The 172,316-nt window shown below is 41.8% G+C and carries 131 protein-coding genes, 22 tRNA genes, 1 other RNA gene and 6 pseudogenes (1 of these 160 only partly in view); 78 read left to right on the forward strand and 82 right to left on the reverse strand.

The annotated features are described in order from the left end of the window. The 3 genes from PQR79_RS08600 to PQR79_RS08610 form a co-directional block, all read left to right on the forward strand. Positions 1-157 carry the end of a DUF2057 domain-containing protein gene (locus PQR79_RS08600; RefSeq protein WP_238103348.1) on the forward strand. The gene continues 548 nt to the left of window position 1, outside the view, so 157 of the gene's 705 nt are visible here — the last part of the coding sequence; its start codon lies off the left edge, out of view; the stop codon is at positions 155-157. Next, entirely contained in the window at positions 157-1,077 is a 921-nt protein-coding gene (locus PQR79_RS08605) for a histone deacetylase family protein (protein ID WP_274408444.1), read from the forward strand. The genes PQR79_RS08600 and PQR79_RS08605 overlap by 1 nt, the downstream gene beginning before the upstream one ends. 81 nt (positions 1,078-1,158) lie before the next feature. Next, positions 1,159-1,461, forward strand: a complete 303-nt coding sequence (locus PQR79_RS08610; RefSeq protein WP_238106368.1) for a late competence development ComFB family protein — start codon at positions 1,159-1,161, stop codon at positions 1,459-1,461. Between the two features lie 124 nt (positions 1,462-1,585). On the opposite strand, the gene ffs is transcribed toward PQR79_RS08610, so the two are convergent. Next, an RNA gene (gene ffs, locus PQR79_RS08615) (signal recognition particle sRNA small type) lies at positions 1,586-1,683 on the reverse strand. Between the two features lie 351 nt (positions 1,684-2,034). On the opposite strand from ffs, the gene PQR79_RS08620 reads away from it, so the two are divergent. From PQR79_RS08620 to panP, 8 genes are all read left to right on the forward strand, one after another. Then, positions 2,035-4,197 carry an OmcA/MtrC family decaheme c-type cytochrome gene (locus PQR79_RS08620; RefSeq protein ID WP_274408445.1) on the forward strand — a complete coding sequence of 721 codons (2,163 nt, stop codon included), beginning with the start codon at positions 2,035-2,037 and terminating at the stop codon, positions 4,195-4,197. A 280-nt stretch (positions 4,198-4,477) separates the two neighbouring features. Then, on the forward strand, positions 4,478-6,439 hold the full coding sequence (locus PQR79_RS08625) for an OmcA/MtrC family decaheme c-type cytochrome (protein ID WP_238106370.1): 1,962 nt from the start codon (positions 4,478-4,480) through the stop codon (positions 6,437-6,439). Positions 6,440-6,536: 97 nt separating this feature from the next. Further along, on the forward strand, positions 6,537-7,526 hold the full coding sequence (locus tag PQR79_RS08630) for a DmsE family decaheme c-type cytochrome (RefSeq protein ID WP_238106371.1): 990 nt from the start codon (positions 6,537-6,539) through the stop codon (positions 7,524-7,526). A 12-nt stretch (positions 7,527-7,538) separates the two neighbouring features. Then, positions 7,539-9,626 carry an MtrB/PioB family decaheme-associated outer membrane protein gene (locus PQR79_RS08635; RefSeq protein ID WP_238106372.1) on the forward strand — a complete coding sequence of 696 codons (2,088 nt, stop codon included), beginning with the start codon at positions 7,539-7,541 and terminating at the stop codon, positions 9,624-9,626. Positions 9,627-10,277: 651 nt separating this feature from the next. After that, positions 10,278-11,432, forward strand: coding sequence for a sugar diacid recognition domain-containing protein (locus PQR79_RS08640; RefSeq protein ID WP_238106373.1), 1,155 nt, complete (start codon positions 10,278-10,280; stop codon positions 11,430-11,432). 507 nt (positions 11,433-11,939) lie between these two features. Further along, on the forward strand, positions 11,940-13,298 hold the full coding sequence (locus tag PQR79_RS08645; protein ID WP_238106374.1) for a GntP family permease: 1,359 nt from the start codon (positions 11,940-11,942) through the stop codon (positions 13,296-13,298). A gap of 19 nt (positions 13,299-13,317) precedes the next feature. Continuing rightward, on the forward strand, positions 13,318-14,487 hold the full coding sequence (locus tag PQR79_RS08650; RefSeq protein WP_238106375.1) for a glycerate kinase: 1,170 nt from the start codon (positions 13,318-13,320) through the stop codon (positions 14,485-14,487). Between the two features lie 208 nt (positions 14,488-14,695). After that, positions 14,696-16,354: a pyridoxal-dependent aspartate 1-decarboxylase PanP gene (gene panP / locus PQR79_RS08655; protein WP_238106376.1), complete on the forward strand. Its 1,659-nt coding sequence runs from the start codon at positions 14,696-14,698 to the stop codon at positions 16,352-16,354. 732 nt (positions 16,355-17,086) lie between these two features. On the opposite strand, the gene PQR79_RS08660 is transcribed toward panP, so the two are convergent. The 8 genes from PQR79_RS08660 to PQR79_RS08695 all read right to left on the reverse strand — a co-directional run bounded on the left by PQR79_RS08660 (position 17,087) and on the right by PQR79_RS08695 (position 21,974). After that, positions 17,087-17,172: transfer RNA gene (locus PQR79_RS08660), tRNA-Leu, on the reverse strand. Between the two features lie 48 nt (positions 17,173-17,220). After that, positions 17,221-17,294, reverse strand: a tRNA-Cys gene (locus tag PQR79_RS08665). Between the two features lie 18 nt (positions 17,295-17,312). Continuing rightward, positions 17,313-17,388: transfer RNA gene (locus PQR79_RS08670), tRNA-Gly, on the reverse strand. Between the two features lie 158 nt (positions 17,389-17,546). After that, positions 17,547-18,095 (reverse strand): CDP-diacylglycerol--glycerol-3-phosphate 3-phosphatidyltransferase, encoded by a 549-nt coding sequence (gene pgsA / locus PQR79_RS08675; protein ID WP_238106377.1) that lies wholly within the window; start codon positions 18,093-18,095, stop codon positions 17,547-17,549. Between the two features lie 44 nt (positions 18,096-18,139). Next, positions 18,140-19,972: an excinuclease ABC subunit UvrC gene (gene uvrC, locus PQR79_RS08680; RefSeq protein WP_238106378.1), complete on the reverse strand. Its 1,833-nt coding sequence runs from the start codon at positions 19,970-19,972 to the stop codon at positions 18,140-18,142. A gap of 39 nt (positions 19,973-20,011) precedes the next feature. Continuing rightward, positions 20,012-20,656: a UvrY/SirA/GacA family response regulator transcription factor gene (gene uvrY, locus PQR79_RS08685; RefSeq protein ID WP_238106379.1), complete on the reverse strand. Its 645-nt coding sequence runs from the start codon at positions 20,654-20,656 to the stop codon at positions 20,012-20,014. Between the two features lie 258 nt (positions 20,657-20,914). Beyond that, on the reverse strand, positions 20,915-21,145 hold the full coding sequence (locus tag PQR79_RS08690) for a secondary thiamine-phosphate synthase enzyme YjbQ (protein ID WP_368389128.1): 231 nt from the start codon (positions 21,143-21,145) through the stop codon (positions 20,915-20,917). A 493-nt stretch (positions 21,146-21,638) separates the two neighbouring features. Then, positions 21,639-21,974, reverse strand: coding sequence for a helix-turn-helix domain-containing protein (locus tag PQR79_RS08695; protein WP_238106380.1), 336 nt, complete (start codon positions 21,972-21,974; stop codon positions 21,639-21,641). A 73-nt stretch (positions 21,975-22,047) separates the two neighbouring features. Between PQR79_RS08695 and PQR79_RS08700 the strand changes: the two genes are divergently transcribed. Further along, entirely contained in the window at positions 22,048-22,575 is a 528-nt protein-coding gene (locus PQR79_RS08700; protein WP_238106381.1) for a VspR family transcription factor, read from the forward strand. Beyond that, entirely contained in the window at positions 22,569-23,942 is a 1,374-nt protein-coding gene (locus PQR79_RS08705) for a DEAD/DEAH box helicase (RefSeq protein ID WP_238106382.1), read from the forward strand. The genes PQR79_RS08700 and PQR79_RS08705 overlap by 7 nt, the downstream gene beginning before the upstream one ends. A gap of 468 nt (positions 23,943-24,410) precedes the next feature. Here PQR79_RS08705 and PQR79_RS08710 read toward each other — a convergent pair whose 3' ends face one another. Both PQR79_RS08710 and tnpC read right to left on the reverse strand, forming a co-directional pair. Further along, positions 24,411-24,608: a hypothetical protein gene (locus PQR79_RS08710; protein WP_274408446.1), complete on the reverse strand. Its 198-nt coding sequence runs from the start codon at positions 24,606-24,608 to the stop codon at positions 24,411-24,413. A gap of 546 nt (positions 24,609-25,154) precedes the next feature. Continuing rightward, positions 25,155-26,706: pseudogene (gene tnpC, locus PQR79_RS08715) on the reverse strand (IS66 family transposase). Between the two features lie 695 nt (positions 26,707-27,401). On the opposite strand from tnpC, the gene PQR79_RS08720 reads away from it, so the two are divergent. Then, positions 27,402-28,166: a substrate-binding periplasmic protein gene (locus PQR79_RS08720; protein ID WP_238106384.1), complete on the forward strand. Its 765-nt coding sequence runs from the start codon at positions 27,402-27,404 to the stop codon at positions 28,164-28,166. Between the two features lie 252 nt (positions 28,167-28,418). Here PQR79_RS08720 and PQR79_RS08725 read toward each other — a convergent pair. Next, positions 28,419-29,424 (reverse strand): annotated as a pseudogene (locus tag PQR79_RS08725) (IS4 family transposase); the annotation flags it as partial. Positions 29,425-29,593: 169 nt separating this feature from the next. Here PQR79_RS08725 and PQR79_RS08730 point away from each other — a divergent pair. Next, positions 29,594-29,989, forward strand: a complete 396-nt coding sequence (locus PQR79_RS08730) for a hypothetical protein (RefSeq protein WP_274408447.1) — start codon at positions 29,594-29,596, stop codon at positions 29,987-29,989. Between the two features lie 299 nt (positions 29,990-30,288). Here the strand turns inward: PQR79_RS08730 and PQR79_RS08735 are convergent, their stop codons facing one another. From PQR79_RS08735 to PQR79_RS20280, 6 genes are all read right to left on the reverse strand, one after another. Beyond that, positions 30,289-33,567 (reverse strand): PAS domain S-box protein, encoded by a 3,279-nt coding sequence (locus PQR79_RS08735; RefSeq protein ID WP_238106386.1) that lies wholly within the window; start codon positions 33,565-33,567, stop codon positions 30,289-30,291. 70 nt (positions 33,568-33,637) lie between these two features. Continuing rightward, positions 33,638-33,829, reverse strand: coding sequence for a hypothetical protein (locus PQR79_RS08740; RefSeq protein ID WP_238106387.1), 192 nt, complete (start codon positions 33,827-33,829; stop codon positions 33,638-33,640). 52 nt (positions 33,830-33,881) lie between these two features. Then, positions 33,882-34,241, reverse strand: a complete 360-nt coding sequence (locus PQR79_RS08745) for a methyl-accepting chemotaxis protein (RefSeq protein ID WP_274408448.1) — start codon at positions 34,239-34,241, stop codon at positions 33,882-33,884. A gap of 1,633 nt (positions 34,242-35,874) precedes the next feature. Beyond that, entirely contained in the window at positions 35,875-36,198 is a 324-nt protein-coding gene (locus PQR79_RS08755) for a cytochrome c3 family protein (protein WP_238106388.1), read from the reverse strand. Continuing rightward, positions 36,198-36,383, reverse strand: coding sequence for an alpha-hydroxy-acid oxidizing protein (locus tag PQR79_RS08760; protein WP_274408449.1), 186 nt, complete (start codon positions 36,381-36,383; stop codon positions 36,198-36,200). Before PQR79_RS08760 ends, PQR79_RS08755 begins: the two co-directional genes overlap by 1 nt. Then, on the reverse strand, positions 36,368-36,553 hold the full coding sequence (locus PQR79_RS20280; RefSeq protein WP_368389127.1) for an alpha-hydroxy-acid oxidizing protein: 186 nt from the start codon (positions 36,551-36,553) through the stop codon (positions 36,368-36,370). The genes PQR79_RS08760 and PQR79_RS20280 overlap by 16 nt, the downstream gene beginning before the upstream one ends. On the opposite strand from PQR79_RS20280, the gene PQR79_RS08765 reads away from it, so the two are divergent. Both PQR79_RS08765 and PQR79_RS08770 read left to right on the forward strand, forming a co-directional pair. Continuing rightward, positions 36,548-37,093 (forward strand): AAA-type ATPase lid domain-containing protein, encoded by a 546-nt coding sequence (locus PQR79_RS08765; protein WP_274408450.1) that lies wholly within the window; start codon positions 36,548-36,550, stop codon positions 37,091-37,093. The genes PQR79_RS20280 and PQR79_RS08765 overlap by 6 nt on opposite strands. 513 nt (positions 37,094-37,606) lie before the next feature. Next, a complete protein-coding gene (locus PQR79_RS08770) occupies positions 37,607-39,613 on the forward strand; it encodes a methyl-accepting chemotaxis protein (RefSeq protein ID WP_238106390.1) in 2,007 nt (668 codons plus the stop codon). A gap of 136 nt (positions 39,614-39,749) precedes the next feature. Here the strand turns inward: PQR79_RS08770 and PQR79_RS08775 are convergent, their stop codons facing one another. After that, a complete protein-coding gene (locus PQR79_RS08775) occupies positions 39,750-41,891 on the reverse strand; it encodes a putative bifunctional diguanylate cyclase/phosphodiesterase (protein WP_238106391.1) in 2,142 nt (713 codons plus the stop codon). Positions 41,892-42,779: 888 nt separating this feature from the next. Here PQR79_RS08775 and PQR79_RS08780 point away from each other — a divergent pair. The 3 genes and pseudogenes from PQR79_RS08780 to PQR79_RS08790 form a co-directional block, all read left to right on the forward strand. Then, positions 42,780-43,480, forward strand: a pseudogene (locus tag PQR79_RS08780) (IS3 family transposase); the annotation flags it as partial. A gap of 664 nt (positions 43,481-44,144) precedes the next feature. Next, the gene (gene ltrA / locus PQR79_RS08785) at positions 44,145-45,485 is read left to right on the forward strand and encodes a group II intron reverse transcriptase/maturase (protein ID WP_438270812.1); all 1,341 of its coding nucleotides are present in this window, start codon (positions 44,145-44,147) and stop codon (positions 45,483-45,485) included. 266 nt (positions 45,486-45,751) lie between these two features. After that, positions 45,752-46,225: pseudogene (locus PQR79_RS08790) on the forward strand (IS3 family transposase); the annotation flags it as partial. A gap of 62 nt (positions 46,226-46,287) precedes the next feature. Here PQR79_RS08790 and PQR79_RS08795 read toward each other — a convergent pair. From PQR79_RS08795 to PQR79_RS08840, 10 genes and pseudogenes are all read right to left on the reverse strand, one after another. After that, complete coding sequence (locus PQR79_RS08795) at positions 46,288-48,447, reverse strand: AAA family ATPase (protein WP_238106392.1); 2,160 nt, start codon at positions 48,445-48,447, stop codon at positions 46,288-46,290. Continuing rightward, positions 48,444-48,881, reverse strand: a complete 438-nt coding sequence (locus tag PQR79_RS08800) for a VPA1267 family protein (protein WP_238106393.1) — start codon at positions 48,879-48,881, stop codon at positions 48,444-48,446. The genes PQR79_RS08795 and PQR79_RS08800 overlap by 4 nt, the downstream gene beginning before the upstream one ends. Positions 48,882-49,084: 203 nt before the next feature. Next, the gene (locus tag PQR79_RS08805) at positions 49,085-49,759 is read right to left on the reverse strand and encodes a hypothetical protein (protein WP_238106394.1); all 675 of its coding nucleotides are present in this window, start codon (positions 49,757-49,759) and stop codon (positions 49,085-49,087) included. Beyond that, positions 49,759-51,849, reverse strand: a complete 2,091-nt coding sequence (locus PQR79_RS08810; protein WP_238106395.1) for a site-specific integrase — start codon at positions 51,847-51,849, stop codon at positions 49,759-49,761. The genes PQR79_RS08805 and PQR79_RS08810 overlap by 1 nt, the downstream gene beginning before the upstream one ends. Before the next feature lie 9 nt (positions 51,850-51,858). Continuing rightward, entirely contained in the window at positions 51,859-54,264 is a 2,406-nt protein-coding gene (locus PQR79_RS08815; RefSeq protein ID WP_238106396.1) for a hypothetical protein, read from the reverse strand. After that, positions 54,261-55,427 carry a tyrosine-type recombinase/integrase gene (locus tag PQR79_RS08820; protein WP_238106397.1) on the reverse strand — a complete coding sequence of 389 codons (1,167 nt, stop codon included), beginning with the start codon at positions 55,425-55,427 and terminating at the stop codon, positions 54,261-54,263. Before PQR79_RS08820 ends, PQR79_RS08815 begins: the two co-directional genes overlap by 4 nt. Before the next feature lie 147 nt (positions 55,428-55,574). Then, positions 55,575-55,838 (reverse strand): annotated as a pseudogene (locus tag PQR79_RS08825) (secondary thiamine-phosphate synthase enzyme YjbQ); the annotation flags it as partial. A gap of 508 nt (positions 55,839-56,346) precedes the next feature. After that, on the reverse strand, positions 56,347-57,018 hold the full coding sequence (locus PQR79_RS08830; RefSeq protein ID WP_238106398.1) for an SCO family protein: 672 nt from the start codon (positions 57,016-57,018) through the stop codon (positions 56,347-56,349). Beyond that, a complete protein-coding gene (locus tag PQR79_RS08835) occupies positions 56,993-57,577 on the reverse strand; it encodes a toxin-antitoxin system YwqK family antitoxin (RefSeq protein WP_274408451.1) in 585 nt (194 codons plus the stop codon). The genes PQR79_RS08830 and PQR79_RS08835 overlap by 26 nt, the downstream gene beginning before the upstream one ends. After that, positions 57,564-58,457, reverse strand: a complete 894-nt coding sequence (locus PQR79_RS08840; protein WP_238106400.1) for a YHYH protein — start codon at positions 58,455-58,457, stop codon at positions 57,564-57,566. The genes PQR79_RS08835 and PQR79_RS08840 overlap by 14 nt, the downstream gene beginning before the upstream one ends. 410 nt (positions 58,458-58,867) lie before the next feature. On the opposite strand from PQR79_RS08840, the gene PQR79_RS08845 reads away from it, so the two are divergent. After that, on the forward strand, positions 58,868-60,334 hold the full coding sequence (locus PQR79_RS08845) for a DASS family sodium-coupled anion symporter (RefSeq protein WP_238106401.1): 1,467 nt from the start codon (positions 58,868-58,870) through the stop codon (positions 60,332-60,334). 565 nt (positions 60,335-60,899) lie between these two features. Here PQR79_RS08845 and PQR79_RS08850 read toward each other — a convergent pair. From PQR79_RS08850 to PQR79_RS08865, 4 genes are all read right to left on the reverse strand, one after another. Then, positions 60,900-61,076: a hypothetical protein gene (locus tag PQR79_RS08850; RefSeq protein ID WP_170756290.1), complete on the reverse strand. Its 177-nt coding sequence runs from the start codon at positions 61,074-61,076 to the stop codon at positions 60,900-60,902. An 11-nt stretch (positions 61,077-61,087) separates the two neighbouring features. Beyond that, positions 61,088-61,696, reverse strand: coding sequence for a hypothetical protein (locus PQR79_RS08855; RefSeq protein WP_238106402.1), 609 nt, complete (start codon positions 61,694-61,696; stop codon positions 61,088-61,090). 108 nt (positions 61,697-61,804) lie between these two features. Next, a complete protein-coding gene (locus PQR79_RS08860) occupies positions 61,805-62,830 on the reverse strand; it encodes a YaaC family protein (protein ID WP_238106403.1) in 1,026 nt (341 codons plus the stop codon). Positions 62,831-63,516: 686 nt separating this feature from the next. After that, a complete protein-coding gene (locus PQR79_RS08865) occupies positions 63,517-64,494 on the reverse strand; it encodes a transposase (protein ID WP_238106355.1) in 978 nt (325 codons plus the stop codon). An 85-nt stretch (positions 64,495-64,579) separates the two neighbouring features. On the opposite strand from PQR79_RS08865, the pseudogene PQR79_RS08870 reads away from it, so the two are divergent. Beyond that, positions 64,580-64,936: pseudogene (locus PQR79_RS08870) on the forward strand (group II intron maturase-specific domain-containing protein); the annotation flags it as partial. 85 nt (positions 64,937-65,021) lie between these two features. On the opposite strand, the gene PQR79_RS08875 reads toward PQR79_RS08870, so the two are convergent. From PQR79_RS08875 to PQR79_RS08890, 4 genes are all read right to left on the reverse strand, one after another. Beyond that, positions 65,022-65,375, reverse strand: coding sequence for a hypothetical protein (locus PQR79_RS08875; RefSeq protein ID WP_238106356.1), 354 nt, complete (start codon positions 65,373-65,375; stop codon positions 65,022-65,024). 127 nt (positions 65,376-65,502) lie between these two features. Then, a complete protein-coding gene (locus tag PQR79_RS08880) occupies positions 65,503-65,856 on the reverse strand; it encodes a hypothetical protein (RefSeq protein ID WP_238106357.1) in 354 nt (117 codons plus the stop codon). A 749-nt stretch (positions 65,857-66,605) separates the two neighbouring features. Beyond that, positions 66,606-68,006 carry a tyrosine-type recombinase/integrase gene (locus tag PQR79_RS08885; protein WP_238106358.1) on the reverse strand — a complete coding sequence of 467 codons (1,401 nt, stop codon included), beginning with the start codon at positions 68,004-68,006 and terminating at the stop codon, positions 66,606-66,608. Between the two features lie 98 nt (positions 68,007-68,104). Further along, positions 68,105-68,194 (reverse strand) — tRNA-Ser (locus tag PQR79_RS08890). Between the two features lie 259 nt (positions 68,195-68,453). Between PQR79_RS08890 and PQR79_RS08895 the strand changes: the two genes are divergently transcribed. Both PQR79_RS08895 and fabA read left to right on the forward strand, forming a co-directional pair. Then, positions 68,454-70,193, forward strand: coding sequence for a S16 family serine protease (locus tag PQR79_RS08895; RefSeq protein WP_238106359.1), 1,740 nt, complete (start codon positions 68,454-68,456; stop codon positions 70,191-70,193). 77 nt (positions 70,194-70,270) lie between these two features. After that, entirely contained in the window at positions 70,271-70,786 is a 516-nt protein-coding gene (gene fabA / locus PQR79_RS08900; RefSeq protein ID WP_188922522.1) for a bifunctional 3-hydroxydecanoyl-ACP dehydratase/trans-2-decenoyl-ACP isomerase, read from the forward strand. Positions 70,787-70,869: 83 nt separating this feature from the next. Here the strand turns inward: fabA and rmf are convergent, their stop codons facing one another. From rmf to rlmKL, 5 genes are all read right to left on the reverse strand, one after another. Continuing rightward, positions 70,870-71,046: a ribosome modulation factor gene (gene rmf, locus PQR79_RS08905; protein WP_188739826.1), complete on the reverse strand. Its 177-nt coding sequence runs from the start codon at positions 71,044-71,046 to the stop codon at positions 70,870-70,872. Between the two features lie 225 nt (positions 71,047-71,271). Beyond that, complete coding sequence (locus PQR79_RS08910; protein WP_238106360.1) at positions 71,272-73,167, reverse strand: DUF3466 family protein; 1,896 nt, start codon at positions 73,165-73,167, stop codon at positions 71,272-71,274. A 25-nt stretch (positions 73,168-73,192) separates the two neighbouring features. Continuing rightward, positions 73,193-75,109: an ABC transporter ATP-binding protein gene (locus tag PQR79_RS08915; protein ID WP_238106361.1), complete on the reverse strand. Its 1,917-nt coding sequence runs from the start codon at positions 75,107-75,109 to the stop codon at positions 73,193-73,195. A gap of 1 nt (position 75,110) precedes the next feature. Next, on the reverse strand, positions 75,111-75,344 hold the full coding sequence (locus PQR79_RS08920) for a glutaredoxin family protein (protein WP_238106362.1): 234 nt from the start codon (positions 75,342-75,344) through the stop codon (positions 75,111-75,113). Continuing rightward, on the reverse strand, positions 75,334-77,469 hold the full coding sequence (rlmKL, locus tag PQR79_RS08925; protein ID WP_238106363.1) for a bifunctional 23S rRNA (guanine(2069)-N(7))-methyltransferase RlmK/23S rRNA (guanine(2445)-N(2))-methyltransferase RlmL: 2,136 nt from the start codon (positions 77,467-77,469) through the stop codon (positions 75,334-75,336). The genes PQR79_RS08920 and rlmKL overlap by 11 nt, the downstream gene beginning before the upstream one ends. A gap of 292 nt (positions 77,470-77,761) precedes the next feature. Here rlmKL and PQR79_RS08930 point away from each other — a divergent pair. The 4 genes from PQR79_RS08930 to PQR79_RS08945 all read left to right on the forward strand — a co-directional run bounded on the left by PQR79_RS08930 (position 77,762) and on the right by PQR79_RS08945 (position 78,385). Further along, positions 77,762-77,837 (forward strand) — tRNA-Met (locus PQR79_RS08930). Positions 77,838-77,882: 45 nt separating this feature from the next. Further along, a tRNA-Met gene (locus PQR79_RS08935) sits at positions 77,883-77,958 on the forward strand. Between the two features lie 88 nt (positions 77,959-78,046). After that, positions 78,047-78,122: transfer RNA gene (locus PQR79_RS08940), tRNA-Met, on the forward strand. Between the two features lie 187 nt (positions 78,123-78,309). Beyond that, a tRNA-Met gene (locus tag PQR79_RS08945) sits at positions 78,310-78,385 on the forward strand. Positions 78,386-79,412: 1,027 nt separating this feature from the next. Here the strand turns inward: PQR79_RS08945 and PQR79_RS08950 are convergent. The 8 genes from PQR79_RS08950 to prmB all read right to left on the reverse strand — a co-directional run bounded on the left by PQR79_RS08950 (position 79,413) and on the right by prmB (position 85,920). Next, positions 79,413-80,102, reverse strand: a complete 690-nt coding sequence (locus PQR79_RS08950; protein ID WP_238107593.1) for an alpha/beta fold hydrolase — start codon at positions 80,100-80,102, stop codon at positions 79,413-79,415. 16 nt (positions 80,103-80,118) lie between these two features. Continuing rightward, positions 80,119-80,493: a rhodanese-like domain-containing protein gene (locus PQR79_RS08955; RefSeq protein ID WP_238107592.1), complete on the reverse strand. Its 375-nt coding sequence runs from the start codon at positions 80,491-80,493 to the stop codon at positions 80,119-80,121. A 143-nt stretch (positions 80,494-80,636) separates the two neighbouring features. Then, positions 80,637-81,176 carry an RNA methyltransferase gene (locus PQR79_RS08960; RefSeq protein WP_238107591.1) on the reverse strand — a complete coding sequence of 180 codons (540 nt, stop codon included), beginning with the start codon at positions 81,174-81,176 and terminating at the stop codon, positions 80,637-80,639. 23 nt (positions 81,177-81,199) lie between these two features. Continuing rightward, positions 81,200-81,478, reverse strand: coding sequence for a YfcL family protein (locus PQR79_RS08965; RefSeq protein ID WP_188736524.1), 279 nt, complete (start codon positions 81,476-81,478; stop codon positions 81,200-81,202). Positions 81,479-81,481: 3 nt separating this feature from the next. Continuing rightward, a complete protein-coding gene (locus PQR79_RS08970) occupies positions 81,482-82,618 on the reverse strand; it encodes an ATP-NAD kinase family protein (RefSeq protein WP_238107590.1) in 1,137 nt (378 codons plus the stop codon). Positions 82,619-82,645: 27 nt separating this feature from the next. Further along, complete coding sequence (locus PQR79_RS08975; protein WP_238107589.1) at positions 82,646-83,827, reverse strand: MFS transporter; 1,182 nt, start codon at positions 83,825-83,827, stop codon at positions 82,646-82,648. Further along, entirely contained in the window at positions 83,827-84,921 is a 1,095-nt protein-coding gene (gene aroC, locus PQR79_RS08980) for a chorismate synthase (protein ID WP_238107588.1), read from the reverse strand. The genes PQR79_RS08975 and aroC overlap by 1 nt, the downstream gene beginning before the upstream one ends. A 54-nt stretch (positions 84,922-84,975) precedes the next feature. After that, positions 84,976-85,920, reverse strand: a complete 945-nt coding sequence (prmB, locus tag PQR79_RS08985; protein WP_238107587.1) for a 50S ribosomal protein L3 N(5)-glutamine methyltransferase — start codon at positions 85,918-85,920, stop codon at positions 84,976-84,978. A gap of 79 nt (positions 85,921-85,999) precedes the next feature. Here prmB and smrB point away from each other — a divergent pair, with 79 nt between their 5' ends. Then, the gene (smrB, locus tag PQR79_RS08990; RefSeq protein ID WP_238107586.1) at positions 86,000-86,527 is read left to right on the forward strand and encodes an endonuclease SmrB; all 528 of its coding nucleotides are present in this window, start codon (positions 86,000-86,002) and stop codon (positions 86,525-86,527) included. Between the two features lie 76 nt (positions 86,528-86,603). On the opposite strand, the gene sixA is transcribed toward smrB, so the two are convergent. Next, the gene (sixA, locus tag PQR79_RS08995) at positions 86,604-87,083 is read right to left on the reverse strand and encodes a phosphohistidine phosphatase SixA (RefSeq protein ID WP_238107585.1); all 480 of its coding nucleotides are present in this window, start codon (positions 87,081-87,083) and stop codon (positions 86,604-86,606) included. 183 nt (positions 87,084-87,266) lie between these two features. On the opposite strand from sixA, the gene PQR79_RS09000 reads away from it, so the two are divergent. From PQR79_RS09000 to PQR79_RS09010, 3 genes are all read left to right on the forward strand, one after another. Beyond that, positions 87,267-90,056: an insulinase family protein gene (locus tag PQR79_RS09000; protein ID WP_238107584.1), complete on the forward strand. Its 2,790-nt coding sequence runs from the start codon at positions 87,267-87,269 to the stop codon at positions 90,054-90,056. 275 nt (positions 90,057-90,331) lie between these two features. Then, positions 90,332-94,648, forward strand: coding sequence for an EAL domain-containing protein (locus PQR79_RS09005; RefSeq protein WP_238107583.1), 4,317 nt, complete (start codon positions 90,332-90,334; stop codon positions 94,646-94,648). Positions 94,649-94,755: 107 nt separating this feature from the next. Then, positions 94,756-95,310, forward strand: coding sequence for a hypothetical protein (locus PQR79_RS09010; RefSeq protein ID WP_274408452.1), 555 nt, complete (start codon positions 94,756-94,758; stop codon positions 95,308-95,310). Positions 95,311-96,044: 734 nt separating this feature from the next. Here PQR79_RS09010 and fadJ read toward each other — a convergent pair. Together fadJ and fadI are read right to left on the reverse strand one after the other, a co-directional pair. Beyond that, positions 96,045-98,171 carry a fatty acid oxidation complex subunit alpha FadJ gene (gene fadJ, locus PQR79_RS09015; protein ID WP_238107581.1) on the reverse strand — a complete coding sequence of 709 codons (2,127 nt, stop codon included), beginning with the start codon at positions 98,169-98,171 and terminating at the stop codon, positions 96,045-96,047. A gap of 5 nt (positions 98,172-98,176) precedes the next feature. Then, positions 98,177-99,487: an acetyl-CoA C-acyltransferase FadI gene (gene fadI, locus PQR79_RS09020; RefSeq protein ID WP_238107580.1), complete on the reverse strand. Its 1,311-nt coding sequence runs from the start codon at positions 99,485-99,487 to the stop codon at positions 98,177-98,179. 250 nt (positions 99,488-99,737) lie between these two features. Here fadI and PQR79_RS09025 point away from each other — a divergent pair, with 250 nt between their 5' ends. The 15 genes from PQR79_RS09025 to PQR79_RS09095 all read left to right on the forward strand — a co-directional run bounded on the left by PQR79_RS09025 (position 99,738) and on the right by PQR79_RS09095 (position 119,634). Continuing rightward, positions 99,738-100,694 carry an AAA family ATPase gene (locus PQR79_RS09025; protein ID WP_238107579.1) on the forward strand — a complete coding sequence of 319 codons (957 nt, stop codon included), beginning with the start codon at positions 99,738-99,740 and terminating at the stop codon, positions 100,692-100,694. Between the two features lie 8 nt (positions 100,695-100,702). Next, a complete protein-coding gene (locus PQR79_RS09030) occupies positions 100,703-101,671 on the forward strand; it encodes a DUF58 domain-containing protein (protein ID WP_372943299.1) in 969 nt (322 codons plus the stop codon). Further along, positions 101,672-102,211, forward strand: coding sequence for a DUF4381 domain-containing protein (locus tag PQR79_RS09035; RefSeq protein WP_238107578.1), 540 nt, complete (start codon positions 101,672-101,674; stop codon positions 102,209-102,211). Beyond that, positions 102,211-103,209 (forward strand): vWA domain-containing protein, encoded by a 999-nt coding sequence (locus tag PQR79_RS09040; RefSeq protein WP_238107577.1) that lies wholly within the window; start codon positions 102,211-102,213, stop codon positions 103,207-103,209. Before PQR79_RS09035 ends, PQR79_RS09040 begins: the two co-directional genes overlap by 1 nt. Further along, positions 103,209-105,299: a vWA domain-containing protein gene (locus PQR79_RS09045; protein ID WP_238107576.1), complete on the forward strand. Its 2,091-nt coding sequence runs from the start codon at positions 103,209-103,211 to the stop codon at positions 105,297-105,299. The genes PQR79_RS09040 and PQR79_RS09045 overlap by 1 nt, the downstream gene beginning before the upstream one ends. Further along, positions 105,293-106,927: a BatD family protein gene (locus PQR79_RS09050; protein WP_238107575.1), complete on the forward strand. Its 1,635-nt coding sequence runs from the start codon at positions 105,293-105,295 to the stop codon at positions 106,925-106,927. Before PQR79_RS09045 ends, PQR79_RS09050 begins: the two co-directional genes overlap by 7 nt. A 128-nt stretch (positions 106,928-107,055) precedes the next feature. Next, positions 107,056-107,619 carry a sigma-70 family RNA polymerase sigma factor gene (locus tag PQR79_RS09055; protein WP_238107574.1) on the forward strand — a complete coding sequence of 188 codons (564 nt, stop codon included), beginning with the start codon at positions 107,056-107,058 and terminating at the stop codon, positions 107,617-107,619. After that, complete coding sequence (locus PQR79_RS09060) at positions 107,612-108,319, forward strand: DUF3379 domain-containing protein (RefSeq protein ID WP_238107573.1); 708 nt, start codon at positions 107,612-107,614, stop codon at positions 108,317-108,319. The genes PQR79_RS09055 and PQR79_RS09060 overlap by 8 nt, the downstream gene beginning before the upstream one ends. A gap of 132 nt (positions 108,320-108,451) precedes the next feature. Continuing rightward, the gene (gene putP / locus PQR79_RS09065) at positions 108,452-109,909 is read left to right on the forward strand and encodes a sodium/proline symporter PutP (RefSeq protein ID WP_238107572.1); all 1,458 of its coding nucleotides are present in this window, start codon (positions 108,452-108,454) and stop codon (positions 109,907-109,909) included. Positions 109,910-110,318: 409 nt separating this feature from the next. Next, positions 110,319-111,602, forward strand: coding sequence for an OmpP1/FadL family transporter (locus PQR79_RS09070; protein ID WP_238107571.1), 1,284 nt, complete (start codon positions 110,319-110,321; stop codon positions 111,600-111,602). A gap of 195 nt (positions 111,603-111,797) precedes the next feature. Then, positions 111,798-112,850 carry an efflux RND transporter periplasmic adaptor subunit gene (locus tag PQR79_RS09075; RefSeq protein WP_238107570.1) on the forward strand — a complete coding sequence of 351 codons (1,053 nt, stop codon included), beginning with the start codon at positions 111,798-111,800 and terminating at the stop codon, positions 112,848-112,850. A 3-nt stretch (positions 112,851-112,853) separates the two neighbouring features. Next, complete coding sequence (locus PQR79_RS09080) at positions 112,854-116,093, forward strand: efflux RND transporter permease subunit (protein WP_238107569.1); 3,240 nt, start codon at positions 112,854-112,856, stop codon at positions 116,091-116,093. Positions 116,094-116,138: 45 nt separating this feature from the next. Continuing rightward, a complete protein-coding gene (locus PQR79_RS09085) occupies positions 116,139-116,351 on the forward strand; it encodes a YgaP family membrane protein (protein WP_238107568.1) in 213 nt (70 codons plus the stop codon). A 36-nt stretch (positions 116,352-116,387) separates the two neighbouring features. Beyond that, positions 116,388-116,756: a rhodanese-like domain-containing protein gene (locus PQR79_RS09090; protein ID WP_238107567.1), complete on the forward strand. Its 369-nt coding sequence runs from the start codon at positions 116,388-116,390 to the stop codon at positions 116,754-116,756. Positions 116,757-117,183: 427 nt separating this feature from the next. Continuing rightward, positions 117,184-119,634: a S8 family serine peptidase gene (locus tag PQR79_RS09095; protein ID WP_274408453.1), complete on the forward strand. Its 2,451-nt coding sequence runs from the start codon at positions 117,184-117,186 to the stop codon at positions 119,632-119,634. A gap of 66 nt (positions 119,635-119,700) precedes the next feature. Here the strand turns inward: PQR79_RS09095 and PQR79_RS09100 are convergent, their stop codons facing one another. The 5 genes from PQR79_RS09100 to PQR79_RS09120 form a co-directional block, all read right to left on the reverse strand. Further along, the gene (locus PQR79_RS09100) at positions 119,701-120,303 is read right to left on the reverse strand and encodes a CBS domain-containing protein (protein ID WP_238107565.1); all 603 of its coding nucleotides are present in this window, start codon (positions 120,301-120,303) and stop codon (positions 119,701-119,703) included. Positions 120,304-120,530: 227 nt separating this feature from the next. After that, entirely contained in the window at positions 120,531-121,073 is a 543-nt protein-coding gene (locus tag PQR79_RS09105; RefSeq protein WP_274408454.1) for a YaeQ family protein, read from the reverse strand. Between the two features lie 79 nt (positions 121,074-121,152). Next, positions 121,153-122,064, reverse strand: a complete 912-nt coding sequence (locus tag PQR79_RS09110; RefSeq protein ID WP_238107563.1) for a precorrin-2 dehydrogenase/sirohydrochlorin ferrochelatase family protein — start codon at positions 122,062-122,064, stop codon at positions 121,153-121,155. A gap of 7 nt (positions 122,065-122,071) precedes the next feature. Further along, positions 122,072-122,431 carry a rhodanese-like domain-containing protein gene (locus tag PQR79_RS09115; RefSeq protein ID WP_238107562.1) on the reverse strand — a complete coding sequence of 120 codons (360 nt, stop codon included), beginning with the start codon at positions 122,429-122,431 and terminating at the stop codon, positions 122,072-122,074. A 153-nt stretch (positions 122,432-122,584) separates the two neighbouring features. Then, complete coding sequence (locus tag PQR79_RS09120) at positions 122,585-122,905, reverse strand: putative signal transducing protein (RefSeq protein ID WP_238107561.1); 321 nt, start codon at positions 122,903-122,905, stop codon at positions 122,585-122,587. Between the two features lie 149 nt (positions 122,906-123,054). Between PQR79_RS09120 and PQR79_RS09125 the strand changes: the two genes are divergently transcribed. The 3 genes from PQR79_RS09125 to PQR79_RS09135 all read left to right on the forward strand — a co-directional run bounded on the left by PQR79_RS09125 (position 123,055) and on the right by PQR79_RS09135 (position 126,006). Beyond that, a complete protein-coding gene (locus tag PQR79_RS09125) occupies positions 123,055-123,456 on the forward strand; it encodes a DUF3224 domain-containing protein (RefSeq protein WP_238107560.1) in 402 nt (133 codons plus the stop codon). 331 nt (positions 123,457-123,787) lie between these two features. Next, entirely contained in the window at positions 123,788-125,731 is a 1,944-nt protein-coding gene (locus PQR79_RS09130; protein ID WP_238107559.1) for a putative bifunctional diguanylate cyclase/phosphodiesterase, read from the forward strand. A gap of 23 nt (positions 125,732-125,754) precedes the next feature. After that, on the forward strand, positions 125,755-126,006 hold the full coding sequence (locus PQR79_RS09135) for a hypothetical protein (protein ID WP_274408455.1): 252 nt from the start codon (positions 125,755-125,757) through the stop codon (positions 126,004-126,006). 68 nt (positions 126,007-126,074) lie between these two features. Here the strand turns inward: PQR79_RS09135 and secF are convergent, their stop codons facing one another. The 6 genes from secF to PQR79_RS09165 all read right to left on the reverse strand — a co-directional run bounded on the left by secF (position 126,075) and on the right by PQR79_RS09165 (position 131,838). Continuing rightward, positions 126,075-127,022 carry a protein translocase subunit SecF gene (secF, locus tag PQR79_RS09140; protein WP_238107557.1) on the reverse strand — a complete coding sequence of 316 codons (948 nt, stop codon included), beginning with the start codon at positions 127,020-127,022 and terminating at the stop codon, positions 126,075-126,077. Between the two features lie 14 nt (positions 127,023-127,036). After that, positions 127,037-128,887 (reverse strand): protein translocase subunit SecD, encoded by a 1,851-nt coding sequence (gene secD, locus PQR79_RS09145; protein WP_238107556.1) that lies wholly within the window; start codon positions 128,885-128,887, stop codon positions 127,037-127,039. Between the two features lie 17 nt (positions 128,888-128,904). Further along, positions 128,905-129,237, reverse strand: a complete 333-nt coding sequence (gene yajC / locus PQR79_RS09150) for a preprotein translocase subunit YajC (protein WP_160055628.1) — start codon at positions 129,235-129,237, stop codon at positions 128,905-128,907. A gap of 25 nt (positions 129,238-129,262) precedes the next feature. Then, a complete protein-coding gene (tgt, locus tag PQR79_RS09155; RefSeq protein WP_238107555.1) occupies positions 129,263-130,387 on the reverse strand; it encodes a tRNA guanosine(34) transglycosylase Tgt in 1,125 nt (374 codons plus the stop codon). A 153-nt stretch (positions 130,388-130,540) separates the two neighbouring features. Beyond that, positions 130,541-131,581, reverse strand: coding sequence for a tRNA preQ1(34) S-adenosylmethionine ribosyltransferase-isomerase QueA (gene queA, locus PQR79_RS09160; RefSeq protein ID WP_238107554.1), 1,041 nt, complete (start codon positions 131,579-131,581; stop codon positions 130,541-130,543). Positions 131,582-131,649: 68 nt separating this feature from the next. After that, positions 131,650-131,838, reverse strand: a complete 189-nt coding sequence (locus PQR79_RS09165) for a hypothetical protein (protein ID WP_238107553.1) — start codon at positions 131,836-131,838, stop codon at positions 131,650-131,652. Between the two features lie 195 nt (positions 131,839-132,033). Here PQR79_RS09165 and PQR79_RS09170 point away from each other — a divergent pair, with 195 nt between their 5' ends. From PQR79_RS09170 to PQR79_RS09180, 3 genes are all read left to right on the forward strand, one after another. Next, positions 132,034-132,642: an acyl carrier protein phosphodiesterase gene (locus tag PQR79_RS09170; RefSeq protein ID WP_238107552.1), complete on the forward strand. Its 609-nt coding sequence runs from the start codon at positions 132,034-132,036 to the stop codon at positions 132,640-132,642. Positions 132,643-132,703: 61 nt separating this feature from the next. Continuing rightward, entirely contained in the window at positions 132,704-133,225 is a 522-nt protein-coding gene (locus PQR79_RS09175; protein WP_238107551.1) for a protein disulfide oxidoreductase, read from the forward strand. A gap of 175 nt (positions 133,226-133,400) precedes the next feature. Further along, entirely contained in the window at positions 133,401-134,054 is a 654-nt protein-coding gene (locus PQR79_RS09180) for an RluA family pseudouridine synthase (RefSeq protein ID WP_238107550.1), read from the forward strand. A gap of 58 nt (positions 134,055-134,112) precedes the next feature. Here PQR79_RS09180 and sstT read toward each other — a convergent pair whose 3' ends face one another. From sstT to PQR79_RS09210, 6 genes are all read right to left on the reverse strand, one after another. Continuing rightward, positions 134,113-135,345 (reverse strand): serine/threonine transporter SstT, encoded by a 1,233-nt coding sequence (gene sstT, locus PQR79_RS09185; RefSeq protein WP_238107549.1) that lies wholly within the window; start codon positions 135,343-135,345, stop codon positions 134,113-134,115. Positions 135,346-135,803: 458 nt separating this feature from the next. Further along, positions 135,804-136,700, reverse strand: coding sequence for a chemotaxis protein CheV (locus PQR79_RS09190; RefSeq protein ID WP_274408456.1), 897 nt, complete (start codon positions 136,698-136,700; stop codon positions 135,804-135,806). 189 nt (positions 136,701-136,889) lie between these two features. Then, a complete protein-coding gene (locus PQR79_RS09195; RefSeq protein WP_188921291.1) occupies positions 136,890-137,369 on the reverse strand; it encodes a protein-tyrosine phosphatase family protein in 480 nt (159 codons plus the stop codon). Between the two features lie 8 nt (positions 137,370-137,377). Further along, entirely contained in the window at positions 137,378-138,664 is a 1,287-nt protein-coding gene (locus PQR79_RS09200; protein ID WP_238107547.1) for a DEAD/DEAH box helicase, read from the reverse strand. A gap of 80 nt (positions 138,665-138,744) precedes the next feature. Further along, complete coding sequence (locus PQR79_RS09205; protein WP_238107546.1) at positions 138,745-139,266, reverse strand: methylated-DNA--[protein]-cysteine S-methyltransferase; 522 nt, start codon at positions 139,264-139,266, stop codon at positions 138,745-138,747. Between the two features lie 4 nt (positions 139,267-139,270). After that, positions 139,271-140,800, reverse strand: coding sequence for a DNA-3-methyladenine glycosylase 2 family protein (locus PQR79_RS09210; protein ID WP_238107545.1), 1,530 nt, complete (start codon positions 140,798-140,800; stop codon positions 139,271-139,273). Positions 140,801-141,045: 245 nt separating this feature from the next. Between PQR79_RS09210 and PQR79_RS09215 the strand changes: the two genes are divergently transcribed. Next, positions 141,046-142,875 (forward strand): ABC transporter ATP-binding protein, encoded by a 1,830-nt coding sequence (locus PQR79_RS09215; RefSeq protein ID WP_238107544.1) that lies wholly within the window; start codon positions 141,046-141,048, stop codon positions 142,873-142,875. Between the two features lie 192 nt (positions 142,876-143,067). Here PQR79_RS09215 and PQR79_RS09220 read toward each other — a convergent pair. From PQR79_RS09220 to PQR79_RS09245, 6 genes are all read right to left on the reverse strand, one after another. Further along, a tRNA-Val gene (locus PQR79_RS09220) sits at positions 143,068-143,143 on the reverse strand. A 42-nt stretch (positions 143,144-143,185) separates the two neighbouring features. After that, positions 143,186-143,261 (reverse strand) — tRNA-Val (locus PQR79_RS09225). A gap of 32 nt (positions 143,262-143,293) precedes the next feature. After that, positions 143,294-143,369 (reverse strand) — tRNA-Val (locus tag PQR79_RS09230). Positions 143,370-143,412: 43 nt separating this feature from the next. Beyond that, positions 143,413-143,488: transfer RNA gene (locus tag PQR79_RS09235), tRNA-Val, on the reverse strand. A 31-nt stretch (positions 143,489-143,519) separates the two neighbouring features. Next, a tRNA-Val gene (locus PQR79_RS09240) sits at positions 143,520-143,595 on the reverse strand. Positions 143,596-143,637: 42 nt separating this feature from the next. Continuing rightward, a tRNA-Val gene (locus PQR79_RS09245) sits at positions 143,638-143,713 on the reverse strand. Between the two features lie 386 nt (positions 143,714-144,099). Between PQR79_RS09245 and gltX the strand changes: the two genes are divergently transcribed. The 14 genes from gltX (at position 144,100) to PQR79_RS09315 (ending at position 154,077) form a co-directional block, all read left to right on the forward strand. After that, on the forward strand, positions 144,100-145,509 hold the full coding sequence (gene gltX, locus PQR79_RS09250) for a glutamate--tRNA ligase (protein WP_238107543.1): 1,410 nt from the start codon (positions 144,100-144,102) through the stop codon (positions 145,507-145,509). Positions 145,510-145,613: 104 nt separating this feature from the next. Next, positions 145,614-145,689 (forward strand) — tRNA-Ala (locus PQR79_RS09255). A gap of 264 nt (positions 145,690-145,953) precedes the next feature. Further along, a tRNA-Glu gene (locus PQR79_RS09260) sits at positions 145,954-146,029 on the forward strand. A gap of 107 nt (positions 146,030-146,136) precedes the next feature. Next, positions 146,137-146,212 (forward strand) — tRNA-Glu (locus PQR79_RS09265). Between the two features lie 275 nt (positions 146,213-146,487). Then, a tRNA-Glu gene (locus PQR79_RS09270) sits at positions 146,488-146,563 on the forward strand. A 109-nt stretch (positions 146,564-146,672) separates the two neighbouring features. Beyond that, positions 146,673-146,748, forward strand: a tRNA-Glu gene (locus tag PQR79_RS09275). Positions 146,749-146,856: 108 nt separating this feature from the next. Next, positions 146,857-146,932: transfer RNA gene (locus PQR79_RS09280), tRNA-Glu, on the forward strand. 107 nt (positions 146,933-147,039) lie between these two features. Next, positions 147,040-147,115, forward strand: a tRNA-Glu gene (locus PQR79_RS09285). Between the two features lie 36 nt (positions 147,116-147,151). Next, positions 147,152-147,227 (forward strand) — tRNA-Ala (locus tag PQR79_RS09290). A gap of 450 nt (positions 147,228-147,677) precedes the next feature. Further along, positions 147,678-148,697, forward strand: a complete 1,020-nt coding sequence (locus PQR79_RS09295) for a TRAP transporter substrate-binding protein (RefSeq protein ID WP_238102950.1) — start codon at positions 147,678-147,680, stop codon at positions 148,695-148,697. 63 nt (positions 148,698-148,760) lie between these two features. Then, entirely contained in the window at positions 148,761-149,417 is a 657-nt protein-coding gene (locus PQR79_RS09300; protein WP_238102949.1) for a TRAP transporter small permease, read from the forward strand. Continuing rightward, positions 149,417-150,814 carry a TRAP transporter large permease gene (locus tag PQR79_RS09305; protein WP_238102948.1) on the forward strand — a complete coding sequence of 466 codons (1,398 nt, stop codon included), beginning with the start codon at positions 149,417-149,419 and terminating at the stop codon, positions 150,812-150,814. Before PQR79_RS09300 ends, PQR79_RS09305 begins: the two co-directional genes overlap by 1 nt. 90 nt (positions 150,815-150,904) lie before the next feature. Next, positions 150,905-152,701 carry a sensor histidine kinase gene (locus PQR79_RS09310; RefSeq protein ID WP_238102947.1) on the forward strand — a complete coding sequence of 599 codons (1,797 nt, stop codon included), beginning with the start codon at positions 150,905-150,907 and terminating at the stop codon, positions 152,699-152,701. 2 nt (positions 152,702-152,703) lie between these two features. Further along, the gene (locus tag PQR79_RS09315) at positions 152,704-154,077 is read left to right on the forward strand and encodes a sigma-54-dependent transcriptional regulator (protein ID WP_238102946.1); all 1,374 of its coding nucleotides are present in this window, start codon (positions 152,704-152,706) and stop codon (positions 154,075-154,077) included. 21 nt (positions 154,078-154,098) lie between these two features. Here the strand turns inward: PQR79_RS09315 and PQR79_RS09320 are convergent, their stop codons facing one another. The 3 genes from PQR79_RS09320 to tesB form a co-directional block, all read right to left on the reverse strand. Continuing rightward, a complete protein-coding gene (locus tag PQR79_RS09320) occupies positions 154,099-155,334 on the reverse strand; it encodes an MFS transporter (protein ID WP_238102945.1) in 1,236 nt (411 codons plus the stop codon). A 103-nt stretch (positions 155,335-155,437) separates the two neighbouring features. After that, positions 155,438-155,833, reverse strand: a complete 396-nt coding sequence (locus PQR79_RS09325; protein ID WP_438270813.1) for a YbaY family lipoprotein — start codon at positions 155,831-155,833, stop codon at positions 155,438-155,440. A 27-nt stretch (positions 155,834-155,860) separates the two neighbouring features. After that, the gene (gene tesB / locus PQR79_RS09330) at positions 155,861-156,724 is read right to left on the reverse strand and encodes an acyl-CoA thioesterase II (RefSeq protein WP_238102942.1); all 864 of its coding nucleotides are present in this window, start codon (positions 156,722-156,724) and stop codon (positions 155,861-155,863) included. A gap of 209 nt (positions 156,725-156,933) precedes the next feature. On the opposite strand from tesB, the gene PQR79_RS09335 reads away from it, so the two are divergent. Next, positions 156,934-157,827: a 1,4-dihydroxy-2-naphthoate polyprenyltransferase gene (locus PQR79_RS09335; protein WP_274408457.1), complete on the forward strand. Its 894-nt coding sequence runs from the start codon at positions 156,934-156,936 to the stop codon at positions 157,825-157,827. Positions 157,828-157,916: 89 nt separating this feature from the next. Here PQR79_RS09335 and gnd read toward each other — a convergent pair whose 3' ends face one another. Together gnd and PQR79_RS09345 are read right to left on the reverse strand one after the other, a co-directional pair. Next, entirely contained in the window at positions 157,917-159,446 is a 1,530-nt protein-coding gene (gnd, locus tag PQR79_RS09340) for an NADP-dependent phosphogluconate dehydrogenase (protein WP_238102940.1), read from the reverse strand. A 244-nt stretch (positions 159,447-159,690) separates the two neighbouring features. Further along, a complete protein-coding gene (locus PQR79_RS09345; protein WP_238102939.1) occupies positions 159,691-161,613 on the reverse strand; it encodes a propionyl-CoA synthetase in 1,923 nt (640 codons plus the stop codon). Positions 161,614-161,930: 317 nt separating this feature from the next. Between PQR79_RS09345 and PQR79_RS09350 the strand changes: the two genes are divergently transcribed. The 8 genes from PQR79_RS09350 to PQR79_RS09385 all read left to right on the forward strand — a co-directional run bounded on the left by PQR79_RS09350 (position 161,931) and on the right by PQR79_RS09385 (position 170,539). Then, positions 161,931-162,341: a MerR family transcriptional regulator gene (locus PQR79_RS09350; protein ID WP_238102983.1), complete on the forward strand. Its 411-nt coding sequence runs from the start codon at positions 161,931-161,933 to the stop codon at positions 162,339-162,341. 119 nt (positions 162,342-162,460) lie between these two features. Continuing rightward, the gene (locus PQR79_RS09355) at positions 162,461-163,630 is read left to right on the forward strand and encodes an isovaleryl-CoA dehydrogenase (protein ID WP_238102938.1); all 1,170 of its coding nucleotides are present in this window, start codon (positions 162,461-162,463) and stop codon (positions 163,628-163,630) included. A gap of 86 nt (positions 163,631-163,716) precedes the next feature. Then, positions 163,717-165,324: a carboxyl transferase domain-containing protein gene (locus tag PQR79_RS09360; protein ID WP_238102937.1), complete on the forward strand. Its 1,608-nt coding sequence runs from the start codon at positions 163,717-163,719 to the stop codon at positions 165,322-165,324. 37 nt (positions 165,325-165,361) lie between these two features. Next, the gene (locus tag PQR79_RS09365) at positions 165,362-166,177 is read left to right on the forward strand and encodes an enoyl-CoA hydratase-related protein (RefSeq protein WP_238102936.1); all 816 of its coding nucleotides are present in this window, start codon (positions 165,362-165,364) and stop codon (positions 166,175-166,177) included. Next, positions 166,177-168,207, forward strand: a complete 2,031-nt coding sequence (locus tag PQR79_RS09370) for an acetyl/propionyl/methylcrotonyl-CoA carboxylase subunit alpha (protein WP_238102935.1) — start codon at positions 166,177-166,179, stop codon at positions 168,205-168,207. Before PQR79_RS09365 ends, PQR79_RS09370 begins: the two co-directional genes overlap by 1 nt. Continuing rightward, complete coding sequence (locus PQR79_RS09375) at positions 168,208-169,098, forward strand: hydroxymethylglutaryl-CoA lyase (RefSeq protein WP_238102933.1); 891 nt, start codon at positions 168,208-168,210, stop codon at positions 169,096-169,098. 66 nt (positions 169,099-169,164) lie between these two features. Beyond that, positions 169,165-169,869, forward strand: coding sequence for a CoA transferase subunit A (locus PQR79_RS09380; RefSeq protein WP_238102931.1), 705 nt, complete (start codon positions 169,165-169,167; stop codon positions 169,867-169,869). A 13-nt stretch (positions 169,870-169,882) separates the two neighbouring features. Further along, positions 169,883-170,539 carry a 3-oxoacid CoA-transferase subunit B gene (locus tag PQR79_RS09385; RefSeq protein WP_238102930.1) on the forward strand — a complete coding sequence of 219 codons (657 nt, stop codon included), beginning with the start codon at positions 169,883-169,885 and terminating at the stop codon, positions 170,537-170,539. 54 nt (positions 170,540-170,593) lie between these two features. On the opposite strand, the gene PQR79_RS09390 is transcribed toward PQR79_RS09385, so the two are convergent. Continuing rightward, the gene (locus PQR79_RS09390; RefSeq protein ID WP_238102929.1) at positions 170,594-171,451 is read right to left on the reverse strand and encodes a universal stress protein; all 858 of its coding nucleotides are present in this window, start codon (positions 171,449-171,451) and stop codon (positions 170,594-170,596) included. A 289-nt stretch (positions 171,452-171,740) separates the two neighbouring features. Between PQR79_RS09390 and PQR79_RS09395 the strand changes: the two genes are divergently transcribed. Beyond that, positions 171,741-172,316 (forward strand): cation:proton antiporter (locus PQR79_RS09395; RefSeq protein ID WP_438270814.1); only part of this gene is annotated, 576 nt, incomplete at its 3' end.

Consider the following 172,316-nt stretch of genomic DNA (forward strand, 5'->3'; position numbering starts at 1 on the left):
CAATGTTGCTCCAACCGTAGCCGTGACTAATCAGGCTCCGCAAGCTGCCAGTGGTGAGAATCCAGCACAAGCTCAACAAATGCTGCAATATTGGTGGTTACAAGCGGATGAAAAAACCCGTAAAGAATTTATGGGCTGGGCAATTAAACAACTGTAATGTCGACAGCGATCCCTTTTGTGTATCACGCCAGCTACTCACAGCTGGCGTTACCTCGCACTCATCGATTTCCAACCACTAAATATCAACTGCTTTATCAGCATGCCATTGCGCACCAATTATTATTTGAGCCATCACGCCATATCCCCAGCGCCATTAATATCGAAGCATTACATGACGTTCATTGCCCCGAATATGTGAATCAATTTATCAGCGGCACTTTAGATCACAAAGCGCAACGACGCATTGGTTTTCCTTGGAGTAAACAATTAGTCAATCGCACCCTTCATGCTGTCAATGGTACAGTCCTTTGTACGCAACTCGCATTAGCTCAGGGTTTTGCAGTGCATTTAACGGGAGGGTATCACCATGCTCACTACGATTTTGGCAGTGGTTTTTGTATTTTCAATGATTTAATTATTGCAGCGAAAACCGCAATCAATAGCGGCGGTGCGGATAAAGTGTTAATCTTTGACTGCGACGTCCACCAAGGGGATGGCACTGCAACCTTAGCTCAACAGTACCCAGATATTGTTAGTTGCTCTATTCACTGCGCACAAAACTTTCCATCACGTAAACAACACTCAGATCATGATATTGATTTGAATAAAGGCTGCAGTGACCCAGAATACCTCGAACATATTCAGCAAATCCTGCCCTACCTTATTCGGCTGCATCAACCTGATCTGATTATTTATGATGCAGGAGTAGATATCCATCAGGATGACGATTTAGGCTACTTCAATATTTCTAACCAGGGTATTTTAGCCAGAGATACTCAAGTGATATCTATTGCCAAAAGCCATAATATCCCCCTTGCAGCCGTGATTGGTGGAGGCTATAGTCGTAATGAAGCTGAGTTGACACATCGACATAGCCAATTACTCATTGCAGCAAACAAGGTATGGTTATACAAATAATCTCTTTGATTTAGCTGACACATGTATGCAAAGTATTCGGCAGAGACGTCGACCACAAATTTGATCTCAATGGAGCAAATAATGCACTTAGATATTCGTAACTATTATGAAGTTCTATTAATGGAAATACTGAGAGATGAAGGCTTAATGGAAGAGTTGCCAGAAGAGTACATAGCCGATTTATGCTGCGTCACCTTAAATCAATTACCTGTGCGCTATATTCGCCATTTGGTCGACACGTATTTTTTTGAAAACTACCAAGAGTTACACATGATGAAAACCGAGATTTATGATGCGCTCGAAAAGTCTCGCCAGTTTTTAAAAGCCAATTTACAAAAACGGTTACAAGAAGAAGCCGAGTTTGCAGCAACACAGCAAATATAAACTATCGGGTCGCCTTATTACGCTATCCTACTGTTTTAAAATGTAAATTTAAAGATTTTACACGAGAGTTAGGTGACAGTAATTTTGTTTTAGTAAAATGCAGAGGGGAAAAGATTTGGAGGTTCCCCTAGAGCCGACACCCCGGCACACGAGTCGCTTGCTGCGGTTGCTCCCTTCCGGGCCTGGCCGAGTTCACAAGTTATCGTTGCGGGGGGACCCTAGGGTCACCATTGACTTCTGATAAACAACGTTGTTTGTCAGAACGTGGGCGATTATCCCCTAACCCATTAGCTTGATCAAGCCTTAATCTAGATAACTTTGCATTCAAGTGTTTAGTTGAACAATACTTATGCAAATGTCATCCAAACACGTTAAAACTTCCGTAATATCAGAATTTAGTGTTATTCAACGGTTAAAGTTGATTACACCAAAATGAATAGTCAGATCTTAGTCACAACTCTACACATAATTCGATGAGTAACTTGCAAAGGTTAGCTAACATAAGTAATGAATAAAATCCGCACACTGTTAACCCTTAGTGAAATGCGTGATAACTAAAAATGCAGGGAATACATGATGAAAACAATGACAGTTCGTCCCGCAACAAAAGCGGTAATAAGCGCAGGGCTTCTTGCTTTTGCACTATCAGGCTGTGGAGGCAGTGATGGTTCTGATGGCGTAGATGGTACAGATGGCATCATCGGTATCGATATTGACAGCGCATCCACATTACAAGCCACATTTACCGATGCGACCATTACCGAGGGTAACGTTAATGTTACTTTCAGTCTAAAAAACGGTAATGGCGTTGCAGTACTTGGGTTAACTAAGGATCACGACTTGCGCTTTGGCGTTGCACAATTAACCCCAGTTATTGAAACTGTGGCTGATGCCGAAATAGACCGTGGTTATCAGTGGCAATCTTATATCAATGTATTAAAACAGCCAACGGCAAGCTACATTCCTGATGGTGAAACGAACATTACACCATCAGAACAATACCAAGCTGAAGTTGAAGTCGCTTCAGCTTGTGATACTTGCTTTGTTGATAATGAAGATGGTACCTACAGCTATACATTCCAAACCAATATTAGTCAGATTACTGAACCATTAACAATTACCTACAATCAAGATAATACTCAACGAATTACCCTTGAATTAAAACAACCACTTGTTACAACAAATGCCCATTATGATTTCCAACCATCGACAGGGCTGACCGAAGATATCGCGTCTCGTGATGTCGTATCAATTGATGCCTGTTATACCTGTCACCAACCGGACAGTTTGGAGTTACATGGTGGTCGTCGTATCGATTTAGAAAACTGTGCATCCTGCCATACCGCCACATCAGGTGACCCAGAAACAGGTAACAGTGTTGACTTTACATATATGATTCATGCTATCCACAAAGGCCAAGACCGTGTGACATATACTGCTGCTGGTGAAGAATCTGCACCTTATAAAGTCATTGGCTATGGTGGTGGATTACACGATTACGGTAATGTCATGTATCCACAAAAACCCGCCGCAGATTGTAGTGCATGTCACGTTGAAGGCACCGACGCGCCAAAAGACGCCGAATTATATACAGCTAACCTAAGCGACACAGCCTGTATAGCTTGTCATACTGAATCAGCATCAGAGCACCATGTAGGATTAAGTACACAATGTACTTCATGTCATATTGAAGATGGCTATGCTCGTAGTGCAAAAGAAGCGCACGGCGATGTGATGACGGCTTATAACGAAACCCAGACCATGAATGTCGTCTTTAGCGATACTAGCGTAACGGCTGATGGGGCATTCACGACCAAGGTTCAATTTACCGATGCCTCAGCTAATGTTATTGCAGCAGAATTTATCGACACAAGTAGCCGTGTTGTCATGGCGTGGGACAGTAACATCGATTACCCTGCTTATAATGATGCAAGTTACAGCCAAAGACGCTTAAGACTCAGCGAAGGTGTTGCCAATGCTGACAATAGCTGGACGTTAGTGTGGAGCAACGTGACCTTACCAAGTGATTATGTAGGTAAAACATTTGAGCTTTGGTCAGCTGTCAGTGCGTGTTACAACAACGGCGGTTATGGTCGTCCTGAAGTACAACTAACCTCTTGTGATACTGACGATGTTCGCACTGTTGAAATCAAAAGCAGTGCCTATCAGTTTGTGATGGGGACAGATGCTGTAGATAGCACTCAAACAGCAGCAGAGCGCAGAAACATCATTGATACAACAACTTGTCAAGGCTGTCACAACCAAGAAGTGTATCACTATGATAACGGTGTTAACTGCCAAACCTGTCATACACCCGATAAATCACTCAGATCAGATGATACTTACCCAGGCGGTAAAAAATCGACTAGCTTTGCGTTTAAAGCACACAGTGCTGAAGGCCACTACCTAAGTGTTGCGGGTGTTGAGTCAGGCACAGTATTAAAAACTGACTGTAAAACATGCCACACTACAGATGGCTTTACCTTAGGCCGCTCAGAGGACCGAGTATGGCGCTATGGTGACACTGACACAGGTGCTGATGTTTGGGTTTCTTCTGATACCGGTGCATGTTTAAGCTGTCACCAGAAATATATCACCGAATCGACGGTATCGCATATTGAATCTAACGGCGGTATTGTTGATGGCATGAGCGAAGAAGATGTGCGTACACGTTCAGCTGAAATGTGTTCAACGTGCCATACACCCACTCGCCTAACAGAGAGCCATGGATTTTAGATTTAACATCTGATTAATCAAGAAATACTGACTAAAGACCCCAATTGTTAATTGGGGTCTTTTTTATATAAAGGACAATTAATATACCATAAAGCATTATTTTACATACACCTTTAATAATAGCCTGATCATTATCACACAATTGCGTTCGCCTTACAGACGTCTTGTTGATTGTAAAGTAATCTTAGTGTTGGGAAACTTATGAACATCGACTTAACTGATAAACATATCGCAGAACATACTGCCAGTAAGTTAGATGAATGACCTTTGCAGGGACAATATGATGAATATAAAACACACAAAAATTGCATTATTACTTGCTATGTCAGCATCAATGACACTGGTAGGTTGCGGCAGCGGTAGTGACGGTGAAGATGGCACAGCAGGTAACCCTGGTGGCGAACCAGCTGAAACAATCCAAACATTAAACCTTGATATTACCGATGTGACCTATCAAGACAACAAACCTACCGTTACGGTGTTTGCCACTAACGAAAGCGATTTACCGATTGCCGGTCTCACAGAAATAGAAATAAAAAAAGTAGTCCAGCTTATTCCTGCAGGCGCATCTGGTGCGGGCAATGCTGCGCAATGGCAATATATTGGCTCACAAGACGCATTTACTGATTTAGGTAACGGTAAATATACCTTTACCATCGACGTTGAAAACTTTAACCCAGAACTAACCCAACGCTACAACGTCATTTCTAGCGCTTCAACGTTACTTGACGGTGTCAGCACGTCACCACGGGCTGAAATCACCGAAGACTTTGACGGTGAAGGTAATGACGCTACATACACTAAAAACGTTGTCAGCGATGCCACGTGTAATACCTGCCATGCTGAAGGCGAAAGTATTTACCACAGCTATACCGATTTAACCACGTGTCTCAGTTGCCACACAAACGAAATGGCAATCGAAAGAGATAAAGTGCAAGTTGATTTTGGTCACCTTATCCACAATGTTCACAACGATGCCAAAATGTATGGTCGCAATCTTGATAAAAGCGCAGAAGCAGCGCATGCCGTTGTGCAAGACAACTGTACAACTTGCCACGTTGAATCTGAGCAGCTAACAGAATGGAACAACTGGTCACGTATTCCTACAATGGAAACCTGTAGCAGCTGTCATACCGATATTGATTTTGAAGCAGGCGAAGGTCACTCACAACAGGTTGATAACTCAAACTGTGTTGCCTGCCATAATGCAAGCTGGACAGAAACATTACACATCTCAGCATTCAGCGACAAACAAAGCTTTATCAACCTATATGGTATGGATGCAACACTTGTTGCAAACAAAGCAACAGATGCCGACATGTCAGCAACCTTATCGCTTACCATTACAGACTCTAGCGGTACCGCCATTGATGCAAGCAGCTTAATCAGCAAAATTCAACGCATCGAAACCATTACCAACGTCGGACCTAACTTCCCAATTATGGGATACAACGCAAGTCCTGGTAGTGGATTAGCTAAAATCACTAAAGACCTAGTTAATGGAGGTGAACTTCAAACTGACGTTAGCGTGACTGACGGCAAATTGGTTTACAAGATTGACTCACTGCCTTTTGGTAGTGGTGATACCGATACCGCATTTAGCTTTATCGGCCTAGAAATGTGTAACGATGGTACCCAAGCTATTGACTGTGCTGACGGTGTTGCCACAACCAGCATGAAAGCTGAACTCGCACACGGCACATTATCAGGTGAAACGCCTAGCTACCGCCATATTGACTCAGTTAACTTCAGTGCATGTGAAAACTGTCATGGTGAAACCTTTGAACTTCACAAAGGCTACCACGCAGGCTTTATCATGACAGAGCAACTAGGTCGTGAGTTAAATGGTGAAGTCACGGTGGGGGTTGATGGATGTGTGACTTGTCATACTCCAGATGGCACATACGCCTCTGGTGGTAACCAAGGTGCGCTTGAAATGAAACTGCACAGTGTACATGGTGAACAAGGCATTATTAAAGACTGTACTCAATGTCATGACGATTTCAACCTTGATGCATTCAAAGTAAAAGGAGCACTTGCTACATCAGCGGGTCTATATACCACACCGATTACAGCAACCTGCGCTTCTTGTCATGGCTTTGATGACATAGCACAACATGCCACCAGCCAAGGTGCCATTGTTAATGGTAGCTACCAAGAAGCCAATGATGCCGCGCAACTTGAAACGTGTTTCTACTGCCACGCACCAAGCATTGAAAATCACACACAAGTAAAATTTTAATTTGTTCATTGGGAGAGAAGCCTGACTTCTCTCCCATATTATGACTTACTTTATCAAACTGTTGATCATCAAAATGGACAAATTAGGAAGTCTACTTATGAAGACCACAAATCAAATAAATACGCTACTTTTTGCATTACTTAGCCTTACGGCATCAGCCTTATTTTTATCAAATCCTGTACACGCTGCTAAATGGGACGAAACGATGACCCCAGCAGAAGTTGAAGCCACACTTGATAAAAAATTTGCTGAAGGTAAATATTCCCCTAAAGGCGCAGATTCTTGTTTAATGTGCCATAAAAAATCAGAAAAAGTCATGGACCTATTTAAAGGTGTTCATGGTTCCATCGAGTCATCAAAAAGCCCAATGGCTGGCCTGCAATGTGAGGCATGTCATGGCCCATTAGGTTCACATAATCGCGGCGGTAAAGAGCCAATGATTACCTTTGGTCCTGATTCAACCTTAGCCGCAGACAAACAAAACAGTGTTTGTATGAGTTGTCATACCGACGATAAGCGTATGTCATGGGAAAGCAGCCACCATGCCAGTGGTGATGTTGCCTGTGCTTCATGTCATAACGTACATACCTCTCACGATCCCGTACTCTCAAAGCAAACTGAAATGGACGTGTGTACAAGCTGTCACACTAAACAAAAAGCTGATATGAACAAGCGCAGCAGTCATCCAATGAAATGGAACCAAATGACTTGTAGTGACTGTCATAATCCACATGGCAGCTTAAGTGATGATGACCTAGTAAAACCTACCGTCAATGAAACCTGTTATAGCTGTCATGCCGAGAAACGTGGCCCAAAGCTGTGGGAGCATGCACCCGTGACCGAGAATTGCGTCAATTGCCATAATCCTCATGGTTCAGTAAACGATGCGATGCTAAAAACTCGTGCTCCTCAATTATGCCAGCAATGTCACTCAGGCGACGGTCATACAAGCAGTGCTTATTTAGGCAATACCAGCATGGGTTCTTCGGTTAATGACAATGCATTTACCGGTGGCCGAAGCTGCTTAAACTGCCATAGCCAAGTGCATGGTTCTAACCATCCATCTGGCAAGTTATTGCAGCGCTAAGGAGATAACAAAATGAATACAAAAATAAACCTCATCACCTTAGCCCTTTTGTCTAGTTGCAGTTTTGGCGTACTAGCACAAGGTTATGGCTTAGCCAATGCGAAAACCGATTCGGTAAAATTTGACGCTTGGGAATGTAAACGTTGCGTAGTCGAAACCGGTACAACCGGCAGTATTAGCGCAGGTATTGCATACAATAGCGAAGAAGACATTCATTCAGCCAATGCTTTTAACAGCAGTAACGAGGTGGCAGGAAACGTTGACGCCGACATTCGTTACCGCGGAGAAGAAGGTTATCAAGCCAATGTTGATGCTCATAATTTGGGGATGGACAATGGCCGCATGGACATCGATGTGGGTAAGCAAGGTGTGTATAACATCAATGTCAATTACCGCACATTTGCTCATTATGAATCAAACAGTGCATTAAGCCCGTACCAACAAATCGGTAGCGACTACCTAACGCTGCCAGATAATTGGGTAACTGCAGGCTCAAGCCCTGACATGACCATGCTCAGCAGTAGCTTAAATCCGTTAGAGTTATCGTTAAACCGTGACCGTTATGGCATGGGCGTTGAGTACCAAACCGAATCACTTTTAACGACTTATGTGAATTTTCAACGGGAAGAAAAAACCGGCACAAAAACAACATCAGGCAGCATTTATAACCAATCCATGATGCTAGCCGAGCCCGTTGATTACACCACTGATATCCTAAATGCTGGTATTAAACTTAAAGGCGACAACTGGTTTACTAGCCTTAATTATAGTGGTTCAGTCTTTAAAAATGACAATAGTCAACTAGGGTTCGACAGTGCCTTTAACCCAACCTTTGGCGCTCAAACAAGCGGCTATATGTCATTAGACCCTGATAACGAAGCGCATACCGTTTCTTTATTAGGTCAATATAATCTGGCTAAAACCAACCTAAGCGGACGTTTACTGGTTGGCCAAATGACCCAAGATCAATCACTCACCAGCATAGGTTATGGTTACGACTTACCGGCAGAAAGTATCGACGCCAAAGTCGATATCACTGGCATGACCCTTAAAGCGACAACCCGACTTAACCGTGAATGGCGAGTCAGTGGTAGCTATGATTACAATGACAGAGACAATAAAACTCAAATAGAACAATGGACTCAAATCAGCATCAATGATGTAACAGGTGAAGCTGAATACAACACCCCTTACGATCTCACCACTCAACGAGCAAAACTGTCTACCGACTATCGGATCAGCCAAGGGATTAAACTGGATGCCGGTTACGACTTTGAACGGGATGAACGCAGCTACCAAGACCGAGAAACCACCGACGAAAATAATCTGTGGGCTCGTGTGCGGGTAAACAGCTTCGACAAGTGGAATATGTGGTTTAAAGGCAGCTTTAGCCAACGTGATGGCTCAGAATATCAAGCATCTGAAACCGCATCTACTGAACAAAACGCCCTATTACGTCGTTACTATCTTGCCGATCGTGACCGCAGTCAAATTGAAGCTCGGTTTAGTCATACGCCACTAGCAGACTTAACTGTCGACTTTGGTGCTCGCTACTCTTTAGATGATTACACTGACACAGAAATTGGCTTAACAGAGTCAACAGACACCTATTATGATGTCAATGTACATTATGCCGTTAATGCCGATGTATCACTCAATGCGTTTTATAACCACCAAACCATTGAGTCAAAACAATCAGGCAGCTCAAGTTTCAGTGTCGCCAACTGGCAAGCTGATATTGAAGACACTATTGATTATATTGGTGCCGGGATAAGTTACAGAAACTTAATGGACAGTCGACTCAAGCTCGGCCTAGATTACACTTACTCAGACTCTGACAGTACCACTCAAGTCAGCCAAGGGGTAACCGGTGATTATGGCGACTATTTTGCCAAAGTGCATAACCTTAACTTATACGGTCAATATCAAGCCACTGACAACATGAGTGTGCGTGTTGATTACAAAATGGAAAACTATCTTGATAATGACGCATCTAATGACCTCAGCCAAGACACTATCTGGAATGTGGTCAGTTTTGGTAATGTAGATCATGATTACACTGCGCATATGGTCATGTTAAGTATGACTTATCGCTTATAGTTTCTAGCGATAGTCACGGGGAGAAGTATTACGGCCCCAGTTGATGAAAAACCAGCATTGTAGATGCTGGTTTTTTTGCTTCAAATACATAAATCTTGCGTAATATTAATACCAATCCGCATTAGAGTTTGCTCTTTTAGCGAAAGTTATCAGTGAGGTAGTCGAGGCAGCCTTTTGAGGGCATAGTGCACTACGTTAAGAAAGGCTGACAAAGAATACCACGCTGATAAATTCGCCCTTCGGGGCTGTGTCACAAACCCCATTACGGCTTCAAATGACGTTGATGTAGATGACTACACCTGCAGTCATTTTCATTGTACTGGGTCTAGTGACGCAGCCTAAAATAGATCACACTCTAATAAGGATTGGTATAACAACCGTGACTTGTGATTTAAATGTGGAAAAATGCCTACATTTTATTGCCACGGTCCCATTCTTAGATTCACCTATCATCTTTTTTTACATTGATTGCCACTCTCTATCCAACATACGTTATCATAAAACGCATCGTCTGCTCTGCGGCAGCTGTGATGATATAACTCGCTATCACACAAACGATTCGCATGATCGTCATTTTGATAACAATAGGTAACCTATTCTCCATTTTAACGACCTCTTAATCACACCCGAAGAGGAGCATTCGAGGGCATTATGCTTCAAATAGATACGGATATTGCGAATAAAATTGTCGACCGAACCATGAAAATAATCGGCCACAATATTAATGTCATGAATGCTCAGGCTGTGATCCTAGGCTCGGGAGAAAAACACCGAATTGGCTCCATCCATGAAGGTGCATTATTAGCCATCAGCCAAAATCGCAATGTCGAAATCAGCCACGCTATAGCCTCTACACTGCAAGGCGTTAAACCCGGGCTTAATTTGCCATTACATTATCAAGGCCAAGTGGTTGGCGCGATTGGCATAACAGGTGAACCAGAAAGCTTAAGTCATTATGGCGAGCTATTAAAAATGACCGCCGAAATGATTGTTGAACAAGCAAACCTTCAAGAACAGCTCCAATGGCAAAACAGACAAAAGGAAGAGTTTATTTCGCAATTTATTGTCGCTAGCGAAGCTGAACTACCGTCATTAAAACAATGGGCGCTTCAATTGGGCATTGACTTATCGATGCCAAGAGTGGCTGCAATTATCGAATTAGACAACAATAACCCGACTTTTAGGCAAGATAATCAAGCCCTCAAACAAGTAATGTACTTATTGCAACACCCAATGCGCGATAACTTAATTGCCATGACATCGTTAACCCAACTTGTGATTTTAAAACCCGCTTTTTTAGACGGTAAGCAATTTGACCCAGAGCTTGAAAGCCAACGCATAGATAAGTTACTCAAACGTTTACCAGCCAATATGCAACTGAGTTTGCACATTTCATTAGGACATTATTTTAGCGGTGACTTAGGCATTACACATTCTTACCGCACCGCCAAAGAAACACTCGACATAGGTAAAAAATACCATCCCCATAAAAGCAAATATTTATACCAAGATTACAGCTTACAAGTGCTGCTTTCAGGATTACGTCATCATTGGCGTGGTAACGCTCTTGCTGGCCCATATCAAAAATTGATCGCAGCCGATAACAACCAACAATTGCAAAAAACATTAGCGGCTTACTTAGAACATTTAGGTGATTTACAGGCTTGCGCCAAAAGTTTGTTTATTCATCGAAATACATTGCGTTATCGCCTTGATAAAATACAATCGATTACTAATGTAGATTTACATAATTTCAATGGCTTACTGAGTTTGTACCTAGGTCAATTAATCCACCAGCCTGAATAACTCACCGCGATTTACTTTTGTGCACACGCACAACAATTCAATATTAAAAACCACTCAGTCGGTGCAAATGAACAAAGCTATTTAAGTCTAATGATTTACTATTGTTGAGTACTTTCTACCTTCAAACAATAATAATACCAACCGTACTAATGACTTGATCATGTAATGGGGATTCAAATTAAGTTAATCAATACGGAGGCTTGAAGGCATCGTTACAGTTTGGCTTTTAGTCAGTCTACTCTATGCATAAAAACGTCACCAATAAAGACACACGCTTTGTTAGTGGCGGTTAATAATCCATGCAGTAGTTAGCTTGAGTCACTTTGCCATAAACAAAGTGATTGACCCTCTCGCCAAACGTGACGCTTTTAGCATTCTGACGTGACATCACGTGAATTAGTGTTCAAGGTCAATCCATTAGACATTAATCCACTATAAATTGAACAACTTATGATGACCCAAGCACAACAAAGCATTAATGTGATTGGTATAAATAACGAGTAATATATGGGACTAATACTAATTCTACTTGGCGTGATTGCGTTCATCGTCGTCGCCACCTCTAAGTTTAAACTACACCCTTTCTTAACATTAATCTTAGCCTCGTTTATCGCGGCCTTTGCCTATGGTTTACCTAGTCAAGAAATTGCGAAAACCATCACCGGTGGTTTTGGTGGTATTTTAGGCTATATTGGTTTAGTGATTGTCTTGGGGACAATCATTGGCACCATTTTAGAAAAAAGCGGCGCGGCGATCACAATGGCAGAAGTGGTAATCAAACTGTTTGGTCAACGCTTTCCAACGTTAACCATGTCGATCATCGGCTACCTAGTCTCTATTCCGGTATTCTGTGACTCGGGCTTTGTTATTTTAAACTCGCTCAAACAATCAATGGCCAACCGCATGAAAGTCTCTAACGTGGCGATGAGTGTTGCGTTAGCGACTGGGCTTTATGCTACCCATACATTTGTGCCACCAACGCCTGGTCCCATTGCGGCGGCTGGTAATTTAGGCCTAGAATCACAATTAGGCTTAGTCATTGCCGTTGGTGTGTTTGTTGCTGCAATCGCCGCATTTGCCGGTATGCTATGGGCAAATAGATTTAAACATGAAGAGCCAGATGGTGAAGGCGCTGAAGAGTTAAATCAACAACTTGATCAACTCGATGACCTTAAAAGCGCCTACGGAAAATTACCAAGCCCGGCCAAAGCATTTGCACCTATTTTTGTGCCTATTTTACTCATTTGCTTGGGTTCGATTGCCAACTTCCCTTCTAAACCTCTTGGTGAAGAAGGTATATTCTCAGTATTGGTTTTTTTAGGCCAACCAGTTAACGCTTTAATGATTGGTTTACTGTTGTCGTTATCACTCTTGAAAAGCGACAAAAAAATTGCCGAATTTAGTGAACGTATCAGCCAAGGGCTTGTGGTTGCAGCACCAATCTTACTGATTACCGGTGCCGGTGGTGCGTTTGGCGCGGTATTAAAAGCCACTGAAATTGGCGCATTTCTTGGCAGCAGTTTATCGGCATTAGGTGTGGGTATATTTATGCCATTCATCGTGGCCAGTGCGTTAAAGTCCGCTCAAGGTTCTTCAACCGTCGCACTGGTTGCAACCTCAGCATTAGTTGCACCATTGCTGGGTGATATTGGTTTAGATTCTGAAATGGGCCGAGTGCTGACTGTTATGGCAATTGGTGCCGGTGCAATGACAGTATCACACGCCAATGACAGCTTCTTTTGGGTTGTAACCCAATTTAGCCGCATGAGCGTTAAACAAGCTTACCGCGCACAAACTGCAGCAACATTAATCCAAGGTGTCACAGCAATGATTGTTGTGTACATACTCAGCTTATTTTTACTGTAACCCTTAATCAGAGACTATTATGAAAATCGTTATTGCACCTGACTCGTTTAAAGAAAGCCTTAGTGCACTTGAGGTTGCTAACGCCATAGAACAGGGATTTAAACAAGTTTTCCCAAATGTTGAATATTGCAAAGTGCCCATGGCCGATGGTGGCGAAGGCACTGTGCAAGCTATGGTCGATGCCACAGGTGGACAAATAGTGAAATGCCAAGTGACAGGTCCATTCGGTGAACCTGTTGAAGCATTTTACGGCATTCTTGGACAGACTGATGCAAATAGCTGTCGCACTGCTGTCATTGAAATGGCTGCGGCATCGGGGCTTCATTTAGTCTCAACAAACCAGCGCAACCCTTTGCTTACCACTAGCTTTGGTGTGGGAGAATTAATAGCCGATGCGCTTAATAATGGTATCAAACATATTATTCTAGGCCTTGGTGGCAGTGCCACCAATGATGCTGGTGCAGGTATGATACAAGCGCTTGGAGCTAAGCTCACCGATATTAATGGCCACAACATTGCTTTTGGCGGCGCAGCATTATCGACGCTGCATAATATCGACCTTCAATTGCTTCATCCTGGCATCAGTGAATGTAAGATTGAAGTCGCTTGTGATGTCGACAATCCGTTATGTGGTCCTCGAGGGGCTAGTGCCATTTTTGGGCCTCAAAAAGGAGCAACCCATTTAATGGTGGAGCAACTAGACCAAGCTTTAGCTCACTTTGCCAACGTCATTAACCGTCAACAATCACCGCACATCAAATTAGGTTGTGAACATCAAGCTGGTGCAGGTGCTGCTGGCGGTATGGGCTTTGGGGTTATGGCATTACTCGCTGCAACCTTAAAACCTGGCGTCGACATTGTGACTGAAACCGTTCAGCTCGCAAAACATTGCCAAGATGCCGATTTAGTCATTACAGGCGAAGGTCGCCTTGATGGCCAAACTGTCTTTGGTAAAACCCCAATGGGCGTGCTCAATGTCGCTAAAAGATACAATGTACCTGTTATCGGTATCGCAGGCTGCTTAGGTGATAATGCCGACGCCATTGTGCAGCAAGGGATGAAAGCGATATTTCCCATCATTCCGTCATTACAGCCGCTAGAGCAAGTATTGGCAGAGGCGCAAACAAACCTGACTCACACAGCGCAAAACATTGCTGCGGTTTGGTCATTATCCCTTAACCGGGTTTAACCTATTTGCAGATAATAAAAAACGCCTAGCACCTTCGTGTTAGGCGTTTTTTTAATGCTGTAAATTAATGCAAATAGGATAAATACTTGAAGCAATGCAAGGCTTAAAGTAAAGTTAGCACCCTCTTTTCGTCCCATAGACATCATGGTCGTTTTACGCCATGAGTCATTGACTATAGAACGAAGTTATCATCACAACGGCAAGTAAAATGACCTCAAAAATCCCCCGTCAAGCACAGGCTTCTGCAGACAGTTTATTGCGTATCTTTACCGCGCCAGAAGACGCGACCTCGACGTTAAGCATTATTGAGCAGAGGTTATCTCAAGACTTAGCCGGATTTTTAGGCAACAGCATTGCTGCCTTAGAAAAGCCTTTATCTGAAATTGAAACAGATTTTAATGCCTATCAAATTCCAATAGATCCTACATTTGTCTCTGATTACGCAGACGAAATCATGCAAAACCTGGTGGCTCACTCAGTCCATACCGCAGCACCGAGTTTTATTGGTCATATGACCTCTGCCCTCCCTTATTTTGTGTTGCCATTATCCAAAATGATGGTTGGGCTTAATCAAAACTTAGTTAAAATTGAAACATCAAAAGCTTTCACCCCACTTGAGCGTCAGGTGCTAGGCATGATGCATCACTTAGTATACCAACAACCCGGCCACTTTTATGATCAATGGATGCACAGTGCCAATCATTCACTTGGTGCTTTTTGTTCAGGCGGCACTGTGGCAAACATCACTGCATTATGGATAGCCCGCAACCGTTTACTCAAGCCACAAGGTGATTTTAAAGGGATCACCCGCGAAGGTTTACCTAAAGCGCTGCGTTTTTATGGGTTTGACGATTTAGCGATTTTAGTGTCCGAACGTGGCCATTACTCTTTAGGCAAAACCGCGGACTTACTGGGTATTGGCCGCGACAATATTATCAGTATAGCCACCGACGAAAATAACAAAGTTGATGTTCAAGCAATGCGTCAAGCCGCTGAAACTCTTGCCGCGCAAAATATTAAGGTTATGGCGATTGTTGGCGTTGCAGGCACCACTGAAACCGGCAATATCGACCCGTTAACAGCGCTAGCAGAACTGGCAGCCGAGTTACACTGCCATTTCCACGTTGACGCAGCTTGGGGCGGCGCGAGTCTGTTATCAAACAAATACCGCCATTTACTGAAAGGGATTGAACTAGCAGACTCTGTGACGATTGATGCCCATAAACAAATGTATGTGCCAATGGGCGCTGGCATGGTCATATTTAAAAACCCAGAACTGGCACAAGCTATTGCGCATCATGCCGAATACATTTTACGAGTGGGTTCTAAAGACTTAGGTAGCCAAACACTTGAGGGTTCACGTCCAGGTATGGCCATGTTAGTGCATGCTTGCCTTCAGATTATTGGCCGCGACGGCTATGAGATTTTAATTAATAACAGTTTGGAAAAAGCCCATTACTTTGCATCCATTATCAAACAACACTCAGAGTTTGAGTTAGTGACCGAGCCTGAGTTGTGCTTATTGACTTATCGTTATATTCCAAGCGCAGTTCAACCGTTGCTCCACAAGGCAGTGGCGAACCATAATGAGCCGCTAGTCGGCCAAATAAATGAGCTTCTTGATGGCTTAACCCAATTTATTCAAAAGCATCAACGTGAACAGGGTAAGTCATTTGTGTCCCGCACACGCATCAAACCTGCACAGTATTTCAGACAGCACACTACTGTATTTAGGGTCGTCTTAGCCAACCCGTTAACCGACGAACAAATTCTGCATGACGTGTTAACAGAGCAAGTTGAAATAGCCCAATTAGACAATGAATTTTTACCACAACTGTTGGAGTTGGCCGCACTGCCACATCAATAACGTCGATGTTTATAACCTGTTAGCTAGCTTCGCGTCGTCCCGGCAATGCTTTTGAGCCGGGATTGTTGTACTTATGGCCTGCGGCCGCTAACGTCGTGGCGCTTCGCCCACACCAGACCAAGAGGAAACCAACAGCTGTTCCCTCTTTACTCTTTATAAAAGAATTGGCCCAGCCGCCATATCAAAATTATCATTCTTGTTATTAAACGATAGCTGCGATAATTTCGCGGCGAGGTCAAATCCCGCTTTTGACCGCGTTTAAGCCAGCCTCGGCCTTATTCGAAAATGCTAACGCTTCAGATAGGAGTCTGATGCGAATGGATTCACGAATGTTGTGGTGGCATGGTCAATGATGTTCCCGCCATCATAATGACATTTCCCATATCCATATGGGTCTGATGCCAAAGAACGACCCTTCCCCTCCAACGCTAGCTCGCTCTGATAGGCAGGATGCCTGAATGCCTTGAAGCACAAGGATGTGCGAAAAAGGCCATGGCCAGCTCACGTATTCTTTTATAAAGAAGTGGGAAACATGGTTGACATTGGATACTTATCCGACATTTGTAAACCAATTAAAATGCAGTTTGAACCAGGGTTAAGCGCCATGACGTTTGTGGCCGCAGGCCATATTTGAAGCTCACTTTAACTTAACAATAAACTCAAATGGCAGACGTAAAAAAGCCCCGACTAATGTCGGGGCTTTTTTACACCATACTTAACGTATGTAAAGGATGGTACCCGAGGCCAGACTTGAACTGGCACGCTTATTCAGCGAGGGATTTTAAATCCCTTGTGTCTACCGATTCCACCACTCGGGCAAAGTGTTGTTTTAATCGTTACCATAGTAACCATTAAACGCAATTCTGTGGAGGCGCGACCCGGAGTCGAACCGAGATCGACGGATTTGCAATCCGCAGCATAGCCATTCTGCCATCGCGCCATTGTGTAAACGGCGATTTGGAGCGACATATCGGGTTCGAACCGATGACCTATACCTTGGCAAGGTATCGCTCTACCAACTGAGCTAATGTCGCGTAAATCGTGATGGCTAACATATCACCCTAAGGCTTGCTGCTGACTCATCTCTTGTCTACGGGGAGGCATTCTACCGAATTAACCCGGCGTGTCAATTATTGATTTATGCAATTTTGACTGTTTGCGCACTAAATAAACTTATTGAACTAATATTATGCTATTCAGCGGTTAAATCTTTCCAAGCTGCTGAAATATAACTCATCATCGACCAAAACGTTAATGCTGCGGCAATATAAAACAACGCAAAAGACAGGTCGGTTAATAATGGGGTTGGTTTCCAAATTAAGCCCACAATTGCAGCCATCTGTGCTGCTGTTTTGTATTTACCAATCCAAGACACAGCAACTACGCCACGTTTACCTATTTCAGCCATCCATTCACGTAAGGCTGAAATCACAATTTCACGGCCAATCATAAACAACGACGCTAAGGTTAAATACATATTGTCATTTTGCTGCACCAGCAACACTAAAGCGGTAGATACCATCACTTTGTCTGCCACGGGATCTAAAAAGGCACCAAAGCGGGTTAATTGGCCTAATTTACGGGCAGCATAACCATCTAACCAATCTGTTAGCGCAGCAAGCCAAAAAATAAATGCGGCAAGAAAAGGTGCCCATGCGTAAGGTAAGTAAAAAATTACTACAAATACGGGTAATAGAGCAATACGAAATAATGTCAGTGCAATAGGTACATTAAACGGCATAAAAAAACCAATTTGTCAGAAGCAGCGCCAATCTTGCCTTAATTTTAGCCCCCTCGCAATGCATCGTGAATTGTTTGTGCCATTTCTAGGCTAATTCCAGGCACTTTAGCCAATTCAGTAATACTTGCACCTTTGACTTCTTGTATTCCACCAAGGTGTTGTAATAAGGCTTTACGTCTTTTAGGGCCAACACCCGCGATAGACTCGAGCGTTGAAGTATTACGTGTTTTTTGACGTTTGTTACGATGGCCAGTAATTGCAAAACGATGCGATTCATCCCGAATATGTAAAATGAGGTGAAATGCAGGCGAGTCACTTGGGATCTCAAAGGTTTGCTCACTGCCGCCTACGGTAAAGGTTTCTAAGCCGGCTTTGCGGCCCTCGCCTTTGGTCACACAGATTAATAGAGGCGGGTTATCAATATGAGTGCACTTTTCATCCACAATGGTTTGCGCCACTCTAAGTTGGCCAATGCCGCCATCAATAAACAGTAAATCAGGCACTTTGCCATTATTGTCTATTTTATCAAAACGACGGCTAATAGCTTGTTCCATTGCAGCATAATCATCACCGCCAGTAATGCCGGTAATATTGTAGCGACGATAATCGGCTTTATGTGGTCCTTCGCGATTAAACACCACACAAGAGGCCACCGTGCTCTCGCCCATGGTATGACTGATATCAAAACATTCCATACGCTTAATCGGTTCGTTAAGCTCCAGCGCCTCTTCCAATAATTGAAAGCGTTGTTCAACGGTATTTTTATGCGATAACCGAGTGGCGACAGCGTTGCTGGCATTGGTCATGGCTAAACGTAAAAAATTCGCTCTATCACCACGTACTTGGGTTTTAAGCTCAAACTTTTTATCCAGAGCATGTTCAATTGATGCCTCAAGGGCTTTTAAGCCGTCAAAGTGATGGCTGAGTATCACCTCTTTAGGGATCGTACGTTGAATATCTGCGTTTAAGTAAAATTGACCTAAGAAAGAAGATAACACTTCTTCAATGTCGGTTTCGGCTGGCACCGAAGGATAATAACTGCGACTGCCAAAGATTTTGCCGTCGCGAATAAACAATAAGTGAAAACAAGCAATACCTGAAGCATAGTCCACCCCGATAACGTCCATATCACCTTTATGGTTAGACACTTCTTGTTGCTCAGCGACTCGCCTAAGTGCCGTAATTTGATCGCGATATTGCGCAGCTTGTTCATAGTGCATATCAATTGCAGCCGCTTCCATTTTGGCCACAAGCTGGCTAATAACCTGCTTGTCTTTGCCGCGTAAAAACAGTCCTGCCAGTTTAACCTGTTCGCTGTATTCTTCATCGCTAACAATACCGACACAAGGCGCACTGCAACGGTCGAGCTGATACTGTAAGCAAGGGCGAGAGCGCGATTTGTAATATAGGTCATCACATTGGCGGATAGGAAACAGCTTTTGCATCAAATGTAAGCTTTCGCGCACTGCACCGCCGTTAGGATAAGGCCCAAAGTAATGGCCTTTTTCACGTTTGGGGCCGCGGTGATAGGCTAATCTTGGATGTTTATGACCACTGAGTAAAATATACGGATAAGACTTATCGTCGCGCAGTAGCACATTATACTTAGGCATGTACTGCTTGATGTAGTCGTTTTCAAGTAATAACGCATCGGTTTCACTGTGAGTGACAGTGACATCAATATGGTCAATATGACTGACTAAGGCTTGGGTTTTAACACTGGGGATGTTAGCGCGAAAATATGAGCTTAGGCGTTTTTTGAGATCTTTAGCTTTACCAACATAAATGACTTGTTGGTGTATATCATACATTCGATATACACCTGGCGCGCTGGTGACGTTTTTTAAAAAAGATTTGGCATTAAAACCACTAGACATGATTAAAGTTACTTAATGCGTTACGCGGGATATTCCCAACTAGAATGAACCTGTGTCGAGCATTTTGTAACGAATCGCTAAACGGGTCAACTCAACATCACCACCAATCCCTAATTTAGCAAATAGGCGATAGCGATAACTATTAACGGTTTTTGGGCTTAAATTCAGCTTTTCAGAAATATCGTTAACTTTTTCGCCGTTAGTAATCATTAACATTATCTGTAATTCGCGCTCAGACAAGGTGCTAAATGGGTTTTCGTCAGAGTGATTAAACTGGCTGAGAGCCATTTGCTGGGCGATTTCAGGTGACAAATAGCGTTGGCCACGAGACACTTGGGTTATTGCACGTAGCACTTCTGGCGAGGTTGAACCCTTGGTTAAATAACCTGAAGCCCCCGCTTGCATTACTTTAGTTGGAAATGGATCTTCGGTTTGTACCGTTAATACAATGATTTTAGCTTCGGGTTGATAACGTAAAATTTTACGTGTTGCTTCTAATCCACCCATACCCGGCATGTTCATGTCCATCAAAATAACATCAGCTTCATTCTGTCGAGACCACTGAACAGCGGTTTCACCATCGGGCGCTTCGCCAACAACTTTAATGCCTCGTTCATCTTCCAGAATACGACGGATCCCTGTTCTTACCAGTTCATGATCGTCAACTAAATATACAGATATCACGTTAACCCACCTATTATTATGCGTTATTTTTTAAATTCTTTAGGGCCGTTTTATATACAAAACATTTGTATGCTAGCTACAGGCAAAGTAAGCCCAATAAAACTGCATATGTTAAGCGTTTCAGTAAGCTAACTGAATTTAGCATCTTTACATTTACTTACACAAGCAAAGTCACCCACTAACGTGAGGGCTGCATACAAAACAAGCAATTATGTTATCCAAGCCCTATTGAGCTTGGATAAGCAATTAACATATATATTACTCACCTTGAATTGTAACAATAATTGTTCGCGAAGATGCATTATCGCGATGTTCGCATAAATACAGCCCTTGCCAAGTACCTAAATTTAAACATCCCTGACTAATAGGTATGGTTTGGCTAACACCAATCAAGGTCGATTTTATGTGCGCAGGCATTGTGTTAATCATACAAAATTTTGTGAATTTCTTAGCGTGAGTGAGTGAGTAAAACTTGCTTCCATACAGTATTCACAGGTCCCCCGCTCTAAACAAGTACTAGAGAAAGCATTCAGCTGAAGGAAATTTAACTCATTCACACTTCACTAAGTGTGAATCAAAAAAATAAAAAATGTGAATAATTTCACCGTCCACAAACATCAATAGTAATCCATCAAAGTGTGAATCATAATTCACGGAATCATTCACAAAATGAAAAAAATCGATGACAAAGGTATTCCAACAACTCCTGTTCATAGCGCTGACACGTATAGTAAATTAAATAAAGGAATTACTAAACGGATTAGTCCGGACACAATCTGTCACTTTTAATTCAAGGTCAAATCAAATCTACTGATTGCTATAATTAATTTACCCCAATTTGATAGAACCACCAGAGAAAGCTTTTTCAGTGCCGGAGTAATTGTTCACTATCACAGGTTATTCTCCACACAGGGCGGTTCATTTAGGACACCTAACGAGCTTCCTGGATGGATTCAAATGAGCTCTGCTTAGATGATTTTAGCTATGCAGGTGTTTTTTTAAGTGCTTCTATTAATGATTTTTTCTCATCATCACTTAACGAAGCAATAAGAATAGCCAACTCTGAGCTTTCATCATCTTCACAAAAAAAATAGTTTAGTGGTACTTTCAATTCATTAGCCATTTTTTTGAGCGTTTGAATGTCGGGTACATGCCTACCCTTTTCATAATGGTTCATCCTGCCACTAGCTGAACTTTCATCCATGCCGATTCTTACGCCCAGTTCTTTCTGCGAAATACCCACCTTCTTTCGAGCATGTTTAAGCCGCTCAGGTATTGGATTGTTATACAATTTATATTCATCTTCAAAATCTCTCATGCTTAGATTGTCTAAGTTTTACTTATTTCTGTATACTTAGCAATCCTAAGCTTTTATTTCTTAAGATCGAAACATGACTAACGAAACTATTTCATTGAACCAAAAATTCAGAAAGCTATTAATGCAAGTAGAAGGAAGCTCAATTAGCCGAAAACAACTAATTGAATTAGCTGAAAACCTATTTGAGTTATCGAAAACCCAAGCACAGCGCTTGGTTGCAAGAAATATCCATGCACTTACAACAAAAGACTTAATCGTTGCAACAGGTGAAAACAAAGCGCGGGTTTATCTTATTACCCCCGAACTTATCGCAATTTTACAAAACAATGAGCATAAGAAAACAACTCAAATCCATGATGAAAAAGTCGTATCTACTGATGAATTAATGACAGAAGAAACTAAGACAAGTACTGAATTGAAGATGGTATTAGGTGAAATTCAAGCTTATCAAGACTACTTAGAGCAATTTCCTCAAAAAAACAAAACTATTTTTTCATTGCTAAATAAGTCCAGAGATCGTGCTTCAAACTTATATGGTCGCCTTAGTGCTATCAGCAAAATTATTAAGGCAACAGAAACAGAGGACAATATGACATGTTAAGAGATTGGCAGAAACGCTGCATCAACCATGCCACGGAAACCTATACCCAACAAGCAACGTACCTAATGCTGGCTTGTCCAGGTGCAGGCAAAACCATTACCGCAGCCCATATTGCTAAATCACTTATCGACAACAACAAAGTCGATTATGTCGTTTGCTTTTCACCGTCTCGTGTAGTTTGCCAAAGTATCGAACACACTTTTGAACATGTATTACATAGGAAATTTAACGGCCGTTTAGGCGCCTTAGGGATGTCGAGAACTTATCACTCTTTAATCAATACAACAGAGTTAATTAGTGATTTAAGTAATAGCAGAGTATTAGTTATTTTTGATGAGATACATCATTGCGCTGGAGATGGTGATTCAGCTTCAAATGTTTGGGGAATGCAGATACTGGCAACAATCCAAAACTTAGCGACTTATACGTTGTCTCTGACAGGAACGCCCTGGCGCACCGATACTCTCCCAATTCCTTTTGCAAAATATACTGACCCAGACGGTAATATTTTGTGTGATTTCTCATACGATATTGTCGAAGCCATTAAAGACAATGTATGTCGCATGCCACAAATAACAGCGATTGATCTTGAACATGTTGTCGTAAAGAAAAACCATCAACTTCAGACATATGACAATCTACAACACCTTCTAGAAGAAGGAGAAGTTAGCTATCAAGCCATTATTAAACATCCTGAGGTAATCAAACATTTATTGTCTCAAAGTATTGAGCAGCTAGATATCCTTAGATGCAGTTCACCCAATGCAGGAGGTTTAATTGTTGCGTCGTCATACCTTCATGCTTTGCAAATTCAATCTATTCTATCTGGCCACTTCAACAAAGAATCAACCCTAGTGTCTTGCAGGCTAGATGACTCACCAGAGTTAATTGAGTATTTCAAAAATAATCAATCCGAATGGATTATTAGCATCGCGATGATAAGTGAAGGAACAGATATACCCAGACTGCAAGTTTGCTGCAATCTCACAGATGTTACTACTGAGCTCTACTTTCGACAGATACTAGGCAGGATACTTCGCGTCACACAAACACAAAGTCATTTTGCTTATATGTCCATGCTAGCAGAGCCGAAGTTAGTTGAGTATGCCAAACGATTAGACGAAGCAGTACCAGGAACATACACATATCAAAAATCTGCCCATTTACTCGATAGCATAGATAACTCAACGCCAAAGGAATTGCCAAAAAAAACTTCATCGTCTAACGATAATAAAACTAGCACAGAACTTAATTTTGATTCTTTCGATATCAACACTCATCAACTAAGGAGCAAAAACCAAGTTGATGAGCTGGTATTGTCTGAGTTTAAATCACAGATTCTTTCGAGCTACCTATGTGAATATTGATCAATTCATCAGTGTTAGATTAGTTTATACAACTCTAATGGTAGTCTCTTTCTATCTTTATGTAACACAAATCCTTCTGGTACTGGTTTGAATTTGTCACTATCTTCAGGCCACGTTTAGCTCGACTTTGGAATGCTCTGAGAACTTTAATGTCAAGTATAGCAGCTACCACCAAATCATTATCTGTGCGTTCATAAAATAGTTTGATATTTTATATAATAGTTTGATATTTTTAATAACTGTTGGCCAACAATAGCTTATAGAAACTATCAAACACTAAGCATGTGAAACTGCCGCATATTTTTTATCAAACTATTTTATCGCCAGACATTATCTCCACCTCGTAAACACGCTATATCGCGAACGAAACGTTCCTTCGCAGGTGATCAGTTGACCAGGTCAGACCAATACAAAATTCACCCATTAATGTGAGCTGCCGTTCTAGACTGATAGATTACCTAACAACTCTTAGTGAAATTCTGAAACACCGACTTGATTTAAAATGCGATCAGCTACATCCGCTATTTCAGTACGAATCATCATACGAAAATCGATATTTGCGGCCAAAAGAACTTCAAAGTCACCTACAGCATTAGGTGAATAATTTTCCAATCTCAAAGCATGCCCCAATTTTTGCAGCAAATGGCCCTCTGCAGGCGTTAACATACCGATTATAATTTTTTATCAGCTATTAAATTACCAAGTTGATGAATTAACTCACCACAAGCACAAGACCGCTATAATTCTTCTGTAAACACGTTATCTCCCTATCGGTTAACCTATGTAATCGTCTGTAAAATCGGTATTTAATCTGATAGTTGTTAGGCTAATAGTCCTCTAACTTCTCTACTTGCGTAATTCCATCTTTTAGCGAAACGGCCGTAATTTTTACTCCACGATATTCTTAGTTCTGAGCGAATGTGATTTAAATAGGTAACTCTGCACCATCTTCGTACTCAATGTCTATTGTCATGTATTTTGTATTCATATATTTAATGTCACTATGCATGTATTAGATAAGACTTTACTCATAATCTATGTAACGTATTTGCCCATTATCATTTTCAGCTATGCCGAAATAATCGAACCAATATGGATTTAGTTGCCAATAGATTTCCGTTGGGGCTGTTACCATTTCCCGTTGGCCAAGGTGATAACCTTTGTTCAAATCCCAATGATATACATATCGGTAATGCACTGGCCCAATTGGAATTATCGGATCTGATACAAATTTTTGAGCGGCAGATACTCGATTAAAATCTGCTTCCCATTCCTTTTTTTCTTCAGACTTCTAATGACCTGCTCGCACTTGAATTTGCTACGATTAATAATCACATCATCGGTCGCGAACAATTCTGCTACCCACAGCGCAAAATACTCTAGAGCTCTAGGACTTCCGCCTCGGTTTAAAACGCCTTCGATACATTGGTCTACTAAAAAGGCGCGGTTGTTGTCGATACTTAATCGGCCATCATTTAAGTAACGCCTGAACTTTTCAAATTGATTCAGCGCATAAAGGATGGCTTTACCCAATGCCATTTTCGGGGGGATTTTATCTTGATGCTGTAATAGCCATTGATGAAGTTCATCTATGATAATGTTGGATTTTTGCTGGCGTATCACATATTTCTCATCAGCAGATTTAGCTTTGATTTGTTGTTCTATACCGTAAAGTTTGCCGATAAGGTTCAATACTACATCGGCTTTGCCTGTTTTTTTATTATTCCCCTTGGCTTCGATAAATTTGCGACGAATATGCGCCAAACAAGCGACCAAGGTCGCATCGGTTTGCGCGTAGGCTTGATAACCGTCCACTTGCAGATAACCAGAAAATCCCTCGAGAAAGTCAACGGCACATTGGCCTGCACGGCTGTTATGATAATCATATAACACGATGTTGGTGTTACCTTTTGGGGAGTCATCACCACAGCAGTACAGCCACATGTAGCTGGTCGGTTTATCGGCTTTTAATACCTTAAGCGTGGATAACATCTTGCTCCAGTAAGCTGACTTTCAGGCGTTGATATAAAGGCTCAAGAAAGTCGGCGCAGCGTATCATCCAACTCGACATGGTTTTGCGATTGAGCGTAACACCAATATCGGCAAACAAGGTTTCTTGGCGGTATAAAGGCAGACCAAACTGATATTTACAGGTGATGATATGGCTGAGTACACTCGGCGTCGCCATGCTTTTCGGGATTGGCGTGGCTGGTATAGATGCGGTTTTTATCGCTACCTCAACACCTTGCTGTTCACATTGACGGCAGGCATATTTCGGCCGAATTGTTTTTATCACCTTGATGTGCGCGGGGACGAATTCCAGTGTCTCGCTACAACTTTGCCCCATTTGATGTAACGGCCCTTGGCAACAATTACAGTATTTGTCAGCTTCATCAATATCGACAACGACCTCTTCACGAGGAAGTTTAGCTGGCAATGCCTTTCGCTTGGGTTGCTCTAATGATTTATCAAGCGTCGGCAGCTCAGTAAGCAGCGCTTTATCTTGCGCATCAAGTGTATCGACTTGTTTTGAATCTAACTCGGCTTCTGCTTCATTAAAGACTTCCCCCGCGCCAGGCAGTTTCTCTGATTTTTTAGCAAACTCTCTGTCTAGCTTAGCGTTGTATTGGGCTAATAAGTCATGGATTTGTGCACTTTGCTCGGCAATCAGAGCATCAATTTCGGCCAATGTTTGCTGCAACTCAAGCAGCATTTGCTTGAGTTGTGCAGGGTCGTCAGGTAATTCATGGGGCAAGGTTTTCATGCCCGCCGTGTATCAGAAATGGCAAGCCGAATAAGGGGGTAACCATTAATCCGTGCCAGGGGTTCTGTCAATGATCCTTCACTGCAAAAAGATCGTCCTAATCCCTCGCAAACTCAGCACGAAGATTGGTAGTTTAGTGATTGATACCTAATCACATCAATGTTGGTTTTTATATTAAATTTCAGCTAGTTAATATGCTTTGGCTAAATCAGTGTCAATGCCTATCAACCAATCCATTAAGGATTTAAGATAGGAGCTATGAATAAAAAGAACTTGAAAAGTTTGCAAAGCAAGCCACTAAATCAATCAACACTGAAGCTGACTTAACAGACTTCCTTAGAATGTTAATAAAGTGACTGTCTAAGCTACGCTTAATGCTGAGCTTGATGAGCACCTTAGTTATGCCAAAATGAACAATCTGATAGCTCAAACGCACGTAATGGCTATTCTTCCAAAATGATCCGCACTGAAGATTCGAGTGATCTCTATCAACAAAGAATTTAAATCAACTACTGAACTCTGATAAGCCCCAAAAACAACTATATTAAGTGCATGTTATATATACAAAACTGTATTTTTGACACATCATGAACAATCGTACAAAATTGTATGAAAATCAGTCAAAATAGATTAACTTAGACTAACATCATTACACTTTCACATTTCCTTAATCAGTCGGGAACCGGATGAAGTATTTGAAAAAAATTGTCTTTTTAACGCTGGCCTTGATCCCTATCAATACAGCCGCAGAAGAGATCATCAAGTTAACCAGTGGTGAGTGGCCACCTCATCTGTCTATGCATCTTCCTGAAGATGGCTTTGCCGCAGCGATGGTAAGAGAAGCATTTTTAGCAGTGGGTATTACAGTCAATTACGGTTATTACCCATGGAAACGCGCTTACCACATCGCAAAGAACGGTTCTTCAGGATGGCACGGCAGTGTGGTGTGGCTGTACACAGATGAACGTGCGAAATCATTTTATTATTCAGATCCTGTGATAACTGAAAGTGGTTTTCTTTACTATTTGACCTCTAAACCTATCGTTTGGAAATCTGTCGAAGACTTAGAAGGCATGGTGCTTGGCGGTACCTCTCATACTGTATATAAACGATTAGAAAGGGCAGAAAGCCAAAATATACTCAAAATTGATCGCGCAGGAAATTATGATGTGCTGTTTGATAGACTATTGGCCAAACGGATAGATGCTATTCCGAATATAAAAAGTGTCGCCGATTATTATCTTTACACTCGATACTCTCAAAAAGAAAGGGATAAGGTTACTTACTCGCCTACTGCGATTGAAACTCGTGTTTATCATTTAATCCTTAATAAAAAAGATCCAAACAACCAAAAATACATCGAACGATTTAATAAAGGATTAAAAATCATCAAAGAAAACGGTACTTACGATCTATTATTACACAGATTAGAAACAGGTTACTTCTACCAGAACCATTAATTCAACAACTTAGAACAGCAGCCATCACAAAATCAAGCTTTTACGTAGCGAGGTATTATAAAAGTGATTAGCAGTCCTTGCTCAAGACTTCGACATCAATCACTAAAATAATACTTTTCGTGAACTTAACTCTGTGGATAACTGAGATATTTTAATATTTATTGTGTCACGATAGTCAGTGCATCGTGAAAGAGCTCATGTACACTTGCTCATCAACTACCCGCCAAAAGTCTGTCTTTCTAAACTCGTTTGTATTTCTGCCAGCATTGCGATAAGCAATAACACATCATATCGCTTTGGACACCGACTGCGACTTTGCCTCAGCCCCATGCCATATTGCGGGCTTTTTAAATCCCGAAAGGTTTCTTCAATTTGCATGCGTTTAGCATATAGCTCAACCACTTTTATTGAGTTGAAATATTCAGGTGGTAAGTTGGTTGCCAGCATCCAAGGTTCCTTGCTACCTAAGCGATAACTCTTTTGTGCGGTGTGGTTTCGGGCCGCTTTTGAAGAGCGCTTATCTTTACGTAATTTGGGCTTAGCCTTAAATAGATGTAAATGGCAGCTTAGCGGTGATTTACGTGCAAGCTGGACATTACCTATGTATTTAGCGGTTGAGTTTGCTTTCGGATAGAGCGATTTATTCGAGAACCAGGTCGCTTTTCCATGATGCATAAAGCTTACATCGCCACGTACCCTACCAAGCCAGAACCAACCATAACGTTCGACTTCTCTGAACCAGGTATTACGATAACCGACATCGGTCACGATGAGCGGACAACAGCCTTGAGGTAGAACATTGGCGAGTTCAGCGAGAAACGCATTATGGCTGCGAGGTGCGTTGTAGTCTTCAAACAAAAAAAGTGCGTTCATATACAGTCACAGAGCGACCTTGAACACTGATGGATGCACGTAGCGTCATTATTCGGAGCTGTTCACGGACATCAGACCAATCGACCAGGATATTAGGCATAGGATTTGAGCCACACAAATATCGAGAATGCCATTGATAGATGGTTATTTTATCTTTAGATAAGTGATGATTACCTAAAAGTCGATCGATACGTTAAATGTTATGTTTAGCCGCCACAGAGCCTGTGATATTACGACCAAGCTGAGTAAGTGATAATTGATTACCATCGAGGAGTGACTCAGTAGCAACCATCAGAGAATTTAGCCGTTTTTGGTGTATTTGAGGGCATTGTTTTTTGATTAAATCGTGTAAGATATGGATATCACGCGTGGTGTTAGATTTAATAGGTTTTTGGCGAAATTGATTAGAACAGATAGCACCATGCGTGTCTACTATCCTGAAATTTAAAAGAATTATCTGGGGATCCCCTAGATGCGGGCGTTAGGCATACATGACTAAATTTTCGAGTTTCTTATTAGTACTCTTGTTTCTTCCTCGATTGGTTTGCGCTTGTATGTTTCCAAATCAAGGTGAAGAATACGATGCGTTAATTAAACTTGAAAAGTTGGAGAGCAAAAACAGGTACCAACTCTCTGTTCCCAGAATCATTGAAAGCTCTAGTGGTTGGCCAATCGTAACTTTAATCTACTCTTCTCACGAATTAGACAAAGATTGTAAAGAAGAAACTCTTAGTGATGGAACTCAATTATTATGTCTTCCCCAAAAACAAATTCGCGAAGAATTAACTCTAAATAGCACTTGGGAAAAGACAATAGATTGGCTATCAAACAAAAACTTATATGAAGGGGAGATTCAAATTATGGAACGAGAAAGTTTTTCCGTCGAAGTATCAGTAATGTGGGAAACCGAGGTTTGTTTAACATTTGGGCGTAAAGTAATAATCAAGTAGTATGCCTAACCTAACAAAACAATAAACAACGTTCGCTTCGCTCACTAGGAAAAAGCCTCGCTATCGCTCTGCTTTTCCCGTTATTGTAAGCGTTAGCCCATAGAAATTTTTATACAAAACTTACCTAATACAGTTGACCACCTAAAACGTTTCTGTCCAGGTACGGTTTAGATTGACCACTCTAAGAAGTTATTGCTCCAAAGCTTTTTAATGTTTATAAGGCTCACAAGTTCTTGGTGTTGAGAGTCAACATCCGCGACTCTCGTTGCATAATTTTTATCCCATACAAATAATTTCATTTACAAATTCTCACTGGTGTTAACTGTTGATAAATCTAACCACGCATCATCAGGGTGCCAATTTGTGGACCAGTCAGGAATGTCCGTAGCCATCATTGGTCTCGCAATTGCGTAGCCCTGCGCCAATTCACAACCTAGCTCTAAAAGTGCTGTACCGTGTGCAATTGTCTCAACGCCCTCAGCAATCACATCACGTTTAAATGACCTAGATAACGCCACAACGCTCTCGACAATTACCAAGTCATTTGGGTCAATCAACATATCTCGGATAAAGGACTGGTCTATTTTAATCAAATTCGCCGGTAAGCGTCTAAGGTGACTCAGCGAAGAGTAGCCCGTACCAAAGTCATCTAAGGCAAAAGTAACCCCCAACTCAATACAGGTGTGCATAGTTTCAGAAACCTGCAACAAATCACCTATCTCGCTGGTTTCAAGTACTTCTAACTCTAAAGAACGAGGAGAAACCTCAGGGAATTCTGCTAATAGATGCGCTAAGCGCGTTGCAAAATCTTTACTCTGTAATTGAATTGCACTGATATTAACACTGACAGGAATGTCTAGCCCTAAATTGTTCCATAGCTTAATTTGCTTTAGAGCACTGCTAATAACCCACTCGCCAAGCTCTATACTAAGCACATTATTTTCAATGGCAGGCAAAAAATCATTAGGGCCGACCAAACCTCGCCCGGGAGACTGCCAGCGGATCAAGGCTTCAGCACCTATGATGGCCCCCGTTTTCATGTTGACTTTTGGCTGGTAATAAAGAATAAATTCATTTTTATCTAGAGCCATACGTATCAACTCTAACTTTTCGTGATAACGGACCAAGTTGGTATTATATTCAGAATCAAACAATCGATATCGGTTTTTCCCCTCTTGCTTCGCAACATACATGGCTTGATCAGCAATCCGTATCAGTTGATCGGCATCGACACCATCTTGTGGGAAAGTAGCAACCCCGATACTGACTGAGATTTCTAACACTGCTCCATCTATGGCAATCGGCTCTGATGCAGCCAGTAACAGTCGTTCAAGAAGAGGCTCGCAACTTTCAAGCGTTTCAACATTTCCCATCACAGCAACAAACTCATCCCCGCCTACGCGGGCCAGAGTATCATCGCTGCGTAAAGCTGCTTTCATCTGAGTAGAGACTGCTATTAATAATTCATCACCAACCGCATGACCGTAGGTATCATTCACTTCTTTAAACCCATCTAAATCGAGAAATGCAACCATCAACGATGACTTTTGACGCCGTGTATGTCTTATGGATTGATTGAGACGGTCTAATAACAATGTCCGGTTCGGTAGGCGGGTTAGTGCATCATAATGAGCAATGCGCTCTAATTGTTCCTGATGCTCTTTAATCTGCGTGATGTCATTAAATAGGGCCACGTAGTTTTGCACGACTCCGGCATTATCAATCACAGAGCTAATTGTGAGCAGCTCGGGATAAACCTGCCCATTTTTACGCTTGTTCCAGATTTCACCTGTCCAATGGCCATTTTTTTCTAAAGAGCCCCACATCTGTTTATAGAACTTTCGCGAATGGCGTCCAGACTTAAGAAGCCGCGGGTTTTGGCCAATCACCTCATCACGCGTATAGCCTGTGGTGGCACAGAATGCATCATTAACATCCATGATGTCACCATGAATGTCAGTGATGGTGATACATTCTCTGGCATAAGTGAATACGCTTGCGGCGAGCTTGAGCTTCTCTTCAGCTTGCTTACTCTTGGTAATATCTTGATGAGTGCCAGACAACCGGATGGCCTTGCCATCGTTGGTTCGTTGTATCACCCGGCCGCGATCGAGTATCCAAATCCAGTCACCATTCTTGTGCTGCATTCGGAACTCGCATTCTAAGGTTTCAGTCTCGCCAACGGAGTGACGCATTAACATTTCTTTGGTTTTATTTACATCATCGGGGTGCAGTAGTTTTTCCCAGGTGTCGATGCTAATGGGTTCAAGCTCTTGAAGGCTATACCCCAACATTTCGGCCCAGCGTTCATTGAATATGACTTTACCTGTTAGTGCATTCCATTCCCATGTTCCGATGTTAGCGCCCCACAGTACTTCAGAATAACGTCGATTTTGTACTCTCAATTTGTACTTAGCTTCCAGTAGAGCAATTTGACGCTGCCTAATTTCAGTAATGTCTTGGATCAATGATTTAACACCAACGACCTCACCGTTTTCATTTACAATTGGCGTGTCATGCCATTCGCAAATGATCCTGCGACCATTTTTTGTTATGTTTTCATTTATATTGATGGATCCTTCATTGTTTTGTAATATTTGCTGAATGATATTTTCGATATCACCCCTAATTGCTTCAGGTACCAATAAGTCTAATAAACAACGCCCTCTGACTTCATCTTCGGAGTAGCCGAATATGGCTTCTGCCGACTTATTCATTTCAATACAATTGGAGTTTTTATCTCTTGAAATGTATCCAAGCGGGGTATTTTGAATATGGTAAGCGAGTGCCTCCTGACTGGTCCGCAATTCCTTCTCGGTCTTGTTGCGCTCGGTTACATCCCGAATTAAGCCCATAGTGCCCTGAATTTGACCATCAACATCTTTGACCACGATTCGTGTGGTTTCACCGACAACCATACTGCCATCTTTGCGTTGGTAATTCGCTTCGTAAGGCTTGACCCTCTCTTCAGCAGTTTGATTAAAATACATTTGACCATACTGGTCATACTCTTCAGTATTTCTATAAAGAATTGATACATTTTCTCCCACAAGCTCATCCGCGGAATAGCCCAGCATAATTTCCAAGCTGTGATTGACTGAAATAATATTGCGGTTTTTATCGGCGAAAAAAAAGGCGTCAGTTATACCATCAAAAATTGATGTGTATAAGATTTGGTTATTAAGTGAGACTTTTTTAGCCTCTTCAAACGCGAGAAAATTCTCTTTAAGCTCTTTTGGTAACCAGTACCTAAGGAGAAGCAAGATGATGAGTAAGGCTGCAGCAATATTGATAAATTTAGGAATAATAAGTAAATCGGGCCGCGACAGCAGGTCGTGAATCCCCTTAGGTATCAGCCCGTACAATGAATTGAAATACAGCCCAAAATAGACACTCTCAACGATGGTTCTAAAAGCATCAACGGTGAGAATTACCAATAGAATAATAAGCGTACCGCTGATAGCGCCATCAACAGCCTTTAATTGTCTAATTTTGACCAGATAGATACCTACAATAACCAACCATAATATGGTTATCACCCAGTATAACATTGGTGTAACCAAGTCAAATATACCCATATTTATTCCTGTAGTATGCCTGCCTGTTAATTATGGATATAAGAAAACGCTCATTATTAATCAACAATGGTTATATCTTAAATTGTTCGACCAACTCTTTGAGGTGCTCTGATAAATGCGCTATTTCACCCGTTGAAGATCTTGTCTGGTTTGCAGCGACCGTATGTTCTTCTGCGATACGTTTTACATTAGTGACATTTTCGTTAATGCTTTCTTCCACCGAGCTTTGTTCCTCTGATGCACTTGCAATCTGTATATTCATGTCATTAATCACACTGATAGCGTGAGTAATGGCCTGTAATGCTCGGCCCGTCTCATTGGCTTACTCTACACTCTGCCGCTTGATTTTTCCCCTGAACCATGACCGCTACAGTGCTTTGTGTGCCAGCCTGAAGCCGCTCAATCAATATTTGGATTTCTTGGGTAGAACCCTGCGTTCGCTGAGCAAGCGAACGAACTTCGTCGGCCACGACAGCAAAGCATCGTCCTTGCTCGCCAGCACGTGCCGCTTCAATCGCAGCATTGAGCGCCAGCAAATTAATTTGGTCAGCAACCCCACGGATAACATCCAAAATTTTCACAATATTTAGGGTTGCCAGTTCGACTTCCCCCTGCTTTTCAGAAGACTCATTCACCCTGTCAGCAAACGTTTTTGGTCTGCTCCAAGAAACCATTTATCTTATCTAGATAAACTTTATACTGATTTAATCTGGTGTCATTTTTAGTGTTGAAGCAGCCCAGTACATTCATACGAACCATTAGCATATTTGCCTGCAAACGCCCTCCTAGATTGGTGTCTCTGGTTAGACTTTCGTATGTCGTGATGCCTTCATCCGCTTTTTTTAGTGCGATAATACTCACGCTGAGCACGACGGAAAGGAAGATTAAACAACTGAAAAACTAAAACCTATCTTTAAGCCTAATCGTAAATCTCTAAACATATACTTATCGAATCTCTGAATGGAGTTTATTTGAATATTCACTTTTAACGCATAAAACATTTAAATAATAGAGGCTTCTATACAAATTAACTAATACTTAACACTTAAAGTTTTATAAGTTTGATCAGAGTCGCAATTTGGAACCACCTTCAAATCGACTAAAACTTGTGCTTTTGTATCTATTTCGTTGGCAAGTTTCATATCACGGTTGACTCATTAGATGGCACTGGCCACTTTGTTGAGCTCGCTATTATGACCGACGACGAATCGATGCTAATTGCTTATAGATCTAAACTTGTGACGTGGCTCAAGAAGTCCGCAGAGATTGAAAGGTAGATTCCTACCCTATCGATTAGTTTTAGTTTCCTATAGTTCAATCAAGCAGTGCTTATTGCTATTAAAGAGCCAATTAGTTAGAGCCTTCTGGATTAAGGCAAAAAGAGAGAAATGGAGAGAAGTTGGATGTCGATCAGCATCGCATGTAACACATATGAGTCTCCCGCCAGTCAATAGCCGAACTTAACTAATTTGGCTGCTTTTGCAGTCAAATTAAAATCAATCAACAAATCCATCTACTTCGCATGTTGTCGGACTGGTTTTCCGCTGCGATCCAAGCCAGCCGCAAATGCGGACGTTACCCATAGATTTTCTCATCAATAACGGCAGCTCAAGAGCCACTGCCATAACTCACTTTTGCCATAAAGTCAGTTAGAGTAGATGCTTCATGTCGACAACTCACTCTCCATTTTCCATACTTTACCTAATCTGACAGAATCGCTTTAGACAATCAGGTCCAACATGGAAATTCTATCCAGTTACCGTAATTTTCTTGCAAAAGTCTTTACCTTCAGCTTGAATGCGTTTTCTGTTCGCGAACAGAAAACACAACGGAGCAGGGTTATGCTTAAACCACAAGATCTATTAGTTACTTTTAAAATTCTGAGTTATGAAATTGGTTGCTCATCTGTAAAGAGTAGAAGTCACAACTCAAGGAAGGCTCCATGGGTAATCTTTGAACTTTGGGGCAGAAATGTGTTAGTCCTTAACCGGCTTCCTCACCAAAATAGCCAAAAAATATCAAACTTTAATATAAACGCACACTAATATCATTGTAATCTCTGAAGGAAGGTCATACTCGATGAACAATTTACATTGCTCATCACACTCAAGCAGAGCGACTCTATTTTCACAATTTATAATGCTTTCAAAGAGAAGCATAGCTATAAATATTGGTAAAAATTAAGAACATATCGATGCTGATTTTACCATTTATGTACTGAAGAAATGGTTACATAGGCATGTAGAACTGTCGAACCTCCAGACATTAAGCATATAATGTCTGGAGGGATATTACGGTATAATGACATTAATAATGACAAGTTTTGCAGTCTCGATCTGCAGTTTTACCATCATGACATGACCAACAAAACTCCTTATTATTATGACCTTGTAAAGTAAAGTTATATCTTTGTGGTTCAAATAATGCTTCACCATCGATAGGACTATGACAGTCAGCGCAGGTGTAGAAACCATTTCTTGCATGAGTTTCAGAAGAAAAAGTTACGGCACCTTTACCGCCACCACCATATTGTCGGTCCTCTTCAATTGGCGTTGCCATTGCACTAAAACTAATTAATTCAAAGGCAACCACAGCGAGCAATAAACAAAGGTTTGCTGTGGTAAGCTTCATTAGACCTCCTGCATCACAATCGATGGGTCATCTGCATCACCGGTTAGTACCATGCTAGACACTAGCTCAGTATGGAAGCGCGCAAATTGCATCTCCACCCCTTTGACTCCACCACCCAGACTTGCTCGCAACATAGGCCGACCGACCAATACCGCTTGAGCGCCATAAGCTAAAGCTTTGAGCACATCCCCCCATCACGAACACCACCGTCGACTAAAATGGGCATTGTATAACCACGATCTCGTAGCGCTTTTACAATTGATGGGAGTACATGCATTGTTGCCGGTGTAGAGCTCAACACCCGCCCAGCAGAGTCTACGTCGATTGCAAAAAATGGGGCTCCAACATCTTGCACAATATCAAGTCGTTCAAATGCCGATTATTGTTTACTAGCCAACAAACCCTAGAACAGCTTGAAATTAAGGGCTTCTATTTAGGATTACTGTACCTTTTACGACCCCAACGGATCTCGTTACCGCCACTTCGTAACCGAAAAAATGATATAGGTTTATTACTGATACATTTTACCGAGCAAGCCTGTCAAATACTTGAGCGGGAGTATTTATCAACTCCTGTAACGTTAATTGAAAAACTAGAATCTTACGACTTCCCAGGTAATATAACCGAACTCAAATCATTGGTTTTTAGCGCCGCTCATATTAGTTATGGTAATGAGTTGTCGGTGACACCATTTCTTCAAGCACTAAACCAGTCATCCCCTTCACAAGTAAAGCAAGACATAAAGTTCCCAGAAACGCTTCCAACAATTAATGATGTAGTGCAAAAGCTCATCCATGAAGCATTAGTTCGCACAAATAACAATCAAAGTGCTGCAGCGAAGTTACTAGGTATCACTCAGAGTGCTTTAAGCCGTCGCCTAAGTAAAAGTGAATGAAATTAATTGGAAATGGAAATCTACATAAGGTGGGATGTAAGCTTTGCTCAAACGGGTACCGTGTCAGCGCAATTTTGAGTTTGAAATGCTCTACATGCCTTAGACTTGGTCGGTATCGAACGCAAAAAACCTTAAGCCAACTTCACGACTTTTAATTTTGTGATCAGAATGATTTATTTGTCTATCATTTACTTGCATAATCATATACAAAGGCAATTGATTTAACATGCATTTGGGTTAAGAAATATCACCATTAGAGACGATTTCAAACCTCTATTGGCAGTAGATATTTTTGACGATACCCAATCCACAAAGGTGTTATCTTTGGTATGAGAACTTGTGAGAGCGTAAGTTTATGATAAAAAGTAAAAAAACCTTTCGAATAATTTTACTGTATAGCATTAACAACCTAAAGGCTTAGGCGTAACTAAATATTCAATATGTTTGCTAAGAAAAATTTATCGTAATGCTGTCTGAAAAGTATTCAGTTTACAATAATAGGGATAATATTATATGAGCTATAAGAATTGGCCAATTTCGAAACAGATCGGGTCGCTCGCTTTACTTTGCTCGATTTTAATTTTTGGCCTAATGTCATATTTCTCCTATAAAACCGCATCAACAACGTTGAATGACAAGGCTATAAGTGCAATAAGTGCTCAAATGCAAAGCAATGCAGAGCTGATTAAATTACAATATGACAGCATGTTAACATTAGCTGAACGTAGTGCAGACATTTTCCGAACACTGTATCCCGAAAGACTCTACCTTGATGGCTCAACGGTTTCAATAGCGAACATTACTGCCCCATCATTAATGCATGGTACAGAGCAAATTAACACATCTAACACCAATGTTGATAAATACACTGAACTGACTGGCGGTGTTGCAACTATTTTTGTACGCAACCAAGATGATTTTACTCGCATTTCAACCTCATTAAGAAAAGCTGATGGTGAACGTGCAACAGGGACTAATTTAGGCACTGGGCATCCAGGATATCAACGACTCATAAAGGGTGAAGATTACCAAGGTTATGCTAAATTATTTGGCAAAGATTACATGACGATCTATCGACCACTTAAAAGCGAGAATGGTCAGGTTATAGCGATTCTATTTACTGGTTTTGATATTACTGAGTCAGTGGCTCACGTTCAACAAGCCATAAAACAACAAACACTCGAAGAATCAGGCTACTATGCAATTATCCGTAACTCTGACAATCACATTATCGTTCACAAAAATATCCACAATGACACCGTCTTTGATCCATCATTATTTTATGGACTGCCAATTGAAAAAGTCTTAAGTCATCGAGAACCTCTTTATTATACATCTCCTAATGGCAAAAATATTTTTGCTTACTCCATTCCTATCTTAGGTTGGAATTGGACCATGACAGGTTTAGTGCCTGAAGCGGAATTACATGATGAAAGTATGGATATTCTGAAGCTTAACTTGCTCATAGCTGTTATCGGGATCATTTTAATCTCAGCCTTGTTATTCACCGTAATCAAGAGCACCATTAATCCTTTACAAAAACTTAAGTCAAAAATCGCCACATTAGGACAAGGTGACTTATCACAACACTTTGAATTAAGTGATCCTGATAGTGAAAATGAAGTAGACCAAATCACAATGAGCATCAGTAATATGGCTTCAAATCTGTGCTCACTGATCAACTCATTGCAACAATCTGTAGTGATTTTGGAGGATCAAGCCCAATACAGTTTGCAAGTGGCTTCTATTAATGGGGATGAAGCAAAATCTTTACTTCTTCAAACCGAACACATTGCTACAGCGATTGAAGAAATGTCGGCCTCCATTAAAAATGTGGCAGAAAATTCTGGGCAAGGAGCATTACAAGCACAAGAAATTGATAACGCTTCTAACGATGGGCACCAACAATTGACACAGGTAGTCACTGCAATGCAATCGCTGAGTGAGCAACTCACACAAACTCAACAGAATATTGAGGGAGTAAATCATGAGAGTGTGGCAATCAGTAAAGTAACCGAAGTGATTAATAGTATTGCTGAACAAACAAATCTATTAGCCTTAAACGCCGCAATTGAAGCGGCCCGAGCAGGAGAACAAGGACGTGGTTTTGCCGTGGTGGCTGACGAAGTGAGATCGTTAGCCAAACGCACTCAAGAATCTATCAGTATCATCAGTTCGACTATTAATAAGTTGCAAAAACAAGTTGAAATCACTACGTCACAAATGAAAGAGTGCCAAGAGTTAGGTTTATCTTCTGTTGTACAGGGAGATGCCGCTAACAATCAATTGAGTCAGATTAACGCTAACATCGCTGAAATGGCGATGTTCTCTTCAAGCATCGCAACAGCAACAAAACAACAAAGTACAGTGGCAGATGAGGTTTCTAATAGTCTTCATACTATTTCTTCACTTGCATCTGACAGTGATGAACGTGCAACAAAAGCAGTTAAAGGGGCCACTGAACTCACATTATTAGCCCAGAATATTAAAGGTCAAATAGGAGTGTTTAAAGTAAAATAAATACAACTATGCCTAATGCCGTTCACTTAAGGTGAGCGGCATTTTTTTCTTTACGACTAGGTAGTCATTTTTATCTGGGCATTGCTGTTCATACACAAACAGGTGGGACCTGTGGTCGATTTAGTTAACTCTCCGACTAGGCAATCCAAGGTGAAGATGTTTTCCATAAATGGATCCACTCAGGAACTGAGCTAGCTGGCATAGGCCTTGCTATTCCGAAACCTTGTGCTAATTGACATCCCATCTTGAGTAATTGTCGACCATGCTCTTTGGTTTCGACTCCCTCCGCGATTACAGTTCGACCGAAAGTCTTCGATAATTCAATGACACTTTTTACAATGGCTTGATCATCCATATCATCTAACATGTCAATAACAAAGGATTGATCTATTTTTATCGAATCGGTCATTAGCTTCCTCAAATAACTTAACGATGAATACCCCGTTCCAAAGTCATCTAACGAAAAGCGTATCCCTAATTGTTTGCATTGATCAATAACCTCAGCGATGTGTTGAGTATCTTTGATAATACTGGATTCAAGAATTTCAAATTCAAGCAGACCTGCTTGAAAACTATTGTTGAGAAATAAGACTTCTTTTAATTGTTCAATGAAATCTTCATGTTGAAGTTGTAATGGACTAACATTCACACTAATGGGTATAACTAAACCCAAATCACGCCATTCGTTATGCTGCTTTATTGCCTGGTCAATTACCCATTTACCTAACTCAATAGCTAGAGGTTCCTCTTCAATGAACGGCAAAAAGCGAAATGGTGGCAAAAGACCTTCTGCCGGATGTTGCCAACGGATTAAGGCCTCTAAACCAACAATTTCATTAGTTTCCATATTGATTTTGGGTTGATAGAATAACAAAAACTCATTATTACTAAATCCTTGGGTTATGTATTCTAGCTCTCGATATTGTAGTTTTATCGCTACATCATTTTCAAAGTCAAATTCATGAATGCAATTTCTCCCTAGCTCTTTAGCCTTATACATTGCTTGATCAGCATGACGAATAAGTATGTCTGCATAACTATTGTCCTGCGGGAAAAAGGTCACTCCAATACTCACGGTTATAGAAAGCCGCGTATTTTCGATAATAAATTTTTCTGTGATTGAGGAAAGTATTCGCTGTAATACTTCTCTGGCTTGATGCTGAGTGTTTAAATCATCAAGAATCAAAACAAACTCATCTCCGCCAAACCTGGCAAGTGTATCTTCTTCTCGTATTACGGTTTTAAACCGATTGGTTACGAGGCAAAGCAACTCATCCCCTATATCATGACCATAGGCGTCATTTACCTCTTTAAAACCATCCAAGTCTAAGAAAGCTATAGCTATTTGCTTATTATTCCGCTGCGCTTTGATAATCGCTTGCCGCATTCGATCAGCTAACAAATTTCTGTTCGGCAAATGTGTAAGCTGATCATAATTTGCTGCAAACTTTAACTTCTCATTTAACTCTTTTAATTCCTGATTGCGTTTTTCAAGTTTACGTTGATTCTTTTTTGCATCGGTAATATCTTGAAATATACCACTTAACTTTTCAACAACACCATCGACATAAGTGACATTACAAGTCGTTCTAACGTCGATTTTGCGTCCTTTTGTGGTATAAGTCTCAAGCTCTAAATCATACTCTTCACCAAATTGAATAGCAGCATCAAGTGCTTCTGATAATAATTTTTGGGAGTCGGGTAATAAATAACTTACTACGATGTCAACGTTAGGAATATATTCTTGCGGGGTTGTTTCATAAATTCGGTAAGTTTCATCTGTCCAAATTAAGTTATTGTTGTGCAAGTTGAGTTGCCAACCACCTAGCTTGCCTATTTCTTGAGATTCTCTCAATAACTCAGTTGTCGTTGCAAGTAGTTCTTCCTGCTTCTTACGAAAGGTAATTTCTTGGTGCATACCAATCATTCGTGTAGGTTTGCCGTCAACATCCCATGAAATAGCTTTGCCTGTAGACAATACCCAAACATAATGACCACTTTTGTGTTTCAAACGAACTTCTAACTCACAAAGTTCGCTTTGGCCTTGACAGTGGTAATCATAATTCCTAATTGCCTTAGGTAAATCATCAGGATGTAATACATCTAGCCAAGTTTGGTAATCAACAGGCATTAACTCCGATAAGCTATAGCCTATAATCTCAGCCCAACGTTCATTACAAACAAGACCACCATTTTCAACACGCCAATCCCAGACACCAACATTGGTAGCATCTAAAACTAACTCATTAACCTCTTGGCTTACCGTATTCTTGTTCATGGCTTCTTACTGTTTGGGATAAAAAGTTATGGTTTGAACTAGCCTTTTATAAATAAGAGTTTTTAGCTTTCATAAATCAAAAAATAGACTTATTACTGTTTATACTTTAATAGTTAGGCTTCATTAAAGAAACAATATTCTTTAAAGTAAGGTAGACCTAACTATCAATTAAATCAAATCAAATAGTTAACAAGCAAAAACACACAACCAACACTTCTGACACCGCATTAAGTATCCGTTCCATCAGAAGTATTACCAGTTGCTGCCCAGCCTAACGAAGAAAACCATGGTGCTACTGCTTCAAATTCTATACATACACCGTCTTCGTAACAAACCTAAACATTGAATGGTTCAAACTCATCATCGTTCATCGTCGGCACAATACAACTAATTTTAGTAGTAACGACAAGAAATTATCGTGATAGCATGATCATCAGCAACATAAACCTATTTGTGTCAAAAAATACCAAGCGACCAAAAGCCAGATAAGTTTTACTTTAGTCGCTCTGGTTACCAATACCCGCATTTGAAGAACGTTTAACATCATTGATGCCTCTATGCCGACCGAAATTAAGGAAAGTCGAGTTATGTTGTGGTTAAGGAAGCCAATAAGCCACTGCAATATTAGGTGTGGTTTGCTAGACGCTTAAGTTATTATCAATGTCTTTCAATGATTCGGTTCCATATTGCAGATCACAAAATAATCGACAATGTGTTAACATTATCTCGTCACTTATCGCGCCATAAAGAGGGTCTCACTCATGAACGCAAGACTCAGTTATTGGATGCCGTTTATCTCCATAGGGATCGTTATCATCGATGGTTTGACGTGGTTTAATTGATACGACTAACCCAGTTAAGACATAATTGATTTAACTGGAGATTGAAATAACTAAACGTAAAACCTATTCAAAAGAGTTTAAGCTTGATGCCATTGCGCTGGTAAGAGAGCAAAATTATAGCATTGCTGAAGCTTCAAGAAATCTAGAAGTGAGTGCTCAGCTCCTCGGTCGCTTGATAAAAGAATCCGAAAATGATGATGGTCATGCATTCAGAGGAAACGGCAAGCTAACACCTGAGCAGCAGGAAATTCGTCAACTAAAAGCACAAGTCAAACGCCTAGAAATGGAGCGTGAAATATTAAAAAAAGCGACGGTCTTCTTTGCCAAAGAAACGAAGTAAAATACACGTTTATTGCCCAAAATAAGAAGATCTGGCCTGTGATAGTAATGTGTCGCGTGTTGGGTGTAAAAAACAATAACTACTACAGTTATCAAAAGCGAAAACCACAAAAGTCTGTTGATACAGAGCATCAAGAGTTGCTCCAGTGGGTAAAGAATATTGCTGAGTTTAGCGATAATACCTATGGCGAAAGGCGAATTCAAAAAGCATTAAATACGCTTGATTATCCTGTCGGGCGCAGGAAAACAGCACAATTGATGAAAGAGGCAAACGTTTGGGTGCGCTACAAGAAAAAGTATAAAGCAACGACGAATAGTGAACACAATAAGCCAATATACGATAATGAACTCACACAGAATTTTGATTTTCAGAGCGCCAATCAAGCGTGGGTGCAAGATATTACGTATAGTGTGCCCGGAGTTCAGCACTAGCATGGAATGCTTTAATGAACCACGAGTCTATCTGAAATACATAAACACTACGGCAGGAGCTACATTGTTTATGGCACTATCTGGTTGTGCAGATAGTTGAGTCTGAGCGGCAGTGACTTATCGTATGCTGATAAGGTGATGTAACTCGCTGACAACGGGGAGTGAGGCGAATTCGTTAAGCCAAGATGCTCCTCTAGACTAAGTATTGGACGGATGAAGAACATGAACCGATTAACCCGCATCTATGGGCTGAAACGTCGCCATTACCTACACGAATTAATAGGTAATATGGTGCTGCAATAGTGCTAAATGTATGGGCATTATTACCGAATTAATGAGTAATAAATAACTACTTATTAATGGATAAACGTTAAATCACAATTCTGCGTTTAAGCATCATCACCTTACAGCACGATAAGGTCAAAGACTGCGATCGGCATCCTCCCCAATATGTTCGAGTTCAGGTAGGTAAACCGGGGAAGGTTTGTTTTGAATGCTAAGGGAGCATGACCCTGATGACAAACAAACTGGCGGAGTGTTTGTAGTAGTCTGAGATGGGGAAAGCCCATTACATGGCGAAGGGACACAGTTTAATTGATTTGCGTAAGTAAATTACCTGACCTTAATGAGGTGAAGACCTTTGATAATCAGCGAACAGCAACGTAAATTAGCAACATGGACAGCAACCGATAAAACGCGTCGCGTTAATCGATTGCTGCGCCTTATCAGTCACCCGCATTGGCTTCGCCAAGCGGCTGAAGTAACGCTTTCTTCAAAAGGAGCTAAAACGCCTGGTGTTGATGGAATAACAAAGATTCATATACAGGCTAATTTGGCTGGTTATCTTGATGAGATCAGAAACGATCTGCTGTCAGGTAACTATCAACCGATGCCTGCTAGACGGATCTATATCCCCAAGACCAATGGAAAGCTACGTCCTCTAGGTATACCAACGCTTAGGGACAGAATAGTTCAACGTGCCATGCTCATGGCAATGGAGCCGATATGGGAAAATGATTTTCATTCGTTGTCCTATGGCTTTAGACCAGAGCGCAGTGTCCATCACGCCATTCGTACGGTTAAACTACAAATGACCGAATCCAATGAGCCGAGAGGTCGCTGGATAATTGAAGGAGACCTATCAAGCTATTTTGATACAGTTCACCATCGATTATTGATGAAATGTGTTCGTAAACGGATCAACTGCCGTCGATTTAATGATTTGCTTTGGTGCTTCATTAAAGCTGGACACATTGAACGTAACCTATTTTGTGCAACCAGCGAAGGCGTACCACAAGGTGGTGTAATTTCTCCGTTATTGTCAAACATAATGCTTAATGAGTTCGATCAATATTTGGATAAATGTTACTTGAGTAAGAAAGCCCGTAAAGACCGCTGGTACTGGAACCACAGTATCAAAATCAAGCGAAAACCTGCGGTTGAGGAAAACAGACAATGGAAACCAGCCGTTGCTTATTGCCGTTATGCTGATGACTTTCTAGTGATTGTCAAAGGCAATAAACAACAAGCAGAGGCTATTCGGGACCAATGTCGACACTTCCTAGAAGGTAAGCTGAAACTCAGGTTAAATATGGATAAAACTCATATTACACATGTGAATGACGGTTTTATATTTCTCGGACATAGGATCATTCGAAAGCGTGGACCTAAGGGAAATATGCGAGTGGTGTCTGGTATTCCAAACGGTAAAGCCAAAGCATTTTCTCATTCATTGAGTCAGGCTTTATCAGGGGATCATAGCTGTAGCAAGATAGACAAAGTGGAACAACTCAATCGTAAACTTAAGGGGTGGGCACAATTTTATCGACATACTGATTACACCGCGAAAATTTACAGCAAAATTGATCGTATTATTTTCTGGAAACTCGCCAAGTGGTTGGCTAGGAAATATCGTTGTTCTATTAAATCGTTAATGATGAAATGGATCAAACGTCCGACACCAAATCAGGCAACGACATAGGTGTTATTTGGTAAAAGCAATCGTGGAAATTTATGTGGCGCGTCACTATTTAGATTAGTGAGTAGCCCTAAATTACCCTTTAGATGGCGAGCACCAGAAGCAAATCCCTACCTCAGAGATGAAATTAGAAATACTGTCACGTCTCGCTATAGCGATGTTGCCATGGCTGTTAGCCACAATTAAGCGGAGAGCCGTATGCGCTGAAAGGTGCACGTACGGTTCGGAGAGGAGAAGCAGAGAAATAGTTCGACTACGCTCTGCCTCTTACTCTACTATGGACTTCAGAGGGATGGCTGTATTTAGCCGTCGTAATCGATCTCTATTCCCGTAAAGTGGTCGGCTGGAGCATGGATAGCAGAATGAAAGCGCAACTTGTTTGTGATGCGCTAACAATGGCCATCTGGCAAAGAAAACCTAAAGCGGGCTTGATAATACATTCAGATCAAGGTGTTCAATATGCGAGTCATCAATATAGACGAATACTGAGAACACATGGATTTGTAGGCAGTATGAGTAAAAAAGGATGTTGTTGGGATAATGCAGTAGCAGAAAGCTTTTTTGGCAGTTTGAAACAGGAACGGGTTCACTGGCGAAACTATCGAACGCGTTATGCTGCCCAGCAAGATGTCATGAATTACATCACCATGTGGTACAACAGCCAACGAATGCATTCATACCTTGACTACCAAAGTCCCAATGAATTTGAGCGTATGGATAAGCAGATAAAAGAAGTCGCTTAACGAACTTAACTAGGGTGACCGAATTCAGTTGACCAGGTCAATCACTTCAAATAGTCGAAGTTTTATTTTGATCCTTTTAAAAGCTCAATAAGATAGCTATTTCGACGATGTGAATGGCTCGGTGCTTCTGTAATCGCTCTGAAATCCGCTTCTGTACCAACGATATGGATTTCTGTTTCCGCCCTAGTAATAGCAGTATATAACCATGCTCTGTCAACGATTCTACCTTTCAGTAACGCGATGATAATACACGGGAACTGCGAACCTTGAGCTTTGTGAAGCGTTATTGCGTAACCCAACTCCATACAATCCAGCACGGCTTGAGTTACTTCAATCTTATCTCCTGTATCAAGCGTTACTTCACCATAACTCTCTCCAGATGACTCGACACTGGTGAGGACACCTAGCGATCCATTCTGAATGCCTTTGTCATAGATATTTTGAGTAAATAATATGGAGTCGTTAAGGCGCAGGTTTTGAAAAAAGAGTTCACCATTAATTTTAAACTCAAGCAGACAGCCATCGTGATTAATAGACTCTTGAATGAGTTTATTAATGTCAGCAACGAGTGCTTTGGTCGGTGCCATAACACGACTATTTTCAGGTGATTGCTGATACAAGTCACAACAGACTTGAGCAATGTCGCTCTTTGTCGTTTCGTGGAAGTGAATAGCGCCCGTACTTAGTTTCTCAGGTACGATGCCTTGATTAATAAGCTTGGAGTATTCGGCAATGCCCGTTGAACCTTCATGGCGCTTAACGATATCTAGCATGGTGTTAGCAATGGCTTTAGACAGAACGATATCGGCAAGTACCTTGCCGCAACCTATAGGTGGTAACTGGTCTGGGTCGCCTGTAAAGATAATACGAACAGATGGATGAATATGGTTGACCAGGCGGTACATGGTCGGCAAATCAATCATGCTGGCTTCATCAATAACAAGCAGATGTTTTTGTTTATCTGAATCAATAGGTTCATTTCGCAGTAACTTTGCAATTGTGGAAGTCATAAAACCGATTGATTCATGCAAGCGCATGGCTGCACGGCCACTTAAAGCTACTGCATGTATTTCAAACCCTATTGCATAATATGCACGCAATGCTGTTCTTAGAACTGTTGTTTTACCTGTCCCTGCACCACCAGTGATACAGCTTACTGCGTTATCAAGGCAGGTAATGACCGCCTCTGTTTGTTTCTTGGTTAACTCATAAGGTAGCTCTCCAACTGCATAGCAATATGCAGAATTTGCATGTTCGTCATATAAGTTGTTTTGACTGGCAAGTGCTTTAAGTCGTTTAGTAACGACATTTTCCATCAATAACTGAGCCGTTGGATGATAGGTTCCTGTTGATTGATTTAATAAATATTGAGCTTTGTCGTATCCAGCTTTAAACGCTTTGGCAACCAACTCTTTGTCTTTGAGTAGTTTGGTTAAATAAGGGCGTAAATTGGCTTGTACCGTGTAGGTATGGCCTTTCTCAATTTCATTACGTATCGCTATTTCAAGCGCTGCGCTCAACCGCCTGTCATCATTGGTAGTGACCTCAAGCTTCGCTTGAGAAATAGAATCCACCTCTGTGAATCCTACTCCAAACCCAATTAACACATATGGGTTCTGCTTAATCGCTTCAATGGATTGCTCACTGTGATATTTCAGCAAACGCTGCTGAACACTAGCAGGTATTTTGTGTTCGGACATCCAATTGCAATGGGCAAGATTTTTGTATTTAGCATATCCCTCAAACAATGCATTAATAGAATCCTCGTTCAAAACGTTTTTAAGCAACAATCTTGATTCTGGAGAGTCGTTACTCAAGGTTGAATAAAGATCCTTACCTAGAAGTTCCCAGAGCGCTCTGGCTTTGCTTTCACCAATACCCTTAAAGTCGTTTTCTCTCGCTATGAAGTTAATTAGCTGCTCACCAGTTTCTGGCAAACAACATTCAACACGCTCAGGTGACTCATAGACATGTTGCTTCATAACGTAATCACCCGTATCCATGTCTTGGATTTTTCTTTCTCCGGTTACAGACCAATACTGTCCAAATGCAGGCTGTGTAGGCAATGCGTCAGGATTTATTTTTATCGTGACATAGTATCTACCACTGTGGGTTCTGTATGAGCTTTTATTGAGTGGTACACCGGTGAATATCACCATCGTGGATGAGTTGTATGGGATGCTGGTGACGCGAAACAGTTCTTCATTTAAGGCAGTATTCATCGCGGCATGAATCCCATTTCAGACAAAGTTTCTGACAATTCACCGAAACGTTTAAGTTTACCTTCAAGCTCATTCACTTTTGCTTTCAATTCAATATTTTCAGCCTCCAGTGATGACAAACGTCTTGAGTCAAGTGCCTTCCTGTTTGATGTATTGTTGTATTGTTTTGGCTTACCAGACTCATTTTTTGCTGATTCAGTCAGAGGTGGCAGTACACCTTTATCGCGCAGGTTGTCTTCCAGTTGTTTTAAGTGCTTTCGTAATTCAGGATTTTGATTTAGAGCTGATTTACCACAGCCGACCGCTTTAGCTACTTCAACACGACTTAACTGACCTCTAAAGGCTATTTGTTTAAAGTCATCATCTTGTTGCGTTGCCACCCACTTCAAAAACGCATCGAGGTTTTGCTGTGCTTTTTGTAGACCGCTAGCCATTGTCAGTTTCCTTAAAGTGTCAGTTTATTGCTGAGTAGATTGATAAATTTAGCATTGGTGCGGCTCATAATTAACCATTCACATTCGTTTACGTCTCTTGTCTTCTGCTAGATCTACAATATTTAACGAAGTTTAAAGCCCTGTTATCACTTAATCGCTTATAGAACACAAGTGAGTACCACTTAGTTTACTAGCAATAAAAACTACGTTTCACTCACCCGCAATATGCGAACGATCTCTTCAGGATCAGAAGCATTATCGAGCAATGACAATACTGATTCACTCTTAGTCTTATTAATTCGGTGCGATTTAACCACTTCGCCCTGCAATATAGTTAACGCCGATGTCACCTTCGCTAAGCGCTCATTCGCTGACGAAACTTCGTTATTGAGTCTTTCTATACGAGTTTTAACTGCTATTTGTGTCTCCGACAAGCCAGCATCGAGCAAATGCTTAACTTGCTCGATATATAACTCACTGTCTCTCTCTTTTAATTTTTGACGTAGTTCTTTAACTTCAGAAACCAACTCAGGTTTATTCATCGCCTCTGGGCGTTTCTTATTAGAATCAGCCTGCTGTTTAGTTTTTTTAAGACCGTCAGATAAACGATTTACCTGCCTCTGTTGACCGTCCACATAATCATTTAATTGATTATGCTTAGCAATGTATGAACCGCTTAACCCCAATTCCAAACAGATAACAGATTTCTTAATCTTCTTTTCCGAAGGTGATAGAGGCTTAACCGAATTACTTATAAGAAGAGTGATCTCTTCAGCACGCCTATTTATCGCATAATAAACTTTACGCTCATTATCATTCACAACCCAGTCAGGATATGAATGGGCTTTATCAATGCGTTTAAGATCAAATATTCCCATCAAACACTTCCTTCATTCGTGCCATCGTCTATTTCGGTTTGAACACTCAGTTCTCTCAATGCAGCTTCAGCCCGCTTTAACTGGTTTTTCCAGTATCCGTTTAGGTTATCAAGCCCTTGCGATTTATTGGTGTTGATCATTTCCTGCGCAGTCATACCCACACGCATTATTGCGTCTTTATGGGCCGAGCCATCATTACCAAGCGTAAATCTTCCCATACATCCGCCACAATTGTTCCAGCATGCATCGCCGTAGATTGGGGTCTTAGTATCCTTATCCCAACACTTTGCTTGAGATTTATACTGCTTTGGAATCATGCAGTATGAATGTTCATGGACTTTAATCATCTCAAATTGATTGAGTAGCTCATCAACTTGTGTAGGATCAAGCACATCTATATCCTGAACTAAAGACAGCATGTATCTAGCCGCTGGCCCGAAAAACTCATGTTCATTTTTAGCAATGCGATGAACAAGCTCTCTCATGTAACTTCGATTTATCTCGGGCAAGTCAGCTTTAATTTTTTCACGAATGTAATCCATCGTCATAAAAGAGCCATACCAATGCCTAAAATAGTTTCGAATAGCCTCAGGAACGTTACCATCGAATCGTCTAATAGCGAGTTCTGCCCAGGTGTGTCTAAAACGATGAGAAGAAATTGGAATACCCTCTGAATCATAATCGCTTATTAATTCACTCAACAGTTCACGATAAAACCCTCCCATAGACTTATTTTCACCGGTATCGTGCCAAGATAACCCATTAATAGCGACCGGCTGCTTCTGCCATGGTAAAGTTGCCTTTAGGAGCCATGGCGCAACGGTATCATCGCCATGTATCGCCGATTGTTGCGATAATCCATTCGAAATCCACGCTATTGGCTGTGCATGAATAGTGACAGGACGATAGGTCTCAGAATTGTTATTTGTTTTTTTAATCTTAGATTTAAACTTACCGCGAGTACTAGAAAACTCAAAAGCGTCATTTTTCAAAGATGCTAACTCACTCCATCGCACACCTGTTAAGGCCGAGAGCGATGCAGATACACGATAAAAAGCATGCCTAACTCTAAGGCTTAAATCATCAATACTTTCTAATGGTTTTTCAAACTGAAAATCAACTTCGTATTCGTCACATAGGTCAAAGTAGATGCAAGCTAAATCTGAGACATTATTCGATCTTCGCATTTTTATAGGCCGCGCCATACCAGCTCTAGATCTCGTTACCCAGTTAAAAAAGCCATTCTTGTCACGACCATAACGACCCTCAATAAAGCTTGTTAAAGCAGCTCTAAGTGCATCAGTTTCGGTTATATTTTTATAGTGAGAGAGCTTGGATACAGCTGCTACCAAAGCTAATATTCGTTTAAGTTCGGGCTTTTCAAAATACTCTAACGCTTCGCTGAGGATAACTATGGCAACTTCAAGCGGCATAGTGCCATGCGTTCCAGACTCTAGCCATGTATTATATTCTACATATTCGGATACTGAATCTTTGACTAAAACAATGCACTCTTCAGGAACTACTTGTATAGACGGATAATCAATGAGACCGTGTATCGTCGAATTAACCGTCATATTACCGAGGGTAGATATGACTTTTACAAAAGAAGCATGAGCGATGATCCCATATTTGTATGAATTTGAACCTTGGCTTCTCAGATCATTGTTGGGCTTCAGCATTTCATCACAGAATCGCTTAAGCGTTTCGTAATTGATCTCTTTTAAGTATCTTAAACCCGCTCTTTGCATTGTAAGTTTTATAACTTTATAGTGATGAATCTTCGTTTTAAAGCTGCTTTGCTTAGCTTGAATACACCCATCGTTATGTTTGTATTGATTTAAAAGGTCGAGTTTTACAGACAGCTCAAACTCTGTAGGCATTCCTTCATATATTTCTTTAATGTTAACTTTTGCTGATACATAAACAGGTAATCCGTCTTCGCCAATGATCGGATTACCTAAACGATCCTCTGCATAGCTACTTAAGTCAACGACTTCCCAACTATCAGAGAGCAATAGTGACTTAGCCTCTTCAACTTTTACTGAATATGAATCAGGCAACGATGAAAAAAATTGTTCGTTAATCATACAAACCGCCTATATAAGAATGTCACCAGAAGGAAGTTCTACATCGCCATAAAGATCATCCGACTCTTTTATTTCAGCTGGCGTAAACTTCTCACGTAATATCATATTGAGATACATATATTTTACTAACGCTTTTTTGACGCGCTCGCTATTACTGTAACCCAGCCTATATAATTGCTTATCAATCACAGCTATTTCGTTCTTTATTTTTGCAATAACAATCGGATGGCGAATAATGATTATTTTCTGATCTCTTTCTTTAATAATCCCTAAATCGTTAAATACCGCACCTTCATTATTTAGTTTTGAGAATAAATCATTTAACTGCTCAATTTCTTTTTCTGCGGTAGTTTGGATACCCAGTTTCGCCCGTATATCAGCCATGCTCATGACCGCTGATGAATTATACTCTGAAAGCGACAACTCCTTTGCCATCCTAACAAACTCATCACCAACCCTAGCCCCAAAGTCCACTGATTCTGTTAAGTAGTCAGGTAGTTTATCAACATACTGGGTTCTGGTTTTGGGTGTATGAAAGTCAAGTGCTGCGTCACGCTCTGTGGCTAAAACGCTATGTCGATCATCGACTTCTATTCGCGAAATATCCTTTACAGTTATTTCCGCAGATGAATAACGCTTCGCGGCTTTAAGGTTTAAAGCCGCCTTCGAAATAAGATTCATTGCTAAAGGCTTAACCCCTGTATCGGGGTTAACTTTTGTTGGATTGGGCTCATATATTTTCGAGACATTTTCTAGAAACAGCGCAGCCTGAGGACACTTTTCTAAGACATATTTATTAGACAGCGTTCCTTCTATAGCGCAGAGAGTTATACCGAAATTTGATTCATAACCTCTAAAGAATTTAAAGTATTTACCAACCAATGCAGCTCCATTCATTTTAGTCTTATTAGAAAAACGAATCCCATCAAACATCCATAGGTCGTCTTCTCTATATTGCTTTTCCTTCTCGCTCATTCCTAATGAATGACTGCGTAATAATTGATCCCGATAACATAATAAAGCATTGTAAATACCTTGATTTCTTTTATAGGTTTCGCCTGAATCAACATTAAACGAACAATAGTCTTCATTTAAATCATCGTAATCTCGACCACTTGTTAGCGATGCTCGCCGCTTAAACGAATCAACATCAATGATGGTTGACACGGAATTGTCGGTAACAGTAATATCACCGAGGGTCATCCATCTAAGATTAGCAGGCTGATGTCGATCCGAGGATAATATACAAGCCATACAGATCTCTTCGGCTTTAGAAATACCTAGAATCTCCTTTGTAGGGAAAACACTTAATAAGGTTCCACGAAATTGCTCTTCAGTGTTCTTATAAAGATCGCCGCCGAGTTTTTTTGTATAGTCTGAACTTGCATAGCAAAGCTTTCTGGCCCGTAGACTTGACGTACTTGTGTACTGTTTTTCAATTACACTTATCCAATCATACTCGCTTGATGTGGATTGTTTAGAAGACCAATCCCATATAGTTTTAGCCGCTTCACTCAAATTTTTCTTGCCACTGTTTACGGCCATATACTCCGTGACAAAACGTTCCGTCAAAAGTGGATGATTGATCCCCTTTGTAATATCAAAACAAACCTGAGGATTAAATAAAGAGATTCCAGAGGATTTATTCCCTTCTATCACAGCATTCGACATATGGCAGTCTTTACCTGCCTCATACCTTGCAATATGGCGAGCTATCTCGTTAGGAAATTGTTCGAAAATCGCGTCTCGAATAGCCCCCCATTCAGAAATATAAAATGCACAGAAAGCACGCATGCTAATCATAAATGCTGAAGCATCTTCAAAACCAAGTTCAAGCTGATCAATAATATCGCCAACTCTTGCGTTTATTGACTTATCATCTTTTTCAGGGTTGGCTTTTTTATTAGCATTTTTACCCGCCAACACTAATGAAAGACGTTCATCTTCAGTAAAATCGATGCTTCTTAGAAGCGGTAAATTCTTTTGCTTTCTCGTGGTAACACGTACTTTTGAGAGCGTATGTGCAGGTGACTTTATTGCATTGTAAATCCGATATTCCAAAGTGCTCGAAAGAACTTTGTCTTCTACTTGTTTTTTTAGGTAAGCCTCTATTAAATGATATATGCTATCCACAGGCGTTTCTGTGAAATTATTAAAAGACATAACAGCTAAATAAACATCTACAGATCTCCTATAATGACTCAATGAGGATGACTCGCTGACGTTCTTTCTAAAATAAGGTGAATTGAAGTACTTTATTAAAGCCTTTGCAAAGGAATCGTCCAACAAGTTAGATGGGAACTGAGTAGGCTCGCCCACTTTCCACACGATACGATCCACCGCGAACTGAACATTTCGTATTTTATCACTGCCATTTGATAATTGACTAAGAGGTATTTTTTTGTCGTCTATCATGCCGAGAACTCCTCCCGATCATATATGAACATTTTCTTCCGCATCTCCTCTTCGTATTTATCCGTTTCACGCAATTTACCTAAAAGACCTGCTGCAAAATGAAGGTAAATAACCGTAGTTTGAGGATGGCGATGCCCTAAACGATCCATAAGAAAACTTCGACCTAGTTTTTCTTTCCCACTCTCTATACGAAGCCCTAGGTTAGTTGCGAATGAATGGCGAAATGCGTGATATGTCCAACCTGTATTGCTCTGCCATCGATCTGCGTCTTTAAGAGGCGCACTTTTGATAAGTTTATTCTTGGCTCGTTCAAATATGGTTGATGCATATTGACTGTTAAGCTGCTTACTATCTGTAGAACAAATCAATTGCCCGTTAAAACATGTTTTGTAACGACGAATAAATTCCTCAATTTTTCGCCGTAAAGCAGGCTCAATACATATTTTACGAAGTTTTTTACCTTTTCCTGTTATGTTTAGGTAAGTTTCATTTAGATTATTGCTGTTACTTTTCTTTATCGCAGCTTCAACCTCAACCAAACTGAAATTATTAAAAGAGGTCACCTCATGGCACCGACATCCGGTTTCATAGGCGAGTCGCATCATGATTTCGTTTCGATCCTTTATATAGGAGGTTTTACCGTCTACATATTTTAGAAATAGATCAAACTGAGACTCAGGTATGTAGCGTTCTGAAAGCTTATAGGGATCATGGGAGTTCTGACGCCCCCGAGTTTTAGCTCGAATTAGTTCAGCCTCCTGTGACAAAGCGAAAGTAAAACGGTGTCCTTTCTCAGCAAAACCTTGAACCTTTAGAAATTCAAAGAATCCCGCTAATGTTGTCTCTACTTGATCTATAGTCGAAGCGGTATTTTCACGCTCTCCCATTAAAACTAATTCGAGATAGTTTGACATAATCACATCTGTAATATCGTCAAAACTCGTAATATTTGGATCGAAAGCCATTTCGTTTAATAATGACTTGATTTGCGAGGCGTACTTTTGGATTGTGTTTTCTGATTTACGTGCAAGCGACAGACTCAATAGATAACACGAGGCTGGTGCATGAAGCACCGCAGTTTCTGCATCTGCAATAACAGTGGTCTTGAGCTTTCGCCCCACATGAACAAACTCAATATTCTTGCTAACGAAACGCTCTTTCATCGTGAGATCCAATTATAGGCAAAGATTCACAATATACATAGAAAAAGAATTAGTTCAACACAAAATAATATTTCGTACACTTTGTGATTCTCGAAAAAGTGATGAATTCCGACCTCCTACTGATCTCGCTTATATACAGTTCCTAGATATGTCATCTGGGCCTTCATAAGTGTGCTTAAAGTAAGGCGCACCTTCTGGTGCAAGTACATTGAAATGGCGTTCCATATCACCGCGTACTGTCGGGTCTGCATTTTCGTTAATGGTTAAAGAAGCCGAAGTATGCTGAATAAATACATGCATTAAGCCCACATCAATGTCGCTAAGTTGAGGGATATGCTTTACCACCTCATCGGTAATAAGATGAAAACCGCGTTTTTTGGGTGTTAGCGTAATGCTTTTTTGTATCCACATAGCGAAAACCTTAAATAACCAAAGCCAAGCTTAATTCACGATGACAATAAAATGCTCACGTTGGCTCGGTGTAAATACTCTCGCGAAAAAACAAACAGAGCATCACAGTCACTAACGCAATCAACCTAGAGCATACACTCAAGTTTAAGCCTTCGATAGAAAATACCGTGTAAATAACAGCAATATAGTATTGATTACACAGAAAACATCAACAACAGCATGAATCAGCATGATCACGGGTTAGAATGCTGATTCGCTAAATGCATATAGGCTAAGTGATCTGTGCGGAAAGTGACTAAATGGGTTGATTGACCAAATATGGCTGTTCAGAAAGGCAGATAATCACGAAAAGGGTTTGATTTCGACATGCTCCTGTGGAGGCTGAAGGTTAACAAGAGATGGCAGGGCTAAATTGATTGGTCATGATAACGTCTAAATCGGTCATCAAGTAACTTAAGCCGTTTCCGTACTCATTCAGACATACGAAAACGGCTTATAAAAATAATGCTTACTCGCTCATTAGGCTTTTTATATCGGTAATCAAGTTAGCAACAGAGGTATTGTTTAAACCATTATAAATGCCTCTAATATGTCTATTTTTATCCACCAGCACTAAGTTTTCAGTGTGTAAAAAATCTTCTTTGCTGACATATTCACCTAAGTCTTCATTGGCAAAATAAGCCTTTTTGGCAAGCGAGTAAATTTGTTCACGATCGCCGGTGACTAACAGCCATTTAGCAGCATCGATATGATTTTTTTGAGCATATTGTTGCAGTACTTCTACCGTATCATTACCTGGTTGAATAGAGTGAGACACAATCATAATGTCGTCATCATCAATAAATTCACTTTGAACTTTAGACAATTGCGATTTCATTCGAGGGCAAATACCAGGGCAGCGGGTAAAGAAAAAACTCGCCACATAGATTTTATCTTTTACCGTATCTTGAGTGACTATTTCACCCTGCTGATCCATAAAGCTAAATGCAGGTACCTGATGAAAATCAGCCAACTCAGGGCTGTCAGGCTTAAACCAATGTGGAGTAAACTCAGCACTACCATAATAAGGTAGCTCGGCCAACGCGGGGTCGCCACTGGGCTGAGCCACCACTGGCATAGCCACGAACTGAACAGCCAACACAGCCATTAACACATTAATCAGATTCAACCACTTCTTCATCTTCTAATCCTACACACATATTTGAACGTTTAAGGCCAAACACTCGCCCGTTAACATATTGATAATTACTAAAAAGCTTACCATTACGACGCCAGGCTTGCTGTAAACCGACCTCTAGCCCATCAACATAATTCATCTTTTTAAACAACTCACCAGTGGCATACCATTGCAACGACGTACCGTTAACCTTACCTTGACGATAAACCGACTCCGAGCGCATGTTGCCATTGCTCCACCAACTTTGCGTTATGCCCTCTAGCACACCGGCAACATAATGAGAGTCGAACGCTAAGGTGCCGTTTTCAAACCATTGGCGTAGAAACCCGTCTCGCAGGCCTTGTTCAAAATGGGCTAACTTTGCCATTTGCCCATTGGGATAGAAGGTTACTGCATCCCCCGTAAAAGGGATGTTTTGGTACATTCTAAGCCCTGTTGTATGCGAAATACTGATGTGTTGACTTGCTATTGGCCCAGTTTCTACTGTAAAAAAGTGCCAATAACTCAATAAAGCTAACAGTATTGAGCCAATGATAACCAGTAAAGACTTAACGTATAGCACTGGCCGAACCTTGATAATTACCCGGGAATAAAATGTAGTACGAGCCTAAATAAAGCTCATTTTGAATGTGATAATGATATTCAGCATCTTGAGCAAATTGGGTTATCGACGTATGACCACCCGACTCATCTAAGTCTGTTGGGTAAGTACCGGTGGAGTTACATTTACGACCGTATAAAAAGAAACCGTCGGCTATCACACCAATTAAATTTGAATCATCGTCTGAAAATGAAATCGGTTCCAAGTGATAATGATAACTTTGCGGGCCGGTATGTGCGCCATTAAAATCAAGACTGGTTGCAGCATCATCTAACGGGATACCAGGGCCTTCTTCATCGTTATAAATAACCGCGCCACTCACGGCAATACCAATAGCACCAAGCCCTGTTGCTGAGGTTGTGCTGGCTTTAGATGGAGAGTTATCAACGGTTAATGTATAAGTACCAACAAAGTCATCGATATAGCCAGGCGCCATTTTTGCGTAAGAAGTGACAGTGGGTTCCACATGTAACTCATTGCTAGTAGACCAGTACGGGGAAGTATGGTTGGGTAACCCGTTGGTTTCAATCACAACCTTAGTGCCACTGAGCACCACGTTGACGTTATCTTGATCAAATTCGTAATACGCGGTATGTAAAATACCGCTGCCCGAATCTTCTGCGCCTGAATCTGTGTCTGTGTCTGTGTCTGTGTCTGTGTCTGTGTCTGTGTCTGTGTCTGTGTCTGTGTCTGTGTCTGTGTCTGTGTCTGTGTCTGTCACAGTATCAGTTGTACTCGAGCTAGCGGTATCGGTATCTTCGGTACCGCCACAACCAGGCAAATTCAACAGCAAAGAGCAAGAAAGCGCAATGGTTAGTAAACGTAAATGTGGGTTTTTCATGTGATATCTCATGGTGTAAACATAAGACAAAGCTTAACAATGAAATGTGCAGAAACTACACAGAAATTATGAATAACCAGCAGTTTTGTATCTCTTTATGTTAATTAAGTTAACACCTTTACAATCATACTTCAGATGTAACTGATCATCGTGAGCAAAAGTATTCTGCTTGCCCTTGTCTCACGGAGATCAAAAAGTGTTTTTGCTTGTTTAACAGTTGTTAGCAGTAAGCTGTAACGATTATTGCTCAACGAATCATAACGCATAGCAACAATGAGAATTCCTTCACAAAATTAGTTATCACAAAGACTTAGTATCAAGTTATCGCGTTAACTCTACAAAAAAGTGACTCACCCCAAAGCACAGATCTCTTCATGTTAACGGTGTATTCTCACCCTAAGGATGCGGCAATGAAAAGTACTGATATTCGTGTTATTCCAGGCTTGTTTTCAATTGCGATAATTTTGTTTCTTTGGTTTATCGTAGCTCCACCGCAAGGCGTATCAGCCAATGCATGGCATTTACTGGCGTTATTTGTGGGCACAGTTGTCGCCATTATCGGTAAAGCAATGCCGATTGGGGCAATTGCAATATTAGCCATTACGCTTGTAGCACTCACAGGGGTGACCAACGACAGCCCCTCTGAAGCAATTAAAGATGCGTTAAGCGGCTTTTCAAACTCGCTTATTTGGTTAATTGGTATTGCGATTATTATCTCGCGAGGATTGGCTAAAACCGGTCTTGGTAATCGTATCGGCTATTACTTTATCTCCTTGTTTGGTCGCAAGACCATTGGTATAGGTTATGCACTTGCATTGTCAGAGTTAGTTATTGCCCCTGTAACGCCAAGCAATACAGCCCGAGGAGGCGGGATTATTCACCCAATAATGAAATCCATCGCGACCAGCTTTGGATCATCGCCAGAGCAAGGTACATCAAGAAAAATAGGTCATTACCTTGCCTTAGTGAATTATCATACCAACCCGATCACATCAGCAATGTTTATTACCGCCACAGCGCCGAATCCATTAATTGTAAAGTTAATTGCCGATGCCACAGGTGCCGATATTAGTATTACGTGGGGTACCTGGGCGCTGGCAGCTTTATTACCCGGCTTATTGTGTATTGCGCTGATGCCGTTAATTATTTACGCAATTTACCCACCCGAAATTAAACGTACACCAGACGCCAGCGTGTTTGCTAAAGATAAACTGACCGACATGGGGCCAATGTCTTACGCTGAAAAAATCATGATCAGTGTATTTGGCTTGTTATTAATTTTATGGGCTGGCGTACCTGCCATGATTTTAGGTCCAGCCTTTGCGGTAAATACTACAGCCGTTGCGTTCTTAGGGTTATCAATTTTGTTGATCAGTGGCGTACTCAGCTGGGAGGATGTGCTTAAAGAGAAAGCGGCCTGGGACACTGTAGTGTGGTTTTCAGCTTTAGTGATGATGGCAACCTTCTTAAATAAACTCGGCTTAGTGGCTTGGTTTTCTGGCGTGGTTGAAAGCAATATCGCTCAGCTAGGAGTGGGCTGGATGGTGTCGGTTATTATCCTGGTGGTGGTTTACTTCTACGCGCATTACTTCTTTGCGAGTACAACCGCACACATTACCGCCATGTTTGCCGCATTTTTTGCTGCAGGTATCGCCTTAGGCGCACCACCGTTATACCTTGGTTTACTGCTTGCTGGTGCATCCTCTTTAATGATGTCATTAACCCATTATGCTACAGGTACCTCACCGATTATTTTTGGCTCAGGTTACGTATCAATGGAAAATTGGTGGCTAATGGGCTTAATCATGAGTGTGGTTAATTTAACCATTTGGGGCGTAGTTGGCGGGCTTTGGTGGAAAGCGCTGGGGTTTTGGTAAATAAAACCCAAACAGTATCGAGCCAAGAAAAGTAAAAATAACCCTCGAGTTCAAATGTGAAAAATACAAAAAACCTCGTCATTTATGATGAGTTTTTCTCGTTTAATTTGGCGGAGGGATAGTTTGCTTGTAACAAAAAGGAACCCGTGGGTTCAAAGGCCTATTTTTAGCCCAAATAAAAAGGCCCGCAATGAATAGCAGGCCTTTTTATTATAATGTGGCGGAGGGATAGGGATTTGAACCCAAGGCTTCCGTATTAAATATAAAATAAGTCGTTTAAATTCCTTAGGTTGCAGGAATTTACATATTCAAAATATGCAATTACTGACTAAAATTGACTATATGATTGAAGTGAAAAATTGTCAAATTAATTTGGTTTTAGTGATGATGTAATAATTAAAAATGCTCTTTGCGGCTAGTAAAAAATGTTACGGCTAAGCACACACCTAAAAAGCGTAAGTTCTTACGCCAATATTTACACTATAAAGGTATCACTCGGGCTTGTTCAACAATCGGGATAAGGACGCGGCTACGCGCGGCCTATCCTTATTTGTTATATTTTTTATTACTCTGCTTCAGTGAATGTGTAATCCACACCACCATTCCAACGCTCAAGCTCATTGCCGCATTTGCAATTAAAGCGGCCTTTCTCTCTCACTGGTTGCTCGTATTTAGTTACATTATATTTTTTGCCACACTTATCACACTCTTGTACGTATTTTGTAGTGTCCCAAGTCGCCATAAATTACTCCTTTATTTGCTGCGTACTTTGTCTTTAAAGAAATTCTCAACATGCTCTACAGCATGTTTTATTTTTAATGTAAATTCATCATCTTCAGATGTGTAGTACACGATTTTATCATTTTCTATTCTACGTTTAGCACTATTATCCACGGTGGCACCTGGGCCGGCATATGCACCCTTCATCCAGAAGTGAAGCCAAATACCACCTCTTAATTTTCCAATAATATCTCTGATTTCATTAAAACTTTCAGCTGCGGCGTTATCCCAGATAACCTTAGATTCAAGTTTTATAGTTTGTAATTCAGCCCATTTATTTTCTAAAATGACGAAGCGATCTGCATATATTTGTTGTTCAGCTTCTAGACGACGTCCAGACTCAACTTCGTCTTTTGGAAGGTGTAACATGGGATTTCGTACACCTTGGATGGCTTGCTCAATTTCATATGTAAGTAATATCGCTTTTTTAGCTACTTCATATTCGCTTGTGCCTTTCAATTGTCTGCGCCAAGTGGTTAATCCAATTGCACCAATAACAATCGCTGAGATTGTTCCAATAATCGTAAACACATCCTTAGTTATTGCCCAGTCAATTTTTGAAATAGTTAGACAAATACTCACAGACTCTCCATAAAATACCAACGCCCCGCACAGGGGCAGACAAATAAACGTAGCGTTTTGGCTGTCCCAGCGACCAACGGGAGCGATTGCTGCGGTTTGTTAGAAGCCTTAGAATGCATCTGGTTTTATAAACTCAAGCCCCGTTATTTCTGAGGCCATACCGTAAACAAATTGATTGGGGGAACTCTTAATGAACTCAGATAAGAGCCAGTTATGGTTAACCTTGAAATGGCCACTAAAAAGGATTGGATCATAACGGCTCAGTTCACTGAGCCGGTGCATTGCAGCAAAAATTAACACTAGCTGTGAATTCGTAAGCTTATCATGCCCCGTGACGGACTTTTTAAGATACCATCTATTCTCGGATGCATATATGGGAACAATTCTGCGTCTTATCTGCTTGTGATAAGTTTCAAAATTACTAAGGCTGTCTTCGATATTACGACCTGACCATTTAAATCGACGCTTCCTTCTTATTTCGTAAGCCCCACCCACTTCAAAAAGCTCAAACCCAGGCTGAATGTTACTTTTAGTGTGTGCGTTAACGTAGCGCTTGTCCACGTTCGCCTGAAACCATGCTTCTTTAGATCCATCCCTTCGCATAAAGCCAGTCTTTATGAGTGGCATAAATAGCTCTGTAGAACCCTTATAAGTTAGACAATATGCCCGATGGATAAAGGGTATTTGCCAAAAAATATCCTTGAGGGTAAATTCTTTACCAGCGTTATCGGGTTCACCTAAGAATTTGCATAGCGCGGGAAGTATCCCGCCGCCTTGAAAGTCTACAATCTCATTATCAAGAGCCTTTTTAGCCCCCTTGCTTCGACCACCAACTCCATGATTCTCCCTAAATGTTTGCCCATTCGCCGTAAGCAAAGCTTTCGTTGCATTTAGGAAGCAATAATATGACGTCAGTGGAGATGATAAGTCAGGCAGAGAGATTGTAGCGTTGTAAAAATGATAGGCTTGTTCCCAATAAAACAGTGCATCATCTTTGTGTTCTCTTTTCAGCCAAAGTGATACGAAATCCCACGGATCAGCACAAAGTACTCGTGATGCTCTAAAGTTCGGATCAACCAATGCACCGTGTAAATTTACCGCTTTCCCTGCAATTCTTAACGTATGATTTGGCATTTATGTCCTTGAGAACTCTTGCTCGCTGTAGCTTCTAACAGCTTATTGAACGGCGCATCATTCAATGACGGCCGTTTAAGTTATTGATTAATAACATCCTACATTTGCTATCTTATTGATGTAAAGCAATTAATTGTATCAAGCAGACAAAAACAAACCGAGGTTACGCGTAAAGTAAGATATGCCTTGACGGCAATAAAAATTAAAGCAAATAAAATCAGATAAAGGAACAAAAATGCCACCCATTTCTAGAGGAACAAAAATGCCACCTAAAGGAACAAAAATGCCACCCATTTCTAGAACCATCGAACAAAAATGCCACCCATTTCTAGAACCATCGAACAAAAATGCCACCCATTTCTTGAACAAATAACATAACTCGTTTTCATGGCTTTGGCGAGGGTTATGATTGATGTGCTCAACTCATCAATTTTATCGATATAGCTAACGAACAAAAATGCAACGAACAAAAATGCCACCCATTTCTTGAACAAATAACATAACTCGTTTTCATGGCTTTGGCGAGGGTTATGATTGATGTGCTCAACTCATCAATTTTTATCGATATGACTAAAATATTATCGTTAAATAAGTGATTTATGTGTCATCTAAGAAATTYAGCACARCAGARAAMMTTGATAGCTATCAAGCATAAGAAGAATTGTAATTTTATTTGGGATGATGACTTACGCGCACAGCCAACGCTGACAATTTGCCGCGCCTTGTCGTCGTTTTCGCTCTAAATGCTCACAATATTCGGTTAAGGCAGGTAAGGCACCGACAGCACCTTTAAATAATGCACCAAACTCTGTAGTGATTTTAAGCCAATTCTCTGCGGGGATGTTTAACCTATTCAGTATGTCCTGACTGCTTGAGCTAATGGCGCCACGCTTATCATCTCGAATAATCCGACCGGTATCTTCAACCAATACAATGTAGTCTTTCACGCTGAACATGAGCCCGTTAGGCATATTGAGCCTTTCATTTCCCACAAACGGTAATAGCTCAGCTGGTTGCTCGCCTTTCATCGCTGAATTGATACGTCGTTGAATACTGGTATAATCTGAGGTTTCCGGGGTTGCGGCCATCTTGGCTCTGATTGGGTTTAAATCCACATAGGCCATACAGGCTAATACTGCCGCTTCATCTAGCAATGCTTGAGACTTAAAACGTCCTTCCCAGAATCGGCCTGTGCACTTATCTTCTTTATTGGCCATTCTGGCGATGGGCTCACTGAGTGAGCGCATAAACCAACTGATATCAATTAAGCGTTTACGGTATTCGGTAATGCATTCATTAACCGTTTGAAGTTCAAACTGGTTAAGGTCTTCCTCTTTAAGGTATTTGTGCGTGAGTAACGTACCTTTAAAGCCCTTATGCCATTGAATGAGCACTTCTTTATCTGACCACTGCTTCGCTTTGTCAGCATCGACTTTTAACACCACATGCAAGTGGTTACTCATCACGGCATAGGCACAGATATCAATAGCAAAGATGGTCGCTAACTCAAGAATGCGTGAATCGACCCACTCGCGTCGATGCTCAAAGTTCTCACCTGTTGAATTATCAATTCCGCACAAGAATGCCTTACGCACCACACGAGAACAACAGTGGTAGTAAGGCGTATCTTCTAAACTAACGATTGTTTGTCTTGGTTTGGCCATCTTTAATTACCGTTTGGAAAGGGTAAATAAAGCATAGTTGAGCGCTCAATATTTAGCCAATTGGGGTGGGTGGCCATGTTATTTTAGTATGGAATATCAGCTGTTTAAAGTGCGTCAATACATGCAAGGCTGGATCAACTACTTTGGCATCGCTAACGCTTATCAAGGATGTGTCGATTTAGATCACTGGATCCGACGTCGTGTACGTATGTGCTACTGGCGTCAGTGGCGAAAACCACGGACTAAGGTACAAAACTTACTAAAACGTGGCGTCAGGATCCAAGCTGCTGTTGCTTGTGGTATCACAAGTAAAGGCCCTTGGCGTAGCTCGAAGACACCAGGAATACAGCAAGCACTGAGTAATGAGTATCTGAAGAAAGCAGGATTATATTCACTAAGAGATGGATGGATCGCAGTTCATTATCCTAACCAGAAAGTTTAGTTAGGGGTTCTAAATGAACCGCCCTGTGCGGAGCCGCATGCAGGGTGGTGTGGGGGCTGGAGGCTAGATACCTCCGGCTACCCGATTAAATCCCCCACTCAGTGCCACTTACACCATTAATTTGACTTACTATTTTTTGTAGTACCAATTTTACTTTTTCTTCGGGTTCTTTGTTGGTTTTACCAAAAATACGGTTTAGCAACGAAACACTTTGCTCTGGCCAAACTTGCCACAACGTCGGACTAGACTCTTCGTCGTTTTTACCCATGTAGATATTTATATTCTCGCCATCCAAGGAGGACTGGATGGTATACATGTAATCCTCATCTCTTGGCTCTTTTACGGACAATCCCTCTTTGCGCAATTCGTTAAAAAAGTATGCAGCCAGCTCTTTGCTGGATTTGAATTCGTCGGTTTTGAAGTAGAGATTCAAACTCATTGGTTATCGTATCCCTCGCAATATTTAACGCCCTGTTAATGGGCAAAATTTTGTTGGCTATAATGTGAAGCGGAGCGAAACCAGCCAACTGAATTTTGTCCACTTTGAACAGTTTGTTATATGCAAACTACTTCTTTTTTAATAACTTCTCTATCAAGAATTTTAGGTTGTCGATCGCAATAAAACTAGCTTTAAACAATTGCACAGAAAATATTCCATAAACACCAGCTACACCTGCGGTATAAATAGCCCCATGCTCTATACCATAGAACGAGAAAAGGAATATACCGGACGCTAATATTGCAGGTATGGTGTATAGGTGAGGCCGTTCGTCAATGACGATTACCGTGACAAGACCTAAAATGATGCAGGTAAATATCGATACAAAAATTCCAATGGCAGATGAATCGATCTGAGATAGTCCAATCGTCAAGCCAAGGATAGACCCTATAATTATAGATTTTGTCAGATTTTTGCGCATAACTTCCTTTGCATATAAGAGCTTATTGAAGGGGGGGCGCAGTAAAGTCAATCCCTTAACTTATTGATTAATAACATCCTACATTTACTAACTCATTGAAGTAAAGTAATTAATTGTATCAAGCAGACAAAAACAAACAGTGCTTGCGTGTAAAGTAGATAACCTACTCAATGAGTAATCATTTAAAGTAAAAAACATTAGATGATTACGATTCTATAATTTTCGCACGATACAACGAATGAACGGTGTTACATCGATTTTGGCCTTTGGCTCTTGGATGGTAAAACTTCTTTTAAGCTTTAAGCTTTTAGCTTTTACGCTTTTCGGGGTTCAAAGGGGTATCCCCTTGCCCGTAGCTCCTATCCGACCTTTTGGAACAAAAGTGGGATAGGAGCGTACCGGGTTACGTTGTAGTCCCACATAATTGTGGGCTGCTTTTGCTTCGCACTCACTGAGTGCGAAGTGGTTTAAATTGCAGTCTTTACGTGAAAAGTTACGCGAAATTAACGCGAAAAAAGGTGAAAATTCGATTTCTCAACAAGATTTATTATCGATTTACTCCCGTAGGATTTGATAAGTGCTGCTGAGAAATGATGCCGCTGGTAGGTTTCATCATTTCTCAGGCTGATTATTGGTTCTGTGAGAGCAAATTTTGGCGTATAAAGTCACTCAGGATTTACTGACTGTTGTCTGATTAACCCTCTACGGTTGATCTTTTCAGCAAAAATCCTCTCATATAATCCCACTTTTTATACTGGTAGAAATAAATTCAATGTGTAACTGACTTTATCCACCACTGGTTTTAGTGTTTTCACATCATATTGCTTACCGTATCGTCCATAGGTGATGTTGTGATAAACGTGTCCAACAATCTGTGCCACCATCGATTCTTCTATTTGCAGTTGTTTAAGCTCATCAATAAAGGTGTGACGGAATGAATAGGCTGTAGGTCGTTTACCTGCAATAAAGTGAAGTTGGTCGAGTAATTTGCCAAACTCACGACAGAACTTGTGTGACCAAACACCATCACTACTAGGTTGGTAATGAAATAACGGGCTGCTTGTTAATTGACTGGTTTTTGATGTTCGGTCAGTAATGGTTTGAACGAAATCAATAAAACCAAACTCAATGAGCTTTTGATGTAGCGGAACGGTTCGTTTTGACTGTGCTGTCTTAAGTTGTTGGCTCATGCCCTCATTGGTGACGTGGATGACGGTGGTGCCATCGATGGTGGTTATATCATTACTGTGTAGCTGACAGGCTTCAGAAGGTCGTAAACCGTGATACAGCATCAATAGTGTTATCCATTTAAAGTCAGGGTGTTTATCAATAAAGTCTTGTGATTGCAGTACGTGTTTTAGTTGCTCTGGTTGCCAGCGCTGACGCGCTAAATCATGCCCAGCCTGGTTACCTGGCTTTGACAGTTTCACTTCATCAAACGGGTTAGCGCTGGTGTAGCGCATCAGTTTGCACCATTTGAAGAACTGCGACACCGCCGCCAGGTAGTCTTTGTTACTTTTGTGGCTTCTGCCCTCTTCAAGTAAACAGTCTTTGTATTCCATTGCTTCAGCACTGGTTATCGCGCTGACATCATCTAAATGAGTACGTTCAATAAAGTGACCTATACGTTGATTAAGCTGTTTGACCGTTAAGGCTGAGACAGACTGCTTTTGTTTGGAGATAATAAATTTAGATAATGCGTCAAATAAACTTACATTAACCATTGAATATAAACTGCTTTTATTCTTTATTTTATTTAACGATACCCGATTATCGTTATAGGGATAATTGTCATATGTCGCAGTATTATGTGCTAATTGTGTTGGTCGAGTGGGTATCAATTGCGTGACTTCCCGCACTGGCTTGGCGTTATCATCAAGTGTATCTGTTACCCCAATAAAGCTTGCTCGGGCATCATTAATCAACGCATTAACCTGAGTTTTAAACTCATCAGGCTGTGATTGTGGGGTTAAGTTGCTGATTAATGGTCGTAAGATACCCGCTATCACTAGGTTTCGGCCAATAGCGATAGAGCGTTGTTTGGTAAGCAGTGATACTTTGATGTCGGCAGAGAAGCCTTTATCACGCAGATAAGCAGGCAACACCATGCGGGTGTAATAGGTACAATTTGTGGCGCGAAATAAGTACATATGTCTCAGTCATCCGTTTTTGGCCTGAGAATATGATTTTTAAAATGCTAGAAAGCAAAAAAGCCATTGATTATCAATGGCTTTTTCACTTTAGAATGTGGCGGAGGGATAGGGATTTGAACCCTAGAACGGGATAAACCGTTGCCGGTTTTCAAGACCGGTGCATTCGACCACTCTGCCATCCCTCCGAACGGCGTGAATAATATAAGTAACTCGTTTACTTGTAAACCATAAATTCAAAAAATACGACTAAATGTATAGCATTTAATCACCCCCATTTTAATTTTAAGTATGCGGCTCACCAATAAGCGACTTTAGGAGATTCAAACATCAACAAATTCAAGGCATACATAATTATCTCCCCCCGTAAATGTACTGAGGCTTTTACCACGCTTTATGCTAATATCGGATGATTATTTTTTGTTGTCATGGCCAAATTATCACTATATGAATCCAACGTTACTGCCTAGTGCCAAACTTGCCCCTCAATATCATTTACCCGAAACCTCAACATCGACTTATTTTTTGAGTCATTTGTTGCTCGGCCAAGAACGCGCTGTTGATGCATTTAAACTAATGACAAAGACTGAGTCACAACATTTGTTCCTTGGTGACTTCAGCGGTGTCGATAGACCGCTTTTTATAAAGGCATTAGCATCACAAGCTGATACTCCTTCAAATAATTATTTAGTGGCAGCAAAAAAATTAACTGATGATAATGAGATCCAATTTAAATGGCAGTCGGCGTTGCCGCCACAAAATGTGGGGATTATCGCTAAGCAGGAATCATTGTCTTGTTATTTACAGGGCACCATTCGTCGTGCTGATTTATTAGGCCGAATGATAAAAACTGATAAAGCCAGTGTTTATAAACCTGGGGCATTAGCGTCAAATCATATGGTGTTTATTTGTGTAGAGTCTATTTGGCAACGTGAGAACCTCTGGGATTTGTTGATGCAAACCCTTCACGATGGTCATTACCGTATTAATAGTGAACTCGCTCCCATTCCAGTTAATTGTAAAATAATCCTAGTGGGATCTGGGCTGTCGTACAGCCAGTTGCGTCTTGAAGATAGCAAGTTTAGCCGTCATTTCCCGTTACTTGGAGAAATGAGCAACGAAGTTGATCTAATCCAACATCCTGAGTCTGCTTACGTTCAATGGCTTAATGTATTAGCAAAAGACGAAGCCGTTGAGTTAGAGACATCGAGTTTGCTGCCTTTATTTTGGTATAGCTCTAGGCTTGTTGAACACCAGCAACGACTCAGTTTGAGTATGCTTGAAATTAAGCAACTGTTAGCCCAAGCCAAAGCTTATGCTGGTAAGTCGTTATTGAATGGGACAGCAATAGCTAAAGCACTCGAAAAACTTAAGTTTCGTCATAATAGTTCTGAAATGTATTCAGCACAGAGTTTTGATGACAATTTCATAAATCTGCCAACTAAGGGTGCTATGGTTGGCCAAATTAATGGGCTAACGGTCATTGATACAGGTGATTACACTTACGGTGAACCGGCTCGTATCACTACTTCTGTTCACTATGGTGACGGCGAAGTAGCCGACATTGAACGTAAATCCGAATTGGGTGGTAATATTCATACTAAAGGCATGATGATTTTATCAGCGTGTTTATATCGTATCTTTGGCCGTGATGCGCCGCTTCACCTTAATGCCAATATTGTGTTTGAACAGTCGTATCAAGAAATTGATGGTGACAGCGCGTCATTAGCGGAATATTGCTGTTTAATGTCAGCCATTGCCGAACAACCGATTGTGCAAAGCTTAGCGGTAACGGGCGCATTAGACCAATTTGGCAATGTACAGGCCATTGGTGGCGTGAATGAAAAAATTGAAGGCTTTTATAATCTGTGCCAACGTCGTGGACTGACGGGTGAGCAAGGGGTGATTATTCCTAAAGCCAATGTACTGCAGCTTAATTTAGAACCCGCAGTAATTGAAGCGGTTGATAAAGGGGGGTTTCATATCCATGCGATTGAACATATGGATGAAGCCGTTGAAATTTTAATGCAAATGCCGGCGGGCGTTGCCAATGAAGACAATGACTTTGCCCCAGAAACCCTTTATGGTTTAGTACAACAACGATTAGATAAACTCGCGGGACAAGATGATGAAGATATTGAGCTGAGCTTTTTTGCTAAATTGTTAGCTAAGTTGCGTATTATTTAGTGATCGGAGTTGTTTAGCTTACACGTGTTCGCTATCTTGTTGGCATTATATAGTTAATTAGAGTGGTATAGGATTAAATGGAAAAAGCTAACAGTTTTACTAAAGAACAACTTGTCGCCTGTGGAAACGGAAATCTTTTAGGCCCTAATAGACCGCGTTTGCCTGTCGATAACATGTTGATGATTGACCGCATTATAACTATTAATGAAGATGGCGGTGAATTTGGTAAAGGTGAAATTGTTGCCGAACTCGATATTACTCCTGATTTATGGTTTTTTGATTGCCACTTCAAAACAGACCCTGTCATGCCTGGCTGTTTAGGTTTAGATGCTATGTGGCAATTAGTCGGATTTTATTTAGGCTGGGAAGGCGCAGAGGGTAAAGGCCGTGCGCTAGGTGTAGGCGAAGTGAAGTTTACCGGTCAGGTGTTACCAGACGCTAAAAAGGTAACTTATAAGTTAAACATTAAACGTAAGATCCATCGTAAATTGGTGATGGGTATTGCAGATGCCACGATGGAAGTTGATGGTCGTCAGATTTATTCTGCTACCGATTTGAAAGTCGGTATTTTTAGCGATACATCTACGTTCTAATCGATATATTTAAAGCGTTAGGGGTTAGTCCTTAATACAATAATGCCCTCGGATAAACATCTTGAGGGCATTTTTATTGACTGTTATTTGTTAAACAATCCACTTAAGCGACCATCAACTCCTTCGCGCCATCCACCAAGCCATTGAGACCGTGAGTCCAAATTTGAGTGAGGGCAAACTTCCTTCGAACGCCCTCCGATTCCTGCCTGAAATCCTTTTGAAAAAGCTCTGTCTAAACGATCTCTTTTCTGTCTTTTCATGCATGCGTCCTCTTCCATTACAGGCTCCTGTTTGACGAGTTGAAGCTGAAGCCTTGCATATAGAAATAGACGTTTTTTTAGCCAAGATCAATCAAAAAAATGACCATTTTATGGATTTTTTATTAAGGTATTGAGAAATAAATTAAAAAAAATCGAGGATATCCTCGATTTTTTTTAAGCCCTTAAGCCAATACTTTTCAGCCTAAGAATTCATGTTAATAGTTGTTACTTTTTAACTCGACGACGTAACCACAATAACGGCAGAGCAAATAACCAACCAAAGCTCGCAGCACCTTGACGTTCGTATGCATCATCTTCTTCAGCATCGGTTGATGAACACGCTTCACCACCTGTTGGTTTTAGCACAACCATGCGAGGTAAATAAGAAGTTACTGGGTCGCCATTACCATCTAACTCAAACAGCGCTAAGCCATTTTCGCCAACAATCAAATCACCATTGGTGTCGTATTGATATTCTGGTTTACGGATAAACGCGGTACCCACAATGGTGCCATCTTCATTGATGCTGTTTGCTTCTACAACAGAGATGTCACTTTCGTAGGTTAAGACTTCACCGGTACCATCTTGTACGCTGACAGTATTACGTTCCCAATCGCCATCGGTGTTACGTAGAAATCCTTTTGATTCACAAGTTAATTGATCATTCAAATCAACAAACTCTTCAGTGTTCATGTCGTATAAAAAACCAACTTTAGGACGTGGGGTATCTTTGTCGTATGTCGACTCAATGTAGCCAACGACTTGCCCTTGGTTGTTGATATCTTTACCTTTACTGCTTAAATCTGATAACGATGTTTGGAAATCGTTAGGTGTAGTGATACCTTCTTCTGGATTATTGGTGTCAAAGGTAAAGAACTTACTACGGAGATATCCATCGATATACTTAGTGTAACTACCGACTAAAATGCCTGAATCGTTAATGTCATAGGCAATTGAATAGTAGACTTCATCTTCCATTTCTACCCAGTTGTATTCGTAATCGCCATTTTCATCTCTCGTCCAGTACGCGGCATCAAAATATAAATCATCTTCATCACCATTACGATATACATGCGAACGCCCGGCGACATCACCGTTGGAGTTAATCCCTAAACCTTGCGCAGTATAAATAAGCGTCGAATCTTCATCTGGGGTTAAGCCCAGCTCTAATTCAGTACGTTCAGGCAAGCCATCTTCATCTAAATTATCAAGATCCCACACAAAACCACGAGTTTGATATTGAATATAGCGAGTGCCAGTATCGTCATCAGGGTATTGCAGAATTTGCACACAAATATCGGTAGGGATTGGATTATCAGCATCTGTATCTTCAGCGTCTTCAATACAGTCATCAATACGATCTTCACTTGCTGATGACAGCGCGGTACTACCATAACCTACAACTAAGTTATCACTATTGACTCTTGAAGCAAGCGACCAGCCACCCACTTCAACCGTGGCGGCATCAACGTCGGAAGTTTGATCACGTTCATAGGTGGTAAATGATGGCATTAATGGATATTCAACACCATTTTTTACCGCTATACCACGCAGTTCAAACTCACGGTAATAGAAATATTCTTGAGTAGTACTGGTGCCTTCATAGTCTAATGTTAATTGCTCACCAGTATAGGCACCGACTTTGACACCATTGTTGTTAATACCGTAAAAGTAGGTATCGACATCGTTTACAATTAATTCATCGTCTTCATCATAATCTTCATTAGCAGGGTCGAATGTATCAGCCATACTAAAGAACTCAGGCACCCAAGAACCAACTGAAGCGTTTTCACTCGCGATAAAAGTAAAGTTGTTGGCTTCAATTTCTGAATAAACAGAGTAAGTAATGGTTTCGGCTTCTGAAATACCGTCTTCAATATCAATCACTGAGTCATCGACATCGTCTGTCGTTAGCTTCTTTTTACCTTTAGAAATACCAACGAGTTCATCTTCGTCGTTGATGGCCATTGCATAGCCATTTCGAGTGCCATCTAAGGTACCATTTAAATCATAATCTTCAATGTTAACAATTTCATACACAGACGCGGCTTGAGCCGAACCAATAACACTTAATACGCCAATTGCGACTAATGATAAGGCTTTATCAAACTTTAACTTCATGTAACCATTCCTGTTTTATTATGCTTTACTTCATTGACTCAAGTTCTTCCCAGCGTTGGAAGCACAGCTCTAAATTCTGTTCTTTCTCTGCCAATGTTTGCAGAGTTTTATTAACCACATCAGTAGGTTGATTATAAAAATCAGCACGACTTACCGTTTGCTGTAATGTTTCTATCTCTTGTTCAAGCTTTTCCATTTGGCTTGGAAGTGCTTCTAACTCTTTTTGTAATTTATAAGAGAGTTTTTTGGCCGCCTTTTCAGGTGCTTTTACAGGCTTTGTTTCTACTACTGGTTTCGGTTGGACAACATTAGTTACAACAGGTTCCTCAGAATAAAATTTAGCTCCCTGAGAAATCGCATCTTGATAACCACCCACGTACTCAGACCAATGACCATTACCAGCAAACCACCAGCTACTGGTGACGGTATTATCAATAAATGCTCTATCGTGGCTAACTATCAACAGTGTACCTTCAAAATCAGTGAGCAGAGACTCTAACAACTCTAACGTCTCAATATCAAGGTCGTTTGTGGGTTCGTCGAGAATAATCAAGTTTGCAGGGCGCAATAACAACCTTGCGAGCAATAATCGGTTCTTTTCTCCACCAGAAAGCGCTTTAACCGGTGTGCGGGCACGCATAGGCGAAAACAAGAAGTCTTGTAAGTAGCTTAAAATATGACGGTCTTGACCATTAATCGTCACAGTGCTTTTGCCTTCGCCAACGTTTTCTTCAACGGTTTTTTCAGGATCCAGCGCTTCGCGATACTGGTCAAAGTAAGCGACTTCTAATTTTGTACCGACTTTAATTTCACCCGATTGAGGTTGTAGTTTTTCAATCAATAATTTAATTAAAGTTGACTTACCACAGCCATTAGGACCAATTAATGCAATACGATCGCCACGCATGACCGTCGTGCTGAAGTTTTTAACTAAGTCTTTGTCTGGCAGGTTGTAATTCACGTTTTTAACATCAAAGACCAACTTACCTGAACGCTCAGTATCAGACACAGCCATTTTGGCATTGCCTTGACGATTGAGTCGCTCACTTCGCTCTACACGTAGGGCTTTTAATGCTCTAACGCGACCTTCATTTCGGGTCCGTCGTGCTTTAACACCTTGGCGGATCCAGGTTTCTTCTTCTGCTAATTTTTTATCAAAATGGGCATTTTTTTCTGCTTCGACACGTAACCACTCTTGCTTACCATCTAAGTATGCTTGATAGCTACCTGGCCAAGAGGTGACAACACCACGGTCTAAGTCGACGATTCGGGTTGCCATACGTTGAATAAAGCCACGGTCGTGACTCACGAATACAATGGCGCCTTTAAAGCCCAATAAAAATTGCTCTAACCATTCAATGGTATCGATGTCTAAATGGTTGGTGGGTTCGTCAAGCAGTAATAAATCAGGCTCAACTACTAAAGCACGGGCTAAAGCCACTTTACGTTGCCAGCCACCTGATAATTCATTTAATGGTTTATCAGGATCTAGACCCAATAATTGACAGTTTTGGATAATACGCGAATCTAATTGCCAGCCATTGTTGTGATCTAACACTTCTTGAATACGCTGCATTTGATTAAGCATACGCTCCATGTCATCAGGGCTAGCTTCGGCAACGTCGTGCGATAACTGATGGTATTGCTCTAATGCTTCACCAATTTCTTTTAAACCTGCAGAAATATAAGAATATACCGAGCCTGTTTCTGCTTTTGGTGGATCTTGTTGTAAACGGCTAACATTGACATCATTGGCAATGTTGAATTCGCCATCATCGAGTAATACATCACCTGATAACACTTTCATTAGGCTAGATTTACCCGCACCATTGCGGCCAACAATACAAACGCGCTCGCCGGGTTCAATTGTAAAATCTGCATTGTGCAATAAAGGAGTGTAACCGTAGGCTAATGAGCCATTATTTATCCGAACCAGACTCAATCTAAACTCCTATAAACTCTTGTAATTGTGTGGCGTCAAATGGCCAAAATAATTCACGGTCATCTTGCACTAACACAGGAATGCTAATGCCATAACGCTCGGCTAAAGCGGCGTCATCACAGATGTCGACGTGGTGATACTGAATATCAGTTTGTTCGATAAGTGATTGGGCTATTTCACACAGATGGCATCCCTCTGTGTGATACAAAATATAAGGCACAATATTATTTAGCATGGGTCAATAACCACACATTATGAATATGCGGGTTGCGCTTGTAATCAAGTGGCAAACACAAATGATCGATATTGATGACATCAATTCCTGCTTGATTAAGCGCGTCGATATCCATTTTGAACTTACGCTTGTTATTCGAAAAAACTAACTCACCGTTTGGTGCAAGCAGCTTAATTAACCCAGACAACATTTCGGCGTGGTCACGCTGTACATCCCAACTGTCTTCCATACGTTTCGAGTTTGAGAATGTCGGCGGATCGATAAAAATCAAATCAAATTGTTGCTGACTGTTGTCTTTTATCCACTGTAAGCAATCTGCCTGGACAAACTCATACTTAGCGCCAGACAAACCGTTCAAGGCAAAGTTTTCTTTAGCCCAGTTAATGTAAGTGTTTGACATGTCGATAGTGGTAACCGATTTTGCACCACCTATTGCTGCATGTACAGACGCTGAACCTGTATATGCAAATAAGTTAAGTACGCGTTTGCCTTTAGATTTGTCGCCCACTAGCTTTCGCGTAACGCGGTGGTCTAAAAACAGTCCGGTGTCTAAATAACCCGTTAAGTTCAGCTTAAATTTGGCACCGTATTCTTCGGTGATCACTTCAACTTTACGCTCATCTAATTTCTGATACTGACTTGTCCCTTTTTGGCGTTCGCGGGTTTTTAGCGTCACGCGATCAGGGTGGATACCTAATGCACTTGGCAATGCCAATAACACATCGCTAATCCGGCGCTTGGTAACCGCCTCAGGGATAGTAGCTGGCGCTGAATATTCTTGAATGACCACGTAATCAACGTATTTATCAATAGCGACGTTATATTCTGGCAAGTCGGCATCATATAAACGATAGCTGTCGATGCGCTCTTTTTTAGCCCATTTTTCAAGCTGCTTAACATTCTTTTTAATGCGGTTTGCAAAAGCAGGAGCAATGTCGGCAAGATCAACACCGTCAGGGAGCACAACAGCTTCGCGACGAGTGCTTTTAGCATGTAAAGTGTAAATGTTAAAAGCACACTCTAGTGCACCGTTGAACATTTTCATTTGTTTGTCAGCTTTAAGTTTTAGCGACGATAATAGTTCAATGTCGCTGCACAGCATGGCAATTTTCCAACCGCCAAACTCTTTTTTAAACTTGTCACCTAATTGGTAATAAAGCTGTAAAAGCTCAGTGACATTACCTAGACGTTCACCGTATGGCGGGTTTGAAATTAAAAAGCCTTCGCTGGCAGGCGGTGAAACATCTAATGCATCAGAAACGGTAAACTCAATCAGGTCAGCCACGCCTGCATTTTCAGCGTTGCGCTTTGCAATCGACACGAGGTGTGCTTCGATATCTGAACCGTAAAATTTAATATTACAACGTGTCTTTCCTAACGAGGCTCGGGCTTGAGCTTCATCTAATACACTTTGCCACATCGCTTTGTTGTGACTTTGCCAGTTTTCAAAACCAAACTTTTCACGCTTTAAGCCTGGGGCTATATCAGCAGCCATTAATGCTGCTTCAATCAATACCGTGCCACTGCCACAAAATGGGTCCAAAATAGAGGTTTGATTGGCTTGCCAACCACTGCGCACGAGCATATTCGCAGCCAGGTTTTCTTTTAACGGTGCTTCGCCAGTTGTTGAGCGATAGCCACGTTGATGTAAAGACGCGCCAGAAAAGTTCATCGAGATAGTTAATTGCCCGTTACGAAAATGGGCATCAATTTTAAAGTCAGGGTTAACACGTTCAACATCAGGGCGACTTGAACCGTCATCACGAAAACGGTCGACAACCGCATCTTTTATTTTAAGTGCACCAAACTGTGTGTTATTGATAAATCCACCGGTACCGTGGAAATCGATACTGAAAGTTTTTTTATTTGAAAAGTGCGAAGGCCAATCAATACAATAAGCTGCGTTATAAAGTTGCTCAGCAGATTCACAAGCACCTTTATAAATAACTAATACGATACGGCTCGCTAAGCGAGTCCAGAGGGTGATCCGATAGGCCAGTTCAAGCGGTGCAGAAAAGTACACACCGGCAACGCTTTCTTTAACATCGGTAGCGCCAAAATCTTTCAATTCAGAGGCTAGGCTATATTCAAAACCCTTAGGGGCTGCAGCAAAAAAATTAAACATGTATTAGTCAGTCATCGTTACACAAAATTCAGTGCAGCATTATACCTGTTCAAACACATATCCCCAACGACTTATCGAAATGAGACTACAAATTCCGCAATTTGCCAGTTAAATAATCAATATCCACAATTTAGACCAATGAGCGATTAATTAACCAGCAAACAAATGGATTTGATTAGATTTTGCTTGCAAACTTAAAGTGGGATCGCTATAGTTCGCCCCGCTTTGAAGCAGACAAGTAAACACGCCAACTGGCATGTCGCTTAAATTCAACGAAGCAGCGTTTATCGGACGCGGGATGGAGCAGTTGGTAGCTCGTCGGGCTCATAACCCGAAGGTCGTAGGTTCAAGTCCTGCTCCCGCAACCAATTCTTTAGTCAATAGAATTAAAATAATTGATAGCGTTTATCGGACGCGGGATGGAGCAGTTGGTAGCTCGTCGGGCTCATAACCCGAAGGTCGTAGGTTCAAGTCCTGCTCCCGCAACCACTTTATTGTTTGTAAAGAGTAAAAGATAAACGTATTTAGAAGACATTCTTCGTCAATAGAATTAAAACAATTGATAGCGTTTATCGGACGCGGGATGGAGCAGTTGGTAGCTCGTCGGGCTCATAACCCGAAGGTCGTAGGTTCAAGTCCTGCTCCCGCAACCATTTCTTTAGTCAATAGAATTAAAATAATCGACAGCGTTTATCGGACGCGAGATGACACAATTGATAGCTCGTCGGGCTCAGCTTTTTATAAACAAGAGTCGAAGGTCGTCGCTTTTTATCAAGTCCTGCTCCCGCAACCATTTTCTTAAACTTTAAGAAAATTCAAATAAACGTAATCAAAATCAGTCGCGGGATGGAGCAGTTGGTAGCTCGTCGGGCTCATAACCCGAAGGTCGTAGGTTCAAGTCCTGCTCCCGCAACCATTTTCTACATGTAAAACGTCAACATACAAATCAAATATAAAACTCCAATATTATCAGATTAATACCAAAGCAGTTGGTAGCTCGTCGGGCTAAGCTCTTCATAAACAATCGTCGAAGGTCGTAGGTTCAAGTCCTGCTCCCGCAACCATTTTCTACATGTAAAACGTCAACATACAAATCAAATATAAAACTCCAATATTATCAGATTAATACCAAAGCAGTTGGTAGCTCGTCGGGCTAAGCTCTTCATAAACATCTCTTTTCTATAAACCAAAGTGAAGGTCGTAGCTTTTTATCAAGTCCTGCTCCCGCAACCATTTTGAAAATGCCTTAGACTTAACTCCCTATATTCAATTCAAAATAATTATAAAAACTCCAATATTATCAGATTAATACCAAAGCAGTTGGTAGCTCGTCGGGCTCAGCTCTTCATAAACAATCGTCGAAGGTCGTAGGTTCAAGTCCTGCTCCCGCAACCATTTTCTTCATGTAAAACGTCCGCATACAAATCAAATATAAAACTCCAATATTATCAGATTAATACCAAAGCAATTGGTAGCTCGTCGGGCTCAGCTCTTCATAAACAATCGTCGAAGGTCGTAGGTTCAAGTCCTGGTCCCGCAACCATTTTCTACATGTAAAACGTCAACATACAAATCAAATATAAAACTCCAATATTATCAGATTAATACCAAAGCAATTGGTAGCTCGTCGGGCTCAGCTCTTCATAAACAATCGTCGAAGGTCGTAGGTTCAAGTCCTGGTCCCGCAACCATTTTCTACATGTAAAACGTCAACATACAAATCAAATATAAAACTCCAATATTATCAGATTAATACCAAAGCAATTGGTAGCTCGTCGGGCTCAGCTTTTCATAACCCGCTGTATTTTATAAACAGCTCTTTTTTATAAGCCAAAGCTGAAGGTCGTCGCTTTTCATTTTTATCAAGTCCTGGCCCGCAACCCATTTTTATCATCACAAATAAGCTCAGCAGCAAAATAAACTCAAATTATGTCAGAGCATGCTTACTTGAGTGTGTTAAGAAAGGTTTCGATACATTGATTTACCTTATCGGGGTGTTCAGCAAATACCATATGACTGCCCTTCTCTACTATGTCAATTTGCGCGTTGGGGATGTGCTGCTGTAAATATGTAGCATATTTTATCGGTGTCATTTGATCTTTATCACCCACAATAACTAACGTCGGTACATCAATTTGCGGCAGTTGCTCTATAACATCAAATTTATCGCACATCTTGAAATCATTCAGCATGACGCTAACACCATTATTGATAATTGAAGTGTTGATTTGTGATTGTAGAGGCTCGGAAATATTTTGATTTGCAGCCAGTAAATACTCTGGAAATGGCTGTGCGGACTCAACAAGCTCAGACAGTGACTGTAATAGTTGAGGCATGACTTTGAGCCGAGCCCCCGCGCCAATGAGCACTAATGCCGTTACGTTTATCTTTGATGAGATAACGAGTTGCATTGCTACGGCGCTACCAAGAGAGTGCCCAACTAACACCACATCGACCAACTGGTGTTGCGTAATGTGGTCTGCCAGCCATTGCGTTAACTCATCCACATTGTTAAGTGTTTGCCCATCTGGATGACCGGGGTAATCAATAGCGATACTATTTTCAAAAAACTGTTGCTGGTAGTGCCAAACAACATGGGTACAACCCGAACCATGTAAAAAAAGTAACGTCATATTGATGAACCTTTTTCTATTTTTCTTGGGTTGATAATGTCGGCAGTTTGGCTTTCCACCAGCTCAACATGCCACCTTTCAGTTGATAAACCTCTTTAAATCCAAACTGCTGTAGTTTTCTAACGGCTGGAATACTTCGGTGGGCAGAGAGACAAATGACGATGGTGAGATGGTCGGTATTAAGCTGTAGTTGTTTAACCAAATCAGCAGAAAAATGAGTAATAGGAAGGTTAATCGCCCCTTTAATGTGTGACTTGTCCCATTCCAACGCGGAGCGCACATCTACCATTTGAATCTTATTATTTTCGAGGTGTTTGAAAACAATATTGACGTCCATTTCTGGCACGTCACCAAATGGTAGCCATTGGGATAGCCGGCTGAGAAATGACATTGGCAGTTCCTTAAAATAACAAGACATTAGCGTAAACTATATTAAGTTAAGGCTTTTATTCAATCTAATAATAAAATTGAGTTGAAAAAATGCCGGATGATTTCTCATCCGGCATTTTTAAATAAATATGATTTTAATCGCACTTACTTCAACCAGTGCTTCACTTTAGTTCGATTATTATTGTCACGGCTTTGCTTAATTAACTCATCATCCGCTTTCACTTGGGTCATTTTAGCAAGGCGATCATAAAGCAGTACATTCACCGATGCGGCAAGGTTCATGCAGCCTACTGTCGGCACATAAACAACGTCCGTCGCGGCATCAATTAATTGCTGCGGGATCGTGCCATCTTCTGGGCCGAAGATATAAAATGCATTGTCGGGATGAGTAAATAATGGCAAAGGTGTCGCGCCAACCACCAAGTCAACACATACGATTGTTGCACCTTGAGGCACGCTTTCAAGTAAGGACTCCACACCGACTAACGGAATGCGTTTGGCGGCGTCTTTAGTATCGATATCATATTGCGCATCACCGGACTTAGCCGCTAATTCGTAACGTTTTCCGGTATAAAAAACGCCATCAACACGATAGCAGCCTGCTGCGCGCATAATGCCGCCAACGTTTACCGGTGTTTTAGGGTTAACTAAACCAATTGTGACTTGCGAAGACAAATTTTCCATAACACTCTTTATCTGCTTCGCAATTAAGCGGCTTGAGCAACGATACGTTGACGCAGCTGCTGCCAGGCAGCTTCAACAAGAGCGTAGTCTTGTGCATTTAATTCTTTATCAGCTAAGGCTAAGCAGCTTAGTAGTTTTTTATCGAGTGCCGCTAAATCTTGCTCAGCTTCAACTTCTAGTTCGGCTAACACAACAGCAACATGACCTTGTAAGTAACCACAAGCAAACAATGCATCATCATCACTGTTATTTACGCTTTCTTCAATCCAAGACTCTAATGCTGCATCGTACTGTTCTAACATGGTTTAGTTCTCCACCAAATCTGGGTTGGCTACTTGATACATCACGTAATCATGGTAGCCAGTGACTATTTTGTAATAGCCAGTGAGTGCTTTGTCTAATTCAGGGTCGCCACTATCCACAATTAATGGCCTGCCTTCAAGTGCTTTAAGCTTAGTTTTTGTGGCTAAGAGTAAAATATTGTCTTTTGGGATGCGTTTTATCAGCTCGGGCGACAATTGTTGATTGCCCCGCCCCAATATGTGCCCTTGCCCACCGATGAGAGTAATCACTAGCTTGACCTGGTCAGCGGGTATATTGTTGGTCAATTCGAGTAATTGATTGGCACTGACATCTTGCGCAATTAACATTTTGTCTTGAATCACATCAACACCGAGTAAGGTATTGTCTACCCCCAAATCTTCCATCACGGCGGCAACGGTACTGCCTGAGCCCATAATGAATAACTCATCTTCCATCGATTCAATCACATCAGCCGCGATGTCGGCTAACACCAATTCATCCACTTCTTTGCCGCCCATTTTAACGGCTTGAACATACCTTGGCTCTGCAGGAACGAGCATTTCACCAAACCGTTTTGCTCTAACGCTGCCTTGCCTAAACGCCACTTCATCAATGTCCATCACATCGGCCGACATTAAACTGACAAGCTCACCTTGCAGTAACATACTCACCACCAGACCAGCAGCATGTGGCGTAATGCCGTAAACACCAGAGTGAATTTTAACCCCAGCTGGCACACCTAATACGGGCAATCTATCGTCAACCACAGCATAAATATCACGAGCAGTGCCATCTCCGCCGGCAAACAGCAGTAAGTCTACTTGTTGGTCAAGTAAGCAAGACGCAGCGTGTTGGGTATCATCCGAGGAGGTGGTGCTATCGCTGCAATAAACTTCAGTGGTAGTAAAGCCCATTTGTCGACACAAGTTTGCCCCCATGTCGCCCGATGCTGTAATGATGTCGAGATTGTCAGCAAAAGGTAATATCACCGCTAAGGCCTGTTGCATGCGCATCTGAGCTTTAGGGGTTGCACCTTTGGCAATGGCTTCTAATGCCACGCCATCAGAACCTTTTAACCCAACACTACCGCCTAATCCAGCCAATGGGTTGATGATTATCCCTAAGCGAAAACGTTTCACAATAACTCCTTACGACTTTTCTAGATGTTACTCTTGTACTGCATTAGCGGTGGTTTCACCATTAATATTGGGGATAAGCATTACCGCAATCATCGATAAAAACGCGCAGCTAGCAGCAAAGACCCATACCCACATGGTTTGGCTGCCATCGCCCCAAATCATGCCGCTTATCCATGTACCAAGAGCACCACCCACACCAAAACTCACGCTGGCATACAACGCCTGCCCTGTACTGCGATGGCTAACATTAAAATGCCGATGAATAAAATGAATCGACGCGGCGTGCACTAAGCCAAAGGTAAATGCATGAAGGATTTGGCTGAGAATCAACAACAAAAGAGACTCAACGCCAAAAGCCAACAACAGCCAGCGAACAGCTGTCAGTAACATACTCACCACCAGCAACACGCGAATACCATACCGGCGGATCAACCGAGATGAATAAAAGAAAATAATAATTTCGGCAAATACGCCAAGGGCAACCAGTATACCGGCAACGGTTTCAGAATAACCAAACTGCTTTAAGTAGAGTACGAAGAAACCATAAAAAGGCCCGACACTCATCTGCAGCAACATCGCCGATAACATAAACCAAATAAGCGATGCGTCGAACGTTAATTTAGGCCTGTCTGCACGATTAACCACCACACTGCGGTTAGCCGGTAACGGTAATGAACAGGCAAATAAGCCAAGAAACAATATCATGCCCATATATGGCAGCACTTCAGGGCCCCAATAATCAATGGCTAAACCACCACTTATCACCAACACAATATAGCCAACACTGCCCCAACTGCGGATAGCACCATAAAGCTCAGCTTTTTCACCTAAGGTTTCTAAGGTAATCACTTCTAATTGCGCCAGAATTGAGTTCCAAAAAAAGGTGTAGATGGCCAAACTAATCGCAAGGTATAAAAAGCTGCCGTCGAAGAAAAAACTGATGTACGTCATTGCGGCAGCGAACGAGCCTAGCTTGATCAGTTCGGCACGCATCCCTGTTCGGTCGGCCACGGCCGCCCAAATATTGGGTGCAACAATGCGCGTGGCCATTAAAATGGCCAGTAAAAATCCAATCTCTTGCGCATTGAAGCCTCGACTATCAAAAAAGACCCCTAAATAGGGGACCATAATGCCGAGAATAGAAAAGAAAAAGAAATAACAAGCGCCGAGCCAGCGTAAATCTGGTTCAGCGCGATGACTTGAGGGCATTAACGCATACCAATCACAGGAGTTTGACGAACAACATCTTGGTTTTGTGCGCGGTGTCTTAATAGATGATCCATTAATACAATTGCTAACATGGCTTCAGCAATAGGCACGGCACGAATACCGACACAAGGATCGTGTCGACCCTTGGTGATCATATCAACCGTATCACCCTGCACTGTCATGCTTTGACCCGGTACACTGATACTGGATGTTGGCTTTAATGCAATATGAGCCACAACAGGCTGGCCTGATGAAATACCGCCTAATACACCACCAGCATGATTAGAGGCAAACCCCTCTGGTGACATTAAGTCGCGACCTTCAGAGCCTTTTTGAGTCACCACACCAAAGCCATCACCTATCTCAACACCTTTAACGGCATTAATGCCCATAAGCGCATGAGCAATATCAGCATCTAAACGATCAAATACTGGCTCACCTAAACCCACTGGTACGCCAGTAGCTGCCACGGTAATTTTGGCGCCAATTGAGTCACCCGATTTACGTAAATCGCGCATGTATTCATCTAATGCGTCTAACTTAGTCGCATCAGGGAAAAAAAACGCATTTTGTTCGATTTGAGTTAAATCAACAGTGTCAGCAGTAATAGGCCCTAGCTGAGCAAGGTAGCCATGAATGTCAATACCATGCACTTGCTTAAGGTATTTTTTAGCCACGGCGCCCGCCGCCACACGCATTGCGGTTTCGCGCGCAGATGAACGACCACCACCACGGTAATCGCGCATGCCATATTTTTGCTGATAAGTGTAATCAGCATGGCCTGGACGAAAGGTGTCTTTAATGTCGGAATAATCTTGGCTACGTTGGTCGGTATTTTCAATCAACAAACCAATAGAAGTGCCTGTGGTTTTACCTTCAAACACACCTGATAAAATTTTCACTTCATCGGCTTCACGCCGTGCAGTAGTATAACGCGAGGTACCTGGACGTCGTCTGTCTAAATCATGTTGCATATCTTCAACGGTTAATTCGAGCCCCGGTGGGCAACCATCAATAATACAACCCAAAGCAACACCATGGCTCTCACCAAAGGTGGTGACTACAAAGTTTTGACCAATACTGTTTCCCGACATGCGCGTTAACTACCTCTATGTTATATGCTATCTACTGCAAAATACCTTACGCTATTATTCAGCATCTTTGTATACAGAGAAAAGTGATTCATTTTCAACTAGCTGATCACGGGTTAATACAAACACACCGTCACCGCCAAATTCAAAATCTACCCAGGTAAACGGTACATCAGGGAATTGCTCCATTAAATGCACCATTGAATTACCCACCTCAACGACTAACACTCCGTTTTCGGTTAAGTAATCAGCGGCATTGGCTAAAATGCGTTTGGTTAAATCTAAACCATCGCGGCCCGATGCTAAGCCAATGGCTGGCTCGTGGTGATACTCATCTGGCATGTCACCAATGTCTTCTGCATCCACATACGGCGGGTTTGAAACGATTAAATCGTAATGCGGCCCTTTAGGGATCGCCGAGAATAAATCAGACTGGATAGGGAAAACACGATCCATTACATCAAGTGATTCGATATTAATTTGCGCAACTTCTAGTGCATCTTCACTGATATCAAGCGCATCCACTTCTGCATCTTCAAATGCATGAGCACAGGCAATAGCAATACACGCACTGCCCGTACATAAATCCATAATACGGTGTACAGGTTTGTTGTATAACCATGGACTAAAATGGTTATTAATCATTTCAGCAATCGGTGAGCGCGGCACTAACACACGCTCATCAACGTAAAACTCAAGCCCGGCAAAACGCGCTTTGTTGGTTAAATACGGTACAGGTAAACGTTCACGTACGCGTCGAATAATTAACTCAACAATTTTATGTTTTTCGCTGCTGGTCAAATTACTTAAGATAACTTGCTGACCGATTTCTTCGGGTAAGTGTAAAGCATGAAAAACCAATGCAATGGCTTCGTCCCAAGCATTATCAGTACCGTGACCATAATAAATATTGGCATCATTAAAACGGCTAACCGCCCAACGCAACATATCACCTATAGTACGTAACTCAGTGACCGCTTCATCTACAAAGATCTTATCCAAAACACACTCCTAAAAAATTGTTCTGCGCTATTGTAACTGATGTCTATTAAGATGACCTAGAATTCAATACAATACCGCCATGAAAGACGAAAATAACTCAGACAAGTTGCTGTTTAGTCAACTAATAGACGGTATCAAACCACTCAAGCAAGATACCCATCATTTTAAACAGCCCGTCAAACCTAAAAAACAATTCGAATTTAAAGAGCGTCAAATTCATGTTGATAGCTATTTTTCGGATACTTATCAGCCGCTGTTGCCGGTTAATGGTCCTATGCGTTGGATAAATGACAATGCAGATAAACTTGAACTAAAACGTTTAAGACGAGGTGATTATTCACCTGACTTATTACTCGACTTACACGGATTAAGGCAGTCAGAAGCTAAGCTTGAATTGGCAGCGCTTATCCAAGCATGTGTAAAACAAAGCAGTATTTGTTGTTGTGTGATGCACGGTTACGGTACGGGTATCTTAAAACAGCAACTCCCCCTGTGGCTGGCACAACACCCTAAGGTAAAAGCATTTCATCAAGCACCTAAAGAATGGGGCGGCGACGCTGCATTATTGGTATTAATTGATATTGGTGAGCAGCCACATAGGCGTTAAGTGTGGTTAAGACAATATAAATATCAAACTGTGCCTATTGTAAGGTAAGTAAAGACTTACCTTACAACTCATAACATCAATTGCCTGCCATCACTTGATGTGCCGCAGTCATGGCAACAAAACTGCATTGATGCATGTGTTTATCAATGTGTGCCACTGCTGATGTCGCAAATAATGGCGGCTCAATACCAGCCACTAATTCACTGACCATAAACCCTAAAACAGGCATATGTGCAATGACGAGTACATTATCTGCTTTATACTGTTCAGCATATGCAAGCACCACGTCAACCGCTTTTTTTGCATCACCTGAGGGAGTAACATCATCAAGTACAACTAATTTTCGGGAAGCAGGTAAGTGCTTACTGACCTCTTGCCACGTTTGCTGCGCACGTAAATATGGACTCACAATGACTAAATCGAGTTGGTTTATCTGTTTACCTAACCAATTAGCCATGTATCCACTGTGGATACGACCCGTTTCGGTTAGTTTACGCTCTCGGTCAGACGGCGCGTCAAAGCCGGCTTCGCCATGTCGCATCAAAAATAGCTGCATACTTCTCTCTAGATATTCTTATTCTTCGGCAATTGTAGCGCTAAAAAGCACAACAACAAACCCTAGTATCGTCGATAACTAACTAAACTTTAGTCGATAAATGCATAAAACATGTCTTCGCTATTTGCTAAAAACTCATAAGAAGATCACTATATAACTAGTTATGTTTTCTGGAGCCTTCTTTTGCCTGAATATCCAACCATTTATAAAAGCCAAAATGATCATCGCCAATATCAATATCGAGTGTTAAGCAATCAATTACGAGTGCTTTTGGTTGAAGATATGCAATCAAACCAAGCGGCTGCGTCGATGGCTGTCAGTGTTGGCCATTTTGACGATCCTGTTGAAAGACCCGGCATGGCACATTTTCTTGAACACATGTTGTTTTTAGGTACCGATAAATACCCAGATTCAGGCGAGTATCATGCCTATATTAATCAGCATGGTGGTAATAATAATGCATGGACCGGCACTGAACAAACTAACTTTTTTTACAGCATCAATGCAGACGCTTTAGAAGGTTCTTTAGACCGCTTTAGTCAATTTTTCATCGCCCCTAAATTTGATTTAGACTTAGTCGACCGTGAAAGACAAGCTATCGAGTCAGAGTTTAGCTTAAAGCTCAAAGACGATATTCGCCGAGTTTATCAGGTACAAAAAGAAACCGTAAACCCTAAGCACCCGTTCTCAAAATTCTCGGTGGGTAATTTAGCTACTTTAGCAGGTAAACAGGCTGATATTCGTGATGAACTTTTAGCATTTTATCGACAACACTATAGTGCAAATATTATGACACTTTGTGTTGTTGCGCCGCGACCAATTGCAGAATTAGAAGCCATTGTGACCCAATACTTTTCGGCAATCGAAAACCGAAATGTCAGCAAACACTATCCCAACGAAGCATTACTCGAAGTCACTCAGCAGCAAAAGCATATTAAAATCGTGCCGCTCAAAGATCAAAAACGCGTCAGCATTTGTTTTGCACTGCCTGAAATAGATCAATTTTATAAGCGCAAACCATTAACGTTTATCAGCCACTTGCTGGGTAATGAGAGCCCTGGCAGCTTATTGTCGTATTTAAAACTACAAGGTTTAGCTAATAACTTGTCTGCTGGTGGTGGAGTGAATGGTTATAACTTTAAAGATTATTCCATCAGCATTCAGTTGACTGATAAAGGTTATATTGAATTAGATGAAGTGGTCACGTGTGTATTTGAATATATTGATCTTATCAAACAACAAGGCGTTAACGCTTGGCGTTACCAAGAGCGTGCCAGTCTGTTGGATACCGCATTCAGGTTTCAAGAGCAAATCAAAACCTTGGACTTAGCCAGCCATCTCAGCATTAACATGCATCATTATGATATTGAAGATATTATTTATGGTGATTACCGAATGGATGAAATGCATGAAGCTGAAACTAAACAATTATTGTCCATGATGTCAGTAAGTAATATGCGTTTAATGACCGTGGCTAGAGAATCACAAGCAGATAAACAAGCGTCATGGTACGACACACCATACCAAGTCACGCCATTACAGGCCTATCAACTAGCAAAGTGGTCAGTGGTAAGCACTCGAGATTCGCTAAAACTACCTGAAAAAAACCCATTTATTGTTGCTAATCCTCAAGCTCGCCCAGATAAAAGCAACACTGACGTACCTAAAATAGTTGCTGAGGGTGAAGGATATCGTCTTTGGCACAAAAAGGATGATGAGTTCAATGTCCCCAAAGGCCATTTATACTTGTCGCTTGATTCAGAACAAGCTAGCTCTACCCCCAGACAGGCGGCATTGACGCGCCTTTACGTTGAAATGCTCATCGATTACCTCACCGAACCAACCTACCAAGCAGAAGTGGCTGGGCTTAATTACAACATTTACCCCCATCAAGGTGGAATAACCCTGCATCTCACCGGTTTTACAGGCAATCAAGAAAAACTATTAACCTTAATTATCAACAAAGCGCGCGAACGCAACTTTACCGAACAGCGTTTCAATATGATTAAAAAGCAAATTTTGCGAAGCTGGCATAACGTTGCTCAAGCAAAACCTATCTCGCAATTATTTACCAGCTTAACCGTCACTCTGCAAAAGAGAAGCTTTGAGCCAGCCAGAATGGCTGAAGAATTAGCAGAACTCACCCTCAATGATTTACATAATCACGTGAGTGCATTCTACAAAAAAGTCTATCTTGAGGGGCTAGTCTATGGCGATTGGTTAGAACAAGAAGCCCAACAACTCGGTAAACGCTTAAAACATTTACTGTCGTTGGTAACCAAGCCAAGCGCAGAATCCTCAAGAGAGTTAATCAATTTAGATAAAAGGGGCTCACTACTACGTGAGAAAAGCATTGCCCATCAAGACAGTGCCATCATTGTTTATTATCAATCACGGGTTGCCACACCAGAGCGCATGGCACTGTTTAGCCTGTTAAATCACACTATGTCTTCAACCTTCTTTCACGAGTTACGCACTAAGCAACAACTCGGCTATATGGTTGGTACCGGTTATTTACCATTAAATCGACACCCTGGCATTATTTTTTACGTTCAATCTCCCACTACAGGACCGCGACAACTGCTTGAAGCCATAGATGAATTTATTGCAGATTTTAACTATGCCGTTATGCAAATCACCAATGAACAGTGGGAAAGTACCAAGCAAGGCATGATTAGCCAAATAATGGAAAATGACACCAATTTAAAAACCCGTAGCCAACGTTACTGGGTCAGCTTAGGTAACCGAGATTATCAATTTAACCAACGTGAAACCGTTGTTGCAGAAGTCATGAAGTTAACTCGAGCAGACTTAATTAAATTTATGGTCGCCCACATGCGCAGTCGAAATTGTGACCGTTTAGTATTATTCAGTTGTGGTGAACAACATCACAGCCAAGCAAGTCTGAGATCTGATAACATGATCGTCGATTTAAAAGCATTTAAGCAACAAGCAGAGCAATTCCAGTTTTAAGTTAACCATTGGGTGACAACATCACTTTCATCATGAAGTCACTCAAATTCAATCAATAACGGCATAAACGGAATCGGATACCATATAAAACTTTAGTGCTACATAAGTCGCTGATAAAAAAGTAACTCTTAAATGAAATTATTAGAATATTTGCACATTAATCTATCAATCACTTCTTTTTTATTAACATGCTTTTGACAAACCCGCAGGTTTCTGAAAAAGTAGACATTTCATCAACTTCTTTGCGGCATCGAACGAGAATAAGTATAACAATTATGCCTAAAATTTTACTGTTTATCTGTGTGTGTATTTTTATCAGCCCCTTTGCTGCTGCCATAGAGACGGAAAACGCAGATTCAAACTTTGATCTGCTTCTTAATCACACAAATTATGGTGTAGCAGATGGACTATCACAAGATACTGTTACGGCAATCGTTGAAGATAAAGAAGGCTACGTTTGGGTTGGAACCATCAACGGCCTAAATCGTTTTGACGGCAATGAGTTTAAACAATTTTATGCTGGTGATGATGGGAAATCACTGCCAAGCTCCTTTATTCGCAATTTACTGATTGATGACAATGGCACCCTACTTGTCGGCACAGACAAAGGACTCGTCGAATTTAATGAAGAAACAGAATCATTTCACCCAAACAGCATTTCTGCTCAAATTGGCGATCAGGCCATTTGGTCCATATCAAAACAAGACAACGAAATTCTGATTGGTCTAAATAATAAATTTTTATCTTATGATAGTTTAAGTAAAAAATTATCAATAGAATTTGAAAGTGATAATTTAAAAGAAATTAAAAACATAATAAAATTTAAAAACAAATATTACATTAGAAATTATGAAGGGCATACAATAAGCATTGACAACGGAGTTGTAACCAGACTATTAAATGACACCAATGATATAGCATTATTAAACAATAACATAATAGCAGCAACTAATAATGGCATATTCTCAATTAATAATGATGCACAACGAATATCTCCATTGAAATTTATAGACATTTCATCTCATAAAAACGCAGAGTACGCTTTAGGGCTACAAGAAAACAACATAATAAAAATTAAAATTAACAACAAAAATATCACTTGGGAAAAGGTAGGTGAATTACAAGTCGATGGTGTAAAGTTTGCCAAAGCTTTTATATTTGAAAACAATGAAACCATTTACATATCAAATTATAATGATGGATTTATTACCATCACACAAAAAAATAACTTAGTAAAAAAAATCAATATACTAGAAAAAGGCATTTGGTCTTTATCAAAGGAAACAGATACATTTTTTATGCTCAATGATGACAGTGATATTTATCATTATGACCAAAATATGAACTTAATAAGAAAAATTAAAACATCCTTTCCTCATGGACCCAAGTCAATACTAATAATCAATAAAAAGATTTTTATAGGTACGAAGTCAGGCTTATTCTTAAAAGATTTAACAACCAACGAAGAAACGTTGATATCTAGCGACTTAATAATCAATATAAAATATAATAAAAATGAAAAATTAATATACTCATCTAACTTTAAAGGTGAAATTATAATTTTTTCCTTGGAAGGTAAAGAAGTCGAAAAAATAAAAACAAACTTAAACTTCCCTATATACGACATGTTAAAAGTAGATAATCAACTTTGGATTGCCTCACAAGCTGGATTAATATTATGGAAAAACAATACATCTAGAATAATATTTAATGAAGATATGGTTTTTAACCTTGCATTAAAAGGCAACAATATTTATTTTGGAACGAGAAGCGCAATATTTTCAACCAACAAAAACAAGCACGACTCAACCAAAACAGTACTTAACAGAAAAAAGGTAATATATTCACTATCTTTTGTTGAAGATATATTGGTTGCCGCATCTAATCGTGAGATTTATTTAATAAATACATCTAGCAACATCATAAATACACTCACAGTAGATAATGGAGTATTAAAAGATTACAACACACAATCATCATTAATCATAAACAACAACTCAATCTTACTAGGTGGAATTGACGGACTTAGTTTAATAAACCCTAAAAGAGTAATGTCCACAATACAAAACGACATACCTAAAAAAATTTCACTTACTAACTTATCTTTATTCAACAGCTCAATTGATGTAGGGTCAAACATATTACCTAAACCATTAAATAGTTTGGAAGAGATAACATTAAAACATTCAGACTACCCCTTCACATTAAGCTTTAATGTTATTGGGGAGAACAACCATAGTTTTGACTTCCTATATTACCTTGAAGATTTAGAAAAAAACTGGCTTTCTACCAATGGTAATAATAGTGTTACATACACTAACCTATCTGCAGATCAATATACATTTAAAATTTATGCTAAAAATAAACTTTCAGGTTTAAAAACTGATATAAAAAACTTAAAAATAAATATCACCCCTCCATGGTGGCTATCTAACAAAGCTAAATTTATATATGGTTTTTTATGTATAGTTCTCGTTATAACTTTTTTTAATGTTTTAAATAGACGCCGTCAAACACAAAAGCAAATCGCCTTGAGTGAAGAACGTTTAAAATTATCCTTGTGGGGCAGTGGCGATGAAATGTGGGACTGGGATATTGAAAGCGGTAAAATTTATCGTTCTAACATATGGGGATCATTAGACTTTCCTCAAGACGGCCGTCGATCAGGTAATCCAGATGAAGAGAGCAACATCCACCCTTTAGACAGAGACCGTGTAGCAAAAGCCCTTAATGATCATTTTAACTCCATCACTGACCACTTTGAAATTGCCTATCGTGTTAAAGCACGTAACCAACAATGGATCTGGATATTAGACCGAGCAAAAATTGTTGAACGAGATCAAAAAGATCAGCCTTTACGCATGACGGGGACAATCAAAGACATCAATAATATCAAACAAGCTGAAGAACAGTTACGTTTGTTTGCGCGCGCAATTGAGAACATTTCTGAAGGGATGTTCATTTTAAACGAAAAATACCAATATGTTGAAGTCAACGAAGCTTGCTGTGAACTCACGGCATCAACCCATGAAAAGTATCTAGAGGAAACACTTAGCTTTAGTCGTTATCCTGAAAGTTATTCAGAACAAATCAGGACCATATTAAAACAACAAGGTCGCTGGAACGGTGAAGTTGAAGCCTGTAGAGGCACGGATGACTTTTTCTTAATGGAACTCACCATTGATGCCATTTACAACGAACAAGGTGAAACAAGTCATTATGTCGGCGTATTTTCTGATATTACACGCCGCAAACAACAGGAAGAAGAGCTCAGAAAGCTAACCAACAATGATTTATTAACAGGCTTACCTAATCGCTCAAGCTTACAAGTCACTTTAAGTAACTTGGTAAAAAAAGACATTCATCATACCCTCATGGTGCTCGACCTAGATAATTTCAAACGCATTAATGATTCATTAGGTCATCAAATTGGTGATGATTTATTGATTGGAGTTGCAGAGCGAATCAATTTAGCAATCCCAGAACATGCCAGCTTATACCGATTAGGTGGCGATGAATTTGCATTGCTTGTTGACCAGTTTCCAGACATTGGTAATTGCGCAGCAATAGCCACAAAAGTCATCAATTGCTTAAAACCAGCATTCAATATCAATAATGAATCACTGGTCTTAGGGATCAGTATTGGGATTGTGTTGTACCCAGAAGATGAACAAAATGAACAAGCTTTGCTGCGAAAAGCTGACATTGCGATGTACCATGCGAAATCTGCAGGTGGTAACCGTTATCAATTCTATTCTGAATCATTAAACCAAAACGCATTACGCCAACTTGAAATTGAAAACCTGATAAGAGAAGCCTTAAAAGACGATTTGTTTGAAGTTTACTACCAACCTAAAATTGATGTTAAAAAGGATCGCCTCACAGGCATGGAAGCACTCGTTCGCTTAAACCACCCAACACTGGGTATTATTGGGCCTAACGAGTTTATTCCACTTGCCGAAGAAAATGGTTTAATTGTCGAGATAGGTGATGTGGTATTACGCAAAGCTTGCTTTGCTGCACAAAAGTGGTTGGACTCTGGATTATTTACAGGCCGCGTCGCTGTCAATTTATCGTCTAAGCAATTTGCACTGGCTGATTTGCAACAGCGGATAGAGTCAATTTTACGACTGACAAAACTGCCAGCAAAACATTTAGAATTAGAAATCACTGAAGGCACTGTAATCAAGAACCCAGAACAAGCGATTAAAGTCATGCAGCAACTAGCCAAAATGGGCGTGAGCCTCGCACTTGATGACTTTGGTACTGGTTATTCGTCATTATCTTATTTAAAACGTTTCCCGATTAATTGTTTAAAAATTGACAAGACTTTCGTAGACGATATCGATAAATCTGATCGCGACCTTAAAATGGTCGATTCAATTATCACCATTGCCCACAACATGGGGTTATCGGTTGTCGGCGAAGGTGTTGAGCAAACAGCACAGCTCAACATCTTAAAGGCACTAAATTGTGAAGAAATTCAAGGATATATATATAGCAAACCGATAAAAGAAACAGATTTTGAAGCCATGTTAACCGCCGATAAACTTAAGCACGATTCTTTAACACAAACACTAATGAAAAAATAAATCATTATCTCTTACTTTTGGCATGTTAAATGCTAACTCATGTTCAGTAGTCAAAATAATATTGATATTAAACCCTGAGCTTGAATAATAAATAAGAGAGAATGAAAATGATCAAAGGAATAATTGCATTAGCAGTGTTATCGGCTTTATCTATTGGTAGTTTCGCAACGGTCAATGAGACGAAAACTGCTGGTATCCCTGCCATTAAAGTTTTAGACACCCAAACTGCTGGTATACCTGCCATTAAAGTTTTAGACACCCAAACTGCTGGTATTCCTGCTATTAAAGTTTTAGACACCCAAACTGCTGGTATTCCTGCCATTAAAGTCTTAGACACTCAAACTGCTGGTATCCCTGCCATTAAAGTTTTAGACACTCAAACTGCTGGTATCCCTGCCATTAAAGTTTTAGACACTCAAACTGCTGGTATTCCTGCCATTAAAGTCTTAGACACTCAAACTGCTGGTATTCCTGCCATTAAAGTCTTAGACACTCAAACTGCTGGTATMCCTGCGATTAAAGTTYTAGACACTCAAACTGCTGGTATTCCTGCTATTAAAGTTTTAGAGACTCAAACTGCTGGTATTCCTGCTATTAAAGTTTTAGAGACTCAAACTGCTGGTATTCCTGCTATTAAAGTTTTAGACACTCAAACTGCTTAAGGAGAATACGATGTTTACTTCTCTAAAAATCGCCCTAGGTTTAGCAAAACCCGCTCGTAAAAAGGTGAAACTGCCTGAAGGCTTGAACCATTTAGAAGTTATCCAAGCTAACGCTTGGTGGAAATAAACTTCTCAATACCAAAAAAGGAGCCTAGGCTCCTTTTTTGTTATATCTATACCGCTAAACTCACTAGCATTTTATCCGGTAACCACCATTTCGAGCCATCTTCATGTCAGCAAGATGCTTATGAGCGCTAAACAGCGGATAAGTCAGCGGACCCAATACAAGCGCCAGACACCCCCACCTTTTAACCGCTAACCCTTGCTTATAAGCTGCAAAGGCAAACGCAACACAACTACTTGCACTCGATAACATAAGAATCACCAACCAACCTAACTGCATACAACTTACCTCTACTGTACCGAAAGCTAATCCATACTGTGTCGTATGACTAAAGCTAAAATGAACTCAGTTATTTTGCACTTAGGTCCCTGTGTTATTCCTATTCAGATTTAGCTTGTCAATTTGATCTACACATTTAAAGAGTGCGTACTATACCTTAACCGTAGGCTTATTTCGATTAAAAGTTAGGCAAAAAAATGCCGTACGATAACCATAAGGCGGCAACATTTTGCCGCTTTTTTATGCAAACCATTATGTGTAGTAAATAGCAAAAGTCGTAGGCAATAAAAAACCGCTCATGACGAGCGGTTTCATTAACCATAATCACTAATTAGCTGTTATAAAACTGGCCCCCGTCACTCGCCATGTTGACCAGCGTATCACACGGCTTAAAACGCTCACCGTATAATGATTGGTATCCGTTCAACGTGTCGACTAAATTCTTGGCACCTAAGGTGTCAATATAACGGAATGGTCCGCCTAAAAATGGTGGGAAACCAATACCAAATATTGCGCCAATGTCACCGTCTCTTGGTGAGGCAATAATCCCCTCTTCAAGACAACGAACCGCTTCGTTTAGCATTTGGATGGTACAACGCTCTGCCACACCTTTCGATTCTTTGTCTGACGCAATTAAGATATCAAGCACTTTGTAAACCGACTCATCGACCAGTTTTGCTTTCTTCGCTTTAGGTCCATATTGATAGAACCCTTTACCATTTTTGCGCCCTTTACGGTCATCGCCTAGTAACTTGTCAAAAGCAGCTGGAGCCTTAAAGCGCTCACCGAGCTCTTTCTCTAAAATAGGTGAAATCTTAGCGCCAACATCAATGCCGACTTCATCAAGCAATGTCATTGGGCCAACAGGGAAACCAAACTTAACAAGAGCACGGTCTAAATGCTCAACACGCTGGCCTTCTAATAACAACTGAGCGGCTTCGTTCATGTACAAGGCTAAGATACGGTTAACATAAAAACCTGCGCCATCTTGTACAACAATGGGCGTTTTACCTTGTTTACGAGCAAACGCAACCGTTGTTGCGATGGTTTCTGGTGATGTGGTTTTATGGGCAATCACTTCCACTAACGGCATTTTTTCTACTGGTGAGAAATAATGTAAGCCGATAACGTTTTCAGGACGGCTCGCCGCTGCGGCAATTTGGCCAATCGGGAGTGATGACGTATTAGAAGCAAAAATAGTATGCTCACCACATTCACGCTCAACATCTTTCACCATTTGATGTTTAAGCGCTAAATCTTCAAACACTGCTTCAACCACAATATCAGCGTCTTTAATACCTGTGTATTCGGTAGTTGTCGTCATTAGCGACATAATATTGTCACGCACGGCAGGCGTCATATGGCGACGCTTAACACCTTTATCTAATAACTTGTATGCATAAGATAACGCGTTGCTTAAGCCCTGTTCTGAAATGTCTTTAACACGTGCAGGAATTTTAGCTTTGGTTGTGGTAACAGAGGCGATACCACCGCCCATTAAGCCACCACCAAGTACCATCACCTTATTGACTTTACGTGGCTCAGCGCCCTCAGCACCGGTTTCTTTTTTCATCTCTGTGGTCGCAAAAAACAAACTACGTAATGCAGCCGACTCTTTGGACATCACTAAATTAGCAAAATGAGTGGCTTCAACCTCAAGCCCTTTCACCATGCCTTTGTTCATGCCTTGACGGACACAATCGATGATTTTAGCCGGTGCAGGATAATTACCTTGGGTTTTCTTCATCACCTGTTTACGGGCTTGATCAAACATAATATCGCGCGTAAACGAACTAGACTCTAAAAATTGATTAATTTTAGATTGCTTTACAGGCTTAGCTGCTTGCTTACCCTTTTTGGCTAGCTCAACCGCAGTTTCAACTAAAATGGAATTTGGCACCACGTCATTCACTAACCCCATTTTTAATGCTTGTTTAGGACGAATTTGCTTGCCTGTTAACATCATGTCTAATGCCGTGGCAATACCGACTAATCGAGGCAAACGCTGTGTACCGCCGCCACCAGGCAATAAACCTAATTGCACTTCTGGTACGCCTAACATGGTCTTTTTGTCGTCACTACACACACGTAAATGACACGCTAACGCGAGCTCTAAGCCACCACCTAAACACGCACCATTAATGGCAGCAACCACAGGGATTGATAAACCTTCAAGCTCAGAAAACACCACATGCCCTTGTTGCGATAGGGTTTTAGCATCGGCTTCGCTTTTACAGGCAGCTAGCATGGTAATATCGGCGCCAGCAACAAACGAATCCGCTTTACCAGACGTCACCACTAAACCTTTAATGCTGCTGTCAGCTTTGATTTCAGCAAGGATCTCAGTGATTTCAGGTCCAAATTCTGCTTTTAAGGTGTTCATGGTTTCACCAGGAACATCCATTGTTAAAATGGCAATACCATCTTCACGGCGCGCTAAATTAAATGTTTTTTCCATGCTCATTACTCCACCTCTAAAATCATTGCTGCACCTAAACCACCAGCAGCACAAGCTGTTGCCAAACCAGTACCACCACCACGGCGTTTTAGTTCACGACACACCTGGGTGATCAAACGGGTACCTGTTGCGGCAAATGGATGGCCATAAGCCAGTGAGCCACCTAAAACGTTAAACTTACTCATATCAATTTCGCCAATCGCGCGGTTACGCCCTAGCTTTTCTTCAGCAAACTTTTTAGAACCAAACATTTGCATGTTTGCTAATGTTTGTGCAGCAAAGGCTTCATGCATTTCAATTAAGGTTAAATCTTCTAATTCCATACCCGCACGTTTAAGCGCTAATGGCGTTGCATAAGAAGGCCCCATCAACATGTCTTGCCATACATCGATAGCAGTAAAGGCATAACTCTTAATGTAACCAATCGGTTGATAACCTAAGGCTTTAGCACGACCTTCGCTCATTAAAATAATGGCCGATGCACCATCGGTTAATGGTGTACTGTTTGCGGCTGTCACGCTTCCGTGTTTGCGGTCAAACGCAGGGCGTAATTTGGCATAAGACTCAAGTACCGAATTTTCACGAATGTTATTATCGCGGTCGATAAACTGCTTATAAGGTGGAATATGTGCCGTCATCACCTCTTGTTGCAGCACGCCAGAGTTCCATGTTTCAGTTGCGAGAGTGTGTGAACGATGCGCTAATGCATCTTGATCGGCACGGCTAATGTTATATGTTTTCGCCATTTGCTCTGCCGTTTGCCCCATAGACAAACCTGTTGAGTATTCTGCTACCGCTGGGGGCACTGGCATTAAATCTTTTAGCCCTAAACGACGTGCAATCGCAAACTTTTGCTTAAAGGTGCGTGCTTTATTAAGGTCAACCAATGCATGAGCTAATTTTTTAGACACGCCAATGGGTAATACAGACGATGAATCGGAACCACCGGCCAAACCGATTTCAATATTTCCGGTCATAATGGACTCAGCCACGTTTACCGCCGATTGAAAACTCGTTGCACAGGCACGCGTCACTGAGTAAGCATCAGTTGTGACATTCATGCCCGTACCTAATACGATTTCACGGGCAATGTTTGGCGCAGCTGGCATTTGTACCACTTGGCCATACACTAACTGTTCAATAAGCTGAGGGTCTATTTCAGAGCGAGACAGCAACTCATTTACCACCATTTTTCCCATATCCAATGCAGAAACACCATGGAAAGCAGTAGCTTGTTTAGCAAATGGAGTTCGTAAACCGGCAACAATCGCAATGCGTTCGCCCCGGGCATTTGTTACCTGTTGTCTATCACTCATATGTCACCCTCTATTATTGTTAGCTCATCAAGGCAGAGCCGATAAGTGTTCTTTTTTTGCCAGATTATCTGGTCAGACCATCAAAGTGTGATCTGATTCTAACTTTTTATTGAATAGTTTTAAACAGGCGTTTACAACTATCTGATTCATTAATAGTTAAAATATGTTAATCCTACTAGCCAAAAACCCATATAATTCATAACATAGGCTTCAATAACCCCAATGCAAACAAAATAAATTGAGTACAGCTATGCCGTTAAGTCGTTTCCACTCATTGCGCGCCTATTTAGATACTGTTGTGTTAGGTCAGCCTGTATTAACCGAAAACCTATTAATTGCACTTATCGCCAATGGTCACTTATTAGTTGAAGGCCCCCCTGGTTTAGCCAAAACTCGTGCCGTAAAAGCGCTTTGTGATGGTGTTGAAGGCGAGTTTCATCGTATCCAATTTACGCCAGATTTATTACCTGCCGATTTAACCGGAACTGACATTTACCGTCAGCAAACGGGCACATTTGAATTTGAAGCTGGGCCGATTTTTCACAATCTTATTCTGGCTGACGAAATCAACCGCGCACCAGCAAAAGTACAATCTGCATTATTAGAAGCAATGGCAGAAGGCCAAGTTACCGTGGGTAAAAACAGCTACCCATTACCTAAACTTTTTTTAGTGATGGCGACACAAAACCCATTAGAAAATGAAGGGACTTACCCTCTACCAGAAGCGCAGTTAGACCGTTTTTTAATGCACTTAAATCTTGATTACCCTAGCGCAGAAACTGAATGCGAAATTTTGCGTCAATCGCGAAAAGAAGCCCAAACACATCAATTACCAACCATTGACCCTGTTGCTCAAGCAGATGTTTTTGCAGCGCGTGACCAAGCGTTAGACATTTACCTCGCCGAGCCACTCGAAAAATACATCGTCGAAATCGTGATGGCGACACGTCAACCCGCACGTTACAGTAGCGAACTCGCAAAATGGTTAGAATATGGCGTTAGCCCACGGGCAACCATTTCATTAGAGCGATGCGCTCGTGCCCGTGCTTGGTTATATGAACGAGATTTTGTGTCACCTGAAGATATCCAAGCCGTTGCGCCTAATGTGCTGCGTCATCGTTTATTACTGAGTTATCAGGCTCAAGCGGAAGGTGTGACCGCCGATCACGTTATCGACCATATTCTTAGTCAAGTTGCCGTACCTTAAAGGCGCTAATGCATGTTGATATTAGTAAGTTTGATAACGCTATGATGTACAATACTCAGTCACTGCCACTATACAGCGATGGTGTTAATTTAACCGAGCAAGAACTCATTGCCTGCCAAAGTTTGTCGCGGGCGATACCTGACCGTCAATCTCGCGCTAAAGCGGCATTGTCGGGCCATCGCAGTAGCCTAATTAAAGGCCGTGGTATGGAGTTTGCTGAAGTACGTCACTACCAAAATGGCGATGACGTACGTACCATTGACTGGCGAGTAACAGCCCGCACAGGTGTGGCACACACAAAATTGTTTGTGGAAGAACGCGAACGTCCTATTTTGCTACTTATTGACTTGAGCCACAGCGCTTATTTCGGCTCGCAGTTGTTACTGCAATCAGTACAAATTGCTCACTTAGCAACCACGCTCGGCTGGAATGCAATCAATCATGGCGACCGCTTAGGTGCACTCATTGCTAGTGAAACCAACCATTTAGAAATAAAACCTCGCAGTCGCCGCCAAGGGATTTTGCAGTTAACGTCTGGGCTAATTGACGTTCACCAGCAACAGCTCAGTCAAATAAACCAATTAATGTCAGATCCTGGACACATGTTTAATGCTTGCCAACGGTTATTACGTCTTGCCAAGCCAGGCTCAATGATTTGGATCATTAGTGACGGGCAACATATTAATCAACAGTGTTTAGCCCCGCTTACGGAACTGTCTCGCCACTGTGATATCGGCGCATTTGTGGTTACCGATCCACTGAGACAAGGCACATTAGCGTTACCCAAGCAGTTCACTTTACCAGTGCGAGATGGACAACAGCAGTTAACCTTAACTCGCCAAAGTTATGAAGCATGGTTAGCAAATCAGCAATCACAACAACAGCAATTTATGAATTTAATGAATTTGATTAAAGTGCAGCCAAGATTAATTGATGCCGCCAAACCACTCAGTGCCCAATTGGATATTTTACGTTAAATGACAACTTCAAATTCACCAATGACGCCAATCACAACCGATGTTAATGCTGGGCCATTAGCACAACTTCAAGACATAAAATTACCTGACCCAATCAGCGCGATGCCCATTGCACCGGGTTATTGGATTATTGCAGCATTAGTGATTATTTTACTGGCTTGGCTTAGTTATAAACTGTATAAAAAATATCAACACCATGCACCAAGAAAAATGGCGCTTGCCATGTTAAATCAATACGACATCAATGATGATGATTTTGCTGCAAACGTAAATAGCTTACTTAAACGCACCGCCATGACCTACCTGCCGCGACAACATTTAGCTAAATTAAATGGGCAACCATGGTTTGATTGGTTAGATAAGCGCTTACCAAGCAAACATCAGCAGCAAATTGGTGAGTTGCTGATTAAGCGTCATCAGCCCAGCGGCTTAAGCCTTGACGATAAACAACAATTATTATTGTTAGCCAGGGCTTGGTTAACCAGCAAGCAAGCCTTTAGCGACCAAACATTAATAACCGACCAAGCGCAGGAGGCCTAATGTTAGCTTTATATTGGCCATGGTTACTGTTATTACTGCCTTTACCGCTATTGATTAAACAAGCCAAAACCAGTGATGTTGGTGGACACTTACACATACCCGGCATTGCGACAGCTACGACGGTGACTCATACCCATAAAAATAAACAAAGTCGCAAACGTTACTGGTTAATGTGGACGTTTTTATTAATTGCCATCGCTAGACCCCAATGGCTGGGGGAACCCATTGAGCTGCCGTCAAAAGGCCGCGATTTAATGGTGGCTGTTGATCTTTCGGGCAGTATGCAAATTGAAGACATGGTGATTAATGGCCAAACCGTAAATCGTTTTACCCTAATTCAGCATGTACTCAGTGATTTTATTGAGCGCCGTAAAGGTGACAGACTCGGGCTGATATTGTTTGCCGACCACGCATATTTACAAGCCCCATTGACCCAAGACCGCCGATCTGTGGCCACTTTTTTAGCCGATGCACAAATAGGTCTCGTGGGCAAACAAACCGCCATTGGCGAAGCGATTGCACTGGCGGTAAAACGCTTCGATCAAGTGGATGAAAGTAATCGTGTGTTAATTTTATTAACTGACGGCTCGAACAATGCCGGTAATATAGAGCCCGAAGTCGCTGCGCAAATCGCCGCTAAACGTAATATCACAATTTACACTATTGGTGTGGGTGCAGAAGTGCTAGAACGCCGCACGATATTTGGTAAAGAACGAGTTAACCCGTCAATGGATTTAGACGAAACCCAATTGAAAAAGCTGGCTGAAATGACCAATGGTTATTATTTCAGAGCGCGTAACACTGAAGAATTAGACAGTATTTATCAGCAAATCGATAAACTTGAGCCAGTCAGTCGCGACCAACTCAGTTATCGTCCTAAAAGTGAACTCTTCTATTGGCCTTTATTAATGTCATTGCTCATCAGTTTACTGATTGTGTTACAACAGCAATGGCCAACGCTTTTTGCGCCTAAAAGTGTCACCAAGGAGGCAAACTGATGATGGTGCATTTAATCCGACCAGAGTGGTTATTTGCCTTATTGCCGGTGGCATTAATCAGCTTATTATTTTGGCGTAGACACAGCCAGCAGTCGGCGTGGAAACAATACATCGCTCCCCATTTAAGCCAATTGCTCATTACGCAAACTGCAGACAACAAAAGCCAGCCTAAGTGGTTATTAATCGCATGCTGGATTATTGCGGTTTTTGCCTTAGCGGGTCCTGCGGTTAATAAACAAAATTTACCCGTTTTTGTAACCGAACAAGGTCGAGTCTTAATCATGGACATGTCATTGTCGATGTATGCCACTGATTTAAGCCCTAACCGTTTGTCATACGCCCGGTTTAGAGCCACAGACTTATTGTCAGAGCTCAAAGAAGGTGAAACCGGCCTTATTGCCTATGCTGGTGATGCATACACCATCAGCCCTTTAACCCGCGACACGGCAACCATTCTTAATTTATTACCGACGCTGTCGCCAGAGATTATGCCGACAAAAGGTTCTAATCTCGCTTCAGCCCTGACACTTGCCGAAAAGTTACTGGCGCAAGGTGGTCATGTGCGTGGTGATATTATTTTAATGACAGATGGGGTATCAGATACTCAATTCAATCAAGCTGCCAAAGCATTAAAAGATAGTCGCTATCGCTTATCAATAATGGCATTTGGTAGCCAACAAGGCGCCCCCATTCGGTTAGATGATGGTCAATTGCTGCGTGACAACAGCAACGAAGTGGTGGTCGCCAAAACAGATTACGCTTTATTGCAAAAATTAGCTCAACAACATCAAGGGATACTGGTCCCGGCACAAACTGACGGCAGTGACGTTAAGACGCTCACCGAATGGTTAGCCAATGATGGTGAAGCAACCGAAACAGAGCTTGCGGGTGAATCATGGCAAGATTTAGGCCCTTACCTAGCTATGATACTGGTATTACCTATGTTGCTTAGTTTTCGCCAGGGCTTAATGACATTAATGTTAAATCCACTCTTTTTACTGGGTGCTTTGATGGGGCTAAATGCGGTAACTAGCCAACCAGCACACGCATCATTATGGCAAGACTTATGGCAGACTCAAGATCAACAAGCACAATCGGCTTTTGAACAAGGCGACTTCACCCAAGCGGCTGACAAATTTAAAGACCCACTATGGCAGGCATCGGCTCATTACAAAGCCGGTGATTATCAGCAAGCCCTAGAAGGTTTTGAGCAAGATAACAGTGCCAATGGTTTATACAACCAAGGTAATGCATTAATGCAGCTAAACGACTACCAAGCAGCCATTAAGCGTTATCAGCAAGCTCTTGAATTGCAATCGCCCTTTACTGAAGCACAGAAAAACCTTGAGTTAGCTAAACAGTTGCTTGAGCAACAACAGCAATCTGAGCAATCGTCTAATCAAGATCAATCTGGCGACGGTGAGCAATCAAACGATCCCAACTCAAATTCTGACCAAAAAAATCAGGACAATAACTCATCACCTTCTGATCAATCGCAAACAGAACAAAACAGTGAACAACAAGATAACCAACAACGTGGACAACAATCACAAGACCAATCCAAAAGTGATCAGCAAAACCAACCATCATCGGGGCAAGATAAAACCAGTGAACAAAATAGTCTCGCCGATAACGAATCTGAAGCGCAACAAGAACAGCAACAGTCAAGCTCTGAACAAGACAATGAACCGCAAAATAAACAGCAACAATCTGCAACAAATGCTGACGAGAACGCTGATACTGAGCAGCAATCATCTCAATCAGGGCAATCGCCCAATGACAACGATGAGCCATTAAGTAATGAAGCAAGTATGCAAGCTGCAGCAGAGGCCGCTGAAGAGCAAGCTAACCAACAGCCCCCACAAATGAGTGCGGGAGCTTCACCGGCAGCAACAGAACAACCACAAGGCGAACCTTCCGAGATGGTTTCTGCAACACAAATCAATCAAGATGATTTACCAGCAGACATGCAGCGGGCATTACGTGCCGTCACTGAAGATCCGCAGGTGCTCATCCGAAATAAAATGCAACTTGAATATCAAAAACGTCGTCAAAATAGTCAACCGACTAAGGATAATGAACAGTGGTAATCAGAATTTTATGTAGCCTATTGCTATTTATTATTGCCTCACCCGCTTTTGCACTTAGCCAGGTGCAAGCTACGGTCGATCGTAACCCTGTGGTTGCGGGCGAATACTTTGTACTTGATATTGTGGCTGATGATGACCTCAATGCCGGCGCACTTGATACTTCAATATTATTAGACGATTTTATCGTGGGCCGAACCAGTGTTGGTCGCAGCACGAAAATGGTTAACTTTGACACTACACGCGAAACCCGTTGGCAGGTTTTACTGTCCCCCAAAAGTATGGGCATGGTGACTATTCCGAGCTTTAATATCAAAGGCGTAAGCTCAAATCCAATCAACTTAAAAGTCATTCAACAAGGCGCAAAGGCAGATGAGCGACAAAACGTGTTTATTAAAGTTCAAACCAATGCATCTGAAGCTTACGTTGGCCAACTGATTACCTACAAAGTCAAGTTATACCTAGCTGTCGAACTCCAACGTGGTGTATTAAGTGCTCCAGCCGTTGAGGGCGCGCAAATTAAACAAATTGGCGAAGACAAAGATAGCAGTGAAATACTCGATGGCCGCCGGTTTAGAGTTATTGAACGCACTTATGGGATTATAGCCGACCTACCAGGTGAGTTAGTCATCAACGGGGCCAGTTTCTCTGGTGACGTATTAATAGAATCCCAAAGACGTGGAGGCATGTTTGGTTTTAATGAAAGCCGTCCAATGCAAACGGAAGCTGAGCGAGAGGTGATTCAAGTCAACTCGATACCACCAAGCTATCAAGGTAAATGGCTGGTCAGTGACATTGTCATGCTAAAAGAGACATGGCCTGAAGATATCAGCGAATTTGAAGTGGGTAGTCCAATCACCCGCACTGTCAGCCTTATTGCCTCAAATACAGATGACACTAGCCTACCTGACATTGAAATTCCGTTAGCAGAAGGACTAAAAGCATATCCTGAAAAACCGGTCAGACAAACCTTTGTGCGTGATAATCAAGTAGTGTCACAATATAGCTTAACAACCGCAATAGTACCAACAAAACCAGGCACTTACACATTACCTGAAATTCGAGTACCATGGTGGAATCCGTACATTAAAAAACAACAGTTTGCCACACTACCTGAACGTACCATTAGAGTCATTGGTAGCAGTGCAGCGACAACGGATATCCCTGCAGCCGACAGCTTTAGTCCCGTGAATAACCAACAATATTGGCCTATCATTGCCGGGGGGTTCGCCTTACTTTGGTTAGTCACATTAGTGTTATGGCGCCGCGCAGTTTCGGCTAGTTATTCATATAACCCGCAACATGATATACATTCAAAAGATAATGGTCCGCGTAAAACGGCTACTACAGGCTTAAATGCCATAATCCATGCTTGCGATAGAAACGACAGCAGCGCAGCGATTACAGCAGTACAAGCCTACTTTAGTGAACGTATTGGCCAACCTATGACACTCAGCCAAATTAGCAATTTATCGGCACCGCTCGCTAGTGCCATCCATAAATTGCAAGCAGACAAATACAGTCGTCAGCCGCAGGCCATGGATAAAAAATCACTCATGGATGCTATTCTCGCTTACAAAGAACAGCCACAATCCCATAAAAAATCACTCATCGCAGACTTAAATCCTTAACACTTCATCTTTCATAAGGATAAACCTCGTTCACCCCAGCTCGGATTGACCACTGGGGTGATTTATCTTGCTATTCCCACTCTGGCTTTTTAAGCTATTGAACATGTTTAACTCAAAAAAGTTAAAAAATGTTCGGAACCCTACGAAAGAAAAAGGCTGATGTCGCGGTCTTATCAGACATGGTAACAAAACAACGACGATACGATAGCCTTGTCAGGGCGCTTCACACCGACATATTCCGTTATGCCTTTTGGCTTAGTGGCGATAAGCATGTCGCAGAAGACATCACTCAAGAAACGTTCTTAAGAGCGTGGCGCTCTTTAGATTCTTTAAAAGATGATAAAGCAGCAAAAGCGTGGCTTATTACCATCTTACGACGGGAAAATGCCAGACGTTTTGAACGTAAACAATTTGACTACAGTGATGTTGAGCAAGATTTACTTGAAGATGTATATTCTTCAAGCAATGAAGATGAAACAGAGCAATATTGGCTTCGTCGCCAAATAGGTAAACTCGATATTGAATACCGAGAGCCATTGTTATTGCAACTGATTGGTGGCTTTAGTGGCGATGAAATTGCCGACATGCTCGAATTAAACCGTAATACGGTCATGACGCGTTTGTTTAGAGCTCGCAATCAATTAAAAGAAGCATTAGACACACCAGAGGTAAGAGGTCAATCAAATGGATGATCTACAATTTCGTCGTCAAGCATACGGCGACCCCAATAATCAATCCGACGATTTTTTAGCGCACCTCGCTGAAAATGAAGACGATGCTAAATTTGTCAAAGACCTAAAAGCATTTGATCAAAAACTGACTCAAGCACTAAAAATTGATGTGCCAGAAGATTTAGCAGACAAGCTATTATTACGACAGCAATTAAACCTTCACCAGCAAACCAAAAAGCGTGGGCGCTATATGATGGCCATGGCTGCGTCGGTGGCCTTCGTGGTGGGTGTCAGTTTTAGTATGTTACGTTTTACCCCGGTAAATTTATCTGAAAACTCATTAGCGCACGTTCATCATGAAACCAAAGCATTAATCATGGAGCAAGATATTGGTTTTAATGATGTCAATTTTAAGCTTGCGAGCATAAAAGGCTTAAGTGATTCAAAATTCATCAAACAGCCAGGACGGGTGTTTTATACCGCCTATTGTGACTTTCAAGGAGTCAAGTCACTGCATTTAGTGATGGCTGATGAATTAGGTAACAAAGTGACATTGTTTATCGTACCAGCCGAAAACCGCGTCGTATTGGAAGAAGCTTTTGCTGACAACCAATACAAGGGGCAGAGTTTTCAAACAGCAGATGCTTATATGGTTCTTGTTGGCGAACCCGCTTCTGATCTAGATTTTGTAAAAAAAGAAGTCGAAAACACCTTTATATAACCAAGCCTGTTACTTACTGAAATCCGCTACTCCATTGATTAGCGGATTTTTTTATCATGAAAAAAATCAAAGTGTGAACCAGCGCAAACTTCTGCTAGGATTGCGACATAAAAATAATTCACAGGACACGATATGGAAATTCAAACACCGATCATCATCACCTTTGTTGGCTATCTCGTTTTAATGATGGGTATCGGCTATTGGGCTTACCGCAAAACAGACACTGTCGATGATTATATTCTTGGCGGCCGAAAAATGGGCCCAGCAGTGACGGCACTGAGTGTGGGGGCATCGGATATGTCAGGATGGCTATTGTTAGGTCTTCCAGGTGCGGTTTACCTCAGTGGCTTAGGTGAAGCTTGGATTGGTTTTGGTCTCATTTTTGGTGCGTGGCTTAACTGGTTATTTGTAGCCAAACGTTTGCGTATTTATACTCAAATGGCAGATAACTCTCTTACCCTACCTGACTTCTTTGAAAATCGTTTTAACGACAGCCATGGTTTATTAAGACTGGTGTCTGCGGTAACCATTCTCATTTTCTTCACGTTTTACGCCTCTTCGGGCATGGTCGGTGGCGCCATATTATTTGAGAAAGTCTTTGGTCTTGATTACACCCTAGCCCTACTCATTGGTTCGTTTATTATTGTGTCATATACCTTTGTCGGCGGCTTTTTTGCCGTGAGCTGGACTGACTTTTTCCAAGGTTGTTTAATGCTAGTAGCCTTATTAATCGTCCCTGTCGCCATTTTCAGCCAACCCGACACGCAAACTGGTTTTGAACAAATCGACCCTGCAATGTTGTCATTTATTAATGAAAACACCACAACCTTAGGCTTAGTCTCTCTACTCGCTTGGGGCTTAGGGTATTTTGGTCAACCGCATATCCTGTCGCGTTTTATGGCAATTGGTAATCCAAAAGATCTTGTCTTGTCACGTCGCATAGCCATGAGTTGGATGGTGTTAGCGTTAATAGGTGCATTAGCAACCGGCATCGCTGGCAGTTTATATTTTGCCGCTGATCCGCTCGAAAACTCAGAAACAGTGTTTATCAACTTAGCTCACGTGGCATTCAACCCATGGATTGGTGGCATATTGATTGCGGCAATTCTCTCGGCAATTATGAGTACAATCGACTCTCAATTACTGGTTTGCTCAAGCGTGATTACTGAAGACTTTTACCTTAAATGGTTGCGCCCTAAAGCGACCGACAAAGAATTAATGCTTGTAGGACGTTTTGGTGTTATCGCAATCGCTTTAGTCGCTGGCATCGTGGCGTTAAATCCAGAAAGTAGCGTACTTGGCTTAGTAAGCTATGCATGGGCGGGCTTTGGTGCAGCATTTGGCCCTGTAGTATTAATGTCATTGTTTTGGCGTGGATTCAGCCGAAATGGTGCAGTGTTAACCATTATAGTGGGAGCGATTACGGTTGTTGTTTGGAAGCAATTGAGTGGCGGAATTTTTGATTTATATGAAATTGTACCTGGCTTTATTCTTGCCACGATAGTGGGTGTGGTTGTCAGTAAGTTATCACCTCCAGCGCCTAAAACAGTGGCTGATTTTGATGCCTTTAATCACTCGTTAAAGACATAAGAAAATAATATTAACGTAAGCCGACAACATTACTTTCAGCTTACAACTGTCACATAACCTCAAAATAAATGAGGTTATGTGCGCTATTTATCACTATTTTCTCTGCACCTGACCCAATATCACATTACGTGACTTTTCCGTGTCTTATGGTTTAAAAACAACTTATTAATAAACATTAACGCATTGAGTTTAGTGAGCAAGTACTGATAAAAAATCACATATACCACTATGGTTTCAAACACCTACATCATTTATACAAAGCTAAATTAACGTAATATTAACAATGACTAACATCTGGTCGGAGTTGTTACATGATGGTCACTTACCTAAGATGCCCCAGACTATAAGCCATGAGTGGTCCTACGAGTTAACACTTGTACGTCATGGGCATAATAAATGGGAAAATATAATGAACAAGTTCAACAAGACTTTATTAACATCTGCGGTATTACTTGCCAGTACACAAGCAACAGCTGCGGGTTTTCAATTAAATAGCCAATCAGCTACCGGTATTGGCCGCGCAATGGCTGGTGAAGCCGTGATTGCCGACAATGCATCAGTATTGTCACGCAACCCTGCAGCAATGGCTTTATTTGATGAAACATCATTATCTTTAGGTGTCGTATATGCTGACATCGATGTTTCAGTTTCTGATGTTACAGGTTCATACGGTGGCCAGGATGTTAACTATGGCAGTGAGCACGATGCTGCAGACTCAAAAGTCATCCCAAATTTTTATTATATTAACCCAATCGATGATAAATGGGCCTTTGGTGTAGCGGCATTCAGCAACTATGGTACCGGCACAGATTTAACGGCATTAGCAGACAGAACCCCAACGGTGGGCGGAAACGACGTACCATTACCCACACCGGTAGACTTATTAGGTAACACCGAAGTGGTTACCGTTAACTTAAACACCAGCGTGTCATATCGTATAAACGAGCAGTGGAGCTTAGGTTTAGGCCTTGACGCCGTGTATGGCAGCGGTACGTTAACTCGTACCACAGAAAACTCACAAATAGGCAGCATTGTTGACGTTGAAGCTGATGGTTGGGCACTTGGTGGTATTGCAGGTGTTGTGTATGAAATGAATAAAGATAATCGTTTTGGCCTAAGTTACCGTTTGAGCCCAACATTATCCGCCAAAGGTGATGTCAATTATGCTTATTCTGAATACAACAAAATTGATATCCCTATTGCAGATATTGCTCAGTTTGCCGGTTTCCACCAGCTAACCGATACCTTTGCCTTGCACTACACTGCTCAGTGGACCAACTGGAGCAAGTTTGACCGAATCGAAGTTATCGACGGTGAAAACGGTGTGGCTAAAACTGATTTAAAAGAATATCACTGGAAAGATTCTTGGTTCTTAAGTTTAGGTGCGACCTATAACTTATCAGAAGATTGGACATTGCGAGCTGGTGTTGCCAGTGATGAAGGTGTTGTAGATGAACATTCGTCGTTATCTATTCCAGACTCAGACCGTACTTGGTATACCGCTGGTGCAACTTACAATTTAACCAACAAATCAAGCGTTGACTTTGGTATTGCCTTTGTTCGTGGTGAAGATGTTACCGTGTTAGAAAACAGCGCAATCTTACCTATGGTCACCGGTTTAGACAGTGAGATCTCAGCACAAACTCGCTCTAATGCCGTTTATTACTCATTACAGTATAACTACAGCTTTTAAGTGTTAACTTACTCGCGTTAGTCATAATCAATATAATTGTTTATAACGTTATTCTTTTTTAATAAAACCGCCTTTAATGGGCGGTTTTTTTATATCTAAAAGTTATAATTTATTAAGTTTTTACTGTAACGCTATTGCGTAAAAAACCAAAGTCCATTAGAATTTTCTTATGAACTTTATATAGGTGCTGTTATTATGTCTCGCTTATACGCTTCTCTATCATTATTTTGTGCACTTTGTACTGTCATCTCAGTACCTCTCATCGCCGCCGAACATGAATTTGACACTGTCACAGTGGCATATACTCACCAAGCTCAACCGAGGGTGTTTGACGCCAAAGTGGAGGCAACCAAAGCTGCTACTGTGTCAGCGCAAACCTCTGGACGTATCATTAATATTCATTATGACGTCAATGACTTAGTTCCTCACGGCAGTGCACTATTAGAAATCACTAATAAAGAACAAGGCGCTGAGCTTGCTGCTGCTGAAGCAGAACTAGCCAAAACAGAAGCTGTAAATAACGAAGCCCAAGCGCAATTTATTCGCTATAAAGAGTTATTTCCCAAAGGGGCTATTTCAAAAGGTGCAATGGATGAGGCGACAGCCAAAGCCAAAACATCAGCACAAGCTGTTAGCGCAGCTAAAGCGCAACTCATAAAGGCCAAAGAGAATCTCAACTATACGATTGTAAGCGCGCCTTTTAGTGGCCGAGTGACCCAACGCTTTGTTGAACAAGGTGAAACAATCTCATATGGCCAAGCGTTGTTTTCTGGGTATGACAACGAACACCTAAGAGTGGTATTTCAAATACCACAGCAAGATTTAGCCACTTTGCAGCAACTTGAAAAAATTAACATTTTATTGGCTAATGGCCAGGTAATTTCAGCCACCGACATTAATCCGTTTAATTTTGCCGACCCACAAACCCACAGTCATACAGTTCGGGTTAATTTTACTTATCCCAATAATACTGATTTACACGTTGGACAATGGGTAAAAGTCATCGCTGAACAAACCAGCCAGCCGAGTTTATTTATTCCATTATCTGCGCTTCATCAGGTTGGAGATCTCAGTTCAATATACCGAATAAATGCTGATAAAGTTGTGCTTAATCAAGTACGCCTTGGTTTTATTGACCAAGAAAAACAGCAAGTAGAAGTGTTATCAGGCTTGATGTCAGGTGATGAAATCATCCTAGATGCTGCGCAGTATTTAATACACAGCCGTGCAGCTAAAGCGAAGGAGTAATTTATGTCTCCTACAGAACGCTCAACTCATTTAGGGATTTCGGGCCGTATAGCCAATGCCTTTCAAAATAGTGCGATCACACCATTATTAGCCATTTTAGGCTTATTACTGGGCATCTTTGCGGTGATTATTACCCCAAAAGAAGAAGAGCCACAAATTGATGTGACTTTTGCTGATGTATTTATCCCCTACCCTGGCGCGACACCAACAGAAGTCGAAAACCAAGTCACCTTACCCGCAGAACAAATTATTTCTGAAATTAAAGGCATCGACACCCTGTATTCTTTTTCTCAACCCGACGGCGCATTGATTATTGCTATCTTTGACGTAGGTGTACCACGTGATGAAGCGGTGGTTAATCTCTATAACCAACTGTATTCAAATAGCGATAAATTTAACTACGCCGCCGGAATAGGCGAGCCACTGATCAAGCCTCGTGGCATTGATGATGTACCGATTGTAGGACTGACGTTGTGGTCAAACGACCCGAGTATGACTGCTGAACAATTAACCTCTGTGTCATCAGTACTCGAAACCGAATTAAAGCGTATTCCTGGTACTCGAGAGATTTATAGCCAAGGTGGGCATGAGTTGGTGCTCAACGTGCGTTTAGATCCAATCAAAATGAACAGCTATTCGGTAACATTTACTGATATCAGTGATGCATTGCAAGACAACAATCAAACCTCGGCCTTAGGGTCAATGACTCAATACAATCAAGAAATCAAACTGCAAACAGGGCAATTTTTACGTAATCTTGATGATATCAACAACCTATTAATCAAAGTTAACTCAGACACCACCACAGGCGCTGCTGGTGTGGTGTATTTATCTGACATTGCCGATATTCAATTACAAAGCGATATTCCTAAACAAAGCGTTTGGCATGTTAATCAACAAGGCAGTTACCCAGCGGTGACCATTGCAATAGGCAAACAAGCGGGCGAAAATGCCGTCGATATCGCCGATGCCGTGTTGGCTAAAGTGGCAGCGGCTAACAATGTGCTGATCCCAGACAATGTGAACGTCGCGATTTCACGCAACTATGGCCAAACTGCCGGCGACAAATCCAATACCCTCATTTTCAAATTGATCTTTGCGACCTCTGCCGTGGTGCTGTTAGTGCTGTTTACAATGGGAGTACGCGAATCGGCGGTAGTGGGTATCGCCATTATCATTACACTGGCAATAACTTTATTTGCCTCATGGGCATGGGGCTTCACCTTAAACAGAATTTCATTGTTTGCGCTGATCTTTTCGATTGGTATTTTGGTCGACGATGCCATTGTGGTGGTTGAAAATATCCACCGACATATGGCCTTAAGCAATAAACCCATGATTGAGCTTATCCCTGGTGCAGTTGATGAAGTGGGTGGCCCCACCATTTTAGCGACCTTTACGGTAATTGCAGCATTATTGCCAATGGCATTTGTATCTGGGCTAATGGGCCCTTACATGAGCCCTATTCCGATAAATGCCAGCATGGGGATGTTAATTTCGCTATTAATCGCCTTTATTATGACCCCGTGGTTAAGCGGTCATCTATTAAAAGAGCATAAGCATCACAGTAATAGTGAACCTCATACTGAACCAGAAACAGCGCTAACTCGCTTTTTTACAAAATTAATGAGCCCATTTTTAATCGGTGATCATGCATCAAAAGCACGAAAAGGCTTAGCGCTTGGCATTATGTTGCTCATTGCATTCGCCGTTGCCTTACCGGTATTTCAAGCTGTGGTACTAAAAATGCTGCCATTTGATAATAAATCTGAGTTTCAGGTGATGGTAGACATGCCTGAAGGCACAACGGTTGAGCAAACTCAGCGTGTACTGCAAGATTTAAGTCAATACCTTACAACCGTTGAAGAAATTGAACATCTTCAGCTTTATGCAGGCACACATGCCCCAATGAACTTTAATGGTCTGGTGAGGCATTACTTTTTACGAAGCAGCCAAGAACTGGGTGATATTCAAGTTAACTTAGTCGATAAAAAACACCGCGACCGCGACAGCCACACAATTGCATCATCGGTACGTGAACCATTGCAGCGTATTGCCTTGCAATATAAGGCTAATGTTAAAATTGTTGAGGTACCACCTGGACCACCAGTGTGGTCACCCATTGTCGCAGAAGTCTATGCACCGACAACAGCCCTGCGCGAACAAGCTGCAAACGATTTACAGCAACGCTTTCAAAATACTGATTACGTTGTTGATGTAGATATCTTTTTACCCGCGCAACAACAGCAATGGCAAGTGATTATTGACCGTAATAAAGCCCGCATACTTGGCGTGTCTTATAGCAGCATCATTAATGCCATCAATAGTGCCGTAAATGGCAACGATGCTAGTTATTTGCACCTTGAAGAACGTAAATACCCAACGCCAATCCGTTTACAAGTTGATGAAGCGGCAAAGGTCAATTTACAACAAGTATTGCAATTACGGTTACCAAGTCAAACTGGGGCTCAAATTACACTAACAGAATTAGTGCAAGTGAAGCAGCAAACCATCAATGCGCCAATTGTGCATAAAAACATGGTGCCTATGATTATGGTTGTTGCGGATATGGCAGGCCCAACCGGGAGTCCATTATATGGCATGTTCGACATGGTCAGCCAAATTAACCATGAAACCGCACAAGGTGAGTTAGCCTATCCTATCGAGCAACGTTTTGTAGAACAGCCTGACGGATTAACTGATGTGGCGATTTTATGGGATGGAGAATGGAAGATCACCTACGAAACCTTTAGGGATATGGGTATCGCTTATGCTGTTGGCATGATTGCCATTTACCTACTTGTTGTTGGTCAATTTAAATCTTACATCGTGCCTTTAATCATTATGGCACCAATCCCATTAACTGTGATTGGTGTTATGCCAGGACACGCGTTGCTAGGGGCACAGTTTACCGCACCGTCGATGATTGGGATGATTGCTCTTGCAGGTATCATTGTTCGAAATTCGATATTACTGGTCGATTTTATTAATCAGCAAACCGCGGCAGGCGTGCCATTTGAACAAGCGGTTATTCACTCGGGTGCAGTTCGCGCTAAACCCATTATGTTAACGGCTTTAGCCGCCATGATTGGCGCAATGTTTATTATTGATGATCCCATTTTTAATGGCTTAGCCATCAGTTTAATTTTCGGGATTTTTATCTCAACCATTTTAACGTTAATCGTTATTCCAGTGCTGTATTATTCGGTCATGAAAACCCAAATGGCAGCTAAAACACAATAATCCGTGATTGTTATTTAACTGGGCATTAGCCCAAAGGAGCTCGATATGTCATTAGAAAGAAGCATTATGGCCTTTGCTGGCTTTATGGTTTTGTTGTCTTTATTACTTATGGCAACAGTTAGCCCACATTTTATTTGGCTAACCGTGTTTGTTGGCGCTAACCTATTCCAAAGTGCATTTACAGGTTTTTGCCCTGCTGCCATAATAATGAAAAAGATGGGCATTAAAACTGCGGCAGAAATAGCCTTAAGTAAATAAGCATTAGCTGGAGCCCATATTAAAAAGGAACTCAATGTGTTAATTAACATCATAAAATCCATATTAACGTGCTTAATGCTGTTGTCAGCCTTGTACGCTATGCCTTCAATGGCAAGAGAACAACAACCTGATATCGCATGGCAAAAAATTAATGCTAACGCGACGGTAATTGATGTGCGCACCCCAGAAGAGTTCGCCGCAGGTCATATTAAAGGCGCAATTAATATTCCGTTTGATAGTATCGTGCCGCAATTAGCTAAACTCAACTTAAGTAAAAATACTGAACTTGTGCTGTATTGCCGAAGTGGGCGCCGCAGCAGCATCGCACAAGCCTCATTAATTGAACAAGGTTACAACAATACATACGACGCAGGCGGTTTAAATACGCTCATGTCTGCCCGTTAGATTTCGACAATTGAAACAATAAACTCATAACTCCAATTAATGCTCAGAGTCACTTTCTGAGCATTGATTGAACAATGAATAAAAAACAAATCTCTATCAAAATACCAACGTATTAATGATTATTTTTTAGCCGCATAAACCTTGCTTAAACTCCCCCACTAGCGTAAAGCGCTTTCATCAAAAAAACACTTTAACGTCCTCAGCTTTTGAACATTATTCCTTATAAAATCAAGAATACAAATTCACCAAAACCTAATATAAATTCAAAATCAATACGTTATATCACTTGTTCAAGAATATCAATTATTAACATTTTATTTACATATGGTTATTTTTTGATTACATTTTATTCTGCTAAACAAACAGAGTTTAGCGCTAAAACATAATTAGAAAGGCAAAAAACAACCCTGATAACATGGAAGATAAAATGAAAAATATTCAGAAAACGACTGTCATGCTTAGCATGACAACCCTCGCATTAGCGATTTCAACCCACGTCAATGCTGCACCAGTTCCAGTATCACTTTCATCAACGAATCAACAAATTGAACAACAATCTCCACTACCAAAACGTTATATCGTTAAGTTTAGAAACGACAATGCCGCTCAGGTCATCAACGACCTTACGGCAAGTCAAAGCATTAACCAGGTAAGTGAAGTGAACAGCATGGACTACCAGCCGCGCACTAATGAAGTATTTAGCCACTTTAGAGCACTCAATAGTGTTCAAGCTCGCGAAATGAAGCGCATCGGCCGCAGCAATAGTTATTCAACTAAACTTGATAGCAACTCCATTAGAGCACTGCGCCTTCGTCAGGATGTCGAATACGTTGAAGAAGATCTGCCTCGTCGACTCATGGCTGAAACGACACCGTGGGGGCAAACCTATGTCGGTGCGACCGTGCTTAGCGACAGTCAGACAGGTAATCGCAGTATTTGTATTATCGACTCAGGCTACGATCGCAGTCATAACGATTTAAGCGGTAACAATGTAACAGGAACCAACAACTCTGGCACAGGCAATTGGTATCAGCCGGGTAATAATAATGCCCATGGTACTCACGTAGCAGGCACCATTGCTGCTATTGCTAATAATGAAGGTGTTGTGGGTGTCATGCCAAACCAAAATGCCAACATTCATGTTGTTAAGGTGTTTAACGAAGCTGGTTGGGGTTACTCTTCATCACTGGTTGCTGCTATCGATACCTGTGTCAACTCTGGCAATGCTAATGTCGTTACCATGAGCTTGGGGGGTAGCGGTTCAACCACAACCGAACGCAATGCATTAAATAGCCATTATAATAATGGCGTATTACTGATTGCTGCGGCCGGTAATGCAGGTGACAGCAGTTACAGTTATCCAGCATCGTACGACAGCGTCATGTCTGTGGCTGCCGTAGACAGTAACCGCGATCATGCCGCATTTTCACAATATACCGATCAAGTTGAAATTTCAGGTCCAGGTGAAGCCATTTTATCGACAGTGACCGTGGGTGAAGGCCGCACTGCAGATATTACCATTGGTGGACAATCATACTTTAACAGCGGCGTCGTCCCCCATAACCGCTTAACACCATCTGGCAGTAGTTATACCTCCAATCCTATCAATGCATCAGCAACAGCGGCATTAGCTGAATGTACTGTTAATGGCACAAGCTTTAATTGTGGCAATATGAGTAATAAAATCTGTTTAGTTGAACGAGTTGGAAACCAAGGTTCAAGCTACCCAGAAATTAACGCCGTTAAAGCCTGTAATACTGCAGGTGCAAGTGGTGTCATTGTTTACAGTAATAGTGCTTTACCTGGTTTACAAAACCCATTCTTAGTCGATGCCAATAGCGAAATCACAATTCCTTCAATGTCGGTAGACCGTGCAACCGGTTTAGCCCTTCAGGCTAAAATAGGCCAATCAACCACAGTGGCTAACTTGGGTAACCAAGATTATGAATACTATAACGGCACGTCAATGGCGACACCCCACGTGTCAGGTGTCGCAACATTGGTGTGGAGTTATCACCCGGAATGCAGTGCTGCTGAGGTGCGTGCTGCGCTTAATGCGACTGCTGATGATTTAAATGTGGCAGGACGTGATAACAAAACCGGTTTCGGTATGGTAAACGCAACTGCGGCTAAGGCCTACTTAGATGAGTCGTGTTCCGGACCAACAAATCCTGGAAGCGGTAATGGTGATAGCGCCCTTGAAAATGGAGTCGCAAAAACCGGTCTCGCAGGAGCTAAAAATGATGAGCTTTACTATTCATTAGACGTACCAGCAGGCGCCACAAACTTAAGCTTTACCATGAGTGGCGGTACGGGTGATGCTGACTTATATGTGCAATACGGTGCTTCACCGACGACCAGTAGCTATGATTGCCGTCCATGGAAGAGTGGTAACGCAGAATCATGCCCAATCTCTACTACACAATCAGGTACATATTATGTGATGGTGCAAGGGTACAGTGCATTTAGTGGTGTGAGCTTAGTGGCTAACTATACCGCTCCGGGCTCTGGAAGTGGTGCAGGTACGGGCGGCGTAGCAACCTATACCAACAACAATAATTATACTATCCCAGATAACAACACCACAGGCATCACGAGTCCGATTTCGGTAACTCGTACTGGCAACTCTGGAACGGTTTCCGTGTCGGTAGGCGTTGTTCACACTTATATTGGTGACTTATCAATTCAGTTGATCAGCCCTACGGGTCAGACGGTTGTGTTACATAACAAGACTGGAGGCGGCACTGATAATCTTAACCAGACCTATTCGGCAAATATGACAGGTGTTGAGTCGAGTGGAATTTGGACACTCAAGGCTGTTGACAGTGCAAGACGAGATACTGGATATATCGATACTTGGAGCTTAAGCTTCCAATAGCATTACCATAATGCAAAAATAGCCACATTATGTGGCTATTTTTTTGCTTAGAACACAGTAAAAATATTAAAAATGTGGCTGCAAAGTATTTAGTACCGCAGGTTGTTGTACTTTACTGATCACATCAAAAATGGCAGCAAATGAGTTAGGAGTGCTAACATCTATCGCTAGTTTTAACCGGCGAGCAATATCATTGGCCGATAACACACCGCGAATAGCGTGATTGTTTCTATCTAGTACTAAGCAATGCTGTTGACCTGCTGACTTTAACGTTTCAATCACATCGCCAATTTTAGCATAAGTTAAATCATCATAATCAATGGCTTTTAGCTGATCTTTTGCAATCATAAAGTCTGTGACTTTAAGCTGTTCACGTTGATGCCCTTCAGCAACGCGTTTTAAAATCGCTTGATCATGTAACGACTCAAAACTGATTAACCCTATAAACTCATGCTGAGTATTAATTACTAATTTAAGACGAACGTGGGATTTTTGCATCAAACTTTCCACTTCTACTGCAGACGAGTTTGATTCAATAACCAAGGGAGTCACTTTTTTAAAATCGGTAAAAATATTGAGAGCAGAAGATAACAAAGAGATATCTTCATGGGCTTCTGGAGAAGTTAGCTCATCAATTTTTTCTACTGGATAAAGAGTAAGTTTTTTCACAATAACATCCTTAATACACAACCGATAAAAAACAAGATGATTATCAATGCTTTAAATTAAAAATCTTGTTTAAAACATACTTTGATTATCTGCCTGTGATTTTATTAGTACAATACCCTTGAGATTAAAGTTTATTCATTATTGCTAAATTAAGGTTAAATTAATCTTTGTGCGATATGGGCACACTTGCTGGCGCGCTTTATATTCCATCCTTAAATTAATATTGGCTACACTGATTTTAAGCTTTCTGGCTCAATCAACACGCTATTCTCATTATCAGATAACCACACCTGCCCTTCACTGATACTCACTTGAAGCGCCATATTACGGCTCACAAATACCGCAAGCTGCTTAACGGCGTCTTCAGGAAAATTTACCACAGACAAGTTCTCATACCGAGTTAATGCTTGTTGATGTTGTTGCCACCAAATAGGCACACTGCGCCCACCATAAGTGTACAAGATAACTTGCTTAGCTCGACCACAGGCTTTACGAAGCCACNTTTCGTCCGCCTGGCCAAACTCAACCCATAAGTTAATTTCATCACTTAAACTTTTGTCCCACAACTCAGCTTCATCATCAACACACAAACCTTTGCTAAAAGCCAAGGTATCCGATGCATTTAATGCAAAAGCCAATAAACGAACCATCATACGGGTATCGGTTTCAGAAGGGTGTTGCGCTAGGGTCAACGCATGATCTGCGTAATAGTGACGGTCCATGTCGGCAATTTGAAGTGCAACTTTGTATACGGTAGCTTTGGCAGCCATTAGGCGATCTCAATAGGCATAAAAAAGCCGAGTCTACTACAAACTAGACTCGGCGTGTTAGTTGAGCACGCTTAAAACGTTATAACGCACCTGGACGTAAATGCTTTGCCATTGGAAAATAGGCTATAAGTTGAGCGATTTTATCTGGCGGAGCCACGATCAACATACGATCGCCTTGTTCATATTGATGAGCGATATCACTGAGCTTAGGGATTTGTGTTCGATTGGCATCTCGGCGTAATAACTCATTAGTCTCACTGTTAAGTGACTCATCACTGAAAATAACATCAAGTTTTTGCAGTAACGGCATCGCTGCAATCGGTAATAAATTTGCAGGTGTATGCTCAGTCAGTAAGAGTATTTCACCTTGACGAGTCATATCTTGAAAAGCATCAACATAACGTTGTTCGGTGAGGTTATCGAATCGGTCTTGGTTACTGTTAAAAAAACGTTCCCAAAACAGTCGACGATCTTTACCGTTAGCTAAAGTTTGCTGAACTTCTTCGCGTTTACTGGCAACAAAGTCAAACAATGGTGCTAACGATGCTGGTAACATGGTTTCTAATCGAGAGCGAATGGTTCTAGCAAATACTGGAGCGGCCCCTGCAGTGCTGATCGCCACAACTAAACGGCCACGATCGACAATCGATGGGGTGATAAATCGGCAATATCTCGGATTATCAACGACATTAACCCAAATACCACGCTCATTGGCGATATCAGCAAAGTCCATATTCAGCTGCTCGTTAGCGGTGGCTAAATACACAAGGTCAATATCGGCAATATCATCTTGGGTGACAGCACGACGGGATAAGCGAATACGCCCTTGTTGGTGATAAGTGTCAATATCGGCGGCTATGTCTGGGGCAATAACGTGGATAATCGCGTCTGTCCGTGCCAGTAAGTCGAGCTTACGTGTGGCAACCTCGCCTGCACCGACAAGTAAAACCCGTAAACCTTGGGTATCTACGAACAATGGAAAATATTGCATTGATTTCTCAGTCTTGCACGATAGGAAATTGATGTTGGATCCATGCGCGATAACCACCGATCATAGATGCAACCTGGGTGTACCCCATAATTTGTAAATTATACGCGGCTAATGCTGCACGTTGGCCCGCGCCACAATAAAGTAAAATAGGCATCGTTTTATCTGGGAAACGTTGCTCAATATCGCGCTCAATAATGCCTCGGCTTAAATGCTTGGCCTTAGGTAAATGGCCTTGAAGCCATTCATTATCCTCACGTACATCGATAAGTTGCCATTGGTCTTGTTGTTGATATTGTTCGATAGTCAATAACCTAATATGAGGCATGACAGATTCGACTAGATTGGCAAAGGCTGGAGATGCTTGCATAACGAGTCCTTAAATGAGATGACGCCACGGTGTTGTGGCAAGTAAATACGCCATAACCGATAAAAAGGTTTATCAAATAGTTTAAGAAAATAATAAACTTACACAAGTGTTTAAAGGCATTATTCTCGAGATATTATTCAATTTTACGACGTATTACGCGTTATGCATTTCACTTTTTTGTGCACTGCACTGCCAGCATAATTCAAAGCTGCCTTCGTTCATCTCATGGCACTGAACACATTGCCATTGAGGTTGTTCTATATCGAGAGAGTCAAGCAAGGCTTGAGCGGCAGCAAGCTGACTGTCCATGACCCACAGCTCAACGGTCTGCATTTCAATCGGTAGGCCACCCACGCCACCTATCAGCGCTTCGCCTTTGAGATCAACATCGATTCCGCTGGTTTCCAGCAGCCCCTTCCATGTGTGAGCCTGTAACAAATTCCCACCGGCTAGTAATACCTTTCGTTGTTCCATGCGTTATCCTACTGCATTGCTCTTGCTGGCAAATTTGTTTCATCCTACTGCTTCAGCCAAAATCTGTCGAGCACTGTTTATAAATTGGACATTTTTCATAAACAATGATTACCTTAGGTAACGATTATTGATAAATAACAGGATCCTAAATGAGTAAAATTGTTTTAAAGGGCGTATTTCAAATTACCACATGGAATGAGTCAGCCTATGCAGAACATCATGACGGAAGTAAGCAAACCATTGCAGAGATTAGCCAAACCTACTCGGGAGATATATCAGGTGTAGCAGACATTAGATATGTGATGTCACACCAACAAGACACTACAGCTGTATTTACGGGCATTGAACACCTAACAATCACCACCCCTGAAATCGCTGGCACCATAGTGTTATTTCATAACGGTACATTTACTGAGGGTGTCGCACAAAGCCAATTTACAATTGTAGAAGGTTCAGGAACAGACAATTTACTGAACTATGTTGGCCACGGTGAATTTACGTCAACAGAAAATGGTCAGGCAGATTATGTCATTACATTACACTTAACATAAAGACACTGGTCAGCCGTTAATGGTTTATCAACACAACTTGCCCTAGGGCTGATGTACATTGATAAATGCACGCTGCTAAGTAACTAGCGCCTGTCTAGTTAGCCTGATATTTACCAAGTGAGCCACATAACGCCTGTACAATAGTCACTCTAACATCAATCACGCAAGGTTATTTTACAAACAATAATTGTTGTTAAACAATTGTATAGAGAATTGTTTAACAACAATTTTTACACTACACTGTACAATAAAGTGCGGGCCTAATATTGCTAGGTTTATGGCAATAATGCGCTCACTCCGTCTAATCTTCTGACCATTAAGAGCTTACATAATGCGAATATCCAAAGTCATCTTAGTTGCTTGCGGTTTATTAGTCGGATTATATCTTTTAGTGATGTTAACACTGAGTCAGAGCCTACATGCATTTAATCGCGACAACAGCAATGTTAATTTGCAGCAACTCGATCAACGTGATGTGATTAGATTAGATAACCATTGGGCTAATTGGTTGTTACATTACGATATTGTCAAAGATGAGCAAAATACCTATGCCGTATTATCAAAAGCTGGATTTCAATTAAATGCGGTTAGCCTGAATCACATCTTTAGCAACGTCATATTATTCAGTAATGTGCCATTATTGTTATTGGGCGGGTTTGCCATTGGCACTCCTTTTTATATTACCCGCAGACAACAGAAAAAACTCGATGCTTCACTTGAAGTGGTCAACAACGAAACCAATAAGCTACTGGCAGCCTTTAATATCACGCCTCCAAATGTTGAACAGCAAAATACCATTTCGAAACTGAGCTTGGCTCTAATAGAGCTCAACAAACAAATACATGATCAACAACATAAAAATTTTATTAGCCAACATCAAGACAAACTCACAGGACTCATTGACCGACATGCCTATTTACATCACTTACAATCGCAGCTAGAACAAGCTCAAGTATTAAAGAAAAGGCAAGCCCTGTTATTTATTGACCTCGATGGCTTTAAGCAAGTGAATGACTCGTTTGGCCACAGCTTTGGCGATGAAGTATTAATTCAAGTAGCCCAACGTCTTACAACTGTCATACGCAATCGTAAACTAAATCACTTGGCCGCTTCGTTAGGGTTAGAGTTAAATTTGTCGCGACTTGGGGGGGATGAATTTTCAATTTTTATTGAAAATCTTAATGATGACAATTTAGCCATTGAAGTTGCGCAAAATGTATTACAAGAAATTGAAGGTGATTTTGTACTCGGCAACAAATTAATTAAAATTGGTGCCAGTATTGGCATTGCAGTTTATCCTGACAGCGCCGCCAACCCTAATACATTATTACAAATGGCCGATGTGGCTATGTACCGTGCTAAAACCGATGGCAGAGGTATTTACCGCGTTTATTCGCCTGAAATGGGCAATAAGATGCGTCGCTATCATTATTTACTTGAAGAAATGCGCCTAGCAATGGCAAGTCATAGTTTTAGTTTGTCGTTTCAGCCCATCGTGAATGTCAACGATTTTAGTATCGATTACTTTGAATGCCTCGTACGTTGGCACCATCCGATTGAAGGCTCTATCCCTCCAGCCGAATTTATTCCTATTGCTGAAGACTCAAACTTAATTTTAGAGTTAGGTAATTGGATTTTATTAGAAGCTTGTCGTCAAATGGCGGCTTGGTACAACGCCGGAATGAATAAAGTGAGGATATCAGTCAATATCTCAGGAGTACAGTTATCGCATATTCCACTGTATGACTGGGTTATGGACACAATCAATAAAGTGGGATTACCAGCCAAAGCCTTATTACTCGAAATCACCGAAACGTGTTTTATTGAAGCGTCAGAAAAAGTGATTGCTGACTTAGAAAAGCTTCGTGAGTCAGGTGTGCTGATTGCCATTGACGATTTTGGGACAGGTTTTAGTTCGTTATCAACCTTAGCCAATTTACCTGTAGATGTCATTAAAATTGATAAGCTGTTTATCGACCAAGCTAATATTAACCCCAAGTATGAAAAGATTTTAAATTCCATCAGTGACTTAGGTAAAACGCTCGATCTTAAAATTGTTGCAGAAGGTGTTGAGACCGCGCCGCAATTTGAATTAGTTAAAAAACTCGGTATTGATTGCATTCAAGGTTATTTAATAAGCCGCCCAGAAACCTCAAAGGATGTAGGCAGTAAAATGATAAGCCAAAATATTAACTATATCGCAATGACGGGGACTGGGGTATATGCCCCTCAAGCTGACAAAGCTGCTCCTATCGTACAAATAAAAGCGGGTTAACTGGAGGGCTGTATTTGCAACAGATGAACAATAATTCGCTGGCAATGAGTATTAACATCAGCCGTATCAATACAGACATTGGTACCTTTAGGGTTGACGCTAAAACTAAGATGACCAAGATACTTTCAATAATCTCAATTGACATACTCAGCACTGATGGCTGGGAAGCATTGATTATTGATATCGATGCACCATGGTACCAAACTGTAGTTAAGGCATGTGAGCGACACCTCCAACAACAGCAACAGCAACAGCAACAGCAACAGCAACAGTAGTATCATAAATGTATACAAACAATAAACCCCAGCAATGCTGGGGTTTATTAGGCTAACGACAATGCATTTTAAGGCATCATTGAAGGCTGATCAGCACCTTCTTTTTCAATCTCTACAGGTAGCATGTGCTCACGGTTAATACCCAATTTAATGGCCAAGTAACTTGCCACATAAATCGATGAGTATGTACCCACAAAAATACCTAATAACAATGCTGTCGCAAAGCCGTGGATCATGGTGCCACCTTTGAGGAACAACGCAATCACGGTAATCAAGGTCGTACCGGTTGTAATCACCGTACGGCTCATGGTTTGAGTAATTGAGGTATTCACAATTTCTTCGGGTGTACCTTTTCGCATCTTAAGGAAGTTTTCACGAATACGGTCATACACTACGATGGTATCGTTAAGTGAATAACCGACAACCGTTAATAATCCCGCTAAAACAGTTAAATCAAACTCTAACTGTAAAACCGAAAACACCCCTAAAGTCACAATCACGTCATGAGCAAGTGCCGCCACGGAACCCGCGGCTAAGCGCCATTCAAAACGAAATGACACGTAGATGAGGATACAAATTAAGGCAACGATAACCGCTAGGCCACCCTGCTCTGCTAATTCTTTACCTACTTGGGGGCCAACAAACTCAACACGTTTTTGCACTACGCCAGCATCAATTGACTGAGCCGCGGTTAATACAGCCTCAACTTGAGCATCACTCTTCAGTTCCGCTCTAACAGGTAAACGCACTAGCACGTCTCGGCTCGAACCAAAGTTCTGTACTACAGCACCTTCGGCTTCATCCGATGTCATCGTTGCACGCAACGCATTTAAGTCAACAGGAGCAGAGAACTCCATTTCAACGACAGTACCGCCGGTGAAATCTAAACCCCAGTTAATGCCTTGCACACCGAGTGAGACAAAAGAAGCAATTACCAAGATAAACGACATGACACTGATAGGAAATGCATGACGAAGAAAGTCGACTGTATTCTTTACTGAAAATATCTGAAACATATTCAACTTCTCCCTTAGATAGATAATGACTTAACGCGCTTACCACCCCAAATCGCATTCACGATAGAGCGTGTGCCAACAATGGCTGTAAACATCGAAGTCGCGATACCTATCATTAAGGTAACAGCAAAACCTTTCACCGCACCGGTACCCACAGCAAACAGGATTAACGCAGTCATAAAGGTGGTGATGTTAGCATCGGCAATGGTTGAGAACGCATTACCATAACCTTCATGAATCGCTTGTTGTACGCTACGGCCACCTAGAATTTCTTCACGAATACGTTCAAAAATAAGTACGTTACCGTCAACAGCCATACCGACGGTTAACACCATACCAGCAATACCAGGTAGCGTTAACACCGCGCCAGGGATCATCGACATCACTCCCACAACCATGATTAAGTTTGCTAACAATGCAAGGTTGGCAATAAAGCCAAATGCACGGTAGTAAATCATCATGAAGATAAGCACAACGACCATGCCCCACACCATAGCTTGAACACCGTTTTCAATGTTCTCTTTACCAAGGCTTGGACCAATAGTGCGTTCTTCTACAATCGTTACCGGCGCAATAAGCGCTCCTGCACGAAGTAATAACGCTAGGCTTTGTGCTTCGCTGTGTTCAAGACCGGTAATCACAAAATTACGGCCTAAGCGGGCTTGAATTGTAGCAACCGAAATAACCTCTTCAATCTTGGTCATTTTTACGGTGCCATCAGGATTACGTTGACCACTGTCTTTATATTCGATAAACAATGTTGCCATTGGTTTACCGATATTGTCTTTGGTTACGTTAGAGAAAATCGTGCCGCCTTTCGCGTCAAGATTAATCGCTACCTGTGGTCGGCTGTACTCGTCAAAAGTAGGCTGCGCGCCAGTGATATGATCACCGGTTAACATCACTTCTTTTTTCAATACTGCAATACCACCTTCACGGCGTTGGTAGACTTCAGCACCTGCAGGTACACGGCCACTGGCCGCTGCACTGACGTCTGCTTTGTCGTCCACCATGCGAAACTCAATCGATGCCGTTGCACCTAAAATCTCTTTTGCACGAGCAGTGTCTTGCACACCTGGTAGCTCAACAATAATACGTTCAGCGCCTTGACGTTGTACTACAGGCTCAGCAACACCTAGCTCGTTTACACGGTTACGGATCGTTGTGATGTTTTGCTGTAAAGCTTCTTCCTTAATTTGCTTAAGGTATACATCACTCATCGTCGCCAATAATATAAACTCCTTGTCAGTGCTGGCATCGGTATAGACCATGTCGTTACTGCGCGTTTTTAAGTAGTTTTCTGCTTGGCTAACCGTGTCAGCATCACGAAACTTAATCGCAATGCCTTTAGGGGTTTTACGAACACCAGCGTAACGAATGTTTTCTTCACGCAGTTGGCTACGGAAATCAGCCACTTTGGCTTCTTCCATTTTGCGAATAGCTTCGCCCATGTCCACTTCCATTAAGAAATGCACACCACCACGTAAATCTAAACCCAGCTTCATTGGCGACCCACCAACAGCTTCAAGCCATTCAGGGGTTGCTGGCGCAAGGTTAAGTGCTACCGTAAATTTTTGCCCAAGTTGCTCTGCAATGGCTTCTTTAGCCAATAATTGTTGCTCGGCATTTTGTACCCGAACGAGCAATTGTCCGTTTTCAAGCTCAGCACGCTTAATAGCAATACCTTTGCCTTCTAACATTTGCACGACATTGGCTTGAGTTGACGCATTTACTTCAGCACCACGAGTTGCCACAATCTGCACTGCATGGTCTTCACCAAACAGATTAGGTATGGCATAAAAACCACCAATGGCGATGATAAGCACCACCATGATGTTTTTCCACATTGGGTATTTATTTAACACACCATAGCCCTCTTGGCTTATAACGACTGGATAGAACCTTTAGGTAATACCGCGGCGATGTAATCCTTTTTAATGGTAATTTGGTTGTTATCGTTAATCGCAAGTAACACGTAATCACTTTCTTCACTGATTTTTGTCACTTTACCCAAAATACCACCACTGGTTAATACTTCGTCACCTTTTGAAATCGATGCCATCAAGTTTTTGTGCTCTTTAACACGCTTTGACTGAGGACGGAAAATCATGAAGTAAAAAATTAACCCGAACATGACAAGCATAAAAATTAACTGCATGGTTTCGCCACCGGCAGCGCCACCCATTGGGCTTGCATAAGCATTTGAAATTAACATAGTTCTCTCTTCTTATTTGCTAAAATTAATCGACTAACTCAGGTACTTCACGACCAAGACTGGTATAGAACTCCTTCACAAAGGCGTCTAATGTACCTGTCTGAATTGCGCCGCGCAAACCTTCCATCAACATTTGATAGTAACGTAAGTTGTGAATGGTGTTTAAACGCGCACCTAGAATCTCATTACAACGATCTAAATGGTATAAATAAGCACGTGTATAGTTTTTACAGGTATAACAATCACACTTAGCATCTAATGGTGAAGTGTCATCACGGTGACGCGCATTACGGATTTTAATTACCCCTTCGCTGGTAAATAAATGGCCGTTACGAGCATTACGTGTTGGCATAACACAATCGAACATATCAACACCACGACGCACACCTTCAACTAAATCTTCTGGTTTACCTACCCCCATTAAGTAACGCGGTTTATCAGCAGGTATTTGCGGACAAACGTGTTCTAGAATGCGGTGCATATCTTCTTTAGGCTCACCCACAGCTAAACCACCAACGGCATAACCATCAAAGCCAATATCAAGTAGGCCTTTTACACTTTCGTCACGTAAATCTTCGTAAACACCACCTTGGATAATGCCAAACAGTGAATTAGCATTTTCTAAGCGATCAAACTCATCGCGTGAGCGCTTAGCCCAACGCAATGACATTTGCATCGATTTACGCGCTTCATCATGCGTTGCGGGGTAAGGCGTACACTCGTCAAAAATCATCACCACATCAGAACCAAGAGAGTGTTGAATTTGCATCGACTTCTCTGGATCTAAAAAGATTTTTTCACCATTAATCGGTGAACGGAAATGCACACCTTCTTCAGTGATTTTACGAATGTCGCCTAAGCTAAACACCTGAAATCCACCTGAATCAGTCAAAATTGGACGTTGCCAGTTCATAAAGTCATGCAAGTCACCATGCTTACGCATGATTTCTTCGCCTGGACGCAACCACAAATGGAAAGTGTTACCCAATAAAATGTCTGCACCTGTAGCACGCACTTCTTCAGGGGTCATCCCTTTTACAGTACCGTAGGTTCCCACGGGCATAAATGCTGGCGTTTCTACCGTACCACGGTCAAATATCAAACGTCCGCGACGTGCACGACCATCTGTTGTGTCTAATTCAAATTTCATAAATCACCTTGCCAGATAAACAGTCTGACTTGTTTAGTTTCTATAGTAATGAGGGCAAATTTTAATGCTTCAAGGTTAAGAACACATTAAAACATCAAAACGCCCACTGTTTGCGGGCGTTTGTTGGCGGGTATTGTAAATCAATTTCGGGGATTAAGGGGCTTTTTTCGTCACAAACATCGCATCACCATAGCTAAAAAAGCGGTATTTTTGCGCAATCGCATGTTGATAAGCGGCCATGACCTCATCATAGCCAGCAAACGCACTTAATAGCATGATTAATGTCGATTCTGGTAAATGAAAATTAGTGACCATTGCATCGACAACCTTAAACTGATATCCAGGGTAAATGAAGATATCGGTATCGCCGCTAAAGCCACTTAACGGCGCATCACCACAGGCTCGTGCTGCACTTTCTAATGAACGAACTGATGTTGTACCAACGGCAACGACACGGTGGCCATTGGCTTTAGTTTGCGCAATAAGATCGACAACTTCTTGAGAGACATTTGCCCATTCAGAATGCATTTTATGTTCAAGCACATTATCAACACGTACCGGTTGAAATGTCCCTGCGCCTACATGAAGAGTCACAAAAGCAATATTGACACCTTTATCTTTTAAGGCGGCTAACATTGCATCGTCAAAGTGTAACCCTGCTGTCGGTGCCGCCACAGCGCCTGGGGTCTGGTTATAAACGGTTTGATAACGTTCTTTATCAGCGTCCTCATCTGGACGGTCTATGTAGGGTGGCAGAGGCATATGACCGACTTGTTCTAACACTTCTAAAATCGTGTTATCACTCAGTAGTTCTAGTTCAAACAAAGCGTCATGGCGCGCCAGCATTTTCATTTGATAACCGGCGTCTAAGTTGATTAATGCATCCACTTTAGGCGACTTTGAACTGCGAACATGGGCTAAAATTCGTTTATCATCAAGCATACGCTCAACTAAAATTTCAAGCTTGCCACCGGTGGCTTTTTGGCCAAATAAACGCGCAGGGATCACTCGGGTGTTATTAAACACCATCAAGTCACCTGGGTTAACCAATTCGAGTATGTCAGTAAACTGCTTATCGGCTAACTGTCCATCTACACCATTAAGGGTCAGTAGACGCGACGCATTACGTTGTGCAGTCGGATAGCGAGCAATAAGCTCATCAGGAAGGTCGAACGAAAAGTCTGCAACGCGCATAGTAAAATCTCAACAGTAAAAACGGCCGCTAGTCTATGGCGAGCGCAGGTTAAGATCAAGTTTACTGATTACTTTGTCGGCTTTTCTATGGGAGTTTGAGTATAACTGTCGGTATCATCGACTTCATTAACCGTGTTTTGATGTGGCGCTTTATCAGATTTAAACGAATGGATTTCATAGCGCATGTCTATTTGCACTTTATTTCTTTTAGTTGTGCTAGGCCTGCCGAATATTTTTTTTAACCAATCTTTCATCATCCTTGATCCCTAATTTAAGCATTTATTATTTATAATTTCGTACAGATAACTATCTACAATCGACACTACACACATTACTCCATGACATTTGTGTATAAAGCGTTATGATTGAACCTAACAGCTTGTCAACTTGTAATGCTTTGTTACAAACGGCTAGTATCATACTGTAAAATAATAAAATTAGAAGCACAAAATATGAACTTTTTAGCACACTTACATTTAGCAGATATTAGTGATACTCATTTAGTGGCTAATTTGTGCGGTGATTTTGCCAAAGGCAAAATAGAAGATCACCCTCAGCACCTCCAACAAGGCATTTGGTTACATCGTCAAATCGATCAAATTACCGATAGCCATGAAATTATTATTGATTTGCTTAAACAATTCCCAAAATCATCTCGCCGAGTCGCGCCAATACTCATCGATTTAGTGTTTGACCATTATTTAGCATTCTATTGGGAAGAGTATCATCATCAAGATCTCAATATTTTTTGCCAAAAAGCGTATCAAGAACTTAATACGACCAAAGAATTACCCGCCACGTTGCAAGCAATTGCTCCAAAAATTATTCAACAAGATTGGTTAAGCAGTTACCAAACAAGGCAAGGTTTAGAACAAGCGATTCAAGGGGTCAGCCGCCGATTATCTAAACCTGATTTATTTGACCATGCGATCCGTGATGTCGATAAACTTTATGTTGATATCGAAATTGCCTTTAGAACATTTTACCCACAGTTAATGGCATACAGTAAAATATACAGCCGTAAAACACCCGAGCAATACTTACCAAATGCACGAGGGTAATTAAGCACATAATATGCCTATCTGGTTAACAGGGTTTATAAACGCGGCTAAAACGAGAGTAATGTCTGCCCGTTTTTGGTTAATGACACTGCGTGATGTATTGCTATTAGCGGCAGTACTGTTTGCAATTGCCAGTTATCTACAGCGAGACATGCACACAGGCTCAGCGTTTCCTATCACTAGTCAATTAATCGACGGCAGTCATGTGTCTTTATTTAACACTCGACAACAAGCAGACACAAATAAGGCCACATTGGTGTATTTTTGGGGTACTTGGTGCCCAATATGCAAGGTCACCTCGCCTATGGTCAACAGCGTCGCTAACACTCAAGATTATCGTGTTATTTCGGTGGCGGTTGCCTCTGGTTCAAATGCCGACATAAACACATTTATGCAGCATAATGATTACCAGTTTGCGGTTATCAACCAATCTACAAATGGTCACCATTTAAGCCAACAATGGGGGGCCACCGCTTTACCTTCGATATACATCATTGATAACCAAAATCAAATCCGCTTTGTGACATCAGGAGCCACCAGCAGCTGGGGCATGTCATTACGCCTGTGGTTAGCGAGCCTGTAATTATTGATGGAGAATAATCGGCCATCAAACAAGTCATATATGTCACGTTCCCGTATCCATACCACCTGATAATCCGAGTTGACGCTATCTTATTTTCGTTACTGAACAAATTTTGTTAGTATGCGCGCGTAACCAATCAAGCAAAATCTGCGTTTATTAAAGAGACAATCTCACCATGCACATCTTTACTTATCAACCACCCTCAATCCCTTGGTTGGACATCCGTTATAAAGACCGTGATATTATTGTGATTAATAAACCTTCTGGATTGTTATCAAATCCAGGACGCTCGCCAGACACCCATGACACAGCCATAACTCGCTTACAGCAACGTTATCCAGAGGCCATTTTAATCCACCGCTTAGATTGTGATACGTCGGGTATCATGATTTTTGCGCGAACCAAAAAAGCTGAGTCGCATCTAAAAACTCAGTTTCAAAATCGCCAAGCTAAAAAAGTGTACATCGCAGAGGTACAAGGGCATATGCAAACATTAACAGGTAAGGTGAACTTTGCGTTAGGGCCCAACCCTGACACACCGCCCTTTCAAATGCTTAGCGAGACAGGTAAAGCAGCACTCACTTATTACAGAGTACTTGAACAGCGTGCACAAACAACGCTGATGGAACTCAAACCTCATACTGGCCGCACCCATCAACTCAGAGTGCACATGCTTGCGCTTGGTCATCCTATTTTGGGCGATGAATTTTATGGGGACACTGAAACGATACAAGCCAGTCATCGCCTGAACTTACATGCGCAATCATTAACCATTTCGCACCCATATACCCAAGTTGAAATGACTTTTTTCAGCCAACACCCATTTTAAAAAAAATGCCGGCACCATAGTCATCCTATGCACCGGCATTGTTGTACTAATAACGCTTTTAACTTGCTTGAGCAGCCTCTTTTGCCTCAGCAGCTTCACAAGCTGCTGCAGTAAAGATAACGTCAGTTGAACTGTTTAACGCAGTTTCTGCAGAGTCTTGAATCACACCAATAATGAAGCCAACAGCCACAACTTGCATTGCAACATCGTTAGAAATACCAAACAGACTACAGGCTAACGGGATTAATAATAATGAACCACCCGCGACACCCGAAGCACCACAAGCCGATACTGATGCGACTACGCTCAGTAACAGTGCCGTCATAAAATCGATAGGGATGTTAAGCGTATGTGCAGCAGCAAGGGTTAACACAGTAATCGTAATCGCTGCACCGCCCATGTTAATCGTCGCGCCCAATGGGATAGATACTGAGTAAGTGTCTTTGTGTAACTTAAGCTCTTCACACAACGCCATGTTTACCGGAATATTGGCTGCACTTGAGCGAGTAAAAAATGCCGTAACTCCGCTTTCGCGTAGGCATTTAAGTACTAGCGGATATGGATTACGTTTAATTTTTACATAAACAATAATCGGGTTCACCACTAAAGCAATAAACAACATTGCGCCCACTAACACGGCAAGCAATTGGGCATAACCTGCAAGCGCTTCAAAACCAGTTTCGGCAAAGGTTGCGGCAACTAAACCAAAAATACCGATTGGGGCTAAGCGGATCACAAAACGGACAATGTTAGACACAGAATCACTTAAGTCAGCCAACATTTGTTTAGTGCTGTCGCTAGCATGATGCATAGTAATACCTAAACCCGCACCCCATACTAGAATACCAATGTAATTTCCTGTGAGTAATGCATTAACTGGATTATCAACAATTTTAAACAGTAAAGTATTAAGGACTTCTGTAATACCTTGAGGCGGATTAGAGCCTTCAATACCGGTTGCTAACAATAAGGTTGTAGGGAACGCAAAACTGAAAATAACGGCCGTCAATGCCGCTGCAAAAGTACCAAAAAGATACAAAGCAATAATTGGACGCATGTTGGTATGACTGTCTTTCTTTTGGTTAGCAATCGATGATGCAACCAATACAAATACCAGCACGGGTGCGATGGCTTTTAGCGCGCCGACAAACAGCGCCCCTAAAAATGCCACACTGTGTGCACCGGTTGTTGAAACGCTGGCTAAAATCACACCCAAGATGATCCCGCCAATAATTTGTAGCACTAAGCTACCACTAGCGATTCGAGCTAGCAGTGATGTTTTTTGATTCATTGTTTAACCTATGATTATTATATTAATGGCTTTTTATTCGTTAGTGATACCGCTGAGTCATGCCGAGGTTAAAACGGTAGTACGTTATAAAACAACTGTCGTCATTATATAAATGGGATACAACCTAACCAATATTCCTGAAAACACTTATGTTGTTGGCATCCTTGTTAACAATGTAACTCAACATAAGCTAAATAATCTGTTTTCAGAGATAACGTTATTACATGACTCCGAGGCCAACACTTAGTGCGATGCACAAAAAAGCCTTGTAGCTATATATCAGGATGGAACACAAGAAGTCTAGTGCTGAACTCAAATGAATAAAAAAATTCAGCTATTGCTGCTTTAATACACATTAAATGAGGCTTTCGTAAGAGGATGAAAATAACTTGTTAAACATGTTGAATGTAAAAACCATCAGAAAATATTGTATTTTTTACTGAAAATTAAACAAAGCATTAATGTTTAAGCTGAGCACCACGCAGCATGGCTTCAATAAGCTCTTTAGCATCAAATTTGGTTAATGCCTCATTAGCCCCCACCTGTTTAGCTTGGCTAACACTGATTTCACTCGAAAGTGAAGTATGCAAAATAATATAAGCATTGGCTAGTTGCGGGTTATTTTTCACTTCAAATGCTAACTCATATCCATCAAGACCTGGCATTTCAATATCGCTCACCAATAAATCAATTGGCTTGCCTAGCTTTGCCCCATCTTGCATCATTTGTAGCGCGTCACGACCATCTGAAGTCACCTGATAACCAATATTGATTGAGTCTAATGCGTCGGACAATTGCTTACGCGCCACTTTTGAGTCATCAACCAATAATATTCGCAGTGGTTTAAGTTTTTCACGTTGAACATCGGTCAAAATTGCGCGATTTGTGACGGGGTCACCAGGGAATATTTTCGATAACAGTAACTCTACATCCAGCAGTTGTACTAATTGATCATCAAATCGAGTGACACCCGTTAAAAAAGCATTTTTACCTAAATTATCTGAAGGCGCCTCAATGTTGCGCCAGTTACATTCAATGATTTTATCGATAGCACGTACCAAGAATCCAATCACCATGCGTTGGCAGTCAGTAATAATGATGTAACAGTCTTGACGTTCTTGCTCTTTAACAGGCTTAAAGCCGATAGCGGCTGCCATATCAATAACAGGAATCGTCATGCCTCGAATGGTCGAAGCCCCCAAGATAGCAGGATGAGAGTGAGGAATTTTAGTGAGCGGTGTAACTGGAACTAACTCACGAATTTTTAAAGTACCAAGCGCAAACTGTTGAGTGTGGTTCAACTTAAAAAGCAATAAACCTTGCGATTGATTCGCTTTGCTCATTTTTGGGCTCATCGTTTCACCTTGTAAGACTTTATTTTTTTACTATAGCATTTATCGTCACACTTAAGCGTGTCTTTAGCCTGATCAGATCACAATATAAGCAATTGCCTATAAAGGGTATCTGTTATACTTAAAAACATACAAAAACAAAGGGAAACATCATGATGTTTCCCTTTGTTGATTACTTGTAACGATACAGACTTAGTTCGAAGCAGACTGTAACTCGTAAAGTACATCATAAACAAATTGATCCCAACCATCTGCATCAAAGGCTAAACCACTGGCATTTCGTACCTGGCTAACCGCATGAACCGGAGCGGCACCGTTTTCCATCATATAGTAAGCCATGACCATTTCTGTTCGGTTTATCCCTGAACGGCAGTGCAATAAAACAGGAACATTGGCATTTTCGCACTCACGAATAAAGGCTAATACTTGCGGTAAAATTTCGGCACATACCGTTAAATCTTGCGGCTTGGGTGGTATGTTATCGGGTAAGTTAAATACCTTATGTTTTATACCGAGTTGTGCCATTGCAGCAGTATCACAACCTTCAGCATTATTTAATGAAGCTATCGCGCCAAAACCGGCTTGCTTTAACTCTGCTAAGTCCCATGCATCTTTATTTGGACCACTTCGCCCAGCGATTTGTCCATCAACTAACCAAAAAATATGTTTCATAATACCTACTACTCTGGTTTTTTAGCCCAAATATCTACATTAATTGGGGGTAATTTCTTACGCTTTTTTTTACCCATACCTTCAGGTTTGGCTACAGGCTTTGGCTGTTCCAAGACATTATCTGGTGTAATGTCGTCGGCTTCAAATCCGCTAACTTGTTCACGTTCAAGACGAATTTTGTTCTTTTTCTCAATAACAGAGAAATGATGATACTCATCATGCGATAACAAGGTCAATGCTAAACCCACCTCACCTGCACGTCCACTTCGGCCAATGCGGTGCATATAATCTGCTGGACTGCGCGGTAAGTCAAAATTAATTACAACAGGCAGTTTTTCAATATCCAAACCACGGGCTGCAATGTCGGTGGCAATCAACACCTGTATCTCTCCTGCTTTAAAGCTTTCAAGTACCCGACTTCGCGCACCTTGTGCTTTATCACCATGAAATACCTCTGCACTAATACCGCGCTTTGCTAATTTTTGCGCTAAATGATTACAGCCATTTTTTGAACTCACAAAAATCAATACTTGGCGCCATTGATACTGTAGAAGTAAATGAGCCAGTAACGCGGTTTTTTTCTCGCGATTCACGGTCATCACTCTCTGCACTAACGTACTCGCCTCAGCGCTTTGTAATTGCACTTCTAGTGGGTTATTTAGCAAGCTTTGAGTTAATTGACGCACTTCTTCAGGAAAGGTAGCAGAAAACAATAAGGTTTGTTTTTTCTTAGGCAGCATGGCTATCAACTGCGCGAGCTCTTCAGTAAACCCTAAGCTGAGCATTCTGTCTGCTTCGTCGAGAACCAATGTTGAAACAGAGGATAATTTAACGGCGTTAGATGAAATTAAATCAAGTAAACGCCCTGGCGTTGCAACAACAACATCAGCACCACCACGTAAGGCAAGCATCTGTGTATTAACAGACACGCCACCAAAAGCGGCTACAATTTTGATATCACCATTTAAATGAACCGCATAAGACTTAAAACTATCAGCAACTTGTTTAGCCAACTCACGCGTAGGCACTAATACTAATGCGCTAACAAAGTTACCTTTAGTCGATAAGCCACGGTTACGATCCATTAGCTGCTGCAATATTGGCAAAGCAAACGCCGCGGTTTTACCCGACCCGGTATTGGCTCCCGCCAGTAAATCTTGACCAGATAAAATACTGGGGATGGTATGGGATTGTACTGGTGTAGGCTGTAAATATTGAAGCTCGGCCAACCTAGCCAGCAACGGAGTGTGCAGACCAAATTCAGCAAAGGTGGTAGCTAATGAAGCTTGTGTCATGGATCAAATGCGCTCAACAATGGGTAACAATCGGACATTTTACCGCACTTTAGTGCATCAGTCAGATAAATTACCTAACTTTATTGTGTCGTCTCTAAGTTAAGAAGCCATTGTTTCATGTCTAACCCATAAGCATACCCTGTTAGCTTACCGCCTTTACCAATCACCCGATGACATGGAACGATAATCGCTATAGGATTGGCGCCATTTGCTGCCCCAACCGCACGCACAGCTTTTGGTCTACCAATGACATTGGCAATATCGCTATAGCTACATTGTTGGCCAAATGGTAGCTCACTCAACGCTCGCCACACTTGTTGCTGAAACTCGGTCCCCTTAGGAGCTAACGGTATATCAAAGGTTTGTCTAGTACCGGCAAAATATTCTGCTAATTGCACCACGGTGTTTTTAATGTGTTGTTGAGCCTGTAAAGACGCTTCATTTGTAGCAGACAAGAGGCTGACTGAAGATTCAATCTCAACTATAGGGTTAAGTTGAGCCAAATCATAAACTTGCAAATGTGTCAGACCATGCTCTGAAGCTTTTAGTGACAGCAGCCCCACAGGGCTAGACACGAGCGATTGTACTTGAGGTATAGACATCTTTTTATTCTTCTATTGAATTGAGGGGATTATTATCCCACAACTGAAACGTTAAATAGCTGCCCCAAGGGCTAACTTGTTGGCTAATGTGTTTGGCAATTTGACTATAGGACTTAGTTGACTCAATCGGACGCTGTGCCAATTGATGCAATGCATATAGCTTATTTTTGATCACTAAATCTGTCGTTAAAAACACGTCTGGCTCGCTAAGCCCTCGCATTTGTGCATAAGCCACAGTCCATGGACCAATCCCTTTAACCGACAACCAATCTTGTGGAGTTGAGTCTGGGTATTGGGCAACGTACTGCCCAAGTGCGTTTAAAGCTAACTTACGTGCACCAGGCATTTTTAATTCATTGAGCGATGCTTGGGCTATCGCCGTAGGTGTCGGGAATAATCGCCACGTTTTACCATTCAGACTCAGCGCTTCACCATAGTGTTTTACTAAGGTGTTGAGTAATTTAGTGGCTTGTTGCACGCTCACTTGTTGGCCTAATACTGCTCGACATGCAGCTTCAAACACATTACCAGTTCCAGGGATCCTAAGGCCAACATCGATATTAGCCCCAAGTGAAGTCATTGGCAGGAGAGCCTGTTCAATAACTTGCATATCGGCGTCAAGATCGAAAATGGCACGAATTTTCAGAACGACTTTGTGTAAATGCTTAATGTTTTGAGCATTAACAAAATAAATACACACATCTAACTGAGGTTTATTGTGATTGTGCTTAGCAACAAAAACACCATTAATACCATCAAATGAAAAACTGCGCATATAGCCGTCATCACTAATCGCCTCCATATGCTCCACTTGACGAAAAGCATAAAACTGCAACATCTTGGGCCAATTTAGTGGTGGCCTATACGCCAAGGTTAACGTAATAGGGTTAACGGACATCAATGGATTATCACTTGTCACTTGCTTAGTAATAATTGAATGACTTTGCTTACGGATAGCCGAGGGCGTTAGCTGCAAGTGTTGCTGAAACACTTCATTAAAGCGCCTAATACTATTAAACCCCGCGGCCATCGCGATGTCGGTTATCGACAAAGAGGTTTGATGCAATAACTGTTTGGCAAACATCAATTGCTGATATTGGGCAAAACGTTTTGGCGAAGTCCCTAATTGCTGATTAAACAATTGGCTCAAATAACGACTCGTTATACCTAATTTTTCAGCAAGTTCAGTTATTGACGCGGCATTATCACCATTAAGAAAACCTTGCTCAATTAACGTTAATGCTCGATGAAGAGTGGTCTGGGTACCGCGCCACGCATTGGAGCGTGGTGCGCTATCTGGACGACAACGTAAGCACGGTCTCAACCCCGCATTAGCGGCTTTAATGGCGGAGTCAAAATAGCGGACGTTTTTTTCATGCGGCGCTGGTGCAGGGCAAATAGAACGACAATAAATACCTGTAGTGAGTACGCCGGTAAAAAATTGGCCATCAAAACGAGCATCGCGACTCAAACGAGCTTGCTGACACACTTGCGGTGTAATATGACAATCTACTGATTTTTGCTCACTCGCCATCTGCTCTCCAAGGTCCTGTATCATTGCAGGTTAACGCTTAGCATAAGATCCATATTGCGCTAAAAAGTGCTTTTTTACGTATCGACAGACTTTACCTAAATGACTGCGTTGCGACTAGCGGAAAACGGAACTGAATCGTTTTATAACTTCATTAGTAGATTAATAGTAACAATTTAACGCATTACATTTGACGTATATACGCTATCCTAGCAGCAGAAACCTCACTATGGATGATAGAGCATTAGATGTTTAAATTTTTTGAATCCTTAACACAACCGTTACCGCCAGAAGAGCCGACACAACCGCCCAAAACCTTATATGCATTTTGTCGTCATTATACTCGCGGCTTTGGCAAACCTTTAATTGTAATGTCGATATTAACGGCCACGCTAGCGATATTAGAAGTGTCATTATTTGGCTTTATGGGTAAGTTAGTCGATTGGTTAGTCACTAAAAACCCACAAACCTTATGGCAAGACGAGCACGTTACCCTCATTAGTATGTCTGTGATTGTGTTAATTGTAATCCCATTGATTGTCTGGCTGCATGCCTCAATCGTGCATCAAACATTATTGGGTAATTACCCGATGGCCATTCGCTGGCAGGCTCATCGTTACTTACTTAAACAAAGTATTGGCTTTTATCAAGATGACTTTGCAGGCCGTGTTGCCACCAAAGTAATGCAAACCTCATTAGCGGTGCGCGAAACCGTCATGAAGCTATTAGATGTATTGATGTACATCCTAATTTACTTCACCTCAATGCTAGTGATGATTGCCAGCGCCGACTTACGGTTAATGTTACCTATGCTGGTGTGGCTATTTGCCTATATTGCAATCCAATGGAAATTAGTGCCTAAATTAAAGGCCATTTCAGCCAAACAAGCTGATGCCCGCTCAACCATGACGGGCCGAATTGTTGACAGTTATACTAATATTTCTACTGTTAAATTATTCTCTCACACTAAGCAAGAAGCAGATTATGCCCGCGATAGTATGAGCCTGTTTTTAGACACTGTTTATGGCCAAATGCGTTTAGTCACCGTGATTAACGTAGCAGTACAAATCATTAATTATGTATTAGCATTTACCATTGCTGCGGTATCAATTTGGCTTTGGGCAGATAACGCCATTACCGTTGGTGCTATTGCCGTCGCCGTCAGTTTAGCGCTGCGTTTAAATGGCATGTCTCAATGGATCATGTGGGAAATTAGTTCACTCTTTGAAAACATTGGTACGGTTACCGACGGGATGAATACCTTATCAAAACCCATTGCGATTGAAGATAAACCAGACGCCAAAGATATTATGGTTGATCAAGGTAAAATAGACTTTAATCAAGTGAGTTTTCATTATGGTGAGAAAAAAGGCGTTATTGAGTCATTAGATCTGCACATCAAGCCTGGAGAAAAAGTAGGACTAGTGGGGCGCTCAGGCGCAGGGAAGTCGACATTAGTTAATTTATTAATGCGTTTTCATGATGTTGAACAAGGGCAAATTCTTATTGATGATCAACCCCTAACCGATGTCACCCAAGACTCATTGCGCGCCAATATCGGTATGGTCACCCAAGACACGTCGTTATTACACCGTTCTATTCGTGAAAATATTCTGTATGGTGACCCTCACGCTAGCGAAGAACAATTAATGGCCGCCATTACCCAAGCGCAAGCATTTGACTTTATCGATACCTTAACCGATCCCTTTGGAAATAAAGGCTTAGATGCACAAGTAGGTGAGCGTGGTGTTAAGCTGTCTGGTGGCCAGCGTCAGCGTATCGCAATTGCCAGGGTGCTGCTCAAAAATGCACCTATATTACTGCTCGATGAAGCCACCTCTGCACTCGATTCTGAGGTAGAGGCGGCAATTCAAGAGTCGTTATACGAACTCATGGAAGGTAAAACGGTTATTGCCATTGCGCATCGATTATCTACCATTGCGGCAATGGATCGCTTAATTGTATTAGACCAAGGTAAAATTGTAGAACAAGGCACCCACCAAGAGTTGATTAAAGCCAATGGTATTTACTCACAACTTTGGGCCCATCAAACAGGTGGTTTCTTAGGGTTGGATTAAAGTCGTCACTTACTTAATAGAAGCCATTCAATTTGAGTGGCTTTTTTATGGCCGAAAATCAAGAAAGTTAAAAAAATGAGATCGCAAGAAGCAATATTAGAACGCTCTATACAAGATTAAGTGAGCAAAATAAGTTTGCAGTTGTCTAAGAAAGATAGTAGCGGGATTAAATTAGAAGGTATAACAAAGATATGGTGGTCGCTACTGGGCTCGAACCAGTGACCCCCTCCTTGTAAGGGAGGTGCTCTCCCAGCTGAGCTAAGCGACCTGGGATATAACGCAGAACAAATTTATGTTATAAAAATTGATATGGTGGTCGCTACTGGGCTCGAACCAGTGACCCCCTCCTTGTAAGGGAGGTGCTCTCCCAGCTGAGCTAAGCGACCTGGGAATATCAATATATGAAACATGCAAAATATGGTGGTCGCTACTGGGCTCGAACCAGTGACCCCCTCCTTGTAAGGGAGGTGCTCTCCCAGCTGAGCTAAGCGACCTGGGATATTTTACGATTGAGTCCAACACATTTTTTTAGAGAAATGGTGGTCGCTACTGGGCTCGAACCAGTGACCCCCTCCTTGTAAGGGAGGTGCTCTCCCAGCTGAGCTAAGCGACCTGGGACTCTACACATCATTTATCAGATTACATGGTGGTCGCTACTGGGCTCGAACCAGTGACCCCCTCCTTGTAAGGGAGGTGCTCTCCCAGCTGAGCTAAGCGACCTGGGATGTAATCAACATAAGAATATCTTCATCAATGAAGATATGGTGGTCGCTACTGGGCTCGAACCAGTGACCCCCTCCTTGTAAGGGAGGTGCTCTCCCAGCTGAGCTAAGCGACCTCATGCTGTGTGGGGCCGTATTATAGGGGGCAAGTAAAACCTGTCAACGCTTTTTAATTAAAAAAATGCTAGTCGGACTAAAATTGTTCGCTTTGACGCTTTGTTAATCAACAGATTGGCCTAATCTTAATTAAAAATAAATACCGGTTCGATTTCTTAATTTACTCATTATTAGCTAATAGCATTACGCCCTATAGTGCGTCACAATGGGTTAATACGAAGTAGGCATACTACAAGTCAATTTAGGCGCTTATCCGCACAGAAAAACTAAAATCTGTCTTAGGTTTGAGTGCGCACCATTTCAACTACCGAGTTTGGCTGTTAGAATAGCGCCACATTTTTGTTTGTCTTTATTTAGACGTTTATAAATAGGTTAGTGTCCGATTATGACTACTAAGACGCGTTTTGCTCCAAGTCCAACTGGTTTTCTTCATGTAGGTGGTGCTCGTACTGCACTTTATTCATGGTTACATGCTCGTGCTAACAACGGTGAGTTTGTCCTTCGTATTGAAGACACCGATATTGAACGTTCAACTCAAGAAGCCTGCGATGCCATTCTTGATGGTATGAACTGGTTAGGACTAACTTGGGATGAAGGCCCGTATTACCAAACAAAACGCTTTGATCGTTACAATGAAATCATAGATCAAATGCTGAACAACGGTACCGCTTATAAATGTTATTGCTCACGTGAACGAATAGAAAGCATGCGTGAGGAACAAGCAGCACAGGGCTTACAACAAAAGTATGATGGCTGCTGTCGTAACTTGGCTCCACGCGATACTGACGAACCCTTTGTTATTCGTTTCAAAAATCCAATCGAAGGTAGCGTAGTATTTGACGATCATGTCCGCGGCCGTATCGAAATTTCAAATGATATGCTTGACGATTTAATCATTAAGCGCACTGATGGTGTGCCAACCTATAACTTCTGCGTTGTTGTTGATGATTGGGATATGGGGATTACTTGTGTTGTACGTGGTGAAGATCATATCAACAACACGCCACGTCAAATCAATATTCTTAAAGCATTAGGTGCGCCAATTCCTGAATACGCTCATGTATCGATGATTTTAGGTGATGATGGTGCCAAATTATCTAAACGCCATGGTGCTGTTGGCGTAATGCAATACCGTGATGACGGTTATTTACCAGAAGCACTGTTGAACTATCTTGTTCGTTTAGGTTGGTCACATGGCGATCAAGAAGTGTTTTCAATGGAAGAGTTAAAAACACTGTTCAAATTAGATGATATTAACAAAGCGGCTTCTGCATTTAATACTGATAAGCTAGTTTGGTTGAACCAACACTATATTAAGTCACTTGATCCAGCTTATGTCGCATCACACTTACAGTGGCATATGGATGATCAAAAGATTGATACCAGCAACGGCCCTGCTCTTGCTGATATCGTCACCGCATTATCTGAACGCGCTAAGACCTTAAAAGAGTTAGCCGCTTCGAGTCGTTATTTCTACGAAGACTTTGATCAGTTCGATGAAGCTCAAGCGAAAAAACACCTTCGTGGTGTCGCATTAGAACCATTAACATTGTTCAATCAGAAATTAGCTGAGCTGAATGACTGGAGTGTTGAAGCCATTCACCAAGTGATCGAGGCTACGGCAACTGAACTTGATGTAGGTATGGGTAAAGTCGGTATGCCTTTACGCGTCGCGGTTACAGGTGCGGGACAGTCTCCAGCATTAGATTTAACCTTGTTCTTAATTGGAAAAGAAAGATCTGCACAAAGAATATCCAAAGCGATTGAATTTGTAGCAGATAGAATAAATTCCTAAAAAACGAGTTGACACTTTTGGGTATGCTGCATAGAATGCGCCTCGCAGTTGAGACATGACATCAGTTAATTCTGGTTGCATATCCAAAAGCATTAAGTAAGAAAGGGGTTATAGCTCAGCTGGGAGAGCGCTTCGCTGGCAGTGAAGAGGTCCACGGTTCGATCCCGTGTAGCTCCACCACTTACTTAACAATCTTTAAGTAGATAAAAGCATTGATGTTTAGCCTACAGGCATTGATGAGTATTCGCTCGATACAGAGTATAACGTATCAACTGTGTCCCATTCGTCTAGAAATAGAGCTTAGGACATCGCCCATTTTGGTTTATAAAGAGTCGGTGGTAACAGGGGTTCGAATCCTTGTTGTTTTGTAGCAATTAGCACCAATGTTTAGCCTACAGACATTGATGAGCATTCACTCGATACAGAGTATAACGTATCAACTGTGTCCCATTCGTCTAGAGGCCTAGGACACCGCCCTTTCACGGCGGTAACAGGGGTTCGAATCCCCTATGGGATACCACTTTTTTTGAGTGGTTGACTGTAAAGTTAACGATTCGATAGCATTGATGTTTAGCCTACAGGCATTGATGAGTATTCACTCGATACAGAGTATAACGTATCAACTGTGTCCCATTCGTCTAGAGGCCTAGGACACCGCCCTTTCACGGCGGTAACAGGGGTTCGAATCCCCTATGGGATACCACNTTTTTTGAGTGGTTGACTGTAAAGTTAACGATTCGATAGCATTAATGTTTAGCCTACAGGCATTGATGAGTATTCACTCGATACAGAGTATAACGTATCAACTGTGTCCCATTTGTCTAGAAATAGAGCTTAGGACATCGCCCACTTTGGTTTATAAAGAGTCGGCGGTAACAGGGGTTCGAATCCTTGTTGTTTTGTAGCAATTAGCACCAATGTTTAGCCTACAGGCATTGATGAGCATTCACTCGATACAGAGTATAACGTATCAACTGTGTCCCATTCGTCTAGAGGCCTAGGACACCGCCCTTTCACGGCGGTAACAGGGGTTCGAATCCCCTATGGGATACCACTTTTTTTGAGTGGTTGACTGTAAAGTTAACGATTCGATAGCATTGATGTTTAGCCTACAGGCATTGATGAGTATTCACTCCCTTACGGAGTCTAAACGTAAGACCGGCGTCCCATTCGTCTAGAGGCCTAGGACACCGCCCTTTCACGGCGGTAACAGGGGTTCGAATCCCCTATGGGATACCACTTTTTCTTGAGTGGTTGACTGTAAAGTTAACGATTCGATAGCATTAATGTTTAGCCTACAGGCATTGATGAGTATTCACTCGATACAGAGTATAACGTATCAACTGTGTCCCATTCGTCTAGAGGCCTAGGACACCGCCCTTTCACGGCGGTAACAGGGGTTCGAATCCCCTATGGGATACCACTTTTTTTGAGTGGTTGACTGTAAAGTTAACGATTCGATAGCATTGATGTTTAGCCTACAGACATTGATGAGTATTCACTCGATACAGAGTATAACGTATCAACTGTGTCCCATTCGTCTAGAGGCCTAGGACACCGCCCTTTCACGGCGGTAACAGGGGTTCGAATCCCCTATGGGATACCATATTATTCAAGTTTTAGTTTTTATTAGCTAGAATTTGGGGCTATAGCTCAGCTGGGAGAGCGCTTCGCTGGCAGTGAAGAGGTCCACGGTTCGATCCCGTGTAGCTCCACCATTAAATTGGTATTCGTACATATTGATATGTATTCGAAACAAAAAACCACCTCATGGTGGTTTTTTTGTGCCTATTAGAAATATGATTTTAAGCGATATCATCCCAATTTCGCTCTACACCAGCAACATATCGCACGGCTCAGGTATCTAGCAAATCAATTCACGATATCAACACACCTAAAAAATGAGAGCGTAATAACACCAACCTCAATTGTGTGACATTCCACCCATAGGTACAATTATTTTGTGTGACATCCCACACAAACCACTATATCAACATATGCACACTTAAATTAAAGTTAATAACTATCATGAGGTTACAAAAAATTAACATTGTGGCCTACAGTTTGCTATGTCTATATATCCTCATAACGCGTTTATGGAGTGCTTGTTCTGGAACAAGTCTTCACCGTGAGGAATATATAACACTAAAAAAAGGAAGCTAAACCTCATGAAAAAATCGACCCGTACCCTAACTCACACATTTAAATCAATTGCAAAGTTCGCCACTGCCGCTTCAATACTGACAGCAAGCTTTAATGTATTTGCAGAACCTGTAGAAATTAAATTTTCACACGTTGTTGCAGAAAACACCCCAAAAGGTCAAATGGCCCTTAAATTTAAAGAGTTAATAGAACAACGTTTACCTGGAGAATATATTGTTAACGTATTTCCTAACTCGCAATTATTTGGCGACAATAATGAACTGGCAGCATTGCTTTTAAACGACGTACAGTTTGTTGCGCCATCACTATCAAAATTTGAACGCTACACAAAAAAACTGCAAATTTTTGATTTACCTTTCTTGTTTGAAGACATGGACGCGGTTGACCGTTTTCAACAATCAGAATCTGGCCAAAAACTATTAAATGCGATGAACCGTAAAGGTATCGTAGGTTTAGGTTATCTTCATAATGGCATGAAGCAGTTTTCTGCCAATGACCCACTAAACTTACCTAAAGATGCTAACGGCAAAAAATTCCGCATCATGGCATCAGACGTTATTGCCGCTCAATTTGATGCAGTAGGCGCTATCCCTGTTAAAAAGCCATTTTCAGAAGTATTTACCTTACTGCAAACTCGCGCGATTGATGGTCAAGAGAATACTTGGTCAAATACTTATTCGATGAAATTCTACGAGGTGCAAAGTCACATTACTGAAAGTAACCATGGTGTTTTAGATTACATGGTTGTGACATCAAATACCTTCTGGAAAGGCCTTCCTGCTGACAAACGTGCTGTCTTTAAATCTTCTCTTGATGAAGCGATTGCCCTTGGTAATAAAATTGCTTCAGAAAAAGGCAATGAAGACAAACAAGCTATTCTTGATTCAAACCGTTCACAACTTGTGACCTTAACACCAGAAGCTCGTCAGCAATGGGTTAATGCAATGAAGCCTGTTTGGGCGAAGTTTGAAGATCAAATTGGTAGAGATATGATCGATGCAGCACAAGCAGCAAACACTAAATAGTCTTAATCCTTAATCCTGTACTGACCCTAACGGGTCAGTACCTCCCTTTCTTATTCAAGGAGTATGACCGTGATTTCCAGACTATTTGGTTATTTTGAGGAAGGCCTTCTCAATCTACTCATCACAATGATGACCTTACTTGTATTTGGCGAAGTGATTGCGCGCTTTTTCTTTAATACTGGCTTCTTATGGATACAGGAGCTAACGCTCACCCTATGCGGCTGGTTTGTGCTATTTGGCATGTCTTATGGGGTTAAAGTCGGCGCACATATCGGCGTAGATGCTTTTGTATCTAAGCTATCAGGTAAGCCACAAAAAATAGTCGCTATCTTTGCATGCCTATGCTGCCTTGTTTACTGCGGGCTGTTTTTAAAAGGCGCTTGGGAATACTTAAGTCAAATGTACCAAATTGGTATTCCAATGGAAGATATCGACTTTCCAGCATGGTTGATTCATCAATTAGACCCTGATTATGCGTGGGAAACCTGGCGTATCGATGTTGAAGATGGCGCGGTACCAATCTGGTTGTCTCAAAGTATCTTATTGATTGGTTTCTCAATGTTAACCTGGCGTTTTATAGAGTTATTTATTGCCATATTAAAAAATCAAGCTGTTGGGTTTCAACTTGCTGATGAAGCCAAAGATAGCATGCACTTAATTGATGAGGCTGCAAAATCAACATCATCAGAACAAAAAGAAAATGATAAGGACGCCAAATAATGACTATTGCTACATTATTTATCACTCTACTTATCTGCATGATGATAGGTATGCCTATTGCTATCGCGTTAGGCTTTTCAAGCATGCTAACCATTTTGCTATTTTCTAATGACTCACTTGCCTCAATAGCATTAAAACTGTACGAATCAACATCTGAACATTACACCTTACTGGCTATTCCATTTTTTATTCTCTCTTCAGCGTTCCTTTCTACTGGGGGCGTGGCAAGGAGGATAATTGATTTTGCTATGGACAGTGTTGGCCATATCCGTGGCGGGTTAGCGATGGCATCTGTAATGGCTTGTATGCTATTTGCTGCTGTGTCAGGCTCATCTCCCGCAACAGTTGCAGCCATTGGTTCTATTGTTATCGTCGGTATGGTTCGTGCCGGTTACCCTGAGAAATTTGCAGCCGGTGTGATTACCACCTCCGGCACTTTAGGTATTTTGATCCCACCGTCTATTGTGATGCTGGTTTATGCTGCCGCAACTGAAGTATCTGCCGCCAGAATGTTTATGGCGGGGCTTATTCCGGGCTTAATGATGGGCTTAATTTTAATGCTAGCGATTTACATCGTTGCCCGCATTAAAAAGCTACCTTCTCGGCCGTTTCCCGGCGTTAAAGCGCTAACAATATCAAGTGCGAAAGCCTTTGGTGGCTTAGCTCTGATATTTATCGTTCTTGGATCGATATACGGCGGTGTAGCCAGTCCTACTGAAGCCGCTGCAGTGGCTTGTGTATATGCTTATTTTATTGCGGTATTTGGTTATCGTGATATAGGCCCACTAAAAAATGTAGCTTGGCGTAATCAGCGTGAATCTATCATTGGCGCATCATTACGTAATATTGGTCATATGCTGCTTGCGGTGATTAAAACTCCTGCTGACAGAGAGATCCGCCATGTTGTGCGCGATGGTGCCAAAGTCAGCATTATGTTGCTATTCATTATTGCCAATGCAATGTTGTTTGCTCACGTACTAACCACTGAACGTATTCCACACATCATTGCTGAAGCTATCGTCAGCTTAGGACTACCAGCATGGGGCTTTTTAATTATCGTGAACCTACTGTTGTTAGCAGCAGGTAACTTTATGGAGCCATCGGCAATTTTGCTCATCATGGCACCGATTTTATTCCCCATTGCAACACAGTTAGGCATTGACCCAATCCACCTAGGCATTATTATGGTGGTGAATATGGAGATAGGCATGCTCACGCCCCCCGTAGGACTCAACCTCTTTGTCACAGCGGGGATCACAGGAAAAAGCATGGGGTGGGTTATTCAGTCATGTTTACCATGGTTAGTTTTACTACTTGGTTTCTTGATATTAATTACTTATATTCCACAAATTTCATTGTTTTTACCTGAATACATAGACAAATTAAACGGCTATTAGCTGGATAATTGGCGTATTATAGACGAGCCTTAACACATTAAGGCTCGTTTTAATTCAACACTATAATTACATCGCCACTTGGGAATATGCATGTTGTCATTCTCGACTATCAAAAAGCGCAAAATAGTTGTTAGCGTTATGGTCATTATTGGTTTGTTACTGACGTTAAAAGTGACACACTGGTATTGGCTTGAGCAGGGCACACAGTCCATAGCTAATCAATCTGAAAAGCAAATAAATGAGCTAGTTATTTTTATTGACGATGCTCTTGGTCATTACGAAAATATCCCAGCAGTGCTCGCCCAAAACCCCATTTTTGAACAAAGTTTGCTAGACCAACAAAACCCGCAAGTTATCAACAAACTGAATCTATACTTGTCTGAATTGCAACAAGTTACTGAGTCATCAGATATTTATTTAACCGATGCAATGGGAGTTGCTATAGCCGCCAGTAATTGGGACAAACCAAACTCGTTTATCAATCAGGACTATTCATTTAGACCTTATTTTATCGAGGCGATTTCTGGCAGGTCTGGTCGCTATTATGCCGTGGGCACATCATCAAATAAGCGAGGCTTTTACTTTGCTAATCCGGTTTATCATAGAGGCGTGGTATTAGGTGTCATTGTTGTCAAAGTCGACATTAGTTTAATTGAACAGCAAAGCAGCGGCATTGCCATTGCCAGCCAATATGAGTTTATGATCAGCGACCCAGATAACATTGTTTTTTTATCAAGCATGAGCAGTTGGCGATTTAACTCACTCACCCCGCTATCACAATCAAAACGCTTCGCGCTCAATGCCTCAAAACGCTATGCCAACAGGCCTATTGGGGAACTTAATCTTGTGCCCCAATTCGCGTCAGGTGAGTCAAATAATCCCCAAGTATACCAAATATCATCCATTGACGGCCAAGAGCAATACCTAGAACACCATCAAAATATGCCCAATGCCAATTGGAATGTGCATATTTTAGCCCCTATGACACCTCTTTATGAGTCATTGCCCCCCATATTGTTATTGGCCGCCACACTTTATTCGTTGCTCGCATTATTTGTATTATATAGTTTAGAGCGCAGACGCAATTTTATAAGAATGCGCCAAGCACAAAACCAACTAGAACAGAGAGTTAAAGAGAGGACGCTAGAGTTAGAACAAGCAAACAACCAGTTAAAAGATACCCAAGATGAGCTAATTCAAGCGGCAAAGCTCACGGTTATTGGTAGCTTATCAGCCAGTATTAACCATGAACTTAACCAACCACTCGCGGCATTAAGAAGTTACGCTCAAAACACCCAAACGTTTATCGGGCGTAATATGATTGAAGACGCCCGCAGCAACATTAATATCATGATAGAGCTCACCGATAGGCTTGCCGATATTATTGCCCAATTTAAAAGTTTTACTCGCAAATCTCAGGGTAAAGATAATGCAACAGATATCAATCAATCCATAGAGCAAGCACTAACGATTGTTCAGCCTGAAATGGACAAACAAGGCGTTAAGCTGTCATTAGCCCTACTTAAAGACAGGTGTCAAATCTGGGGCGACAGCGTGAGATTACAACAAGTGCTGGTTAACTTAATGAGTAATGCTATTGTGGCTATGCAACAATCTAAAGACCGACGCTTACATATCGAAGTATATTGCGATACTAAAGTAAACATAAGCATTCAAGACAGTGGTCCCGGCGTAAGACAAAGTCAAATGAGTAAAATCTTTGAACCTTACTACACCACTAGCGAACGCCAAGGATTAGGGCTAGGGTTATCAATATCTCAACGCATAATTGAATCAATGCAAGGCTCAATTACTGTTGAAAATGCACAACAAGGCGGCGCTATTTTCCACATTATTTTACCGCTTTATTTACGTGAGGAAGTGTAAACGTGACCCAAATACAAGACATCAATGACTATCAAGTCATTATTGTTGATGATGAACCGCATATCGGCACAGTATTACAACAATTATTTAAGTTAGAAGGCATTAATGCATTAGCAATAACTGATCCGCAAGCCATTGCAAGCCACATTACACAAAACTGGGCTGGCATTATTATTTCTGACGTCAATATGCCCTTACTTGATGGCTTAAGCCTATTACAGCAACTCAAACAGCAAGATAACGATTTACCGGTTGTGCTGTTAACAGGATTTGGCGACATTGCTATGGCTGTTGATGCTTTAAAAAAAGGCGCTTATGACTTTCTAGAAAAACCCTTTAACAATGAACATATTCTCGATGTCACTAAACGCGCCTTAGACAAACGCGCATTAACTCTAGAGAACCGTAAATTAAAGCGCGAGCTTGAGTCACATATTGCACCTGGGCCTCGTATTCTTGGCAGTAGTCCAGGCGTAAAAAAGATGCGTCATCTAATCGACCAAGTACTCGATACCCCTGCCGACATTATGATCGAAGGCGAAACCGGCGTAGGCAAAGAGCTTGTCGCCCGTTATTTACATGATCACAGCTACCGTAATAAAGCCAATTTCGTGGCCATAAACTGTGGTGCTATTCCTGAGAATTTAATCGAAAGTGAATTGTTTGGTGCTGAATCTGGAGCATTTACTGGTATCGATAAGCGCCGCATTGGTAAGTTCGAATACGCCAATGGTGGGACCCTGTTTTTAGATGAAATCGAAAGCACACCAATGTCTTTGCAAGTAAAATTACTCAGGGTATTGGAAGATCGTAAAGTAGAACGCTTGGGCTCCAACACATCCATCGATTTAGACATACGCGTCATTGCTGCTACCAAATTAAACCTGCAACAGTTATGTGAACAAGGGCAATTTAGACAAGATTTACTCTACCGCTTAAATTTAGTGACAATAGCGATCCCGCCACTTAGGGAGCGGCTTGAAGATATTCCAGTGCTATTTTTGCATTTCGCTCGAATAGCTTCTACTCGTTACCATAAAGCGTTAATAGCCTTAACGGCTCAGCAAACCATGGTACTGACATCCCATGACTGGCCGGGTAATGTTCGTGAGTTACGCAACTTAGCTGAGCGCTACGTATTGTTAGGTGCAGAAGCCGCTTTTGCCGGTAATTTAGAGAACCACACCACTATGCATACCAGCATGTCATTACAACAACGGGTGGAATTTTTTGAGCGTTTATTGATAGAAGATGCGTTAAATCACAATAAGGGCAGCATAAAATTGACCATGGAACACCTGGAGTTACCGCGAAAGACTTTGTATGACAAAATGCGCAAATACGATCTAGACCGTAAACAATTTATCGACAATTAATCTCACGACACTGCAAATGCATCAACCTTCAGATATGAGTGCTTCGGCACTCTGTTGATGTATTCCTAATCGCCATATGGCCACCAATAACAATGCCAACAAGCTCATTGAACCAACGACAACCCCATTCCACTCAGCCTCATGCCAGAACAACATAAGGTAAGGACCACCTAAAGAGGCTCCTAAGTAATAGCAGCATAAATACAATGATGTTGCTTTAGCACGATGACTGGTTGCCCGCATAGCAACGAACGAGTTGCAGCAACTGTGAGTTAAAAAGAAACCACAAGCGGTGATTAAAAAACCAATAACAATCGCAACCAAAGTGTCGACTAATGTCAGCAATGTTCCACAAAGCATTAAACACAAAGCAACTCTAAATAATGGCAATGAGCCATAGCGTGAAATCCATTTAGCTGACAAATATGACGCAAAGGTACCACTGGAATAACATAAAAAAATCAAGGTAGCATTGAAGCGACTTAGCCCATACGGCTCGGCCATAATATGCAGCTGAATAAAACTAAATTGATTCACCATCATCATAAAAGCTAAGCCACCCACAATGTAAGCTAAGCGCATTTGTGGATCAGATAAATGAAATACAAACCCATCAAAATCCTGTTTTATTTTGCGAAATAATGACACCTTTTGTTTTATCACTGCGGGTTTGATTTCTTTACGTGGTAATAAATAGGTCACCAAGGCTACACCGATTAAGGTCACCAGAAATACTAATCCCATCGACGTTTGCCACGACAAATTTTGTGCCATTAAACCGCCAAAAATTCGCCCTGCAATACCGCCCATACTGTTAGCCATAATATAAACTGCAGCGGCTTTTAACATAAAGCTGGGCGCTAATTGCTCCTTAAAATACGCCATCGAAATCGCAGGTACAGCGGCAAGTAAGGCCCCCTGTAACAAACGCACTAAGACTAATTCATCAAATGTTTGCGCAAAAATTAATAACACATTTGACGCAGCTAATACCCATAAGCTCACCACAATCGGCGCTAAGCGGCCAATGCGGTCAGACAACACGGCATAAAACAACAATGAAAAGGCAAGCGTGAAACTGGTAACAGAAAGCACCAGTGTCGCTTGAGCACCTGAAACATCAAAATGTTCGGCAATAGACGGTAACATTCCCTGTACGGTGTACAAATTAATGTAAACCACTACAGAAGCAATGCACAATGCCCAAATTAAACGGGTTTGCGCATGAGAACGGTAAGTCGGGGTTAACTCTGTCATGGACAACCTAAACAGCAAATTAGGATAGAAAACAGATTATTGCCCGTCAAAAAAATAGATCAATGTCGGGCATACGAGTTTGTGAGCTAGATTGATTAAGCCCTTATTTAACGCGTTTCATCAACACTTCAGTGGTGTATTTACCATTATTGATCACACGGTATTTATCATAGGTCTGAAAAATGACTTTGCCATTGAAAGTGATCATCGCCACCACGCCATAGTCCACACGACTATCGATAAGTTCAGCAGGTAAGATGAATTTAAACGGTACAGGAGCACGGGCAATATCAAAGTTTTTTTGAGAAATAATCCGTCCAGGTGTTTTAAAATCGATAATCGAAATATTAATTTTACATCCTTGTGGCAATGCAATTTTTTCTAAATAACCGGCGTAACCATTCACAACAACGGGCTTTGGCGCCTCTACCGTGACACACGCACTCAGCAGTAGACTTAATAGTGCAAATAAACTTACTTTAACCCATGTTGATAACATCATAATAGTATCCTTACTTCGTCATACTCACTGTTCAACCATTCGTAACAAGCCTTCTTGTGTTGCCGAAGCAACTAAACGCCCTTGCCTATCAAAAAACTGCCCTGTAACAAAGCCACGTCCGCCACCAGCATTAGGGCTTTCAATGCTGTAGAGCAACCACTCATCCATATTAAACTGGCGATGAAACCACATAGCATGGTCAATCGTTGCCATTTTCATACCTGGTGTTAGAAATGAAACGCTATGTGGTTGAGCTGCGGTCACTAAAAAATTAAAGTCAGAGGCGTACGCTAACAAGTATTCATGAATACAATGATCGTTTGGTAACTGACCATTAGCCCGTATCCAAACATATCGTTTGGGTTCATTTGTTCCGGGTGCAAGTGGGTTAATAGGGTTAACAAGACGCATTTCTATCGGGGAGTCCGCCATAAACTTTTCGAGCATTTTTTTCGGTACTTTATCACGCATAGTCATGGCTAACTCTTGCTGATTCAATAACCCATCAGGTCCGGGAACATCTGGCATTTCAGCTTGATGAACAAAACCTTCTTCGTGTTTTTGAAACGAGCAAGTCATATAAAAAATAGGTCGACCTTTTTGAATAGCCTTAACACGGCGCGCACTAAAACTGCCGCCGTCTCGCATATTCTCTACATCATAAATAATAGGTAACTTTTCATCGCCAGCACGTAAGAAGTAAGAGTGTAAAGAATGCACGTGTCTATCTTCGCTAACAGTTTGCTTAGCGGCACTTAACGCTTGCCCCATAACTTGACCGCCAAACACATGACCAAAGCCAAGATCTTGGCTTTGGCCGCGAAACAGACCATCCTCAAGTTTTTCAAGTGATAATAATGATAATAAATCGTTTAATACCTGACTCATATGCCCTTCTCTACCGCATTAATTAACGCTTAAGGTTACCTTAGATAACTAGGCGTTTTCTAGCTTATTCGTCGATAAAGTTCTGAATTATCTACACCTGATATGAATTTATAAAATAGTGATACAACGCAAAAATTCATATCAGCAGCTATTTTGAATTTTTGGTATGATATTAGCCATGGCTAATCGACACTTAATCTCAAAATATTATGCAACCTAGTTCAATGCAATCTTGGTTTATTGCTATTCGTCCACGAACACTACCTGCAGCAATCGGTCCTTTGTTGGTAGGTAATATGCTTGCTATTGGCTTAAGCCAATTTAGTTTTATTATCGCTTTTACTTCAATGTTATGCGCTGTTTTGTTGCAAATTGCGGTTAATTTGGCCAATGACTATTTTGATTTTAAAAATGGTATTGATACAGCAGAGCGCATAGGCCCAACCCGTGTCACCCAAAGCGGCATGATAGCGCCTCATCAAGTCAGAAATGCCATGGTAGGTTGTTTAGTCACTGCGTTAGTTGTGGGCTCGCTTCTTATCGTACATGGTGGTTGGCCAATCGCAATACTCGCGGCCGCATCAATATTAGGCGCATTATGTTATAGCGGTGGTCCTTACCCACTGGCATCTCATGGTTTGGGTGAAATTGCCGCATTTGTCTTTTTTGGCTTAGTTGCCGTGGTAGGCAGTTATTATTTACAAGCGGGTACCACTAACCTAACCGCTTGGTTATTGGGCTGTGCAATTGGATTTTTTAACGCGGCAATCATGCTAGTCAATAATACCCGCGATATTTCAACCGACACCAAAGCAGGCAAAAATACCCTTGCGGTTCGAATAGGCGAAGAACAAGCTAAAGTCTTATATCAAAGTTTTGTTTACTTGCCCTTTGGTATCATCATAGCGGGCTTTTTATTCGGTTCTCTTGATGGATTACCGGTATTGTTGTCTGGCGTGTCGTTGGTGATAGCGCGTAATTTAAGCCGCGAGTTTCATAACAATTCTGGCGAAGCACTTAATCCTATACTTGGGCAAACAGCCAAGCTCACCATGATATTCAGCATATTATTCAGTATTGGCTTTTTCTTTTCATTGCGTTAATTACGATTGTTTTACTTTATATCTAAAATCAACTTAATAAAAAAGGCGCCTCATGAATAATGAGACGCCTTTTTTTAAACCTAAAATACCTACACTTTAGATAATGTGCGCTGTTTTGCGCTCCAATCTAAATGGTATTTCTCACCTGCAGGTTTGTCGGTACGCTCAAAGGTGTGCGAACCAAAAAAATCACGCTGACCTTGTAACAAGTTTGCAGGTAATGTCTCACAACGGTAGCTGTCGTAATAAGCAATCGCCGAACTAATACATGGCGCAGGAATACCTTGCATAACAGAGGCCGCAACGGTTTTACGCCAGTTGAAGTGTTTTTGCGATAAAGCTTGGCTAAAGGTATCTGCCATTAACAAGTTAGCAAGCTCTGCATCGTCTTGGTAAGCCTGAGTGATAGATTGCAAGAATGTTGCGCGGATAATACAACCTGCACGCCAAATCTTAGCAATTTCAGCAAAGTCTAAGCTCCACTTTTGCTCTTTTGCTGTCATCGCCATTAACTGGAAACCTTGAGCATAACAACACACTTTGGCGCAATAGAGGGCATCTTCGAGGTTAGCAATAAACTCAGCCTTTTCTGCATCGTTCAATGCCATTTGAGCGGGTCCAGCTAACTTTGAGCTTAATTGCATACGTAAGTCTTTCTGGGTACTGACTGCACGCGCATACACTGCTTCAGCAATCGTCGGCGCCGGGCAACCAATTTGTAAACTGCTCACAGCAGTCCATAAACCCGTGCCTTTTTGGCCTGCTTTGTCTAAAATCATTTCAACTAATGGCTTACCCGTTAACGGGTCGTCTTGTTGTAATACTTCAGCACTAATCCCCATTAAATAACTGTTGAGTATTCCTTTGTCCCACTGTTGGAAAATCTCGCCAATTTCATGTGCAGGCAGACCTAAACCATCATTGAGTAATTGATAGGCTTCACAAATAAGCTGCATGTCTGCGTACTCAATACCGTTGTGAACCATTTTAACATAGTGACCCGAACCTGCCGGACCAATGTATGTGGTACAAGGCTCGCCTTCAATAACCGGATTACCCGGTTCAAAACGCTCAATGGGTAAACCCGTTTGCGGATCTACTTTAGCTGCAATGGCTTTCCAAATCGGCTCGACATAACGCCAAGCATTTTCATCACCACTAGGCATTAATGATGGCCCGAAACGCGCTCCGACCTCACCACCCGATACAGCAGAGCTAAAAAAGGTAAATTGCCCTTTATATTTGGCTTCACGCTCTACTGTGTCAGTCCATAGACTGTTACCCGTATCAATCACAATATCTTTAGCTTCGATACCGGCTTCGATTAATGACTTACATACGCCATCAACGGGAGCGCCTGCAGGAACAGATAATACGATAACTCGAGGTTCAACTAAATTGGCGAGCATTTCTGAAAGATTATTACAGGCTTGCATGCGCTCAGCCACATCGGCTTTACGTTCACTTTTTTCTTGAGATACCGCGGCATTCACTTTTTGAGTATCTAAATCAAAAACAGCCACATGATAGCCGTTATCGGCGATATTTAGTGCAAGGTTCTTGCCCATCACACCAAGGCCAATAACGCCGACGTGAGATTGTTGGGTGTGGTTATTCATAGCATATTTTCCACAGGTCACAGAGATTAATCGCGTAATGCGAATCCATTTGGTTGGCAATTATAGCGATTCTTGTAACTAAATTACCAGTAACAAAATGCGGAAACGCTGTTTTTAACAAAGTAAGCTCACCGCAAGCAATAGTCGATAACATATTGTCACAATAGAAAAAAACCATAAAAACACTGGGTTTTTATGGTTCTATTTGATTTAACTACGACATTTATTTGTGTTACAAAATGATTTAAGCACCCGTATGCTCTGTTGTAAGCGCGTTTGCGTAACCCATTTTGGTCAACACATTACGAACAATTTCCAAGGTGTGTGGATCTTCAATGGTCGCAGGCATGGTGTAGTCTTGATTGTCGGCAATTTTACGCATGGTTGCTCGCAAAATTTTACCCGAACGAGTTTTAGGAAGTTTTTGCACTGCACTGACTAATCTAAAGGAAGCAACAGGTCCAATTTCATGGCGAACTAATGCAAGTAGCTCTTTATAAAGCACATCATCAGATAACGTCACCCCGTTTTTAAGCACCACTAATCCTAGCGGTACCTGACCTTTAAGCTTATCTTGCACGCCAATAACCGCGGCTTCAGCAACGGCTTCATGCTGACACAATACTTCTTCAAAGCGCCCCGTTGATAGACGGTGACCGGCTACATTTATAATGTCGTCAATGCGGCTCATAATATACAAATAGCCATCCTCATCAATGTAACCCGCATCTCCCGTCAAATAATACCCTGGGTACATAGACAAATAACTATCAATATAGCGTTTATCATTTTGCCACAGCGTAGTAAGCGTGCCAGGTGGCAAGGGCTGCTTAATCACTACGTTACCACTTTCATTGGCGGCCACTTGCTCGCCCATGGCATCTAAAATCTCGACCTGATAACCCGGTACAGCCCTTGCTGGCGAACCAGCCTTAATTTCAATAGGGTTGGTTCCCATTAAGTTAGCAGCCACAGGCCAACCCGTTTCGGTTTGCCACCAATGGTCAACAACAGGTTTACCTAATTGTTGCTGACTCCAATTGAGTGTTTCGGGATCGCAGCGCTCGCCTGCTAAATACATTTGTTTAAGGCATGTGAGATCAAATTGCTTAATAAATTCGCCCTCAGGATCTTCACGTTTAATCGCACGAATAGCTGTTGGTGCAGTAAAAAAGCTACGCACCTGTTTTTGTTCAATAATACGCCAAAAAGCACCAGCATCAGGAGTGCCTATCGGTTTGCCCTCATACATAATCGTAGTCGCGCCCACCAACAAAGGTCCGTAAACTATATAAGAGTGGCCCACCACCCACCCCACATCGGATGCGGCCCAAAACACATCACCCACGCCAACATCATAAATGTGTTTCATCGACCAAGCCAAAGCAACGGCATGGCCGCCATTATCACGCACAACACCTTTAGGTTGCCCTGTGGTACCCGAGGTATACAGCACATATAAAGGGTCTGTCGCATCTAATGACACACAGCCAACATCTTGTGCATCAACCAATGCTCCGTACCAATCAAGATCACGAGGAGCATGAAGTTCGGCTTGGTATTCAGTACGATTTAAAATAATGCAATGTTCCACTTTATGCTGCGCTTGTGATAGCGCATCGTCGAGTAAAGGCTTATAAGGCACAACACCTGATGGCTCAATACCACATGAGGCCGATAAAATTAATTTAGGTTTAGCATCATTAATACGAGTCGACAACTCGTTCGCCGCAAAACCACCAAACACCACAGAATGAATCGCGCCAATTCGCGCACACGCTAACATGGCATAAGCGGTTTCTGGCACCATTGGCATGTAAATGACGACACGATCGCCCTTAGTGACTCCCAATGAGGTCATTAATCCCGCTAGGCGTTTGACTTGGGCTAATACAGATTGATAACTAATAGAATATTCATTTTGGGTCACTGGACTAATATAATGGATAGCCGTTTGTTCGCCGCGCCCGGCTAGCACATGACGGTCAACAGCATTAAAACATGTGTTCATTTTGCCATCTGCAAACCAACGATAAAAAGGTTTGTTACTGTCGTCTAACACCTTATTAGGTGCAATGTCCCAACTGATGGCCTCTGCAGCTTGTTGCCAAAATACTTCGGGCTCGGCTATCGATTGTGCGTGCATTGATAGTCCTAAATCAGCCATATTGCTCTCCATTAATTAGCCTGTATTACAATGATTATGAGCAGAATTCATTAAATAGCCCTATTAGACAAAGGGATAATAGACTGTAAGATGTTCAAAAAAGTCTTAGGTTTCAAATGCCTGTTCACGAGAAAACTGTCTGTGTTCAATAATATAAAAAACACGACATAACAGTTGGTTAAGGTATAATAATGATTCAGCTGACAAGATAATTTAACACCACCTTTTGTAATAAATGGTCAAATTGCGCGCCACAAACTTTACCTTTACGTAAACTTCATATATCTTGCATCAAAAGAAACAGTTTTGGTGACATGATGAGCGCAATCCATAGCCCACAATCCACATATTCAATCAGTGATTTATCAAAAGAATTTGATATCACCACCCGTAGTATTCGTTTTTACGAAGACCAAGGCTTAATCAAACCCAAGCGTCGCGGCCAAACCCGCATTTACAGTTTAAAAGACCGTGTGCGTTTAAAACTCATCCTTAGAGGTAAGCGCCTTGGTTTTTCTCTAGCCGAAACGCGCCGATTATTTGAACTTTACGATGCCGATAAAAGCAGTTCGACTCAGCTCAACACAATGCTTGATTTAGTAAACGAAAAGAAAACAGCGCTTCAACAGCAAATGGACGATATTAAAGTGGTGTTGATGGAGCTCAATTCAGCTGAACAGCAATGCAAAGCAGCACTAGAAGATAACAACAGTAAAAAGGTTAAGTAATCATAAAATAGCTGACTCAATTCAGCCATAGCGTTACCCAACTGCCTAAAACGTACCTTATAACGTTGGCAGTAAATGTTTTGCCAGACAATAATAAAAATTCAACAGGACACATGCAAATGAGCGACTTATATACCAGCCTAAACTTTGGTTTAGGTGAAGATGTTGACATGTTACGTGACGCAGTTCGTGGTTTTGCCGCCAACGAAATAGCCCCTATTGCCGCCAAAGTCGACCTCGAAAACGCCTTCCCTAATCAATTATGGCCAGTGCTTGGCGATATGGGGTTGCTTGGCGTCACCGTCGATGAGCAATATGGTGGTGCTAACATGGGCTACCTTGCTCATGTGGTCGCAATGGAGGAAATCTCCCGCGCATCAGCCTCCATTGGGTTAAGTTATGGCGCTCATTCAAACTTGTGTGTAAACCAAATTAACCGTAACGGTAATGACGCGCAAAAAGCAAAATACCTGCCTAAGCTTGTCAGTGGCGAGCACATTGGTGCATTGGCGATGAGCGAACCTAATGCGGGTTCTGATGTTGTGTCGATGAAACTACATGCCCGTAAAGAAGGCGACCGCTACATTCTTAACGGTAATAAAATGTGGATCACCAACGGTCCAGATGCACACACCTATGTCATTTACGCTAAAACTGACCTCGATAAAGGTGCTCACGGCATTACCGCATTTATTGTTGAACGTGGCTACAAAGGCTTTAGCCAGGCGCAAAAACTCGACAAACTAGGTATGCGTGGCTCTAACACCTGTGAACTGGTATTTGAAGACTGTGAAGTGCCAGAAGAAAACATATTAGGCGGCCTCAACAATGGCGTAAAAGTGTTAATGAGCGGCCTCGATTACGAACGCGTTGTCTTGTCGGGCGGGCCATTAGGCATTATGTCAGCCTGCATGGACATCGTAGTACCTTACATTCATGAGCGTGAACAGTTTGGGCAATCCATTGGTCAGTTCCAATTAGTGCAAGGCAAATTAGCTGACATGTACACAAGGATGAACGCTGCTAGAGCTTATGTTTACAGCGTGGCAAAATCGTGCGATCGCGGTGAAACCACGCGTAAAGATGCTGCCGGAGCCATTTTATACAGCGCCGAACTTGCCACCCAAATGGCATTAGATGCAATTCAATTACTGGGCGGTAATGGCTATGTTAATGAATACGCCACCGGCCGTTTATTACGTGATGCTAAGCTTTACGAAATTGGTGCTGGCACCTCTGAAATTCGCCGTATGCTCATTGGCCGCGAATTGTTTAACGAGTCAAAGTAACCAGCATTTCAGTATAAAGGTGGCATACCAAGCATGTTATGTCGCCTTAACTAAGCCCCTATTTTTGCTTCATTAAGGATATAGAAATGACGCAACTGAGCAGCCGTATCAATCCTCGCAGTGACGAATTTAAAGCCAAGTCAGACAGCATGGCGTTATTGGTCGACGATCTTCAACAAAAACTCAAAAAAATCGAACAAGGTGGCGGCCCTGTGGCCTTAGAGCGCCATTTATCCCGTGGTAAGTTATTGCCGCGCCAGCGCGTTGAAAAGCTGCTCGACCCGGGTTCACCCTTCTTAGAAATATCACAATTTGCCGCTTTTGAGGTCTATGACGAAGAAGTCCCCGCAGCGGGTGTTATTGCCGGTATCGGCCGCGTCAGTGGCGTTGAGTGCATGATTATCGCCAACGATGCCACCGTAAAAGGCGGCACCTACTACCCTATTACGGTTAAAAAGCATTTACGGGCACAAGATATTGCCAGCCGTTGTCATTTACCCTGCATCTACCTTGTCGACTCAGGCGGAGCCAACTTACCTCGCCAGGATGAAGTCTTTCCTGACCGCGATCATTTCGGGCGTATTTTTTACAACCAAGCCCAAATGTCTGCCAAAGGTATTCCGCAAATTGCCGTGGTAATGGGCTTATGCACCGCTGGCGGAGCCTATGTACCGGCCATGGCCGATGAGTCAATTATTGTCAAAGAACAAGGCACTATCTTTTTAGCTGGCCCACCACTTGTGAAAGCCGCAACGGGGGAAGAAGTTAGTGCAGAAGAGCTTGGCGGCGCTGAAGTACACACCAAAATATCCGGTGTAGCTGATCATTTAGCCCAAAATGATGAACACGCGCTTGAGCTTGCTCGCCGTGCAGTACTGCGCTTAAACCATCAAAAAGAAATCAAAAGCTTATTAAGCCCAGTCAAACCACCTAAGTTCGACATCCATGAATTGTATGGCATTGTCGGTACCGATCTTAAAAAACCGTTTGACGTAAAAGAAGTGATTGCCCGTGTGGTAGATGACTCTGACTTTGACGAATTTAAAGCTAACTACGGCGCAACACTGGTGTGTGGTTTTGCGCGGATTCATGGTTACCCCGTTGGTATTGTTGCCAATAACGGCATTTTGTTTTCTGAGTCGGCGCAAAAAGGCGCTCATTTCATTGAACTGTGTTGCCAACGTAAAATTCCGCTGTTATTCCTGCAAAATATTACCGGCTTTATGGTGGGTAAAAAGTACGAACACGAAGGCATTGCCAAACATGGCGCTAAAATGGTGACCGCGGTGTCTTGCGCCAAGGTTCCTAAATTTACCGTGATTATTGGCGGCAGTTATGGCGCGGGCAACTACGGCATGTGCGGCCGTGCGTTTGAACCCACCATGATGTGGATGTGGCCTAATGCGCGTATTTCGGTCATGGGTGGCGAACAAGCCGCTGGCGTATTAGCCACAGTGCGCCGCGATGGTTTAGCGCGCAAAGGCGTTGAATGGTCAGCAGAAGATGAGCAAACCTTCCGTAAACCCATTGTTGAACAATACGAAAAAGAAGGCCACCCATACCATGCCAGCGCCCGCTTATGGGACGACGGCATTATTGATCCGGCACAAACCCGTGACGTGGTCGGACTCGCCTTATCGGCAGCATTAAATGCGCCAATTGAAGACACCCTCTTTGGGGTGTTCCGCATGTAATTGTGCGGTTAATTCAGTGAATAAGGAGTCATGAATCATGTTATCAAACCAATATAAATTTATTGAATGCCGCCTTGAACAAGGGGTGGCAGAGCTTATTTTAAATCGCGTTGACGTCCACAATGCCTTTGATGAAGTGATGATCAGCGAGATGATCCAAGCTATCGAACACTTTGCCAAAAACAGTCAATGCACCATGTTGATATTGCGCGCCAATGGTAAAAACTTCAGTGCTGGCGCCGATCTAAACTGGATGCGCAAACAAGCACAAATGGACTTTGAGCAAAACCTCACCGACGCGCACGAACTTGCTAAGTTAATGCACGTACTCGACAAATTTCCAAAGCCAACCATCGCCCTTGTGCAAGGTGCCGCATTTGGTGGTGCATTAGGCTTAATTTGCTGCTGCGATATTGCCATTGCCACCACTCGCGCCAGTTTTTGTTTAAGTGAAGTGAAGCTAGGCCTTATTCCGGCGGTCATTAGCCCTTATGTGGTTCGTGCTATGGGTCATCGTCAATCACGCCGGTTTATGCTAACCGCAGAACGTTTTAGTGCTGATGTAGCCTTAACCCATCAAGTCATCCACGAGATTAACGATGACCTAGATGCAGCAGCAGCCCCCTTTATTGCTGCATTTAATGCCAACAGCCCTCAAGGTATGGCATGGGCAAAAAATCTTGTGGCGTATTTAGAAAACGGCGTGATCGACGACGCAACGCTCAATTTTACCAGCGAGCAAATTGCTCGTATTCGTGTATCAGATGAAGGTCAAGAAGGGCTTAATGCCTTCTTTGAAAAACGCACGCCTGCATGGCAAACCGCTAAATCTGATCCACAAGGAGCCCAATAATGTTTACCAAATTACTGATTGCTAACCGTGGTGAAATTGCCTGCCGTATTATTAAAACTGCGCAAACCATGGGTGTTCGCACCATCGCCCTATATTCTGATGCCGACAAAGATGCGCGCCATGTGGCCATGGCCGATGAGTCATTTTACTTAGGCGGCAGCGCCCCGGCCGATTCATATTTAAAAGCTGACTTGATTATTGAAATAGCTAAAAAATCGGGCGCAGAAGCCATCCACCCAGGTTACGGTTTTTTGTCAGAAAATGCCGAATTTGCTCGCAAATGTGAGCAAAATGGCATTGCCTTTGTCGGCCCTGGTAGCGATGCCATTGATGCCATGGGCAGTAAAAGTGCCGCCAAAAAAATCATGTCAAACGCCAATGTGCCCTTAGTGCCCGGTTATCATGGCGACGATCAAACCGATGCAACCTTAATGGCCGAAGCAAAAGCCGTTGGCTTTCCTTTACTGATTAAAGCGGCTTACGGCGGCGGGGGTAAAGGGATGCGTATCGTTGAAAACGAAGGCGAAATACTTGAAGCCATTAAGTCTGCACGTCGTGAAGCCATCTCGTCATTTGGTAATGACAAGCTACTCATGGAGCGCTATTTACGCCAACCGCGTCATGTCGAATTACAAATATTTGCCGACACACATGGCAACGCCATTTATTTATCTGACCGGGACTGCTCTATTCAACGTCGCCATCAAAAAGTGGTTGAAGAAGCCCCCGCGCCAGGCTTGTCAGACGAACTGCGAGCCCAAATGGGTAATGCTGCCGTGGCGGCTGCTAAGGCGATTGATTATGTTGGCGCAGGTACCGTTGAGTTTTTACTGGATACCGACAACAGCTTCTACTTCATGGAAATGAACACCCGTTTACAGGTGGAACACCCTGTAACCGAAATGGTGACAGGCCAAGACCTGGTGAAATGGCAGTTAGTGGTCGCCAGTGGGGGTGAACTGCCGCTACGCCAAGATGAGGTGCGTATTCATGGCCACTCGTTTGAAGTGCGAATTTACGCTGAAGATCCGCAAAACGAATTTTTACCTGCCAGCGGTAAACTCAACTTTTTACGCGAACCAGAGCAAAATAGGCACGTACGGATTGATTCAGGCATTCGTGAAAACGATGTCATCAGTAACTTTTATGACCCCATGATTGCCAAACTAATAGTATGGGATGAGTCACGCCCTCGCGCCCTACAACGTTTAGTGCATGCGCTTGAGTCTTACCAAATTAGCGGCCTTAAACATAACATCGAGTTTTTAGCCAACATTGCCGAGCACCCCGCCTTTGCTGCTGCCGACTTCTGCACAGACTTTATTGAGCGTTACGGTGACACCTTAATTGGTGATGCGGCCATTGAAGCCGATACCGCGTTAGCACTAGCAGGCCTGTTTCAAGTGCTGTCTCGCAAACAAGCGGCTAAAACATTGGCAATTAATAGCGCCGACCCTCACTCACCTTGGGGCTTGGTAAGCGGATTTAGACTCAATAGTTCAAGCGTACACCATGTGTCGCTGTTAACAGATACCGCAACGGCCACTCAACAGCATGATCTCGTTATTACCGCCGTGGGTGAGCAATATCAATTATGCTTAAACGAGCAAGTGCTGAACCTAGCGGGTGAGCTCAAAGCAGACTTACTTTTAGCCGAAATTAATGGCCATAAAAGTAAAGTACCTGTGAGCCATCAAGGCGACGACTTTACGCTATTTTTGCCTTCTGGCAGCTATCACTTTAAAGCCATATTGGCTCAAGTAGCTGAAGAGGTGGTAAACCATGCAGATAAGCTTAAGGCACCAATGAATGGCACTGTTGTGACGCATTTAGTGGAAGTGGGCGAGCAAGTTAAAGCAGGCCAAGGCTTATTAGTGATGGAAGCCATGAAAATGGAGTACACCATCGAAGCACCATATGACGGTGTGGTCAGCGAATTTTATTTCCAAAGCGGTGAGCTTGTCAGTGACGGGGCACAACTGTTAAACGTTGAACCATTAACCTGTGAAGCTCACGTCGAGGAAGCATAAATGTTACCGACAAAAGTCAGCATTTTTGAAGTCGGTGCCCGTGACGGCCTACAAAACGAAGTACCGGTGACCACTGCAGACAAAATCATGCTCATCACACAACTTGCCGATGCTGGTGTTAAGCGTATTGAAGCGGGCAGCTTTGTGTCACCCAAGTGGGTGCCACAAATGGCCGATTCTGATGCCGTATTGCAGCAACTAAAACGACAAGCTGGTGTGGTTTACAGTGCATTAACCCCTAACCTAAAAGGGTTTGAACTAGCCCTTGCTGCAGGTGCGGATGAAGTGGCTATTTTTGGCGCAGCCTCTGAAAGCTTTAGCCAGAAGAATATTAACTGCTCAATTGATGAGTCAATCGAGCGCTTTGTACCACTAATGGAAGCCGCCAAACAGCATGGAGTCGCAGTGCGCGGCTACGTGTCTTGTGTGCTCGGTTGCCCATACGAAGGCGACATTGCGGTGAGTGACGTCGCAAGAGTATCTGAAATCCTTTATAAAATGGGCTGTTACGAAATTTCATTAGGCGACACCATAGGTGTTGGCACGCCCACTAAAGCAAGGCAAATGCTTGACGCTGTCGCCAAAGTGGTGCCAATAGACAAGTTAGCTTTGCATTTTCACGACACATACGGCCAAGCCTTAGCCAACATACTGGCGTGCCTTGATACCGGCATCAGCGTGTTTGATACCTCGGTTGCTGGTTTAGGCGGTTGTCCTTATGCAAAAGGTGCGTCGGGCAATCTCGCCACAGAAGATTTGGTGTATATGCTTCATGGCATGGGGATTGATACCGGTATTGACTTAACAAAGCTGGCATTAGCGGGCGACAACATTAGCCGCGTGTTGGGGCGCACTAATGGGTCTAAAGTGGCAAATGCAATCAGAACATAATCACATATACTCACTGTGGTGAGGCAAAACACTCACCGTTGTGAACATAACAATAAGGACAACAAGATGGCAGGATTCAATAAAGTCGTCCACAGCTATGACGAAGCACTAGCAGGACTGAGTGACGACATGACCATTATGGTCGGCGGATTTGGTTTGTGTGGTATTCCTGAAGGGTTAATTAACCACATGGTTAAATTGGGTGTAAAAGGCTTAACCGCCATTTCAAACAATGCTGGTGTTGATGATTTTGGTTTAGGCTTATTGCTTAAACAACATCAAATTTCGACCATGATAGCCTCATATGTTGGCGAAAATGCCACCTTTGAACAACAAATGTTGTCTGGTGAGCTTAATGTCATACTCACGCCACAAGGCACATTGGCCGAAAAAATTCGCGCTGGCGGCGCAGGCATACCAGCATTTTTTACCGCAACAGGTTACGGCACCCCCATTGCTGATGGCAAAGAAACCCGTGAAATTAAAGGTCGTCACTACGTATTAGAAGAATCATTAACGGCAGACTTTGCCTTAGTTCGCGCCTGGAAAGCCGACACCATGGGTAATTTGGTATTTAGAAAAACCGCCGCTAACTTCAATCCAATGATGGCCACCGCAGGTAAAATTACCGTGGTTGAAGCTGAAGAGATTGTTGAGCCAGGTGAGCTCGACCCAAACCATATTCATACACCGGGTATTTATGTTGATCGCGTTATCAAAGCCAGCTTTGAGAAACGCATTGAGCAACGCACCGTCAAAGCGGCGAAATAAGGGAGACAACACCATGGCACTGACCAGAGAACAACTCGCCCAGCGCGTAGCAAAAGAATTACAAGACGGTTTTTATGTCAACCTTGGTATCGGCATTCCAACCCTTGTGGCCAACTATATTCCACAAGGCATGCAAGTGATGCTGCAATCTGAAAATGGTTTACTCGGCATGGGCGAGTTTCCGAGTGAAGAAAACATTGATGCCGATCTTATCAACGCAGGCAAACAAACGGTTACCGCGGTTGCTGGCGCGTCATTCTTTTCATCAGCAGAAAGCTTTGCGATGATCCGTGGCGGCCACGTCGATCTTACCGTACTAGGCGCATTTGAAGTCGATGTTAACGGCTCTATCGCCTCGTGGATGATCCCAGGTAAACTGATTAAGGGTATGGGCGGCGCAATGGATTTAGTCGCTGGGGCTGACAATATTATTGTCACCATGATGCATGCAGACAAACACGGTAATTCAAAATTATTATCACAATGTGAACTGCCATTAACCGGTTATGGCTGCATTAAACGTGTCATGACCGATTTAGCCTTTATGGAAATTAAAGATGGCGCATTCCATCTTTTAGAGCGCGCACCTGGCGTATCAGTTGAAGAGATCGTCACAAAAACAGCCGGTAAGCTTGTGGTACCAGATAATGTACCCGAAATGACGTTTTAAGATTTGCTTATCAAAATCAATAAAGCCCGGTTTTTACCGGGCTTTATGTTATCGTTAGTCTTCTGTTGGAATAACCAATACATTACTGCGCATCCGGCTTAAAATGGCTTCTGCTGTATTACCAATAATTCGCCCTAACAAGCCTTGACGCTGCCTTGCACCGACCACAAAGTATTGACTTTTTAAGCGGCAGGCTAATTCAAATAAACACAATTCAGGCTCACCAGTAATAATGTGCATACAATCGGCCTCGACACCTATCTCGGCAATTTTTTGTTTATGTTCAGCATACGCCTTTTTCACCATGGCATTGATATCAAGTATATCCATATCGCGCACGATTTGCGGAATTCTGAGTACGTAAGCGACATGCAGCTTTGTGCCTGTTGCTTTAGCAAACTGCTTACCATGGGCAATAACGGCATTATTAAGGCGCTGTTTTGCAGGGTTACTGGTACCCAAGTCAATTGAAATTAACGTCGTGTTGCCGTTATTAAGCGGATTGTTAGTAAGCAACAACAAGGGCACTGTTGTATGGCGAATAAGCTGCCAGTCGGTCGGTAAATAATGCTCTGCATGGTGCACAGCTTTAACCATTAAATCAAAACCATGACGCTGAGCATGACTGCAAGCATGTTCAAAAAGGTATTTACTCCAAATCACATGTAATGGCACATCTTCAACATCGAGGCTATCTAAATGAGCTTGTAATTGTATTTCACGTTGAGTCATCAAGGCTTTTTGTGCCACGCCCGCCAACCTAGGATTGTCTCGGTCGGTACCACTTAAATAAGCATAAGTATAAGCAAACACTTCGGCCTGCTTATTTAATTGCTTCGCTAACGCTAACCCATGAGCAACAGCATCTGTGTGCGCGCTTTCCATTTGAGCAATAACAAACATTTTGTTCATTTAAACCTCCTTTATGGGACGTGTTAATGATTCATTGATACCCTAAACACATTTACAGATACTTATTGCATTATCATCTCACTTAAAAACCATCAATAACGGCTTTTATATTCCCGAAATACATTGTCTAAAAACGTGAGCCAGTAACTATCTTTAGCTTAGCCAATAGCGTAAGTTTGTGCATAAATATCGGTATAAAAATTGATCAACGTCAAGTTTGTTAGATCAAAATAATCAAATACATATTGCCCAACTTAAGGAAAATGAGATGGCAATAGACAGCTTTGTAATGGCACTGTTTCTCATTCTGGTGAGCGGTCGTTTATTAGGTGAGTTAAGTGCGCGATTAGGATTTCCAAGCGTGGTTGGCGAAGTCACCGCGGGGATAATTATTGGCCCATCGCTGCTCAATTGGGTTACACCGCACAGCACCTTAGCCCTCATTGCCGAATTAGGCGTAATATTGCTGCTATTTGATATTGGCTGTGAAACCTCAATAAAACGTTTGGCTCATTCTGGTCACAAAGCAATGAGTGTCGCGTTACTCGGCATCGGGGTCCCGTTATTTGCTTGCGGTATTGCCAGCATGTATTGGCTGTCTATTCCTCCCTTTACTGCACTTTTTTTTGGCTGCGCCCTTACAGCCACCAGCATTGGCATTTCAATGCGGGTATTAAGCTTAAACAATCAAACGCAAAGCATTGCAGGTCACATCATCCTTGGTGCTGCCGTTATCGACGATATTGTTGGCGTCATTTTATTAAGCATACTGTTTAATTTTTCCTCATCGGGCGAGCTTGCTNNNAGCTCAACCTTAATGTTACTTGCCATGATTGCCGTATTTATTATTCTTAGCCCACCGTTA

It is taken from the genome of Shewanella metallivivens (assembly GCF_028750675.1).
Classification (GTDB): domain Bacteria; phylum Pseudomonadota; class Gammaproteobacteria; order Enterobacterales; family Shewanellaceae; genus Shewanella; species Shewanella metallivivens.

Bases quoted from the DNA above. Each gene is read 5' to 3' on its own strand.
- PQR79_RS09075 (WP_238107570.1), top strand. From the start codon at position 111,798: ATGTCTCGCTTATACGCTTCTCTATCATTATTTTGTGCACTTTGTACT.
- secF (WP_238107557.1), bottom strand. From the start codon at position 127,022: ATGTTTCAGATATTTTCAGTAAAGAATACAGTCGACTTTCTTCGTCAT.
- PQR79_RS08735 (WP_238106386.1), bottom strand. From the start codon at position 33,567: ATGGGTATATTTGACTTGGTTACACCAATGTTATACTGGGTGATAACC.
- PQR79_RS09335 (WP_274408457.1), top strand. From the start codon at position 156,934: ATGCAACCTAGTTCAATGCAATCTTGGTTTATTGCTATTCGTCCACGA.
- PQR79_RS08875 (WP_238106356.1), bottom strand. From the start codon at position 65,375: ATGAGTTTGAATCTCTACTTCAAAACCGACGAATTCAAATCCAGCAAA.
- PQR79_RS09170 (WP_238107552.1), top strand. From the start codon at position 132,034: ATGAACTTTTTAGCACACTTACATTTAGCAGATATTAGTGATACTCAT.
- smrB (WP_238107586.1), top strand. From the start codon at position 86,000: ATGAAAGACGAAAATAACTCAGACAAGTTGCTGTTTAGTCAACTAATA.
- yajC (WP_160055628.1), bottom strand. From the start codon at position 129,237: ATGTTAATTTCAAATGCTTATGCAAGCCCAATGGGTGGCGCTGCCGGT.
- panP (WP_238106376.1), top strand. From the start codon at position 14,696: ATGACCTCAAAAATCCCCCGTCAAGCACAGGCTTCTGCAGACAGTTTA.
- putP (WP_238107572.1), top strand. From the start codon at position 108,452: ATGGAAATTCAAACACCGATCATCATCACCTTTGTTGGCTATCTCGTT.
- PQR79_RS09085 (WP_238107568.1), top strand. From the start codon at position 116,139: ATGTCATTAGAAAGAAGCATTATGGCCTTTGCTGGCTTTATGGTTTTG.
- sstT (WP_238107549.1), bottom strand. From the start codon at position 135,345: ATGAATCAAAAAACATCACTGCTAGCTCGAATCGCTAGTGGTAGCTTA.
- PQR79_RS08840 (WP_238106400.1), bottom strand. From the start codon at position 58,457: ATGAAAAACCCACATTTACGTTTACTAACCATTGCGCTTTCTTGCTCT.
- aroC (WP_238107588.1), bottom strand. From the start codon at position 84,921: ATGTCGGGAAACAGTATTGGTCAAAACTTTGTAGTCACCACCTTTGGT.
- PQR79_RS09130 (WP_238107559.1), top strand. From the start codon at position 123,788: ATGCGAATATCCAAAGTCATCTTAGTTGCTTGCGGTTTATTAGTCGGA.
- PQR79_RS09215 (WP_238107544.1), top strand. From the start codon at position 141,046: ATGTTTAAATTTTTTGAATCCTTAACACAACCGTTACCGCCAGAAGAG.
- tesB (WP_238102942.1), bottom strand. From the start codon at position 156,724: ATGAGTCAGGTATTAAACGATTTATTATCATTATTATCACTTGAAAAA.
- PQR79_RS09055 (WP_238107574.1), top strand. From the start codon at position 107,056: ATGTTCGGAACCCTACGAAAGAAAAAGGCTGATGTCGCGGTCTTATCA.
- PQR79_RS09380 (WP_238102931.1), top strand. From the start codon at position 169,165: ATGGCAGGATTCAATAAAGTCGTCCACAGCTATGACGAAGCACTAGCA.
- PQR79_RS08960 (WP_238107591.1), bottom strand. From the start codon at position 81,176: ATGGAAAATTTGTCTTCGCAAGTCACAATTGGTTTAGTTAACCCTAAA.
- PQR79_RS08975 (WP_238107589.1), bottom strand. From the start codon at position 83,827: ATGCCCTCAAGTCATCGCGCTGAACCAGATTTACGCTGGCTCGGCGCT.
- PQR79_RS09190 (WP_274408456.1), bottom strand. From the start codon at position 136,700: ATGAGCCCAAAAATGAGCAAAGCGAATCAATCGCAAGGTTTATTGCTT.
- PQR79_RS09045 (WP_238107576.1), top strand. From the start codon at position 103,209: ATGATGGTGCATTTAATCCGACCAGAGTGGTTATTTGCCTTATTGCCG.
- PQR79_RS08850 (WP_170756290.1), bottom strand. From the start codon at position 61,076: ATGGCGACTTGGGACACTACAAAATACGTACAAGAGTGTGATAAGTGT.
- queA (WP_238107554.1), bottom strand. From the start codon at position 131,581: ATGCGCGTTGCAGACTTTTCGTTCGACCTTCCTGATGAGCTTATTGCT.
- PQR79_RS08645 (WP_238106374.1), top strand. From the start codon at position 11,940: ATGGGACTAATACTAATTCTACTTGGCGTGATTGCGTTCATCGTCGTC.
- PQR79_RS09110 (WP_238107563.1), bottom strand. From the start codon at position 122,064: ATGCAATATTTTCCATTGTTCGTAGATACCCAAGGTTTACGGGTTTTA.
- PQR79_RS09120 (WP_238107561.1), bottom strand. From the start codon at position 122,905: ATGGAACAACGAAAGGTATTACTAGCCGGTGGGAATTTGTTACAGGCT.
- PQR79_RS09035 (WP_238107578.1), top strand. From the start codon at position 101,672: ATGACAACTTCAAATTCACCAATGACGCCAATCACAACCGATGTTAAT.
- PQR79_RS08695 (WP_238106380.1), bottom strand. From the start codon at position 21,974: ATGAGAGATTTTGAAGATGAATATAAATTGTATAACAATCCAATACCT.
- pgsA (WP_238106377.1), bottom strand. From the start codon at position 18,095: ATGCCGTTTAATGTACCTATTGCACTGACATTATTTCGTATTGCTCTA.
- PQR79_RS09305 (WP_238102948.1), top strand. From the start codon at position 149,417: ATGACTATTGCTACATTATTTATCACTCTACTTATCTGCATGATGATA.
- PQR79_RS09390 (WP_238102929.1), bottom strand. From the start codon at position 171,451: ATGAACAAAATGTTTGTTATTGCTCAAATGGAAAGCGCGCACACAGAT.
- PQR79_RS08610 (WP_238106368.1), top strand. From the start codon at position 1,159: ATGCACTTAGATATTCGTAACTATTATGAAGTTCTATTAATGGAAATA.
- PQR79_RS09205 (WP_238107546.1), bottom strand. From the start codon at position 139,266: ATGTCTATACCTCAAGTACAATCGCTCGTGTCTAGCCCTGTGGGGCTG.
- PQR79_RS08805 (WP_238106394.1), bottom strand. From the start codon at position 49,759: ATGGGAATATTTGATCTTAAACGCATTGATAAAGCCCATTCATATCCT.
- PQR79_RS09060 (WP_238107573.1), top strand. From the start codon at position 107,612: ATGGATGATCTACAATTTCGTCGTCAAGCATACGGCGACCCCAATAAT.
- PQR79_RS08895 (WP_238106359.1), top strand. From the start codon at position 68,454: ATGAATCCAACGTTACTGCCTAGTGCCAAACTTGCCCCTCAATATCAT.
- PQR79_RS08810 (WP_238106395.1), bottom strand. From the start codon at position 51,849: ATGATTAACGAACAATTTTTTTCATCGTTGCCTGATTCATATTCAGTA.
- PQR79_RS09385 (WP_238102930.1), top strand. From the start codon at position 169,883: ATGGCACTGACCAGAGAACAACTCGCCCAGCGCGTAGCAAAAGAATTA.
- PQR79_RS09165 (WP_238107553.1), bottom strand. From the start codon at position 131,838: ATGATGAAAGATTGGTTAAAAAAAATATTCGGCAGGCCTAGCACAACT.
- PQR79_RS09370 (WP_238102935.1), top strand. From the start codon at position 166,177: ATGTTTACCAAATTACTGATTGCTAACCGTGGTGAAATTGCCTGCCGT.
- PQR79_RS08770 (WP_238106390.1), top strand. From the start codon at position 37,607: ATGAGCTATAAGAATTGGCCAATTTCGAAACAGATCGGGTCGCTCGCT.
- PQR79_RS09135 (WP_274408455.1), top strand. From the start codon at position 125,755: ATGAACAATAATTCGCTGGCAATGAGTATTAACATCAGCCGTATCAAT.
- PQR79_RS09360 (WP_238102937.1), top strand. From the start codon at position 163,717: ATGACGCAACTGAGCAGCCGTATCAATCCTCGCAGTGACGAATTTAAA.
- PQR79_RS08620 (WP_274408445.1), top strand. From the start codon at position 2,035: ATGATGAAAACAATGACAGTTCGTCCCGCAACAAAAGCGGTAATAAGC.
- PQR79_RS08910 (WP_238106360.1), bottom strand. From the start codon at position 73,167: ATGAAGTTAAAGTTTGATAAAGCCTTATCATTAGTCGCAATTGGCGTA.
- PQR79_RS09345 (WP_238102939.1), bottom strand. From the start codon at position 161,613: ATGGCTGATTTAGGACTATCAATGCACGCACAATCGATAGCCGAGCCC.
- fabA (WP_188922522.1), top strand. From the start codon at position 70,271: ATGGAAAAAGCTAACAGTTTTACTAAAGAACAACTTGTCGCCTGTGGA.
- PQR79_RS08745 (WP_274408448.1), bottom strand. From the start codon at position 34,241: ATGGTTTCTTGGAGCAGACCAAAAACGTTTGCTGACAGGGTGAATGAG.
- PQR79_RS09375 (WP_238102933.1), top strand. From the start codon at position 168,208: ATGTTACCGACAAAAGTCAGCATTTTTGAAGTCGGTGCCCGTGACGGC.
- tgt (WP_238107555.1), bottom strand. From the start codon at position 130,387: ATGAAATTTGAATTAGACACAACAGATGGTCGTGCACGTCGCGGACGT.
- PQR79_RS09180 (WP_238107550.1), top strand. From the start codon at position 133,401: ATGCACATCTTTACTTATCAACCACCCTCAATCCCTTGGTTGGACATC.
- PQR79_RS08965 (WP_188736524.1), bottom strand. From the start codon at position 81,478: ATGTTAGAACAGTACGATGCAGCATTAGAGTCTTGGATTGAAGAAAGC.
- PQR79_RS09310 (WP_238102947.1), top strand. From the start codon at position 150,905: ATGTTGTCATTCTCGACTATCAAAAAGCGCAAAATAGTTGTTAGCGTT.
- PQR79_RS09210 (WP_238107545.1), bottom strand. From the start codon at position 140,800: ATGGCGAGTGAGCAAAAATCAGTAGATTGTCATATTACACCGCAAGTG.
- PQR79_RS09200 (WP_238107547.1), bottom strand. From the start codon at position 138,664: ATGACACAAGCTTCATTAGCTACCACCTTTGCTGAATTTGGTCTGCAC.
- PQR79_RS08775 (WP_238106391.1), bottom strand. From the start codon at position 41,891: ATGAACAAGAATACGGTAAGCCAAGAGGTTAATGAGTTAGTTTTAGAT.
- PQR79_RS09300 (WP_238102949.1), top strand. From the start codon at position 148,761: ATGACCGTGATTTCCAGACTATTTGGTTATTTTGAGGAAGGCCTTCTC.
- fadI (WP_238107580.1), bottom strand. From the start codon at position 99,487: ATGAGTGATAGACAACAGGTAACAAATGCCCGGGGCGAACGCATTGCG.
- PQR79_RS08635 (WP_238106372.1), top strand. From the start codon at position 7,539: ATGAATACAAAAATAAACCTCATCACCTTAGCCCTTTTGTCTAGTTGC.
- PQR79_RS08845 (WP_238106401.1), top strand. From the start codon at position 58,868: ATGAAAAGTACTGATATTCGTGTTATTCCAGGCTTGTTTTCAATTGCG.
- PQR79_RS08630 (WP_238106371.1), top strand. From the start codon at position 6,537: ATGAAGACCACAAATCAAATAAATACGCTACTTTTTGCATTACTTAGC.
- PQR79_RS09355 (WP_238102938.1), top strand. From the start codon at position 162,461: ATGAGCGACTTATATACCAGCCTAAACTTTGGTTTAGGTGAAGATGTT.
- gltX (WP_238107543.1), top strand. From the start codon at position 144,100: ATGACTACTAAGACGCGTTTTGCTCCAAGTCCAACTGGTTTTCTTCAT.
- PQR79_RS09350 (WP_238102983.1), top strand. From the start codon at position 161,931: ATGAGCGCAATCCATAGCCCACAATCCACATATTCAATCAGTGATTTA.
- PQR79_RS09295 (WP_238102950.1), top strand. From the start codon at position 147,678: ATGAAAAAATCGACCCGTACCCTAACTCACACATTTAAATCAATTGCA.
- PQR79_RS09320 (WP_238102945.1), bottom strand. From the start codon at position 155,334: ATGACAGAGTTAACCCCGACTTACCGTTCTCATGCGCAAACCCGTTTA.
- PQR79_RS08865 (WP_238106355.1), bottom strand. From the start codon at position 64,494: ATGGCCAAACCAAGACAAACAATCGTTAGTTTAGAAGATACGCCTTAC.
- PQR79_RS08795 (WP_238106392.1), bottom strand. From the start codon at position 48,447: ATGAATACTGCCTTAAATGAAGAACTGTTTCGCGTCACCAGCATCCCA.
- PQR79_RS08640 (WP_238106373.1), top strand. From the start codon at position 10,278: ATGCTTCAAATAGATACGGATATTGCGAATAAAATTGTCGACCGAACC.
- PQR79_RS08730 (WP_274408447.1), top strand. From the start codon at position 29,594: ATGTTTCCAAATCAAGGTGAAGAATACGATGCGTTAATTAAACTTGAA.
- rlmKL (WP_238106363.1), bottom strand. From the start codon at position 77,469: ATGTTTAATTTTTTTGCTGCAGCCCCTAAGGGTTTTGAATATAGCCTA.
- PQR79_RS09080 (WP_238107569.1), top strand. From the start codon at position 112,854: ATGTCTCCTACAGAACGCTCAACTCATTTAGGGATTTCGGGCCGTATA.
- PQR79_RS09040 (WP_238107577.1), top strand. From the start codon at position 102,211: ATGTTAGCTTTATATTGGCCATGGTTACTGTTATTACTGCCTTTACCG.
- PQR79_RS09030 (WP_372943299.1), top strand. From the start codon at position 100,703: ATGCATGTTGATATTAGTAAGTTTGATAACGCTATGATGTACAATACT.
- PQR79_RS09195 (WP_188921291.1), bottom strand. From the start codon at position 137,369: ATGAAACATATTTTTTGGTTAGTTGATGGACAAATCGCTGGGCGAAGT.
- PQR79_RS08700 (WP_238106381.1), top strand. From the start codon at position 22,048: ATGACTAACGAAACTATTTCATTGAACCAAAAATTCAGAAAGCTATTA.
- PQR79_RS09005 (WP_238107583.1), top strand. From the start codon at position 90,332: ATGCCTAAAATTTTACTGTTTATCTGTGTGTGTATTTTTATCAGCCCC.
- PQR79_RS09095 (WP_274408453.1), top strand. From the start codon at position 117,184: ATGAAAAATATTCAGAAAACGACTGTCATGCTTAGCATGACAACCCTC.
- PQR79_RS09325 (WP_438270813.1), bottom strand. From the start codon at position 155,833: ATGTTATCAACATGGGTTAAAGTAAGTTTATTTGCACTATTAAGTCTA.
- PQR79_RS08710 (WP_274408446.1), bottom strand. From the start codon at position 24,608: ATGTTAACGCCTGCAGAGGGCCATTTGCTGCAAAAATTGGGGCATGCT.
- PQR79_RS08950 (WP_238107593.1), bottom strand. From the start codon at position 80,102: ATGACGTTACTTTTTTTACATGGTTCGGGTTGTACCCATGTTGTTTGG.
- PQR79_RS08830 (WP_238106398.1), bottom strand. From the start codon at position 57,018: ATGAAGAAGTGGTTGAATCTGATTAATGTGTTAATGGCTGTGTTGGCT.
- PQR79_RS08920 (WP_238106362.1), bottom strand. From the start codon at position 75,344: ATGCTAAATAATATTGTGCCTTATATTTTGTATCACACAGAGGGATGC.
- PQR79_RS09025 (WP_238107579.1), top strand. From the start codon at position 99,738: ATGCCGTTAAGTCGTTTCCACTCATTGCGCGCCTATTTAGATACTGTT.
- PQR79_RS08955 (WP_238107592.1), bottom strand. From the start codon at position 80,493: ATGTCATTTCTCAGCCGGCTATCCCAATGGCTACCATTTGGTGACGTG.
- fadJ (WP_238107581.1), bottom strand. From the start codon at position 98,171: ATGGAAAAAACATTTAATTTAGCGCGCCGTGAAGATGGTATTGCCATT.
- PQR79_RS09115 (WP_238107562.1), bottom strand. From the start codon at position 122,431: ATGCAAGCATCTCCAGCCTTTGCCAATCTAGTCGAATCTGTCATGCCT.
- PQR79_RS09365 (WP_238102936.1), top strand. From the start codon at position 165,362: ATGTTATCAAACCAATATAAATTTATTGAATGCCGCCTTGAACAAGGG.
- sixA (WP_238107585.1), bottom strand. From the start codon at position 87,083: ATGCAGCTATTTTTGATGCGACATGGCGAAGCCGGCTTTGACGCGCCG.
- PQR79_RS09125 (WP_238107560.1), top strand. From the start codon at position 123,055: ATGAGTAAAATTGTTTTAAAGGGCGTATTTCAAATTACCACATGGAAT.
- PQR79_RS08740 (WP_238106387.1), bottom strand. From the start codon at position 33,829: ATGAATATACAGATTGCAAGTGCATCAGAGGAACAAAGCTCGGTGGAA.
- PQR79_RS08800 (WP_238106393.1), bottom strand. From the start codon at position 48,881: ATGGCTAGCGGTCTACAAAAAGCACAGCAAAACCTCGATGCGTTTTTG.
- PQR79_RS08755 (WP_238106388.1), bottom strand. From the start codon at position 36,198: ATGAAGCTTACCACAGCAAACCTTTGTTTATTGCTCGCTGTGGTTGCC.
- PQR79_RS08880 (WP_238106357.1), bottom strand. From the start codon at position 65,856: ATGCGCAAAAATCTGACAAAATCTATAATTATAGGGTCTATCCTTGGC.
- PQR79_RS08650 (WP_238106375.1), top strand. From the start codon at position 13,318: ATGAAAATCGTTATTGCACCTGACTCGTTTAAAGAAAGCCTTAGTGCA.
- PQR79_RS08860 (WP_238106403.1), bottom strand. From the start codon at position 62,830: ATGCCAAATCATACGTTAAGAATTGCAGGGAAAGCGGTAAATTTACAC.
- PQR79_RS08820 (WP_238106397.1), bottom strand. From the start codon at position 55,427: ATGAAAGAGCGTTTCGTTAGCAAGAATATTGAGTTTGTTCATGTGGGG.
- PQR79_RS08625 (WP_238106370.1), top strand. From the start codon at position 4,478: ATGATGAATATAAAACACACAAAAATTGCATTATTACTTGCTATGTCA.
- PQR79_RS09070 (WP_238107571.1), top strand. From the start codon at position 110,319: ATGAACAAGTTCAACAAGACTTTATTAACATCTGCGGTATTACTTGCC.
- uvrC (WP_238106378.1), bottom strand. From the start codon at position 19,972: ATGTCTAGTGGTTTTAATGCCAAATCTTTTTTAAAAAACGTCACCAGC.
- PQR79_RS08885 (WP_238106358.1), bottom strand. From the start codon at position 68,006: ATGTACTTATTTCGCGCCACAAATTGTACCTATTACACCCGCATGGTG.
- rmf (WP_188739826.1), bottom strand. From the start codon at position 71,046: ATGAAAAGACAGAAAAGAGATCGTTTAGACAGAGCTTTTTCAAAAGGA.
- PQR79_RS08605 (WP_274408444.1), top strand. From the start codon at position 157: ATGTCGACAGCGATCCCTTTTGTGTATCACGCCAGCTACTCACAGCTG.
- PQR79_RS08705 (WP_238106382.1), top strand. From the start codon at position 22,569: ATGTTAAGAGATTGGCAGAAACGCTGCATCAACCATGCCACGGAAACC.
- PQR79_RS09175 (WP_238107551.1), top strand. From the start codon at position 132,704: ATGTCTGCCCGTTTTTGGTTAATGACACTGCGTGATGTATTGCTATTA.
- gnd (WP_238102940.1), bottom strand. From the start codon at position 159,446: ATGAATAACCACACCCAACAATCTCACGTCGGCGTTATTGGCCTTGGT.
- PQR79_RS08815 (WP_238106396.1), bottom strand. From the start codon at position 54,264: ATGATAGACGACAAAAAAATACCTCTTAGTCAATTATCAAATGGCAGT.